The 224143-nt window shown below is 64.8% G+C and carries 222 protein-coding genes, 3 tRNA genes, 2 pseudogenes and 2 riboswitches (1 of these 229 cut by a window edge); of the genes and pseudogenes, 105 read left to right on the top strand and 122 right to left on the bottom strand.

From position 1 onward, the window contains the following. Window positions 1-800 carry the 5' portion of a S10 family peptidase gene (locus J2R80_RS24310; protein WP_057019655.1) on the bottom strand. Its footprint begins 817 nt before the window's first position, so the window shows 800 of its 1617 coding nt (coding positions 1-800); the start codon lies at window positions 798-800; its stop codon lies off the left edge, out of view. 163 nt (window positions 801-963) lie between these two features. On the opposite strand from J2R80_RS24310, the gene J2R80_RS24305 reads away from it, so the two are divergent. The 3 genes from J2R80_RS24305 to J2R80_RS24295 all read left to right on the top strand — a co-directional run bounded on the left by J2R80_RS24305 (window position 964) and on the right by J2R80_RS24295 (window position 2982). Continuing rightward, entirely contained in the window at window positions 964-1743 is a 780-nt protein-coding gene (locus J2R80_RS24305) for an NAD kinase (RefSeq protein ID WP_253639530.1), read from the top strand. Window positions 1744-1848: 105 nt separating this feature from the next. Beyond that, entirely contained in the window at window positions 1849-2394 is a 546-nt protein-coding gene (locus J2R80_RS24300; RefSeq protein ID WP_028336173.1) for a response regulator, read from the top strand. Window positions 2395-2403: 9 nt separating this feature from the next. Further along, on the top strand, window positions 2404-2982 hold the full coding sequence (locus tag J2R80_RS24295) for an Hpt domain-containing protein (RefSeq protein WP_016843908.1): 579 nt from the start codon (window positions 2404-2406) through the stop codon (window positions 2980-2982). A gap of 68 nt (window positions 2983-3050) precedes the next feature. Here J2R80_RS24295 and J2R80_RS24290 read toward each other — a convergent pair whose 3' ends face one another. The 10 genes from J2R80_RS24290 to folE form a co-directional block, all read right to left on the bottom strand. Further along, entirely contained in the window at window positions 3051-4232 is a 1182-nt protein-coding gene (locus tag J2R80_RS24290) for a DUF2336 domain-containing protein (protein WP_253639529.1), read from the bottom strand. 162 nt (window positions 4233-4394) lie between these two features. Beyond that, entirely contained in the window at window positions 4395-5399 is a 1005-nt protein-coding gene (locus tag J2R80_RS24285) for a transglycosylase SLT domain-containing protein (protein WP_253639528.1), read from the bottom strand. A gap of 92 nt (window positions 5400-5491) precedes the next feature. Next, complete coding sequence (locus tag J2R80_RS24280; RefSeq protein WP_076831613.1) at window positions 5492-6283, bottom strand: c-type cytochrome; 792 nt, start codon at window positions 6281-6283, stop codon at window positions 5492-5494. Further along, window positions 6280-7905: a cbb3-type cytochrome c oxidase subunit I gene (locus J2R80_RS24275; RefSeq protein ID WP_057019659.1), complete on the bottom strand. Its 1626-nt coding sequence runs from the start codon at window positions 7903-7905 to the stop codon at window positions 6280-6282. Before J2R80_RS24275 ends, J2R80_RS24280 begins: the two co-directional genes overlap by 4 nt. Next, window positions 7895-8458 (bottom strand): cytochrome C oxidase subunit II, encoded by a 564-nt coding sequence (locus J2R80_RS24270; RefSeq protein ID WP_253639527.1) that lies wholly within the window; start codon window positions 8456-8458, stop codon window positions 7895-7897. The genes J2R80_RS24275 and J2R80_RS24270 overlap by 11 nt, the downstream gene beginning before the upstream one ends. Continuing rightward, entirely contained in the window at window positions 8458-8637 is a 180-nt protein-coding gene (locus tag J2R80_RS24265) for a hypothetical protein (protein ID WP_016843914.1), read from the bottom strand. Before J2R80_RS24265 ends, J2R80_RS24270 begins: the two co-directional genes overlap by 1 nt. A gap of 115 nt (window positions 8638-8752) precedes the next feature. Further along, a complete protein-coding gene (locus J2R80_RS24260; protein ID WP_057019661.1) occupies window positions 8753-10003 on the bottom strand; it encodes a cytochrome c in 1251 nt (416 codons plus the stop codon). A 13-nt stretch (window positions 10004-10016) separates the two neighbouring features. Continuing rightward, on the bottom strand, window positions 10017-10628 hold the full coding sequence (locus tag J2R80_RS24255) for a c-type cytochrome (protein WP_229159873.1): 612 nt from the start codon (window positions 10626-10628) through the stop codon (window positions 10017-10019). A gap of 202 nt (window positions 10629-10830) precedes the next feature. Then, the gene (gene hisI, locus J2R80_RS24250; protein ID WP_057019662.1) at window positions 10831-11259 is read right to left on the bottom strand and encodes a phosphoribosyl-AMP cyclohydrolase; all 429 of its coding nucleotides are present in this window, start codon (window positions 11257-11259) and stop codon (window positions 10831-10833) included. A 28-nt stretch (window positions 11260-11287) separates the two neighbouring features. After that, window positions 11288-11968 (bottom strand): GTP cyclohydrolase I FolE, encoded by a 681-nt coding sequence (folE, locus tag J2R80_RS24245; RefSeq protein WP_253639526.1) that lies wholly within the window; start codon window positions 11966-11968, stop codon window positions 11288-11290. A gap of 240 nt (window positions 11969-12208) precedes the next feature. Here folE and J2R80_RS24240 point away from each other — a divergent pair, with 240 nt between their 5' ends. Next, window positions 12209-12655 carry an iron-sulfur cluster assembly scaffold protein gene (locus tag J2R80_RS24240; RefSeq protein WP_028342685.1) on the top strand — a complete coding sequence of 149 codons (447 nt, stop codon included), beginning with the start codon at window positions 12209-12211 and terminating at the stop codon, window positions 12653-12655. 126 nt (window positions 12656-12781) lie between these two features. Here the strand turns inward: J2R80_RS24240 and J2R80_RS24235 are convergent, their stop codons facing one another. Beyond that, window positions 12782-13618 (bottom strand): hypothetical protein, encoded by an 837-nt coding sequence (locus J2R80_RS24235; RefSeq protein ID WP_253639525.1) that lies wholly within the window; start codon window positions 13616-13618, stop codon window positions 12782-12784. 369 nt (window positions 13619-13987) lie between these two features. Between J2R80_RS24235 and yidD the strand changes: the two genes are divergently transcribed. Both yidD and J2R80_RS24225 read left to right on the top strand, forming a co-directional pair. Further along, window positions 13988-14299: a membrane protein insertion efficiency factor YidD gene (gene yidD, locus J2R80_RS24230; protein ID WP_076831624.1), complete on the top strand. Its 312-nt coding sequence runs from the start codon at window positions 13988-13990 to the stop codon at window positions 14297-14299. Between the two features lie 154 nt (window positions 14300-14453). Further along, window positions 14454-14621: a hypothetical protein gene (locus tag J2R80_RS24225; protein ID WP_016843922.1), complete on the top strand. Its 168-nt coding sequence runs from the start codon at window positions 14454-14456 to the stop codon at window positions 14619-14621. Between the two features lie 81 nt (window positions 14622-14702). Here J2R80_RS24225 and J2R80_RS24220 read toward each other — a convergent pair whose 3' ends face one another. Then, window positions 14703-15839, bottom strand: a complete 1137-nt coding sequence (locus J2R80_RS24220) for an MFS transporter (RefSeq protein ID WP_253641030.1) — start codon at window positions 15837-15839, stop codon at window positions 14703-14705. A 106-nt stretch (window positions 15840-15945) separates the two neighbouring features. Continuing rightward, window positions 15946-17256, bottom strand: a complete 1311-nt coding sequence (locus J2R80_RS24215) for an ATP-dependent Clp protease proteolytic subunit (protein WP_253639524.1) — start codon at window positions 17254-17256, stop codon at window positions 15946-15948. A gap of 227 nt (window positions 17257-17483) precedes the next feature. On the opposite strand from J2R80_RS24215, the gene thrS reads away from it, so the two are divergent. Both thrS and J2R80_RS24205 read left to right on the top strand, forming a co-directional pair. After that, complete coding sequence (gene thrS / locus J2R80_RS24210; RefSeq protein ID WP_076831632.1) at window positions 17484-19532, top strand: threonine--tRNA ligase; 2049 nt, start codon at window positions 17484-17486, stop codon at window positions 19530-19532. Window positions 19533-19616: 84 nt separating this feature from the next. Continuing rightward, complete coding sequence (locus tag J2R80_RS24205; RefSeq protein ID WP_253639523.1) at window positions 19617-20180, top strand: nitroreductase family protein; 564 nt, start codon at window positions 19617-19619, stop codon at window positions 20178-20180. Window positions 20181-20289: 109 nt separating this feature from the next. On the opposite strand, the gene J2R80_RS24200 is transcribed toward J2R80_RS24205, so the two are convergent. Together J2R80_RS24200 and J2R80_RS24195 are read right to left on the bottom strand one after the other, a co-directional pair. Next, window positions 20290-22773 (bottom strand): bifunctional diguanylate cyclase/phosphodiesterase, encoded by a 2484-nt coding sequence (locus tag J2R80_RS24200; protein ID WP_253639522.1) that lies wholly within the window; start codon window positions 22771-22773, stop codon window positions 20290-20292. Window positions 22774-22951: 178 nt separating this feature from the next. Further along, a complete protein-coding gene (locus tag J2R80_RS24195; RefSeq protein ID WP_028342693.1) occupies window positions 22952-24028 on the bottom strand; it encodes a hypothetical protein in 1077 nt (358 codons plus the stop codon). Between the two features lie 278 nt (window positions 24029-24306). Between J2R80_RS24195 and J2R80_RS24190 the strand changes: the two genes are divergently transcribed. After that, complete coding sequence (locus J2R80_RS24190; RefSeq protein WP_057019669.1) at window positions 24307-25353, top strand: patatin-like phospholipase family protein; 1047 nt, start codon at window positions 24307-24309, stop codon at window positions 25351-25353. 3 nt (window positions 25354-25356) lie between these two features. On the opposite strand, the gene J2R80_RS24185 is transcribed toward J2R80_RS24190, so the two are convergent. Then, window positions 25357-25785: a CBS domain-containing protein gene (locus tag J2R80_RS24185; RefSeq protein WP_057019670.1), complete on the bottom strand. Its 429-nt coding sequence runs from the start codon at window positions 25783-25785 to the stop codon at window positions 25357-25359. 191 nt (window positions 25786-25976) lie between these two features. Beyond that, on the bottom strand, window positions 25977-26774 hold the full coding sequence (locus J2R80_RS24180) for a rhomboid family intramembrane serine protease (RefSeq protein WP_057019671.1): 798 nt from the start codon (window positions 26772-26774) through the stop codon (window positions 25977-25979). Window positions 26775-27260: 486 nt separating this feature from the next. Here J2R80_RS24180 and J2R80_RS24175 point away from each other — a divergent pair, with 486 nt between their 5' ends. Next, window positions 27261-27815 carry a PAS domain-containing protein gene (locus tag J2R80_RS24175; RefSeq protein WP_057019672.1) on the top strand — a complete coding sequence of 185 codons (555 nt, stop codon included), beginning with the start codon at window positions 27261-27263 and terminating at the stop codon, window positions 27813-27815. Between the two features lie 129 nt (window positions 27816-27944). Further along, complete coding sequence (locus tag J2R80_RS24170) at window positions 27945-29678, top strand: adenylate/guanylate cyclase domain-containing protein (protein WP_253639521.1); 1734 nt, start codon at window positions 27945-27947, stop codon at window positions 29676-29678. A 28-nt stretch (window positions 29679-29706) separates the two neighbouring features. Here J2R80_RS24170 and J2R80_RS24165 read toward each other — a convergent pair whose 3' ends face one another. Continuing rightward, window positions 29707-30093: an ester cyclase gene (locus J2R80_RS24165; RefSeq protein ID WP_253639520.1), complete on the bottom strand. Its 387-nt coding sequence runs from the start codon at window positions 30091-30093 to the stop codon at window positions 29707-29709. A 257-nt stretch (window positions 30094-30350) separates the two neighbouring features. On the opposite strand from J2R80_RS24165, the gene J2R80_RS24160 reads away from it, so the two are divergent. From J2R80_RS24160 to J2R80_RS24145, 4 genes are all read left to right on the top strand, one after another. Next, a complete protein-coding gene (locus J2R80_RS24160) occupies window positions 30351-30947 on the top strand; it encodes a tetratricopeptide repeat protein (protein ID WP_375162608.1) in 597 nt (198 codons plus the stop codon). Window positions 30948-31148: 201 nt separating this feature from the next. Further along, window positions 31149-32300, top strand: a complete 1152-nt coding sequence (locus J2R80_RS24155) for a DJ-1/PfpI family protein (RefSeq protein ID WP_253639519.1) — start codon at window positions 31149-31151, stop codon at window positions 32298-32300. A gap of 106 nt (window positions 32301-32406) precedes the next feature. Continuing rightward, entirely contained in the window at window positions 32407-34764 is a 2358-nt protein-coding gene (locus J2R80_RS24150; RefSeq protein WP_028336144.1) for an Orn/Lys/Arg decarboxylase N-terminal domain-containing protein, read from the top strand. Between the two features lie 18 nt (window positions 34765-34782). Then, a complete protein-coding gene (locus J2R80_RS24145; RefSeq protein ID WP_253639518.1) occupies window positions 34783-35343 on the top strand; it encodes a GNAT family N-acetyltransferase in 561 nt (186 codons plus the stop codon). A 343-nt stretch (window positions 35344-35686) separates the two neighbouring features. Here the strand turns inward: J2R80_RS24145 and J2R80_RS24140 are convergent, their stop codons facing one another. Then, window positions 35687-35908 carry a dodecin gene (locus J2R80_RS24140; protein ID WP_026192947.1) on the bottom strand — a complete coding sequence of 74 codons (222 nt, stop codon included), beginning with the start codon at window positions 35906-35908 and terminating at the stop codon, window positions 35687-35689. A gap of 245 nt (window positions 35909-36153) precedes the next feature. Here J2R80_RS24140 and J2R80_RS24135 point away from each other — a divergent pair, with 245 nt between their 5' ends. Continuing rightward, complete coding sequence (locus J2R80_RS24135) at window positions 36154-36735, top strand: HdeD family acid-resistance protein (protein WP_057017581.1); 582 nt, start codon at window positions 36154-36156, stop codon at window positions 36733-36735. A gap of 167 nt (window positions 36736-36902) precedes the next feature. Here J2R80_RS24135 and J2R80_RS24130 read toward each other — a convergent pair whose 3' ends face one another. Next, window positions 36903-37289 carry a hypothetical protein gene (locus J2R80_RS24130; protein ID WP_210262721.1) on the bottom strand — a complete coding sequence of 129 codons (387 nt, stop codon included), beginning with the start codon at window positions 37287-37289 and terminating at the stop codon, window positions 36903-36905. A 259-nt stretch (window positions 37290-37548) separates the two neighbouring features. Beyond that, window positions 37549-38289 (bottom strand): DUF4239 domain-containing protein, encoded by a 741-nt coding sequence (locus tag J2R80_RS24125; protein ID WP_018272302.1) that lies wholly within the window; start codon window positions 38287-38289, stop codon window positions 37549-37551. Between the two features lie 160 nt (window positions 38290-38449). On the opposite strand from J2R80_RS24125, the gene J2R80_RS24120 reads away from it, so the two are divergent. Further along, a complete protein-coding gene (locus tag J2R80_RS24120; RefSeq protein ID WP_253639517.1) occupies window positions 38450-39394 on the top strand; it encodes an ornithine cyclodeaminase family protein in 945 nt (314 codons plus the stop codon). Between the two features lie 120 nt (window positions 39395-39514). Here the strand turns inward: J2R80_RS24120 and coaA are convergent, their stop codons facing one another. The 5 genes from coaA to J2R80_RS24095 form a co-directional block, all read right to left on the bottom strand. Further along, entirely contained in the window at window positions 39515-40447 is a 933-nt protein-coding gene (gene coaA, locus J2R80_RS24115) for a type I pantothenate kinase (RefSeq protein ID WP_076831663.1), read from the bottom strand. A 225-nt stretch (window positions 40448-40672) separates the two neighbouring features. Beyond that, window positions 40673-42931: a xanthine dehydrogenase family protein molybdopterin-binding subunit gene (locus tag J2R80_RS24110; RefSeq protein WP_253639516.1), complete on the bottom strand. Its 2259-nt coding sequence runs from the start codon at window positions 42929-42931 to the stop codon at window positions 40673-40675. Further along, entirely contained in the window at window positions 42928-43410 is a 483-nt protein-coding gene (locus J2R80_RS24105) for a (2Fe-2S)-binding protein (protein ID WP_225160258.1), read from the bottom strand. Before J2R80_RS24105 ends, J2R80_RS24110 begins: the two co-directional genes overlap by 4 nt. A 4-nt stretch (window positions 43411-43414) precedes the next feature. Then, on the bottom strand, window positions 43415-44275 hold the full coding sequence (locus tag J2R80_RS24100; protein ID WP_141341576.1) for a xanthine dehydrogenase family protein subunit M: 861 nt from the start codon (window positions 44273-44275) through the stop codon (window positions 43415-43417). 250 nt (window positions 44276-44525) lie between these two features. Then, a complete protein-coding gene (locus J2R80_RS24095) occupies window positions 44526-44984 on the bottom strand; it encodes a hypothetical protein (RefSeq protein WP_253639515.1) in 459 nt (152 codons plus the stop codon). A gap of 332 nt (window positions 44985-45316) precedes the next feature. Between J2R80_RS24095 and J2R80_RS24090 the strand changes: the two genes are divergently transcribed. Further along, window positions 45317-46927, top strand: a complete 1611-nt coding sequence (locus J2R80_RS24090) for an ABC transporter substrate-binding protein (protein WP_375162607.1) — start codon at window positions 45317-45319, stop codon at window positions 46925-46927. Between the two features lie 227 nt (window positions 46928-47154). Here J2R80_RS24090 and J2R80_RS24085 read toward each other — a convergent pair whose 3' ends face one another. Both J2R80_RS24085 and J2R80_RS24080 read right to left on the bottom strand, forming a co-directional pair. After that, window positions 47155-48507 (bottom strand): ISNCY family transposase, encoded by a 1353-nt coding sequence (locus tag J2R80_RS24085; protein ID WP_253639514.1) that lies wholly within the window; start codon window positions 48505-48507, stop codon window positions 47155-47157. Between the two features lie 640 nt (window positions 48508-49147). Further along, on the bottom strand, window positions 49148-50710 hold the full coding sequence (locus J2R80_RS24080) for a winged helix-turn-helix domain-containing protein (RefSeq protein ID WP_253639513.1): 1563 nt from the start codon (window positions 50708-50710) through the stop codon (window positions 49148-49150). A gap of 138 nt (window positions 50711-50848) precedes the next feature. Here J2R80_RS24080 and J2R80_RS24075 point away from each other — a divergent pair, with 138 nt between their 5' ends. The 4 genes from J2R80_RS24075 (at window position 50849) to J2R80_RS24060 (ending at window position 55540) form a co-directional block, all read left to right on the top strand. After that, on the top strand, window positions 50849-51082 hold the full coding sequence (locus tag J2R80_RS24075; protein WP_076831674.1) for a DUF1127 domain-containing protein: 234 nt from the start codon (window positions 50849-50851) through the stop codon (window positions 51080-51082). A 246-nt stretch (window positions 51083-51328) separates the two neighbouring features. Beyond that, window positions 51329-52732 (top strand): alpha/beta fold hydrolase, encoded by a 1404-nt coding sequence (locus J2R80_RS24070; RefSeq protein ID WP_309143771.1) that lies wholly within the window; start codon window positions 51329-51331, stop codon window positions 52730-52732. Between the two features lie 276 nt (window positions 52733-53008). Beyond that, window positions 53009-54307 (top strand): peptidase M15, encoded by a 1299-nt coding sequence (locus J2R80_RS24065; RefSeq protein ID WP_244558926.1) that lies wholly within the window; start codon window positions 53009-53011, stop codon window positions 54305-54307. 39 nt (window positions 54308-54346) lie between these two features. Next, window positions 54347-55540 carry an aspartate kinase gene (locus J2R80_RS24060; RefSeq protein ID WP_076831683.1) on the top strand — a complete coding sequence of 398 codons (1194 nt, stop codon included), beginning with the start codon at window positions 54347-54349 and terminating at the stop codon, window positions 55538-55540. Window positions 55541-55836: 296 nt separating this feature from the next. On the opposite strand, the gene plsY is transcribed toward J2R80_RS24060, so the two are convergent. The 4 genes from plsY to J2R80_RS24040 form a co-directional block, all read right to left on the bottom strand. Next, complete coding sequence (gene plsY, locus J2R80_RS24055) at window positions 55837-56490, bottom strand: glycerol-3-phosphate 1-O-acyltransferase PlsY (protein ID WP_076830239.1); 654 nt, start codon at window positions 56488-56490, stop codon at window positions 55837-55839. A 35-nt stretch (window positions 56491-56525) separates the two neighbouring features. Further along, entirely contained in the window at window positions 56526-57665 is a 1140-nt protein-coding gene (locus tag J2R80_RS24050; protein WP_076830122.1) for an amidohydrolase/deacetylase family metallohydrolase, read from the bottom strand. Between the two features lie 58 nt (window positions 57666-57723). Beyond that, the gene (locus tag J2R80_RS24045; protein ID WP_253639512.1) at window positions 57724-59667 is read right to left on the bottom strand and encodes a patatin-like phospholipase family protein; all 1944 of its coding nucleotides are present in this window, start codon (window positions 59665-59667) and stop codon (window positions 57724-57726) included. Window positions 59668-59786: 119 nt separating this feature from the next. Continuing rightward, the gene (locus J2R80_RS24040; RefSeq protein WP_225160268.1) at window positions 59787-60938 is read right to left on the bottom strand and encodes a zinc-binding dehydrogenase; all 1152 of its coding nucleotides are present in this window, start codon (window positions 60936-60938) and stop codon (window positions 59787-59789) included. A gap of 88 nt (window positions 60939-61026) precedes the next feature. Here J2R80_RS24040 and J2R80_RS24035 point away from each other — a divergent pair, with 88 nt between their 5' ends. The 4 genes from J2R80_RS24035 (at window position 61027) to J2R80_RS24020 (ending at window position 66328) form a co-directional block, all read left to right on the top strand. Further along, a complete protein-coding gene (locus J2R80_RS24035) occupies window positions 61027-61704 on the top strand; it encodes a hypothetical protein (RefSeq protein WP_143271051.1) in 678 nt (225 codons plus the stop codon). 1385 nt (window positions 61705-63089) lie between these two features. Continuing rightward, window positions 63090-64706 carry an FAD-dependent monooxygenase gene (locus J2R80_RS24030; RefSeq protein ID WP_253641026.1) on the top strand — a complete coding sequence of 539 codons (1617 nt, stop codon included), beginning with the start codon at window positions 63090-63092 and terminating at the stop codon, window positions 64704-64706. A 57-nt stretch (window positions 64707-64763) separates the two neighbouring features. After that, entirely contained in the window at window positions 64764-65381 is a 618-nt protein-coding gene (locus J2R80_RS24025; RefSeq protein ID WP_028342942.1) for a PilZ domain-containing protein, read from the top strand. A gap of 332 nt (window positions 65382-65713) precedes the next feature. Beyond that, window positions 65714-66328, top strand: a complete 615-nt coding sequence (locus J2R80_RS24020; protein WP_253639511.1) for a transglutaminase-like cysteine peptidase — start codon at window positions 65714-65716, stop codon at window positions 66326-66328. A 287-nt stretch (window positions 66329-66615) separates the two neighbouring features. Here the strand turns inward: J2R80_RS24020 and J2R80_RS24015 are convergent, their stop codons facing one another. After that, complete coding sequence (locus J2R80_RS24015; RefSeq protein WP_253639510.1) at window positions 66616-67026, bottom strand: hypothetical protein; 411 nt, start codon at window positions 67024-67026, stop codon at window positions 66616-66618. A gap of 99 nt (window positions 67027-67125) precedes the next feature. On the opposite strand from J2R80_RS24015, the gene J2R80_RS24010 reads away from it, so the two are divergent. From J2R80_RS24010 to J2R80_RS24000, 3 genes are all read left to right on the top strand, one after another. Further along, window positions 67126-67755, top strand: coding sequence for a TetR/AcrR family transcriptional regulator (locus tag J2R80_RS24010; protein WP_253639509.1), 630 nt, complete (start codon window positions 67126-67128; stop codon window positions 67753-67755). Window positions 67756-67788: 33 nt separating this feature from the next. After that, window positions 67789-68319 carry a bifunctional 3-hydroxydecanoyl-ACP dehydratase/trans-2-decenoyl-ACP isomerase gene (fabA, locus tag J2R80_RS24005; protein WP_253641025.1) on the top strand — a complete coding sequence of 177 codons (531 nt, stop codon included), beginning with the start codon at window positions 67789-67791 and terminating at the stop codon, window positions 68317-68319. A 189-nt stretch (window positions 68320-68508) separates the two neighbouring features. Then, window positions 68509-69000 carry a hypothetical protein gene (locus tag J2R80_RS24000; RefSeq protein WP_225160275.1) on the top strand — a complete coding sequence of 164 codons (492 nt, stop codon included), beginning with the start codon at window positions 68509-68511 and terminating at the stop codon, window positions 68998-69000. A gap of 456 nt (window positions 69001-69456) precedes the next feature. Here the strand turns inward: J2R80_RS24000 and J2R80_RS23995 are convergent, their stop codons facing one another. The 3 genes from J2R80_RS23995 to J2R80_RS23985 all read right to left on the bottom strand — a co-directional run bounded on the left by J2R80_RS23995 (window position 69457) and on the right by J2R80_RS23985 (window position 70933). Next, window positions 69457-69603 (bottom strand): hypothetical protein, encoded by a 147-nt coding sequence (locus tag J2R80_RS23995; RefSeq protein WP_253639508.1) that lies wholly within the window; start codon window positions 69601-69603, stop codon window positions 69457-69459. A 371-nt stretch (window positions 69604-69974) separates the two neighbouring features. Then, a complete protein-coding gene (locus J2R80_RS23990) occupies window positions 69975-70463 on the bottom strand; it encodes a hypothetical protein (RefSeq protein WP_253639507.1) in 489 nt (162 codons plus the stop codon). Between the two features lie 155 nt (window positions 70464-70618). Next, window positions 70619-70933, bottom strand: a complete 315-nt coding sequence (locus J2R80_RS23985) for a hypothetical protein (RefSeq protein WP_057019070.1) — start codon at window positions 70931-70933, stop codon at window positions 70619-70621. A gap of 87 nt (window positions 70934-71020) precedes the next feature. On the opposite strand from J2R80_RS23985, the gene J2R80_RS23980 reads away from it, so the two are divergent. Next, window positions 71021-71293, top strand: coding sequence for a hypothetical protein (locus J2R80_RS23980; RefSeq protein ID WP_253639506.1), 273 nt, complete (start codon window positions 71021-71023; stop codon window positions 71291-71293). A gap of 4 nt (window positions 71294-71297) precedes the next feature. Here the strand turns inward: J2R80_RS23980 and J2R80_RS23975 are convergent, their stop codons facing one another. Beyond that, the gene (locus tag J2R80_RS23975) at window positions 71298-71828 is read right to left on the bottom strand and encodes a gamma carbonic anhydrase family protein (RefSeq protein WP_028336118.1); all 531 of its coding nucleotides are present in this window, start codon (window positions 71826-71828) and stop codon (window positions 71298-71300) included. A 192-nt stretch (window positions 71829-72020) separates the two neighbouring features. After that, window positions 72021-72350 (bottom strand): DUF6949 family protein, encoded by a 330-nt coding sequence (locus J2R80_RS23970; RefSeq protein WP_028336117.1) that lies wholly within the window; start codon window positions 72348-72350, stop codon window positions 72021-72023. Between the two features lie 219 nt (window positions 72351-72569). Here J2R80_RS23970 and J2R80_RS23965 point away from each other — a divergent pair, with 219 nt between their 5' ends. Continuing rightward, window positions 72570-73280: a hypothetical protein gene (locus J2R80_RS23965; RefSeq protein ID WP_253639505.1), complete on the top strand. Its 711-nt coding sequence runs from the start codon at window positions 72570-72572 to the stop codon at window positions 73278-73280. A 118-nt stretch (window positions 73281-73398) separates the two neighbouring features. Here J2R80_RS23965 and J2R80_RS23960 read toward each other — a convergent pair whose 3' ends face one another. Both J2R80_RS23960 and cysE read right to left on the bottom strand, forming a co-directional pair. Then, window positions 73399-73611 carry a DUF3126 family protein gene (locus J2R80_RS23960; RefSeq protein WP_021077729.1) on the bottom strand — a complete coding sequence of 71 codons (213 nt, stop codon included), beginning with the start codon at window positions 73609-73611 and terminating at the stop codon, window positions 73399-73401. Window positions 73612-73761: 150 nt separating this feature from the next. Next, window positions 73762-74589, bottom strand: a complete 828-nt coding sequence (gene cysE, locus J2R80_RS23955) for a serine O-acetyltransferase (protein ID WP_092089661.1) — start codon at window positions 74587-74589, stop codon at window positions 73762-73764. Window positions 74590-74797: 208 nt separating this feature from the next. Between cysE and J2R80_RS23950 the strand changes: the two are divergent. Continuing rightward, window positions 74798-76162 (top strand): annotated as a pseudogene (locus J2R80_RS23950) (hypothetical protein); the annotation flags it as partial. Window positions 76163-76165: 3 nt separating this feature from the next. On the opposite strand, the gene J2R80_RS23945 reads toward J2R80_RS23950, so the two are convergent. Next, a complete protein-coding gene (locus tag J2R80_RS23945) occupies window positions 76166-76918 on the bottom strand; it encodes an alpha/beta fold hydrolase (RefSeq protein WP_141341163.1) in 753 nt (250 codons plus the stop codon). A 57-nt stretch (window positions 76919-76975) separates the two neighbouring features. Next, a complete protein-coding gene (locus J2R80_RS23940; protein WP_253639504.1) occupies window positions 76976-78109 on the bottom strand; it encodes a hypothetical protein in 1134 nt (377 codons plus the stop codon). 234 nt (window positions 78110-78343) lie between these two features. Here J2R80_RS23940 and J2R80_RS23935 point away from each other — a divergent pair, with 234 nt between their 5' ends. Both J2R80_RS23935 and J2R80_RS23930 read left to right on the top strand, forming a co-directional pair. Beyond that, window positions 78344-78589 carry a zinc-finger domain-containing protein gene (locus tag J2R80_RS23935; protein WP_018272338.1) on the top strand — a complete coding sequence of 82 codons (246 nt, stop codon included), beginning with the start codon at window positions 78344-78346 and terminating at the stop codon, window positions 78587-78589. A gap of 7 nt (window positions 78590-78596) precedes the next feature. Then, a complete protein-coding gene (locus tag J2R80_RS23930) occupies window positions 78597-79799 on the top strand; it encodes an FAD-dependent monooxygenase (protein WP_253639503.1) in 1203 nt (400 codons plus the stop codon). 39 nt (window positions 79800-79838) lie between these two features. Here the strand turns inward: J2R80_RS23930 and J2R80_RS23925 are convergent, their stop codons facing one another. Continuing rightward, the gene (locus J2R80_RS23925; protein ID WP_057019078.1) at window positions 79839-80273 is read right to left on the bottom strand and encodes a hypothetical protein; all 435 of its coding nucleotides are present in this window, start codon (window positions 80271-80273) and stop codon (window positions 79839-79841) included. 224 nt (window positions 80274-80497) lie between these two features. On the opposite strand from J2R80_RS23925, the gene J2R80_RS23920 reads away from it, so the two are divergent. The 3 genes from J2R80_RS23920 to J2R80_RS23910 all read left to right on the top strand — a co-directional run bounded on the left by J2R80_RS23920 (window position 80498) and on the right by J2R80_RS23910 (window position 81280). Next, window positions 80498-80584 (top strand) — tRNA-Leu (locus J2R80_RS23920). A gap of 168 nt (window positions 80585-80752) precedes the next feature. Continuing rightward, window positions 80753-81073, top strand: a complete 321-nt coding sequence (locus J2R80_RS23915; RefSeq protein WP_253639502.1) for a hypothetical protein — start codon at window positions 80753-80755, stop codon at window positions 81071-81073. A 63-nt stretch (window positions 81074-81136) separates the two neighbouring features. Continuing rightward, window positions 81137-81280 (top strand): hypothetical protein, encoded by a 144-nt coding sequence (locus J2R80_RS23910; RefSeq protein WP_156436404.1) that lies wholly within the window; start codon window positions 81137-81139, stop codon window positions 81278-81280. 70 nt (window positions 81281-81350) lie between these two features. On the opposite strand, the gene J2R80_RS23905 is transcribed toward J2R80_RS23910, so the two are convergent. Further along, window positions 81351-82970, bottom strand: a complete 1620-nt coding sequence (locus tag J2R80_RS23905; protein WP_057019080.1) for an ABC transporter substrate-binding protein — start codon at window positions 82968-82970, stop codon at window positions 81351-81353. A 265-nt stretch (window positions 82971-83235) separates the two neighbouring features. Between J2R80_RS23905 and J2R80_RS23900 the strand changes: the two genes are divergently transcribed. The 10 genes from J2R80_RS23900 (at window position 83236) to J2R80_RS23855 (ending at window position 95928) form a co-directional block, all read left to right on the top strand. Next, complete coding sequence (locus J2R80_RS23900) at window positions 83236-84366, top strand: M20/M25/M40 family metallo-hydrolase (RefSeq protein ID WP_026192961.1); 1131 nt, start codon at window positions 83236-83238, stop codon at window positions 84364-84366. Between the two features lie 92 nt (window positions 84367-84458). Further along, window positions 84459-84565: riboswitch (glycine riboswitch) on the top strand. A 3-nt stretch (window positions 84566-84568) separates the two neighbouring features. Next, window positions 84569-84683: riboswitch (glycine riboswitch) on the top strand. Window positions 84684-84748: 65 nt separating this feature from the next. After that, window positions 84749-86107: a D-amino acid dehydrogenase gene (locus J2R80_RS23895; protein ID WP_141341168.1), complete on the top strand. Its 1359-nt coding sequence runs from the start codon at window positions 84749-84751 to the stop codon at window positions 86105-86107. 160 nt (window positions 86108-86267) lie between these two features. Then, on the top strand, window positions 86268-87209 hold the full coding sequence (locus J2R80_RS23890) for an ABC transporter permease (RefSeq protein ID WP_028336105.1): 942 nt from the start codon (window positions 86268-86270) through the stop codon (window positions 87207-87209). Window positions 87210-87212: 3 nt separating this feature from the next. Continuing rightward, the gene (locus tag J2R80_RS23885) at window positions 87213-88100 is read left to right on the top strand and encodes an ABC transporter permease (RefSeq protein ID WP_057019082.1); all 888 of its coding nucleotides are present in this window, start codon (window positions 87213-87215) and stop codon (window positions 88098-88100) included. Between the two features lie 141 nt (window positions 88101-88241). After that, entirely contained in the window at window positions 88242-89891 is a 1650-nt protein-coding gene (locus J2R80_RS23880) for an ABC transporter ATP-binding protein (RefSeq protein ID WP_253639501.1), read from the top strand. A 211-nt stretch (window positions 89892-90102) separates the two neighbouring features. Then, a complete protein-coding gene (locus tag J2R80_RS23875) occupies window positions 90103-91623 on the top strand; it encodes a M81 family metallopeptidase (protein WP_057019084.1) in 1521 nt (506 codons plus the stop codon). A 6-nt stretch (window positions 91624-91629) separates the two neighbouring features. Next, the gene (locus tag J2R80_RS23870; RefSeq protein WP_016846360.1) at window positions 91630-92802 is read left to right on the top strand and encodes a M20 aminoacylase family protein; all 1173 of its coding nucleotides are present in this window, start codon (window positions 91630-91632) and stop codon (window positions 92800-92802) included. Beyond that, the gene (locus J2R80_RS23865) at window positions 92795-94213 is read left to right on the top strand and encodes an amidase (RefSeq protein WP_253639500.1); all 1419 of its coding nucleotides are present in this window, start codon (window positions 92795-92797) and stop codon (window positions 94211-94213) included. Before J2R80_RS23870 ends, J2R80_RS23865 begins: the two co-directional genes overlap by 8 nt. A 141-nt stretch (window positions 94214-94354) precedes the next feature. Continuing rightward, window positions 94355-95245: a crotonase/enoyl-CoA hydratase family protein gene (locus J2R80_RS23860; RefSeq protein WP_253639499.1), complete on the top strand. Its 891-nt coding sequence runs from the start codon at window positions 94355-94357 to the stop codon at window positions 95243-95245. Next, window positions 95242-95928 carry an alpha/beta fold hydrolase gene (locus J2R80_RS23855; RefSeq protein ID WP_253639498.1) on the top strand — a complete coding sequence of 229 codons (687 nt, stop codon included), beginning with the start codon at window positions 95242-95244 and terminating at the stop codon, window positions 95926-95928. Before J2R80_RS23860 ends, J2R80_RS23855 begins: the two co-directional genes overlap by 4 nt. Here the strand turns inward: J2R80_RS23855 and J2R80_RS23850 are convergent. The 4 genes from J2R80_RS23850 to J2R80_RS23835 form a co-directional block, all read right to left on the bottom strand. Then, window positions 95925-96851 carry a ketopantoate reductase family protein gene (locus J2R80_RS23850; protein ID WP_253639497.1) on the bottom strand — a complete coding sequence of 309 codons (927 nt, stop codon included), beginning with the start codon at window positions 96849-96851 and terminating at the stop codon, window positions 95925-95927. The two genes, J2R80_RS23855 and J2R80_RS23850, sit on opposite strands and share 4 nt — an antisense overlap. Before the next feature lie 128 nt (window positions 96852-96979). Then, window positions 96980-97957: an NADPH:quinone oxidoreductase family protein gene (locus tag J2R80_RS23845; RefSeq protein WP_253639496.1), complete on the bottom strand. Its 978-nt coding sequence runs from the start codon at window positions 97955-97957 to the stop codon at window positions 96980-96982. Further along, window positions 97957-98571 carry a 2-hydroxychromene-2-carboxylate isomerase gene (locus J2R80_RS23840; protein ID WP_253639495.1) on the bottom strand — a complete coding sequence of 205 codons (615 nt, stop codon included), beginning with the start codon at window positions 98569-98571 and terminating at the stop codon, window positions 97957-97959. Before J2R80_RS23840 ends, J2R80_RS23845 begins: the two co-directional genes overlap by 1 nt. A 99-nt stretch (window positions 98572-98670) precedes the next feature. Continuing rightward, on the bottom strand, window positions 98671-99375 hold the full coding sequence (locus tag J2R80_RS23835) for a glutathione binding-like protein (RefSeq protein ID WP_225648192.1): 705 nt from the start codon (window positions 99373-99375) through the stop codon (window positions 98671-98673). 99 nt (window positions 99376-99474) lie between these two features. On the opposite strand from J2R80_RS23835, the gene J2R80_RS23830 reads away from it, so the two are divergent. Beyond that, window positions 99475-100497 (top strand): methionine synthase, encoded by a 1023-nt coding sequence (locus J2R80_RS23830; RefSeq protein WP_253639494.1) that lies wholly within the window; start codon window positions 99475-99477, stop codon window positions 100495-100497. A gap of 16 nt (window positions 100498-100513) precedes the next feature. On the opposite strand, the gene J2R80_RS23825 is transcribed toward J2R80_RS23830, so the two are convergent. From J2R80_RS23825 to J2R80_RS23815, 3 genes are all read right to left on the bottom strand, one after another. After that, window positions 100514-101137, bottom strand: coding sequence for a hypothetical protein (locus J2R80_RS23825; protein WP_253639493.1), 624 nt, complete (start codon window positions 101135-101137; stop codon window positions 100514-100516). 153 nt (window positions 101138-101290) lie between these two features. Beyond that, window positions 101291-101818 carry a xanthine phosphoribosyltransferase gene (gpt, locus tag J2R80_RS23820; RefSeq protein ID WP_253639492.1) on the bottom strand — a complete coding sequence of 176 codons (528 nt, stop codon included), beginning with the start codon at window positions 101816-101818 and terminating at the stop codon, window positions 101291-101293. Between the two features lie 6 nt (window positions 101819-101824). Then, entirely contained in the window at window positions 101825-102577 is a 753-nt protein-coding gene (locus tag J2R80_RS23815) for a molybdopterin-binding protein (protein ID WP_076830204.1), read from the bottom strand. 225 nt (window positions 102578-102802) lie between these two features. Between J2R80_RS23815 and J2R80_RS23810 the strand changes: the two genes are divergently transcribed. The 4 genes from J2R80_RS23810 (at window position 102803) to J2R80_RS23795 (ending at window position 106813) form a co-directional block, all read left to right on the top strand. Then, complete coding sequence (locus J2R80_RS23810) at window positions 102803-104221, top strand: circularly permuted type 2 ATP-grasp protein (RefSeq protein ID WP_057019094.1); 1419 nt, start codon at window positions 102803-102805, stop codon at window positions 104219-104221. An 8-nt stretch (window positions 104222-104229) separates the two neighbouring features. Then, window positions 104230-105174 (top strand): alpha-E domain-containing protein, encoded by a 945-nt coding sequence (locus J2R80_RS23805; RefSeq protein WP_016846373.1) that lies wholly within the window; start codon window positions 104230-104232, stop codon window positions 105172-105174. A 183-nt stretch (window positions 105175-105357) separates the two neighbouring features. Then, on the top strand, window positions 105358-106200 hold the full coding sequence (locus J2R80_RS23800) for a transglutaminase family protein (RefSeq protein ID WP_229158887.1): 843 nt from the start codon (window positions 105358-105360) through the stop codon (window positions 106198-106200). Window positions 106201-106387: 187 nt separating this feature from the next. Further along, entirely contained in the window at window positions 106388-106813 is a 426-nt protein-coding gene (locus tag J2R80_RS23795; protein WP_076830207.1) for a carboxymuconolactone decarboxylase family protein, read from the top strand. Between the two features lie 30 nt (window positions 106814-106843). Here J2R80_RS23795 and J2R80_RS23790 read toward each other — a convergent pair whose 3' ends face one another. Genes J2R80_RS23790 through pdhA form a run of 3 tightly spaced genes read right to left on the bottom strand, consistent with a single transcriptional unit; the run spans window position 106844 to window position 109981 of the window. After that, window positions 106844-107941 carry a dihydrolipoamide acetyltransferase family protein gene (locus tag J2R80_RS23790; protein WP_253639491.1) on the bottom strand — a complete coding sequence of 366 codons (1098 nt, stop codon included), beginning with the start codon at window positions 107939-107941 and terminating at the stop codon, window positions 106844-106846. 20 nt (window positions 107942-107961) lie between these two features. Next, entirely contained in the window at window positions 107962-108942 is a 981-nt protein-coding gene (locus J2R80_RS23785) for an alpha-ketoacid dehydrogenase subunit beta (protein ID WP_057019116.1), read from the bottom strand. Next, entirely contained in the window at window positions 108935-109981 is a 1047-nt protein-coding gene (pdhA, locus tag J2R80_RS23780) for a pyruvate dehydrogenase (acetyl-transferring) E1 component subunit alpha (RefSeq protein WP_082653940.1), read from the bottom strand. Before pdhA ends, J2R80_RS23785 begins: the two co-directional genes overlap by 8 nt. A 221-nt stretch (window positions 109982-110202) precedes the next feature. Here pdhA and J2R80_RS23775 point away from each other — a divergent pair, with 221 nt between their 5' ends. Together J2R80_RS23775 and J2R80_RS23770 are read left to right on the top strand one after the other, a co-directional pair. Continuing rightward, a complete protein-coding gene (locus J2R80_RS23775) occupies window positions 110203-110421 on the top strand; it encodes a hypothetical protein (RefSeq protein ID WP_057019099.1) in 219 nt (72 codons plus the stop codon). A 352-nt stretch (window positions 110422-110773) separates the two neighbouring features. Then, window positions 110774-111067 (top strand): GYD domain-containing protein, encoded by a 294-nt coding sequence (locus tag J2R80_RS23770; protein ID WP_026192964.1) that lies wholly within the window; start codon window positions 110774-110776, stop codon window positions 111065-111067. Between the two features lie 188 nt (window positions 111068-111255). Here the strand turns inward: J2R80_RS23770 and J2R80_RS23765 are convergent, their stop codons facing one another. After that, window positions 111256-112866, bottom strand: a complete 1611-nt coding sequence (locus tag J2R80_RS23765; protein WP_253639490.1) for an ABC transporter substrate-binding protein — start codon at window positions 112864-112866, stop codon at window positions 111256-111258. A 300-nt stretch (window positions 112867-113166) separates the two neighbouring features. On the opposite strand from J2R80_RS23765, the gene J2R80_RS23760 reads away from it, so the two are divergent. Next, the gene (locus J2R80_RS23760) at window positions 113167-113928 is read left to right on the top strand and encodes a hypothetical protein (RefSeq protein ID WP_057019101.1); all 762 of its coding nucleotides are present in this window, start codon (window positions 113167-113169) and stop codon (window positions 113926-113928) included. Window positions 113929-113940: 12 nt separating this feature from the next. Further along, entirely contained in the window at window positions 113941-114702 is a 762-nt protein-coding gene (locus J2R80_RS23755; protein ID WP_253639489.1) for an SDR family oxidoreductase, read from the top strand. Window positions 114703-115068: 366 nt separating this feature from the next. Here J2R80_RS23755 and J2R80_RS23750 read toward each other — a convergent pair whose 3' ends face one another. Continuing rightward, complete coding sequence (locus tag J2R80_RS23750; RefSeq protein ID WP_229193284.1) at window positions 115069-116292, bottom strand: MFS transporter; 1224 nt, start codon at window positions 116290-116292, stop codon at window positions 115069-115071. 116 nt (window positions 116293-116408) lie between these two features. Between J2R80_RS23750 and J2R80_RS23745 the strand changes: the two genes are divergently transcribed. After that, window positions 116409-117665, top strand: coding sequence for a NupC/NupG family nucleoside CNT transporter (locus tag J2R80_RS23745; RefSeq protein ID WP_253623741.1), 1257 nt, complete (start codon window positions 116409-116411; stop codon window positions 117663-117665). 95 nt (window positions 117666-117760) lie between these two features. Here J2R80_RS23745 and J2R80_RS43770 read toward each other — a convergent pair whose 3' ends face one another. Then, window positions 117761-117991 carry an MGMT family protein gene (locus J2R80_RS43770; protein WP_076830218.1) on the bottom strand — a complete coding sequence of 77 codons (231 nt, stop codon included), beginning with the start codon at window positions 117989-117991 and terminating at the stop codon, window positions 117761-117763. A gap of 342 nt (window positions 117992-118333) precedes the next feature. On the opposite strand from J2R80_RS43770, the gene J2R80_RS23740 reads away from it, so the two are divergent. Then, window positions 118334-118645: a hypothetical protein gene (locus tag J2R80_RS23740; RefSeq protein WP_076830221.1), complete on the top strand. Its 312-nt coding sequence runs from the start codon at window positions 118334-118336 to the stop codon at window positions 118643-118645. Window positions 118646-118694: 49 nt separating this feature from the next. Here J2R80_RS23740 and J2R80_RS23735 read toward each other — a convergent pair whose 3' ends face one another. Next, complete coding sequence (locus J2R80_RS23735) at window positions 118695-119105, bottom strand: response regulator (RefSeq protein WP_076830224.1); 411 nt, start codon at window positions 119103-119105, stop codon at window positions 118695-118697. A gap of 5 nt (window positions 119106-119110) precedes the next feature. Then, window positions 119111-119500: a response regulator gene (locus J2R80_RS23730; RefSeq protein ID WP_076830227.1), complete on the bottom strand. Its 390-nt coding sequence runs from the start codon at window positions 119498-119500 to the stop codon at window positions 119111-119113. Between the two features lie 390 nt (window positions 119501-119890). Here J2R80_RS23730 and J2R80_RS23725 point away from each other — a divergent pair, with 390 nt between their 5' ends. Then, window positions 119891-120853, top strand: coding sequence for an HWE histidine kinase domain-containing protein (locus J2R80_RS23725; protein WP_244558904.1), 963 nt, complete (start codon window positions 119891-119893; stop codon window positions 120851-120853). 310 nt (window positions 120854-121163) lie between these two features. Here J2R80_RS23725 and J2R80_RS23720 read toward each other — a convergent pair whose 3' ends face one another. Together J2R80_RS23720 and J2R80_RS23715 are read right to left on the bottom strand one after the other, a co-directional pair. Continuing rightward, window positions 121164-121730, bottom strand: coding sequence for a cupin domain-containing protein (locus J2R80_RS23720; RefSeq protein WP_076830233.1), 567 nt, complete (start codon window positions 121728-121730; stop codon window positions 121164-121166). A 100-nt stretch (window positions 121731-121830) separates the two neighbouring features. After that, a complete protein-coding gene (locus J2R80_RS23715; protein WP_026192965.1) occupies window positions 121831-122121 on the bottom strand; it encodes an usg protein in 291 nt (96 codons plus the stop codon). Window positions 122122-122516: 395 nt separating this feature from the next. On the opposite strand from J2R80_RS23715, the gene groES reads away from it, so the two are divergent. The 4 genes from groES (at window position 122517) to J2R80_RS23695 (ending at window position 126326) form a co-directional block, all read left to right on the top strand. Beyond that, window positions 122517-122831 (top strand): co-chaperone GroES, encoded by a 315-nt coding sequence (gene groES, locus J2R80_RS23710; RefSeq protein ID WP_021077770.1) that lies wholly within the window; start codon window positions 122517-122519, stop codon window positions 122829-122831. Window positions 122832-122876: 45 nt separating this feature from the next. Beyond that, window positions 122877-124517: a chaperonin GroEL gene (groL, locus tag J2R80_RS23705; RefSeq protein WP_076830236.1), complete on the top strand. Its 1641-nt coding sequence runs from the start codon at window positions 122877-122879 to the stop codon at window positions 124515-124517. Window positions 124518-125873: 1356 nt separating this feature from the next. Further along, complete coding sequence (locus tag J2R80_RS23700; RefSeq protein ID WP_028352345.1) at window positions 125874-126089, top strand: hypothetical protein; 216 nt, start codon at window positions 125874-125876, stop codon at window positions 126087-126089. A 39-nt stretch (window positions 126090-126128) separates the two neighbouring features. Beyond that, window positions 126129-126326 (top strand): hypothetical protein, encoded by a 198-nt coding sequence (locus tag J2R80_RS23695; protein ID WP_057018449.1) that lies wholly within the window; start codon window positions 126129-126131, stop codon window positions 126324-126326. 18 nt (window positions 126327-126344) lie between these two features. Here the strand turns inward: J2R80_RS23695 and J2R80_RS23690 are convergent, their stop codons facing one another. From J2R80_RS23690 to J2R80_RS23665, 6 genes are all read right to left on the bottom strand, one after another. Then, entirely contained in the window at window positions 126345-127082 is a 738-nt protein-coding gene (locus tag J2R80_RS23690) for a Crp/Fnr family transcriptional regulator (protein WP_083715044.1), read from the bottom strand. A gap of 334 nt (window positions 127083-127416) precedes the next feature. Continuing rightward, window positions 127417-130779, bottom strand: coding sequence for an adenylate/guanylate cyclase domain-containing protein (locus J2R80_RS23685; protein ID WP_253639488.1), 3363 nt, complete (start codon window positions 130777-130779; stop codon window positions 127417-127419). Between the two features lie 225 nt (window positions 130780-131004). Continuing rightward, window positions 131005-132156, bottom strand: a complete 1152-nt coding sequence (locus tag J2R80_RS23680) for a slipin family protein (protein ID WP_076828543.1) — start codon at window positions 132154-132156, stop codon at window positions 131005-131007. A 338-nt stretch (window positions 132157-132494) separates the two neighbouring features. Then, window positions 132495-132561, bottom strand: a tRNA-Ile gene (locus tag J2R80_RS23675). A 2-nt stretch (window positions 132562-132563) separates the two neighbouring features. Further along, window positions 132564-132635, bottom strand: a tRNA-Phe gene (locus J2R80_RS23670). Window positions 132636-132839: 204 nt separating this feature from the next. Beyond that, window positions 132840-133679: a LysR family transcriptional regulator gene (locus tag J2R80_RS23665; protein WP_253639487.1), complete on the bottom strand. Its 840-nt coding sequence runs from the start codon at window positions 133677-133679 to the stop codon at window positions 132840-132842. Between the two features lie 123 nt (window positions 133680-133802). On the opposite strand from J2R80_RS23665, the gene J2R80_RS23660 reads away from it, so the two are divergent. Further along, entirely contained in the window at window positions 133803-134396 is a 594-nt protein-coding gene (locus J2R80_RS23660) for a cysteine hydrolase family protein (protein ID WP_028336826.1), read from the top strand. A 23-nt stretch (window positions 134397-134419) separates the two neighbouring features. On the opposite strand, the gene J2R80_RS23655 is transcribed toward J2R80_RS23660, so the two are convergent. The 7 genes from J2R80_RS23655 to J2R80_RS23625 form a co-directional block, all read right to left on the bottom strand. Beyond that, window positions 134420-135916, bottom strand: coding sequence for an AMP nucleosidase (locus J2R80_RS23655; protein ID WP_076828540.1), 1497 nt, complete (start codon window positions 135914-135916; stop codon window positions 134420-134422). Window positions 135917-136038: 122 nt separating this feature from the next. Continuing rightward, window positions 136039-137271, bottom strand: a complete 1233-nt coding sequence (locus J2R80_RS23650) for a tlde1 domain-containing protein (RefSeq protein ID WP_256527864.1) — start codon at window positions 137269-137271, stop codon at window positions 136039-136041. Between the two features lie 330 nt (window positions 137272-137601). Then, window positions 137602-138297 (bottom strand): DUF899 family protein, encoded by a 696-nt coding sequence (locus tag J2R80_RS23645; RefSeq protein WP_076828538.1) that lies wholly within the window; start codon window positions 138295-138297, stop codon window positions 137602-137604. Window positions 138298-138375: 78 nt separating this feature from the next. Continuing rightward, window positions 138376-139878, bottom strand: a complete 1503-nt coding sequence (locus J2R80_RS23640) for a glycosyltransferase family 39 protein (RefSeq protein WP_253639486.1) — start codon at window positions 139876-139878, stop codon at window positions 138376-138378. Window positions 139879-139885: 7 nt separating this feature from the next. Then, window positions 139886-141019 carry a glycosyltransferase family 2 protein gene (locus tag J2R80_RS23635; protein WP_076828534.1) on the bottom strand — a complete coding sequence of 378 codons (1134 nt, stop codon included), beginning with the start codon at window positions 141017-141019 and terminating at the stop codon, window positions 139886-139888. 248 nt (window positions 141020-141267) lie between these two features. Beyond that, window positions 141268-141474, bottom strand: coding sequence for a hypothetical protein (locus J2R80_RS23630; protein ID WP_057018442.1), 207 nt, complete (start codon window positions 141472-141474; stop codon window positions 141268-141270). A 67-nt stretch (window positions 141475-141541) separates the two neighbouring features. After that, window positions 141542-141913 (bottom strand): hypothetical protein, encoded by a 372-nt coding sequence (locus J2R80_RS23625; RefSeq protein WP_028339943.1) that lies wholly within the window; start codon window positions 141911-141913, stop codon window positions 141542-141544. 139 nt (window positions 141914-142052) lie between these two features. Here J2R80_RS23625 and J2R80_RS23620 point away from each other — a divergent pair, with 139 nt between their 5' ends. Both J2R80_RS23620 and J2R80_RS23615 read left to right on the top strand, forming a co-directional pair. Further along, window positions 142053-142886 carry a DUF72 domain-containing protein gene (locus J2R80_RS23620; protein ID WP_076828565.1) on the top strand — a complete coding sequence of 278 codons (834 nt, stop codon included), beginning with the start codon at window positions 142053-142055 and terminating at the stop codon, window positions 142884-142886. A 10-nt stretch (window positions 142887-142896) separates the two neighbouring features. Next, window positions 142897-143358 carry a DUF488 family protein gene (locus J2R80_RS23615; RefSeq protein WP_057018441.1) on the top strand — a complete coding sequence of 154 codons (462 nt, stop codon included), beginning with the start codon at window positions 142897-142899 and terminating at the stop codon, window positions 143356-143358. Here the strand turns inward: J2R80_RS23615 and J2R80_RS23610 are convergent. From J2R80_RS23610 to J2R80_RS23585, 6 genes are all read right to left on the bottom strand, one after another. Beyond that, window positions 143355-144272 carry a PhzF family phenazine biosynthesis protein gene (locus tag J2R80_RS23610; protein WP_076828533.1) on the bottom strand — a complete coding sequence of 306 codons (918 nt, stop codon included), beginning with the start codon at window positions 144270-144272 and terminating at the stop codon, window positions 143355-143357. The two genes, J2R80_RS23615 and J2R80_RS23610, sit on opposite strands and share 4 nt — an antisense overlap. 164 nt (window positions 144273-144436) lie before the next feature. After that, window positions 144437-145750, bottom strand: coding sequence for an adenylate/guanylate cyclase domain-containing protein (locus tag J2R80_RS23605; protein ID WP_253639485.1), 1314 nt, complete (start codon window positions 145748-145750; stop codon window positions 144437-144439). A gap of 112 nt (window positions 145751-145862) precedes the next feature. Then, window positions 145863-147026 (bottom strand): ABC transporter permease, encoded by a 1164-nt coding sequence (locus tag J2R80_RS23600; RefSeq protein WP_076828531.1) that lies wholly within the window; start codon window positions 147024-147026, stop codon window positions 145863-145865. 18 nt (window positions 147027-147044) lie between these two features. Continuing rightward, window positions 147045-148004: an ABC transporter ATP-binding protein gene (locus tag J2R80_RS23595; RefSeq protein ID WP_076828530.1), complete on the bottom strand. Its 960-nt coding sequence runs from the start codon at window positions 148002-148004 to the stop codon at window positions 147045-147047. Further along, entirely contained in the window at window positions 148001-148786 is a 786-nt protein-coding gene (locus tag J2R80_RS23590) for an HlyD family secretion protein (protein WP_038388292.1), read from the bottom strand. Before J2R80_RS23590 ends, J2R80_RS23595 begins: the two co-directional genes overlap by 4 nt. After that, complete coding sequence (locus J2R80_RS23585) at window positions 148783-149517, bottom strand: TetR/AcrR family transcriptional regulator (protein ID WP_076828528.1); 735 nt, start codon at window positions 149515-149517, stop codon at window positions 148783-148785. The genes J2R80_RS23590 and J2R80_RS23585 overlap by 4 nt, the downstream gene beginning before the upstream one ends. Window positions 149518-149868: 351 nt before the next feature. On the opposite strand from J2R80_RS23585, the gene J2R80_RS23580 reads away from it, so the two are divergent. After that, window positions 149869-150657, top strand: coding sequence for a DUF4239 domain-containing protein (locus tag J2R80_RS23580; protein ID WP_028352348.1), 789 nt, complete (start codon window positions 149869-149871; stop codon window positions 150655-150657). 28 nt (window positions 150658-150685) lie between these two features. Here J2R80_RS23580 and J2R80_RS23575 read toward each other — a convergent pair whose 3' ends face one another. Further along, window positions 150686-151096 carry a DUF2000 family protein gene (locus tag J2R80_RS23575; RefSeq protein WP_076828524.1) on the bottom strand — a complete coding sequence of 137 codons (411 nt, stop codon included), beginning with the start codon at window positions 151094-151096 and terminating at the stop codon, window positions 150686-150688. A 310-nt stretch (window positions 151097-151406) separates the two neighbouring features. Between J2R80_RS23575 and J2R80_RS23570 the strand changes: the two genes are divergently transcribed. Then, window positions 151407-152624 carry an FAD-binding oxidoreductase gene (locus J2R80_RS23570; protein WP_076828522.1) on the top strand — a complete coding sequence of 406 codons (1218 nt, stop codon included), beginning with the start codon at window positions 151407-151409 and terminating at the stop codon, window positions 152622-152624. A 45-nt stretch (window positions 152625-152669) separates the two neighbouring features. Here the strand turns inward: J2R80_RS23570 and J2R80_RS23565 are convergent, their stop codons facing one another. The 9 genes from J2R80_RS23565 to J2R80_RS23525 form a co-directional block, all read right to left on the bottom strand. Beyond that, complete coding sequence (locus J2R80_RS23565) at window positions 152670-153020, bottom strand: DUF4189 domain-containing protein (RefSeq protein WP_371852140.1); 351 nt, start codon at window positions 153018-153020, stop codon at window positions 152670-152672. Between the two features lie 278 nt (window positions 153021-153298). Next, window positions 153299-154903, bottom strand: a complete 1605-nt coding sequence (locus tag J2R80_RS23560; protein WP_076828520.1) for an NTP transferase domain-containing protein — start codon at window positions 154901-154903, stop codon at window positions 153299-153301. Continuing rightward, complete coding sequence (locus J2R80_RS23555) at window positions 154900-155601, bottom strand: XdhC family protein (RefSeq protein ID WP_057018431.1); 702 nt, start codon at window positions 155599-155601, stop codon at window positions 154900-154902. The genes J2R80_RS23560 and J2R80_RS23555 overlap by 4 nt, the downstream gene beginning before the upstream one ends. A 2-nt stretch (window positions 155602-155603) precedes the next feature. Further along, complete coding sequence (locus tag J2R80_RS23550; protein WP_018272401.1) at window positions 155604-155927, bottom strand: XdhC family protein; 324 nt, start codon at window positions 155925-155927, stop codon at window positions 155604-155606. 29 nt (window positions 155928-155956) lie between these two features. Beyond that, on the bottom strand, window positions 155957-157159 hold the full coding sequence (locus J2R80_RS23545) for a VWA domain-containing protein (RefSeq protein ID WP_076828517.1): 1203 nt from the start codon (window positions 157157-157159) through the stop codon (window positions 155957-155959). 105 nt (window positions 157160-157264) lie between these two features. Further along, a complete protein-coding gene (locus J2R80_RS23540; RefSeq protein ID WP_253639484.1) occupies window positions 157265-158170 on the bottom strand; it encodes a MoxR family ATPase in 906 nt (301 codons plus the stop codon). 48 nt (window positions 158171-158218) lie between these two features. After that, entirely contained in the window at window positions 158219-159025 is an 807-nt protein-coding gene (locus J2R80_RS23535) for a xanthine dehydrogenase family protein subunit M (RefSeq protein WP_253639483.1), read from the bottom strand. 36 nt (window positions 159026-159061) lie between these two features. Further along, window positions 159062-159547, bottom strand: coding sequence for a (2Fe-2S)-binding protein (locus J2R80_RS23530; RefSeq protein WP_028336799.1), 486 nt, complete (start codon window positions 159545-159547; stop codon window positions 159062-159064). Between the two features lie 155 nt (window positions 159548-159702). Next, window positions 159703-160149, bottom strand: a complete 447-nt coding sequence (locus J2R80_RS23525) for a carbon monoxide dehydrogenase subunit G (protein WP_016840413.1) — start codon at window positions 160147-160149, stop codon at window positions 159703-159705. Window positions 160150-160359: 210 nt separating this feature from the next. On the opposite strand from J2R80_RS23525, the gene J2R80_RS23520 reads away from it, so the two are divergent. From J2R80_RS23520 to J2R80_RS23510, 3 genes are all read left to right on the top strand, one after another. Beyond that, a complete protein-coding gene (locus tag J2R80_RS23520) occupies window positions 160360-161715 on the top strand; it encodes a 3-carboxy-cis,cis-muconate cycloisomerase (RefSeq protein ID WP_253639482.1) in 1356 nt (451 codons plus the stop codon). 83 nt (window positions 161716-161798) lie between these two features. Then, entirely contained in the window at window positions 161799-162581 is a 783-nt protein-coding gene (pcaD, locus tag J2R80_RS23515; RefSeq protein WP_076828562.1) for a 3-oxoadipate enol-lactonase, read from the top strand. Between the two features lie 253 nt (window positions 162582-162834). After that, window positions 162835-163227: a carboxymuconolactone decarboxylase family protein gene (locus tag J2R80_RS23510; RefSeq protein ID WP_028339924.1), complete on the top strand. Its 393-nt coding sequence runs from the start codon at window positions 162835-162837 to the stop codon at window positions 163225-163227. Here J2R80_RS23510 and J2R80_RS23505 read toward each other — a convergent pair. After that, on the bottom strand, window positions 163207-163734 hold the full coding sequence (locus J2R80_RS23505) for a hypothetical protein (RefSeq protein WP_076828512.1): 528 nt from the start codon (window positions 163732-163734) through the stop codon (window positions 163207-163209). The genes J2R80_RS23510 and J2R80_RS23505 overlap by 21 nt on opposite strands. On the opposite strand from J2R80_RS23505, the gene J2R80_RS23500 reads away from it, so the two are divergent. Together J2R80_RS23500 and J2R80_RS23495 are read left to right on the top strand one after the other, a co-directional pair. Next, a complete protein-coding gene (locus J2R80_RS23500) occupies window positions 163724-163903 on the top strand; it encodes a hypothetical protein (RefSeq protein WP_143270940.1) in 180 nt (59 codons plus the stop codon). The genes J2R80_RS23505 and J2R80_RS23500 overlap by 11 nt on opposite strands. 10 nt (window positions 163904-163913) lie before the next feature. Beyond that, window positions 163914-164672, top strand: a complete 759-nt coding sequence (locus J2R80_RS23495) for a hypothetical protein (protein ID WP_253639481.1) — start codon at window positions 163914-163916, stop codon at window positions 164670-164672. Window positions 164673-165409: 737 nt separating this feature from the next. Here the strand turns inward: J2R80_RS23495 and J2R80_RS23490 are convergent. Continuing rightward, complete coding sequence (locus J2R80_RS23490) at window positions 165410-165556, bottom strand: hypothetical protein (protein WP_168858023.1); 147 nt, start codon at window positions 165554-165556, stop codon at window positions 165410-165412. A gap of 368 nt (window positions 165557-165924) precedes the next feature. On the opposite strand from J2R80_RS23490, the gene J2R80_RS23485 reads away from it, so the two are divergent. The 6 genes from J2R80_RS23485 (at window position 165925) to J2R80_RS23460 (ending at window position 172212) form a co-directional block, all read left to right on the top strand. Further along, complete coding sequence (locus tag J2R80_RS23485; RefSeq protein ID WP_076828509.1) at window positions 165925-166842, top strand: branched-chain amino acid ABC transporter permease LivH; 918 nt, start codon at window positions 165925-165927, stop codon at window positions 166840-166842. A gap of 10 nt (window positions 166843-166852) precedes the next feature. Beyond that, window positions 166853-168178 (top strand): high-affinity branched-chain amino acid ABC transporter permease LivM, encoded by a 1326-nt coding sequence (gene livM, locus J2R80_RS23480; protein ID WP_309143770.1) that lies wholly within the window; start codon window positions 166853-166855, stop codon window positions 168176-168178. Next, window positions 168175-169008, top strand: a complete 834-nt coding sequence (locus tag J2R80_RS23475; protein WP_028336791.1) for an ABC transporter ATP-binding protein — start codon at window positions 168175-168177, stop codon at window positions 169006-169008. The genes livM and J2R80_RS23475 overlap by 4 nt, the downstream gene beginning before the upstream one ends. Then, window positions 169005-169754, top strand: a complete 750-nt coding sequence (locus J2R80_RS23470) for an ABC transporter ATP-binding protein (RefSeq protein WP_018272406.1) — start codon at window positions 169005-169007, stop codon at window positions 169752-169754. Before J2R80_RS23475 ends, J2R80_RS23470 begins: the two co-directional genes overlap by 4 nt. A gap of 166 nt (window positions 169755-169920) precedes the next feature. Then, window positions 169921-171039 carry a branched-chain amino acid ABC transporter substrate-binding protein gene (locus J2R80_RS23465; RefSeq protein ID WP_028339917.1) on the top strand — a complete coding sequence of 373 codons (1119 nt, stop codon included), beginning with the start codon at window positions 169921-169923 and terminating at the stop codon, window positions 171037-171039. 177 nt (window positions 171040-171216) lie between these two features. Then, complete coding sequence (locus J2R80_RS23460) at window positions 171217-172212, top strand: P1 family peptidase (RefSeq protein ID WP_076828508.1); 996 nt, start codon at window positions 171217-171219, stop codon at window positions 172210-172212. Between the two features lie 158 nt (window positions 172213-172370). Here J2R80_RS23460 and J2R80_RS23455 read toward each other — a convergent pair whose 3' ends face one another. Next, window positions 172371-173162 (bottom strand): EF-hand domain-containing protein, encoded by a 792-nt coding sequence (locus J2R80_RS23455; protein ID WP_076828506.1) that lies wholly within the window; start codon window positions 173160-173162, stop codon window positions 172371-172373. A gap of 253 nt (window positions 173163-173415) precedes the next feature. On the opposite strand from J2R80_RS23455, the gene rpe reads away from it, so the two are divergent. Then, window positions 173416-174117, top strand: coding sequence for a ribulose-phosphate 3-epimerase (rpe, locus tag J2R80_RS23450; protein WP_076828504.1), 702 nt, complete (start codon window positions 173416-173418; stop codon window positions 174115-174117). A 13-nt stretch (window positions 174118-174130) separates the two neighbouring features. Here rpe and J2R80_RS23445 read toward each other — a convergent pair whose 3' ends face one another. From J2R80_RS23445 to J2R80_RS23420, 7 genes are all read right to left on the bottom strand, one after another. After that, window positions 174131-175609, bottom strand: a complete 1479-nt coding sequence (locus J2R80_RS23445; RefSeq protein WP_076828502.1) for a bifunctional serine/threonine-protein kinase/universal stress protein — start codon at window positions 175607-175609, stop codon at window positions 174131-174133. A 5-nt stretch (window positions 175610-175614) separates the two neighbouring features. Next, the gene (locus J2R80_RS23440; protein WP_076828500.1) at window positions 175615-176355 is read right to left on the bottom strand and encodes a metallophosphoesterase; all 741 of its coding nucleotides are present in this window, start codon (window positions 176353-176355) and stop codon (window positions 175615-175617) included. 107 nt (window positions 176356-176462) lie between these two features. After that, window positions 176463-177056 (bottom strand): TetR family transcriptional regulator, encoded by a 594-nt coding sequence (locus J2R80_RS23435; RefSeq protein WP_076828498.1) that lies wholly within the window; start codon window positions 177054-177056, stop codon window positions 176463-176465. Then, window positions 177053-177187 (bottom strand): hypothetical protein, encoded by a 135-nt coding sequence (locus J2R80_RS43300; RefSeq protein WP_016843141.1) that lies wholly within the window; start codon window positions 177185-177187, stop codon window positions 177053-177055. The genes J2R80_RS23435 and J2R80_RS43300 overlap by 4 nt, the downstream gene beginning before the upstream one ends. A 618-nt stretch (window positions 177188-177805) precedes the next feature. Continuing rightward, window positions 177806-178414: a hypothetical protein gene (locus J2R80_RS23430; RefSeq protein ID WP_076828497.1), complete on the bottom strand. Its 609-nt coding sequence runs from the start codon at window positions 178412-178414 to the stop codon at window positions 177806-177808. Further along, on the bottom strand, window positions 178407-179096 hold the full coding sequence (locus tag J2R80_RS23425; protein WP_076828495.1) for a hypothetical protein: 690 nt from the start codon (window positions 179094-179096) through the stop codon (window positions 178407-178409). Before J2R80_RS23425 ends, J2R80_RS23430 begins: the two co-directional genes overlap by 8 nt. Further along, a complete protein-coding gene (locus J2R80_RS23420; RefSeq protein WP_253607960.1) occupies window positions 179093-179875 on the bottom strand; it encodes a MotA/TolQ/ExbB proton channel family protein in 783 nt (260 codons plus the stop codon). The genes J2R80_RS23425 and J2R80_RS23420 overlap by 4 nt, the downstream gene beginning before the upstream one ends. A 244-nt stretch (window positions 179876-180119) precedes the next feature. Between J2R80_RS23420 and J2R80_RS23415 the strand changes: the two genes are divergently transcribed. The 3 genes from J2R80_RS23415 to J2R80_RS23405 all read left to right on the top strand — a co-directional run bounded on the left by J2R80_RS23415 (window position 180120) and on the right by J2R80_RS23405 (window position 183501). Next, window positions 180120-181490 (top strand): histidine kinase, encoded by a 1371-nt coding sequence (locus J2R80_RS23415; RefSeq protein WP_253639480.1) that lies wholly within the window; start codon window positions 180120-180122, stop codon window positions 181488-181490. Window position 181491: 1 nt separating this feature from the next. Continuing rightward, the gene (locus J2R80_RS23410; RefSeq protein WP_076828491.1) at window positions 181492-182160 is read left to right on the top strand and encodes a response regulator transcription factor; all 669 of its coding nucleotides are present in this window, start codon (window positions 181492-181494) and stop codon (window positions 182158-182160) included. A gap of 168 nt (window positions 182161-182328) precedes the next feature. Continuing rightward, window positions 182329-183501: a M20 aminoacylase family protein gene (locus J2R80_RS23405; RefSeq protein WP_253639479.1), complete on the top strand. Its 1173-nt coding sequence runs from the start codon at window positions 182329-182331 to the stop codon at window positions 183499-183501. Window positions 183502-183556: 55 nt separating this feature from the next. Here J2R80_RS23405 and J2R80_RS23400 read toward each other — a convergent pair whose 3' ends face one another. Beyond that, window positions 183557-184597 carry an agmatine/peptidylarginine deiminase gene (locus J2R80_RS23400; RefSeq protein ID WP_076828487.1) on the bottom strand — a complete coding sequence of 347 codons (1041 nt, stop codon included), beginning with the start codon at window positions 184595-184597 and terminating at the stop codon, window positions 183557-183559. Next, entirely contained in the window at window positions 184594-185166 is a 573-nt protein-coding gene (locus J2R80_RS23395; RefSeq protein ID WP_076828485.1) for a cytochrome b, read from the bottom strand. The genes J2R80_RS23400 and J2R80_RS23395 overlap by 4 nt, the downstream gene beginning before the upstream one ends. 184 nt (window positions 185167-185350) lie before the next feature. On the opposite strand from J2R80_RS23395, the gene murI reads away from it, so the two are divergent. The 8 genes and pseudogenes from murI (at window position 185351) to J2R80_RS23355 (ending at window position 191183) form a co-directional block, all read left to right on the top strand. Beyond that, window positions 185351-186148 (top strand): glutamate racemase, encoded by a 798-nt coding sequence (murI, locus tag J2R80_RS23390; RefSeq protein WP_076828483.1) that lies wholly within the window; start codon window positions 185351-185353, stop codon window positions 186146-186148. A gap of 58 nt (window positions 186149-186206) precedes the next feature. Continuing rightward, a complete protein-coding gene (locus J2R80_RS23385) occupies window positions 186207-186983 on the top strand; it encodes an HpcH/HpaI aldolase/citrate lyase family protein (protein WP_076828481.1) in 777 nt (258 codons plus the stop codon). A gap of 291 nt (window positions 186984-187274) precedes the next feature. Next, window positions 187275-187663, top strand: a pseudogene (locus J2R80_RS23380) (cupin domain-containing protein). Between the two features lie 118 nt (window positions 187664-187781). Beyond that, window positions 187782-188567: an acyltransferase gene (locus J2R80_RS23375; RefSeq protein WP_076828479.1), complete on the top strand. Its 786-nt coding sequence runs from the start codon at window positions 187782-187784 to the stop codon at window positions 188565-188567. Window positions 188568-188836: 269 nt separating this feature from the next. Beyond that, window positions 188837-189454, top strand: coding sequence for a 30S ribosomal protein S4 (gene rpsD, locus J2R80_RS23370; protein ID WP_076828559.1), 618 nt, complete (start codon window positions 188837-188839; stop codon window positions 189452-189454). A 119-nt stretch (window positions 189455-189573) separates the two neighbouring features. Beyond that, window positions 189574-189801 (top strand): hypothetical protein, encoded by a 228-nt coding sequence (locus J2R80_RS23365; RefSeq protein WP_076828477.1) that lies wholly within the window; start codon window positions 189574-189576, stop codon window positions 189799-189801. Beyond that, window positions 189780-190076 (top strand): type II toxin-antitoxin system RelE/ParE family toxin, encoded by a 297-nt coding sequence (locus J2R80_RS23360; RefSeq protein WP_076828475.1) that lies wholly within the window; start codon window positions 189780-189782, stop codon window positions 190074-190076. Before J2R80_RS23365 ends, J2R80_RS23360 begins: the two co-directional genes overlap by 22 nt. 39 nt (window positions 190077-190115) lie before the next feature. Further along, entirely contained in the window at window positions 190116-191183 is a 1068-nt protein-coding gene (locus J2R80_RS23355) for a low specificity L-threonine aldolase (RefSeq protein ID WP_076828474.1), read from the top strand. A 51-nt stretch (window positions 191184-191234) separates the two neighbouring features. Here J2R80_RS23355 and J2R80_RS23350 read toward each other — a convergent pair whose 3' ends face one another. The 4 genes from J2R80_RS23350 to grxD all read right to left on the bottom strand — a co-directional run bounded on the left by J2R80_RS23350 (window position 191235) and on the right by grxD (window position 194814). Beyond that, window positions 191235-192497 carry a serine hydrolase gene (locus tag J2R80_RS23350; RefSeq protein WP_253641022.1) on the bottom strand — a complete coding sequence of 421 codons (1263 nt, stop codon included), beginning with the start codon at window positions 192495-192497 and terminating at the stop codon, window positions 191235-191237. Window positions 192498-192600: 103 nt separating this feature from the next. After that, window positions 192601-193884, bottom strand: a complete 1284-nt coding sequence (locus J2R80_RS23345; RefSeq protein WP_076828470.1) for a serine hydrolase — start codon at window positions 193882-193884, stop codon at window positions 192601-192603. A 49-nt stretch (window positions 193885-193933) separates the two neighbouring features. Further along, on the bottom strand, window positions 193934-194485 hold the full coding sequence (locus tag J2R80_RS23340; RefSeq protein WP_057018462.1) for an O-acetyl-ADP-ribose deacetylase: 552 nt from the start codon (window positions 194483-194485) through the stop codon (window positions 193934-193936). After that, the gene (gene grxD / locus J2R80_RS23335; protein WP_016843475.1) at window positions 194482-194814 is read right to left on the bottom strand and encodes a Grx4 family monothiol glutaredoxin; all 333 of its coding nucleotides are present in this window, start codon (window positions 194812-194814) and stop codon (window positions 194482-194484) included. Before grxD ends, J2R80_RS23340 begins: the two co-directional genes overlap by 4 nt. A 292-nt stretch (window positions 194815-195106) precedes the next feature. On the opposite strand from grxD, the gene egtB reads away from it, so the two are divergent. From egtB to J2R80_RS23320, 3 genes are read left to right on the top strand one after another with little or no spacing between them, the layout of a single operon-like run. Continuing rightward, window positions 195107-196360 carry an ergothioneine biosynthesis protein EgtB gene (gene egtB / locus J2R80_RS23330; RefSeq protein WP_253639478.1) on the top strand — a complete coding sequence of 418 codons (1254 nt, stop codon included), beginning with the start codon at window positions 195107-195109 and terminating at the stop codon, window positions 196358-196360. 53 nt (window positions 196361-196413) lie between these two features. Continuing rightward, window positions 196414-197382, top strand: a complete 969-nt coding sequence (gene egtD / locus J2R80_RS23325) for an L-histidine N(alpha)-methyltransferase (RefSeq protein ID WP_253639477.1) — start codon at window positions 196414-196416, stop codon at window positions 197380-197382. A gap of 25 nt (window positions 197383-197407) precedes the next feature. Continuing rightward, entirely contained in the window at window positions 197408-197803 is a 396-nt protein-coding gene (locus J2R80_RS23320; RefSeq protein ID WP_076828465.1) for a DUF4345 domain-containing protein, read from the top strand. A 9-nt stretch (window positions 197804-197812) separates the two neighbouring features. Here the strand turns inward: J2R80_RS23320 and J2R80_RS23315 are convergent, their stop codons facing one another. Both J2R80_RS23315 and J2R80_RS23310 read right to left on the bottom strand, forming a co-directional pair. After that, the gene (locus J2R80_RS23315) at window positions 197813-198994 is read right to left on the bottom strand and encodes a low temperature requirement protein A (protein ID WP_076828463.1); all 1182 of its coding nucleotides are present in this window, start codon (window positions 198992-198994) and stop codon (window positions 197813-197815) included. Between the two features lie 32 nt (window positions 198995-199026). Beyond that, window positions 199027-199263, bottom strand: coding sequence for a BolA family protein (locus tag J2R80_RS23310; RefSeq protein ID WP_016843470.1), 237 nt, complete (start codon window positions 199261-199263; stop codon window positions 199027-199029). Window positions 199264-199450: 187 nt separating this feature from the next. On the opposite strand from J2R80_RS23310, the gene J2R80_RS23305 reads away from it, so the two are divergent. Continuing rightward, complete coding sequence (locus tag J2R80_RS23305; protein ID WP_057018401.1) at window positions 199451-199810, top strand: DUF427 domain-containing protein; 360 nt, start codon at window positions 199451-199453, stop codon at window positions 199808-199810. A gap of 123 nt (window positions 199811-199933) precedes the next feature. On the opposite strand, the gene J2R80_RS23300 is transcribed toward J2R80_RS23305, so the two are convergent. Next, window positions 199934-200107: a DUF1328 domain-containing protein gene (locus J2R80_RS23300; protein WP_024582607.1), complete on the bottom strand. Its 174-nt coding sequence runs from the start codon at window positions 200105-200107 to the stop codon at window positions 199934-199936. 187 nt (window positions 200108-200294) lie between these two features. Between J2R80_RS23300 and J2R80_RS23295 the strand changes: the two genes are divergently transcribed. Further along, window positions 200295-201479, top strand: coding sequence for an acyltransferase (locus tag J2R80_RS23295; protein WP_057018399.1), 1185 nt, complete (start codon window positions 200295-200297; stop codon window positions 201477-201479). Between the two features lie 99 nt (window positions 201480-201578). Here J2R80_RS23295 and J2R80_RS23290 read toward each other — a convergent pair whose 3' ends face one another. Beyond that, on the bottom strand, window positions 201579-204659 hold the full coding sequence (locus J2R80_RS23290; RefSeq protein ID WP_253639476.1) for an efflux RND transporter permease subunit: 3081 nt from the start codon (window positions 204657-204659) through the stop codon (window positions 201579-201581). A 33-nt stretch (window positions 204660-204692) separates the two neighbouring features. Beyond that, entirely contained in the window at window positions 204693-205808 is a 1116-nt protein-coding gene (locus J2R80_RS23285) for an efflux RND transporter periplasmic adaptor subunit (protein WP_253639475.1), read from the bottom strand. 131 nt (window positions 205809-205939) lie between these two features. Here J2R80_RS23285 and soxR point away from each other — a divergent pair, with 131 nt between their 5' ends. Next, window positions 205940-206416: a redox-sensitive transcriptional activator SoxR gene (soxR, locus tag J2R80_RS23280; protein ID WP_057018397.1), complete on the top strand. Its 477-nt coding sequence runs from the start codon at window positions 205940-205942 to the stop codon at window positions 206414-206416. 107 nt (window positions 206417-206523) lie between these two features. After that, entirely contained in the window at window positions 206524-206784 is a 261-nt protein-coding gene (locus J2R80_RS23275) for a GlsB/YeaQ/YmgE family stress response membrane protein (RefSeq protein WP_016843463.1), read from the top strand. Window positions 206785-206881: 97 nt separating this feature from the next. Here J2R80_RS23275 and purL read toward each other — a convergent pair whose 3' ends face one another. Then, window positions 206882-209113: a phosphoribosylformylglycinamidine synthase subunit PurL gene (gene purL, locus J2R80_RS23270; protein ID WP_076828457.1), complete on the bottom strand. Its 2232-nt coding sequence runs from the start codon at window positions 209111-209113 to the stop codon at window positions 206882-206884. A gap of 173 nt (window positions 209114-209286) precedes the next feature. On the opposite strand from purL, the gene J2R80_RS23265 reads away from it, so the two are divergent. The 4 genes from J2R80_RS23265 to J2R80_RS23250 all read left to right on the top strand — a co-directional run bounded on the left by J2R80_RS23265 (window position 209287) and on the right by J2R80_RS23250 (window position 213506). After that, window positions 209287-209766, top strand: a complete 480-nt coding sequence (locus J2R80_RS23265; RefSeq protein ID WP_141340012.1) for a PaaI family thioesterase — start codon at window positions 209287-209289, stop codon at window positions 209764-209766. Between the two features lie 250 nt (window positions 209767-210016). Next, window positions 210017-211417 (top strand): alkaline phosphatase family protein, encoded by a 1401-nt coding sequence (locus J2R80_RS23260; RefSeq protein WP_253639474.1) that lies wholly within the window; start codon window positions 210017-210019, stop codon window positions 211415-211417. Between the two features lie 122 nt (window positions 211418-211539). After that, on the top strand, window positions 211540-212247 hold the full coding sequence (locus J2R80_RS23255) for an alkaline phosphatase family protein (protein WP_253639473.1): 708 nt from the start codon (window positions 211540-211542) through the stop codon (window positions 212245-212247). Between the two features lie 248 nt (window positions 212248-212495). Next, a complete protein-coding gene (locus J2R80_RS23250; protein WP_057018393.1) occupies window positions 212496-213506 on the top strand; it encodes a methyltransferase in 1011 nt (336 codons plus the stop codon). A 14-nt stretch (window positions 213507-213520) separates the two neighbouring features. Here the strand turns inward: J2R80_RS23250 and pstS are convergent, their stop codons facing one another. After that, window positions 213521-214582, bottom strand: a complete 1062-nt coding sequence (gene pstS, locus J2R80_RS23245) for a phosphate ABC transporter substrate-binding protein PstS (protein WP_076828450.1) — start codon at window positions 214580-214582, stop codon at window positions 213521-213523. 235 nt (window positions 214583-214817) lie between these two features. On the opposite strand from pstS, the gene J2R80_RS23240 reads away from it, so the two are divergent. Further along, a complete protein-coding gene (locus J2R80_RS23240) occupies window positions 214818-215795 on the top strand; it encodes a DMT family transporter (RefSeq protein WP_076828557.1) in 978 nt (325 codons plus the stop codon). Between the two features lie 42 nt (window positions 215796-215837). Here J2R80_RS23240 and J2R80_RS23235 read toward each other — a convergent pair whose 3' ends face one another. The 7 genes from J2R80_RS23235 to purC all read right to left on the bottom strand — a co-directional run bounded on the left by J2R80_RS23235 (window position 215838) and on the right by purC (window position 221433). Then, window positions 215838-216434, bottom strand: coding sequence for an invasion associated locus B family protein (locus tag J2R80_RS23235; protein ID WP_253639472.1), 597 nt, complete (start codon window positions 216432-216434; stop codon window positions 215838-215840). 248 nt (window positions 216435-216682) lie between these two features. Beyond that, window positions 216683-218287: an ABC transporter substrate-binding protein gene (locus J2R80_RS23230; protein WP_076828447.1), complete on the bottom strand. Its 1605-nt coding sequence runs from the start codon at window positions 218285-218287 to the stop codon at window positions 216683-216685. Window positions 218288-218417: 130 nt separating this feature from the next. Then, entirely contained in the window at window positions 218418-219380 is a 963-nt protein-coding gene (locus J2R80_RS23225; RefSeq protein WP_253641021.1) for a tripartite tricarboxylate transporter substrate-binding protein, read from the bottom strand. Between the two features lie 63 nt (window positions 219381-219443). Next, window positions 219444-220145, bottom strand: a complete 702-nt coding sequence (gene purQ / locus J2R80_RS23220; protein WP_253639471.1) for a phosphoribosylformylglycinamidine synthase subunit PurQ — start codon at window positions 220143-220145, stop codon at window positions 219444-219446. Then, on the bottom strand, window positions 220142-220396 hold the full coding sequence (locus J2R80_RS23215) for a hypothetical protein (RefSeq protein WP_057018387.1): 255 nt from the start codon (window positions 220394-220396) through the stop codon (window positions 220142-220144). Before J2R80_RS23215 ends, purQ begins: the two co-directional genes overlap by 4 nt. A gap of 11 nt (window positions 220397-220407) precedes the next feature. Next, window positions 220408-220650 (bottom strand): phosphoribosylformylglycinamidine synthase subunit PurS, encoded by a 243-nt coding sequence (purS, locus tag J2R80_RS23210; protein WP_057018386.1) that lies wholly within the window; start codon window positions 220648-220650, stop codon window positions 220408-220410. Between the two features lie 15 nt (window positions 220651-220665). Then, complete coding sequence (gene purC / locus J2R80_RS23205; protein ID WP_016843454.1) at window positions 220666-221433, bottom strand: phosphoribosylaminoimidazolesuccinocarboxamide synthase; 768 nt, start codon at window positions 221431-221433, stop codon at window positions 220666-220668. Between the two features lie 349 nt (window positions 221434-221782). Between purC and J2R80_RS23200 the strand changes: the two genes are divergently transcribed. Further along, window positions 221783-222106 carry a DUF1476 domain-containing protein gene (locus J2R80_RS23200; protein ID WP_076828443.1) on the top strand — a complete coding sequence of 108 codons (324 nt, stop codon included), beginning with the start codon at window positions 221783-221785 and terminating at the stop codon, window positions 222104-222106. A 29-nt stretch (window positions 222107-222135) separates the two neighbouring features. Here the strand turns inward: J2R80_RS23200 and J2R80_RS23195 are convergent, their stop codons facing one another. Continuing rightward, entirely contained in the window at window positions 222136-223080 is a 945-nt protein-coding gene (locus J2R80_RS23195; RefSeq protein WP_076828442.1) for a LysR family transcriptional regulator, read from the bottom strand. A 112-nt stretch (window positions 223081-223192) separates the two neighbouring features. Here J2R80_RS23195 and J2R80_RS23190 point away from each other — a divergent pair, with 112 nt between their 5' ends. After that, window positions 223193-224020: an oxaloacetate decarboxylase gene (locus J2R80_RS23190; RefSeq protein WP_076828440.1), complete on the top strand. Its 828-nt coding sequence runs from the start codon at window positions 223193-223195 to the stop codon at window positions 224018-224020. The last annotated feature ends 123 nt before the right edge of the window (window positions 224021-224143 follow it).

Below are 224143 nucleotides of genomic sequence, written 5' to 3'. Positions count from 1 at the left end.
TGCATTTGCAGATTGCGCACCACCTTGGGCCCGCGAATGCCGCCATAGCTTTCGCCGACGAGATATTTCGGCGAGGTCAGCCGGTCGTATTTCTCCAGCCAGCGGCGGATCACCAGCGCGACCGAATTGGCGTCGCCGTCGACGGTGAAGAAGCGCTTGCGCGCCTCCTCCGAGGTGGTGACAAAGCGGCTGTAGCCGGTGCCGACAGGGTCGATGAAGACGAGATCGGTGAAATCGAGCCAGGTATCGGCATTGGCCTGCAGCTCGGGCGCGGCCGAGGACACCGCGCCGTCGAACGGCAGCCGCCACGGCCCGACATTGCCCAATTGCAGCCAGGCCGACGCGGAGCCCGGACCGCCGTTGAACAGGAAGGTTACCGGCCGATTCGCCTTCTCGGCACCGTCGAGTTGGTAGGATGTATAGGCGATGTCGGCGAGCGGCTCGCCCTTGTCGTCGAACACGCGGATCGAGCCCGCGGTCGCGCTGAAGTTCAGCGTGCGGGAAGGCAGCGCGACCGATTGCTTGGTCGTGGAGTCCGGCGGCAGGCGGTGCTGCTCGGCGGTCGAGCCGCTGGCCGCAGCGTTGGCGCCGGAGCCGGCCTCGCCGCCGCGTCCTGCCCGCCCCTTCTGGCCGCTCGGGTTCTGGCCACCTGGGCTCTGGCCGCTTGGGTTCTGGCCGCTTGGGGCCTGCGCGCTCGGCGACGGCGATGGCTGCGGGACGTCATCGTCGGCTCGCGCCACGGTCGCAAGACAGGCCACCAGCAACGCCGCGGCGAGCCGTGTCGCAAGACTGTTAGCCATATCGTTCACTCCCTGCGCCCCGATTTACGCAATCCAGCAACAAACTGCGCTAGTTTGGCGGCGCCGGCCTGGCATGCGGTCCGTTCCCGGACCATCTCGACAAGGCCGCCCGGGATGTATAGACGAGCGCGGCGTGTTCCGTGCCAAACGAGTTCGTGAGCGAATGGCCAGCTCCAAGCGGTATGACAAGATCGCCTTCGTCGCCAGCGCGAGCGTGGAAGCGCAGTCGGCGCTCGAGCAGCTGACGGCAATGTACGGCAACCATCTACCCGCGGATGCCGACGTCGTGGTCGCGCTCGGCGGCGACGGTTTGATGCTGCAGACGCTGCACGCCAACATGCGCAGCGGCAAGCCGATCTACGGCATGCACCGCGGCACCGTCGGGTTCCTGATGAACGAATATTCGACGCATGATCTGCGCACCCGGCTTGCCGCCGCGCGGGAGTCGCTGATCAATCCGCTGCTGATGCGCGCGACCGACATCCACGGCGCCGTGCATCTGCATCACGCCATCAACGAGGTGGCGCTGTTCCGGCAGACCTACCAGGTCGCCAAGCTGCGCATCCTGATCGACGAGCACGAGCGGATGCCCGAGCTGATGGCCGACGGCATCCTGGTGGCGACGCCGGCCGGATCGACCGCCTACAACCTCTCCGCCCAGGGGCCGATCCTGCCGATCAACGCGGCGCTGTTGGCGCTGACCCCGATCAGCGCGTTCCGGCCGCGGCGCTGGCGCGGCGCGCTGCTGCCGAATTCCGCCTTCGTGGTGATCGAGGTGATCGAGGGCGAGAAGCGCCCGGTCGCCGCGGTCGCCGACCATGACGAGGTCCGCGACGTCCGCCGGGTCGAGGTGCTGTCCGACAAGACGATCGCGATGCGGATGCTGTTCGACCCCGGCCACTCGCTGGAAGAACGCATCCTGCGCGAGCAGTTCGGCTACTGACGGCGTCTGCCTCCTTGCCCGGCAACCAATCATTAACCCCGGGCGGGATATGGTTAACGTCGGGTAATACCGCATTGGCCCGGTATGCCCTATCAGGGCCGGACCATGTATCGCATCGATTTCAACAAGCTGCGATTTTTGATTTGCGACGACAATCCGCACATGCGCCGCATCCTGCGGACGCTTTTGCATTCGTTCGGCGCGCGCGAGGTGTATGAGGCCGAGGACGGCGCCACCGCGCTCGAGATGTACACGCACTACGTGCCCGACATCGTCATCACCGACTGGTCGATGCCGATCTTCGACGGGCTCGAACTTGCGCAGATGATCCGGCAGCCGGAATCCAAGGGTAATCCCTACGCGCCGATCATCATGCTGACCGGGCATTCCGAGAAGCGTCGCGTCACGGTGGCGCGCGATGCCGGCGTCACCGAATTCTTGGCCAAGCCGATCTCGGCCAAGGGCCTCTACCAGCGCATCATGAACGTGGTCGCCAACCCGCGCCCGTTCATCAAGACCAAGACCTATTTCGGCCCCGACCGCCGCCGCAACACCACCAACACCTATATCGGCCCCGAACGCCGCGGCAGCGGCGAGGTCGAGGTGCTGCAACAGCCATCGCTGCTCGAAAAGGCGCGCTCGGCCATCTAGGATACCGCCATGGCGAAAGACAAACCCGGGACGATCGAAGTCAAGAGTTTCGGCACGCACCACGTGATCACGCAGCCCAATCCGCTGCGCAAGATGCTGCTGCGCGTCCCCGAGAGCGATCTCGACGATCCGGTCGGCCGCGCCGAAAAGGCGCTCGCCGGGCTGTCGGGCGAGTTCAAGGAGTGGATGACGATCGAGGCCGACCGCCTCTCCGCCGCGCACGCCACCGTGCTGCGCGAGGGCTTCAGCGACAAGACGCGCGAGGAGCTGTTCCGCGCCGCGCATGACATCAAGGGCGATGCCGCGACATTCGGCTATCCGTCGGCCGCCGCAGCCGCGGAGAGCCTGTGCCGCATCATCGAGCACGCGCCGGATCTCGGCGCCGTGCCGCCGCAGCTGATCGCCCACCACATCAACGCCGTGCAGGCGATCGTGCGCAACCGCACCAAGCTCGACACCGCGGTCGTCGCCGGAGTGCTGAGCAAGCAGCTCCGCGGCATCGCCGATGAATTCCTGACCCACGCCAACCGCGACCGTCCCGAACACCTCGAGGCGATCCTCGCGCCGAGCATCGTGCCCGGCGAATAGCCGCGCGGCCGGCTGCTCGCGTTGCGCAGCCCACTCAAGCATCCATCGATGGGAAGGAAGCGCGGCCCTCAGGCCGCGATGAGATCGTCGTCGTAGGGCAGCACCGCGATGGCGTCTTCCGCGGCGAGCTCCTCGCAGAACATCCGTGCGTCCTCGCGGGCCGATTCGGTCGCAAAGCGGCGCAGCAGGATCAGGAGCGGCTCGGCCGCCGAATGATCGGTCTCGCAATGCGTCAGCACCCGCTCCACCATGCGGCGATGCAGCCGCGCCGCGCCGTCACCGCTGTCGACATAGCCGACCTCGTGGCTGGCCTCGAGCGCGACGCGGAACGCGGCGTAGGTGGATTCCGGCAAGCCGGCGCGGCGCAGCAGCGCCTGCAGGCCGTTGCCGCCGCGGTCGTTCAACAACGCGGAGACGCGGCCATAGGGCAGTCCGGAGAGTTCAGCGAGCGCCGCCCCGAACAGATCGAGATTGCCCGACAGCAGCGCGCGCAGGATCAACCCGGCGGTCAATTGCCCGGTGGCGCGCAGATGCGTGATCAGGTTCTGCATGTCGTCGCCGAAGGCGCGCGCGGCGATGTTCACCGTGGAGCGTTCCCTGGCCTCGCCGGCAATCCGGTCGGCGCGATCGGCACCGAGCCAGTTTCGCGTGACGACGAACTGCGCCAGCGTGTCGGAGAGCTTTGCGACCAGCGCCAGCTGCGTCGCCGACGGCAGGTCTTCCAGCTGCAGCATCGATTCCCTGATGGCGGCGAGATGGCCGTGGCGTTCGACGATGCGATCCCAGGAGAACGGCGCGAGGCCGGCGTAAGGATTTTCGATCAGCTCGAGCGCGGCCGCGGCCGAGCCGACCTCGGCAATCGCGGCGGCGACGGAGGCCGGCAGATTGATGCGGCGCGCGATCGCGCACTGCATCTCGTCGGAACCGGTGGCGACGATGTCGACGAGGTCGGCATCGATCAGAAGCGGTGAATGTTCCAGCACCAGCAGCGCGATCGCTGGCTGGTCGGCCGACAGCGCCTGCACGATCGCGGCGGGCGCGTCCGCGCTGCGCGCGAACACCTCGGCCATCGCCTGCCGCACCAGCGGCGACGGGTCGTCGAGCAGCATCAGCAGCGCGCCTTCGGCTGCGATGCGGTCGTCCTCGGTGAGATCCGAGATGAGCCAGGCCCGGGCCAACGCCCGTGTCGCCTCTGCTCGCTCACCTGCTGGAGCGGTCCTAATCCAACTAATAAACTGCCGAACGATCATGGTCCTTCCGGCTTACGCAACGAAACGGCATCGACATACGACGCCACGCAAGGAAAAATAAACCATGACGCTTAATAAAGGGTTCACCATAAACGTTTGGGATTATTGACGTTTCGTTAAGACGGCAACGGCGTGCAGCTTCGCGCGCGCAGCAGGGCAGCGCTAGCCGTTGCTGTAGGTGCCGCTCGGATCGCTGAACAGGTCAAGCCGCCCGGGCGCGCGGACCTTCGGCGCCGCCGATGACGTCAGCGAGGAGGAATTGCCCCACAGCTCCTGCACCGCCGGCGAGATCGGCTCCGAGCGGTCGCCGGCCTGGTAGAGCGAGCGGAAGGTCGGCGCCGGCTGCGCCGATGCGACGGCCGAGGTCGCAGCGACGGGCGTCGCCGACCGGGAGTGGGGGAAGGTCGAGAGATAGGACGCGGTGTCCATGGTCAGCGCTTGTGTGGGCGCCGCGCCTGCGACCGCGTAAGGCGACATGGTGTCGCCGCCCGCCGCGGCGAAGGCGGTGCGTGTATCCTTGGAGTTCGCGGCCGCGGCGTAGCGCGTGGTCAGCACCGAATAGACCTGGCTGACGCTGCGCGCGCTGCCCGACTTGTCGTAGAAGATCGACTGGTTGGCGGCCGCCGCCTTCGGAAACATCGTGGCCGCATTGGCGCTCGCGCTGTCCTCGGCACTCGAGATCAACTTGCCGGCGCCGCCGACGCCCATGAAGTGGGCCATGTAGAGTTCGGCATCGGTCGGACGGCGGCCGAGCTTGCCGGTAAGCTTGAAGCTGTTGGACTGCGTCAGCACCGCCGCCATCGAGGACGCCGCGTCCGGATCGTCGCGCAGCTTCATAACCGCGGCGCGCGCCGAGGGATCGCTGACCGAATAGCTGCCGTCGGAATTCCTGGTGATGGCGTCGGCGTACTGGCCATAGCCGAGCTGGCTTCCGGCCTCCTTGACGGTGCCGAGCCAGGTTTGGTCGATGAATTGATAAAGTCCATGCGCCGACGAGGTCGTGGCGCCGGCCCGCGGATTGAAATTGGATTCCATCTTCGCGGTGGTGAGCAGATATTCGAAGCTCGTGCCGGTGGTCGCGGCCGCCTGCTTGATCGAGCTCGCCACCTTCAGGCGCGAGGAATCGACACCTGCCGAAGCCGTCGCATTGAAGAGGTCGACCGCCATCTGTCCGGGTGCCTTGCCGGGCGCCGGCAATCGGCACCCATGTCCCGTCAAGGTGCCGTAATTATGGTTAATGGCGCGTTAATAGCGCCGATTCAGGGCTGGGCCTCGTAGTAGTGCGCGACCTGGTCGATCTCCTCGGCCGTCATCTGGCGCGCGATGTTGCGCATCTGCTGGCTGATGTCGTTGCGGCGGGCCCCGGATGCAAAGGCCTCGAGCTGTGCCTTGATGTAGACTGCCGACTGGCCGCCCAGCCAGGGGCTTCCCGCCTTGTTGTCGACATCGCCGTGGCAGGAGCCGCAAGGCGCGATGTTGCGCATCGGGGCGCCCGTCACCACGATCGCCGGCGCGGGACGCGCGGTATCCAGATTGTTCGAAGGCACCCGCGGCAGATAGGCGTAATAGGCCGCGACATCCTTCATGTCCTGATCGCTCATCGCCGCTGCGAACGGGCTCATCACCACGCTGACCCGCGCGCCGGTCTTGAAGTCATTCAGCTCCTTGTACGTCACCGCGGCAAATTGCCCGGCGAGGTTCGGTGAATGAGCGTCGCTGACGCCCTGCGGTCCGTGGCAGATCGCGCAGCGCTGCGCCAGCGTTGCGCCCCGCCCGATCGAGACCTGATCTGCCTTGGTCAGCATCTCCGACGTCATGATGACATTGGACGTCTTGAAATCCGGCTTGATGCCGGGCTCCTGCACGGCGGCACGCGGAACGCCGGCCGCGCTGCAGATCGCATCCCAGACCCCCGCAAGCTTCAGGTTGGGCTGCGCCAACGGCAACCAGATCAGGCCGGCGACGGCCGACAACACGGCGATCGCGGCCGTGATGCCGACGCTGGCGCCGAACCACGGATTGCGCAGCGAGAACAGCGGCTGGTCGCTCATCGGCCGGCTCCGACATAGACCGCAGGCACGCTGGTCTCGTTCAGCGCCATCAACTGCGCAATCGGGAAACCATAGTTCACCACGGTGAGACCGACCATCAACGCGAGCCACAGGCCGAATGAGTTGAGCGCGACCGGAATCCGCGCGGGCATGTGCAACGGCACCGCGAAGCGGTACGCACCCGCCTCGCCTCGCGCACCGAACTGCCCGCGGATCAGCACCAGCAGGAACAGCAGGCCCGATATCAGAAGAATGAGCCCGCCGATCGCCGACATCGTGACCGACAAGGCCTGTGGCGAGATCGCCGGGTTGGCATAGTCGTAATACGCCATGCGGCGCGGCATGCCGAGAATACCGACATAGTGCCACGGGAAGGTGGTCACGATCATACCGATGAACCACAGCCAGAGCTGCGTGCGCATCAGGCCAAAACTGTCCAGCGCACGGTCGGTCAGATGCGGCCACAGATCATAGGCGATGGCAAAATACATGATCACGATGGCGCCACCGAAGATCAGGTGGAAATGGCCGGTGATCCACTGCGTGTTGTGCACGGTGGCGTCGAGCTGATAGCTCATGTTGATCAGACCGCCGGCGCCTCCGAAGCCGAGCATGACCAGCGACAGCGCCGTCGCCAGCATGATCGGATTGGACCATGGCAGCGCGCCGATCCAGCCGAATGCGCCGCGGCCACCGCGCAGGCGGCTGGCAATCTCCGCCGAGGCGCAGATCGTGAATACCGTGAGCAGCGTCGGCAGCGCGACGAGGCCGGTGAACACGGAGTGCATGAACTTGAATCCGGCGCCGACCTGCGGATCGGCAAACAGGTGATGCACGCCGATCGGCATCGCCACCACGACGAACAGGATGAACGAAATCCGCGCCATCGGGTCGCTAAAGAGCCGGCCGCCGATCGCCCGCGGGAAGATCGTGTAATAGGCGATGTAGGTCGGGATCAGCCAGAAATAGACGATGGCGTGCAGCGTCCAGGAGAAGAAGACACGGGCCAGCCCCGCATCGATCGTCGACTTCAGCCCAAGCGCCACGGGCAGGATCTGGAACAGGATCTCAAGCGCCGCGCCGACCGCGGTCCAGCCCCAGAGCAGTGAGCCCGCAACATTGGCATACATCGCAAGCGGCACCGGCTTGCCCGGGTTCTCGCGCTTCCAGATCACGAAATTGGTCACCATCAGCGCGACCCAGATCCATGAGCCGACCACGACCATGACGACGCCGATGTAATAGAAGGGATTGCCGACCATCGGCGGATAGAAGGTGTAGAGCACCGAGGCGAGCCCGAGCGACACCGGGATCATCGCGACAACGGCGCCGACGGCGACCAGGAAGAAGCCCACCCAGGCCCAGCGCCGTCCAACCAGCTCTTTCTCGAGCGAGGCTTCGGTGATCGCGTAACCGAATCCCATCGCGATCAGTGTCGGGAATACGTATCCCATCGCCGAGCCATGGGCGGTGACCGAGCGATAGTAGAATTCCGGATTGAAATGCCAGGCGTTCAACGGGCTGCGCACGAACATCTGCCAGGCGCCGAGCACCAGCGCGACGCCGAACACGATGAAGGCAAGCCAGAAATGCACCGCGATCAGCCGCTTGTTAATCAACACAGGTCAGCCTCCGCTTCGCTGCCGCCATGTCACGGAACGCAGCCTTGTCGACCACCTTGACCTTGCCCCACATGCCCTGGTGGCCGATGCCGCAGAATTCCTGGCACGGCATCACATGATCGCCCGGCACCTTGAAGCGCACCGGCAGGTCCGTGACGTAGCCCGGCACCAGCATCGTGTTGATGTTGGTGCCCTCGATCAGGAAACCGTGGACGACATCGGCGCTGGTGGCGCGGAAGGTGATCGGAGTCTCCGCGGGCACCACGATGCATTGCGGTGTGAAGGAATATTGCTGGCCAATCGCGCGCACGGTGACCGATCCGTCGGCTTGCATTTCGCTGCCGAGATTGCTTTCGACGAATTCGCCCGACAGATGCAGCATCTTGGGATCGGCGGTTTCGACCCGGCCCTGCGGCATCGTCGCCTGATGGATGCCGATATAGGCCGCCATGCCGACCAGGACGCCGACAATGACGATCGACAGCGTCGCCCAGCGCCGCTCGATCCGTGCGGCAACGGCCTCGCCGAGGCTGTGGTCAGTCTCGCTCGTCATCAGGGAACGCTCCGCGGCAGGAAGACCAGTAGATAGAATGCAAACCACAACCCGACCACGACGGCCGTCGCAATGCCCGCGACCGCGACCGCGCCGCCCGGACCGGCGCGTACGATGGTCTCGACATCATCGTCTTCCGAGCCCGATGCCGGCGGTTGCGGCGAAGACGAGTTGATCATGATCGCGCTCCCCTTAACGCGCGACGAGACGAGGTTGACTAGTCATCGCGCTTTAGCTCCTCTGTTTGAGCATGATCGTTTCGGAAAACCGCTTCGCACTTTTCCGGATCATGCTTTAGTTCAGCGTTGCTGCCCGCAGTTCGTTGGCCTGCCGCGCCGACACCGGCTCGCCGCGATTGCCCCAAGCCGTTCGAATGTAGGTGACGACAGCCGCGACCTCGTCATCCGACAGCTTCTGCGCGAACGGCGGCATGCCGTGGGGCATCGGATTGCCCGACGTGCCCGGCGGATACCCGCCATTGAGCACCATCCGGATCGGGTTCACCGCGGAGACCATCTGGATCGACTGATTGCCGGCAAGCGGCGGATAATCCGGCGGCATGCCCTGCCCGGTCGCGCCATGACAGCTTGCGCAGTCGCGGTCATAGATCGACTTGCCAAAGGACAGCAGCAGACTGCTCTCGGCCGACGGCAGCGAAGTCGACGCCTTCTCCGGAGGACCGCCCTGCGCAAGGCCCTTCAGGTAGACCGCCATCGCGCGCGCATCATCATCATTGAGATATTGCAGGCTGTTGTAGACGACCTCGGCCATCGGTCCGTACACGGCGCCCTTGGCGGACACGCCCTTGCGCAGATAGTCGACGATCTCCTCGATCGTCCAGTCGCCGAGCCCCGTCTCCTTGTTGGAGGTCAGCGACGGCGCGTACCAGTTCTGCATCGGGATCAGGCCGCCCTCGAAGGCCTGCGACTGCTTGCTGCCGCCGAGCGCATTGATCGGGGTATGACACATCCCGCAATGCCCTAGCCCCTCGACCAGATAGTTACCTCTGTTCCACTCCGCCGACTTCGTCGGATCAGGCTTGAACTCGCCTTCCCTGAAGAACAGCGTGCGCCAGCCAATGATCAGCGAGCGGTTGTTGAACGGGAATGTCAGGTCATGCGGCTTGTTGAGCTGCCTGACCGGCGGCACCGTGCGCAAATAGGCGTAGATCGCGTCGCTGTCCTCGCGCGTCACCTTGGTATAGGAGGCGAACGGCATCGCCGGATAGACCAGGCCGCCATCGGGGAAGCGGCCATTGTGCATCATCTGGTAGAACTGATCCGACGTCCATGTGCCGATCCCGGTCTGCGGGTCGGGCGTGATGTTCGACGTGTAGAGCGTGCCGAATGGCGTCTTCATCGGCAGCCCGCCGGCGAAGGTCTTGCCTTCGCGCGCGGTGTGGCAGGCGATGCAATCGCCGGCGCGTGCGAGATACTCGCCCTTGGCGAGCACGGCCGGATCGGCCGCCTTCTGCTGCGCCGATGCCCCAATCGGCGACAGTGCCAGCATCAGTCCGACAAGCAGTCCTGTTAAGGTTCGCGACATCGGCACGATCCCTTCAATGCGGTTCGCTGCCGCATTCGAGCGGCATCGGAAGGCTGCCTCGCGGCGCGAAGGATGGATCCGCCGGCGCCGGACGCGAGGACAGATAGGCGGCCACCGCCTTCACGTCGTCCTCCGTCAGCAGGCCCGCGACGATCTGCATGCAATCGGGAGCGAACGCGGTCCGCGTGCCGTAGCGCCAGCCGCCGAGCTGGCCGCTGATATAGGCGGCGCGCAGGCCAAGCAGGCCGGGAATGCCGGGCTCCATGCCCCCCAATGTAGGACCATGACAGGCCGAACAGGGCGGAATGCCGTGCTGCGGATCGCCGTTCTTCACGATCGTCTCGCCGCGCGCCAGAATCTCCTTGCTGTCGACCGGCGGGACCGGCGGCGGAAATGCCGGCCTGAGCGAGGCGAAATATTCGGCGATCTTCTTCAGGTAATCGTCGGTCTGAAACTCCAGCAGGTAGTTCATCGGCGGATATTTCCGCCGTCCATCCCGGAATGCGATGAGCTGGTTGTAGAGATAGCCTGCCGGCTTGCCGGCCAGCCGCGGGAAATAGGCGTCGCTGGTGCCCTCGCCTTCGGCGCCGTGACACGGCGCACAGGCAAGGACGCGCGCGGCCATCGTATCGGGCGCACGCTCGGTGGTTTGCGATTGCGCCGCGCCGATCGGCCACACAGCCCAGGCAAAAAACCCAAGAAGCGGTATCAGGCGATGCGCCACAGTTCACCCCCAGTGACGACCATGCGCAACGGCTTGCGCATGGCGTAACAGGGGCCACGAAGTACACGACTTCGCCGCGCTGTACTTGATTCAGATCAATGATCTATTTGCGATAGACCTGCGCCGGATCGAACAGCTTCTCGGCGTCGACAAAGGACAGGCTGACATGCCCGCCCTCGTCCTTCACCGCGCGATAGAAGCAGGAGCGCCGTCCGGTGTGGCAGGCGGCGCCGATCTGCTCGACCTTGATCCACACCGCGTCCTGATCGCAATCCATCCGGATCTCGACCACGCGCTGGGTCTGGCCCGAGCTCTCGCCCTTGCGCCACAGCGCATTGCGCGAGCGGCTGAAGTACCAGCCTTCGCCGGTCGCGATCGTCTTGCGCAGGGCCTCGTCATTCATGTGCGCGACCATCAGCACATCGCCGGTCGCGGCATCGGTCGCGACGCAGGTCACAAGGCCTGCCGCGTCGAATTTGGGCTGGAAGGCCAGCCCCTCCTCGCGGTCGTGATCGTGGGTCGCTGCGGACACGGAAAACCTCGCTCAGGAAAATGCGAGGTTACCAGTTCGGTCCTCGCACCAGGGACAAGAAACGCTGCTGCTCCGCCGGATTGTCGCGGAACATGCCAGTGAAGCGGCTGGTGAAGGTCGATGCACCATGCTTGGCAACGCCGCGCACCGACATGCAGGTATGCTCCGCCTCGATCAGCACGGCAACGCCGCGGGGCTTCAGCACCTCGTCGATCGCAGCCGCGACCTGCGCGGTGAGATGCTCCTGGGTCTGCAGACGGCGGGCGAAGATATCGGTCAGCCGCGCCAGCTTGGAGAGGCCGACGACGCGCTCCACCGGCGTATAGGCAATATGCGCCTTGCCGTAGAACGGCATCATGTGATGCTCGCACTGCGAGGTGAACTCGATGTCGCGGACGAGGACGAAATCGTCGTAGCCGGCGGTCTCGCCGAAGGTGCGGTTCAGCACCTCGGCCGGGCACTGGTGGTAGCCCTGATAGAGCTCGTCATAGGCCTCGACGACGCGGCGCGGCGTGTCGAGCAGGCCCTCGCGGCCGGTGTTCTCGCCGATATAGGCGAGCAGCGTCTTCACGGCGTCCTCCGCCTCCGCCCGCGACGGGCGCGGCTGGTCGGCGCGAACGGCCGCCGTCATGAATTCTGAGGGGTCGAGCTCGCCGGGCTTCGCGTCGGCCGGCTTGTTGGGGCGAATCGATTTGATCAAGGCGTCCATGTCTTCTCCGTTCGACCGGCCCTCGGATTTGACCTTGGTCCGGATGTGTCACCGGGCAGACGGGGCGGATCGTTCGACCGCCGGGCGCCTGAGTCCCACAATTGTAGCACCGCCGCGGCGCAGGTGGGCCGCGGTGGCTGCATGGCCGGGCTATGTTTCCGGCGTTGCCGTCCATATATAGGACGGTGCAACCCAGCCGCCAAGAGCGCCCGGCACCGCCGGAACCAGGCATCTGTCCCCATGCTGAACGACATTTACAACAAGCGGATCATCGAGTTGGCCGGCAATATTCCGCGCCTCGGACGGCTGGCCGACCCGGACGCCAGCGCCACCGCACACTCCAAATTGTGCGGTTCGACCGTCAAGGTCGACCTCAAGATGGACGGTCCTGTGGTGACGGACTTCGCCCATGACGTGAAGGCCTGTGCGCTCGGCCAGGCCTCCTCCTCGATCATGGCGAGCCAGGTGGTGGGCTCGACCGCTGATGAGCTGCGCGAATTGCGCGAGACGGTCCGCAAGATGCTGAAGGAAAATGGCCAGCCCCCGCAGGGCGGCAAATGGGCCGATATCGCGCTGCTCGAGCCGGTGCGCGACTACAAGGCCCGCCATGCCTCGACCCTGCTGACCTTCGATGCAGTGGTCGATGCGATCGGCCAGATCGAGGCCAAGGCAAAGCAGCCGGCGTAAAATTGCATGTCAGGTCATTCCGGGGCGATGCGCAGCATCGAACCCGGAATCTCAAGGTTCCCCGATGCGCAATTGCGCATCTGTGGTCCGCTTACGCGTCCCGGAACGACGCGACAATGTGCGTTCTTACTGCGCGGGCTGGACCGGCGCCGGCGCTGCGCTGCCGCCGGTCGGCACCACGACCTCGGCGGTCTTGGTCGCTCTCGCCTGCGACGCCTCGCCCTCCATCGCGCTGCTCACGAAGCGATCGTTGTTCTTCGGCTTCGCCTCGGCGACGGGAATTGCGTTGTCCTTGCTGTTGTCCTGCCGCGGCAGCACGTCGGCAACCGCATCGGTGGTGATGAGATTGGTCAGCCGCAATTCGGCCGCCGACAATTCGTGCAGGTCTTCCCACGGCGGCACGCTGAGCGAGAGCGCCAGCAGATCACCCGCGCCGCCCATATCGAAGGTGTACTTGGCAAGACGGCCGATATCGCGCTCGACGATCATCAGGTCCTGCGCGGTGTAGCTCGCCGCCTTGGCGTCGTCGGCGCGATCGCCCATCCAGATCTGATGTACGCGAACATGGGCGGCCGGCGGAACGTAGCGCGTCTTGCCCGACAACAGCAGGAACACGCACATCGACTCGCAATAAGCATCGGGCAGAACGCTCGCGCGGCCGCCTTGCGCGGCCTGATTGACGACGCTGGTGCCGACCGTGGTCAGCACGCCGAGACCGCGGAAGCGGCGGCCGAGCGCGATCGCGTCGTTGACCGAGCCGCCGCTGGAGTCGAGCACGATGGTGGCGCCGTTGAGCTGGCGGCCGCGCGCGAACTCGTCGAATTCCCTCGGACTATCGGCCGTGATGATGCCGACCGCGGACACCCAGCCACGGCAATTCGGCTGGCAGGCGATCCAGCTGAACTTCATCGGCAGCTTGCGCTCTTCGAGGGTCGAATTGGCCTGCGCGGAACCGCCCGCCATGGCGGCGGTGCCGGAAACCGCGAAGCAAAGAGCAACGGCGCCGGTAAGCGCCCAACTGCGCAACGAGAGCGACCTGACGAGCCTCAATTTGGTTCCTTCCCCCAAGCCCTTGGTGATGCGAGCGGTGGCAATGGCCCCATGGCAATGCGCCACGATTCTGTCAGCGGCGCGTTATGGGAACGGTAGCGTTGCTGACCCGGACCGTCCATAGAGCCCTTGCTGCAGCGCCATCGGTGCTGTGCAATAATAACGAACTGTGGCGTAAATATCTGCAAGAAAACAGTTCCTTGGCTTGGAACCCCCGCAAGACTACGTACATACTTGCGTATGCCGCCGACAGACCATTCAACGACACACCATCCACGATGCATGGACTGTGCCAGCACCATGCGCCGCTTGCCGCGCAACCTCGGCCGCGCTTTGATCTGGATCTACCGGCACACGCTGTCGCCGCTGGTCGGCTACAACTGCCGGCATCTGCCGACCTGCTCGGTCTATGGCGACGAGGCGATCGAACGCTTCGGCCTGTGGGGCGGCGGCTGGATGACGCTGGCGCGGCTGCTGCGCTGCCAGCCCTGGGGAACATCCGGGATCGATAATGTCCCGCTGACGAAGCCGCCCGGGGCACGCTGGTACTTGCCCTGGCGCTATGGCCGCTGGCGCGGCGTCAACGAAGGCTGACGCGGCGCCAACAACGGTTGACGCGGCGGCGTCAACGACAATTGATCGGTTGCTGCGGCACGTCCAAGCGCAGCGCGCATTGCTGCCCGGCGGAACTGTGGCGATAGTTGGCGCATTTGTTTCATTGCCCCCCCCTTTTGGGGAGGAAACAACAATGCGCTGGAAAATCAGCCACAACGGTCATGATCCCCGGCAGATCGACTTGCTGGCCGTGCTTGCCTTGCTCGTCGTGATCGTCGCCGCCTACGGCTACTTCACCCACAATCCGAACAAGCCGAGCACGACGGCGTTCATTGTGCCCAGCCAAAGCGTGAGGTGGTGACGCGCAGTCGAGCTCCCTGATGTTCCGCACGCGGATCGTTGTTGGGATGCTCTCGCGAACACAAACGTGAAAGCCAACCGTTCACTCGGCTGCGGCGGTGGCGGCCGTCCGTCGCGGCCGCGTGACGACCACGACCGCGAGCGCCGCCGCGACGAAGGCCGTAGCCACGTAGCCTGCGCTGTGCAGCCATTCGCGGGCGAACAGCAAGCCGCCGATCGCGGAGCCGATGGCCTGGCCGATATACAGCACCGAGGTATTGAGCGAGACCGACGCCGAAGCGAGCGCCGGCGCCGCACCGACCAGGCGTACCTGCTGCATCGAATTGGTCGATGCAAAGCCGAGGCCCCACACCGCGACGGAGGCGGCCATCAGGGCGTAGGCGCCGGCGCTCAGCGCCCAGCCGGCGACGCCTGCGAGCAGCAGCACGGTGAACAGGACCGAGGTTTTCCAGGCGCCCCACGAGTCCACCACGCGCGTTGCGATCACGATGCCGACGAACCCGAAGATGCCGTAGAGCGCGAACACGATCCCGACGGCGTCCGCATTGGCGCCGGTCAGTTTGGCGAGCAGCGGTCCCATGAAGGTGAACACCACGAACTGGCCGGACATCTGCAGCGTCGTGATCGACAGCAGCAGAATGACCATCGGATTGCGGCCGAGATCGACCCAGGTTCTGAGGTCAACCGGCGCGCCGCGCAGTCCGCCTGGCAGCCGCCACCACAGCAGCAGGGAGCTGACGAGCCCGGTCAGCGCGATCGCGCCATAGGTCGCGCGAAAGCCGTAGCGGCTTGTGATGAAGGTGATCAGCGGCAGCCCGATCGCGGCAGCAAGCGACCAGCCGAGGAAGATGTAGGCAATCGTGCTGCCGCGCTTCTCCACCGGCACGATCAGTGCCGCGGTGCCCGCCGCCTGCGGCGTGTAGAGCACGCCGACCGCGAGCATCACCAGCCGAATGATCAGGAGGCTGTCGTAGTTCGGCACAAAGGCGGATGCCGCATTGGTCAGCGTCAGCACCAGCAGCGTCGCCGTCAGCAAGGCCCGCCGCTCGATCCGGCTGGTCAGCCACGCCGTCGCCGGCGAGCCCACGCACAGCACGATCGCGCCGAAGGTGATCAGGAGACCCGCGGTGTGGATCGTGACGCCGAGTCCGTCGGACAACTCCGCCAGCATGCCGGCCGGCGCCAGCACCGAGCAGCCGGTGACGATGTTGCCGAGCATCAATGCGGTGGGAGCGAAGCGTTTCACGCCGCGTTGTTAGCAGACGCCGAGATCGATGCAACTGCATCTAAATGCATGGCACCTGATCGAACGGCGCCTCTTGCGCTCATGGCGACGGTGACGCCGCCGGCACGGCGCTGACGCTCGGCGACGCGGCGGCCGGCAACGGGCTCGCAGGCTTCGGACCGGTGGTCGCCGCCGGGCATGATGCCAGAAGCTGCGTCCACCCCTGCTCCAGCCCGATGGTGCCGATATCGAATGTCGCAAGGCCGGACTTGGTGTCAGACTTGACGTCGGACTTGGCGTCAGGCTTGGCGTCAAGCTTGGCGTCGGCTGCCGGCGGGCTTTCGCCGATCTGCAGATGCGGGGCTGCGAGCATCGCCTTGACGATGTCCGAGGTCACCGCCTCGCTCCAGACCTCGTATTTGCCGAACCGCGCCGACCGGCCGAATGCAACGGTCTTGGTCGCGCCGGCCATCATCAGCACCGTGGTCTTGCCGGCTGCCCCCTCCTCGAACTCGCGCACGAACATCAGCCGCCCGCGATCCTTGCTCTCGCAGAACAGCCGCCACTCCATCATGCGGAACGCGCTGCCGTCGGCCCTTTTCTGCTGCACGATCTTGCGAACATAGGGCCGTGTCTCCTTCTCCACCGCCCACAGGGTTTCCGGCAGCGGCCGCGTATCGATGCTGAATCGATAGAGCTCCGGCCGCGTCAGCACGTGCAGGTCCTCGAACTTCACGGACTTGATGAGGTCGCTGAGCTCATGGCTGATGCCCATCGCCGCGAGGAATACATTGCGGTCGCGATCGGCGCTCACCATCTCGCGCCGCCTGAAGTCCGCGACGACCTGCGCAGGCGGATGTCCGTGCACGACGAACATCAGCTTGGAGTTATGCACCGCGAGCACCGAATCGGGCGCCACTTCGCGGCTGGTCGCGCCCAGGAACAGATAGGCGCAGGCCGACACGCACATCGCGTTGCGCGTGGCGAGCTCGGCCTCGACCTCGCCCTTGGCAGCCTTGATCTTCAGGCATGCGGCGTCGATCTGCGTGCCGGTGGAACAGGCCGGCACGATGGTACGGCCGACTCGGGCGATTGCCTTGTGCGCGCGCAGGAACCGCGCGATCCCATAGGACTGCTCGACGTTTCCGCCCGGCGAATGAAGGTAGATCGGAAGCTGCCTGTCCTTGACGGCAAACAGGAAGGTGCGAATCCGCTGAGCGGCTTCCCGATCGATCTCGCCTTCGATCGCGATCCAGCGATCGCAGCCGGCGCCGCAGGCGTTCGCTGGCCCATGGGCGAGATAGATGGTCAGCTTCTTCGCAAATCCGGCCTTCTGGACCGGTGTTTCTTCCGCCCGCAACACGCCCGGGATCAGAAGCAACGCCACGAAAAACAGGAGACGGGAAAACATGAACCTTGCGGATCGCGCGATGGCGGAAAACGGACGCCGGACGTTAGACGATGATCGGCAGCGTCGCAACGATCCGTGGCGTCGCCTGCAGCCGAGCCTTGTTCAAATCCGTGCGGCCGGTGGCCCATTTTCTTGATATTGCCGGATTGCAGGCGTCAAATCCCCTGCTATACCGCTGCTTTCCGCTTACCTGCGCTCGTTCGCAGGAGTGAGCTACAGGAGTCACCATGGCAGAAACGCCACCCAAATCCGAATCCGGATTCCAGTACAGCCTCTCTAACCTCAAACCCGCAGAACCCGTGAACAAGATCGCCCTCACCTTCCCTGATGGAGCGAGGCGCGATTTCCCGAGAGGGACCACCGGTCTCGACATCGCCAAAGGCATTTCGCCCTCGCTCGCCAAGCGCACCGTCGCGATGGCGCTCGACGGCACGCTTGCCGACCTCAATGATCCGATCGAGGCCGACGCCAAGATCGAGCTGATCGGCCGCGAAGACCCGCGCGCGCTGGAACTGATCCGGCACGATGCCGCGCATGTGCTGGCGGAGGCCGTGCAGTCGCTGTGGCCGGGCACCCAGGTCACGATCGGCCCGGTGATCGAGAACGGCTTCTACTACGACTTCTTCCGCAACGAGCCGTTCACCCCGGAAGATTTTGCCGCGATCGAGAAGCGGATGCGCGAGATCGTCGCGCGCGACAAGCCGTTCACCAAGGAAGTCTGGGATCGCGAGAAGACCAAGCAGGTGTTCCGCGACAAGGGCGAGGCCTTCAAGGTCGAGCTGGTCGACGCCATTCCCGGCAACGAGCCGATCAAGATCTACTTCCAGGGCGACTGGTTCGACCTCTGCCGCGGCCCGCACATGACCTCGACCGGCAAGATCGGCAACGCCTTCAAGCTGATGAAGGTGGCGGGCGCGTATTGGCGCGGCGATTCCAACAATCCGATGCTGACCCGCATCTACGGCACGGCATTCGCCAGGCAGGAAGACCTCGACGCCTATCTCAAGCAGATCGAGGAAGCCGAGAAGCGCGACCACCGCAAGCTCGGCCGCGAGCTCGACCTGTTCCACTTCCAGGAGGAAGGCCCGGGCGTGGTGTTCTGGCACCCCAAGGGCTGGACCATCTTCCAGCAGCTGATCGCCTATATGCGGCGCCGGCTGCTCGGCGACTACAACGAGGTCAACGCTCCGCAGATCCTCGACAAGGCGCTGTGGGAGACCTCGGGCCATTGGGACTGGTACCGCGAGAACATGTTCGCGGCGCAGTCCGCCGGCGACGAGGCCGAGGACAAGCGCTGGTTCGCGCTGAAGCCGATGAACTGCCCGGGCCATGTGCAGATCTTCAAGCACGGGCTGAAGAGCTACCGCGACCTGCCGTTGCGGCTCGCCGAGTTCGGCGTCGTGCATCGCTACGAGCCGTCGGGCGCGATGCACGGCCTGATGCGGGTGCGCGGCTTCACCCAGGACGACGCCCATGTGTTCTGCACCGAGCAGCAGCTCGCCGACGAGTGCCTCAAGATCAACGACCTGATCCTGTCGACCTACGCCGATTTCGGTTTCGACGGCGAGCTCACGGTCAAGCTCTCGACGCGGCCGGAGAAGCGCGTCGGCACCGACGAGATGTGGGATCACGCCGAGCGCGTGATGGCGACGGTGCTGTCGGAGATCAAGGCCAAGGGCAGCAACCGCATCCGGACCGAGATCAATCCGGGCGAAGGCGCGTTCTACGGACCGAAGTTCGAGTATGTGCTGCGCGACGCCATCGGCCGCGACTGGCAGTGCGGCACGACCCAGGTCGACTTCAACCTGCCGGAACGGTTCGGCGCGTTCTACATCGATCATGATGGCTCGAAGAAGGCACCCGTCATGGTGCACCGCGCGATCTGCGGTTCGATGGAGCGCTTCATCGGCATCCTGATCGAGCACTATGCCGGCAACTTCCCGCTCTGGCTGGCGCCGACCCAGCTCGTCGTCACGACCATCACCTCCGAAGGCGACGAGTACGCCAAGGTGGTGGCGGCCGCCGCGCGCCGCGCCGGGCTCCGGGTCGAGATCGACCTGCGCAACGAGAAGATCAACTACAAGGTCCGCGAGCACTCGCTGGCCAAGATCCCGGCCCTGCTCGTCGTCGGCAAGAAGGAAGCCGAGACCCACTCGGTCTCGGTCCGCCGCCTCGGCAGCGAGCGGCAGACGGTGATGCCGACCGATGAGGCGATCGCCGCGCTGGTGGATGAGGCGACGCCGCCCGACGTGAAGCGGGCGCGATCCGTCGCCTGATCTTCACAATCGGTCTAAACTGGCTTTCATTGGCTCGGTCGTGTCCCCATCTTGGGGGCACGACTCCCCTTGAAGGACATTTCCGTGCCCGATGCCATTGAACTCCTGAAGACGCGCCGCTCGATGAAACCGCGCGAGATGACCGGCCCGGGCCCGTCCGCGGCCGAGCTCGAGACCATTTTGACGATCGGCGCACGCGTGCCTGACCACGGCAAGCTCGCGCCCTGGCGCTTCATCGTGTTCGAGGGCGATGCCCGCGCGCGGGCCGGCGACGTGATCGCAAAGGTCTTCGCCCGGAAGAATCCCGGGGCGCCGGCCTCCGACATCGAGGTCGAGAAGAAGCGCCTGACCGACGCGCCGCTGGTGATCGGCGTGGTCTCCTTCACCAAGCGGCACCCGAAGGTGCCGCCGTGGGAGCAGGAATTGTCGGCGGGCGCCAGCGCGATGAACATCGTTACCGCGGCGACCGCGCTCGGCTACGGCGCCTGCTGGCTGACCGGCTGGTTTGCCTTCGACCGCGACGTGCTCGACGGCCTCGGCCTGAAGCCGGACGAGAAGCTCGCCGGGCTCATTCACATCGGCACCCCGACCAGGCCGAGCGAGGACCGCCCGCGCCCGGCCCTGTCGGATATCGTGACGCGGTTCTAGGGTACAGCCTTGTAGCCCGCATGAGTGGAGCGATATGCGGGACACTCGTCCCGGGTGTCGCTTCGCTCACCCGGGCTACAAAAGCCCTCGCCATTGTCGGGCATGACGACTACGCCGCCTTCGACGCACGCTCCGCAAAGCCGCTCAGCAAGGCCGCGATCTCGCCGGCCGGCCGCGCCGCGCTGAACAGAAATCCCTGCACCTCGTTGCAACCTTCGGCGCGCAACCAGTCGAGCTGGTCTGTCGTCTCGACCCCTTCCGCGGTCGTGGTGATCCTGAGGCTGCGGCCAAGGCCCGAGATCGCGCGCACGATCGCGAGGCAATCGGAGCGCCGCGCCAGATCCTTCACGAAGGAGCGGTCGATCTTGATCTTGTCGAACGGGAAGCTGCGCAGATAGCTCAGCGAGGAATAGCCGGTGCCGAAATCGTCCATCGAGATGCTGACGCCCAGCTCGCGCAGCTGATGCAGGATCGCGAGGTTGGCCTCGGTTTCCGCCAGGAACACCGACTCGGTGATCTCGAGCTCGAGCCGCCGCGCCGACAGGCCGGAATGCGCCAGCGCCGAGATCACGGCCTGGACCAGATTGCGGCTGCGGAACTGCACCGGCGACAGATTGACGGCGACCTTGACGTCGGCGGGCCACTTGATCGCCTCCGAGCAGGCTTCGCGCAGCACCCATTCGCCGAGCGCGACGATCAGGCCGATGTCTTCGGCAACCGGGATGAACTCCGCAGGTGAGACCATGCCCTTGTGCGGGTGCCGCCAGCGCAGCAGCGACTCGAAGCCAGAGATGCGGTCGGCCGCGATATCGACCAGCGGCTGGTAGTGCAGCTCGAATTCGCCGTTGCTGAAGGCCGCGCGCAGATCGCGCTCCATGTCGCGGCGCTTCTGCGCCTGCTGATCCATCTCCGGTTCGAAGAAATGATGCACGCCGCCGCCCTCGGACTTGGCGCGGTACAGCGCCATGTCGGCATTGCGCATCAATTCTTCCGACGTCGTGCCGTCGCCCGGTGACAGCGCGATGCCGACGCTGGCGCCGACCACGACCTCGAGCCCGTCGATGTTGTAGGGCGCGCTCAGCGCTTCGATCAGCCGTTCGGCGAAAGCGCTCGCCTCGTTCGGCGAAACGTCGGCCGCAAGCACGATCGCGAATTCGTCGCCGCCGAGGCGGGCCGCCACATTGTCGTCGCGGACCACCTCGCGCAGCCGCTCCGCCACCAGCTTGAGCAGCCGGTCGCCCATCGGATGCCCGAAGGAGTCGTTGACGTTCTTGAACAGGTCGAGGTCGATGCACATCACCGCGACGCGCTTGTTGCCGCTGCGGCCGCGCTCCAGCGCCTCGCGCAGGCGCTCCTGGTAGAAATCGCGGTTCGGCAGATTGGTGAGCCCGTCATGGTGCGCCATATGCGCGATCCGCGCTTCGGCGGCGCGGCGCTCGGTGATGTCGACCACCGCGACCAGATAGCCGTCGCGGCCCTCGAACGCCACCTTGCGTCCGAAGGTCAGCACATGGATCTCGCTGCCATCGGCCCTGATGTGCCGCCAGTCGCGGCTCGATTGATAGACGTCGCCGATCTCGCGCAAGGCGGCGCTGTACACGCTCCACTCATCCACCGGCCAGATCTGGCGCAGCGTCATGCCGAGAAACTTTTCCCGGCTGTATCCATAGTGCTGAACGGCGGCGTCGTTGACGCTGAGGAATTCCATCGTGCTGGCGTCGAACACCCACATCGGCATCGGGTTGTTCTCGAACAGCAGGCGGAACGACAGCTCGCGCTGCTTCAGCGCGGTGACGTCGGAGACGGTCAGCGACAGCATGTCGCCGAACGCCGTGACGCCGAGCCGCAGGCAGCGATCGCCGCTGTCGATCTCGAACTGCCCGCCCGGGCCGCCGCCGACAAATCCACGCAGACGGCTCATCACCGCTGACGCCGCAAGCGGATTGCCGCCGGCGCTGAGCCGGCGCCACAGCAATTCGGTCGCAGGCTGCATCAGCAGCTTTGCGGCGCCCTGGTTGAGATGCACGATCTGGAAGTCGGCCGGCTCGCCGCGCGCATCGCGGATCGCGGCGAGCGACAGCACGCCCTCGTCGGTGGCCGAGAAAATCGTATCGAGCAGATTGTACTGCGCATTGCGCTCGTTGACATAGACACCGACCAGGATACCGCCCCAGCGCGACCGCGTCGGCAGCGCCAGCACGTCGAAGGTCCGCACCAGCCCGTCGCGGACGCAATGCGCCGACGCCAGATAGGGCCGGCAGTTCTCGCGCGCGTTTGCGGCCGCCTCGGTCAACGCGGTGGCGCAATCAGGCGGCAGGGCGCTGAGCGGAATGTCCCAGCGCTCGTCGTTCAGCCATGTCTGGACATAGCGGCCGGCGTGCGAGACGCTGAGCATGCCATCGACGCTCCGCAGCAGCACGATATGATCGGCGAGCCGGCCGAGACTGCCGAGCATCACGTCTTCATAGTGCGGCAGCTTTTCGCCGGGACGGACCGCGGCCTGCCACTTGCGTTGCAGAACCGGTACGTCGGCGAACATCTCGGAATTGAATTTGGCCGATGCTTTAGCTGATTTCTTGTTGGCCATGACCATGGCGCGCCCCACGCAAACACTAGTCCCCACGGCATCCAAGTCATGCCGCGGCTTAACGTCATGTAAAAATAGGTAGGCCCGGTATCGCCGCGAGCGATTATGACGGCTCAAATTCGCGCGATGGTTAGTTCACATTAGAGACTATGACAGCTGCATGAAATGCAGGACCGGCCGGACGTCAGCGCGCCACGACCTCGACTTCGCCATCGACACCGTTGACGACATTGAAGGGGCGCTCGAACACCTTGCCTTCGTTCTTGGCGATCGCGCGATACTCGCCCTCGGAGAGCACGACGCGCGGGAACGCGCCGATCGATTCCTTGATCACGTCGCCGCCCGGCGTGATCACCGACCAGGCGGTGTTGGCAAGCGCCTCGCCGCCCCGCTCGCTGACCAGCTTGAGGGTGATGACGGCGGCGCGATGGGTGACGGTGACGTCGGTCAGCTTGCCCGCCCCGACGCGAATGTCGGAGCGCACCACCGAGTTGGCGTCGCCATAGTTGGAGACGATGTAGTAGGTGCCCTCGGGCAGCAGCGCGACGTCGCCGGCGGCAACGTTCGGCACCATCGGTCCACGGTCCGAACCGTCGAACTGGCTGCCCTTGTAGATCGCAAACGAGATCTGGTTGGCGGGGATCTTGCTGCTGCCGACCCGACCCTCGATCCGCAGGCCCCCGGCCGGCAGCACGAAGGACTCGCGGTCGGTCTCCGACTTCAGGCTGACGGCGCGCACTGCGCTGACGAGGCCGAGCGCGACATGGACGACATAGTTGCCGGGCGGCAGCACCACGTTGGGCGTCGCCCCGCGCTCTTCGCGGACCAGCTTGTAGGTACCGTTGTCGTCAGGCTTGTCGGCGAACACCCGCCACACCAGCCCGGCATTGATGACCGGCAGGTCCTTGCCGTACCGCGCCGTCAGCGACAGCACCGCCTGCCCCGCGGCCGGCGACCCGGCCGGCGGCGCTGCTACCACCGGCGGCACGGTCGCAATCGAGGGCTGGACGATGGTCGGCTGGTTCAGCGGACCAGGCAGAACGGGCCCTGAACCGCCGCCCGATGGCGGCGCCAGGTTGAGCGCCGGACCGGACGGCACCTCCGGGACCGAGGCGGGCGGAATCGGCGGCGGCCGGTCGCTGAAGAACTGTGCAGATACGGAACCGGGGATCAGGGCGAGCAAAAATGCCGCAAGCGTCAACAGCGGAAGGAGCCGCATGCCCCGTCCGCATCCGCCGATGCCGTTGCCCCTCGAAGTCATCATCATGGTTTTCAACGAAAACGCGGCAAATTCAAGCCTTCGTCCAAGGGGATCCAGGGGGCGTCCAAGGCTTTGTCACAGTCCGGGTGGGCGGTGTCCGCCATTTGGAACCGCGCGATCAAGCCGATGTTAGCCCTATCGTCGCGGTCCAGTCACATTCCCTGCCTACCGCGGACTACCCGGGGCATGAATCGTGCCTGTGGGACTAACCATGAAGACGGACGACGCTGGCGCAGCCATGCTGCGCAGCCTAGTCTCGCGCTGGCAGGAGATTTGTCGTGTTGGATAGCTGGATGGGCCGAGGCCACAAGAGCTCCGACGGCCCCGACAAGGTAGGCTTGGGAACGGTTCGCCGGCCGGTCATCGGGCTTGCGCTCGGCGGCGGCGCCGCGCGCGGCTTTGCCCATATCGGCATCATCAAGACCCTGCTGGCCCACGGCATCGTCCCCAATGTGGTGGTCGGCACCTCGATCGGCTCCGTGGTCGGTGGCGCCTATGCGGCCGGCCATATCGAGACGCTGGAGCAATGGGCGCGCGGCCTGCAGCCGCGCAGCGTGCTCGGCTACCTCGACATCCGCCTCAACGGCTCCGGCCTGATCCGCGGCGCCAAGCTGGCCGCCGAGATCGAGGCTGCGTTGGGCCAGGTCATGATCGAGGACCTCACGGTCAAGTTCGCCAGCGTCGCCACCGAAGTGCGCACCGGGCACGAGATCTGGCTGACCCAGGGTCGCGTGGTCGACGCCATGCGCGCCTCCTACGCCCTGCCCGGCATCTTCGCGCCGGTCCTGATCGGCGACCGCTGGTTGGTCGACGGCGCGCTGGTCAATCCGGTGCCGGTCTCGGCCGCGCGCGCGCTCGGCGCCGAGATCGTCATTGCGGCGAACCTCTCCAGCGACGTGTTCGCGCACTCGACCACGATCTACAATCACGGCCCGTCCGCCGCGCCGGAGGTGACGGTTGCGGTGACCGCCGAGGCCGAACTCGAGCCGGAGCCGCCGAAGCGCCGGTTTGGCCGCTTCTTCTCCGCCGAACGTACCGTGAAGCGGGAGTTTTTCGGCAGCGCCAGCCGGCCCGGCATCTCGAGCGTCATGGTCGACGCCTTCAACATCATGCAGGACCGCATCACCCGCGCACGCCTTGCCGGCGATCCGCCTGACATGCTGATCTCGCCGCGGGTCGGTCAGATCGGCTGGTTCGACTTCCACCGCGCCGACGACCTGATCGCGCACGGGATACGCGCCGCCGAACGCTCCATCAGCGCAATCGAGGAAGCGATCGACATCCTGGCGCCGCCGTCGAGCGGCGCGGGCAGCACCGGGAAGTAGCGCTCAGGCGGTCTTGATGTAGTCGCGCAGCGCCTCCTGCTCGCGCTCATATTCCTCGACGCGCCGCTTGACGATGTCGCCGATCGAGATCAGCCCGACCACCTTGCCGTCCTCGACGACAGGAAGATGGCGGAATTTCCCCGTGGTCATCATCTCCATGATGCCGCTGACCGTATCGGACTCGCGGCAGCTCACGACCTTCTTGGTCATGACCGCGCTGACCGGTTCGTCCAGCGCGCCCGCGCCGCGCTCAGAGAGCACGCGCACGATGTCGCGCTCCGACAGGATGCCCTCCATGCGGCTCTGCTCCATCACCAGCACCGCGCCGATCCTACGCTCGCCGAGCAGCTTGACCGCGGCCGAGAGCTTCGCGCCGGGCGCGACGCTCATGACCTGATGGCCTTTTGCATCGAGAATGGAACGTACCGTCATTGTCGGCCTCCCTGAATCCGCTCGCGCCCCGCTTGAGCGGAGCCGAGCCTGTTCGCCAGAGTCTTCAATCAACAGTTCCGCGCCGATTTCGGTTCCGGGGCGCGGCGAGTAGCAGGGCTCGATTTGTCGGCCCGCTTTGTTTCTGCGTCACAAAGATGATGGAGGAATTCGATCCAGGCCGCAAGCGGCGATCAGACGCGCCCCGACTGATCCACCGACGACGCATCTGCAGCATCGTCCCGCGTGCGCGGCACCGGATCGAACAACGAGAACAGCAGCAGTCCGGCAAGGAAGCCGCCGATATGCGCCTGCCAGGCGACGCTCGCGCCCTCGCCGCCGAGCGACAGCGAGGTGGCGCCGAACAGGATGTTGACGCCGAACCATATCGCCAGGAAGGCGAGCACCCGTCCGTTGCGCAGCGCCCGCCACAGCGACAGCGCAGGCACCTTGGCCGCCGCCTCGGCATCGCCACGGCTGAACGACAGGAAGCTGCCCTTCACGAAGGCAAAGCGGATCGCCGCCGCCATCGTCCCCGACACCGAAGCCGACGCTCCGATCATCGGCGCGATCGCGTGCTCATGGGTCAACAGATGCGCAAGCGCCCCGGCGGCCGCCGTCACCGCCATGAAGACGAAGAAACGCAGCGCGCCGAAGCGCCGCGCCAGCGCGCTGCCGAACGGCAGCAACCACAGCACGTTGAAGCCGATATGGGTGAGGTTGGCGTGCAGCAGCGAATAGGTGACGAAGGTCCAGACCTTGGCGCCTTCGCCGCCCGGAAAGGTGATGTCGAGCAGCGTCGAATCGTAGCGCTTCGGGATGAAGCCGAAGACGTCGATGGTCCAGTTCTCCAGCTCCGGCGGCAGCAGCACCCGCAGATGAATCACCGCGATCAGGAGGATGTAGGCGGTGAGCGCCGGCGGCAAGGTCAGGATCGGCTCGCGCGGCGCCTCCGGCGGCGGCGCGAGCGGGGATTCGGGATGGGAGTCCAAGGGGTCGGCGACCTCGATGCGGCGGTGGATCAGAGATAGGCGGCTTTCGCACCCCTGTGCAAGTGCACAATCCCAAAATCGGACACCGGGTGTCGCGCAGTGCGGAATCGGGACAAAAGAAAAGGGAGGGCGCTGAGAACGCCCTCCCTGGTCTGCTGGTCTTCTCGTGCCCCGGAGGGATCGGGAGAAAATCCCCACCCCTCCCCGCACGGTGACCAAACTGTTTGACGCCACCTGTGTACCAAAGGCGCCGGCGCTTGGGGCAGCCGGCGCGAACGAGAACGCGCGGACCCTACCCACTGGTTCCGCGGGGGCCAAGGACATAGTTAAATTTACGTTAACAACACAAAGCTGCCGATAAGCCGCCCAAAGCGCGGCCACGGCATGGACGCTGCACAGCCTTCCCTGCACAACAGAGAAGGGAAGGCGCCTGAGCAAAACCGGGACAGATGTGTCCCGCCGAGACAGGTGCCGGGCAAGGTTTAGATGAAACACAGCTCGAGCCGCGAGTTCTTCGCATATTGGAATGCGAAGCGCGGCACCGCACGTGCACCTGACCGGAGTGAGTTCGAGCCGTCCGCGGTACGCGAACTACTGTCCGACATCTTCGTGCTGTCCTATGACGGCGAGACCCGATTTCCGTTCCGCGTCGCCGGCACCCGCACCTCCGCCCTGCTCGGTTGCGACCTCAAGAACCGGAGCTTTTCCGCCCTGTTCACCGGTGCGAGCCGCGGCGAGATCGAAGACATCATCACCTGCGTCGTCGAAGAGACCCTGCCGGCCATCGCCGGCATCACCGCCACGACCGAGAGCGGCGCCAAGGCGCATCTCGAGCTGCTGCTGCTGCCCTTCACGAGCCGCGTCCACATGCCGGCGAGCCTCACCGGCCTGCTCGCCCCGTTCGAGGACGACGTCGGCCGGCTGCACGACCTGGTGCTGACCTCGTGGCGTTACCTGCATCCCCAGGAGCGGTTCGTGCCGCGGACCCTGCGCAAGCTCGCCATCGCGCGCGGCCTGATGGTCTACGAAGGCCTGCGCTAGCCGCCGGCGCCCGCCTCGGGACGGGATGGCAGGCGCCGGTCGCTTGCACCGCGCCCCGCGGAACTCTATTAGCTGTCTGGCCGCCACGGCGGGGTGGACCCGCTCATTGCAGCTGCGGCCGGGTTGGGCATGTTTCGGAATTCGATCAGGCAGAAGATCGTCGGCATTGCCGCGGGACTCATCATCCTCGCGGTGGTCACCTCGCTGCTGTCGATGGTGATGGCGGGCCAGGTCGGCCATCTCCTCGACGAACTCACCAACCGCTACATCCCCGCCTATGGCCACCTCGCCCGCGTCAACATCCGCGCGCTGGAGCGGTCGCTCGCCATGCGCCGGATGATGATGGCGAAGATGCAGGCGCCGGGCGAAGACTCCGGCTACGAAAGCGCGCGCAAGGCCTTCGACGAGATCGAGCCCCTGATCAAGCGCGAGGCCGACGCCGCGCGCACGCTGATCGATGCGATCATCGCCGATCCCTCGACGCCATCCGACAACGCCGCGCTCGGACGCCTCGATGACCGCATCGACAATGCCGTGAACGACCTCTTGATGCGCCTGAACGCAGAGAACAAGACGCTGCTCGAGCAAATCGACGCCAAGGACTTTGCGGCGGCGAAAGCGACCACGCTGCGCGCCGACGCCCTGCGCGACGACTTCAACACCAGGATCGAGGGCATCCGTGCCGACATGCTGGCGCAGGTCGCTTCGGCCGCCGCAAAGGTGATGAGTGCCCAGCAGCGGGCGATCATCATCTCCGGCGTCGTGACCGCCATTGCCGCGATCCTCGGCTTCGTGTTCGCGATGCTGGTCGGCAGCGGCATCACGCGTCCGGTGATGCGCCTGCTCGAAAGCACCCGCGAGGTCGAGGCCGGCCGCCTCGACGGCGCCATCACCATTACAACCCAGGACGAGATCGGCCAGCTCTCGGCCGCCTTCAACCGCATGATCGAGACGCTGCGCCACAACCAGCGCATCCGCGAGACGTTTGGCCGCTACATCAATCCGCGGATCGCCGAGGGCCTGCTCGAACAGCCCGCGATCGCCGCGACCGAAGGACAGCGCCGCGTCATGACGGTGATGTTCTGCGACATGAAGGGCTTCACCAGCCTGAGCGAGGGCGTGACGCCGAGCGGCCTCGTCAAGATCATGAACCTCTACCTGTCGACGATGTCGGCGCCGGTCCATGCGCATCGCGGCATCATCGACAAATATATCGGCGACGCCATCATGGCCTATTGGGGCGCGCCCTTCGTCGAGGAGGCCGAGCAGACCCATCTGGCCGCGCTTGCCGCCATCGACATGATCGGCCAGGTCAACCAGCTGCGCAAGGATCTGCCGGAACTGCTCGGCGTCCGCGTGATTCCGGCCGATTGCGACATCCGGATCGGGATCGCCACCGGCGAGGCCCTGGTCGGCAGCATCGGCTCCGAGTTCATGATGAGCTACACCGTGCTCGGCGACACCGTGAACCTAGCCTCGCGGCTGGAAGGCGCCAACAAGTTCTACGGCAGCCGCAGCCTGATCTCGGAGGCCACCGCCGCGGCCTGCGCCGCAACCATCGAGCTGCGCGAGATCGACCGCCTCGTCGTGATGGGGCAGACCCAGCCGGTCGCGGTGTTCGAGATCCTCGGCAAGAAGGACGAACTGACGCCGGCGCAGACCGAGTTGCGGCAGCGTTACGTCGACGGCCTCGCCGCCTATCGCGAGCGCCGCTGGGATGACGCCGAGCAAGCCTTCACCACGGCGCTGGCGGCGGCGCCCGGCGACGGCCCGTCGATCGCCATGAAGGCGCGCGTCGCAGCGCTCAGGCAAGATCCGCCGGCGGCCGATTGGGACGGCGCCTGGCATCTGGAGCGGAAGTAACCGCGTCACCCGTATCCAGGCTCCGCCGCTACAGCTGGGCCTCGATCGCAACCTTGTCGATCACCGACCAGACCTGCACGATCTTCCCGTCGCGGAATTCGTAGAACACGTTCTCGGCGAAGGAGACGCGCTTGCCGTTGACGCCGAGACCGAGGAACGCGCCGTTCGGCGAACAGTCGAACGCCAGCCGGCTCGCGACATGGGACGCATCCGACACCAGCAGAACGATGTTGAAGCGAAGGTCCGGGATGTCGCGAAAGTCCCCTTCCAGCATCGCGCGATAGCCGGATAACCCGAGCCGCCGGCCGTTGTGGCACACATCCTCGTCAACGAACTGACCGAGTTGCAGCCAGTCCTGGCGATTCAAACAGGCAATGTAGTTCCGGTAGATCTCGGCGAGGTCCGTTTTCATCATCGATCGTCCTCCTTGCCGCGGGTCCAGATGGCCATTGAGCATCTGAGTGCGATTCTAACACCGATGTCAGTTTCGATTCCGATGTCCGATGGCGCGAACAAAACACTCAGCCGGCGTGCACGTGAAGGCGCGACGTCCCGAAGCGACAGTGCGATTGCCGCTTCGGCAAACAATTTCTCAAAACGCGCGGAATGTCTCCCGCGATCGGGAGTTAGTGCTTCAGGTCAATAACTGTCCTTGTCAAATCGGAGGCGTACATGATCAAGTCACCGATGATGCTTGCGGCATTCCTGACAGCGCCGATCATTCTGTTCCCACCGCAGACCGCCGTCGCGGCTGGCGGTGGTGGCGGCGGTGGTGGTGGTGGCGACCCATACGGGTCGAGCTACGGCACTCCCGCGCCGTCCTATCCCCAGCAAAAGGACAGAAAGACCACGCACAAGATCAAGAAGCCCGTCAAGCAGTCCGGCTTCGAAGACCCGGCGTTCCGCGACGGCTATCGCGCAGCCTATGCGACAATCTACGAACGCAACGACTACACCGCCGCGATCGATCAGTTGCACGCACTCGGCCGCGATGATCAGCCGAACGTCGCGAACCTGATCGGCTACTCCTATCGCAAGCTCGGCGACTACAAGCAATCGCAAGTCTGGTACGAACGTGCGCTCAAGGCCGATCCGAACCACGTCCTGACGTGGAACTACTACGGCCTGTGGCAGATCGAACAGGGAAACCGCGACCAGGCGCAGTATCATCTGCAGCGGATCGCCGAGATCTGTGGCACCGACTGCGAGGAGTATCGGACGCTGGCGGCGGCACTGGAAAAGCCGCCGGGCACGAACCTCGTCTACTGAGCGCGTCGCGTAGCCCGCATGAGCGGAGCGACATGCGGGGAAGGACCGGCCCCGGATGTCGCTGTCGCTCGTCCGGGCTATGCCTGTGAGCCGCTTTGTTCGCGTGTCCGTTTTTGCGGGAATTTCGCCGTTTTGGTCGACGTGGCCGGCGAGTAGCTTGCGTGCCGGGCGACGCACGCGGATACGTTGAGATCGATCATCATGACCTGGCGGCTTCTCGCGTGGAGCGGCATCGCCGTTGCCGCGCTGGTTCCAATCATCGGCGGCATCTGGCTCTTCACCCTGCCCGCCGCATCGGCGTTCCGGGTTCCGCCTCCGATCGCCAAGGCCGAGCAGGATGCAACGCTCGCGGCGCTGAAGCCGCCGAAGCGGTCGCGCCCGCTGATCGCGATGCTCGGCATCAACGACATGACCGAGACCACCGACTATCTGATGCCCTACGGCATCCTCAAGCGCGCCGATGTTGCCGATGTCGTCACGCTGGCGACGGGACCCGGTCCGGTCGCGCTGTTCCCGGTGCTGAAGGTCGAGCCTGATGCGACCATCGCCGCATTCGATGCCGCACATGGCGACGGCGCCGACTACGTTATCGTGCCGGCGATGAGCCGCGACGACGATCCGGCGGTCATGCAATGGGTCCGGCAGCAGGCGGAGAAAGGCGCCGTGATCGTCGCCGTCTGCGCCGGCGCCAAGGTGCTCGCCTCGACCGGCCTGCTCGACGGCAGGCGCGCCACCACGCACTGGTTTTACCTGAAGAACTGGCGCAGCAAACATCCTGAGATCCGCTATGTCGCCGACCGCCGCATCGTGGTCGACCACGGCGTCGCGACGACGACCGGGATTTCGGCCTCGATGCCGATGTCGCTGACCCTGATCGAGGCGATCGCCGGCCGTACCAGGGCTGAGGCCGTCGCGCGCGAGATCGGCCTGCCCGGCTGGGACGCGCGGCATGACAGCAACGCCTTCAAGTTCACGCGTCCCTTCGCGCTGACCGCCATCCGGAACACGCTGGCGTTCTGGAACCGGGAACAGCTCGGCCTCGCGCTTGCCCCCGGCGTCGACGAGGTCTCGCTGGCGCTGGTCGCCGACAGCTGGTCGCGCACCTACCGCTCGCATGCCGTGACCTTCGCCGCGACCGACGACGTCGTCACGACCCGCAACGGCCTGCGCGTCTATCCGCAGGTCGTAGCGCCGGATTGGTCCGCAGATCGTCTGCCGCCCGCGGTCGGCACCGCGCCGCCCGTGCAGGCGCTCGACCGGGCGCTTGCCGGGATCGAAACACGCTATGGCCGTGATACGGCGGACTTCGTCGCCATGCAGCTCGAATACCCACGGGCTGACGCCGTGCAGTGAGGGATTGCGTCCCCAACAACGTATTCGATCCTCCATCCGCACCATTGTCATCTGCCTGTCATGAATTGTGCCGACACGTCAGCGCCGGACCAGTTCGGGGACACGCATGGACTATTTCAAACGCTTCAACTTCCTGTTCGCTGCGCCGGTGTTCGAGGCCGACGACCTCGAGGGCATCCGCTTCAACCAGATCATCGCCGAGATCGAGCGCTCCGGCTTCGAGGTGGTTCGCGCCCGCAAGCTGGAAGATGCCGAGATCGCGGTGCAGACCGACGCCGCGATCGGCTGCATGGTGGTCGATTGGGGCAAGAAGGGCCTTGAGGGCAAGACCGCGGCGCTGATCAACCTGATGCGCCGGCGCGGCCTCGACTTCCCGATCATCCTGTTGATCCGGCGCAAGCGGTTCGAGGACCTGCCGGTCGAGGTGCTCGATTTCATCGACGGCTACGTGTTCCTGTCCGAGGAAACCCCGCCCTTCATCGCCAAGAACCTGATCTCCAGGCTGAAGCAATATGCCGAGAATTTGAAGACGCCGTTCTTCGGCGCGCTGGTCGACTATGCCGAGGAAGGCAACCAGCTCTGGACCTGCCCGGGCCACAATGGCGGCGTGTTCTACAGCCGCAGCCCAATCGGACGGGTGTTCGTCGAACACCTTGGCGAAGCCGTGTTCCGCGACGACCTCGACAATTCCGTGCTCGACCTCGGCGACCTCCTCACCCATGAGGGGCCGGCGCTGCGGGCGCAGAAGGAGGCGGCGCGGATCTTCGGCGCCGAGAAAACCTATTTCGTGCTCAACGGCACCTCGACCTCCAACAAGGTCGCGCTCGGCTCGCTGGTCACCGACGGCGACCTCGTGCTGTTCGACCGCAACAATCACAAGGCCGCGCATCACGGCGCGCTGCTGATCGGCGGCGGCATCCCGGTCTACGTGCCGACGGTGCGCAACGCCTGGGGCCTGATCGGGCCGATGCGCTGGGACCTGCTCGACGAGGGCACGCTGCGCGACCACATCCGCAAGCACCCGCTGGTCAAGGACGAGAACGCCTGGAAGAAGGAGCGTCCGTTCCGCGTCGCCGTGGTCGAGCAGTGCACCTATGACGGCACCATCCACTCGGCCGAGATGATCCTCAAGCGGATCGGCCATCTCTGCGACTACATCCTGTTCGACGAGGCCTGGGCCGGCTTCATGAAATTCCACCCGATCTATGCCGGCCGCTTCGCGATGGGGCTGTCCGATCTCGGCCCCGAGGCCCCCGGCATCATTGCGACCCAATCGACCCACAAGCAGCTCGCGAGCTTCTCGCAGGCCTCGCAGATCCACATCCGCGACCGCCACATCAAGGGCCAGAAGCGCCGGGTCGAGCACCGCCGCTTCAACGAAAGCTTCATGCAGCACGCCTCGACCTCGCCATTCTATCCGATCTTCGCCTCGCTCGATGTCGGCGCGCAGATGATGAAGGGCCGCTCCGGCGAAGTCTTGTGGGACGACACGATCCGGCTCGGCATCGAGCTGCGCAAGAAAATCCGCGCCGTGAAGCGCGAGTTCGAGGAGAAGGAGACGCGCCCCGAGCGGCGCTGGTTCTTCGAGCCGTTCGTGCCGGATCGCGTCATGATCCCCGACGTCGCGCGCGAGAACGGCGTGCACAATGTCGCCTGGGAGACGATCTCGACCGACCAGCTCGCGACCAACCCGTCCTACTGGCAGCTCAATCCCGGCGAGACCTGGCACGGCTTCCCCGAGCTGACGGCCGGCTTTGCCATGACCGATCCGAACAAGCTCACATTGCTGACGCCGGGCTTCGATCACGCCACCGGCGCCTATGCCGATCACGGCATCCCCGCACCGGTGGTGGCGCAATATTTGCGGGAGAACCGCATCGTCGCCGAAAAGAACGACCTCAATTCCCTGCTGTTCCTGCTGACGCCCGGCGTCGAGGCCAGCAAGGCCGGCACGCTGGTCTCCGGGCTCGTCGCCTTCAAGAAGCTGCACGACGACAACGCGCTGCTCGAGGACGTCATCCCGGAATTCTACCGCCGCCGTCCGGGCCGCTATGCCGGGGTGCGGCTGCGCGACCTCTGCGGCGACATGCACCGCTTCTTCCGCGACGGCGGCGTCAGCACGCTGCAGGCCAGGCAATTCCTGCCCGAGCACCTGCCCGAGATCGCGATGTCGCCGCGCCAGGCCGCACAATATCTCATCCGCAACGATGTCGACTATCTGCCGATCGACCAGATCTTCGGCCGCGTCGCCGCGACGCCGTTCGTGGTCTACCCGCCCGGCATCGCCACCATCGTGCCCGGCGAGCGGCTGTCGGAACGCAGCAAGCCGATGATCGATTACCTGAAGATGTTCGAGGCGAGCTTCAATGCGTTCCCGGGCTTCGAGGTCGAGGTCCAGGGCATCTACAAGGAGATCGACGACTCCGGCCGCGTCCGCTTCTACACCTATGTCGTGTCCGAATAGGCGAACGGACGCAACACAATGGAGAATGATTACAAGATCACCGTCCGCCCGTCCCGCGACAGCGACGTCGACGCCATGCTGTCGATCTACCGCCACCACATCCGCCGCGGCGTCGAGGAAAGCGTCGACGACAGCGGCACGCCGGAGCCCGACGATCTGCGCGACCGCCGCAAGAATCTGCGCAACACCCGCCTGCCCCACCTCGTCGCGATCTGCGACAGCGAGGTGGTCGGCTATGCCTATGTCGTGCTGTTTCGCAAGCGTCCGGCCTACCGCTACACGGTGAAGCATTCGATCTATGTGCATCACCGCTTCACCGGCCAGCGCGTTGGCGGCCGGCTGCTGCAGGAGTTAATCGACACCTGCGCCGCCGCCGGCTTCCGCCAGATGATCGGCTACATCGACAGCGACAACGCCGCCTCGCTCGCGCTGCACGACCGCTTCGGCTTCGCCCGCGTCGGGCATTTGCCCGGTGTCGCCTATCGCTATGGCCGCTGGTCCGACACCATGATGGTGCAGCGCTCGCTCGCCGCCGGCGCCACCGCCCCGCCGCCCCCCGCGCCGCTGTCGCGACGGTGATGGGCACGACACTTTCCATTCGTCGTCCCGGCGAAGGCCGGGACCCATAACCACAGGATTGGATTGGCAAGGAAGGCTGTGGCCCCAGCGTCGCGCAATAATCACCTTCGGTGGTTATGGGTCCCGGCCCCCCGTGCGCTATTGCGCACTAGGCCGGGACGACAGCGAATGTGTTGCGCGGCCGGTGAGTCATACACCGACATTCTCGCGGCCTCTGCAGCGCGAGTTTTGCATTTCGTTTCGCCGCTCTGATGACAGAGGGCGCAGGGAAAGCCGGATGCCGATCGCACCCATGGGTCCCGAGTAATCCTGCAGGCTGCAAGGCGCAAGCGACCTGAACGCCCTACTCCAGCGTAAAGCCGACCCGCAGCGCCACCTGATAGTGCCGGATCTTGCCGTCCTCGATATGGCCCCGCGTCTGCACCACCTCGAACCACTTCATTTCCCGGATCGTCTTTGACGCGCGGCTCACGGCGTTCTCGATCGCCGCCTCGATGCTCTTGTCCGATGATCCGACCAGTTCCAGGATTTTGTAGACGTGATCCTTGTCGTGCGTGGCGGGCATGTCGACCTCCTCTGTGGATGCGCGATCCGGACCGCTTGCGCTGCGGTTCGGACAGTCCATCGTCCGATGCGGGCCGGCCATCGTCAAAACCGACGAATGCTGCGCGGCAACACGCCGGACGAATTGAATAAACGTGTCGCGGCGCCTTTGGTGCCAGCATGCATTTCGTGCCAGCTGCGCACCCGCCCTTGTCCGGGCCTTGACCTATGGTAGCATGGTTTCATCAAGTATTCGGGAGCGATACGATGTCCACTGCGTCCAGCTCACCCGCCACACCTCCTCACAGCCTCGGATCCGGGCTTTCCAACCTCCGCGCCAAGTGGGGCTGGATCGTCGCCCTCGGGGTGATCTACCTGATCGCCGGCGTGCTCGCCTTCGGCAGCGTCTTCTTCGCCACCGTCGTCAGCGTGCTGTTCGTCGGCGCCATGATGATCGTCGCCGGCGTCGCCGAGATCATCAACGCGTTCCAGTTCAAGACCTGGGGCAAATTCCTGTTCTGGCTGCTGCTCGGCGCGCTCTATGTCGTGGCGGGCTTCATCACCTTCGAGAACCCGCTGCTCGCCGCGGCGACGCTGACGCTGTTCCTCGGCATCGCGCTGGTGGTGTCGGGCATCGTCCGCATCTTCCTCGCGTTCGGCATGAACTCGGAAGCGCCGTGGGGAATGGTCGCGATCTCCGGCCTGATCACGCTGGTGCTCGGCGCCATGATCCTGGCGCGCTGGCCGGTCTCGAGCCTCTACGTGCTCGGCATCTTCCTCAGCGTCGACCTGATCTGCGCCGGCGTGAGCTGGATCAGCATGGGCATGGCGCTGAAGCGCAGGGCGTGAGGCGCGATCGTCGCCTCAGGCACGATCGACGGGTGGGTTAGCCAACGGGTCCGCTCGCAGGGCGGCCCGATGGCAAGCTCCGCGTGACGCGCCGCACGTTTCATGCGCGGAGAGATGGCGGGTTACGCTTACGCTAACCCGCCATACCCTCAATCCACCTGCAAGCCTCAGGGCTGCGCGAGGTGCCAGGCGCCGTTGAGAAAACCGTCGCCGGTGATGTCGCCGGCCTTCTGGTCCTTGGCGAAGGTATAGAGCGGCTTGCCCTTGTAGGCCCACTGCTTGGAGCCGTCGTCACGCGAGATGATGGTGTAGCCGCCTTCGGCCTTGTCGCTGGCGTCCGCCTTCAAGACCGGCCAGTTCGTCGCGCACGGGCCGTTGCAGGCCGACTTGCCTTCGGAATCCTTGTCGAAGGTGTAGAGCGTCATGCCCTTGGCGTCGGTGAGGACGGAGCCCTTCGCGGTGGTTCCGGTCTTGGTCGGCGGCGCGGCAAAGGCCGCCGAGGCGAACGCAAGCGACACGGCGGTGGCGAGCGCGAGCGAGATCGATGTCTTCATGATGTCTCCTGTTCGAATGCAAATGGCTTGCATGCGTAAGGACGCCGAAGGGCGCGCACTATTCCGCTGACGGCGCGCGAAGAATTTTCGGGACGGCGATCAATGCGAGGGGAATAAAGCCGCAGGCGCGTGCCGATACCGTCCCGTAGCCCGCATGAGCGGAGCGACATGCGGGAGCCGCCCCGGATATCGCGGAGCCTGTCATCGGGCGCGCGTTCGCGCGACCCGTTGGCTCATCCGGGCTACAACACCGAATATGCTACCGCCTGATTTCCTCGACCGCGCGCACCAGCGGGCGGTCGGAGAGCTGGATCGGGCCGGAGAACGGCGTGCTCATTTCGAGGATCAGGTAAATCGCGGCCGAGATCAGCGCCGCGGCGGCGACGGTGGTCGAGATCACCACTGCGTTGCGCGGCGCGCGAAAGCCGAGGGTTGCGAACATCAGCGTCAGCCACCCGACCAGGATGCAGATCAGCGGCGACGGAAACGAGCCGTCGGACTGCTCGACAAAGGTCCAGCGCTGCTGCACTGCCTGCCGATAGACCGAGCGCGCGTCGTTCCACAGCGCCACCTTCTGCTCGTCGTCGAACCGCAGTTCGCGGAGACTGGTGCCGACCTCGTCGAGCAGGCGCTCCGACACCGCGCTTGCCCTTGAGATCGGAACATCCTTGAGCACTTGCTCGACATAGGCGAGCAGCCGCTTGCGCGGCTCGTCGGCGCTCGGCCCGAGCGGCCGCAGGCTGCGATCGAGCAGGATGAGGTCGGTGGCGAAGACATGCAGATTGCGATCGACCGCCACATAGGTGTTGGCGGCACTGTTCATCATCAGGCCGAGCAGTAGCGACGGCATGGTGACGAACAGCGTCGCGACCAGGCGTACCGAGGTATTGGTCTCGTCGCTGCGGTGATGATCGGCGAGCCGGGCATGGATCGCCATGGTCGCAAGCGCGGCGCCGCCGAGCAGGATGAAGATCAGGACGGCGACGATGAATGCAACCACGGCTTGCGAAAACCTGCGAGAGAATCAGGTCCGCAGGATAGCAAGGGACGCCCGGCGGTGCATGTCCGGTTGACTAGCCGCCCCCACGCGCTATCCAGTCCGCACAGGTTTGGGGGGACGCCCGGCGAGAGCGCGAGGGGCGCTCCAGAGGAGATACCACGTGCATATCGTCGACGACAGCGAGGTCAACCGCGTCCTGAGCTTTCCGGTCCTGATCGAGGCGATCGAGGCCGCGCACCGGCGGCCGAAGATCGCGGTCCACGACGGTTATCTCGGCGACGACAAGGGCCAGCAGTTGGTGACGCGCAGCGCGGTCGATGCCGGCCGCTTCATGATGACCAAGCTCTACACCAGCTTTCCCGGCAACCTCGCCCACGGCAAGCTGCCGGCGGTGCAGGCGGTCTGCGTGCTGTTCGACGGCAATGACGGGCGTCCGCTCGCGGTGATGGACGCCGCCGAGATCACCCATTGGAAGACCGCCGCGGACTCCGCCCTCGGCGCAAAACACCTGGCGCGGCCGGATGCCGAGACGCTGCTGGTGGTCGGCGCCGGCGAGATGGCGCGCTGGCTGGTGCGCGGCCACCGCACCGTGCGGCCGCAGCTGAAACGGGTGCGGGTCTGGAACCGGACGGTGGAACGCGCCCAGGAGCTCGCCGCGCTGCTGGAAGGCGACGGCATCGCGGCCAAGGCCGTCACCGATCTCGACGCCGCGACACGCGAGGCCGACATCATCACCACCTGCACCCGCTCGCGCGAGCCGCTGGTCAAGGGCGCCAATTTAAGGCCCGGCACCCATCTCGATCTGGTCGGCGGCTTCACCCCGGAGACCCGCGAGTCCGACGACGAGGCGGCGCGGCGTTCGCGCATCTTCGTCGACCGCCGCGAATCCGCCTTCGACGGCGTCGGCGACATCCTGCAACCGATCGCGAGCGGCGCGATCACCGAGAGCGACGTGCTCGGCGACCACTACGACCTCGCCGGCGGCAAGGTCGCCGGGCGGCTGTCGGATAGCGACATCACCTTCTTCAAGAACGCCGGCGGCGGGCATCTGGATCTGATGACCTGCGAGACGGTGCTTGCGCAGCTGGGGAAGGAGCTGCGGTAAGCGGAACTGTTCTGTAGCCCGCATGAGCCAACGGGTCGCACGAATGCGCGCCCGATGACGGGCTCCGCAACATGCGGGATCAGCCTCCCCCGGATATCGCTTCGCTCATCCGGGCTACTTCTACGTCTCGCGCAGCCAGACCTCGCCGATCGAGTGATCGGCGCGCTTGCGCAGCACGACGTCGGCCCGCGTCCGCGTCGGCAAGATGTTCTCCCTGAGATTGGCGCGATGATGCTCGCGCCACAGCCGCTCCGCGACCTCGCGCGCGTCACCCGGCGGCAGGTCCCTGTAGTGGTGGAAATAGGAGGCGGGATTCCGGAACGCTGTCGGCTGCAACCTGAGGAAGCGTTCGACATACCAGGACTGGATGTCGGCCTCATCGGCATCGAGATAGATCGAGAAGTCGAAGAAATCCGACACCACCACCGGCGCCGTGCCGCGCGCCAGCAGCACGTTGAGGCCCTCGAAGACCAGGATGTCCGGCTGCTGGATGACCTGGCGTTCCGACGGCACGATATCGCCGATCAGATGCGAATAGACCGGCAGCTCGAGCTCGCGTTCGCCCGCCTTCGCCGCTGCGAGAAATCGCAGCATGCGCGGCAGGTCGTAGCTCTCGGGAAAACCCTTGCGCCGCATCAGCCCGCGCTCTTCGAGAACGCCGTTGGCATGCAGGAAGCCGTCGGTCGTCACCAGCTCGACCCGCGGATGATCGGCCCAGCGGGCCAGCAGCGCGCACAGCACGCGGGCAAAGGTGCTCTTGCCGACGCCGACGCTGCCGGCCAATGCAACGATGTAGGGCGAACGGCGTGCCGGGCGGCCGAGAAACTCCGCCTTGACGTGCGCAAGGTTGCGCGCCGCCGCGAAATGCAGGTTCAACAAGCGCGTCAGCGGCAGATACACGTCGCTGACTTCGGCGGAATTGATCGGCTCGTTCAAGCCGCGCAACGCCGCGAGATCGGCGTCCGAGAGCGTCAGCGACGTGCTGGCGCGCAAGGCCGCCCAATCGCTGCGGCCGAAGATCATGTAGGCTGACAGCTCGTCGGGGTGGGTCATCTCAGCCGTTCACGGTGAGCCTGATGCGTCCGATCGATCTTGCCGAGGCAATGCCGGTTACGTCAATCGCGCTTTGCGGCGGCGATGGCAACGAGTAGCCCGCATGAGCGCAGCGACATGCGGGGCCGGTCTCCCCCCGGATATCGCTTCGCTCATCCGGGCTACGCGGCGACCGTAGTAGAACCGTAGGGCGGGTTTGCGTTGGCGTAACCCGCCCTACGCTCCCTACTCCGCGGCCTGCTGCGTCGGTGCGTCCAGCGCCTCCGACACCTTCGGCGGCGACATCGGCAGGCTGTAGAAGCGTTTGCCGAGCGCGTTGTGGACGGCGTTGGCGACCGCGGCCATCACAGGCACCAGCGGCACCTCGCCGACGCCCTTGACGCCCTGCGGATGCTTCGGGTTCGGCACCTCGACCAGCGCGCAGTCGAGCATCGGCAGGTCGGAGCAGACCGGCATGCGATAATCGAGGAAGCCGGGATTATCGACCTTGCCGTCCTTGTTGTAGACGTATTCCTCGTTCAGCGCCCAGCCGATGCCCTGCGCGACGCCGCCCTGCAGCTGGCCCTCGACATAGCTCGGATGCACGGCGCGGCCGACATCCTGCACGGCGGTGTAGCGAACGACGCGGACGATGCCGAGATCGACATCGACCTCGACGTCGCAGATATGGGTGCCGAAGCCGCCCTCGGCGCCCTGGGTGTTGAGCTGCACGCTGGCGCCGATCGGACCGCCCTGCGACGGCGCCTTCTCGGCGAGGTCGGCGAGCGTCAGCGGTTCGAACTGGCCGGCATTCGGGCTCACCGGATGCGCGGCGCCGTTCTCCCACTTCACGGCTTCAGGGTCGATCTCCCAGACCTTCGCCGCGCGCTCGCGCAAGGTCGCGATCACCTTGTCGGCGGCCTGCGTCACCACCATCGAGGAGGCGAACAGCACGCGGCTGCCGCCGGTGAGGTTGGAGAATCCGACCGTCTGGGTGTCGCCGATGATGACGGAGACGCGCTTGTAGTCGATGCCGAGCAACTCGGCGCAGATATTGGCGATGCCGGCGCGCGAGCCGCCGATATCGGGGTGCCCTGTCGTGACGACGACGTTGCCGTCCTCGGTGATGTTGACCTGCGCGGAGGATTCACCGCCGGCATTGAACCAGAAGCCGGAGGCGACGCCCCTGCCCTGCAGCTTGCCGAGCGGCGCGGCATAATGCGGATGGTTCCTGGCGGCTTCCAGCGTCTCGATATAGCCGATGCGTGGGAACACCGGGCCGTGCGCCGCCTTGGTGCCTTCCTTCGCCGCGTTCTTCAGCCGCAGCGCCAAGGGGTCCATCTTGAGCGCCTCGGCAAGCTCGTCGAGCACGCACTCCACCGCATAAGCGCCGATCGGCGCGCCGGGCGCGCGATAGGCCGCGACCTTGGAGCGGTTGGAGCAGACGTCGAACCCCTCCGACAGCACATGCGGGATGTCATAGGGCGCGAAGCTGCACCCGACCGCACCGCGGATCGGCGAGCCCGGGAAGGCGCCGGCCTGCAGATAGAAGCTGCCATGGGCGGCGACGATGGTGCCGTCCTTCTTCGCGCCGATCTTCACCGTGCTCTTCGAGCCCGAGGTCGGCCCGGTGGCACGCATCACCTCCTCGCGGGTCATCACCATCTTCACCGGGCGGCCGGATTTTTTGGCGAGCAGGGTGGCGAGCGGCTCGAGATAGACGATGGTCTTGCCGCCAAAACCGCCGCCGATCTCGGCGGGGATGGCGCGGATGTCGCTCTGCGGGATGCCGGTCAGCATCGAGGTCATCGCGCGCACCATGAATTGGCCCTGGCTCGACGACCAGATCGTGGTCTTGCCGTCGGCCGCAACCGAGATCAGGCAGGCATGCGGCTCGATATAGCCCTGATGCACCGGGCGTGTGGTGAAGGAACGCTCGATGATGACTTCAGCATCCTTGAAGCCCTGCGCGATGTCGCCCTTCTTGGATTCGAGGCGGCCCATGATGTTCGAGGGCTTGCCGTCGAATTTGTTGAACTCGTGCAGGATCGGCGCATCAGCCTTCAGCGCGTCGTCGATCTCGATCGCCCAGGGCAGCACCTCGTAGTCGACCTCGATCAGCTTGCAGGCCTCGGTCGCGATCGCCTCCGTGGTCGCGGCGACGGCGGCGACGGGATGGCCGGGGAACAGCGCCTTGTCGCGCGCCATCACGTTGCGGCACATCCAGCGCATGTCCTGGATGCCGAGCACGACGGCGCCCTTCTCGATCGTGAAGTCGACGATGTCGCGCGCGGTGACCACCGCCTTGACGCCGGGCAGCGCCTCGGCCTTGGCGGTGTTGATCGACCTGATGCGGGCGTGCGGATGCGGGCTGCGCAGCACCTTGCCCCAGATCATGCCGGGCATGGTGGTGTCGGCGGCAAACGCCGCGCGGCCGGTCACCTTGTCGACGCCATCGGGCCGGATGGTGCGCTGGCCGATCCATTTGTTGTTGACGACGTTCATGGGCGAGCCTCCCGCATTTCGGCAGCGGTCTCCATCACCGCGCGGACGATCTTGTCGTAACCGGTGCACCGGCAGAGATTGCCGGCGAGCCAGAAGCGGACTTCCTCTTCGGTCGGGTTGGAATTTTTGGCGAGCAGCGCCTCGGAGGCGACCAGCATGCCAGAGGTGCAGATGCCGCACTGGAGCGCGGCGTGCTCGAGGAACTTCTGCTGCAACGGATGCAGCTTCTCGCCTCTGGCCATGCCCTCGATGGTCCCGATCTCGTGGCCCTCGGCCTCAGCCGCGAGCATCAGGCAGGAGCAGACCAGGCGGCCGTCGAGCGTGATCGAGCAGGCGCCGCAATCGCCGGACGCGCAGCCCTCCTTCGAGCCGGTGAGCCCCAATTGCCCGCGCAGCGCGTCGAGCATGGTCTCGTACGGCTCGCACAGGAATTCGACCGGCTCGCCATTGACTGAGGTGGTGACGTGCAGTTTCGCCATGGTGCTAGTGTCCTCCCGCGCGCTGTGCGGCGATCGCGGCGGTGCGCTTGAGCAGCACGCCGGCGGTTTTGGTCCTGTAGGCGATGGTGCCGCGCTTGTCGTCGATCGGACGACAGGCGGCGCGGCATGCGGCAGCGGCGGCTTCGAGCGCGGCATCGTCGAGCTTCGAGCCGATCAGCGCCTGGGCGGCAGGCTCAACCAGCAGCGCGGTCGGTGCCACTGCACCGAGGCCGACGCGGGCCGCGGTACAGACGCGATCCTTCAAGGTCAGGCTGACGCCGATGCCGACCACCGCGATGTCCATCTCGGTGCGCGGGATCATCCGCAGGTACGCGTCACCCGAGCCTTTCGGCCGCGGCGGCAAGGTGAAGCTGACGAGGATCTCGCCCGGCTTGAGGTTGGTACGGCCAGGTCCGGCCGGCACATCCTCAACCTTCATGTCCCGCCGGCCGTTCGGACCCTGCACGGTGACGACGGCACCCGCCGCAATCATCGCCGGCACGCTGTCGCCCGCTGGCGAGCCGTTGCAGAGATTGCCGCCGGCGGAAGCGCGGCCTTGCACCTGCTTGGAGCCGATCAGGTTCACGGCCTCGAGCACGCCGGGCCATACCTTGCCAAAGCGCGCATGCTCGGCGAGCTCCATGCCGGAGACGGCGGCACCCACGCGGAAACCGCCATCGGCGGTTTCGCTGATTTCGGTCATCTCGCCGATCTTCTTGATGTCGACGATCAGTCCCGGCCGCACCAGGCCGGAGCGCATTTGCACCAATAAGTCGGTGCCCCCTGCCATAATGCGGGCGGCACTCCCGGCGGCAGCAAATGCGCCAATCGCTTCGTCAAGCGTGCGCGGTGCTACGTATCGGATATCGGTCATGACGGTTCTTTCGGTCTCCCTCGACTGCTTGTTCCCTTAGGATTTGCGGGATGTGGCCTTATCGCTGGCCGGCAGACCGCAAGCCTACACGGCGGATCGGGGTCCGAACAGCCTGCGAGGTGCGGCAGGAAGCGCAGGCTCCTATGCAGGATGCGGACTTGTGCGGTGCCGGCGGCGGCGCGCGGCCTTTGCTTTGGGGCGCGCTCGCGACCCGCCGCGACGAGGCCGCCAACCAGATCGGTCAGGCCTGACCGCGTTTGCCGGAGCCGATCCCAAGCATCGAGAACATCCCGATGACGAGCAGCGCCGCCGGAATGCACCACCACAACACGTAGCCGAACATGTATTCGAAGATCGTGCGCCGGTAAGGGGGAAGCGGATTGGGCAGCGCGCCGGCACGCTGCATCTGCTCGATCTTCTCCTGCGAGAGCTCGTGGTAAACGTTGAGCGGGCGGCCGTTGAGGTCTTTGCCGGAGCCCTTGACCATCAGGGCATAGTAGCCCGTCATCTTGTAGGGCAGGATGAAGGAGTGCGTGAGGCTCACATAGCCTAGAGCGAGGGCTTCGCCCTTGGGCCCCTTCGCGGTCAGGTCCTGCAGCTGCTGGTAGCTGTATCGCGTGCCGAACTCCGCGGCGCGTACGTCCTGACCGGACACCGCCACGCCGATGAACACGAGAAGAACGAACAGACCGCGGCGCATGGCGTCTTGCCTCTCAACGTCTTGCCTCTCAAAGGGACGCGGCGGTTCGACCGCCGAACACTCATCAAACAAGCTACCGGAAAGGTGTCCAACCCCGGCTAACCCAGGCGATACAAGTGTCAGCAGCCGGTTAAGTCCTCCTCAACCTCGTCGGGACGTGCTGAGCGCGGCGAAGCTCGGAACCAGCGCCTGCTCGGCGACGTGCTCAAGCAGTGAGCGCACACGGCTTTGCAACCTCGCAACCGGACCGAACGCGATGGCGCGGCTCTTGCTTGCTTTCAACAACGGATTGGTGAAGCATGCCGGCGCAATGACAGATCGGGAGACGGCGAATGGTCGAAGTTTCGCGCAGAACGCTCCTCAAGCTTGCGGCCGGCGTGCCGCCGGCCATCGCGGCGCCTGCCATCCTGTCATCACGCGCCCTTGCCGCGGGCAAGGGCAAGACCATCACCGCCGTGATGCATTCGGACCTGCGCATCATCGATCCCGGTTTCACCACCGCCTACATCACCCGCGACCATGGCTACATGGTCTACGACACGCTGCTCGGCATCGATTCAAGCTTCAAGGTCCGCCCGCAAATGGCGGAGTGGACGATCTCGGACGACAAGCTCACCTACACCTTCACGCTGCGCGACGGCCTGAAATGGCATGACGGCGCGCCCGTCACCGCGGAGGACTGCATCGCCTCGCTGAAGCGCTGGACCGCCGTCGACGGCATGGCGCAGAAGCTGGCCGAATTCACCGCTTCCCTCGAGGCGAGCGGGCCGAAGACGATCGTGCTCAAGCTCAAGGAGCCGTACGGCCTCGTGCTGGAGTCGCTGGCAAAGCCTTCCTCCTATGTCGCCTTCATGATGCCGAAGCGGCTCGCGGAGACGGCGCCGGGCAAGCAGATCGCCGAGCAGATCGGTTGCGGGCCGTTTAAATTCATACAGGCGGAATTCCAGCCGGGCGTGAAGGCCGTCTATGAGCGCAACGCCGACTACGTGCCGCGCAAGGACAAGCCGGATTGGCTGTCGGGCGGCAAGGTCGCGAAGGTCGATCGCGTCGAATGGGTCACGATGCCCGACGCGCAGACCGCGATCAACGCGCTGCAATCCGGCGAGATCGACTTCCTGGAACAGCCGTCGGTCGACCTGCTGCCGGTGCTCGAGGCGAACTCCGACCTCACCGTGGCCGTGCTGAACAAGTTCGGCTTCCAGATCGAGGGCCGGATGAATTTCCTGCACCCGCCATTCGACAACGCCAAGGTCCGCCGCGCCGCATTCCTGGCGATGAACCAGAAGGACGTGCTCGACGCCACCGTCGGCAACGCGAAATATTACGAGATCTGCGGCTCCTATTTCGCCTGCGACACGCCGCTCGCCAGCGACGCCGGCGCCGAGGCGCTGATCAAGGGCAACGGCATGGCCGAGGCGAAGAAGGCGCTCGCCGCCTCGGGCTATGACGGCACGCCCGTCGTGATCATGATCCCCGGCGACGTGCAGACGCTGAAGGGGCCGCCGACGGTCGCGGCGCAGCTGTTGCGCGCGGCCGGCTTCAACGTCGACGCGCAGGTGACGGACTGGCAGACCGTAGTGAGCCGCCGCGCCAGCCAGAAGCCGCCCAAGGAAGGCGGCTGGAACCTGTTCTTCACCTTCACTGGCGCGACCGAGGTGATGAACCCGATCGTCAACAACCAGATCGCCGCCAACGGCAAGCGGGCGTGGTTCGGCTGGCCCGAAGACGCCAAGCTCGAGCAGATGCGCGACGCCTATGCGCGCGCCACCTCCCCTGAAGAGCAGAAGAAGGTCGCGGTCGAGATTCAAAAGCAAGCCTACGAGCAGGTGATCTATATCCCGCTCGGCCAGTTCCGCTTGCCGAGCGCCTGGCGCAAATCGCTCGCCGGCGTGCTGGAAGGCCCGGCGCCGCCGGTGTTCTGGAACGTCGACAAGACCGAATAAGCAATCGGCTTGTCCGCAGACCCCCTTCGCCCCCAAGCGACCGCCGCAGCTGCGCGCGGCCAAAATATCGAAAACAACCCCATGCAAAGGAGCTGGCGGCTGCCGGCGTTCGACAAGGCAACTGTCCGTAGCGGGTGAAGATGTCGTGTTTTTGTAGCTCGTGATCTGTCGCCTTCGTTTCTGATTTGCAGGGGAGCCGGAAGGCGGGGACGGCTTTCCCTGATTGATCATGCCACGGCTGTTGTGGCGGTTTTAGCCCTGTGGGTGAGTTTCTTTGTTCGACTTGAAGCCCGTTTCTCCGTCCCGACCCGCGCTTTCTCGACGGCGGCGCGCGCAGGAGCGGTCAAGGACGCGCGCTTGCGCGCCCGCCAGGGCTTGTCCTTGACGGCTCCGAGCACGCCGCCAGGCTGAGGCGCGTCGGGGCTGATCTGCTGTCCGTCAGGCGCAAACCTCGCCAATCGATGCGGTCCGAGGAACACGCTGACGGTGCCATCGGGATACTCATGGAGGCGCACCACAGCCTTGACGAAGTGAGGCCTGAGCCGGCTCTCCGGCAACTGCAGCCGCCGACCGTTCCATGCAACGGTATTGTCGTTGGCGACGGTTCGCTCCTCGATCACGCACAGCGCCTCGCGCCAGGCCTCATGCCGGTCGGCCACGAATGCCGTGCCTTCCTGTTCGGGCTTGATCGCAAACGCGGCGTTGTGCCCGGGGATGTAATGCGCCTTCAGCCACGCGTTGGCAGCCTCAACCGTCGTGATCCCGGCAAGCCGCAGCTCCTTCGGCAGCCGGTCCTGCAAGGTGCCGAACACCCGCTCGGAGCGCCCGCGCGCCTGCGGCGAATAGGCTGCGATATGCTCGATCCCAAGATGCGACAAAGCCCGTCCCACCTGGGTTTGTTGCGTCTTCGAGATCTTCTCGCCAGCTTTTGGGGTCAGGAAATAATGGCTGCCGCGGTCGGTGTAGAGCGCGCAGAACAGGCCATGCTCGCCAATCACTTCGCGCAGGGCCTGGAAGGTCGAGGCCGTTCCTTCTTCCTCGACCAGCACCATCGAGTAGACCTCGCTGGTCGCATCGTCCATCGTGACGATCAGGTCCCTCGCGGGCAGGCCTTCGATCCAAACGTGGCGCGATCCGTCCTGGTGCAGCAGCATGCCCCGAAGCGGCCGCCGCGGCCGCTTCTTGCGGTGCGCCGAACGCTTCGGTGCCTTCCGCACCAGCCCTGCCGCGTGCAGCGCCAGCTTCGTCACCGTATAGCCCAGCACATAGTCGTGCCGCTTTTGCATCTGCTCGTGGAAGTGCTTCACCGTGAAGTCCGCGTACTTGTCCCGGTACAGCGCAAGCATCCGTTCCAGCTCCTCCTCCGGCGCCCGCCGTGGCGAACGACGCCCCAGCCGGCGGTCGACAAGCCCGTCGTCGCCCTCCGCCTCATAGCGCTCCGCCCAGCGTTGAAACGTCCGAACACTGATCCCAAGAACCTCCGAAGCTGCCTCCTGCGTCAGTTCCTTCGCCTCCGTCCGATCCAGCAAATCTGAAAACCGCATCCGTCGTACACCCTCGTGAATGGATGCCGTGCCCATCGTGCCCCCCTTGTTCCGGAGCACCGAAAACACGACACTTCACGAGCTACAAACAGGCGACAGATCACGAGCTACTGACACGTTCGACAAGGCAACTTGACACGTCGGGCAACTCAGGGATACATTTCCAATATTCCGAAATCGCGCAAACGCCTCTTGCATGTGCGTCGTCGTCTTATCCTCGTTCAGCGCGCGCTCCCACACGCGAAAGGATAGCTCGTCCTATTCCAGTCCGTTTTCTCGAAGCAGCCTTGCAGTAGACATGCAGAAGAATAGCCACAAGGCGATCGAGATGAGACTACGATGCACCGACTTTGCTCCCGACTGGTATCAAAGTGACAGCCGTTATGCAGCAACTGTCGACAACGAACTCCGTTGTCAACTACAGGAGCTCGAAAGCAACTAGGAATTGAGTTTCCGTTCGCTTGGTGGGTAGTTCGATTGTCCAGCCAACCAACGCAGACGTGCCGAAGGCCAGCTCAGATGTCGGCTTCTGTCATCGTTCCTGACCTCCGGGCCATCGCGGAGATGTCCGGATACGAGAGTACAACTGATACCGGCCCCGAAGGCCCAGATGTCGCACTTTGAGCCCAAAGCCGACGTAGGGCAGTAAAGCACCGAAGTCGGCCCGAAGCGCTCATCACCCTTCCGGCACGCCAGCGAGGCGCCAGCCTTCACACAAGCGCTGCAGCCCGGCAAGGTAAATTGGATCGTCGCTTTGTTGAGCTGCGAGCAAGCGACGAATGGTGAAACCTGAGTTGAGCGCAAGTCCCGTTCTCGCAGCAGTTCGCGCCTCATCGAGCGCGCCGGTCAAGGCCAAGGCAGCGGCGAGCGATATATGAGCGAGATGAAAGTTACGGTTCGCCTCGGTGCTTCGTCGCAGCCAACTGACGGCTTCGACGTCTGAACCAAGCAGCAGCTTGGCCACGCCCGCAAAACACGCCCACTGGTAAGCGAAAACGTCGCGAGGAGAGAGCCGTAAAGCTTCGAGTATATGGCCTTCGGTCTCGGTAGCGCGACCTATGTAGGATTTGGCGAAACCAAGGGCAGCATGAGCGTGGACCAAATTCGGAGCCAGCGCCAACGCATGTTCGAACTCACGGATGCCTTGGGCGGCCCGGTTCGTAAAGGTCTGGACCCAACCCCGAGCCATGTGGGCTGAGGCACTGTTCGGCCTAATCGACAATACCTTGTTCATCATCGCCTCGGCCGCCGCAAGCCGCGCGGGCCCATCATCCGTCGTAAAGCTACCTCCAACTACCGTATCAACATTTGCCAGGCCAATCATTGCTTCGACGTTGCCGGGATCGAACTCCAGCGAGCGTTCGAAGAAGCCCCGCGCTTGCGTCACGCATTCAAGGCTAATCCCCTTCATGAACCAGGCCCGACCCTGGAAGTACAAGTCCATCGCATCGGGATGCAGCGTACGCTCGGCTCGTCGCGCCTCAGCCTCGATGAGCTGGGCACCTAATGCACCGGCGAGCCTCGACACGATTTCGTCCTGCATATCGAACAGGTCGACGACAGGCTTCTCGAAGCGATCGGCCCAAAGATGCTGGCCGCTCCTGGCATCGATCAGCTGAACATTCATCCGAAGTCGCTTGCCGCTGCGTTGCACTGAGCCTTCGAGCACGTAGCGAACATTCAATTCGCGGCCGACTTGGCGGACATCGACAGCTCTGCCCTTGTATGAGACGGCGCTGTTCTGTGCCATTACGAATGAACCACCGATGCGCGACAGGTCCGTGGTCAGACTCTCGGTTATACCGTCCGCGAAATAGTCCTGCTCACGATCACCGCTCAGGTTCGCGAAGGGTAGCACGACGATGGATAGGCGCGGCGGCGCTTCGCCGGTTCGCTCAATTGGGCCAATCGTCTCATTTGCGGGCCTCCGGTCTTCCTTCACTGCGCCAACGAAGCGGAAACCTTTGCGCGGCAATGTTTTGATCAAGTGCTGTTTCTCGCCCGTGTCGCCGATTGCGCTCCGGGCGGCGTTCAGGCGAGTCGTTAGCGCGGCATCCGAGACGACGCGACCCTTCCAAACGGCGCCGACGAGGTCGTCTTTGCTGACGACGCGCTCCCTGTTCCGGATCAGGTATTCAATCAGGTCGAATACTTGGGGTGCGACAACGACCTCTTCCGTTGCGCGCTGCAGTTCGCGCCTGTCGGTATCCAATGCGTAATCCTCAAAAAGAAAACGCAAGCTGCATTCCCTCTCGCGGCCACCTCTGAAACCCCAAGAATAAGCTGCCCGTAAGGGAAATGTAAGCCAACTGTTAAGCGCGCCAGGGGATGTGCCCGCAATCTCGCTTGGCAGAAATAGACGAACCTGGACATTCCAATGAGCACCATCCACGGAACCAGTGAGTTTGGACCAGCAACGGCAAGGCGGCAGTTTTACAGTCCCCTCGAGGCATATTGGAATGCATTTCGTGAGTGGCGCAAACGCGAGAGGCTGCGTGCTGCGCTGGACGATCTGAGCGACAGAGAGTTGATGGATATCGGGATTGCACGGGGCGAACTCGACTACGTCGCCCGATCGGCGCTCTCAGCCGATCCGCGTTTCACATTATAGCTGCCCTAGTTTGGCCGGACGGGGCGATGCTGCCTTAGATCTGCCGGGGAAAGTCGATGAAGTCGGCTTTTGGCCCCTAAGCTGACGGTCTGCATGACCACCGGGAAGGTCGGCTCTTCGAGAGTAACCGGAAGTCCCTTGGCTCGGCCGCCGTGGACGGCTTTTGACCCACAGCCGATATGGGACCTAGCCCGACGCCAACCCAATATGCTTTGATGCCGAAATCACCAATCTGGGAGCAAGTCCTTGACGGGCGAACGGATGGAACGACGGCTGGCGGCCGTGCTGGCGGCGGATGTTGCTGGGTACAGCCGCCTGATGGGAATTGACGAGGAAGGGACGCTCGCCGGCTTAAAGACCGTCAGAAAAGTGATCGTTGATCCGTCTATAGCTTCTCACCGAGGCCGTATCGTCAAGACGACCGGCGACGGTATGTTGGTTGAGTTTGGCAGCTCAGTCGATGCGATCCGCAGTGCAGTTGAAATCCAACGTAGCATGGCTGAGCATAATCCTAATGGGCCACAGGATCGGCGTATCGAATTTCGTATAGGCATCCACGTTGGTGACATCATATTCGATGACAACGACATTTTCGGGGACGGTGTAAACATCGCCGCGCGATTGGAAGGTATTTGTGACCCTGGTGGAATTTGCGTATCAGCTGTCGTCTATGATCAGGTGGATCGCAAGATCGATGTCTCTTTTGCGTCGCGGGGTCTGCAAAAACTGAAAAATATTGAGCGACCGGTGGACATCTATTTTGCCGTACTTAACGAGGCGGTCGACGCTAGTCGGAGCGTCCCCTCGGCCCAGCAGGTACAATATTGTAGATCAATTGACGGTGTGCGACTGGCTTACTCGCGAGTTGGGACCGGGCCGCCTTTGGTAAAAACCGCAAACTGGCTTAGCCATCTGGAGCTCGATTGGGAATTGCCAATTTACCGCCACATGCTGGTAGAGCTTGCGAGGCGAAACACTCTTGTTCGCTACGACGCACGAGGAAGCGGCTTGTCCGATTGGGACGTAAGTGAAATGTCGCTTGATGCTTGGGTGATTGATCTAAAAGCTGTTGTTGATGCGTCCGGGTTGGAACGTTTTCCACTCTTCGGCTATTCACAAGGCTGCGCGGTCAGTGTGGCTTTCGCAAACCGCTACCCAAACCGTGTATCAAAGTTGATCCTCTATGGAGGTTTCGCTACCGGACGCTGCAAGCGGCCATCCGTGACCGAAGCAGACCTCGATCGCTACAATGCCACTAGAACGTTAATACGAGTGGGTTGGAATTCAGATGAGCCAACTTTCAGACAATTGCTGACATCACAGCTCGCTCCGACAGCGACCGTTGAACAGGCAGCCGCCTTCAACATCATGCAGCGAAAATCTACCTCGCCAGAGAACGCTGTTCGCTACTACGAGACAGTGAGCAATTTCGACATTACTGAGCTATTGCCCGAAGTTTCTGTACCCACGCTCGTCTTACATGGCCGAGAAGAAATTATGCAGCCCATAGAAGAAGGCCGCCGCCTAGCCGCAGCTATTCCTGGTTCGAGGTTTGTATCTCTCCCTGGCAAAAATCACGTACTGTTGGAAAACGATCCCGGAATGGCCCAATTTCTCGAGGAGGTAAGGCAATTTTTAGAAATGGGGTGAATGCGAGCACTTCCGGTTTTGGCGCATAGCTGACGGTCTGCATGACGATCGCGAACGTCGGCTCTTCGAGGTGAACCGGAAGTCACCCGGCTCGGTCGCTATGGGCGGCTTTTGACCCAAAATGGGAATCAAAGCTCGAGCGCAGGTGAATCACCGAACGCAGCAGCACGCGCCGTGCCGGGTTGCTCGCGGCCGCGCGTTGCGGTCGGGCAACACTTTCTGGAAAAGCGTAGCGCCTACGGCTTCCGCCCATTGCGCATTTCCATTTTGATCCGAATGATCGATGCCGTCGCGTGCTGGGCGGTGCAACAGGGCTCGGATCGAGCCTTTGGAGGCTACGGGGTGATGAACCCGCGGCGAATTGCGACTCCGGAGTTGTGCGGGACGGTCGTTCTCGCAGGTTGGCTCCTTGCCTGGCTTGCCGGCTCTGCCGGCATCGGGAACAGCGGCGCAGTGTCCATCGAGGACCTCGCACCATCTCTCGCCGCCAACGCCGAACTGGCTGATACGCGACAGGCCACGGCAGTCGACAACGTCAGCAAAGTGAATGCTGAAGCAGCGATGGCTGCAGAACCCCTAACGGGGCCGGCGTCCGACACGATGGCCCCGCCGCAGGCAGGCGTCATGGGTAACGCTGTCGCCAACGCCGATGCGGCGATGGCGGTTGAATCGGTGCCGGCGACGCCCCCTGATGCGACAGCAACCTCGAGCGAGCCGAAGTCAATCGTCGTGGCTGCCTTGCCGGATTCGTCGCAGACGCTGCCGGTCGAAACATCGCCGGTGCAAGCGGCGACGGCGAGCCCGCCTCCAGTGTCTGGTGACACCGAGGAGGCCGCGAGACCCCTGGATATTTTCGAGGAGTGCCTCGTCGTCGATGTCTGCATCGACCGGTACCTGTGGGCGCTCTACCAGCGGACGCCGAAGCAAGACACCATCAGCGTACAAGAGCAGCGGAAAGTGACCGTCAAGAAGAAGCGCAAGACGGTGACTGTCACCAGGACGTTCACCAGGCGCGTCGATAACGATTTCACGTGGAAGGATCCGAAGGCGGCGGAGCGAATGGGCATGCCGATGATCGACTACGTGATTGGAGGGGTGGATCGGAGCTTCAAACTCAAGCTGTTTCACGCGCTCTACGCGGCGGAGCAGGCCGGGTTGGCGCCTGGCATCACCAGCGCGTTCCGCGATGACTACCGTCAATCGATCGCGAGCGGCCTGAAGGCGGCGTCCGACAAGTCATACCATGGCGGGAGCTTCCGCGGCGGCTATGGCCACGGGCTTGCCGTCGATGTCGTGAGCGTCAGAGGCGCGACGCGGGCGGAGCGTTGGGTCTCCACCGAGGCCCTTTGGAAATGGATCGATGCGCGTGGACCGGATTTTGGAATCGGGCGACCGTATCTCGATCGAGATCCACCACATGTCGCGCCGATCGACGGCAAGGAATACGCCGCTCACCGCGGCGGGACGAAAGCTCAGCACGCGGAAGCGGATCGCAAGAAGCGCGACCGGGGCGCTGTGCGGGTCGTGGCAAAACGATCAAAGACCGCAAAGGCGTCGAAGGGGAGAACGATCTGATCGGGTTCAGCTGCGCCTTCCAACACGACGCGGGCAACAATGCCTAGCAATCCCATCATCGTGCAAAAATACGGAGGCGTCTGTCTCGAAACACCGGCAAGAATCCGCGCGGCCGCGAGCAGTGTCGCCGATTTGCATGGCCGTGGTCATCGTGTCGTGGCGATCGTTTCAGCGATGGGCAAGACCACCGATGAACTCGTCAGGATGGCCTATCAGGTCAGCCCGCACCCCAATCGCCGCGAACTCGATATGCTCTTGACCACCGGCGAGCGCATCAGCATGTCCTTGATGAGCATGGCGCTGTCTGATCTCGGCGTGCCGGCGATCAGCTTTACCGGCAGTCAGGCCGGTGTCATGACCGACGGGTCCCATTCCTCCGCACGCATTCTGGACGTGCGGCCCATTCGCGTGCGCGAAGAACTCGATCGTGGACGCATCGTGGTTTTGGCGGGCTTTCAGGGCGTGAACCCGCTGACCAAGGAAATCACGACGCTTGGCCGAGGTGGCAGCGATACCACCGCGGTCGCCATGGCTGCGGCGCTCAAGGCGGAGTGCTGCGAGATCATCAAGGAGGTCGACGGAGTTTGCTCGGCTGACCCGCGCATCGTCGCGGACGCAAAGCCCTTGCGTCAGCTGGATTTCGCATCCCTGTCCGAAATGTGCTTCTGGGGCGCCAAGGTCCTGCACTTTCGCAGCGTGGAGCTGGCCCACAGCCAAAACGTGCCTTTGGTCCTGAGAAAGTGGGGCGGCGCGCGACACAGCACGCAAGTGATGAAGGAGGTCGCAGACATGGAGAACGGAAAAGTCCTGGCCGTCAACTCGATGGCTCGCATCGAGCATGTGGAGATCGATTCGGCGGACCTCAATCAAGGCTTTGAGAAGTTCGCGCAGCATCTCCAGCAAAATGGCTTGCCTTGGCCGCAACTCCTCGCCTCGGCTTTCACCGCCGAAAAAACCCGCATCATGATGACTTGCGATTCTGAGACACTCGACGCGTTGCTGCGCACACTGGAACGGAGCAAAGACCTGCGCAAACAGCGCGAGACGCTGAGTTCGGTGAGCCTCACTTGCTTCGGCGGTATTTCCTCGGACCTGCCGTACAAGGCGGTTCAGATTCTGCAACGCCACGGAATCATCGCCGACAAGTATGTTTTGTCATCGCATTCGGTAAGCTTCTTTGTTCCGATGGAGAGCCGAGAGGCCGCGGTCATGGCTCTGCATTCGCTGATCTAGTTGAAATTTGGCAAGGGACGACATTGCCCGGCCTCGCCATCAATACCAGCCGCGCCGACTATCGCGTGGTGAAGGAGTTCCGGATGATGCGCTTCACCGGTGAGCGATGGCAGCCTTTCGGGCCGGTCGTCGCCGACTAGAGCCTTCCCCGTTCCGATTGAATCGGAACGGGGCTCTAGACTCTTGTTTTGACGTGTTTTCTTAACGCGAACCGGTACCGGCTTCGCTCCGGAGCGCTCGAGGCCGGATCATCGGATTGATCGACCGGCCTTCCCTGAGGAAATCCGAACCACTTATCAATGCCCGAGCCGCGCCTCCGTGCCGGCCAGCAGCCGCTGAATGTTGGCACGATGGCGCACGATCACGTAGATGCCGCCTGCGATCACCAGCAAGCGATAGGGCAACGGTTGCTCCAGGCCGCAGACGAGGACGATCGCCGTCAATGCCGCCAGCATCGAGCCGAGGGAGACAATCCGAAAGACAGCCACCACAGCGCCAAAGGCCGCCGCAGCGCCGAGGCCTACCGGCCAGGACATCGCCAGCAACACGCCGAGCCCGGTCGCAGCGGATTTGCCGCCGGTGAAATTCAGCCAGATCGAACGGCCGTGCCCTAGCAACACGGCAAGCCCGGCCAGGCAGACAGCCCAGGACACGCAGGTTTGCGGATCAAGCGCTGCCGGCGGCGTGACGGATGGCAAGGTGTACAACCAGGGATAAAACCAGCGGGCGAACAGGATTGCCGCTACGCCTTTCAGCACGTCGACAAGGAGCACCGCCAACGCGGGCCACTTCCCCAGGGTTCGCAATACGTTCGTTGCCCCGGTGGATTTGGAGCCATGCTGGCGGATATCGATGCCCCTCAGCAGCTTCCCCGCCAGATACCCCGTCGGCGTCGAACCGAGCAGATAGGCGATCGCCAGTCCAGCCACACCCGCGATCCAGAAGATCATGCCAGTCACCTCGATGCCCGCGGCGGCGATCAATCCTAACGCGGATGCCACCAGCGTCCGCCGATCACGACGCCTTCGGATGCGATCTTGCGATCGCCGGTCAGGTGCTCGCCGACCACATCGACATAGTCGAACGTCCCCTGCCGGACCAAGAGCAGCGTGGCGTCGCCGACGCTGCCCGGCTTGAGGCTGCCGAGCTCGGGCCGCCGCAATGCCATCGCGGCATTGACGGTGGACGCCGCGATCACGTCCGGCAGCGGCATCCCCATGCAGAGGAATTTCGACATCGTCGTCACCTGGTCGAATGCCGGGCCGTCGATGCAGAGCTGATGGATGTCGGAGGAGATGGTGTCGGGATAGAAGCCGTTGGCGAGCATCGCGCGCGCCGTCCTGAAGGCGAACGAGCCCTTGCCATGGCCGATGTCGAACAGCACGCCGCGCTCGCGCGCCTCCAGGACGACCTTCTTCACCGTGCCCTGCGCGGTCGCGGGCGTGTTGGGGAACGGACGGAACGCATGGGTCAGCACGTCGCCCGGACGCAGGCGCGCGAGCACCTCCTCATAGCTCGGCGGCGGATGGTCGATATGCGCCATCAGGGGCATGCCGACCTGCTCGGCAACTTCGAGCGCGATCTCGAGCGGCACCAGCCCCGAGGTGCCCGAGGCGAACAGGCCGACCCGCACCTTGATGCCGACGATCAGGTCGCGGTTCTCGTCGGCGACGCGCGCCGCATCGATTGGATTCATCAGCCGCAGCTCCTCGCTCTCGCCGACCATCACGCGATCCGAGAAGCCGAAGATGCCGGCGTGCGAGACGTGCAGATAGGCGAGGATACGGACCTGGCTCGGCTCGATCACATGCTTGCGGAAGCCGGCAAAGTTGCCGGGGCCGGCGCTGCCGGTGTCGACCGAGGTGGTGACGCCGGAGTTGCGGCAAAACTCCTCCGCATCGATGCCGAGCGAGGTGCCGCCCCAATAGACATGAGTGTGCAGGTCGATGATGCCCGGTGAGACGATCAGCCCCGAGACGTCGCGGACCTCGGTGGCGGGATCGGCTTGCAACTCACGGCCGAGCGCAGCGACCTTGCCCGCGGCAAAGCCGACATCGGTCACGGCATCGAGTTTCTGCGACGGGTCGATCACCCGTCCGCCGCGCAGGATCAAATCGAAAGGCATCGTGTTCTCCGGATTCGGTCCGGCACGATGGTCGACTTCGCCGGCGCCCGCAAGCCGCTCAACCGACTCGGGCCTGCTCAGAAACCGGCGCGGTCGCTGTCGCGCGATCCGCGCCCTCGTCGGCGACCATGTCCGATCCCTTGTCCGCTTCGTTGGCCGACGCGACGATGGCCGCAATGGCGGGATTATGCGCCGCCTCCGAGGCAGCAATGGTCTCGCGGGCCCAGCGGTACGAGGATTCGAAGATTTCCTGATGGCGGTCGAAATCGGTGACGTCGATGCCGTCGGGCGTCGGGGGACGCATCACCATGTCGAGCGGCGTGGTCGGCAGCGTATCATAGCGCTGATGCGCAACGAGGCTTCGCCACAGCACGTTGACGGCGCTCGGCGCGGCCGGAAGCAATTTCTTGCGGAACGGCGTCAGCAGCGACGCAAGCAGCTCAAGTCGCCCCGGCAGCGCGGCATAGTCGACGTCGAACATCTCGGTTGCCGGGTCGCCGAAATGGACCACCAGATTCGGTCCGCTCTTCATCTGGTGCATCTGCGCCAGCGGAACGTTGTCGACGAGGCATCCGTCGACCAGCATCGAGCCGTCCTTTGTATAGAACGGCGGCAGCAGACCGGGGATGGCGCTCGACGCCCGCACCGCGTGCCACAGCAGACCGGTGCGGATCAATTCGAGACTGTGCGTCGACAGATTGGTCGCGACCGCCGCGAACGGCCGCCAGCAGTCCTCGATCCGGCAATTGTGGCCGTACTGATCGGCGAGCGCGGCATCGAACGCCTTGTGGTCCAGCAAGGCGTAGCGCGGCCAGGTCGGGCGGCGGAAGCTGCGGCTGGAGACGAAGATCTCATGCGTGCCGCGCTCGAGATGCTCGGCGTCGTAGTTCTTGGCAAAGCCCGCCGCCATCGCCGAGCCGACGCTGGTGCCGACAAAGATGTCGAACATCGCGCCGCGCTCGCGAAACGCCTTGTAGACGCCGACATGCGCCGTGCCGAGGCTGCCGCCGCCGCCGGCGACAAATCCGACGGCGCGACCGCACAGGAAGCGAACCAGGCTGTCGATGTCGAGCTGGTCCTCGAGCGCGACGTGATGATGCATGAAGCAGGGCAGCCGCGCCAGCCACGCCGCGGTGCCGCTGACCTCGTGGCGCCTGACGTCATGAACCCGGACGAGGCGCCGCGTCGACGCCGGATGCACGGCGCAGGCGAAGCGTTCGATCTCGGTCAGATCGGGCGTCGGCGCATGGCCACGGCAGGCGAGCACGACAAGGTCGGCCTGGCGGATGGTTTTCCGCGCCCACTCCGATGCGTCGGGACCACCGAAATAGGCCACCAGCGGTGCGTCGTACTCGATCCTGTTGAGCCAGTCGGCGACCTCGGATGCGTCGAGCGCGCGGCCGGGAAACATCGCCTGGACCCGCGCGAGGTCGACGATTTCGGCACCCGCAGCGGCAAGGCCTTCGCGCAGCCTGCGCTCAAAGGCGGCAGGCACCGGTTCCCGTCCGCCCGGGATCAGCGCGACCGTGCGCGCCTTCGGCGACGCCCGGAGCGGCAACAGGCGCGCGGTCTCGGTGGCAAACCGCCGCGCGAGCGCAGCCAGCAGCGCCTCGACGATCTCGGGCGTTTCCCGCGCCAGCGTCGTATAGGCGGCGCGCGTCAACACCAGCACGCTGGTGTCGCGGATCGCAATCACATTGGCGGTGCGCGGGATGTTGGCAAAGAACCCGATCTCGCCGACCAGCTCGCCGGCGCGAAGTTCCGCGATCGGCTCGGGATGACTGGTCCGGTACACCGCGAGCGCGCCATGCAGCACCAGGAACAGCGCGTCGGAGGCGCCGCCCTGCTCGACCAGCAGCTCGCCGCGCACAAGGTCGCGCCGGGTCATTGCGCCAAAGGCGATCAGCCGTTGCTCCGCGCTGAGGGTTCTGAACAGCGCGAAGTCCTCGGATACATTTCCCCACGCAAACGTCGCGCTCGGCGGCACACGGTTCGAATGCATGATCCGATGTTAGCGCCGGGCCATCGTCCCGGCGAGCGATATCAGGGCCCAAACGGCCGCACCCTGAACACAAATCCTTGGGAGCACTGCAGCAGGATTTGCAGCATCCGCGATCTGCTTCACCCGACCAATTCCGGCCACGGCACGATGGTCGACTTCACCGTCTTCATCGCCATTGCGTCGGCAACCGCGCGGGCGACGCCGTCCTCGGTGAACGGATAGATCGTCTGCATGTCGAGCCAGGGATATTTGTTGCGCGTGCGGTAGAGCATGTCGACGCCGAGCGGCAGGTCGTTGCCGGTAAAGCCCCAGGAGCCGAGCACGTTGAGATCCTTGGTGCAGATGCGGTGCCACGAGGTGTTGATCGAGCCGGCATCGGTGAACTGCCCCATCTCGACATAGGTGCCGCCGTCGCGCAGCATCTCGATGCCCTCGGGGCCGGCGGTCGGGTGGCCCGAGCAGTCCATGACGAGGTCGGCGCCGAAACCGCCGACGATATCACGCACCGCCTTGATGCGCTGCTCCGGCGTCTTGAGCTGCTCGATATCGACGGTCGCCTCGGCGCCGAACTTGCGCGCCAGCGCAAGGCGCGGCGCCTCCGGCGCGCCGACGCAGATCACGCGCCCCGCGCCCATTTCCTGCGCGGCGGCGACCGCGAGGATGCCGATCGGCCCGGAGCCCTGGATCACCACGGTGTCGCCCCAGCTGAAGCCGCCGGCGCGGGTGGCGCGGTTGAAGGCGCGGATGCAGGAGGTCAGAGGCTCGGAGAGCGCGCCGAGCCGCAGCGACATGTCGTCGGGCAATTTGTAGATCTTGGTGCCGGGCAGCATGTCGAGATCGACATAGACATATTCAGCCCAGCCGCCCCACATGTGCGGCGCCTTGTCGAAACCGAGATAGCGGCCGTAATAGACCGGCGTCAGGCATTTGTTGGCGCTCTCGGGATAATGGATGCAGTAGTAGCAGCGGCCGCACGGCATCAAGGGCGGGATCATCACCTTCGATCCCACCTGCAGCGGCTTGCTCATGAAATCCTCGGTGAACTCCGCGCCGCATTCCACGATCACGCCGCCGAGCTCATGGCCGAGCGTGAACGGCCACGGCAACGGCTTCGGCCAATGTCCCTTCAGGATGTGCAGATCGGTTCCGCAAACGCCACAGGCACCCACCTTGATCAAGGCCGCCTTTTTGCCGATTTCCGGCCATGGCACTGTCCGGATTACCGGCTTGGCTCCAGGTCCATCATGCGTGCAGACGCGGATCTGCTCCATCGGTTCGCTCTCCCTGTCCTTGTCGTTGGGCCGGGTTCGGCCGAGCCGACTTTAAGTCAGGACGATTGGGATGTCATGAAGGCCTGTCATGAAGGTCTTGATGACAGACCTTGGCGGAACGAGGCGCTTCTCGTCCTGGCGGAGTATTTTCCGCAAGGAGGCATCGATTGTGAAAGCAGCCGAGGGCGAATTGGCTGGTAGCATTGCGGGGAATGACACCATGAATCCTGGTATCGAAGGTATCGTCGGCATGTACGTCAAGTTGGGCGAACTGGACACGCTGCAACGGATGAAGGAGCATCGACAGGGCTTGCTGGACCAATGCGTCGATACGGCGAATTTCAGCTTCGATGTGACGAGATCGATCTACAGGAGCGACCTCGAGGTGATCGAGGCCGGCATCGAGAGTCTGTATGGCGAGATCACCGGCCATGTCGACGTCGTCAACGAAAAAAGGATTTCTGGCTGGGCGCTGTACAACCAACACCCCGACAAGAGGGTCGCGATCGATATCTACTTCAACGGCAATCTCGTTGGCGAAGTCGTCGCCGATCAGTTCCGCAACGATCTTCTCAAGCTCAACAAGGGCGATGGACACCATGCCTTCGTCTTCGTGCCGCCAAGCGAATCCTATCAGCCGCCGCTGCAGATTGAGGTCCGCGCGGCGAAACGAAAGATGCTGAAAGCCGTGGCTGTTGAACCACCAGCGGTGGCAGTCGAACCGGAAACGGCTGTCGAACCGGAAATGGACGCCGAGGCCAAATAACCTCACCGCGCCGCTTCCGCACACCCCGTATCCGCCGGGCGCCGTCACCTAGGTGAATCCGCCGCAGACGCCAATATGGGCTGCGACATGACGGACGTGCGCGGCCGATTGACAGCGACGATCGCTTCACCGCAACCTGCGATGCAACCTCAGGTGACGGGATGAAGCCGCAACCCGGCTCGGAGCGAATCTCCGTGGACGCCAGCACCGATCCGCTGGACGGGCGCGTGCGATGGGCGCCGGCGAAGTCGCTGTGGCTTGGCGGCATGACCGCGGTCGCGATCGTCCTCGGGCCGCTGCTGTTCACGTGGAGCGCGTTCGCATTATTCATCGTCACCAGCGCGATCACGCTGTGCTTCGGGCATTCGGTCGGCATGCACCGCCGCCTGATCCATGCGAGCTTCGACTGTCCGCTGTGGCTGGAGCGGCTCTGCGTCTATCTCGGCACGCTGGTCGGGATGGCCGGCCCCTACGGCATGGTGCGGCTGCACGATTTCCGCGACTGGGCGCAGCGCCAGACGGCGTGTCACGACTACTCCTGCCACCGCGCCGGTTTCTGGCGCGACGCGTGGTGGCAACTGCACTGCACGCTGGTGCTGAAACACCCGCCCGAATTCCGGCTCGAACGGCGGCTCGCCGATGACCCCTTCTACGCCTTCGTCGAGCGAACCTGGATGTGGCAGCAATTGCCCTGGGCGATCCTGTTCCTCGCGATCGGCTCGTGGAGCTGGCTGGTCTGGGGCATCTGCGTCCGCGTCGCCGTCTGCGTCAACCGGTCACTGGCTGATCGGTCATTACTCGCATCGCAAGGGCGGACAGACCTGGATCATCGAAGGCGTCGCGGCCCAGGGCTACAATGTCGGCATCGCGGGCCTGATCAGCATGGGCGAAAGCTGGCACAACAATCACCACGCCTATCCCGGCTCCGCGAAGCTCGGGCTGCTGCCGGGTCAGATCGACCTCGGCTGGTGGTTGATCAAGGCATTCGAAGCCGCAGGACTCGCGAGCAACATCAAGACGCCGGACGATCTTGCGCCCCGCCCGGGCGCGCGCCGCGTCGACGAACCAGGCAACGCCGATACAGTCGCGCCGCGACATCGCGGCCGCGCATTGTTCCAGTAATCCGCAGCCGCGCATCTTCCGTTGCGGATCGAACGCCACGCAGCTATATACGCCGCGTCGGAAAAGGCAGACTTGGTTTGGTAAGCCCAAGTCCTTTCGAGAACGAAAGTCCTTTCGGAAACGAAGTCCTTTCGAAAGCGAAAGCTCTGGTCTCCTGCCTCGTGCATGAGATCCCCACGACGAACACCGGACGCAGTCCAGGCGCCCAATGTTCGTCCAACCCGACGAACCGCTCCGGTCGAACACCGACAAAGGAGCAGTTCATGCACGCCAGCCGCCCCCTTCCCCATGATGTCGTGATTTCCGGTGCCGGCCCCGTCGGCTTGATGCTCGCCTGCGAGCTGCGGCTCGCCGGGTGCTCGGTCCTGGTGCTGGAGCAGGCCGCCGACCCGCATTCGCCGCTGAAGCGGCTGCCCTTCGGTATGCGCGGCCTTTCGGCGCCCAGCATCGAGGCGTTCTATCGTCGCGGGATGCTGGATGACATCGCGGCACGACAGCACGCAAGAGATGGCTCGGGCAGCAGCGCATCGAATGGCGCGCATTGGATGCAACGGCCACGCCCGGCCGGCCATTTTGCCGGCATCCAGTTCTTTCACGATGATCTCGACACGTCGAAATGGCCGTTTCGTCTGCCGAGCCCGGCAGGCACCAGCATGGCGGTCGAGATGGAGGCGCTCGAATCCGCCCTCGCCGCGCGCGCAACCGCGATGGGGGTTGAGATCAGGCGCGGCCTGAGTGTCGATGCGTTCGATCAGTCGGACGACGGCGTCACCGTTCGCGCCGGTGCCGAGACGTTCCATGCGCCATGGCTGGTCGGCTGTGACGGCGGCCGCAGCATGGTGCGCAAGGCCGGCGGCTTTGAATTCGTCGGCACCGATCCCGAGTTCACCGGCTATTCGGTCGAGGTCGATATATCAGATCCGGACAAGCTCCGCACCGGCCGTCACTACACGCCGACGGGCATGTATACCTACGCACGGCCCGGCACGATCGCGATGGTGGAGTTCGACGGCGGCGCCTTCCACCGAACCCGGCCGATCACGCGCGAGCACGTGCAGGCGGTGCTGCGCCGCGTCTCCGGCACAGACATCACGTTGACGGCGGTCCGGCTTGCCACCACCTGGACCGATCGCGCCTGTCAGGCGACGGATTACCGCAAGGGCCGCGTGCTGCTCGCGGGCGATGCCGCGCATATTCATTCTCCGCTCGGCGGCCAAGGGCTCAATCTCGGGCTTGGCGATGCGATGAACCTAGGCTGGAAGCTCGCGGCCACGATCCGCGGCGACACACCGGTGGACCTGCTCGACAGCTACTCGCGTGAGCGGCATCCGGTGGGCGCGCAGGTGCTGGACTGGTCGCGCGCCCAGGTCGCGCTGATGCGGCCAAGCCGAAGTTCGCGCGCGCTCGAAGCCATCATCCGCGACCTGATCGCGACATCAGACGGCGCGACCTACTTTGCCGAGCGCGTGTGGGGCGTTACGCTGCGCTACGATCTTGGCAGCAACCATCCGCTGGCGGGCCGCAGCGCGCCCGACTTCGAGCTCGCCTGCGCCATGGAGCTCGGCGAGCTGCTCAGAGATGGTCGCGGCCTGCTGCTGGACTTTGATCGGCGCGCGCCCCTGCAAACGCTTGCCGATCGCTGGCATGGGCGGATCGGCTATGTCGCATGCGAGGTCGGCGATCGGCTGGGCCTTAATGCCGTGCTCGTACGCCCCGACGGCTTCGTCGCATGGGCCGCCGACACCGCCCCCCACCTCGATGAAGCCGCTCAGGTCATGTCGCGGTGGTTCGGCGAACCTGATGCGCGGCCCTGCCCCTTCCACTCACACTTCTCTTGCACCGTGTGCGGGTTCCCCGCCTCAACCGTAACGCCCCGTTAACCCTATCAGCCTTAGGGTCGTCGGGGCTCCGAATGGACGGTGGCCGGGTTTGTCGTGATGTCGTTTGCACAGAAGAAAACTACCGTCGTCCCCGTAGCCGAGGAGCGGCGGCGCTTCCAGCGCGTCAAGGTGCACCTGCTCGGCCGCTACATGCTGCCCGACCGGCGCGAGTTTCCCTGCCAGATTATCAACATGTCGCCGGGCGGCCTCGCTTTGCTGGCGCCGGGCATCGGCAATGTCGGCGACCGTGTGATCGCCTATCTCGACCATATCGGCCGGGTCGAGGGACGCATCACCCGCATCATCGACAACGGCTTTGCGATGACGATCGGCGCCACCGCGCGCAAGCGCGACAAGCTCGCCGCACAGCTGACCTGGCTCGCCAACCGCGACATCCTCAATCTGCCCGAGGATCGCCGCCACGACCGTATCGTGCCGCGCAACCCGATCGCCCTGCTGACCCAGGAAGACGGCACGCGGATGACCTGCCGCATCATCGACCTTTCCTTGTCCGGTGCTGCGATTGCCGCCGAGAACCGCCCGCCGCTGAAATCGCTCGTGATGCTCGGGCGGGTACAGTCCCGCGTGGTGCGAAATCTCGAGGAAGGCTTCGCGCTCGAGTTCGTCCACGAGCAATCGGCGGAAACGCTCGAAGAGAGCGTTACCGCGAGGTAAAGCGAAAACCGCTCAAGACCCCTTTTTTGGCCCGCGAAGGCGGCCACCGGTGCACCGGTGGCCGCCTTCGGCGCGTTTGGCCCGGTGAAAATCGGCGGTTAACGGCCGCAGCGTTTGGCGCAACAAACCGCGCTGGCGCAGCGCGCGCGGCGTTAATGCATAAAATTTGAATCAATTGCAGTTGTTTCAAATTTTACGCGAATTCGATTCAAGTACAGTTCGAATTCGCCGCAGCTTTTACCAGTATTCGCGTCAAATCTACTTTGCGTACTTAGCGGCGGCGCAAAAGCTTTGTGCGAAACGTGGTCCCAACAAGAAGAACGGGGGCCACGATGTTTGGGTTCAGGGGACAGGGGAAAGGTTTGGCGGTTGCCGCCATCCTGTTTGCGACGTGCGTGTCGGCCAAGGCCGGCGACGTGGTCTACGCCAGCCTGGGTGACGTTGCGCGTTCGCCGATCGGCTGGGTCGAATTCTGTGCCGACAATCCGGGCGAATGCCGCGGCGGCGCGACGCAACCACGCGACATCGTGTTGTCGCAGACCGCTTGGCGGGACCTCGTACGGGTCAACAAGTGGGTCAACGAATCCATCAAGCCGATGACCGACATGGATCATTGGGGCGTGATCGAGAAATGGTCGTTGCCATCAGACGGTTACGGCGACTGCGAGGACTACGTGCTCCTGAAGCGCAAGATGCTGATGGACGCCGGCTGGCCCCGCGAGGCGCTGTTGATCACGGTGGTCCGCGACAAGAAGGGCGAAGGCCACGCAGTGCTGACGGTGAAGACCGACAAGGGCGAGTTCGTGCTCGATAACCAGAACGAGAACATCGTCGCCTGGACCGACACTGGCTACCGCTTCGTCAAGCGGCAGTCGCAGGGCGATCCCAATGTGTGGGTCTCGCTCGGTGACAACCGCCCGGCAGTTGCAACGGCAAGCTCGCGCTGAGCAGAACAGGAAATTTCGAGTTCGCGATCCGGTCACATCCCCACCCCTCCCCGTCCCAGACCGGTTCGCGCGCGGCCACCCTTCCCCCAAAGGGTGGCCGCACCTTTTTGAGCGGCGTCGATCGACGCCTAGTGTGCTGAATGCGAAGTTCGTGCGATTTCGCGGCAGCCACTTTCACGAACTTCGCATTCACAAAGCACACTAGAATCGTAAGTTTGCTAGTGTCCTTCGAATCCGAAGTTCGCGCCGAAGGTGCGGCAAATGATGCGAACTTCGGATTCGGGACACTAGAAGAACCGCTCGAGAAACGCCGCGGTCTCGTCTGAGATGCCGACGATCTTGTTGGTGGCCTGGCGATAGAATTTGAAATTCAGCTCGGTCTCGGGCCGGCCGTCGCCCCAATCCTTGAAGCGCCTGAGTTGGTCGCGCCCGAGCAGCCGCGCCGCGGATGCGGTGCGTCTGACCGTGATGCTGACGCGCGGCGTCTGCCTGATGACGCCGACCTTGCGCGGTGTCGCGTCGGCCGACGCGACGATCGCGCGGGCGATCAGACCGTTGCCGCCCTCGTTCTCGCTCGCGAACACGAACACGATGTCATCGGCCGCGATGTGCTTGCCGCCATACATGGTCTTCTGCGCGGTGAAGGTGAACACCTTCGCCCGCGGATTTCGGATCTCGGTCTTGATCGCAAACGCCATCGCCTTCCTTCACCGGCTCGCTTTGCCATCCGCGTCGGCGGCTTGACATCCTAGCATCGGCGCGATTGAATTGAATTCAATTCAGCGAAGGGGCCCACGATGGACGCGGCGAGCCTCGGGACACGGGAACGATTGCTCTGGGCAGCGCAGACCGAGCTCATCGAGGGCCATGGGCACCTCGAGATGCAGGCCGTCGCAAGGCGGGCGCAGGTCTCGGTCGGGCTCGCCTACCATCACTTCGGATCGAAGGCCGGCCTGATCGCCGCCGTGGTCGAAGGCTTCTATGAACAACTTGATGCGGCGGCGTTCGGCGGTGCCAAGCTGTCCGCCACGGACTGGGCGGACCGGGAGAAGGCGCGGATCGGCGCCTATGTCGCCTTTCACTACGATCACCCGTTTGCACCCCTCGTGATCGGACCGCTCAGCCGCGCGCCCGAGGTGCTCGATGTCGAGACCGCCTTCACCGGCCGGCAGCTTGCAGCCGGCACCCGCATGCTCGAGATGGCCCAGCGCGACGGGATCGTGCCCGGCGGCATCGACCCTCACCTCACCATCGCGCTGATGATCGGCGGCATCCGCCAGGCGCTGATCGGCGCACTCACGAGCGAAAGACGGCCGGATCCGGCAAGGCTGACCGGCGACATCTGGGCCTTCATGGCCGCCGCGCTGGGCTTGCCTGCCAAACCCCTGTCCGCGCGGCCAAGAGCCACGCGGCGCAGCCGCAGCTAAGCTTCAGCCAGAACCCGAACATCGGTGGCCATCTTGTTCAATCCGCACGATTTTCACGCACCGCAATCGTCCTACAGCAAGCCGGATCTGCTGCGCTCGAGCGAAGGCGGCTATTTCGGCCCGGGCAATGCGCAGCTGCCGGCACCGCCGATGCTGATGATGGACCGCATTACCGAGATCAGCCTGGACGGCGGCGCGTTCGGCAAGGGCCACGTCGTCGGCGAACTCGAGATTGCGCCGGACCACTGGTTCTTCGCCTGTCACTTTGCCGCCGACCCCGTGATGCCCGGATGCCTCGGCCTCGACGCCATGTGGCAGATCATCGGCTTCTGGCTCGGCTGGTCGGGCTCGCCCGGCAAGGGCCGCGCGCTCGGGGTCGGCGAGGTCAAGTTCAGGGGGCACATCACGCCGGATGTCAGGCTGGTGCGCTATGAGGTCGACATACGCCAGGCCAGGCGCGGCCGGCTGGTGCTGGGCATCGCCGACGGCCGGGTGCTCGCAGACGGCGCTTGCGTCTATCTGGCAAAGGACATGCGGGTCGGCCTGATCGCTCCCAGAGGCTGAATTCGGGGAGGTTGAGTTCGGGTCGGCCAGAGGCCGATCGTGCCTCGAGCGGGCCGGGCAGCACGGCCGAAAACTAACATATGATACAAATTTCGCTGCTGCCGCAGTGGTCTACACACCCCCCGGTTTTGCCCGCGCCGGGGTTTGTGCTATTTCGAACCTTTCAATTGATGTCCGGTTGTTGGTCGCATGGTCGAACTTGCCCCCCGGAATTCACAAGCCAGCAGCCTGATTGGCGTGCAGCCGATCGCGATCGGCGCCGTGGCGCTGGTGCTCGTGCTGTTCGGAATCGGCTCGATCGCGCTGTGGCGTGCCTACACCGGCAACGTGCCGGAGACCGACCGCATGGTGGCCGCGCGGCAGTTGCAGGCGCGGACCGCGCAGGTCTCCGAGGCCCTGGTGGAAAAGACCAAGGGCATGGAGGCGACCCAGCAGGAATCCATCGACCAACTGCAGGAGGTACAGGACCAGCTGCAGACCATGCGCAAGCAGTTCGCCTTGCAGGCGGCCGATGCCAAGAGGCTCTCCGACCAGGTCGCCGCGCTGACCGAACAGGTCGAGGGTTTGCGCCAATCGCTGGCGAGCGCGCAGGCCAACGAGCCGGCCGCCGAGCCCGCGCCGCGCAAGCGCTCGAAGGCCACCCGTAGCGCCAACCGGAAGCGCCACAGGTCGCGCGGTTGACGCGCCCGCAGACCCCGCCCACCCAAGGTAACCAGCCATAAAAATGCGCCAAATCCCCAGCAAGATCATCATCTAACGGGGAACTTTCGCGCTCGAGGGCTGCCGGCGGCGGCCGATCACGAGTGCCCGTTACCGTGAATTAATCCTGACTTTGTGAACTGGTTCACATATCGGCCTTCGAATCCGAGTCATCTTCGAATGACCGGATGGCGTGAGCCGATTTCAATATCCGGGGCTGGCAAGGTCGTTGACGGTATACTACGTCGACGGCCTTGTTTTTTGGGTCCTTGAATCCCGCTCGGGACCGCCCGACAGGAAAGCTCCGGCTCGAGATCCCGAAGGTGCCCTCGCCGCGCGAAGGATGCAGACCGGCTGAAGAAATACGGCGTGCTCGGCTGACGACTTTGGATGCGCAGCACCGCCGCGGCCAAAGCCGCGGCGAACGGAATTGCCGCCTTATTCGGTGCGATCGCGCAAGGCGGCGCGACCACCTCGCAGCCGCGCAAGCTTCGGCTCGAGCTCGCGGAGCATGTAGATCAGCGCAACGGCGAGGCTCGCAACAACCACCATGAGCAGCAATGTCAGGTCAGGAATGGTCAGCATCTTGGATGTCCTCTGGGCTCGGCTTCAATCGCAGCCGGACCATTGGTTTTCGCGGCGCGCTCACGCACGGACTGCTGCAAGGCGGTGCAAGCTGCATACCAGTGTCCCGAATCCGAAGTTCGCATCATTTGCCGCACCTTCGGAGCGAACTTCGGATTCGATAAGGACACTAGCAAACTTATGATTCTAGTGTGCTTTATGAATGCGAAGTTCGTGAAAGTGGCTGCCGCGAAATCGCACGAACTTCGCATTCAGCACACTAGTGCGCGACAGACAACGCGGCGGCCGGGCATCGAAACGCCGGCCGCGCCGATCATTGCAAGACCATCAGCATGGCGAGCGAACGGACCGGCCATGCGCGAGCGAATGGCTCAATTGCAAACCTGCACCGGCCGAACGCGCCAGCCATACGGTGTCATCACGCCGCGGCGAACGACGTAACAGCCGCCGTAACCGTAGCCGTAGCCGTCGTCATAGCCGTAGCCGGCGTAGTATGGATTGCCGTAGTAGCCGTCATAGTAATCGTAGGCGCCATAGCCCAGCCCGAAGCCGACCGCTGCCGCCGCGAGCGGATAGCCCCAGCCGCCGCCCCAGCCGCGCCGATAGTAGCCACCGTTCCAGCCGCCACCACGCCAGCCTCCGCCGTGCCAGCCGCGGCCGGCCCAACCGCCGCCGCCGATCGCAGCCGACCGGAAGCCACCGCCTCCGCCCATCGCCCGGAATGCAGCGCCGCCGCCGCGGAAGCCGCCACCACCATGAAAGCCGCCGCCACCGAAGCCACCGCGTGCCGACGCAGCATCGACGGTGAACAGACCGACCGAGGCCGTCGCCAGCAAGGCAATCATCGTTTTACGCAACATTACCCGTTACTCCTCTTTTCAAAGGCTTTGTTTTCAAGCCTCCTCCGCCGCGTCCTGCGTATGCTAGCTCAATCTAGGACCGCGGCTTCTACCGCGCGCCTATGTCGCGCTCACATCTGCGCGACCCGCGTTCATCAAAGCACGGCCTTCAGAAGTTAACAGCCGCGGCAGATGCCTTTCGTACGGCGCTCGACTTTTTCGTTCTCGTCGGCGATGGCCTTGTCGACGCTCTCGGTCGTCGTTGCCGATCCGGTGGTAACGCCTCTGCCGGTATTGGGGCCGCCGGAGGATTGCGCGGTCCCGGCGCTGTTGGTCCCGGCCGGCGGCGACGTGGCTTGCGGCGATGTCGGGCTGGCTGACGAAGGGCTGCCGGTCCCGGCGCCGCTCCCGGTACCTTGGGCGACGGTAACCGCGGGCGTCAGCACAATCGCGATTGTCGCGAGCGCGGTGGTGACAGATAATTTGCGCATGGCAATTCTCCCTTGCGGACGTCAACGAGTCCGCAAAACGCCGGTTCCCGCAGGCGTTGGAGCAATACAGTTTGGGAGCAATGCAATTTGCGCAAGCTGATCGAGTTTGACGACGACACTTTCGACAAGCTGAAGCAACTCGGGCGCGACCGGATGGCGACCTTGCAGGAGCTCGCCGACGAAGCTTTCGCCGACCTGCTCAAGAAGCACGGCATTCCGATCGACCTGAAGGATGCGCTGCGCAAGAGCGCAAGACTTCAGGAAGCAACAAGACTTCAACAGGCAACGAGACCCCAAGACGCAGCGAAGCCTCGCACCACGGCAGCGAACGCCGCGCGCAAGCGCGGCCGCAAGCGCTGAGGCCTCAGCCGATCTTCTTCAGTCCCGCTTTGTATTGCGGACCCCTGATCGCGTACGACTTCGCCGGCCTCGACAACGCCTCGGCCTGCGCTGCGTCAAGCGTACGCACCACGCGGGCGGGCGCACCGATGATCAGGGAATTTTCCGGAAACTCCTTGCCCTCGGTGATGACAGAGCCGGCACCGACCACGCTGCCGCGCCGGATCCGCGCACCGTTCATCACGATCGATCCCATCCCGATCAGCACGCCGTCTTCCAGCGTGCAGCCGTGCACGATCGCATTGTGGCCGATGGTGACGTTGTTGCCGATGCTGAGGGGAAAGCCGGGATCGACGTGCAGGGTGGAATTGTCCTGGACGTTGGAGCCCTCGCCGATCTCGATCCACTCATTGTCGCCGCGCAGCACGGCGCCGAACCAGACGCTCGCGGCGGACTTGAGGCGGACCTTGCCGATCACCACGGCATTGTCGGCGATGAAATAGCTGCCGTCGGCGGGAAGATCGGGCGCCTGCCCGTCGAGTTCGTAGATCGCCATTGAGGTCTCCCTGGAGCGTTTTCGAGCGAAGTGGACACCGGTTCGCGTGAAGAAAACGCGTCGAAACGAAAATCCAGAGCTTCGGTTTCTGATTCAATCAGAACCGAAGCCCTGATCGCAGGAGACCTTGGCACGACGGCCGACATGGTTTCAAGCAAGCGCGACCGTGATCGGCCGCGGATCATGATCGGATCAGGCCAGCACGCCCGCAGCGCGCAGCGTCATCACGAAGAAGGTGCCCGACATCAGGCTCCAGAAGCCGGAGATGACGGTTGCCATCATCACGAATTCGAAGCGGCGGCGCTCGATGCGCGCCCCGCGCAGCGTGTTGCGCATGATGATGAACGGTGCGGCGAAGACGAGGAACGGGACCGCGGCGAAGGTCTTCGGCGCGGCGCCCTCCTGCAGCAGACCGAAACCGGCCGGGCGCTCCGCCATCGCCTGGTAACCGTTGGCCAGCGCGCCCGCGAGCGCGAAACCGATCAAGAGCGAGAACAGGGAATTCAAGGTATCGGGCGACATCGGAACTTCCGCTACGCAACAGGCCACCCGCCCTGCTTCGCAGAATTGGCAGCCTGCCGCCACATCATCCTTAAGGAAAGGTTAACCGGACACATCAGGCGCGGCGTTTGCGCATGGCCATTCGGTCCCGGATTCCATTGGTATCGTACGGAAATTCCCCGCTACGTGGCATATTCGGCAGATGATTCGGCCACTCCCGACCTGATCTCAGCCTCGCTCATGACGCTTCTCTCGACCGCCCAGCATCTCGCCCGCGACACCCGCCGCAACCCGCGCGCGCATCTCGTTCCGATCATCGCCTCGGCGGCGATCGCGGCGGGCGCGGTCGCGCTTGTCGCCTATCTGCTGTGGCCGACCTACACGACCATCCCGCCGAGCGATCCGTCGCGGCTGCCGGTGAGCGTCGGCGGCACGCTGTTCAACGTGCCGACGATGGCGGTGCGCATGAAGATCCAGCGCCACTCCGGGCCGCAGGAGCGCGTCGATCTGAGCTTCCTCTATCCGTCGCTGGACGCGCCCGCCGCGCCGAAGCACTACAGCGCCGATACGGTCGATGACAAGGTGCAGCCGATCGACAGGATCTTCGTATCGATCGCGGCGCACCACGATTCACTCGCGCCGGACATGCGCCTGCGCACGATCTATCCGCGCTATCTCGACGAGCGCGCAAACATTGATGACGGCCTGACGGCGCGCGCGTTCCGCGACGGCACGCCCTATGGCGGCGAGGACCTGTTCACCGCGAGCGAGCCGCAGCTGACCGCGCGCTGCACGCGCGACACCTCGACGCCCGGCATGTGCCTGAGTGAGCGGCGCATCGACGGCGCCGACCTGATCTTTCGCTTTCCGCGCAGCTGGCTCGCGCAGTGGCGCGACATCGCCACCGCGATGAACCGTCTCTCCGCGCAGATGCACAGCGCGAAGGGATGACACTGTCATTGCAAGCGGAGCGACGTGTCCGCGAAGGACGGTCGCTCCAGCGCAAAATCGCTCTGCAATTTTGTCGCGAGTTCGTCGTAACGACGTGTGAAGGCGAGGCTGTTCCGCCTTACTCGGCCAGATCCTCTTCCAGGATCGCCATCTGGAACTGGAACGAGCGATCATCGTCCTCGTCGTCGACGAACAGCACGCCGATGAACTCCTCGCCGATATAGACCTCGGCCGAGTCGTCCTTCTTGGGCCGCGGCACCACGCGGATCTTGGGATTGCTGAACACGCGTTTGAGATACGCGTCGAGCTTCCTGACTTCCTGAACGTCCACGGCCGTCTCCAATCGGGTCGATGATTTTCGGGGGAGTTTTAGGACGAGACGGCAAAGATCGCCAGAGCCTTTTCAGGCTTTGGCGACGTGATGTTGCGCACACGACTCTTGCTTGGGCGCTTTTTCGCCGCGATCAGAAAGCGAGTGAAATCAAAGCCCGATCGCGCTGAGCATCTGGTCCATGGTACGCGACGGCTCGGCACAGCCGGCCTCGCCGACGATTTTCGCCGGCACGCCCGCGACCGTGACGTTGTGCGGCACCGGCTTGACCACGACCGAGCCGGCCGCGATGCGCGCGCAATGACCGATCTCGATATTGCCGAGGATCTTGGCGCCGGCGCCGATCAGCACGCCGTGGCGGATCTTCGGATGGCGATCCTCGTTCTCCTTGCCGGTGCCGCCGAGCGTGACGCCATGCAGGATCGAGACATCGTCCTCGATGACCGCCGTCTCGCCGCAGACGAAACCGGTGGCATGATCGAGGAAGATGCCGCGGCCGATCCTGGCGGCCGGGTTGATGTCGGTCTGGAACACGGCCGAGGAGCGGCTCTGCAGGTAGAAGGCAAAATCCTTGCGGCCTTTCTGATAGAGCCAGTGCGCGAGACGGTGGGTCTGCAGCGCGTGAAAGCCCTTGAAGTAGAGCAAGGGATCGATGAAGCGCGAGGTCGCCGGATCGCGGTCATAGACGGCGACGAGATCGGCGCGGAACGCGTTGCCGATATCGGGCTCGTCGCGCAGTGCCTCGCCATAGGTCTGGCGGATCAAATCGCCCGACAGCGCGGCGTGATCGAGCCGCTCGGCAATGCGATGGACTACCGAATCTTCCAGCCGCTCATGATGCAGCACGGTCGCATAGATGAAGGATGCGAGTTCCGGCTCGCGCCGCAGGATGTCCTCCGCCTCGCCGCGGATTCGATCCCAGATCGGATCGAGCGCCGCAAGCTTGCCTCCCTGCGGATTGACCTGATGAACTGCCATAGCTGCTCTCGCAATTCGGTTGTTCTGATGTGCGTTATAGCACGATGGACCCAGCGCGTCCCGGGATGGCTCAGTACGGTAAACCCCAGCCGAACACCCCGGGCCGGCGTCTAGGGCAATTGGTCGGGATTTTGCCGAAATCAAGCCGTGCTTCTGCAACTATTGGCGGATTTCGTCCCCCGTATGGTTTTGGGCATGGTCGGCCCCAATAAAAGGGGGAAACATCATCAATACCCGGAGTTTAGGTGCCCGCCTGACCGACGCGCGGTCGGTCTGGATCGCGACCATTGCCATCCCACTCCTGCTGCTCGCCCCTGCCTTCTGGAACGGCTATCCGCTGCTTCAATGGGATACCGGCGGCTATCTGGCGCGCTGGTATGAGGGCTACCTGGTGCCGAGCCGGTCCACGGTATTCGGCATCTACCTCCATGTCGGCGAGACATCGGATTTCTGGCTCAACCTCGGCATCCAGACCCTGGCGACGCTGTGGATCCTGCAGCTGACGCTGCGCGTGCTCGGCCTCGCCCGGCCGGTCCGGCTGATCGCGATCAGCCTCGCGCTGATCGCAACCACCGCCCTGCCCTGGCTGGCCAGCATGCTGCTGACCGACATCTTCGCCGGCCTTTCGGTGCTCGCGCTCTTCATCCTCATCCTGCACGGCGAACGGATCTCGACGCTGGAGAAGGCGGTGCTGTTCGGGTTCATCGCGTTTTCGGCCGCCACGCACAGCGCGACGCTGGCGGTGCTGCTCGGCCTGTGCTGCGTCGGCTGGATGCTGCGTCCATGGCTCGGGCAGCGCATCCCGTTCGCGGGCCTCGTGCAAGGCAGCCTGACCACCGTCGCCGGCGCGGCGATGCTGCTGGCGGCGAACTTTGCGCTGTCCGGACAGCTGGCCTGGACGCCCGGCGGCTATGGCGTCGCCTTCGGCCGCATGCTGCAGGATGGCATCGTCGCGCAATACCTGCACGATCATTGCGCGACGGAGAAGCTGAAGCTCTGCCCCTATCGCAACGAGTTGCCGCCGACCGCGGACGACTTCCTGTGGGGCCACAGCATGTTCAACACGCTCGGCCGCTTCAAGGGACTGAATGACGAGATGGGCACCATCGTGCTGCGCTCGCTGGCCGAATATCCGGAATGGCAGGCAAAGGCGGCGCTGACGGCAACCGCCGACCAGCTCATGCATGTCGCGACCGGTGAAGGCACCAATGGCTGGATCCCGCATACCTACGGCATCATCGAGCGTTACATTCCCAAACAGGTCCGGCCGATGCGCGCGGCGCGGCAGCAACGCTGGCACCTCGACTTCACCGCGATCAACCGCATCCACGTGCCGGTCGCGCTGGGCTCGATGCTCCTGGTCGTCATCCTGTTCGGCCGCGGACTGTGGCAGCGGCGGCTCGACGATCTGACGTTGCTGGCGGGCACGGTCACGCTCGCCCTGCTCGGCAATGCCTTTGTCTGCGGCGTGATCTCGGGACCGCACGACCGCTACGGCGCGCGCATGGTGTGGGTCGCGACCTTCGTGGTGCTGATCGCGGCCGCGCGCGCCTTCGCCAGGGATGAAGCCGACGATCTATTTTCGCCGCGACAGGAAGTCGATGACCCCGGTCTTGTAGACCTTGTCGCCGACCGCCCGCATGTGATCGCGGTTCGGAATGTCGAGCACCTCCGAACCCGGAATGATCCGGCCGAGCGCTGACGCCGAGCCCGCGATCTCGTCCTTGCTGCCGACCGCGATCAGAACCGGCACGCGGATGCCGGCCGCCTCCTCGCGCGTCATCAGGCGGCGCGAGCCGCGCAGGCAGGCGGCGAGCGCGCGGCGGTCGGAGCGGGTCTGATCGGCAAAGGCGCGGAAGGTACGGCCGACCGGGTCGGTGACATCGTCGAGCGACGGCGCCTCCAGCGCCAGCGCGACCGCCTCGCCGGGGCCGCCGCCCTCGATCAGCCCGATGCCGATCCCGCCAAGGATCGCCGAGCGCACCCGATCGGAATTCTCTCGCGCCAGGATCGCCGTCATCCGCGAGCCCAGCGAATAGCCCATGATGTCGGCGCGCGCGATTCCGAGATGGTCCATCAGCGCAATCACGTCGCCGGCCATGGTCGCGATCTCGTACTGCGCGGCATCGTAGAGCTTGGCGGATTCGCCGTGGCCGCGATTGTCGAGCGCGATCACCCGACGGCCGGCCTTGACGAGATCGGACACCCAGGTCGGGTAGATCCAGTTGACGTTCTTGCTCGAGGCAAAGCCGTGCACCAGCACGATCGGTTCGCCCGCGCCTTCGTCGATAAAGGCAATTTCAACATCGCCGTGATGGAAACTCGGCATCATCCATTCCGTTTGTTCTTGGGATTTGCGATTGGCGATCGACAGGCGACCGCAAGCCTAACCCTGGGCGGGCATACTCGCCAAGGTAGCCTGAGCGGCCATCTGCTGCTTCAGGCGCAGCACCTTGCTTCGTCTGAGCCACCAGGCGGTGGCCCGTTCGGTGGTGGCCTTGATCGACGACAGGAAGCCGAACAGCGCCAGCAGCGCGCCGAACAGCCACATGGTGAGATTGAATGCGCCGGCCGCCAGCAGCAGCGCGCCGCGGCCGAGCAGCTTCAGGATCGCGCGGGTCTGGCCGCCCTTGATCTCGGCTATCCGCGCCGCCCGCGCGATCTCCTTCGGGTTCTCGGCGACCTTCAGCGTATCCCGCGCAGCGCGAACCCCGGCCGCCTCGCCGATGCGCCCGACGTCCTTGGCGACGCGCACCAGCGCGCCGGCCTTCTCGGCGCGGAAGGCCGCGCGGATCGCGGTTGCGGTTTCCACCGGCCGCAGCACCGAGCCGGATGCGACCGCCTCGCGCAGCGCCGGCTGGTCGACCACCTCGCGGGTCGAACGCCCGGCCCATTCGATCATCCCCTCGCTCAGCCGTCCGGCCTTGCGCGTATCCTTGACCAGCGTCAGCCCGGCGCGCAGCGGCCCGGCGCCGCCGACCGACACATAGGTGGCCGCGGTCACCGCGAGCCCGGCGGCCGCGAGGCCGAGCACCAGCTGGTCGGTGTCCTCGCCCATCACGAGGTGCTTGCCCTCGCGCACGACGTCCCGGACATCACCGAATACGAACAGGTCGCCGGCGACCGTGCCGGACAGGCTTGCGACATCGTCGGCATTGCCGGTCACCAGGCCGGTGGCGAAGCCTTTGGCGAAATGAATGGTGGATGATTGCTCGACGCGCGCGTCATCGACGCGCTTTGTGAGATCATCACCAAGTGCGATGTTCTTCTCGCCGGCGAGTTCGACAAAGCTGGCCGCAAGGTCGGCATCACCGGAGGCCAGCGCCGCCTCGATATTGTCGGAGATCAACGCCGGGTTGTTGCGCAGCACGGAATTGAGCCTGATGTCGGCGAGCGCAGCGGGATCGTCCCGCGCCGCCAGCACGGTGCCGGCATCACGGGCGTGCGGCCAAATAGCCGCGCCCACGGCAGCACTTGCTGCCACGCCGACCATCGCCAAGCTGACGCGCACCCGATTCATCCCGATAAAACCTCTAGTTTTATTCGCCTTGGAGATAGTGTGCCGTTTTTGCGACACAACGGCTCCGACCAAAGGAGGGCTTCTCTGGGACGACAAGATTGTGTCGAATTTGCATGAGCAAATGAGCCATCGGGGCTCTAGGAATCAACTGTTCCCGCCAGTATGGTGCGCGGCATTTCGCGATGCCGCATGCTGTTGATTGCGTCTGCCCATCGTTGCCATCAAGGTGAGAATATGTCCGACCACGTCGTCCCGCACTTCCATAACGATGCCGGTGTCTCGGTGATCGAAATCGGATCGCAGGAGTTCATGTGCGTCGGCGCCAACCCGCCGTTCGACCATCCGCACGTGTTCCTCGACCTCGGCAATGACAACGAGATTATCTGCCCGTACTGCTCGACGCTTTATCGCTTCGCATCCGACCTCGCGGCCGGCGAAGCACGGCCGCCGGAATGCGTGCTGAAAGACAAGGTCGCCTGACCGCTCCGTGGCGCTGACGCGAACCGTCATCGTTGCAGGCGCCGGGATCGGAGGACTGACGGCATCGCTGACACTGGCGGCACAGGGCTTTCGTGTCGTCGTGCTGGAGAAGGCCGAACGGCTCGAGGAAGCCGGCGCCGGCATCCAGCTCTCTCCCAATGCCAGCCGCATCCTGGTCGAGCTCGGGCTCAAGGAACCGCTTGCGCGGCGCGCGGTCACGCCTGAATCCGTCAACATCCTGAGCGCGCGGGCCGGTGGCGAGATCGCACGGATGCCGCTTGGCCAGGCCGCCGAGTTCCGCGCCGGCGCACCCTATTGGGTGATCCACCGCGCCGATTTGCAGGCGGCGCTGCAGGCCGCCGCGAGCGACCATCCCGATATCGATCTGCGGCTCGGCTGCCAGTTCGAGGATGTGACCAAGCATGCGCGAGGCCTCACCGTCGTGCAACGCCGCGGCAATTCACGGCAGGAGGAATTGGCCGTCGCGCTGATCGGCGCCGACGGCATCTGGTCGTCGGTGCGCGGGCATTTGTTTCCGGATGTACAGCCGCAATTCTCCGGCCTGATCGCCTGGCGCGGCACGCTGGACGCCACCGCCCTGCCGCGTGAATACACCGCACCGCGCGTCCAGCTCTGGATGGGACCGGACGCGCATCTCGTCGCCTATCCCATCTCGGCCGGACGCCAGATCAACGTGGTCGCGATCGTATCGGGCACCTGGAACCGGCCGGGCTGGAGCGAGCCCGGCGACATCAACGAGATCAAGGCTGCATTCGCCACCGCGCGCTGGCCCGCGACGGCGCGGATGCTGATCGGCGCGGTCGACGGCTGGCGCAAATGGGCGCTGTTCACCCTGCCCGACATCGGCCGCTGGAGCGAAGGCGCGGTGACGCTGCTCGGCGATGCCGCGCATGCGATGCTGCCGTTCGCCGCGCAAGGCGCCGGCATGGCGATCGAGGATGCGGCCGTGCTCGCCAAGGCCTTGAGCGACAGCACCGGGGAAAACACCGCGGGCATTCCCGCCGCGTTGACGCGCTACGCACGGGTGCGGCGCGGGCGCGTGCTGAAAGTGCAGCGCCTGGCGCGACAGCAGGGCCGCATCTATCATTTGCGCGGGCCGGCGGCGATCGCGCGCGATCTGGCGATCCGCGCCATCGGTCCGGAGCGGATGCTGGCGCGGCAGGACTGGATTTACGACTGGCGCGCCTGAGCTCGGCCAATCACGACCGACCCGTCTGGAAACGCAAGCTTAGTGGACGAGGCCCCGTGGCGCGCGCGGGCCCTTCGCCGCCGGCGTGGAAGCCGCGGGGGCCGCGGCCGCAGGCGTGTCCGGCGTGCTTTCATGGCACCTGCCTTTGCGCCAGGCCTCATCCGCCAGCTTCTGCTGGGAGTGGATCGAGATCAGCTCGTTGCGATAGACCATCTCGGAGACGACAGTACCGCCGACGCCGGTCTCCGCCTTGGCCATCAATTTTTCCTGATCCGCCGCGCGGGTCTTGAGATTGCTGCGCTCGTTCTCGAGCTGCTTGCAATCATAAAGCTCGTACTTGGCGGGATCGGCGAATGCCGACGGCACGGTGTCGCCGATCTGCGCGCAGCCGGAAACGCCCGCGGCCGAGGCGAGCAGCGCAATGACGGCCGCCGCGCGCGACAGCTTCAGGCGGCGTGGGAAACGAACGGACATTCAGCTTTCTTAACCGGACAGTGTTGAGATTGCCTAAAGCAGCCACCGGTGTCCGGATTGAGGCTCAATCGCGGCGGCGCGCTGCTTATCCCAGTGCTCGGCCGCCGAGGCAAATGGAATTGCGGGCCGCCGCTTAAGCCTTTGAAAGCTCACCTGTTAGCACCGGATAATGACAATTCCACTCCGCGCCCAAACGCGCTAGAAATCGGCGCGCCTGGCGCAACGCGGACGTGGCGGAACTGGTAGACGCAAGGGACTTAAAATCCCTCGATGGCAACGTCGTGTGGGTTCGAGTCCCACCGCCCGCACCAACCTTCGCATGCCACGCGCACCCGAGCGGGCCAGCGTCGTGTTTTCCGGCTGTGGCGCAGTTCACACACCGCGGTCGCTGTCTGTCGTAGTCTTGCCCGGATTGGAAATTCCGGCCGCGCATTTTCGCGGCTGTTGCATTTCGAAATCAATTTTGGTCGGAGGCGGCGATGGAGATTGCAAACTGCAATCGGATTGCGAAGGGCAATCGGATTGCCAGCGAAACGGCGCGCGATCATGGTGCCTTTACTCTCGAGCATGGCGACGATGCGGCTCATTGCAGCAACGGGCTCGATGCACAGAAATTCCGCGACGCTGCGCCCGACGACCGCGCGATCTACCGGCGATGGATCCGCGGCGCGATCATGGTGTACGGACTGCTCGCGTTTGCCGCTGGAGCGGCGGTCTGGATGAGCGGAACCGGCATCGGACCGACGCAGCTCACGAGCCTGTCGAGCCCAAGCAGCATGACACCAGATCACGGCGATTAGCGGTCGCCGGTTCGGAACCCGTGCACTGCGTATTCGTTGTCATGCCGCAATTGGAGCATGACGATGCCGAACGACGATCCATCCGCGCAGCGCGCAACCGACCAACCCGATCAGCGCAAGGAGCGCCCCTCCCCGCCGCAGCACGCACCACAAGGCGGACCACCGCTCAGCGACGGATTGGAGCAGCTCCGCGACAGCCACACCTGACACGCGACAGCGCGAAAAGAAAATGGCCGGGACAAGTCCCGGCCATTTGTTTTTGCGTCAAGCCGCAAGCTTACTCGGACTTGTCGATATTCCAGAAGATCGGCGTCGCCGGGCCGTCGAGCACACCGGTCAGCGACTTCCGCCACGCGCTCGGAATGGTGTACTGGCCGAGCGGAACGTAGATCACCTGATCGTAGGCCTCGGTCTGGATTTCCGCGGCGATCTTCTTCTTTTCCTCAGCCGAGCCGGCGCGCGCGAACTTGTCACGCAGCTCCTCGATCTTCGGGTCTTCGGCCCAGCCGAACCAGCCGCCATTCTTGCCGCGACCGGTGATCGACGCGTTGACGATCGGATCGGAAACGTCGGCCGCGACCCAGTTGGTGAAGAACATGTTCCAGCCGCCTTCCTTCGGCGGCTTCTGGCTGGCGCGGCGGGTCACCACGGTCTGCCAGTCGGTGGCCTGCAGGTCGACCTTGAAGCCGGCCTCGCGCAACTGCTGCGCAGCCACGACCGGTTGGGCTTTCAACGTCGTGACGTCGCCCGGCGCCATGATCACCACGGGGGTGCCGTCATAGCCGGATGCGGCAAGCGCCTTCTTGGCTTCCGCCAGGCCGTTGCCCTTCACCAGCGTTTCGGCCCCGACGTCGGTCTCGAGCGGCGTGCCGCAGACGAAGAAGGCGCCGCAGATCCTCTGGTACTTGGCGTTGCCGACCAGCGCGTCGAGCACGTCCTTCTGGTTCATCGCCAGGAACGCAGCCCGGCGCACCTTCGGATTGTCGAACGGCGGATAGAGGAAGTTCATGCGTCCGAGGGTCTGGAAGCCGAACTTGTTGAGGACGTCGATCTTGAGATCCGGATTGGCTTCGAGCACCGGCAGCATGTCGAACGGAAGGTTCTCCATGAAATCGATGTCGCCGGATTGCAACGCGTTCACCGCGGTCTGCGCATCGGCCATCGTGACCCACTCGACGCGGTCGACCTTGACCACCTTGCCGCCTGCGGTCCAGCTCGCCGGCTCCTTGCGCGGCACGTAGTCCTTGTTCTTCTCATAGACCGCCTTCACGCCCGGCTGGAATTCCGCCTGCACGAATTTGAACGGTCCGGAGCCGATCTGTTCCGGGATCGGCTTGTCCGGCGGCGTCTCGGCCAGACGCTTCGGCATCATGAACGGCACGCGCGATGACGGCTTGCCGATCGATTCCAGCACGAGGCCGTAGGGTTCCTTCAGCTTCAGCGTGATGGTCTTGGCGTCGGTCGCCTCCAGGCTCGCGACGAAGTCCATCAGCTTCTGGCCCATGCCGTCGACCTTGCCCCAACGCTGCAGCGAGGCGACGCAGTCTTCCGCGGTGACCGGCGCGCCGTCGTGCCACTTCAGACCGTCGCGCAGCGTGAACGTGTAGGTCAGCTTGTCGTCGGAAACCTTCCAGTCCGCCATCTGCGGCTGGATCTTGAAATTGGAATCCGTCGCCAGCAGCGTGTCATAGATCATGTAGCCATGATCGCGGGTGATGTAGGCCGTGGTCATGATCGGATCGATGACGCGCAGATCCGAGTGCATCACCGCGGTGATGGTCTTGCCCGCGGCCATCGCCTGCGGCGCGAATGACAATTCCTGCGGCGCGAACGACAGCGCGAGCGCCGTCAACGCGGCCGCTAGCGTGCGGTGTTTCCAACGCGAGATAGGGAACATGCAATCTCTCCTGACGTGTAACTGGTCAAAGCCGGCTTATTCGTTATGCATGTGGTTCGTTATTTAGGCGAACTAACATGCTGTATGGCTTGTGAAATCGAGACTTGCACCAAGCGCCAAGCGCGTCAATCGGTTTCAGGTCGCATCGGACGTACACAAACGAATGAGGCCGCGCGCCAGATTTTGGCTTTACAAAATCGTCGGCTGAGATTTTCGTAACGCGCGCGCGATGCCGGCGCCGTCAGAACAACAAGAGAGAACAACGATGAACCCCGCCAATCTCCCCTTTGATTCCGAAACGATGCTGCAGGGCCTGCGCAGCTGGGTGGAATGCGAAAGCCCGACCTGGGACGCCGCCGCGGTCGAACGCATGCTCGATCTCGCCGCCCGCGAGATGGCGATCATGGGTGCGACGATCGAGCGCATCGCCGGACGCCAGGGCTTCGCGGGCTGCGTCCGCGCCCGTTTTCCCCATCCGAAACAAGGCCAGCCCGGCATCCTGATCGCCGGCCATCTGGACACCGTTCACCCCGTCGGCACCATCGAGAAGCTGAAGTGGCGGCGCGAAGGCAACAAGTGCTTCGGGCCGGGCATCTTCGACATGAAGGGCGGCAACTACCTGTCGATCGAGGCGATCAGGCAATTGGCGCGCGCCTCCTTTACGACTCCGCTGCCGATCACCGTGCTGTTCACCCCCGACGAAGAGGTCGGCACGCCGTCGACGCGCGACATCATCGAGGCGGAAGCCGCGCGCAACAAATATGTGCTGGTGCCGGAGCCCGGCCGTCCGAACAACGGCGTCGTCACCGGCCGCTATGCGATCGCGCGCTTCAACCTGGAAGCCACCGGCAAGCCCAGCCATGCCGGCGCAACGCTGTCTTCCGGCCGCTCCGCGATCCGCGAGATGGCGCGGCAGATCATCGCCATCGACGGCATGACCACCGAGGACTGCACCTTCTCGGTCGGCATCGTGCATGGCGGCCAGTGGGTCAATTGCGTCGCGACGACCTGTACCGGCGAAGCGCTCAGCATGGCCAAGCGCCAGGCCGATCTCGACCGTGGCGTCGAGCGCATGCTGGCACTGTCGGGCACCGCCAACGACGTGACCTTCAAGGTGACGCGCGGCGTCACCCGCCCGGTGTGGGAGCCCGATGCGGGCACCATGGCGCTCTATGAAAAGGCAAAAGGCCTTGCTGCAGCGATGGGTCTCGATCTGCCGCACGGCAGCGCCGGCGGCGGCTCAGACGGCAACTTCACCGGCGCGATGGGCATCCCCACGCTCGACGGCCTTGGCGTTCGCGGCGCCGATGCACATACGCTCAACGAGCACATCGAGGTCGACAGCCTCGCCGAACGCGGCCGCCTGATGGCGGCACTGCTGGCGACGCTGGACTGACATCGATTTGCACTGCACAACACGTTGGCACTGCCGGATCGAAATTTAGCCTTGTCCATTTTTGAGGCTTCGCCTACGGTCCGGCCGTCCAACGCGACGATGCGGGAGAGATCGAAGCGACAACAATCGTGTTGTTGGCTTCGGCGCCGACGGAGCAACCGCCCCGGAAACTCTCAGGCAAAAGGACTGTATCGTCAGGACGATCTGGAGAGAGACGAACATGGCCGCACATCAAGGGCCATGACGTCCACCGAAGGGGATAGTTCGCTTCTGGCCACAGCCCGATGCGGATCAAGCTCTCAGGTACCGTGACAGATGGGGCGCCGATGCCGGTTTCACCGGCGGTTCGGCGACTCTTACCCACGGGAGCCTGACAACTATCATGCCACACATCGCGATCATCGGCGCCGGCATCACCGGCGTAACGACGGCCTATGCCCTGCTTGAACGCGGCTACAAGGTGACTGTCCTCGACAGGCATCGCTACGCCGCGATGGAAACCTCGTTCGCCAATGGCGGACAACTCTCCGCCAGCAACGCCGAGGTGTGGAACAGCGCCGCGACCATCCTCAAGGGGCTGCGCTGGATGCTGAGAAGCGACGCGCCGCTGCTGATGAACCCGAAGCCGAGCTGGCACAAATATTCCTGGATCGGCGAGTTCGTAGGCCACATCACGCGCTATCGCGGCAACACCATCGAGACCACGAAGCTCGCCATCGAAGCGCGCAAGCATCTGTTCTCGATCGCAGAGCGCGAAAACATCGCCTTCGATCTCGAACGCCGCGGCATCCTGCACGTCTATCACGACAGGGCCGGCTTCGAAGCCGGCCTCAAGGTCAACACGCTGCTGCAGCAAGGCGGGCTCGACCGCCGGCCGGTGACCCCGGACGAGATCCGCGTCATCGAACCCGCGCTGCAGACAACCTGCTATGGCGGCTTCTTCACGCCGTCGGACGCGACCGGCGATATTCACAAATTCACGCGTGGGCTTGCCGACGCCTGCATCCGCCGTGGCGCGAGCTTCGTCCATGAAGCCGACGTCGACACGATCGCACACGGCGATGACGGCTTCCGCATCGGCTGGAACGAAGCTGCTTCACATGATGCTGCGGTCGCGACGCGCCAGCAGCTACAGGCGGACGGGATCGTGATTTGCGCCGGCGTGGCGAGCCGCCACTTCGCCAGCCTGCTCAACGACCGCGTCAATGTCTATCCGGTGAAGGGCTATTCGATCACGGTGCAGCTCGATGCGCCGCAAAGCCGGAATGCGGCCCCAACCGTCAGCCTGCTCGATGAAGCTGCGAAGATCGTCACCAGCCGGCTCGGCGCCGACCGCTTCCGCGTCGCCGGCACCGCCGAGTTCAACGGCTTCAACCGCGACATTCGCGCCGATCGCATTCAACCGCTGGTGGACTGGGTGCGGCATCATTTCCCGGAGATCGACACGTCGAAAGTCGTGCCATGGGCGGGCTTGCGCCCGATGATGCCGAACATGATGCCGGTGGTTCGCGCCGGACGGATTCCGGGCGTGTTCTACAATACGGGCCACGGTCATCTTGGCTGGACACTGTCGGCGGCGACGGCGCAGATGGTGGCCCAGGCGATCGACGATTGGCGCGACCTCGACACGCCGCCGATGGCGCCGACGTTCGGTGCCGGGCTCGACGTGCCCGCCGACGCGCGCAAAGCTGAAATCAATCCACCTTCCAGTGGACTGCTTCAAACTTCACCGGAGGAATAATCGCGGCCAACAGGACTGATTAGCTGCACCGCAAAATCCGCAGCACCGATGGCATGGGACTTGCTCAAGTTCTACCGTGAGTCTGCTACCATCTGTGCTACGGTCTGGTGTGCAACGGTCCCGCTGGGGACTTCATCGACCACAACCCAACGGATCAAATTTGCTCGGATATCTGCTTCGCCGCATCCTCGCCGCCATTCCCGTGATGGGCGTGGTGGCTCTGTTCGTGTTCCTGTTGCTGCGGCTGACGCCGGGCGACCCGGCCGCCATCCTCGCCGGCGACAACGCGACTCCCGAACAGCTCGAACGCATTCGGACCTCGCTTGGTCTGAACGAGCCGATCTACATCCAGTTCTACACCTGGATCGCCAAGTTGCTGCACGGCGACCTCGGCGTCTCCCTGATCTCGAACAAGCCGATCCTCGAAATGATCGTCCCGCGCCTCGAGCCCTCGATCTCGGTCGCGCTGGCCACCATCATCCTCTCGATCCTGGTGGCGGTGCCGCTCGGCGTGATCGCGGCGTGGAAGCACGGCACCTGGATCGACCGCTTCGTGATGGGGCTTTCCGTGCTCGGCTTCTCGGTGCCGGTGTTCGTCATCGGCTATGTGCTGATCCAGATCTTTGCGATTGATCTGCGCTGGGTTCCGGTACAGGGCTTCAAGAGCATCTCGGCCGGCTTCGGTCCGTTCTTCCAGCGCCTCATCCTGCCGACCTGCACACTCTCCTTCATCTATGTCGCGCTGATCGCACGCATGACGCGGGCCTCGATGCTCGATGTGCTCGGCGAGGATTACGTGCGCACGGCGCGGGCCAAGGGCATCGGCGAGACCGGTGTGCTGCTGCGCCATGCGCTGCGCAACGCCGCCGTGCCGGTCATCACGGTGATCGGTTCCGGCTTCGCGCTGCTAATCTCCGGCGTCGTCGTCACCGAGAGCGTGTTCAATCTGCCCGGCATCGGCCGCCTCACCGTCGATGCGGTGCTGGCGCGCGACTATCCGGTGATCCAGGCGATGATCCTGTTGACGTCGGGTATCTACGTCGCGGTCAATCTGTTGATCGACCTCGCCTACACCCTGCTCGATCCTCGTATCCGGTACTGAGCAATGGCGATCGAAACCCTTCCCGAATCCTCGCTTCCCGTCACCCGGCCGTTCCGCGTCAAGTTCGGCTTCCTGACGTCGACGCCGATCATCGCGGTTGCGACGATCAGCCTCGCCCTCATCATCCTGATGGCGATCTTCGCGCCGCTGCTTGCGCCGCACGATCCTCTGCTGCTGACGCCGTCGCAGCGGCTGAAGCCGTCGAGCGCGCAATATCTGCTCGGCACCGACGCTTATGGCCGCGACCTGTTGTCGCGCATCATCTACGGCGCACGGATCTCGCTGGTGATCGGGCTCGGCGCCGCCGTCTGCTCGATCGCCATCGGCCTTCTGATCGGCCTCGTCGCCGGCTTCTTCCGCTGGGTCGATGCGGTGCTGATGCGCGTGATGGACGGCTTGATGGCGATCCCCGCCATCCTGCTCGCGATCGCCGTGGTGTCGCTTTCGGGCGCCAGCATCTGGACCGTGATGGTCGCGATCACCATCCCCGAGATCCCGCGCGTGGCGCGGCTGGTGCGCTCGGTGGTGCTGACCGCACGCGAGGAACCTTATGTCGAGGCCGCGATCTCGCTCGGCACCAGCCTGCCGAAGATCATGTGGCGGCATTTGATGCCGAACACCATCGCGCCGCTGATCGTGCAAGGCACCTATGTCTGCGCGTCCGCGATCTTGACCGAGGCGATCCTGTCGTTCCTCGGCGCCGGCATCTCGCCGGAAACGCCGACATGGGGCAACATCATGGCCGAGGGCCGCGCCTATTTCCAGGTCAAGCCGTCGCTGATCTTCTGGCCGGGGCTGCTGCTCTCGATCGCCATTCTCAGCGTCAACCTGATCGGCGACGCCGCCCGCGACGCGCTCGATCCCCGCATGAAGCAGCGTGAGGGCAAGTGACGGCTTCAGCTCTTCTGAAGCCGTCATTCCGGGGCGATGCGAAGCATCGAACCCGGAATCTCGAGATTCCGGGTCTGGTGCTGGCGCACCATCCCGGAATGACAGTGGGTAAATTCCTTCGCAGCGCCAAGAGACCCTGACATGACCAACGTCGTCCTCGACATCAGCAATCTCGTCGTCGGCCTCGGCCGCAAGGCGGATGCGCATCGCATCATCGACGACCTCTCGCTGCAGGTACGTGAAAGCGAGACGCTGTGCCTGGTCGGCGAAAGCGGCTCGGGCAAGTCGGTGACATCGCTCACCGTGATGGGCCTGCAGCAGAAGGGCACGCTGGTGCCGTCTGGCGGCAGCGTCAAACTGGTCGGCGAGGAACTGCTCACCGCCAGCGACCGGCGGCTGCGGCAACTCCGCGCCACGCGGATGGCGATGATCTTCCAGGAGCCGATGACCGCGCTCAATCCCGTGGTGCCGGTAGGCCGCCAGATCGACGAGGTGCTGCGCGCCCACACAGATCTCGATGCCCGCGCACGGCGCCAGAGGATTTTGGCGATGATGGAGCATGTGCGGCTGCCGGACGTGGAGCGCATCTTCTCCTCCTACCCGCACCGCCTCTCGGGCGGTCAGCGCCAGCGCATCATGATCGCGATGGCGCTGGTGCTGGAGCCGAAGCTCCTGATCGCGGACGAGCCGACCACCGCGCTCGACGTCACCACTCAGAAGCAGATCCTCACCTTGATCCGCGACCTGCAACGCGATCACGGCACCGCGGTTCTGTTTATCACCCACGACATGGGCGTGGTGGCCGAGATCGCCGACCGCGTCGCGGTGATGCGGCACGGCCGCCTGGTCGAAACCGGCCCGCTGCAGGACGTGCTGCGCAATCCGAAGATGGAGTACACCCGCAACCTCCTGTCCTCGGTGCCGAGCCTGGTGCCGCGCGCGCCGCGCCCGGAGACGACCGAGCCCGTGGTGCTGGAAGCCAACGAGCTCAGCAAGGTCTACCGGGAGCGGTCGCTGTACGGCAAAGCCCGCGAGGTCGCCGCCGCCAGCAACGTCACGCTCACTCTGCGCAAGGGCCGCACGCTCGGCATCGTCGGCGAAAGCGGTTCCGGCAAGTCGACGGTGGCGCGCTGCATCGTCCGCCTGATCGATCCGACCTCGGGCGGGGTACGCCTCGCCGGCCGCGAGATCTCCGACCTGTCGCGCCGGCTGTTGCAGCCGCATCGCCAGAAGATCCAGATCATCTTCCAGGACCCCTACCGCTCGCTCAATCCGCGCGTCACCGTCGGCGAGAGCATCGCGGAAGGCCCGGTCAATTACGGCATGCCGCGCAAGGACGCGCTGGCGCGGGCGCGCGAGCTGCTCGAGCTCGTCCATCTGCCGCCCGACGCGATCTCGCGCTATCCGCACCAGTTCTCCGGCGGCCAGCGCCAGCGCATCGCGATCGCGCGCGCGCTGGCGCTCGATCCCGACGTGCTCGTCGCGGATGAGGCGGTGTCCGCGCTCGACGTCTCGGTGCAGGCGCAGGTTCTGGATCTGCTTGACGAAATCCAGCGCCGGCTGGGCATCGCGCTGCTGTTCATCACGCATGATTTGCGCGTCGCCGCACAAATCTGCGACGACGTCGCCGTGATGCAGCATGGCCGCGTCGTGGAACAGGGACCGGCCGCCGAGGTGCTGACCAATCCGCAGCAAGCCTATACCCGCGCGCTGCTCGATGCGGCGCCCGGACGCGGCTGGGACTTCGCCAACTTCCGCCCCGTTTCGGAAGGCATTGTGGCGACGGCCTAGGTCTTTAGCCTCAAGCCTTTCCGCCCACAGGGCATGCAAATCCGCTGGTGCTCCCCGGCTTGCGCTGGGCGCGACGACACGCTTAACGTCGCGCGCTAGAGCGTGGCCCTGAAGGTGGACGCCGGTCTTCCCCGGAGATCACGCTCCAACCAACGAGATGAGATCATGACGCGCGTCGTTATGATCGAAGAAACGTATCGAGACCGACTTGATGACCCGCATTGCCGTTGGCGGCTTCCTGCACGAGACCAATACCTTCGCACCGACGAAGGCAACCTATGACGATTTCGTGCATGGCGGCGGCTGGCCGTCGATGACGCATGGCGCCGACGTGCTCAAGGTCATGCGCAAGATCAATGTCGGCCTCGCCGGCTTTGTCGAGGCGGCGGAAGCCAATGGCTGGGAGCTGGTGCCGACGATCTTCGCCGCGGCGAGCCCGTCGGCGCATGTCAGCAAGGATGCGTATGAGCGGATCGTGACGGAAATGGTCGACGGCATCGCCGCGGCCGGACCGATCGATGCCGTCTATCTCGACCTGCACGGCGCCATGGTCACCGAGCATTATGACGACGGTGAAGGCGAAACGCTGGCCCGCGTGCGCAAGGCGATCGGCAACGACCTGCCGCTGGTGGCGAGCCTCGATCTGCATGCGAATGTCTCGCCAAAGATGATCGAGCATGCCGATGCGCTGATTGCCTACCGCACCTATCCGCATGTCGACATGGCCGAAACCGGCCGCGCCTGCGCCCGGCATCTGGCGCTGATGCTCAAGTCCAGGCAGCGCTTCGCAAAGGCGTTCCGGCAATTGCCGTTCCTGATCCCGATCAGCTGGCAATGCACCAACGACCAGCCGACCAAAGGCATCTATCAGAAGCTCGCCGCTCTCGAGAGCGACGCGGTGCCGACGCTGTCGTTTGCGCCGGGCTTCCCGGCCGCCGATTTCAGGGATTGCGGGCCGAGCGTATTCGCTTACGGCCGGACCCAGGCCGATGCGGATGCCGCCGCCGACAAGGTCGTCGCCCTGGTCGCGAGCCATGAGGATGATTTCGACGGCCGGATCTATTCGCCCGACGAAGGCGTGCGGCTGGCGATGGAACTGGCGAAATCGGCCAGCAAGCCGATCATCATCGCCGACACCCAGGACAATCCCGGCGCCGGCGGCGATTCCGACACCACCGGCATGCTGCGCGCGCTGGTGCGCAACAAGGCGAGTGCCGCAACCGGCGTGATCTACGACCCGCAATCCGCGAAGGCCGCGCACACCGCCGGGGTCGGGGCATCAGTCACGCTCGAGCTCGGTGGCAAGTCCGGCATTCCCGGCGACGCGCCATACCGGGAGACTTTTGTCGTCGAGCAGCTCTCGGATGGAAAATTCGTGGCTCCCGGTCCCTATTTCGGCGGCCGCGACATGGACATGGGCCCCTCGGCCTGCCTGCGGGTCGGCAACGTGCGCGTCGTGGTCGGCTCCTACAAGGCCCAGCTTGCCGACCAGGCGATGTACCGCTATGTCGGCATCGAGCCGACGGCACAGAAGATTTTGGTCAACAAGAGCTCGGTGCATTTCCGCGCCGATTTCGAGCCGATCGCCGAGAAGCTCTTGATTTGCGCCGCTCCCGGCGCGATGCCCGCCGATACCGCCACGCTGCCGTGGAAACATTTGCGTCCCGGCATTCGTATCAAGCCGAACGGCCCTACTTTCACACCCACCTCCCCATCACGCACAAACGGATAGAGAGCCATGCCGACCATTGAGCGCATCGACAGTTTTGCCGACGAACTCACCGCCATCAGACGGGATCTGCATGCGCATCCCGAGATCGGCTTCGAGGAGGTCCGCACCTCGGGCATCGTCGCCGACAAGCTGACGAGCTGGGGTATCGAGGTGCATCGCGGCCTCGGCGGCACCGGCGTGGTCGGCGTGCTCAAGGGCAAGGGCAACGGCACCAAGAAGATCGGCCTGCGCGCCGACATGGACGCGCTGCCGATGGAGGAGAACACCAATCTGAAGTGGCGCTCGACCATTCCCGGACGCTTCCATGGCTGCGGCCATGACGGCCACACCACGATGCTGCTCGGCTCGGCGCGCTATCTCGCCGAGACCCGCAATTTCGACGGCACCGTGCATTTCATCTTCCAGCCGGCCGAGGAAGGCCTCGGCGGCGCGCGCGCCATGATCAAGGACGGCCTGTTCAAGCAGTTCCCCTGCGACGAGGTCTATGGCCTGCACAACGCGCCCGACCTCAACCATGGCGAGATCGCGATCCTGCCGGGCCCGGCAATGGCCGCAGCCGACTTCTTCGACATCAGGATCCAGGGCTACGGCGCGCATGGCGCGATGCCGGAGCGCTCCAAGGACGCGGTCGTGATCGCAATGACGCTCGGACAGGCGTTGCAGTCGATCGTCAGCCGCAACGTCGATCCGCTGCAGGCTGCGGTGCTGTCGATCACGCAGATCCATTCCGGGTCGGCGTACAACGTCATTCCCGGCGAAGCCTGGATGTGCGGCACGGTGCGCTGCTTCTCCGACGAGATCCGTGAGCTGATCCGCAAGCGCATGCGCGAAATCTCCGCCGGCTTTGCGGCGGCATATGGCGCCGAAATCTCGGTCGAGATCCGCGACGGCTTCAGCGTACTGGTGAACCAGGAAGAGCAGTCCCGCGTGGTCGAGGAAGTCGCGCGCACCGTCGTCGATCCGGCCAAGGTGATCACCCGCTCGACACCCAAGATGGGCAGCGAGGATTTCGCCGACATGATGCAGGCCATTCCCGGCGCGTATTTCTGGGTCGGCCATGACGGCTCCGTGCCCGTTCACAATCCCGGTTACGTTCTCGACGACAAGATCCTGCCGATCGGCGCCAGCATGTTCGCCCGCATCATCGAGAAACGCATGCCGGCAGGTGCGCATGCATAAGCCCAAAGGGGACGCCATCACGTCGCTGCACGATCTCTCCGCCGTCGACCTGCTCGCCGGCTATCGTGCCAAGCAATTCTCGCCGTCCGAGGTGCTGGAGGAAATCATCTCCCAGGTCGCGACCTGGGAGCCGCACATCAAGGCGCTGTATTTGTACGACCCGGAAGGGGCGCGGAAGGTCGCCAGGACCTCGACCGAGCGCTGGCAGCAGGCCGAGCCGGCCGGCACGCTCGATGGCGTTCCCGCCACCATCAAGGACAATGTCGCGACCAAGGGGCAGCCGGTGCCGCTGGGCGCGGCGAGCGTCAAGCTGGCGCCCGCGGAGAAGGATGCACCGCCTGCGGCGCGGCTGCGCGAGGCCGGCTGCGTGATCTTCTCCAAGACCACGATGCCGGACTACGGCATGCTGTCGTCGGGCCTGTCCTCGTTCCATCCCCTGACCCGCAATCCCTGGGATGTCAGCAAGAACCCCGGCGGCTCGAGCGCCGGCGCTGGCGCGGCAGGTGCTGCCGGCTATGGTCCCTTGCATCTCGGCACCGATATCGGCGGCTCGGTGCGGCTGCCGGCCAACTGGTGCGGCCTCGTCGCATTGAAGCCGAGCCTCGGCCGCGTGCCGATCGACCCGCCCTATGTCGGCCGCGTCGCCGGTCCGATGACCCGCACCGTCGACGACGCCGCGCTGATGATGAGCGTATTGTCGCGTCCCGATCGCCGCGACGGCATGAGCCTGCCGGCGCTCGAGGTGAACTGGAAGGCGCTGGAGAAGTCGCCACGCAAGCTGCGCATCGGGCTGATGCTCGACGCCGGCTCCGGCCAGAAGGTCGAGAAGGAGGTTCGCGAGGTCGTCGTGAAGGCTGCGAAGGCGTTCGAATCCGCCGGCGCCGTCATCACCGAGATCGACGGCATCCTGACGCCCGAGATGCTCGAAGGGCTCGACAATTTCTGGCGCGCTAGGACCTGGGACGAGCTGTCGAAACTGTCGCAGGCCGACCGCGGCAAGACCCTGCCCTACATCCTCAACTGGGCCGAGGCCGGCGCAAAGCTCTCCGGCGTCGATGTGGTGCGCGGCTTCAACATGACGATGGCGATCCGCGCGGCCGCCGCGAAATTGTTCTGCGAGGTCGACTACGTGGTCTCGCCGGTATCGCCGGTGGTGAACTTCCCGGCCGAGTTCGCCGCGCCGCTCAACGACCCGGCAAAGCCGTTCGAGCACATCTGCTTTACCGTGCCGTGGAATATGTCGGAGAACCCGGCGCTGTCGATCAACGGCGGCTACGACAAGAAGGGCTTTCCGATCGGCGTCCAGATCATCGGCCGCCGCTTCGACGACATCGGCGTGCTCGGCATGGGCAAGGCGTTCGAAGGCCTGCGCGGCCCGCAGAAGCCGTGGCCCGCGCCGCCGAAGAAGTAAAGCAGCGCCTCAACGCAAGTCAGGATGCGCGGAGCCAGGCCCGCGCATCCCTCTTCTTCACAACGGATAATTGCCGGGTTAACTGGATGGAGACGCGCGCCAGCGCCGTTCATTCAAGAAAACCGAGAGGAAATCATCCCCATGGCGTATGAGACGATCAAGTACGAGGTCGCCGAGCAAATCCTGACCATCACGCTGAACCGGCCCGACAAGCTCAACGCCTTCAACGCCACGATGCAGCGGGAGCTGATCGACGCGTTCGACAAAGCCGACAAGGACGACGATGTCAGGGCCATCATCGTGACGGGTGCGGGCCGCGGCTTCTGCGCCGGCGCCGATCTCTCCTCCGGCGCCAACACGTTCGACCGCGATGCGCGGCGCGGTCCGGTCAAGCGCAATGCCGACGGCAGCGTCGACTACAGCGATCCGCAGGTGCGCGACGGCGGCGGACAAGTGACGCTGCGCATCTTCAAGTGCCTGAAGCCGGTGATCGCTGCCGTGAACGGCCCGGCGGTCGGCATCGGCGTCACCATGCAGCTTGCGATGGATATCCGCATCGCCTCCGACGCCGCGCGCTTCGGCTTCGTGTTCTCCCAGCGCGGCATCGTGCCGGAGGCCGCATCGAGCTGGTTCCTGCCGCGCATCGTAGGCATCTCGCAGGCGCTGGAATGGTGCTATTCCGGCCGCGTCTTCCCGGCGCAGGAAGCGCTTGCCGGCCGGCTCGTCAGCAAGGTGGTGCCGCCGGACGATCTGCTGCCGACCGCGCGTGCGCTCGCCAAGGAGTTCGCGGCCAAGACCGCGCCGGTGTCGGTGGCGCTGATCCGCCAGATGATGTGGCGCATGATGGGCGCTGACGATCCGATGGAGGCGCACAAGGTCGACAGCCGCGGCATCTATGCCCGCGGCCGCTCCGACGACGTCAAGGAAGGCGTGGTGTCGTTCCTGGAGAAGCGCCCCGCGCAGTTCAAGAACAAGGTGTCGTCGGACATGCCCGACTATTTCCCGTGGTGGCAAGAGCGCGACTATAAGTGAGCGACCGGCGTCAAGCGGCGTCCACACTTGACGGCGTCGTCCTGCTGCACGGCATCAGCAGGACGGCGCGCTCGTTTCGCAGGATGGAGCTGGCGCTGAGGGCGGCCGGCTTTGCCACCCTCAATCTCGACTATGACAGCCGGCGCAAGCCGCTCGACGCGCTGGCCGAGGACATCCACCTCTCGCTTGATCAATTCGCGCGCAGCCTCGACGGCTCCGTGCATTTCGTCTGCCATTCCATGGGCGGGCTTCTGGCACGCGTCTATCTGGCAAGGCATCGCCCGGCGCGGCTCGGCCGCGTCGTGATGCTGGGCACACCGAACGGCGGTAGCGAGATCGCCGACCGCCTGAAGTACCTCGCGGCTTATCGCGCCTATTTCGGTCCGGCCGGCCAGCAGCTCGTCACCCGCCGCGATGCCGCAACCAGCGCGCTGCTGCCGCCGCTCGACTATTCCGCCGGCATCATCGCCGGCAACCGTTCGGTCTATCCGATCACCTCCATGGCCCTGCCGCGGCCGCATGACGGCCGGGTGTCGGTTACCAACACCAGGCTCGAGGGCATGGCCGATCACATCGTGATCCGCACCTCGCATCCCTGGCTGGTGCGCAACAAGGAAGCGATCGCGCAGACCATCGCGTTCTTGCAAGAGGGGAAATTCAGCACAAATCGTCGGGTGGACTAGGCGCGGGCGTTACCCATCCTGTGCAGCTTGAGCATGGCATAGACCGCATTGTTGGCTGGCGTAGGAATGCCAAGCGGGCGGGCGAACTCCACCACCTTTCCGGCGAGCCAGTCGAGTTCGAGCCGGTTGCCGCGTTCGAGATCGTGCAGCATGGAAGCCTTGAAGGTGGGCGGCGAGGCTTCCGCGAATTTCATTCGGTCCTCGGCAAAATTCTCCGGAATGGGAACGCCCCTGGCACGGCCGACCGCCACCACCTCGCTCATCAGGCTGTAAAAGAACGCTCGCGTATCCGGGTCGGCCAGGATCGGCCCTAGCGGCTGGCGAGTCGTTGCGGTCGCGCCTGATAGTCCGACGAGGAATACAAATTTCTGCCAGCGCTCGCGGTCAATCCCGTCGGACACCGAGATGTCGATGCCGGCCGCTTGAGCGGCGTCGGCAAAGGCCTTGAGGCCGTCATCGGGCTTACCGTCGGTTCTGCCGCAGACCATGCGCGCGAACTGGCTCGTGTGGGTGACGACGCCAGGCGCGGACAGCACTGTAGCAATGTAGGCACTTCCAGCGACCACGTTGTCGGCGCCGAGAATCGGGGCGATCCTCTCCGCGCTATCGACCCCGTTTTGCAACGGGATCACCCGGGTGCGCGGTCCGACCAGGGGGAGAGACGACCTGGCTGCCGTCTCGCTGTCCCAAAGCTTGACCGCGAACAGCACGATATCGACCGGACCGACCGTGGCAGGATCATCGGCCACGTTGGGTTCGGGCAAATGAAGATTGCCGAGCACACTCTCGACCTTGAGACCGTTCTTTCTGATCGCCTCGAGGTTGGAGCCGCGTGCGATAAAGAACACGTCGTGCCCTGCCGCGGCCATACGTGCTCCGAAATAACCGCCGAGGGCACCGGCCGCCATCACAGCGATACGCATGTCACATCCTCCCCCTGCAACGACACTCAGCCGGCAGAGGATATCACGCGACGGACCCGGGTTCGATTCCCTGAACGCCGGGCCCATCGCGTCATTTGGCTGCACTGCAGAATTTGGACGCTGTGGTTTCACGGCCTCGTCAGCAGCGCCACACGCCCGATCGCCTTGCGCTCGATCAACAGCCGCATCGCCTTCGCATAATCTTCCAGCGGCAGCCGGTGCGAGATATTCGGCCGCACCCGGCCGGCCTCGGCCCATTCGCTCAGCGCCTTGAACCTGATCTCGCCGAGCGCGGGATCCTTGCGCACCGCCTCGCCGGCGCGAACGCCGAGCACGCTCGCGCCCTTGATCATCAACAGATTGGTGCGGGCCAGACCGATGCCGCCGGTGAAGCCGACGACAAGAATCCGCGCGCCCCAGTTGATGCAGCGCATCGAGTTCTCGAACGCCTCGCCGCCGACAGGATCGAACACCACATCGGCGCCGCGACCGTCGGTGAGACGCTTGACCGCATCGCGGAACGGCTCGCGCGTATAGAGCACGAGGTGGTCCGCGCCGCGCGCCCTGGCGATCGCAAGCTTCTCCTCGCTCGAAGCCGCAGCGATCACGGTGGCGCCAAGCAGCTTGCCGATCTCGACCGCGGCAAGCCCGACACCGCCGCCGGCGCCATGCACCAGCAGCACCTCGCCCGGCTTGATCTGCCCGCGGTCGATCAGCGCGTGATAGGCGGTGCCATGCGCGGCCAGGAAGGTCGCGCCTTCCGCGTAGTCGAAAGTCGACGGCACCGGCACGAGCTGCGACGGCGTTGCAACCGTCTCGTCGCAATAGGCGCCGAAGCGCATCTTGACGATCACTTTGTCGCCGACGGCGACACCGGATGCTCCATTGACCTCGACGACATCGCCGGCGGCTTCCGAGCCCGGCGTGAACGGCAGCGGCGGCTTGAGCTGGTACTCGCCCGCGGCCATCAGGATGTCGGGAAAGTTGATCCCGGCGGCCCGGATCGCAACCCGCACCTGGCCCGGCTGCAAGGGCACCGAGGCAAAGTTCTCGAGCTGCAGACGCTCGGGCGGGCCGAGCTCGCGGCAAACGACGGCTTTCGGCATCAGGCGGCCCGCGCCTTGAGGCGTGCCAGCGCCTCGCGGATCAGCGGCAAGCGGTCGTTGCCGAAATACATGTCGGTCTTGTCGAGATAGATCGTCGGCGAGCCGAAGCCGCCGCGCGCCATCACCTCCTCGGTGTTGGCCTTGAGTTGATCCTTGATCGCCTGGTCGCCGATGCCGGCAAGGAATTGCGCCGGATCGATCCCGAGTTTAGTGCAGATCTCGGTCAGCACCGCATCCTGCGAAATGTCCTTGTCGTCACCCCAATAGGCCTCGAACACCGCGCGGGCGAACGGTACCATCTTCTCGTTGCCGAGAAGGATGCAGCCGCGCATCGCCTTGACGCTGTTCACCGGGAACACGGTCGGCGGCATCTTGATCGCAAGGCCGGCCGAGCGTGCCCAGTCGGTGAGATCCTTCTTCATGTAGCGCGCCTTCAGCGGCACCGGCTTCTCGCGCTGCGCGTAGACCGACGGGTTGACGGTGTTGAAGATGCCGCCGACCAAGATCGGCCGCCAGGTGATTATCGGAGCGTCGAACTCCTTCGCGAGCGGCTGGATGTTGTGCCAGGCGAGATAGGTCCACGGGCTCGAGCAGTCGAAGAAGAATTCGATCATGGCGTTTCCCTTTGTCTTTTCCACATTCATTCTCGTCATTCCGGGATGCACCGCAAGGCGCAGGGCTCGCGACTGTGTCGCGCCGCGGAATAACGGGCATCATTTCTTCTCGACCAATTCCTTCGCACGCTGGCCGAACATGTTCTTGCGTGATTCCTCGTCAAACGGCTCCTTGACGAATTTTCCGATCGCAAGCCCCGCCTGCACCTGCGGGCGGGCGCGCACGGTGGCGTACCAGCGCTTGATGTTCGGGAAATCGTCGAGGGTAAAACCCTGCGCCTTGTGGGTCATGGTCCAGGGAAAACAGGCGATGTCGGCGATCGAATAGTCGTCGCCGGCGATATAGGCGCCGGTCCTGCCGAGCTGGCGGTCGAGCACGCCATAGAGCCGCGCGGTCTCGTCGCGGTAGCGCTCGATCGCGTAGGGAATCTTCTCGGCCGCATAGAGCGCGAAATGGCCGTGCTGGCCGAGCATCGGCCCGAGGCCGCCCATCTGCCACATCACCCATTGGATGACGTTCGACCGCGCACGTAGCTCCCTGGACAGGAAACGGCCGGCCTTGTCGGCGAGATAGATCAGGATCGCGCCGGTCTCGAACACCGAGAACGGCCCGCCGCCGTCGGCAGGCGCATGGTCGACGATGGCGGGGATCCGGTTGTTCGGGCTGATCGCTAGGAATTCGGGCCGAAACTGCTCACCGGCGCGGATGTTCACCGGGATCACCTTGTAGGGCAGCCCCAGTTCCTCCAGCATGATCGAGATCTTCCAGCCGTTCGGCGTCGGCGCGTAGTGCAAATCGATCATCGGCGTTCTATTCCCCGTCACAAAGACTTTTGTTGTTCTGTACCTCCACCTTAGGACATGGCACACAAGCGCTCAATCAGAACCCAACAGGAGGCACCCATGCTGTTTCCAACCACGATCGCAGGCTCGCTGCCGAAGCCGGAATGGCTGGCGGAGCCGAACATGCTGTGGGCACCCTGGAAGTCGGAGGGCGCCGAGCTCGCCCGCGCCAAGCGCGATGCCACGGTGCTGGCGGTCAAGCTGCAGGAAGATGCCGGCGTCGACATCGTCACCGAGGGCGAGCAGGCGCGCCAGCATTTCGTGCACGGCTTCCTGGAGCGGATCGAGGGCATCGATTTCGCCCACAAGGTCGAGATGGGCATCCGCAAGGACCGCTATAAGGCGATGGTGCCGCAGGTGGTCGCACCGCTGCAGCTCAAGGGACGCGTCCACGAGAGCGAGGCCCGTGCGGCCCGCGCGCACACCAGGAACCGGCTGAAATTCACCATGCCCGGCCCGATGACGATCATCGATACCATCGCCGACAAGTATTACGGCGACCGTGTGAAGATGGCCTTCGCTTTCGCCGAGCTTTTGAATCAGGAGGCGAAGGCGTTGCAGGCCGACGGCGTCGACATGATCCAGTTCGACGAGCCCGCCTTCAACGTCTACATGGACCAAGTGCGCGACTGGGGCATCAAGGCGCTGGAGCGCGCCGCCGAAGGCCTGACCTGCGCCACCGCCGTGCACATCTGTTACGGCTACGGCATCAAGGCCAACACCGACTGGAAGCAGACGCTTGGCGGCGAGTGGCGGCAATACGAGGAGACCTTCCCCGTCATCGACAAGAGCACGATCCAGCAGGTCGCGATCGAATGCCGCAACTCGAAGGTGCCGATCGAACTGCTCGCGGCGCTTCCCGGCAAGATCGTGCAGGCCGGCGTGATCGACGTCGCCAGCGACGAGATCGAGACCGCTGAGGACGTCGTCAAGGTGATCGAGGCGGTCGCGAGGCACGTGCCGAAGGGCAACATCATCGCGACCACCAATTGCGGCATGGCGCCGATGCGGCGGGACATCGCGGAAGCCAAGCTGATCGCGCTGGGCGCCGGTGCCAAGCTGGCTCGGCAGCGGCTGGCGTAAGGATGACGCCGGCCGATCAACCCAGAACGGCCATCGCGCTCGGATGCAACACCGGCCGGTAGCCGGCCTGGAAGGCGCGCAACGTCGATGGCGGCGTCAGCAGCATGGCCGGCTCCGGTACGTCGGCCCGGCCGTAACCGGCAAACGACCAGCGCAACATGGCGCCGTCGGCGACGAGGTAGCTGTCCCCGCTCGCCTGCACCATCGTCCCGTCGGGCAAGTCGCGCAATCGCGTCGGCAGCGGATGCAGCCGCTTCTTGCCGCGGTCGAGCCGCTCGGCATGCAGCACCGCATCCATCGCCTTGGCGCTGAGATCGCTCACGCCGTTGCCCTGCTCCCAGCAGCTGCGAAACCGCTTGGCATCGTCACGGCGGCAGTAGAAGCAGGGCCGGTGTCCGGCCGCAAACGCGGTGGCCTCATCGAGGAAGAACAGCTCGGTCCAGCTCTGACGGCTCATCACCTTGCGCCGCCGTCCCCTGAACTCGCAGGCGCAGGTGAGCCAGGCCGGGCTCGACCAGCGCTTGTTCAGCAGCGTGCGCGTCGCCGGATCGTGGATGATGCCGCGATTGCCGGTGAAGGTGCCGCGATGGTCTGAGGCGACGATGTCGCCGGTGGGCGTGACGCGGTTTTGCAGGGGCATGTTTCTTACTTCCCCCTCGCCCCGCTCTTGCGGGGAGAGGGTTGGGGTGAGGGGCTTGTCCGCAAAGATAGTGAGAGATGAACTCGCGGTGACTCCCCCTCACCCGATCGCTCCGCGATCGACCTCTCCCCGCAAGCGGGGCGAGGTGACTCCTCATGCCGCCCCGTCGCGGATCGGCGGCTGGAACGACAGCGCGGTATCCCAGGGAAAGTAGATCCAGGTGTCCTGCGACACCTCGGTGATGTAGGTGTCGACCAGCGGCCGGCCCTTCGGCTTGGCGTACACGGTCGCGAAATGCGCATCGGGCAGCAATTGGCGCACCAGCCTGCCGGTCTTGCCGGTATCGACGAGGTCGTCGACGATCAAGAGCCCCTTGCCGGTGCCGCCGCCGAGCTTGGCAGTCTGCTCCGAAATGCCCTTGAGCACTTTCAGATCGCCCTGCTTGTCGTGGTCGTAGCTGGCGACGCAGACGGTATCGATCACCCGCAAGCCGAGCTCGCGCGCCACGATCGCTGCGGGCACCAGCCCACCGCGGGTGATCGCGATCACCGCTTGGAACGGGCCGACCTCATTGAGCCGCCAGGTCAGCGCCCGGCAGTCCCGATGGAATTGATCCCACGAGACCGGAAACGGCCTGCCGGCTCGCTCCAGTGCACTCGGTTCGGAATTTCGTTCAGCCATATCGTCTCAACCCGCCGGCTTCTTCTGCGCGGCCTGCACTTGCTTCAGCATCTCCTTCACCGCGATCATCGCCGCGGCGAGCTTTTCCGGATCGCGCGAGCGGACCACGAGATTGGTGTTCGGCTTCTGGTTCTCGTCCTGGAACGGATAGCTGCCGATGATGGTGTCGGGATTGGCTTCCGCGATCGCCCGCAGCGGGCCGCCGATGTCGCCTTCCCGCGCGTCGGCCCTGACCGAGTCCGACAACATCCGCACGCCGGATTTCAGGGTCGGCGCCACGATGTCCATCATCGCCTGCATGATGCTGGGGATGCCGGCCATCACGATAACATTCCCGAGCTTGAAGCCCGGCGCCAGGATGGTCGCGCTCTGGATCAGCTCGGCGCCGTCAGGCACCCGGGCCATGCGGAGCCGCGCCTCGTTGAGGTCCTGCTCGCTCCAGCGCTCCCTGAACCGCGCCACCACCTCGGGGTGATGATGGATATCGACCCCGAACGCCTTCGCCACGCTGTCGGCGGTGATGTCGTCATGGGTCGGCCCGATGCCGCCGGTGGTGAACACGTAGGTGTACCTATGCCGCAGCGCATCAAGGGCAGAGACGATGTCGGCCTCGTCATCGGCGACGACGCGGACCTCCTTCAGGTCGATGCCGATGTTGGTCAGGTATTCGGCGATGAAGCCGATGTTCTTGTCCTTGGTCCGGCCGGACAGGATCTCGTCGCCGATCACCAATATCCCCGCCGTGACGATCTCGCTCATGGTCTCATTCCCTAACTTGATCCCCTGACATTGCCGATCCAATGCCTTGATGTCACGGGGTTTTGCCGCCGAATTAAGCAGACCTCAGCCGGTTTTTCGGGCAGGCCTTCCACTTCACCCATAGCAAATGCCGCAAGCCAATGCATATCGCGCTGGCCCGCCCCTTGCTACCATCCCATCAAGTCATGCACTGTGTCACATGGCTTGGGAGGGCAGTCGGGCTATATGGCAGTCGCGTTCGATGAGATGAATGGCCTCGGCGAGGATCTCCGCCCGGCCTACCAGGAGCTCTCCCGCTGGCTCAAAGAGACGCCGCCGGATGCGCTCGAATATCGACGCCAGGAAGCGGAGCTCTTGTTCCGCCGGATCGGCATCACCTTCGCGGTCTATGGCGATGCCGAGGCCCAGGAGCGGCTGATCCCGTTCGACGTCATCCCCCGCATCATGTCGGCGACCGAGTGGACGCTGCTGGAGAAGGGCCTCAAGCAGCGCGTGCTCGCGCTCAACATGTTCTTGAAGGACATCTATCACGGCCGCGACATCCTGCGCGCCAACGTCATCCCCGAGGACCTGATCTTCCAGAACCCGGTGTTCCGTCCGGAGATGAACGGCCAGGACGTGCCGCACGACATCTACGTCCACATCGCCGGCATCGACATCATCCGCACCGATCCCGACAATTTCATTGTGCTGGAGGACAATGCGCGCACGCCATCCGGCGTGTCCTACATGCTGGAAAACCGCGAGATCATGATGCGGTTGTTTCCGGACCTGTTCGCGCGGCACCGCGTCGCGCCGGTGGACCGTTATCCGGACGAGCTGCTGTCGGCGCTGCGGTCGGTGGCGCCGCACAGCGCCTCTGCCGAGCCGACGGTCGCGCTGATGACGCCCGGCGTCTACAACTCGGCCTATTACGAGCACTCCTTCCTCGCCGACAAGCTCGGCATCGAGCTGGTCGAGGGGCGCGACCTCATCGTCAAGAACGACGAGGTGTTCATGCGCACCACCGAAGGGCTGAAGCGGGTCGACGTGATCTATCGCCGCGTCGACGACGATTTCCTCGATCCCCTCACCTTCCGGCCGGACTCCGCGCTCGGCGTCCCCGGGCTGATGTCAGCCTACGCCGCCGGCAACATCACGCTCGCCAATGCGGTCGGCACCGGCATCGCCGACGACAAGGCGATCTATTCCTACATGCCTGATATCGTGAAGTTCTACCTCAGCGAGGAGCCGATCCTGAAGAACGTGCAGACCTGGCGCTGCCGGGAAGCGCAGGATCTGTCCTACGTGCTCGACAACCTCGCCGACCTCGTCGTCAAGGAGGTGCACGGCTCGGGCGGCTACGGCATGCTGATCGGCCCCGCCGCAACCAAGGCGACGATCGAGGCGTTCCGCGACAAGCTCAAGCGCGAGCCGGAAGGCTTCATCGCCCAGCCGACGCTGGCGCTGTCGACCTGCCCGACCTGCACCGACAAGGGGCTGGCGCCGCGTCATGTCGACCTCCGCCCGTTCGTGCTGACCGGCTCCAGCCACACCACCATCGTGCCCGGCGGGCTGACCCGCGTCGCGCTGAAGGAAGGCTCGCTCGTCGTCAATTCGAGCCAGGGCGGCGGCACCAAGGACACCTGGATACTGAGCGAGTAGTTGAAAGCATGCTGTCGCGCACCGCCGAAAACCTGTTCTGGCTGGCCCGTTATGTCGAACGCGCCGAATATCTGGCGCGCACCATCGATGCGACGTTGCGCGTCACCGCACTGCCCGCGGCCTATGTCGGCAAGACCAATGAGTGGGATTCCGCACTGCTCACCGCCGGCGTCGGCGCAAGCTTCTACGATCACTATGAGGAAGCCGACGAGCGGAACGTCATCGAGTATCTCTCCTTCTCGTCGGAAAATCCGTCCTCGATCAAGAACTGCATCGAGGCGGCGCGGCTCAATTCACGCTCGGTACGGACAGCGCTGACGTCGGAGATGTGGGACACCATCAATTCGGCGTGGATCGAGCTGCAGGCGGTCTGGAACAAGGGTCCCGCCAACCGCGAGGAGCTCGCCAAATTCCTGCGCTTCGTGCAGGAGACCTCGCTGCGTTTCGACGGCTCGGCCTACCGCACCATGCTGCGCAACGACGCCTACTGGTTCTCGCGGCTCGGGGTCCATCTCGAGCGCGCCGACAATACCGCACGGATTCTCGACGTGAAATATCACATGCTCCTGCCCGAGGAGGAGCATGTCGGCGGCCCGCTGGATTACTACCAGTGGACCTCGATCCTGCGCTCGGTGTCGGCAACGACCGCCTATCACTGGGTCTACCGGGAAACCCTGAAGCCCTGGCTGATCGCCGACCTGCTGATCCTCAACGATACGCTGCCGCGCTCGCTTGCGAGCTGCTACAGCAACCTCGTGCGCAACCTCGACCAGATCGGCGTCGCCTATGGCCGCCAGGGCGCCTCGCAACGCCATGCCCGCGGCATCAGGAACCGGCTCGAGCACAGCAACATGGACGATATCTTCCAGCACGGCGTGCACGAATTCATCCAGGAGTTCATCGCGGACAACTCACGGCTGGGTGAGATCATCACCAAGCAGTACCTGATCTGACCGGTTTTGAGGCAAAATCTCGTCATGGCCGGGCAAAAGCGCGAAGCGCGTCTTTCGTGACGTAGGTGACCGCCATCGACATCTTGCTTTCGCGGCCGATTAGGAAGAAAGACGTGGGTGCCCGGGAAGGGTCCGGGCATGACACTCCTGCCCTGAAAAAACCGATTGAACACCGGTTGAGCCATGCGCCTGCGGATAGCCCACACCACCACCTATCGTTACGAGCCGGCGGCCTCGGGCGTGATCCAGATTCTGCGGATGACGCCCGGCAGCCATGACGGCCAGTATGTCGCGGATTGGCAGATCGACGTCTCGACCGATTCCCGGCTCGACACCCATGAGGACGCCTTCGGCAACGTCACCCATGTGCTGACGCATGGTTCGATCAGTGACCTCACGATCCATTGCGAGGGCCTGATCGAGACCCAGGATACCGGCGGCGTGCTGCGCGGCAGCGACGAGCGGTTTCCGCCGAGCCTGTTCCTGCGTCCCACACCGCTGACTGATCTCAACCCGGCAATGACGGCCATCGTGCGCGAGCTGCGCGCGGAAGCCGGCGCCGACGTGCTCGGTTTCCTGCACGCGCTGATGGTGCAGATCTACGAGCACATGACCTTCGACGAGGACCCGACCAACAGCGCCACCTCGGCCGCCGAGGCGTTCGCGCTGAAGCGCGGCGTCTGCCAGGACTACGCGCACATCCTGATCGCCTGCGCGCGCGCCGGCGGCGTTCCGGCGCGATTCGTCTCCGGCCACTTCCTGCGCTCCGACGGCATGGTCAACCAGCAGGCCGGCCACGCCTGGGCCGAGGCCTTCGTGCCCGATCTCGGCTGGATCGGCTTCGACGCCGCCAACGGCATCTGCACCACCGACGCCCATGCCCGCGTCGCGATCGGGCTCGACTATCTCGGCGCCGCCCCGGTCCGCGGCACCCGCTATGGCGGCGGCAACGAGACGCTGACGGTCGCGGTCAAGGTCGACCAGGCCGGCCGCCCCGGACAGTGGCAGAGCCAGACGCAGTCGTAGCGCTGATCCCTCTCCGCGTCCGTCATTGCGAGCCAACGGGTCGCGCGAACGCGCGCCCGAGGCCAGGCTCCGCGAAGCAATCCATCTGATCGCTTGCGGAGGCATGGATTGCTTCGCCGCTTCGCTCCTCGCAATGTCCGCAGGGGTGCTATGATCGCTGCTTCAAACCAAACCAGCGGGACAAGCCATGGCCACCGTAAAACTGCTTTCCGACGACGAGCTCTCGGCGGAAGCACGCGCCGTCTTCGACGACATCCGCAAGACGCGGAACTCGGACTTCGTCAACAATTTCTGGCGCGCGCTGGCGCATGATCCGAAGACCCTGCGGCGGACCTGGGAGAGCATCAAGGAGGTGATGGCACCCGGCGCGCTCGACCCGAAGGTCAAGGAGATGCTCTACGTCGCCGTCTCGGTGGCCCACGGCTGCAGCTATTGCATTCACTCGCACACCGCGAGCGCCCGCGCCAAGGGCATGACCGACGCCGAATATCAGGAAATGCTGGCAATCGTCGGCATGGCCGCCGAGACCAACCGGCTGGTCACGGCGCTTGGCGTGCCGGTCGACGAGGCCTTCCTCGTCGATGCACCTGCGGGACGAAGCCAGGAGCCGTGACGCTCCTGCCTGTCCCGCGGATGAGTGATGTCACGAAATGCGCTCAACGTCGGATTTGAGGACAACCAGGAAACGGGCAGCTTCGCCGCCCGTCACCACCCGATGATCGAAGGTCAGCGATAGCGGCAGCGTGCGTCGGACCGCAACCTGCCCGCGAAGCGCGACCACGCGCTGCGAAATCCGCCCGGCGCCGACGATCGCCGTCTGTGGCGGCACGATGATGAGATTAGCAAACCGGCCTCCGATCATGCCGAAGTTCGACAACGTGATCGTCGCACCGCGCAGTTCCCCCGGGGGTATCGCGCGCGCGATTGCGTCGGCTCGCAGACGGTCGAGTCCGGCCCGCAGGTCCGATACGCTCCGCTCCGCGACATTGCGCAGCACGGGGACGATCAGGCCGCCGCCGGTGTCGACAGCGATGCCGAGATCGATGCGCTCGATCAGGCGCCGTTCTCCCGTACCGGAATGATACCAGGCATTGAGCGCGGGCTCTGCCTTGCAGGCAGCGGCGATCGCCCGCGCCAGGCGGATTGTCACGTCCTCGCCCTGCCGCCAATCGTCGATGTCGGCTTCATCGGTGACCGTCGCGGGGACGATTTCCGCATGCGCTGCCGTCATGCGTTGGGCCATCGCGCGGCGCAAGCCGCGCAGCGGCTCGGCGGGTCCGCTGTGAGACATCCGCTTCGCCGCCCTCTCGACATCGGCCCGCGTGATGGTGCCGCCGGGCCCGGTCGCCTCGACGAGATCGAGCGCGACGTCAAGCTTGCGCGCAAGGGCGCGCACTGCCGGAAACACTCGGGCTCCCTGCCCGCTGGGCGGCGAGGCAGTTGCTGGCGCCGGCCGTTGCTCGCCGGTGTCGAGTTCGCCCACAATCGTGCCGGTGTCCTGCCCGGCGTCCTCGGCAAACTCGACGAGCGGCGCGCCGACCTTCACGATATCGCCCTTGGCACCGAACAGGCGCGCGATGCGTCCGCTCGACGGCGCCGGTATCTCGACCACCGCCTTGTCGGTCTCGACCGAAACGAGCGGCTGATCGGTCACGACGTGATCGCCCTCGTTGACGTACCAGGTGACGATCTCGGCTTCTTCAAGACCTTCACCAAGGTCCGGCAACGTGAACTGGCGCATGGCACAAGGTCCGTCGGTGTTCAGTTGTACTGTTGCGCCTTTCGGGCTGCGGTCACGATGCGTCCGACCGACGGCATGTAGCGTTGCTCGAGGCGGGCCATCGGAATGATCGTGTCGTAGCCGGTGACGCGGGTCACGGGTGCGAGCAGCGAGGACAGTCCGCGCTCGGCGATCATGGCCGCGATCTCCGCCCCAAATCCGCCGGTGTGCGCGGCCTCGTGCACGATGACGCAGCGCCCGGTCTTTGTGACCGACCTGAGCACGGTGTTTTCATCGTAGGGCTTGAGCGTGGCGAGGTCGATAACCTCGGCAGCGATGCCCTCGTCGGCGAGCGCGTCCGCTGCGGCCATCGTTTCCTTCAGCATCGCACCCCAGCTGATCAGCGTGACGTCGCGACCTTCCCTCTCGACAAAGGCGCGATCCATCGGCAAGGCTTCGCCGTTGTCCTCCACCTCGCCTTTCACGGCGCGGTACAACCGCGTCGGCTCCAGGAACACCACCGGATCGGGATCGCGGATCGCGGCGAGGAGAAGTCCATAGGCGCGCTCCGGCGACGAAGGCACCACGACACGCAAGCCCGGAATGTGGGCCAGCATCGCCTCGGTGCTTTCGGAATGATGCTCGGGCGCGCGAATGCCGGCACCATGCGGCGTCCGCAGGACCATCGGACAAGTGAGCCGTCCCTGGGTACGGTTGCGCAGCCGTGATGCGTGGTTCACCAGCTGATCGAGACAGGGATAAATAAATCCCATGAACTGGATTTCGCCCACGGGCTTCAGTCCCTGCGCGGCCATGCCGACGCAAAGCCCGCTGATCAGGAGTTCGGCAAGCGGCGTATCGAGGACGCGCTCCGGACCGAAGCGCTCCTGCAAGCCGACGGTCGCGCGGAAGACGCCGCCATTGACGCCGACATCCTCGCCGAGCACGACCACATCGGGATCATCCGCCATCGCGCGGCCGAGCGCCAGATTGATGGCTTCGACCAACGTGAGTTCAGGCATCGTCCTCTCCTGCAAGTTCGCGACGCTGCGCGGCATACGCCTCGGGCAGATCGGCATAAAGGTTGTCGAACATGGTTTCTGCTCGGCGTGGCGGCGTCTTCAGATAGCGCTCCACCGCCGCCTCGATGCGCTCATGGCACTCGGCGGCAAGCCGCTCCTCATCCGCCTTGGTCCACATCTTCTGACCCACAAGATAGGACCGGAGGCGCGCGATCGGCTCTTCCTTCCAATGCGCCTGGACTTCTTCGGCCGAACGATAGCGCAATGCATCATCTGACGTCGTGTGATCGCCGAGCCGATAGGTGACCGCTTCGATGAAGTGAGGGCCCTTGCCGTCGCGGGCAGTGGCAATGGCCTCCTCGGCCGCGGCACGCATCGCCACCACGTCACTCCCGTCCACCTGCTCGCCGCTGAACCCGGCGCCGATGGCCTTCTGCGCCAGCGTCTCGGAACCCGTCTGCAGACGCAACGGCACCGATATGGCCCATTGATTGTTGGTGGCGACGAACACGAGCGGCAATTTGTGAACGCCGGCGAAATTCATGGCCTCGTAGACATCGCCTTTCGAGGTGGCGCCGTCGCCGAACATGCAGACGGCCACGCGCGGCTCCTTGCGCAACTTCAGGGCGTAGGCAACGCCGGCGGCATGCGGCGCCTGTGATCCGACGGGAACGCAGAACGGGAAATCGTGCACCGGACCGGAGAATTGATTGCCGCGTTCATCGCCGCCCCAGAACAGCAGGATCTCCTCCAGCGCGACGCCACGCCAGAGCAACGCGCCGTTGTCGCGATAGGAGGGCAACAGAACGTCATCCTCCCGCATAGCACTCGCAATCCCGACCGACACCGCCTCCTGGCCGAGCGAAATGGCATAGGTTCCCAGCCGACCGGTGCGCTGCAATGCAACAGCCTTTCGGTCGAACAGACGCAAGAGCACCATCGACCGGTAAAGTTCGACCAGCAGCTTGGCATCGGTGGCGAAGGCAGGAAGCGGCCGCTCTATCGAGCCGTCGGGCGCGAGGTAATTGCGGCGGCGCACCTCAAAGCGCGCAATGACGGGGAGCTCTTCGTTTGCTCTTTTGCTGGCCACGCGCTCATTCCTGGAGCGGTTCTGCCTCCCACATTCAGTTATTTGGTGTTAGGGCCGCGACGATGCAATACCGTAGCAGCATCGCTCTTGGCGCACGCGTCAGCGGCCGGGTCGTAAGGATCGATCGACAGGATCCGTGGAACAGCGCCGCGACTGCGGTATAAGAGAGCATGGCAAATGGTCAGGTTGTCCTCGTAACAACTGCGCCGTTGGACGGCGGCCCGCCTGTTCGCTCGGTCTTCTTCGTGGCTGAAGGAGACGCGGCAAAGGCCACGGCCATTATTGCGGACATGATGGCCCCGAATGAAACAGTCGAAGCGTGGGGGCCGCTTCCCGAAGCAGCTGTCAAGGCGCTCGGGTTGAAACCCGGTGACTACACCCACAGCTGACTTGCATCGGATAGCTGCCCGGCGCGCGAAGGTCTGCGGCCGCATCCTTGCGCAGAGGGTGTGATCTTGACGCGGCGCCCTCGCTTACGCGAGGCCACCGCGGTCCCGATCACAACGCGGGGAGCCCTCTTTCTCGAGCAAGGGACATGGCGTAATCTGCAGCGAGCTGCCCTTAGACGGGACGGGCCGACGTCGCCGTTTGAAGGAACGGGCAGCGGTCAGGCCGTCGGCAGGCATCGCAGTCTGAAAGCAGCGCCTGCCTTATGTGGCGCTCCCTCAACTTCAACATGAAACAGGTTGGCCTGCCGCGCGCGCGGCAGACAAGGGCAGTGCTTAACCCTTGGAGGACGACATGGCGACATTCATATTGAGGATCGACTGGACCGACCAGGGAATTCGTAATGTCAAGGAAGCTCCCAAGCGCAGCCGAGCGGCGAAAGAACTCGCCAAGACGCTAGGTGTCGAAATCAAGGAGGTCTATCTCACCTCCGGCGAGCATGACATCCTTCTCCTCGCCGAAGCACCGCTCGGCGACAACATCACAAAACTCGCGCTTGCCCTCAGCTCTCTGGGAAACATACGGACTTGCACCTCACGGGCCTGGCCCGAGGCGGAGTGGACCAAGCTGATATCCGAGCTCCCGTAGCTACGTCGGATATCCCGATGGATCTCTGCGCGGCCTGACTGACGGGCGCCGTCGCAGACTTGCCCCGGCGATCGGCGCGGGAGTGCGCGCATGCGCAGGACCAGCCACCGCTTTGGTCGTGTGAATAAATGAGGATACGAAGCGCACGAGGGCAACGGCACACGTCGTCGCCGGCGGGCCACCACGCGCTACTTATCCAGCCAGACATCCTCGAAGCGCAGATTGTTGTACTGGCTGTTGTCGTGCGGATGGAAATTCCTCACATAGGGCTGCCAGCAATTGCCGGCCGATGAGTGCAGGATGACCGGCCGCGCGGCATCGTCGACCAGCAGGTGCTCGATGTCGAACACGATCTTGCGGCGCTTGTCCCTGTCGACCTCGCGCGACTGCGCCGCCAGCAGCTTGTCGACTTCGGCGTTGCAATACTGGGTGTAGTTGCGCTCGGAGTTGCAGGAATAGTTCTCCACCAGATTGCCGTCGGGATCGTCGACGCTGACGCCGGTGACATTGAGGCCGATGGTGTAGTCCTTGCGCTGCAGCCGCGAGTACCAGCGCGGCGTGTCCAGAATGTCGAGCTCGGCCGTGATATAGATCTTCTTGAGCTGGTCGGCGAGGATCACCGCCGGGTCGCGATAGGTCGGCAGGTTCCGGGTCTGGATCTTGATCGACAGCGGCTTGGCGTCGCTGTAGCCGAGCTTCTGCATGATCGCCTGCGCCTCGGCGAGGTTCTTCCCGGTATCGGGACCGTAACCCATCAGCGTCGACAGGATCTCCGGCGGCATGCCCCACTCGCCTTCGGGCTTGGCCTGCATCGCGCCCCCGAGCCGCCCGCTGCCTTCGAACAGGATGCTGTTGAAGGCCTTCCGATCCAGCGCCAGCGACATCGCCTTGCGGATATCCGGATTGTCGAACGGCGGATTGACGCGGTTGACCAGAAGATTGATCTGCAGATTGGTCGACGTCATCTCGCAGATCGCGTTCGGCGCCCGCGCCTTGACGTCCTTCATCAGGGGAATGCTGACGTCGGACGGAAAGGTGATGTCGTAGTCGCCGGTCGCGAACGCCAGCATGCGGGTGGCGCGGCTATCGATCGAGCGCACCGTGATCTCGTCGAGATACGGCCGGTCCTTCTTGAAGTAATCGGGGTTACGGACCAGACGGATAGAGTCGCCGCGCCGGAACTCGACGAGCTTGAACGGCCCGGTGCCGACCGGCTTGGTGCGCATCACCTGCTGCGGCACGTGGCAGGGATAGACAACCGAGAAGGCGCTGGCGAGCAGCGCCAAGAGACCTGGCTGCGGCTCGGTCAGCTCGAAGGTCGCCTCGTTGTCGCCATTGATGCTGACGTCCCTGAGCTTCGAGTACCAGACCTTGCGCGGGTTGCGCTTGAAGTCCGGTGTTTTGACGTCTTGGGTCTCGCTCTTGCCGATCAGCATCCGCCAGGTGCACTGCACGTCCTTGGCCGTGAACGGCTGGCCGTCATGCCACTTCACGCCGTGCCGCAGCTTGAAGGTAAGCTTTGTGTTGGTCTGGTCCCACGACCAGCTCTCGGCGAGATCGGGGATCACGGTGTCGATGCTTTCGTGCACCTTGGCCGGATTGAACACCACGAGGTTGTTGAAGACGGCCGCGAACGGCATCACCGAGGCGATGGTGGATTCCTCGAGCAGCGAGGTCGAGGGCGGGTTGTCGTTGTGATAGAGCCGCAGGGTGCCGCCCTTCTTCTGCGCCGATGTAGGGCTCGCGGCCATCGCGGCGATGCCCAATGCCACAATGCACGCGGCCAGTTTGAACGACATTCCCGCCTCCCGAAATTTCTTGTTGTCGTCGGTTGCAGGCAGTCGAGCACAACACCCCGCCCCCCGCAACGACGCAAGGCGAAGATCATTGCCGGCTGCGCGCCACGCAGAGCGAGACCGGAATGCTCGCGACCTCGATGGCCGGAACAGGGCACCCGGACGGACCACCGCCGGGACCGGCGGCCCCGACCCGCGCGACCGGCCATCGCACGTCCCGTCACGGGGAATTGGGGTTGGATGCATCCTCGAAATTGGCTACACGTTTCCCGCCGAGAAACTCGGACCGTCTGAGGGCTTTAAATGACCTATTGCTGCGGAATCCTGGTGCGCGACGGGCTCGTCATGATCGCCGATACCCGCACCAATGCCGGCCTCGACAACGTCTCGACCTTCCGCAAGCTGCACATCTTCGAAAAGCCTGGCGACCGCATCATGGCGATCGCCAGCGCCGGGAATCTCGCGATCAGCCAGTCGGTGCTGTCGACCCTGACCGAGGGCATGGAAAATCCGGACACCGGCGAGCTCGAGACGCTGATGAACGCCCCGACCATGTTCCAGGCGGCGCAGCGGATCGGCCGCGCCATCCGCTCGGTGCACGCCACCGAGGGCGACGCGCTGCGCGCCGAGGACATCTCCTTCGACGTCTCGTTCCTGTTCGGCGGCCAGATCAAGGGCTCGCGGATGCGCCTGTTCATGGTCTACACCGCCGGCAACTTCATCGAGTGCACCACCGACACGCCGTACCTGCAGATCGGCGAGCACAAATACGGCAAGCCGGTGCTCGACCGCGCCATGCACTACGACGTCGAGCTCTACGAGGCGCTGAAGACCGGGCTGATCTCGATGGATTCGACGATGCGCTCCAACCTCGGCGTCGGCCTGCCGATCGACGTGCTGGTGGTGCGCACGGACGCCTGCGAGGCCGACCTCAACCACCGCATCGAGGCCGGCGAGCCCTATTTCCACGACCTGCGCTCACGCTGGTCGGCGGCGCTGCGCGCGGCGCACCAGAACATTCCACGGCCCCCCTACAAGAACGAAACCGAAGCAAAAACCAAGTAAGAGGAAACTCGGATGACTGAGGCAACCAGCAAGCTCGCACTCGTGACCGGCGCCGGCACCGGCGTCGGACGCGCCGCGTCGCTCGCTTTGATGGACAAGGGCTACACCGTGGTGCTCGCCGGGCGCCGCATGGAGATGCTGGAAGAGACCGCCAAGCTCGGCCCCGCCGGCAAGAGCCTGTGCGTTTCGGCCGACATGGCCAATCCGGCCGCGATCGCAGCCCTGTTCGACAAGGTGAAGGCGACCTATGGCCGGCTCGACGTTCTCTTCAACAACGCCGGCATGGGCGCGCCGCCGGTGAACTTCGAGGATCTGCCGCTCGAGCAGTGGCAGGCCGTGGTCAACACCAACCTGACCGCGCCGTTCCTGTGCACCCAGCACGCCTTCCGCATCATGAAGGACCAGGCGCCGCGCGGCGGCCGCATCATCAACAACGGCTCGATCTCGGCGCATGCGCCGCGGCCGTTCTCGGCCGCCTACACCTCGACCAAGCACGCCATCACCGGCCTCACCAAGTCGTCCAACCTCGACGGCCGCATGTATGACATCGCGGTCGGCCAGGTCGATATCGGCAATGCCGCGACCCCGATGACCGACCGCATGGTCAACGGCCCCGGCGTGCTGCAGCCGGACGGCACCACCAAGCACGAGCCGCGCATGGACGCCAAGGCGGTCGGCGACGCCGTGGCCTACATGGCCGGCCTGCCGCTCGACGCCAACGTGCTGTTCATGACTGTGATGGCGACCAAGATGCCGTTCGTCGGCCGGGGCTGATCTTCTCCTCCCTGCTTGCGGCAGGACCCTCACGACGCCCGGCCGGGCCTGTCCCGGCCGGCCGTCGCGGGGTGCGCTGCCAAAATATCGAAAACAACCCCATGCAAAGGAGCCGGCAGCTGTCGGCGTCCGACACGGCAACTTGACACGTCGGGCAAATCAGCGATACTTTTCCATTATTCCGAAATCATGAAAAGCTTGCCCCGGGGCTCATCCTCCCCTTCTCCCCGCGCGCGGGGAGAAGGTCGGGATGAGGGGGAGTCTCCACAAGGACGGTGAGAGACAAACGCGCGGAGAGTCCCCCTCACCCGGATTGCTGCGCAATCCGACCTCTCCCCGCAAGCGGGGCGAGGTAAGGGAAGCGCCCTACTCCAGCTTCTCGACGTCCCGCAGCGTCGGGAACAACTTCATCCAGAGCAGCGCGACCGCGACCGTGGCGACGCCGCCGAGCACGGCCGACGGCACGGTGCCGAGCAGCGCCGCGGTGACGCCGCTCTCGAACTGGCCGAGCTGGTTCGACGCGTTGATGAACAGGAAGTTCACCGCGCCGACACGGCCGCGCATCTCGTCGGGGGTGGCGAGCTGCACCAGCGAGAAGCGGATCACGACGCTGATCGTGTCCGCGGCGCCGAGCACCGCGAGCGCCAGCGCCGACAGCCACATCCAGTGCGACAGCGCGAACACCACCGTCGCAACGCCGAACACGATCACCGCCTGGAACATCCGCATGCCGACGCGGCGGTTGATGGTGTGCCGCGCCAGCACCATCGTCATCAGCAGCGCACCGACCGCGGGCGCGGCGCGCAGGATGCCGAGGCCGAGCGGACCGGCTTGCAGGATATCGCGCGCATAGATCGGCAGCAGCGCGGTGACGCCGCCGAACAGCACCGCGAACAGATCGAGCGAGATGGTGCCGAGGATTGCCGGATTGCTGCGAACGAAGGTGACGCCGGCAAACAGGTCGTCCGACGACCCGCCGTTCTTCACCGGCGCCTGCTGCAGCCGGCCGATGCCGCCGGTGAGCAGCGCACCGAACAGCCAGAACACCATCATGATGCCGTAGGGCGCGCCCGGCATCAGGGCATAGGCGAAGCCGCCGAGCGCGGGTCCGGTGATGGTCGCGACCTGCGCCGCGCCGCTCGAGATCGCGGTCGCCCGCTGCAGCGAGCCTTGCGGCGCGATCAGCGGCAACAGCGCGGCGGTCGCCGGACTCTCGAACGCGCCGGCGATCCCGAGCACGAAGGTCGCGACGAAGATCTGGATCTCGGAGATGGTGCCGGCAAAGGTGCTTCCGGCGAGAAACAATGCGGTCAGCGCCTCCGCGATCTGGCAGGCCTGCACCACGCGCTTGCGCTCGAAGCGGTCGGCGGCGTGGCCGGCGACGAATACCAGGAGCGCCGTCGGCAAAAACTGCACAAGTCCGACCATGCCGAGGTCGAACGCGCTGCCGGTCAGATCATAGATCTGCCAGCCGATCGCCACCGCGCCGATCTGGCTGGAGAAGCGCGACAGGCTGCGCGACGACAAGAAGAACAGGAACGGTCTGTGGCCGAGCAGATCGCGGGCGCCGGCCGGCGTGGCGGAGGACATGGATGATTGCGTGGCCGAGCGCCTGCAACTTGTCAATGGATACGAGATGAACGCGCAACAGCATTGCGCTGCGCGAGGCCCCTGCCCATAATCCCGCGAGAGTTCTTGGGGGCGTGATGCTGCAGTTGCAATCGGCGTTCGGCGTGGTGGCGTTGCTCTTGATCGCCTGGGCGCTGAGCGAGAATCGCCTGAAGGTGTCGCTGCGCCAGGCGGCGATCGGGCTTGTCGTCACGATCGTCACGGCTCTGGTGCTGATCAAAGTGCCGCTGGTGACGCAGGCCTTCGGCGCGATCAATGACGCCGTCGGCACCATCGCCGCCGCGACGCGCGCCGGCACTGCCTTCGTGTTCGGCTATGTCGGCGGCGGCCCGGCGCCGTTCGATCCCAAGGCGCCCGGCTCGGATTTCATCCTCGCCTTCCAGGCGCTGCCGATCGTGCTTGTGATGAGCGTGCTGACGACGCTGTTGTTCTATTGGCGCGTGCTGCCGCCTGTCGTGCGCGGCATGGCCTGGATCCTGGAGCGCACACTCGGCGTCGGCGGCGCGGTCGGGCTCTCGACCGCGGCCAATATCTTCCTCGGCATGGTCGAAGCGCCGCTCTTCATCCGCCCCTATCTCGCACAGCTGACGCGCTCCGAATTGTTTCTGGTGATGACCGGCGGCATGGCCGGGATCGCCGGCACGGTGCTTGTGCTGTACGCCACGCTGCTGGCGCCGCTGATCCCGGATGCGGCCGCGCATTTCGTCATCGCCTCGGTGCTCGGCGCGCCGGCCGCTATTTTAGTGAGCCTGATCATGGTGCCGGAAACGTCCGGCAAGCGCACCGGCGGATCGCTCGACAATCCCGATATCCAGGTGTCGTCGACGATGGACGCCATCGTGAAGGGCACGGCAGCCGGGCTCGAGCTCTTGATGAACATCATCGCGATGCTGCTCGTGCTGGTCGCGCTGGTGTATCTGGCAAACGCGATCATCGGCCTGCTGCCGGAGATCGGCGGCGCGAAGATTTCGCTGCAGCGCCTGCTTGGTTACGTCATGGCGCCGGTGTGCTGGCTGATGGGCCTGCCCTGGCCGCAGGCGATCACGGCCGGAAGCCTGATGGGCACCAAGACCGTGCTGAACGAGTTGATCGCCTATGTCGACCTGTCGAAGCTCGGCCCCGACGCGCTCGATCCGCGCTCGCGGCTGATCATGCTCTACGCGATGTGCGGCTTTGCGAACTTCGCGAGCCTCGGCATCATGATCGGCGGCCTCGGCATCATGGCGCCCGAGCGGCGCGACGAGATCAACGCGCTCGGGCTGAAGTCGATCGTCTCGGGCACGCTGACGACCTGCCTGATGGGCGCGATCGTGGGGATGCTGACGCAGCCGTAGTCGCAGTAGCCCGGATGGAGCCAACGGGTCGCGCGATGACAGGCTCCGCGCAATCCGGGGCGGTGCTGACGCGGTGAAGCTCCCTGCCAAGCGGATCATTGTTGGGCCGGCCGACGGCGCGGGCGCACGTAGCCGCGCATTGAGCCGTCGCTTGCAATAACGCGATGACAGGGGATCGATGGGTCGTCATTCGTGCGCATTATGGCACCGACCGCGCGCGCAGCCTTCGGATTGCCGGCTTTAGCAGCGACAGCTTTGTACGTCATGGCCTTCCCCTTTGGGATCTTGCGCACGATGTCGCGGACCTTATCTGAAAAGGTTTTCATAAATCGAGTGTAGCAGATTTCTCAGAGGGTTTTCGCCATTTTACTTGCGGTTGGACGAGCGCGTCGCGTTGGCACGGAAGATTCGACCGGACGTGCCGGTGTTAGTTTCGAAGTGCGCGCCGCCGTCTTAACATTGCGGGGCAGCTATTGGCCCCTAGCGTCGTTTGCCGCGCAGTGCCGGCGTGGACGCAAACGGAGCATTGCGGACATCGACCGGCGGCTCCGCCCGATGCGATTCGACGTGAATGACCCGCTGTGGACATTGCCATACTTCTGAGGTGACTTTATCCGCTGACCCCCATAGTTCAGCCGAGGAGAATTGTCGGGTCTCGCGACGACCGGATGTCAGAGTTCGCCTTAGCCGAAACCAGATATGCTCTGAGCGGCGAGGTCAATATCGCCTGTCAAGTGATGGGTGAAGGACCTATCGACATCATCATGGTTCTTGGTGGGTTCTCGCACGTCGATTTTCAGCACGAAACGTCCGGATATACGGCATTCTTGCAGCGGCTTTCAGCCTTTGCGCGTGTCACTACATTCGACAAAAGGGGCGACGGACTATCCGACCGGATTCCGCTGCTCCTTCCCTTGAGCAACGCATGGACGACGTTCGCGCCATCATGGATACAACAATTGGCGCATCACAAGCGGTGATCATGGGGAATTCCGAAGGCAGCGCGATGAGCGCACTGTTTGCAGCCACCTATCCTGCGCGGGTATCGCGGCTGGTGATTTTCGGCGGCTTCCGGGTCGCGAGCAGTTGGCGAATGTGATCCAACACGGGGCGATAATTCAGCTTCTTCGCTGCCTGCGGGCCTTCCTCGCAAAGGTCACCCGCGAGCGCGAGGACCTTGCCGACCGTCGCGCCCAGCATTGTCTTCACAGTTGGGTAGTTGCTCCGTATCCACGCAGAAAGAGCAAACCCAGAGCCGGTGGCGCCGCCTACGTCGATCAGGGCGACTTCAATACAGTGTTTCCCGCCTTCGAGGCATTCACGTGCCTCATCGTGTTGAGTTGCTTCCATCACGCGATAGCCGCACTCACGAAGGTACTCCGCCAGCGGATGGCGCACGAGCACGTCCTGCTCGACGATCAATACAGTTGTTGCTTGCATGCTTACTACAGCGCCGGGCCGAGCATCTCCGCGATCAGCATCGCGATCTGCCTGGGATCGTAGGGCTTGCTGATGAACCTACCTACGCGGCTCGCTGCGCTCTCCAATTCTGTGCTTCCAGAGGCAACGAGGATAAGGAGCATCGGTTGCATGACGCGGACCTTCCCAGCCAACTCCAGACCATCAAGGGTTCCGGGCATCCGGATATCGGTTATCAGCGCGTCAATCCGCTCGCCTGATGAGATGTAGTCCATCGCGTCATCGGCGGTCCTCGCCTCAATAACCTCAAACCCCGCGCCTCGAAGCTGCTCAGCTACGTCAAATCGGATGAACCATTCGTCCTCCACGAACAAAACCCTGATCCGTTCGCTCTTTTGCTGCGCTTGGGGGACCATCGTTGGCTCCTCGGATGCTGGTCAGCCAACCTACAGAGGGGCGCAACGTTCCAAGCCATTGAGTTCTTTTGCTAATTTGGCGTCGTGGCGGGAACATTCTCGGCCGACCGCCGACCTACAGCGGCGGTTGATGACTGCTTATGGCCCGTTGCGACAGCTCGTTATGCCCATCTCGTCGTTGCTCTGTTGACATCAGTGTTTCGTGGGCCATTGTTCCCGATTCCAATGTTTGCTTTGTTGATCGCCATGGGCACTGTTCGAGAAGTAAAAGGCGATTTTCCGCGGGCTGAGGGCGAAGCTGCCGCACTCATCCGGTCTTTCGACTGGTCCAGCACCAGCTTGGGACCAATCGTTGGGTGGCCAACGCACCTCAGGAGCGCGGTGAGCCTTATGCTGCCGGCCAAAGCACAAATCGTGCTGTTTTGGGGAGCCGAATTTGTCGCTCTCTACAACGACGCCTATGCTCCTACGATAGGTCAGAAGCATCCAAAGGCACTTGGGCGACCAGCACGCGATAATTGGGCCGAGCTGTGGGACGATTTAGGACCGCTTCTCAGGCGCGTCCTCGACACCGGCGAAACAGTCTTCGCGAAGGACCGCCCCTTCTACATTGAGCGGCACGGCTACCCAGAGACAGTTTATTTCGACATCTCGTATTCTCCAGTTCAGAACGAGGCTGGCGAAACTGGCGGTGTACTCTGCATCGTTAGTGAGACTACCGAACGTGTAATTGCGCAAGAACGCCAACGGTTGCTCGCTCGGGAGGCAAACCATCGCGTGAAGAACATGTTTGCCGTTTTCCATGGCATCATAAGTCTGAGCGCTCGGTCAGCCAGAACTCCGCAAGAGATGGCTCAATCGTTACGAGGCCGTCTCGACGCTCTAATGCAGGCCAAGGACCTAATCCGTCCTGGAATCATGGGTACGGAGGCGCATAGCGAGCGAACGACGGTGGGAGACGTGGTGCGAACGGTCTTGCGGCCGTATGAAGATGACGCGTCCAGCGAACGCATCATGGTAAGAGGACCAGCTGTCCCCGTGGGTGCTATGGCCGTTACAAGCCTCGCACTCGCGCTGCATGAAACCACTACGAATGCGGCCAAGTATGGGGCGTTGTCGGAACCAACCGGTTCAATAAACATCGCATGGGACACGCAAGGCGGGGACTTGCATCTTGAATGGGAAGAGACAGGCGGCCCAGTGATTGTTGCTGCGCCTTCGGCAAAGGGTTTTGGGAGTGTGCTTGCGGAGCGCAGCATTGCCGCTCAACTGGGCGGCAAGGTGGAATATGATTGGTTACCGAGCGGGCTCAGGTTAAGGGTTTCGATTCCTTTGGATCGTCTTGCAGTCTGATTGCGGGGATAGTCTGTTTCGGGCTACTTGACGCCGCTCCTCCAATAGCGCCGACAGAATAACTGTTGGTGGTCTCATTCACTTTGGAACGTCGGCAGTTGGCCCATCGCGACATCTTGCGTTGCCGCACGAACTTGGTCGCTATCGGGGCAAAGCGGACGTAGAGTCACGCCGACGGTTTTATGGGTACACAGCCCTAGCTAGAAAATCGTCATGCCCGGGCTTGACCCGGGCATCCATCGACCAAGGAGAATCTTGCGAAGCAAGCTGGATGGCCGGGTCAAGCCCGGCCACGACGAGTGCGTGAGCACTACGCCTTCAGCTCCACCGTCTTGAACTCGGCCGGCAGGATCACTTCCAGCAGTTCGACGTCGTCGGAATAGTCCAGGATCATGTGCCGGATGCGCGGCGGCTGGGTCCAGGCACTGCCTTGCTGCATCAGCGTCTCGCCCTCGCCTTCCATGTAGGTCTTCACCCAGCCCTTGAGCACATAGACCATCTGGAAGTCGACATCGTGGAAGTGCAGCTTCGACACTTCATCGGGATTGCACGGTCCCTGCAGCCGGATGACATGTGCCTGCGCGAGGCCATGCGACGCGGCTGATATGCCGAGGTCGCGGTACTTGGCGTAGGCGCGCAGCCCGTCGGCCTTGAAGTCCTCTTCGCGGTGATGGCTGATCGCGACGCGCTGCTTCGGCCACGCCTTGGCTGCGGCTTTCGGCGCGCTCTTCTTGGCCGCCGGGACGCGGCCTTTCGACTTGATGGTCTTGCGCGCGGACGATTTCGCGGACGTCTTCTTGGCGCCTGCGCCAAGCCCCGACCATTTCTTCTTCACCGCGGTCTTGGCTGCCGATCTTGATGCCGTCTTCTTGGCCATTGTTTCGCCTCCCGTCTTTTTGTGACGGAGAGAGGCTAACACAAGTCGCGCGCCGCGAGGCGAGCAAAGGCGCAGAGCCGCGCCCTGCTACGTTTGCTGATCAATGCAGCCGGAACACGCCGTCGACGGCACGCAGCTCGGCCGGCTTAACCAGCTTGGAATGCGCCACCGTCACCGAAAACAGCGGGCCTTCGAGCTTCGCCTGCCAGAACGCGAGGAAATCCTGCAGCGCCGGAAATTTCGGAAACAGGTCGTAGTTCTGCCAGACATAGGTCTGCAGCAACGAGGGGTGATCCGGCATCCGATAGAGGATTTGCGCCGTCGTCAGCCCGTACCCCAGCAACTGCTTCCGGAAATCGTCGGAAACAACCCCACCAACTCGCGAGACCATGCCAACCTCCTGTGACGGAGCGCATTCACGTGGTGGCCGACCTCCCCCGCCGGACCACCGGCAATGGATGCGCTCACATGAGAGAAATGTGACGCACGCGACTAACCCATCTCAAGCCTAAATGTTTAATAGGTTGTTGAAATTTCTTGCGTTGGCAGCAGCTTACCGCATCTGCTAATAGCCCCGGCAACCCCTCTTGGGCGGCATTAAGGATGCCGAAATGATCTCGGCATCCTCTTGGCAGGCGGTACTCACGAGTGCCAATTTTTCTGCTAGAGGCACTTGCCCGCCGCCAAGGCTTGGCCTATCTCCTGCCCAACCAGTCTGGCACTCGCTGGACTGGACTGCTAACTCTCCAAAAATCTAGAGCATCTACAAATGTTTAGGAGGACTGCATGAAATTCCGTCCGCTTCACGACCGCGTCGTGGTCAAGCGTATCGACGCCGAAGAGAAGACCGCTGGCGGCATCATCATTCCGGACAGTGCCAAGGAAAAGCCCTCCCAGGGCGAAGTCATCGCCGTTGGCCCGGGCGGCCGCGATGAAGCTGGCAAGCTGATCCCGATCGACGTCAAGGTCGGCGACCGCGTCCTGTTCGGCAAGTGGTCGGGCACCGAGGTCAAGATCGACGGCGAAGACCTGCTGATCATGAAGGAAAGCGACATCATGGGCGTGCTCGACGTCCCCGCTTCCAAGAAGAAGGCGGCCTAAGCGCCTCCCTCCCTCCCAGGTTAAATCTCTCAAGGAAAAACTCAGATGGCAGCTAAAGAAGTCAAATTCTCCGTCGAGGCGCGCGACAAGATGCTGCGCGGCGTCGACGTTCTCGCCAACGCGGTGAAGGTCACCCTCGGTCCGAAGGGCCGCAACGTGGTGCTCGAGAAGTCGTTCGGCGCTCCCCGCATCACCAAGGACGGCGTCACCGTCGCCAAGGAGATCGAGCTCGACGACAAGTTCGAGAACATGGGCGCCCAGATGGTGCGCGAAGTCGCCTCCAAGTCCGCTGACGCGGCCGGCGACGGCACCACCACGGCAACCGTGCTCGCCCAGGCGATCGTGAAGGAAGGCGCCAAGTCGGTCGCCGCCGGCATGAACCCGATGGACCTGAAGCGCGGTATCGACCTCGCGGTCGAAGCCGTCGTTGCGGACCTCCAGAAGAACTCGAAGAAGGTCACCTCGAACGAGGAGATCGCCCAGGTCGGCACCATTTCGGCCAATGGCGATGCCGAGATCGGCAAGTTCCTCGCCGACGCCATGAAGAAGGTCGGCAACGAGGGCGTGATCACGGTCGAGGAAGCCAAGTCGCTCGAGACCGAGCTCGACGTCGTCGAGGGCATGCAGTTCGACCGCGGCTACATCTCGCCCTACTTCGTCACCAACGCCGACAAGATGCGCGTTGAGATGGACGACGCCTACATCCTGATCAACGAGAAGAAGCTCTCCTCGCTGAACGAGCTGCTGCCGCTGCTCGAGGCCGTGGTGCAGACCGGCAAGCCGCTGGTCATCGTCGCCGAGGACGTCGAAGGCGAAGCTCTCGCCACTCTCGTCGTCAACCGCCTGCGTGGCGGCCTGAAGGTCGCGGCCGTCAAGGCTCCGGGCTTCGGCGATCGCCGCAAGGCCATGCTGCAGGACATCGCGATCCTGACCGGCGGCCAGGCCATCTCGGAAGACCTCGGCATCAAGCTCGAGAACGTCACGCTGCAGATGCTCGGTCGCGCCAAGAAGGTGATGATCGACAAGGAGAACACCACGATCGTCAACGGTGCCGGCAAGAAGGCCGACATCGACGCCCGCGTTGCCCAGATCAAGGCGCAGATCGAGGAGACCACCTCGGACTACGACCGTGAGAAGCTGCAGGAGCGTCTCGCCAAGCTCGCGGGCGGCGTCGCGGTGATCCGCGTCGGCGGCGCGACCGAGGTCGAGGTGAAGGAGCGCAAGGATCGCGTTGATGACGCGATGCATGCGACCCGTGCGGCTGTCGAGGAAGGCATCGTCCCGGGCGGCGGCGTCGCCCTGCTCCGTGCCTCCGAGCAGCTCAAGGGCCTGCGCACCAAGAACGACGACCAGAAGACCGGCGTCGAGATCGTGCGCAAGGCGCTGTCGGCTCCCGCTCGCCAGATCGCGATCAACGCCGGTGAAGACGGTTCGGTCATCGTCGGCAAGATCCTGGAGAACAAGACCTACAATTACGGCTTCGACTCCCAGACCGGCGACTATGCCGACCTCGTCAAGAAGGGCATCATCGACCCGACCAAGGTCGTGCGCACCGCGATCCAGAACGCTGCCTCGGTTGCCGCGCTCCTGATCACCACGGAAGCGATGGTTGCCGAGCTGCCGAAGAAGAACGCCGGCGGCCCCGCGATGCCTCCGGGCGGCGGCATGGGCGGCATGGACTTCTAAGCGACGAAGTCGTCCCGGACGCGGTGCAGCGCGAAGCGGTGCACCGCAGAGCCGGGATCTCGCTCAACGACAACGAAATCGGGATAGGGGGGAGCCTCGCAGCCCCTCCCCTCCCACACCACCGTACATACGGGTCCGTATACGGCGGTTCGCTGGATTAAGCGGCAAGAGTTGTTCTGTTGCCGCCGTAGTTTGGGTGTCAGCAATCGTCGCGCCAGCTTCGACTCCTCTGATCAGCGTCAGTCAGGGTTTCACCCCTTCCCGCCGTTCCGAGGCCAGTTGCCCGGAATTCAGTCGCATGGCCGATGCGATATCGCTGCATCTACTCGTCACTTCCAGCGTTCAGGCCTTCGGCGAAACTCGTTCCGCCTACTATGCCCTCTGCTGACTTCTGCACTGCGGTCAGATCGCCTTACGACGACCTCAGTCTCGTTGCCGAGACGCAGCGCAGATCTCCCGAGGTAAGATCGACCGCCTTCGCCGCACGCCCGCCGGATTTACCACCCCGGCCCCGATGACCGTGGACTTCGCGATCACGTGCTCGCTCGTCCGGCCGGGTAGGCCTCGTTTATCCGGTTTTTGTCCATCGGGCCGCGGCTTTGCTCCACGCTTCCTTCAGACCCCACCTCGCGATGACGCCCTTGCGCTTCGCTAATCCTTCACCGTCATCAGGCTGGATAGAGGACTTCCACCTCCAAGCTGCCGGTCATGCTCGGCACACACGCAAAACCCCGGCAGCGATGCCGGGGTTTTTGTTTGGGGCAGGCTCGCCGGGCGACTTACCGCAGCGCGGCCAATGCGAATACTTCCACAACCTCGCGCTGATGCAAGCGCCTCACATTGCTCACGGCATGCAGGTTATGCACAACACTCTCCGTAAACATACGTTGGTCTGAGTTGACAATTTCAAAAAAAATTTCGTGCGAGAGTCGCAAACCGAACCGACAGCGTCATCTTCGTCCCCCACAGTAGCTTCGGGACAAGATCGAAGTTCACTCCAACAATCTGAATTGAGCACGGAGCGTCAGCTCCCGTGACGCGGGCAAGCGTTGCGGAGAATGCTTTCACTTGCGAGGGAGGCAGTGCAGTGAGCGAAAGCGACAAGGTTTTCAGCCGAGCCGCCTGAAGAAGCGGCGTTGAAGTCACATCGAGGATTCGTTCAAGGAGGGACCTGGCCGGTTGGAAGAAGCCCAGTGACGAGAGCATGCAGCCCCCACTGCCCGATGCTCCGTCAACCGCCGCAGGTGCGCGATGCCCCCCAACTACCCCGCGCACCGGTCAGGCCAATCCAACCGGCCGGACTATTCTGCAAGGCAACAGGCAAAAAGCAAAAGGCAATATGGGAGGGAGGCGCTCATGGGCATGGTGATGGTCAGATGTCCGCAAACCGGGCACGCGATTTCCACCGGAATCAAGACCGATCGCGAGAGCTTTCGACGCAGTACCGTGTTCTTCTCGCGCACGCCCTGTCCATTTTGCCGCGCGGATCACGCCTGGTTTGCGCGGGACGCCTGGGTCGATGAGCCGAGCATCCGCGTGCGGCGGCGCCGCGGCGGCGGTTCACCGGCCTGAAATGGCCACCACTTTTGACGACCGCGATGGAGGGACACCATGGCGCAGGTACAGATCTCGACCGAAACATCTGCCTGGCTGCTGCAGGCCAAGGACTTTCTCGATGAAGCACGACGGCTGAAGCCCGGTCCGAAGCGCAATGAGTTGCGCGAGACCGCAAAGGTGCTGCGTGAGATTGCGGAGCTCGAAAGGGTATCCTCCCCGACGCGGGAGCTTGATCGGCGGCCGGGAAGCTGATCGCAGCAGGGAACGCGCTCACACGGCGTCGTCAGCCTCGATTTCCGGGATACCCGGATCGTTAGCCGGCGCCATTCCTCGCGTTCGAACCCTGTCGCCCGAGAAGATCTCCTCGGCCTCGATACGCATGACGCGATGGCATTCGCACGCCGCCGCCAATAGCCGCGCCCGGTCGATCTCGATCTGGCCTCGTTGATCTGACCTGATCGCACCGCGCTTGCGCAGATTGCCCATCAGCAAGGTCACCGTCGTTCGTCGCACGCCGAGGATTTGCGACAGCGCTTGCTGGGTCAGCGGGAGGACGTCGCTGTCGACGCGGTCGCGAAGCTGAAGCAGCCAGCGCGCCATCCGCGCCTCGACCGGGTGGAGCGCATTGCAAGCGGAGCCGAGCTGAAACTGGATCAGCATCGATCTGACGTGCTTCTGGATTGCCTGCCGAATCCCCGGACTGCGCCCGAAAGCGGCGTGAAAGCGCGCCGCCGGAACCCGCGAGGCGGTACCAGCCGCACGAACGACGGCGGTAATGCCTGACGGCGAGGCTCCGAGAACCGAAAGACTGCCCACGGCCCCGTCGCATCCGACCACGCCGGTTGCGACCGTCTGCCCATCCGCCATGTCGATCATCAACAGGATCGCGCCGCTGTGAGGAAAGAAGACGTGGTCGATCTCGTCACCGGCGCGCGCCAGGACTGCATCCTGTTCGAGCGCAACGGTCTCAAGTTCGGGTCTCAGGAGGTCCAGATCCGCCGGCGACAATGTCGCGAGAAGGCGATTACAAGTTCCACCGGAAATGCTCACCTGCGGGAACGTCAAGGGTCGCACAGCATACTCACTCGAACACGGGATCAAAAACATATTCCAAACGCTTGACCGCAAGGCGGAATTCTCCGCGGCGGCGTCCTTAAAGTTAGATGCAAATGCGCCGCCGGACGCAATAGCAAAATGCGCATCGTTACACCGTAGAACTTCGGGAACCCAACAGTTCCAGTTTCGCATCGCTCGCGCCGCGCGCCAGATCCGACCCTTCTCTTTCACCATCTGCGCGGGCGTGGGCGGACGCGGTGCGACCGCGCCGCCGCTGCGGCACCCGTCAAGACGCGCGCGAGTGGCGGTCCGGCCACCGATGCGCCTGCGTGAGCAGTTCCTGCGCGTCCTTGATCTCGGCGAGATCAAGCGCCGGATCGAAACCGGCGAGCACCGGCGCCAGCAATTGAGATATCTCCTCTGCGCGGCCGCTGCGGCTGTAAAGACGTGCAAGTCCCAGCGCGCTGCGCAGCTCGAACGTCCTGGTCTGCTGCCTTCGAGCAATCTCGAGGGCACGACGGAAGGCATCCTCGGCGCTGGACATGTCGGGGCTGTGACGATGCGACAGCAGCCCAGCCTGCACGCGGTACAGCTCGGCATCCAGCCAGTGCTGCCCGGACTGCTCCGTCGCCTCGATCAACTCATTGATGATGTCGAGCCCGGCATCGACATGCCCGGCCTCCGCATTCGCCACGGCAATCTGCAATCCCCAGAACGGTTCACAGAGGTAGCAGTCGTTCTCGTGAAGCAACGACCAGCCACGCTGCATCTCCGCGAGACCTGCGGCGCGGTCGCCGGCACGCCACTTCTCCAGACCGTTGAGATAGGTGCCGGCGGCGACATACAACGGCATCGTGTGGTCGCGCGCCAGGCCCAGGGCCAGGATCGTCTCGGTCTGACGCAACCTGCTGCCGCACAGCCCGTCGAAGACGGCCTTGTGAACCAGCGCATTGGCGCGCGCGAGCGCGCGCTGTTTCCCGGCGACGTCCACCGCGGCGCCCGCGAGCTGCCGGGCCCGATCGATCTCGCCGCGCGGCCAAAGCACCAGGGCGAGAAATCTCATGATGACGAACGGCAAGTCGAGCGTCGACGCCTTGAAGGTTGCCGGATCCGGCTCGGTCGCATAGGCCGCGAAGGCCTGCTCGAGATGGATGCCCGCGTTCAGGTACTCGCCCGCGAACCAGCAGGTTACCCCGCTGGTCCAGCGCGCGACGACGCTCGCCACCGGCGACTGCGGGTGCCGCTCCGCTGCGCCCATGATCGCCTCCGCCAACTCCCGCATCGGCGCGAGCTCGCCGTGGGTCAAGCAGGCGTTGAAGAGGCCCGACTGGATCGGCGCCATTTCGATCGGATCATCGATATCGGAGGCGAACTGCCGGGCGCGGGTCCAGGCGGCGACCGTCTCGGGGGCGCTGTGCCCGAGACTGCCCCGTAGCGCGCGGCCGTAGGCGATTTGCAGATGGAGCCGGCCGATCATCCGATCCGGCTCGTCGGGCAGTTCATCGGCGATGGCGACCGCCTTGCCGAGATGCGCGATCGCCTCGCAATAGGCCGAGCGCTTCAGCGCCTGCTGACCGGCCTTGCGCCACCACGCCAGCGCGGTCTCGCCGAGCCCTGCCTCGGTGAAATGGTAGGCGACGACTTCCGGCTCGATCTCGGCCATCTCGGCAAACTTGTCGCGCAACACATCGCCGATATGCTTGTGAAGCAATTGCCGGCGGCTCTTGAGCAAGCTCTCGTAAGCCGCTTCCTGGACCAACGCGTGCTTGAAGCTGTAGCTTGCGTCCGGCGGCACGCCCCGGCGCAGCAGCAGCTCGGCCTCTTCGAGCTGGGCAAGCGCCGCGGCAAGCGTCAGATCGTCGCGCCCTGCCACGCTGCGCAGCAGCGCATATGAGAACTCACGGCCGATCGCGGCACCGATCTGCGCCACCTCCTTGACCGGCGCCAGCCGGTCGAGCCGTGCCATCAGCGAGTCCTGCAGCGTTGCCGGGATCGCCAGCGGCGGCAGCGGATTGTCGAGGCGATAGCGCCCGGCATTCTCGACCAGCAGCCCCGACTCCATGACCATCTTGGTCAGCTCCTCGACGAACAGCGGGACACCGTCCGTCCGCTCGACGATCTGCGCCATCATCTCGCCGGGCAGCAACCGGCCGACGGTCACCTGCTCGATCAGCGCGCGCGTATCCTGCCGGTCGAGCCGATCGAGCCGCAGCAGGCTGACATTGGCGAGCCCCGCCCATGGCGGCTCGAACTCCGGCCTGAACGTCATGAGCATCAGGATCGGCAGCCCCCTGATCCGGTCGACCGCGAGGTCGAGCAGCTCGAGCGACGTGGCATCGGCCCAATGCACGTCTTCGCAGACGACAAGCACCGGCTGCTGCCGGGCGAGGCCCTCGAGCTGGTCGAGCAGCGCTGCGAATGTCTGCCGCCGCTGCTGCGCCGGGCTGAGGCCGAGCGGCGGATAGCGCTCGCCGGTCGGGATCGACAGCAGCGCTGCGATCAGCGGTGTCACGGTGGGCACGTGCTGCGTGCCGAGCGCCAGCATGGCTTCGAGCTTGTCCAGCTTCTGCTCCGGCGCATCTTCCGACCTGATGCCGGCGGCACGCTCGAGCTGGCCGACAAAGGGGTGCAGCGCGCTGTTGGTGTGATAGGGCGAGCATTGATACCGCACACGGCGGTGTGTTCCGGGCGCCAGGCTGTCGGAGAGCATCGCCACGATGCGCGATTTGCCGATACCCGCTTCGCCCGATATCAGCACGGCCTGGCCCTGGCCCTGCCACGCCAGTTGCTGGCGCGACAGCGCAAATTCGATCTCCGCCTTGCGGCCGACGAAGCCGATCGAGCGCGCGGTGCGCACCGCCTCGAAACGGCTTTCCGATGCCGGCTCGCCTTCGACGGCCCACACCGCGATCGGCTCGGAGATGCCCTTGACCTCGCGGCGGCCGAGGTTGCGCAGCGTGAACAAATTGCCGAGCAGCCGGCGGGTCGAGGCCGCCACGACGACCACGCCCGGCTCCGCCAGGCTTTGCAGCCGCGCGGCGATGTTCGGCGCATCGCCGACCAGCGCCTGCTCCTCCGACGCGCCGCCGGAGACGAGGTCGCCGACCACGACGAGCCCGCTCGCGATTGCGATCCGCACCGCAACCCCCTCGTCCGCGCGGGTCTCGAGCTTGCCGATTGCGGCGATGACGTCGAGGCCGGCGCGCACCGCGCGCTCCGCATCATCCTCGTGGGCGCGGGGATAGCCGAAATAAGCAAGGATCCCATCGCCGATAAATCTGGCAACGGCGCCGTCATATGTCGTGATCACCTGCGCGCAGGCCGCGCGATAGGCGCGGATCACCTCCCACATGTCCTCGGGATCGAGACGTGCCGATAACGCCGTCGAGCCGACCAGGTCGCAGAACATCACGGTGAGGTGGCGGCGCTCGGCATCGTGCGGTGAAACCGGCGCGGCGATCAGTTCGGCTTGATTGAGATCGGCGATCGCGCGCAGCATCTTGCGGCGATGGCCGAGCAGGACGCCGAGCCTGTCGAAGTCTTCATCCGTCAGTTCGGGAAGAACGCCGAGGTCGATCCCGTTCTCGGCAAAACGCAGCGCGTATTGCCCAAGTCCCAGCTTCTCGAGCCATTCCGCAATCTGCTGCACTGGCTTCACCGACGGGTTGACGGCTGGCCGAATGGACCACGGTGCATGAACGTTATCGCAATCTGACCGGAGTGGCACCTCTGTTTTGCGGCGTGACGCAGGAGATGCGAATTGTGCAGTGGCGGTGCCCGGTTACAGCCGTCTGCACGCTAACATTCGTACGAGTGCCGGCGGTCCGTCCCGGCGAAAAAATCGAAGGGCCGCCCGTGGGCGGCCCTTCCTGTCTTACGCGCTCTCGGGCGCCTTGAGACGCACCAGCTTGGTCAGCAGCGCATCGAGGCCCTGGCCCTCCCCCGCATGCAGGTCGATGCGGCCGACCTTCTCGACCAGACGCTCGAGCGACTCCAGCTCCTTGAGCCGGAGCAGCAGAGGGTTCTCCTCCATCAGCCTGGCGGTGTTCAGGAGCGAACGCGTCGCCGCGGTCTCCTCCTGGCGGCGGATCAGGTTGGCCTTCGCCACCCGCTCCGCCTCCACCACCTTGTTGACCAGCTCGCGGATCTCGCCGGGCAGGATCACGTCCTTCACGCCGAGCTCGGTGACCTCGACGCCGCTGTCCGCGACACGATCGCGGACGAAGTCGCGAAGCTCCGTATCGAGCGCCGTCTTCGCGGACAGCACCTCGTCCAGCGTGCGGCCGGCCACCGCCTCGCGGATCGCGAACTGCACCAGGCGGTACAGCCACGCATCCACGTCGGGCACCGTTGCCACGACCCGCTCGGGATCGACGATCCGGCGGAACGCGGTCAGCGTTACGCGCAGCGCGATGCGATCCTTGGTCAGCATCTCCTGCGCCGTGATCTCGACCGCCTGGGGACGCAAATCGAGGCGCTTGACCTCGATCTTGCGGCCCGCGATCCAGAACGCGTGCCGGCCGGGCGCGAGCCGCTCGACCAGCTTGCCCTCGACCGTGAGCAGACCGGCCTCGTGGTTCTCGACCACCGCCTCGGTGATGACGCCGGCCCGGTTGGGCTGGATCATCGCGAGGTGGCGTGCCGTGACCCTGGGATCGCTGGTGACGTCGATGCGCTCGACCTCGACCGACGTCGCGATCTTCCAGTACACGCGCGTCTGCCAAGGCGTCATCAGTTGCACGGGACGGCCGTCGAGGCTGACGATCGCGATCTCGTTCGCGCGGGTTTCCACCGCCTCGAACAGCTCGTCGGCGAGATCAGGCCGCGCGGCCTTGATCACCGCGAAGCGATCCGCGGGGAATTCGGTCCGCACGACGCTGAACAGCTCGGCCTTGAGCTGATGCAGGGGATCGAACAGGCGGTGACGTCCGGGCGCGAGCACCTGCTCGAGCCGGCCGTTGCGCGTCAGCAACGCGCGCTCGCCATCCTTCACCGTCAAATTGGTCGTCAAGAAGTGCCAGGTCATGACACGCCTCCATCGTTTGCCATCAGGCCCATGGGCCTGAGAGCGGGTTGCATTTGGCAAAGGACGTGAGGACGCGAACGCGGCTTCCTGTCAGCCAAGCGGGCCGTGGCTTAAGGCTTGCGCGATGACGGGCGCACGCGCGCGTTCGCGCGACGAATGTCGCGCGGCCGAGCGGAGCCACCCGGCATCAGCGCAAGCGGTATCCACCGCGGCGCAAAGCCGGTCTCACAGTGTCGATGTTCGGACGAAATGCCTTGCGGCAGGACGGCCGGACTGCGACTGAAACGCGCGTCCGGTCCCCTTCAGAGGTATCAGCTTTACAGGCTGAAACGGAGCGCTTGGAGCGGGAATCGAACCCGCGACCCGATGAGTATCATTCACCTGCTCTAACCAACTGAGCTATCCTTTGTGAGAGACCGGATTCGAACCGATGCCTTCGGGACTTCATCCCCGACGCTCGACCATGAGCTTCATCTCGCGATCTTCATTTCGGCGGAACACGACACCGCAAAGCGGCTCGCGCCAGTCGGGATCTCAACGAGCCCGAACCCGTGGCCGAAGCGAAGGAGCGGGCTAATAGACGAAGCACGTCCGGGTTGCAAGAGGGCTGCGTGTGATTTTTTCATGACGGGGCGCTGCTGTGACCCACGCGTCGCGGCACGTCCCGTCATTGCGAGGGCACCTCACCCCCTCTGCGTGGCATCCTGCAAGCAGGCGCGCAGCCAGTCGATGGTGACGCGCGTCGCCGCGTCGCGCTTGAGATGGTTCTGCACCAGGAGCCAGACGTCGCGTCGCTTCGGCAGCAGCGTGGCGCGCAAACGCTGGTCGGTCAGCAGGTCGGCACAGCTGTGCTCCGGCAACACGCCGACCGCGTGATGCGACTGAATCAGCGTGTGGATGATCCGGACATTGTCGGTGACGCAGCGCGCGCGAAGCCGCTTCGCGCGCAGGAACTGCATTTCCGGAATCCCTCCAAGCTCGTCGGGATAGGCGCACAGCATCGCTTCGCCCGCTGTCGTCGCGGCCGGCTCGAAGAAATACAACCTGACCTCGGCAAGCTTCGAGATCGCAAAGTCGCCCTTGTCCGGCTTGCGCAAGCGGATCGCGAGATCGGCCTCCCAGCGCGAGAATTTTACATTGTCGCTCGACGTCAGAAACTGCAGCGTCAGGCCTGGATGGGCGCGCAGGAATTCACTTGTGCGCGGCGCCAGCACCTCCTCGGCGATCGCGCTGGTGGAGGCGATGCGCAGCCGCCCGACCGGACCAGGCAGGCTTTCGCCGATCCGGCCGATCTCCTCGGCATGCGCGGCCATCGCCTCAATATGCGCGAGCACCATGTCGCACTGCCGGGTCGGCTTGCGAACGCCATCGACGGCCTCGAACAGGCGCAGGCCGAGCGCGCGCTCGATCCGCGCCAGCCTGCGCCCGACCGTGGTCTCGTCGATGCGCAGCCGCGCGCTGGCGCCCGCGTAAGTGCCCTCATCCCTGACGGCCGCGATGATGCGAAGATCGTCCCAGTTCATGGCGGCAGGCTACATCCTGCGGCGGCCACCTGCAATAACGCAGCCACTGGCTGCAGTATCCCTGCATAACGGCAGGCCGATCCCGGGCTATGTTTTCGGCGATACATCCGCTGGAGAACGACCATGACGTCAGCCAAGACATTGATGCAGCTTGCCGGTATCGACCTCACCCCGCCCCGCCTCGGCGACAGCTGCCTGGTGCTGATCGATATCCAGAACGAATATCTGGCCGGTCCGCTGGCGCTGCCCGACGCCAACCCGGCGATTGCGCGCGCCACCGCATTGCTCGCGCGCGCCCGTGAAAGCGGCGCCGCGATCATCCACATCGCGCACAAGGGCCAGCCGGGCAGCCTGTTCGACCGCAGCGCGGAGCGTGGCGCGATCGTCGCGCCGCTGGCGCCGCGGCCGGGCGAGATCGTGATCGAGAAGCAATTGCCGAACGCGTTCGCCGGCACCGACCTCAACGCGCAGCTTGCCGCGACCGGCCGCAAGGAGCTGGTGCTGGCCGGCTTCATGACGCATATGTGCGTGAGCTCGACGGCCCGCGCCGCGCTCGATCTCGGCTTCCGCACCACGATCGACGCCGACAGCTGCGCCACCCGCGACCTGCCCGACGGCGTCGGCGGCACGATTGCCGCAAGGCTGATTCACGACGTCGCGCTCGCCGAACTGTCCGACCGCTTCGCGATCATCGCCCGCGGCAACGCGCTTGCCTGAGGGCCGCCCCGCCCGGCGTTGCGCTACTGAAACGCGACCTCGGCGAAGCTGCGCAGCTTGCGCGAATGCAGGCGTTCGGATTCCTGCTGCTTGAGCCGCTCCAGCGCCTTGAGACCGATCTCAAGGTGCTGGCCGACGCGCTGGCGGTAGAATTCGCTGGCCATGCCTGCGAGTTTGATCTCGCCGTGCAGCGGCTTGTCGGAGACGCATAGCAGCGTGCCGTAGGGTACGCGGAAGCGATAGCCGTTGGCGGCGATCGCCGCCGATTCCATGTCGAGCGCGACCGCGCGCGACTGCGACATGCGCCGGATCACCTGCGGCCCGCTGATCTCCCAGTTGCGGTTGTCGACGCTGGCGACCGTGCCGGTGCGCATCAGCCGCTTGAGCTCGAAGCCGGTGAGCCCGGTCACCTCGCCGACGGCTTCCTCAAGCGCGACCTGCATCTCCGCAAGCGCCGGGATCGGCACCCAGAGCGGCAGCTCGTGATCGAGCACGTGGTCCTCGCGCACATAGCCATGGGCGAGCACATAATCGCCGAGCCGCTGCGTGTTGCGCAGTCCGGCGCAGTGCCCGATCATCAGCCAGGCATGCGGCCGCAGCACCGCGACGTGATCGGTGATGTTGCGCGCATTGGACGGACCGATTCCGATATTGATAAGGGTAATGCCGCGATAGCCGGGCCGGACCAGATGAAAGGCCGGCATCTGCGGGACGCGTTCGGACGGGGTCCCGGTGATGCCGCCGCCGAGCCGCGCATTGTGCGTCATCACATTGCCGGGCGCGACGAAGGCCTCGAGACCGGCCTCGCCCGACGCAAGGCGCTCCTGGGAAAGCTGCACGAAGGCATCGACATAGAACTGGTAGTTCGTGAAGATCACGAAATTCTGGAAGTGCTCCGGGTCGGTGCCGGTGTAGTGGTAGAGCCGGCGCAGCGAGTAATCGACCCGCGCCGCGCGGAACAGCGCCAGCGGCTCCGGCACGCCCGGCGTCAGCTCAAAGGTCCCGTCGGCGATCGCATCGTCCATCGCCGCGAGATCGGGCGTATCGAAGATGTCGCGCAGCGACCTTGTGAACGCCGAACTGTCGGCGATGGTCAGCGCCGCCTCGATATTGATGTCGCGGCGATAGGCGAAATGGATCGGGATAGATTCGTTCGACTCGCCGATCTCGACCGCCACGCCATGGTTCTTGATCAGAAGCCCGATCTGCTCGGTGAGATAGGTCCGGAAGATATCGGGGCGCGTGATGCTGGTCTCGTGGACGCCGGGTCCTGCGACGAAGCCGTAGGCAAGCCGCGAGTCGAGCCGCGCATGCGACGAGGTCGTGATGCGGACGAACGGGTAATGTGCCCGCACCCGCGTCGTGAACGGCACGCCGTTGACATAGGCCTCAAAGCGATTGCGCAGGAATTCAGTGTTGCGCACGTAGATCTCTTCGAGGCGGGCAACGGCCGCGGCGGCATCGACGAACGCTTCGGTCGTGATCGGCGGCGGGGTTTCGATGGAGGGTGTAGGAGACATGTTCGCTTGCACCAGATCCGTTGCCGAGCTTGGACTCGCCCTGGATCAGCACAATATAGCGACTATGGCATCGGGTTCCAGACGTCGATCAGGCCGCAACGGTGGGCCGCTGCCCGCTCTGACTACTGAATCCGCGCGAGCACCGCGAGACGGCGGATGCCCTTGTTACGGTAGGCGTCGAGGAACGCGTAATAATCCTTGAACGAGACGCAGCCGTTGGAGTCGCCGTTCGGACCGAGCATGAAGGTGTGCGCGAGCAGGCCGTCGCGGTTGAAGATCTTGCCCTCGCCGCCGATCGGATTGAGCCGCAGTGCCGGCACGCCGTGGAACAGCGCCTCGCGCGGCTTGAGTTCGTAAATGTGCGGTGGCGTCACGCCGACCATCTTCAGATGCGAGGATCTGGGGTCGTCGAGCCTGGAGCCGAGGCCCGAATGCGCCTCGAGGCGCGTGCCATCGGGCAGGTACACGGTCTTGGCCGAGATGTCGTAGACTGCGGTCTGACGGTCATAGGGCGGCGAGCCGCCGAGCATCGGGTTCTGGTCCAACGTCGAGGGGATGCTGCCGGTCACGTTCGCGTCGGCTGAAGCGAAGGAGAGCAGTCCGCCGCTCGACTCCCGCTTGCCCCACAGTTTTTCGACCATGGTCTGCCGGTCGTTCGATGCGATCGACATCACCGCGGCCTTGGCGCGCGCGGCCATGTCGCGAACGCCGCCGGATTTCGCAGCCTGCTTGGACTCGGCAGGCTTCGCCTCGGACGCCTTATCGGTCCCCTTGGGCTGAACGTCCGCAGCGGGATCGTTGAGCGCCACCTTCAGATTGGCGGCGGCCTGCTTCTTGGCGGTCTCGACCGACTTCGGCGCCGGCAACGCCTTCGATGTCTCGGCAAGCTCCGCGGAGGCGACCGCCCTCGCCGCTTCGGCGACCTTGGGCGCAGCGGCCTGCTTGATCGGGTCGATCTGCGATGCGGCGTCAGCCACGACGCTGGATGCGACGCCCTCGGGCGAGGCGGCCGCAAACCGATCGTTAAACATAAGCGACGATGCCGGGGCTTCCGACTTCGCGACCTCGGTCTTCGCGGGCGCCGCCGGTGCTGGCGTCAGGGACGCGAACACCTCGTTGAAGGCAGGCGTCGGCCGCGCAGCGACCGCGACGGGCCGCTTCACCACCGGCGCATCGAACGACGCATTGCCCACGGAGGGATAGACGCTCGCAGCAAAAATGTTGGCGTAAACGGTCCAGGCGCAGCCAAGCACCAGCCCCGCCACCGCGGCGCTGCCGAGGAAATGCTGTGGGAGAATTTTTCGGGAGGATTTCTTGCGGCTTGGCGCCCCAAGAACATACGCACTCGTACCCATACGCCCGGCGCTCAAAACAGGTCCACCTTTGTCCCTCACTCGACGCGGGGTCGAACGGGTGTTCGGCTCAACGTCGCGCGGGGGCACAGACGGCCATTAAGGCGACTTTTAGTTAAATGCGACTTAACCGGATGCGATCCCCTGCAGCGCGGGAAGTGCCTGTGGCGTAGGGCTTTTTTAAGATGACATTGGACCGCCAAAGCGGCTTTTCTGTCCCATCATGGGACATTCCGGTATGCCGCTCCAGCGCGGCATACCGGAATATATTCAGGGGAGAATTTCCTTGCAGATCGCCCCGTAATCGCGCGGGGATCGAGCAAAAACCATCTCTCAGTAGCTGAGCTTCGGATACCAGTCCTTGCCGCGTCCTTCAGGCGTCGTGTCGAGCAAGGTCCACAGCGGATCCATGTCCGGCGCGCCGCGCGGGTCCTGGCCGGGGTCCATCGTGCCCGCCCCCATTTCGCCGGCCCAGAAATGACGGATCGTGCCGTTGTGGCGTGTGAAGACATTGTAGCCCGGCAGGTCGCTGTCATCCTTGTTGACATAGTCGCGCGTGTAATCGCCCGATGCATCCGAGTAGATCCTGTGACGCGTCCAGCCGCGCGCCTTCTTCGCCTCGATCAGGCGTGCGATCGGCGAGCGCGCCACGAACACGAACGACACGCGCTGCTCGATATCGGGCAGCTTCTCCTCCCACGTGCCCATGAACGATGTGCACATCGGACACGGCTTCTCGCGCTGCGGGCCGTACATGTAGCTGTAGATGATGAGGGTCGGCTTGCTGCCGAACAGATCGGCGAGCGATGTCGCACCGGCCTCTCCGATGAACTCATAGGACTTGGCCACCTCGCCGCCCGGCGGCAATGCGCGGCGCAGCGCGGCGACGCGCTCGATATGCCGGCGCAGCTCGATCTCTTCGACGAGCAATTCCTGGCGGGCGCGGCGATACTCGGCGCTCTCATTGGGAAAGCGCCTAACATTGGTCGTGGCGAGCTCGGTGGCGGGCTTGAGGACGGAACTGGTCATGGTTGGAACCTCGCGTGGTTGACGGGCTGTCTGGAAGACGAGCCGGCCCCGGACGATCCGACACTCAACGGCGAGGATTTATTGCAGTTCCGGCGGCGAGGAACGGTCGAGGATCTCGCCCTTTGCGCCTTCCAGCAGGTCGAGCGCGTAGGTCTCGATGGTCAGCGGCCCCCGCATGCGCTTGGCTTCGGCCACCGTTTCGATATGGGCGAAATTGTCGCGCAGCGAGGCCGGCATCGCCTGCTCGACCTCATGCACATAGAGCAGCTTGCCGGACAACTGCTCAGGGCTCGGCTCTGACATGTTGACCCAGCGAATGCGCTGGCCCTGCTGGGCGACGCAGGTGCCCTTGGGGAGATAGAAGGCGAGCCAGCCGGTGGTGCCGTAATCCGCCGCCAGCACGCAGCTCGCGCCGGTCCGCACGCGGGTCGCCTCGATCTCGTCCGCAAGCTCCGGCCAGCCGACACCGACGCTGCGCACGGTGGCGTCGCGGCGGTAGCCCGAGAGCAAACCGGTGTTGGCCTGCACGATCAGCAGCGCGAACAGCACGACGCCGAGGGGCGCGGCCCAGCGGCGGCAGAAATCGACCGTGCGCTGCTCGCGCGGCGCCCACTGCACCTGGACTGCCGCGACCGCGGCCGCTACGGCAAAGGCGGGATAGACCGGCGCGAACCAGTTGGCCTCGACCCGCGCATGCAATGCGTGCCAGGTGAAGTAGACGACGATGGTCCAGAACATCGTGTTGACCAGCACGCGCGCCTCCAGCGCGCCGGCGCGGCGCCGATAGAGCGCGTAGAGGCCCATCACGCCGAGGATGAAGACCAATGGCGTTGCGAACGCAAACTGGGTCGGGATCAGCTCGGCGATGTAGGTCGGCCGGAAATCCTCGATCCGCGCGCGGCCCATCTGCTTGATGAACGACACCCAGTGATGGTCGGCATTCCAGCGGATGACCGGGCTGAACAGGCCGAGCGCGACCAGGCCGCCGAGATAGAGCCAGGGCGACAGAAACCAGCGCCGCAGCTTCGGCACCATCGCAAGCCAGATCAGGATCGCCGGACCAAAGAACAGCGCCGAGTATTTCGACAGCAGCGCCGCGCCGGCGCTGGCGCCGACCGCAAGCCACCATTCGCCGCGACCGCTCTCCAGCACCTTTGCCAGCGCGTACAGCAGGAGGCTGGCAGCGACCAGCAGCGGCGCATCTGGCGTCACGACCAGCGTGCCGACGGCGGCCATCAGCGTGACATTGAGCAGGATGGTTGCGCTCGCGGCGATGCGCCGGCCGCCGAACAGGATCTCGGCCGCCCGGTAGATCGCCCAGCTCATCGGCAGTGCGAGCAGGATCGACACCAGCCGCACGCCGAACGGCGTATCGCCCGCGATCATGGTGCCGAGCCGGATCACCACCGCCACCATCGGCGGATGGTCGTAATAGCCGCCGGCGAGCGACTTCGACCACATCCAGTAATAGGCTTCGTCGAAAGTCAGCGGCGTCCATGCAGCGGCGGCCAGCCGCAACACGACCAGCGCGCACACCGCAAGCGCGGTGTTTCGGGCCAGCCGCGCCTCGTCCGCGTTCATGCCACCGTCATCGCTTGCGCCAGACGAACAGCCCGGACATCGCGTAATTCCACACCACGCCCATCAGCGCGCCGGCTGCGCCCGCCAGCCACCAGATCGGCTCCTGGTCGTAGACCGAGAACGCGACGCCGACATTGGCGAGCAGGCCGACGCTGCAGACCAGATAGAACAGCAGCAGGCCGCGCAGGATGCCAAAGCCCTTCAGCCGCTGATCGCGATAGGTCAGGAAATTGTTGAGGATGAAATTGCTGGTCATGGCGACGATCGCACCGGTGGCCTGGGCCTCCGGGAATGGCGCCTTGAACAGTTCGAGCGCGATGAACAGCACGGTGAGGTGCACCACCAGGCCGAGCCCGCCGACCGCCGCGAACAAAATGAAGCGCAGCGAGATCAGATCATTGGTCAGCTTCGCCAGCACCAAACCGAGGAAGTCGAGCGCGACCATGGAGTCGAGCTTGCTCTCGCCATGCTGGCGGGCACCGAACGTGTAGGGAATCTCGACCGCGCGCAGCTTGCCCTCCGCAGTCGCTACGACGTCGAGCAGAATCTTGAAGCCCTGCGTCGACAGCTGCGGCGCGAGCTGCTCGAAACGGTCGCGGCGGATCATGAAGAAGCCGCTCATGGGGTCGGCGATCTCGACCTTCAGCGCGCGGCGCGCGATCTCGGTGGCGAACGCGCTGGCACCGGCGCGCTGCTTGTTGAAGCCGTCGGCCTTGTAGCCCTCGATGTAGCGGCTGCCGACCACGAGCTCGGCCTCGCCGCTCTGCAGCAGCGCCACCATCTTCGGCAGCTGGGTCTCGTCATGCTGCAGGTCGGCGTCCATCACCGCGGCATAGGGCGCGCTCGAGGCCAGAATGCCCTCGATGCAGGCGCCGGACAGGCCGCGCCGGCCAATCCGGCGGATGCAGCGCACGCGGGAATCCTTCCGCGCCAGCGCGCGCACCACGTCCCAGGTTCCGTCGGGCGAATTGTCGTCGACGAAGATGACTTCCCAGGACACGTCCTTCAGGATCGCGTCGAGCCGGCGGTACAGCACCGTGACATTGTCGCGTTCGTTGAAGGTCGGGACGACCACCGAAAGCAGCGGCAAGCTTGCTGCCTGCGATGAGGTTTCGGGGCTCGGCTTGATGGCTTGGTTCATGAGCGCCAGCGTATAGCCGCAGCCTCTCCCGCTGCCAAGGCAGGCCGACCCAAACGCACGCTCGGAAAGCGGGAAAACGGGGCAAAACACCCCTGAAAATGCCAACGACCACGAACAAGGGGCGCGCGTACATCCGGCGCAGCCAATCAATGTCGTGGTCGTCCGGCGCCGGAGCCCTGAAGCTGCAACGTCGCCGTTGGAAGCAAGATAGGAAGGTCCCAGGCGGTCCGCAAGGGGCGCAGGAGGCGCTAGTTGTTCGGGACTTCCCGGATCACCGGGCCGCGTGGCGCCGGGGCTGCCGGCGCGGCCTCGGCAGCTGGAGCCGCCTGCGGCTGTGCGGCGGACCGGGTCGGGTTACGGAGCTGGCTCGGCGACGGCCCGTAGATGAACGCCGCCGCCAGCGCGACGGCCGCGACCAGTGCGCCCAAGAAACCTGCCGTCGATTGTGATCTCATGCCGATGATCCCCTCGCCTGCGCGGATTGATATCAAAAATCGGCCGGCCGCAACAGGATTTGGGAACCTATTTGGCCGCGGCCCTGCGCCGGGTGAAGGCGGTCACGATGTCCTTCTGCGCGAGCTCGATCGCACGGTTGGCGGTCGTCAGATTCGCGTCGGCGTCCTGCTTCGGAAATTGCAGCGACAGGAAGTCGATCAGCGACACACGGAAGTTCTGCCGCTCCGACGGACAGACATTGGCGATCAGCGAGGTGAACTCCTGGTCGGACATCGCCTTGTTGCTGTCGCGGGGATATTCGCGGGCGAGACAATTCCAGTAGGCGTCGCGGCCGGTGATCGCGAGCTTGTGCGCATCGTCGACCTCATCGGCCATTGCAGCGGAGGATATGGCGGCGGAGGACATGATCAAGAGGGCGGCCGCAACCAGCATGCGCATTGTTGTTCTCCATTTCGGCGCATCGTAGCGAAGAGCGACAGCGACGATAAGCGCCGCCGTGCCGATCTGGCAAACTGGCCAATCACGATTATTTTGATTAGTCTTGCTTCCTGTTCCCTCCCTCACGATGAGTGCAGTCGTGGCCAAAGCTCCCACCAAGGCGACCAAAACCAAGACCGACGCAGGCAACATCTATATCGGCATCGGCGGCTGGACCTTCGAGCCGTGGCGCGGGGTGTTCTATCCGGAGAAGCTCGCGCAAGCGAAGGAGCTGTCCTACGCCGCCTCCAAGCTGACCTCGATCGAGATCAACGGCACCTATTACGGCTCGCAGAAGCCGGAGAGCTTTCGCAAATGGGCCAGCGAAGTACCCGACGGCTTCATCTTCTCGCTGAAGGGGCCGCGCTTCGCCACCAACCGCCGCGTGCTCGCCGAAGCCGGCGATTCGGTGAAGCGGTTCTATGATTCAGGCGTGCTGGAGCTGAAGGACCGGCTCGGGCCGGTGCTCTGGCAGTTCGCGCCGACCAAGAAGTTCGACGGCGCCGATTTCGGCAAGTTCCTCGAGCTGCTGCCGCGCAAGCTCGACGGCCGCGCGCTGCGCCACGTCGTCGAGGTCCGCCACGACAGTTTTTGCGTGCCCGAATTCGTCGCCCTGATTCGCGAGCACGAGGTACCGGTGGTGTTCGCCGAGCACGGCAAATATCCGGCGATCGCCGACGTCGCGAGCGACTTCGTCTATGCGCGGCTGCAGAAGGGCAATGACGAATTGAAGACCTGCTATCCGCCGAAGCAGCTCGACGCCTGGGCCAAGCGGTTTCAGGACTGGGCCGCCGGCAGCGAGCCCGACGACCTGCCGAAGGTCGAGAAGACCGCGCCCAAGAAGGCGCCGCGCGACGTGTTCGCCTATGTGATCCACGAGGGCAAGGTCCGCGCGCCGGCCGGCGCGATGGAACTGATCGAACGGGTGAAGTGAGCGAGAACCGATGGCGAAGGCCAGGAAGCTGTTCACCATCGGCTACGAGCAGACGCCGTCGAAGGCGGTGCTCGACGAGCTCGAGCAGGCCGGCGTCAAGCTGCTGGTCGACGTCCGCGCCATCGCCTCCTCGCGCCGGCCCGGCTTCTCCAAGACCCAGCTCGCCGCCGGTCTCGACGAGCGCGGCATCGGCTACGTCCATCTGCGCGGTCTCGGCACCCCGAAAAGCGGACGGGAAGCGGCACGCAGCGGGCAATATGCGCTGCTGCACAAGATCTATTCGGCGCACCTAAAGACGGCGCAGGCCAAGGAAGAGCTCGACGAGCTGTCGGCGCTGGTCAAGCAGTCCGGCCCGGTCTGCATCCTCTGCTACGAGCGCGACCACCAGCACTGCCACCGTCGATGGATCGCCGAGATCATTGAAGAGCGCGACGGCGTCAGGATCGAGAACCTGGCGGCACCGCAGCTCTAGCCTGCCTCGCCCGGCACGTTCAGCGTTCCCTCCATCATCGTCACGCAGCCGCCGCCGACATGCACCGAAGTGATCACGCCGCCTTGCTTGCGCACGCGCGTCAGCAACAGGCTCGGCCGGCCCATGTCGACGCCCTGCCCGATCCGCAGCCGCAATTCGCCATCGCGCGCGGGATCAATATCGGCGAGCAGCGCCGCGCAAGCCGCGGTCGCGCTGCCGGTGGCGGGATCCTCGGACAGGCCGCTGGCGCCCGGATGGAACATGCGCGCCTGCAGGTCGAGCGGCTGCTCGCTCGCCGGCACGTCGCGCGTGTAGAAATAGACCACGTCGCGGCCGATCTCGGCCAGCGTCCTGGCGAACGCCGCAGCATCCGGCCGGGCGCGCCTCAGCGCCTCGCGCGAGGCGATCTCGACCACCAGGAATGGCAGCCCGACCGAGACGACCTGCGGCGCGTGCCGATTGGTCTTCACATCAGCCGCCGTCAGCGACAGGCACGCGGCGGCGGCGGCCGCGCTGACCTCATTGGTCCGCTGTAGCGCCTGCGGCGCGGTCAGCTCGGCCCCGACCACATTGCCGCCGTCGGACAGGATCTCGACCGGCACGAGGCCCGCCTTCTCCTCGAACCTCAAGCGCGCCGGCGCCTTCGCGGCCCGGCTTGCCAGCACGAAGGCGGTGCCGACATTGGGATGGCCGGCGAACGGAATTTCCGAGCGCACCGTGAAGATGCGAACCTGGGCGTCGTTGACCTTGTCCTGCGGCGGCAGCACGAAGGTCGTCTCGGAATAGTTGAACTCGGTCGCGATCGCCTGCATCTCTTCGGTCGAGAGCCCTTCGGCGTCGAGCACCACGCCGAGCGGGTTGCCGCCGAAGGCGCGGTCGGTGAAAACGTCGACGGTGATATAGCGCCGCTGCATCCTGCTTGTCCTCGTGCTCCGGTCATTCCGATGACGTCACCGTACCACGGCCCGAGCGATGCCCTTCAGAGCACTCGGTACAATCGCGGGCAAGTCACATGCAGGCAGCTCGCGCGGCTTGAGGAGCCGTGCGTGATTGCCTCGGATCATGTGAGCGTCGCCGCCTACCCCAACTGCCAGACGTGCACCGGGTGCTCGTAGCCCCGCACCGGGATCTCGCCGCGCGACACCGCGTCCTTGCAGTCATCGCCGAGCGCCTCGCGCACCGCGGAGGAAATTAAAAACTGCGAGCCGAGCTCCTTGTTCAGCGCCTCGAGCCGCGCGGCAAAATTCACGGTGTCGCCGATCACGGTGTACTCCTTGCGCCGGGGCGAGCCGATATTGCCGGCGACGACCTCGCCGATGTGGACGCCGATGCCGATGCGCAGCGGCCAGCTCGTCGCCGCGTTGGTGCGCTCGTTCGCGGCGAGCATTTCACGCGCGGCGGCGACCGCCTGATGCGCGGCGTCGTTGGTCTCGAACGGGGCACCGAACAGCGCGAGAAAGCCGTCGCCCAAAAACTTGTTCACGATGCCGCCATGGCGATCGAGGATATCGACCAGCACGGCAAAGGCGCCATCGAGCCTGTCGACCACCTCCTGCGGCGAGCGGGTGCGCGCACCGGCCGTGAAGCTGCGGAAATCCACGAACATCACCGCAACACGGCGGATGTCGCTGCCGGTGCCGGCCCCCTCCGTCATCAGACGTTCGACCACCTGCGGCGAGACGTGCTGGCCAAACAGGTTGGTGATGCGATCGCGCGCGGTGGCGGCCGCGATGCTGGCCGCGAACTGCCGGCGCAGCTGCATGCCGACTGCGCCGGCCAGCATGCCGCAGATCAGGATGATCGCGCTGCGCGCGGCGTGATAGTAGATGCTGGTCTCGGCCGCGCCGCCGCCCGAGGGATGGAAGAACACCGCCATATAGAACAGCTCGACCGCCGCGACGAAGCCGGTGAAGGTCGAGAGCCAGAAGTCGAGCCGCAGCGTCGACAGGATGATGAAGACGAAATAGATCAGCGGCGCCACGAATCCGAGCGCCTCTTGCGGCCCCATGCTATTCATGTGCAGCGCCAGCACGACGGTCGGCAGCGACGTCTCGACGAGCACGCCGATGTAGCGCCGGACCACCGGCAGGTCGCGCCCCTTGCGCATGTGCCAGCTGATCGCCCCGTGCACCCAGAACTCGAACAGGATCAGCGGAATGGTGACGTAGAAGACGTAGACGGGGCTGAGGTTGCCGTGCCAGACGCAGCTGACCGCATCGGGCGCAAAGAAATACACCAGCAGACTGATCGCCGCGAGGGCAGCGGCGGTAGCGATCAGCACCTTGATGCGGAGCAACTCGGTGGTCATCACCTCGCGCATCAGGGCGTGATGGAAGTCGGCGGATACGGTTGTGTCTGCCGCTACGCTGTTTTTGTCCGAAGATTCCGCCATGCCTCCCACCCCGTCATTCCGGGGCGCGAAGCGAACCCGGAATCTCGAGATTCCGGGTTCGATGCTTCGCATCGCCCCGAAATGACGATCATTGATGGCATCCATCATAGCCTCAATCGAGCGTACGGCGGAAGCGCGTCACCGCGATCGTCATGGCGAACAGCATCAGGGCGACCAATGCGGCGGTGTCGTATTGCAGGTTCTGCATCGCCGCGCCCTTCAGCATGATGGCCCGCACGATGCGCACGAAATGGGTCAGCGGCAGCCCCTCGCCGATATATTGCGCCCAGACCGGCATGCCCGCGAACGGAAACATGAAGCCGGACAGCAGGATGCTCGGCAGGAAGAACATCATCGAGAGCTGCATCGCCTGCAGCTGGTTCTGGACGATGGTCGAGAAGGTGTAGCCGATCGACAGATTGGTGGTAATGAACAGCGTGGTGAGCAGCGCCAGCAGCGTGAGGCTGCCGAGGACCGGCACGCCGAACAGCAAAATGCCGATGGCGATGATCAGCGTGGCCTGGATGAAGCCGACCAGCACATAGGGGATGATCTTGCCGAACATCACCTCGACCGGCTTGATCGGCATCGACAGCAGGCTCTCCATGGTGCCGCGCTCGATTTCGCGCGTCACCGAGAGCGCGGTGAAGATCAGCATGGTCATGGTCAGGATAGTTCCGACCAGACCGGGCACGATATTGAGGCGCGAGTCCGCCGCCGGGTTGTAACGGGCGTGGGCGCGGATTTCGAACGGCATATCCGGGGGATCGCCGACGTGCAGATCATGCGCCAGCGCCGATTGCACCAGCGGCCCGAGTGCTCCGAGCGCCGAGCCCGACGCGACCGGGTCGGTGGCATCGGCGGCGACCAGCAGCGCCGGTCTGTCGCCGCGCCGCACCGCGCGCTCGAAGCCGCGCGGGATTTCGACGCCGAACAGCACCTTGCCGGATTGCAGCAGCTCGTCGAATTCCTCGACGGTGTGGACCTCGCGGACAAAATGGAAATAGGCGGTGTTCTCCATTGCCTTCAGGATCGAACGGCCGAGATCGCTGTCTTCCTGGGTCAGCACCGCGGTCGGCAGATTGCGCGGCGTGGTGTTGATGGCGTAGCCGAACAACGTCAGCTGCATGACCGGCAGCATGATGATCATGGCGAAAGAGACGCGGTCGCGGCGAAGCTGGATGAACTCCTTGACCAGCATCGCGTAGCTGCGCCGCCAGAAGCCGAACGCCGGCTCCCTCGCCTCGCTGTTCTGGATCGATTCCGTTGCGCTCATCGCAATTATCCCTGGAGATTATCCTTGGAAATTATCCTTGGAGCGCCCCATCAGATCGATGAAGACGTCTTCGAGCGACGGCTCGCTGGCCTGCCAATGCCACTTCGAATTGTCCCGATAGGGCGCGATCGCGGCCTCGACCGCCGCCTTGTCGCGGCCGGAGACGTGCAGGCTGGTGCCGAACGGCGCCACCATGTCGACGCCGGGCTTGTCCGTGAGCTCGGCCATCAGGCCGTTGAAATCCTCGCCCGTCACCGTCCAGGTCGACAGCGCGGACGCCGCGATCACCTCGTCCACCGTGCCATGGGCCAAGAGATGACCGTAGGCGATGTAGGCGATCTCGTGACAGCGCTCGGCCTCGTCCATGTAATGGGTCGAGACCAGCACGGTGAGGCCTTCGGCGGCGAGCGCGTGGATCTCGTTCCAGAAATCGCGCCGCGCCTTGGGATCGACGCCGGCGGTCGGCTCGTCGAGCAGCAGCAATTGCGGATTGGGCAACGTGCAGGCGCCGAGCGCCAGCCGCTGCTTCCAGCCGCCGGAAAGGTTGGCGGCGAGCTGCTCCTCGCGGCCCTTCAGCCCGATCCGCGCGATCATGTCGGCCGCGGCGCCGCGCGCGTCCGGCATGCCATAGAGCCGCGCCACGAATTCGAGATTCTCGCGCACCGACAGATCCTGGTAGAGGCTGAAGCGCTGCGTCATGTAGCCGACCTTGCGCTTGATCTTGTCGGCATCGCGCCGGATGTCGTAGCCGAGGCAGGTGCCCTCGCCGCTGTCGGGCGTCAGCAGGCCGCACAGGATGCGGATGGTCGTGGTCTTGCCGCTGCCGTTGGGACCGAGGAAGCCGTAGATCGAGCCGCGCTTGACCTGCATCGACAGGTCATGGACGACCTCGCGTCCGCCAAACGACTTGGTCAGCCCCTTCACATCGATCGCGATGGAGGGTGCGTCGGACCGCGCGCTGGTGGAGCCGCCGTTCATCTGCGCTCCGCCACCGGCGTCTTGGGATTGAGGTAGATGCTGATCGGCTGACCGACGCGCAGCACATCGGGCCGGCTCGGCCGCGCCTGGATCAGATAGACCAGCTTGTTGCGCTCATCGAGGCTGTAGATGACCGGCGGCGTGTACTCCGCCGTGGTGGCGATGAAGTAGATCTTTGCCGTGAGGTCGGCGGCGCAATTGTCGCAGGTCACCCTCACCTCGTCGCCGAGCGCAAGCTTCGGCAGCTCGGCCTCCGGCACGAAGAAGCGCAGCTTCATGTTGCCGGGCGGCATGATCGACAGCACCGGGCGCTGCGCCTGCACCATCTCGCCCTCGCGGAAATAGATCTGCTGGATCGAGCCCGCGATCGGCGCAAAGCCCTTGCGACGGTCGAGCCGGGTCTGCGAGGTGTTGACCCGCGCCTCCGCGACGCGCAGCGCCGAGACCGCGGAATCCAGATTGGCCTGGGTGCCGGCGCCGGTGCCGCGCAGCGAGGCCGCGCGGTCATAGCTCTGCCGCGCATTGGCGAGGGTCGCATTGTTCTGGTTGAGATCGGCGCGCTGCAAATCGTCGTCGACCGAATAGAGCAGATCGCCGGGCTTGACCTCGTCGCCTTCGCGCACATTGAGCTTGATGACGCGGCCGGATTCATCGGGGCTGACGAAGATCATGTCGGCCTCGACCCAGCCCTGGAAGCCGGGATCACGCTTCTCCTGGCAACCGGCCAGCGCCGCCGCCAGCACGACTGCGGTCACGAGCTTCATCATGCGCGAGCCGGTCATGGCTTGCTCCGTTCGCCGAAGATCAGATCGAGATGAACCTTGAACATCGCGAGGGCATCGAGCGGCGCGTGCCGGGCAAACAGGCCCTGCCAGATCACCGCGACGATCGCGGGCGCCACGACGAGTTGCGGAAACTGCGCGAGTTGGCGCTGCCTGATCTCGCCGCGCGTGATCGCAAGCTGGATCAGCGCCTGCATCGCGGCCATCCCCTTCGACACCACCTCGCGGAAATAGAAGTCGGCGATCGTCGGGAAGCGCGGCCCTTCGGAGACGATCAAACGGACGATGTCGCCGCGCCGGGTCGACACGATCTCGCGGATGAAGGTCTCGGCAAACCTCTCCACCGCATCGCGCACCGGGCCGGTGATGGTGGGCGGCGCGGCCATGCGATTGACCAAGGGCACGACTGCGGTGCGGATCAACTCCTCGAACATCGACTCCTTGTCCTTGAAGTACAGATAGAGCGTGCCCTTCGCGACGCCCGCCCGCCTGGCGACATCGTCGAGCCGCGTCGCGGCGAAGCCGCGCGCAATGAACTCGTCCATCGCCGCCTCGACGATCGCAGCGCGCCGCTCCGCCGATTTCTCGGCGCGGTTCGCAGCAGGCTTGGCCTCGGGCAGCTTTGCCGAGGCCACCTTCGGGATCCTCGCCGCGGCAGCCCGGATCGCGGTGGTCCGGCGCTTGGCGGGCCGGGAGCGGGTCGTCTTTTCGATGCGCTTTGTCATGGCCATAATATGACTGACCAGTCAGTCATTGTCAATATGTTCAGAGAAAACGCCTGCCGGCCGGAAGCGTTCCTGTCGGCCTTCCCGGCCCCTCAGGGTGCGCATAGATTCGCGATCTCGCGGCGCAAATGCCCGAATTTGCTGCTTATGTCCGCCCTATGGGGAACAGTGGGCGCTGGGAAAGCCGGGTGCCGATCGCACCCGCGGGCCCTGTGCAACAAAAAGGCACAGGGGTGGCACCACAGGTGTAACCGGAGCAATCCGGCTTTCCCTGCGCGATGCGCTACGGCTCACTTCGTGCTCTCCCCGGCGAGATTGGGGGGAATTTGATACAAGCGGTCCGCTGGGGGAACACCAATGAGCGATTGGTTACACAACCTTTCTGTGCCGTGGATGGCCTTCATCGTCTTCGGCTTCACCTACCTTGTTGCCATTCTCATTTTCGCAGGCGTTGCGATCCTGTCGACCAAGGAGCGCGCAACGTCTTTCAAATCGATCTCTCCCGGCATGTTGCCGGTGCTCGGCATCCTTTTCGGCCTGTTTGTCGCATTCACCGCGGCACAGGTCTGGAGTGACAGCGACCGCGCCACCGCGGCGGTGAGCCGCGAAGCCAGTTCGTTGCGGGCGGTCATCCTGCTCGCCGGCGGCCTGCCGCCGGAGCAGGAGGCGCGCCTGCGCGGCCTCGTTCGCGACTACGTCGAGGAAACGGTCGCCGTGGAATGGCCGATGATGGCGCGCCAGGCTGCATCGCTCAAGGCAGCTCCTCCTGCGCTGACCGCGGCGTTGCGGCTTGTCGTATCAACGCCCGCGCAAAACCCGGGCCAGCAGACGACGCAGCACGAGATCATCACCAATCTGAATTCGGCACTCGATGCGCGACGACAACGGATCATCGTCAGCCAGACGGAAGTCGACTCGATCAAATGGTGGTGCCTCTACCTTCAGGCCATCTGCGAGCTATTGGTCATTGCCCTTGTTCACTGCGACAACCGGTTGGGATCCGCCATCGCGATGGGACTATTCGCGACCGGCGTGGCCACATCGGTTCTGCTGATTGCCGCGCATGATCGACCATTCACCGGCCAGATATCGATTGCGCCGACGCCGTTGCTGCAGATCATGCCGGACAAGGAGGCGAGCCGATAAGCGCCGGACCGCACACGCGCGCTGTCCGCTAGGTGTGAAACTTCAGCCCATCGAGGATCTTGTCGACCACCTTGCGCTCGGCGCGAATAGCGAGGCCGACCAGGTTGAGCTCGCTGCGCGCGACCGCCCTCACCACCTCGCGGTTGGCGGCGTCATGCGTGGTCTTGAACATGTCCTCGGTGTAGAGCGCCGGCTGCACGTTGCGCGCCAGCGCGCGCTCCAGCGCCCGCGACAGCGCGGGCCCGTCGGCGCCGTAGATCAGGATCGGCTGGCCGATCAAAGAGAGATATCTGGTCCCCGACCCGTCCTGGTAATTCTCGCCGATACATTCGGGGAAGGAAGCCGCGATGCCGCCGGCAAGAAACGACGCCACGTTGAGCTTCTGCCAGACTTCCAAGTCGGTGCGGATCACGACCGCGATCTTGGTGTCGAACTGCATGGCGATAAATCTATCCGCAGGTTGACGACAAACGCCAGTTCTGACCGCGCATCCCTCATCTGCCCGCCAGGCGCTGACGTTAGTTTCTTGAGCAACCCACGGGCGGACCCTGCCCGCCTGAAGGGCGACGTCGCGGCTGGCGAAGCTGATATCGCTGCGGCGAAGAAGCTCAACCCACACGTCGACCGCTAGTCGTGCCACGTCGCAAGGGCCCGATCCCTGCCGGGACGGAAAGCGATAGTCAGCTCCTGCGCCGCGTAGTAGGCTTCGGGCGTTCGATGACCATCAGCATATTTCAGGGCATTGCATCATGATCAGCAAGGCCGATGTTGTTGTTATTGGTTCGGGCGGATTGGGCGCGGCCACAGCCTATTACCTGAGCAAGCGTGGAGGTCTCAGCGTCGCCCTTGTCGACAAGCATGAGATCGGATCGCAAACCTCGCCCCGCGCGGCAGGCATGGTGAGTTGTGCGCGCAAGAGCGACTTGATGATTGGCCTCATCAAGGACGCATGCCGCAAGATCGAGGCGTTCACGGAAGAAACCGGCCAGCCGCTCGACTGGGTGCATTCGGGCAGCCTCAAGATTGCGCGCCGGCCACAGGACGCCGAAGTGATCGAGGACGATTTCGCGCGCGGACGCCGCACCGGCCTCGACGTCGAACTGATCTCTCCGCAAGAGGCGAGCAGTCTCAATCCGTTCTTGCAGCCGACGGGCGTCGTTGCGGCGATGCGGATCGGCGACGACCGGTATTTCGACCCGGCGCAGGTTGCCGTCGGTTTCGCCACAGCCGCGGCGGCCAACGGTGCAATCTTGCTGCCGAAGACCGACGTGCGCGCCGTCAACATCGTCGGCGGCACCGTGATCGGCCTGACCACCGCGAACGGCGTCATTGAAAGTCCGGTTGTCGTCGATGCGGCCGGCGCGTGGACGCGGCAGGTCGCGGAGGCGAGCGGGATCCGCGTGCCGCTGGTGCCGACCCGGCAGCAGTTGATCGTCACCGAGCCTTTGGATGGCGTCCGTGCCGACCTGCCGATGATCCGCATCATGGACGCTGCGGTGTATGCCCGCCCATGTCAGGGCGGCTTCCTGTGGGGTGTCTACGAGGAAACGCCGCGCTTCTTCGATATGCAGTCGCTTGGGGCCGGCTTCGACGTCAAGGACATGCCGCTCGATATCGGCGTGCTTCATGCAGCCGCCGATGAGGTCAAGGACCAGCTCCCGTTCCTGCAAACCGCCAAGGTGCGGGAGTTTCGCGGCGGCATTCCGACGATGACCGCCGACGGCCATCATATTCTCGGTCCGGCCGCCGGCGTGACCGGCTTCTATTTTGCGAGCGGGTGCAACGTCGCCGGTCTGTCGATCTCGCCGACCGTCGGCGAGGCGCTTGCGGCCTGGATCGTGGACGGCAAGCCGCCCATCGATCTATCGCCGATGTCGGTCATGCGGTTCAAAGACCAATCGTGGTCCGAAGACCAATTGGAGCGCGACGCCGCCTGGCAATACCGGCACTTTTATGGCGCCGTCTGAACTCGGCAGCGCGCTTTGCCCACCAGGCGGATTGCGGCGACTGCCTTACCCCTTGGCGTCGCAGGCCCAGGCGCGGATCACGCATTCCTTGCCGCCATAGTCGTAGCACTTCCTGGTCGCGGCATTGAGCGAGCTCGAGATCTTCGGCGCCACGGCATAGCCATGGGCGCCGCAGGGATTCTTCATGTCGATCGAGAGCGCGGCGCAGGCCCGCTTCATGGTGACGGTGGTGCAATCGCCCTTGCACTGCTTCAGCGCGGCGGCGCGCGCCGCGCCTTCCGCCGGATAGTCGTAGGCCTGGCCATAGGCCCCGCACTTGCCGACCGCGAACGCGCCGGCCGCGCGCGCCTTGGGCACGAAGGTTTCCACGGAGAAACGCGTGGCGCCGAGCAGCAATGTCAGGACGAGAATCGTCAACGCGCGACGCTGCGCGACGGCGGTCGAAATGATCAAGCGGAAATCCCCCAAAGCCCGGCGCGGACTGTACGCAGGGGTCGTTTCCAGATGGTGAATGACGGGTTGAGAGCGAATTCTATCCACTCGTCGTCCCGGCGAAGGCCGGGACGCATAGCCACCGATGGTGATGATTGCGCGAGGCTCTGGCCGCTGTCCCACCAACAACAACGATTGGTGGTAATGGGTCCCGGCCTTCGCCGGGACGACGCGGAGAATGTTCAGCCCTGTCTTGCCGCTTCCAGCGCCTGCGGCGTGTCGATGTCGAGGAAGGCGCTGTCGCCGTCGACCGGGACCTCGGCGACTACCTCGGCATGCTTGGTGATCAAGTGACGCGCGCCGATGTCGCCGTCGAGCGTCATCAGCTCCTTGAAAAAGCGCCGCGACCACAGCACCGGATTGCCGCGGCGGCCCTCACTGACCGGGACCGCGATCAGATGGCCGCGGTCCGGCGCGAAGGTCTCGATCAGGCGATCGATCAGCTTCGCATCGATCAGCGGCATGTCGCCGAGGCAGACGATCGCGCCGTCGGCGCTGTCGGACACCGCCGCAATGCCCGCCTTCACCGAGCTGGCGAGGCCGCCGGCGAAATCCGGGTTGCGGACGAATTTGACCTTGAGGCCATCGAGCGCCTGCTCGACCAGCTCGGCCTGATGCCCGGTGACCACGATCACCTCGGAAGCCTTCGAGGCCAGCGCCTGCTCGGCGACGATGCGCGCGAGCTTCTTGCCGTCGAGCTCGGCGAGCAGCTTGTTCGGGCCGCCCATCCGGGTCGAGCGGCCGGCGGCAAGCACGATCGCGGCGACGTTGCGGTTGCCTTCGGTGTCCGGCACCGTGCGCGGCTGCGGCCGCGTCACGATCTCCATCAACAGGCCGCCGACGCCCATGCCGGTGAGATCCGATCGCGTCACCTTGATGCCGGCGAGCAGCCGCATCAAGACCCAGTCGAAGCCGTTCTCGACCGGCGAGCGCGCGCAGCCTGGCGCGCCCAGGACCGGCACGCCGCCGGCGCTGCCGATCAGCAGCAGATTGCCCGGATCGACCGGCATGCCGAAATGCTCGACCGCGCCGCCGATCTCGGTGATTGCAGCAGGAATGACATCACGACGGTCGGCGATCGCGGACGCGCCGAACACGATGACGAGCTCGGCCCCTAAGCCGAGCAATTCCTTGATCGAGGCGGCGAGCACCGTCTCGTCATGCGGCACGCGGCGCTCGGCGATGATGGTGGCGCCGGCCGGCGCGAGCCGCTCGGCGGTGACGCGCAGCGTCTTGTCGATCACCTTCGGCGCAAGACCCGGCAGCAGCGTCGAGACCACGCCGACCTTCTGGATCACATAGGGCGCGATCCGCAGCGTATCCTTGCCGGCGACCGCGACGGCGGCATCGCGTAAGCGCCCCTCGACGCCGAACGGGATCAGCTTGACGGTCGCGATCATCTCGCCTTCGACCACCGGCTTGAACGCGGCGAGCGTTGCGAAGGTGATGGCCTCGTCGACGTCGTTGATACGGTCGACCGCGGCGCGATCGATCACCAGCACACCGGGACGGGCCGCGAACAGATTGGCGCGGCCGGTGAAGGCGCGCTCGACGTTGACGCCGTCGCCGGCCACCGCCTGCGCGATGCTGGCGGCCGCGGCGTCCTCGGAGACGTCGCCCTCGTCGAGCCGCACCACGACGATCTCGTCGACGCCCGCCTTGGTCAGCGCCTCGACCTCGGCGAGGCCGATCGTGGTGCCCTTCTTGAGCACCAGCGCGCCCTGGCGGAGGGTATGCACGGTGACGCCGCCAATCGCGTCGGCCGGACTGGCGGGACCGAATTTCATGCCGCTTCTTCTTTTTCTTTGGGGGGCAAGCGCAGCTGCGCGGTGATCTCGGCCATGATCGCGACCGCGATCTCCGACGGCGACACCGCGCCGATATCGAGGCCGATCGGCGCGTGGATGCGCGCGATGTCGCTGTCCCTGGCGCCCTGCGCGCGCAGCCGCTCGGCGCGCTTGGCGTGGGTCTTTCGCGATCCGAGCGCGCCGATATAGAAGCAGTTGCGGTCGAAGGCGTGCAGCAGCGCCGGATCGTCGATCTTCGGATCATGCGTCACCGCGACGAAGGCGGTGTAGTGATCGACGTTGAGCGGCGGCAGTGCGACGTCGGGCCATTCGGCGACCAGCGGCACGTCGGGGAAGCGCTCCGGGCTCGCAAACGCGGTGCGCGGATCGACCACCGTGACGTCATAGTCGAGCGAGCGCGCCAGCGGCGCCAGCGCCTGGCTGATATGGACCGCGCCGATGATCACGAGCTTTGCGGTCGGCGCGTAGACATTGAGGAACAGCTTCTTGGTCCCGACCTCGACATTGCCGCTCTTGCCCATCCGCAGCTGCTTTGAAAGCTCGGCGCGCAGCGGATCGGCGGCGATGTCCGCGGCCTTGACCAGACGCTGATCGCCATTGGCGGTGTCGGTGACGATGATCACCGGGCGGCGCGCGGCGCGCTCGGCGTTCAGCTCTTTCAGGATCTCGAGTTTCACGGCTAACCAACCTTCTCGACGAAGACGCGGATGGTGCCGCCGCAGGACAGGCCGACATTCCAGGCCGTCTCGTCGGCAACGCCGAATTCAAGCATCTTTGGCTGGCCGCTCGCGATGACGTCGAGCGCTTCCGTCACGACGGCGCCCTCGACGCAGCCGCCGGAGACCGAGCCGAGGAAGGTGCCGTCGTCATTGATGACCAGGCTCGAGCCGGCCGGGCGCGGCGCCGAGCCCCAGGTCTCGACCACGGTGGCAAGCGCCACGCCATGGCCCTCCTTCTGCCAGGTCTCGGCGGCCTGCAGGATGTCTTCGTCGCGGTTCAGCATGGTGGCCTCCTGCTATCGGGTCAGGCTTCTTAGGCTACGGAGCGGATCAGGCTGCGGTGGTGCGCCGGCGGCGGGGATGACAGCGCCCCGATCAAGCCCTTGATGGACGTCAAGTTATGCACCGGGCGAAATTCGTCAACGTGGGGCAACATCATTTTGATGCCCTGCGCCTTGGCCTCAAAGCCGGAGTAGCGCAGCAGCGGATTGAGCCAGATCAGGCGGCGGCAGGAACGGTGCAATCGGTCCATCTCGAAGGCCAGTTTGGCATCAGCCTCCCGTTCTAGTCCATCGGATATAAGGAGGACGATGGCGCCCTGCCCGAGCACCCGGCGGGCCCAGAGCTGGTTGAAGCTGTGCAGCGAGGTCGCGATCCGCGTCCCGCCGGCCCAGTCCTCGACCGCGGACGAGCAATTCGCCAGCGCTTCGTCGGGGTCACGCTCCCGCAACGCGCGCGTCACATTGGTCAGGCGGGTACCGAACAGGAACACCGAGACCCGCTTGCGGGCGTCGGTGATGGCGTGCAGGAAGTGCAGGAACAGGCGGGTGTACTCGCTCATCGAGCCGGAGATATCGAGCAACGCCACGATCGGCGCCGGCTTCTCGATCCGGCCGAGCTTTCGGATGTCGATGATCTCGCCGCCGGTGCGCAGCGAGTTGCGCACGGTGCGGCGCATGTCGAGCCGCAGGCCCCGCGCATCCGGCTGGTAGCGGCGGGTCACGAGCTCGGCCTGCGGCAGCCGCATCTTGGCGATCTCGCGCGTCACCTCGGCGATCTCCGCCGCGGTCATCTGCGCAAAATCCTTCTTCTGCAGGATCTCCTTGTCGGAGACCGAGAGCTTGAGCTCCTGCTCCTGGGCCTGCGGGCGCTCCTCGCTCCGCGCCGGCTGCGCCATCGCCTCCTGGACGCGGCGCGAGGCCGGCGGCGGCTTCTTCCTGGCGTGGTCCGGCAGCGGCACCGAATCCAGCATGCTCTTCCACTCCTCGGCGGCGCGGAAGAACAGCATAAAGGCCTGGCGGAAGATCAGCGCGTGCTCGTGGCGCTTGACGAAGATCGCTTCCAGCGTGGCGTAGAAATCGGAGCGGTGGCCGACCTCGATCAGCTGCAGCGCGTCGAGCGCATCGATCACCGAGCCCGGCCCGACGGGAAGCCCGGCCGCCCGCAGCGCGCGGGCAAAGCCAATCACGTTGTCGGCCATGTGGCCGGTCGGAGGCGCGAGGTGGTTGATCGCCATTGTTGTTTGGCCTCGTCATTCCGGACCGCACGAAGTGCGGATCCGGAATCTGGAGATTGCGGCGCGAGATTCCGGGTTCACGCTTCGCGTGCCCCGGAATGACGGCTAGTCGCTCGTCGCTTCCTTCAATGTCTTCTGCAACGCATCGCCCTGCATGCGCGCGATGTCGTCCTGATACTTCAAGAGCGCGCCCAGCGTGTCGCCGACGACCTGCGGGGTCAGAGAGCGGGCGTCGAGCTCGGACAGCGCGATGGCCCAGTCGATGGTCTCGGCGACGCCCGGCGACTTGTAGAAATCCTGGTTGCGCAGCGCCTGCACGAAGCGGACGACCTGCTGCGACAGCTTGGCGGAGATGTTCGGCACCCGCGACTTGACGATCGCAAGCTCGCGCTCGGCTGTGGGATAATCAACCCAGTGATAGAGACAGCGCCGCTTCAGCGCGTCATGAATCTCGCGCGTGCGGTTCGAGGTGATGATCACGATCGGCGGCGCCGGCGCCTTCACGGTGCCGAGCTCGGGAATCGTGACCTGGAAGTCGCTGAGGATTTCCAGCAGGTACGCCTCGAACGCCTCGTCGGCGCGGTCGAGCTCGTCGATCAGCAGCACCGGAGGACCCGCGACATCGGGCTCGAGCGCCTGCAGCAGCGGCCGCTTGATCAGGAAGCGTTCGGCGAAAATGTCGCTGGCGAGCTGGTCGCGATCGGTATCGCCGGAAGCCTCCGCAAGGCGGATCGCGATCATCTGCGCCGCACTGCTCCACTCGTAGACCGCGGAGGCGACGTCGAGGCCTTCATAGCATTGCAGGCGGATCAGCTTGCGCCCGAGCGCCGCCGACAGCACTTTTGCGATCTCGGTCTTGCCGACACCGGCCTCGCCTTCGAGGAACAGCGGCCGGCCCATCCGCAGCGCGAGATAGGTCACGGTCGCGAGCGACCGCTCGGCGAGGTAGCCGCGCGAGGTCAGGAGATCCTCGAGCGCATCGACGGAAGTGGGTAACGCCGATGCACTCATGGAACAGCCAGTCTTCGAACAGAGGTCAGCAAAGTCACGCCTTGGTACTTAGTCCTTGGCGTTCGCGGCTTCCACCGCCCGGCGCGTCAAAACGCCGATCAGATGCGCGCGGTATTCTGCACTGCCGTGCAGGTCGCTGTTCAGCCCGTCAGCCGAAACTGCGATGCCGTCGAGCACCTTGTGCGAGAAGCGCTTCTTCAGCGCGTCCTCGAACGCAGTGACGCGGAAGACGCCGTCGGAGCCCGCACCGGTGACCGCGACGCGCACGTCGGACGGACGCTTGGCCACGAACACGCCAACCAACGCATAACGCGAGGCCTGGTTGCGGAACTTGACGTAGGCCGCCTTCTTCGGCACCGGGAACATCACCTTGGTGATGATCTCGTCGGCCTCCAGCGCGGTCGAGAACAGGCCCTGGAAATATTCCTCGGCCTTGAGGCGGCGCTTGTTGGTGACGATGGTCGCGCCCAGCGCCAGCACCGCGGCCGGATAGTCGGCGGTCGGGTCGTTGTTGGCGAGCGAGCCGCCGATGGTGCCGCGGTGGCGCACGGCGGGATCGCCGATCAGGCCGGCAAGCTCGGCCAGCGCCGGGACCGCCTCGCCCACGACCGCGGAGTTCGCGACTTCGGCATGCTTGGCGGTGGCGCCAATGACCAGCGAGCGGCCTTTCATCTCGATCGTATCGAGACCTTCGATGTGGGAGAGATCGACCAGATGCGGCGGGCTGGCGAGCCGCTGCTTCATGACCGGCACCAGCGTGTGACCGCCGGCAATCAGCTTGGCGTCCTCGTTCTTCACCAGCAAATTGGCGGCCTGCCGCACGGTGCCGGGACGGTGATATTTGAATTCGTACATTGGAATGTCCTGATCGCGCTCGCGATGAATTGCTGACTAGGCGAGGTCCGACTTCGCCATCGCCTTGGCGCCGGCGGCGATCGAAGCAACGATGTTCTGGTAGCCGGTGCAGCGGCACAGATTGCCTTCCAGCTCCTCGCGGATCACCTCGTCGGAGAGCTCGTGGCCCTTGCGATGGACCAGGTCGACCGCGGTCATGATCATGCCCGGCGTGCAGAAGCCGCACTGCAGGCCGTGATGCTCGCGGAAGGCCTCCTGCATCGGATGCAGCGGCGCGCCATCGGCCGCCAGCCCCTCGATGGTCTTGACCTCGTGACCGTCGGCCATCACCGCAAGCGTCGTGCAGGATTTCACCGCCCTGCCGTCCAGATGCACGACGCAGGCGCCGCACTGCGAGGTGTCGCAGCCGACATGGGTGCCTGTCAGCCGCAGGTTTTCGCGCAGAAACTGGACCAGAAGGGTACGGGGGTCGACATTCGCGTTCACGGGGTTGCCGTTCACGATCATTGAAATCTTGGCCATCAGCACTCTCTTATCTGCGCCACCGCATATCGGCGAAGCAGGCGGTTTTAAATCATTCCAGACGGCATAATATGGGCGCGCCCCGCGATGGGCAACCTTTCGAGCCACCCATCCAGGACATGGCCGGACCTGAATAATCCAGCCGAAAGGCGAGGCTAACCCTGCACCGCCTTGGCGAAATTTGCAAAGAATTCATCGGCCAGCTTCTTGGCGGCGCCGTTGATCAGGCGCTGGCCGAGCTGGGCGAGCTTGCCGCCGATCTGCGCCTCCACATTGTAGCTCAGAAGCGTACCGCCATCCTTGTCTGCAAGGCCCACGGTGGCGCCGCCCTTGGCAAAGCCGGCGACCCCGCCCTCGCCTTCGCCTGAGATCTTGTAGCCGTTCGGCGGGTCGAGATCGCTCAAGGTGACCTTGCCCTTGAAGCGGGCGGAGACCGGGCCGACCTTCATCTTGGCGGTGGCGCGGAAGCCGCCCTCGTCGGTCTTCTCCAGCTCTTCGCAGCCGGGAATGCAGGCCTTCAACACTTCGGGATCGTTGAGCTTGTCCCACACAGCCTGGCGCGGCGCTGCAAGCTGGACTTCGCCGGTCATTGTCATGGCCATGGGGGATCTCCTCGATCGCTAGAACCTTTTCCCCCAAGTAAAGCAGCCGGGGCGCAAAGGAAAGGGCACCTTCGGAGGATGAGCGATGCATATTCGCAACCGCAGCAAGCCAAGCCGATCGTTCACGAAATCGCGCAATCCCCGGTGTTGAAAATGCAGGCAGCCCCGGGGCATTGGCATCGACGCGCGACAGTGGTTAGGTCGCCGGCCATGAGCACAGCCCTTTCTCCCCTGCTTGCGCCGATGCTGTCGAGCGCCGCGATGCGCGCGGTGTGCAACGACGCCGCTACGCTGCAGAACATGCTGGATTTCGAGGCCGCGCTGGCCCGCGCCGAGGTGGCCTGCGGGGTGATTCCCGCAGCTGGCGCAGGACCAATCGGCGCCGCCTGCAAGGCCGAATCATTCGACCTGGCCGCGCTGGCCGACGCCGCGACGCGGTCCGGCAATCTGGCGATCCCGCTGGTGAAGGCCCTGACCGCCAATGTCGCCAGGGCGGACGCCGAGGCGGCGCGCTACGTGCATTGGGGCGCGACCAGCCAGGACGTCATCGACACCGCGACCATGCTGTCGTTGCGTGCGGGGATCGACGCGCTGCTGGCCGACCTCGACCGCGCCGTCGCCGGCTTCGCCGGGCTTGCGCGCGCCCATCGCAACACCGCCGTGGTGGCGCGGACCTGGCTGCAGCATGCGCTGCCGATGCCGTTCGCCCTCAAACTCGCCGAATATGCCGCGGCGCTGCATCGCTCCCGCAAGCGCTTGCTGCGCCTGCGCCGCGAGACGCTGGCGCTGCAATTCGGCGGCGCCGCCGGGACGCTCGCCGCGCTCGGCGATAAGGGGCTGGCGGTCGCCGCCGCCCTTGCGCGAGAGCTCGATCTGCCGCTGCCGGATGCGCCCTGGCATACCCATCGCGACCGCATCGCCGAGGCCGCGTCGGTGTTCGCCATCCTCGCCGGCAGCTGCGGCAAGATCGCGCGCGACGTGTCGCTGATGATGCAGACCGATGTCGGCGAGGCCTTCGAGCCGGCCGGCGCCGGCCGCGGCGGCTCCTCCACCATGCCGCACAAGCGCAATCCGGTCGCCGCCGCGAGCGCGCTGGGGGCTGCGACCATGGCGCCGAATCTCGCCGCGACGATCTTCGCCGCGCAGGTGCAGGATCATGAGCGCAGCGCCGGTCCGTGGCATGCGGAATGGCCGACCTTGCCGGGCCTGATGCTGGTAACCTCGGGCGCGCTTGCTGCCATCGTCGATCTCGCCGAAGGGCTTGAGGTCGATGCGGCGCGGATGCGCGTCAATCTCGATGCGACTCAAGGGTTGATCATGGCGGAAGCCGTCACCTTTGCGCTCGCCGACAAGATCGGAAAGAGCGACGCCCATCATCTGATCGAGGCCGCCAGCAAGCGCGCGGTCGCGGAGAAGAAGCACCTGCGCGAGGTGCTGTCGGCGGACGCCAAGATCACCGCGCATCTCGACGCGAAACGAATCGCGGAGCTGTTCGAGCCGATGGCCTATCAGGGCGCCTCGCAAGCGCTGATCGACCGCCTGCTGGCTTCACTGGATCACAAATAGCGACGATGTCATTGCCGGGCAACAGCGCGAAGCGCATGTTCGCGCAGATGACCCGGCAAGCGCATGACGAGAGGGACAAGACGATGCCGATGATCAACGCCGACGGGTGCCTGCTCAACGTCCAGGTGGACGGCCGCGACGGCGGACCGACCTTGATGCTGTCGAACTCACTCGGCTGCACCTTGCAGATGTGGGAGCCGCAGATGCGGGCGCTGACGCAGCTGTTCCGCGTCATCCGCTACGACCGCCGCGGTCACGGCAAGTCCGGCGTGCCGGCGGGCCCCTACTCCATGGAGCGCTTCGGCCGCGACGTGCTGGCGATCCTCGACGACCTCAACATCGAGAAGGTGCACTGGTGCGGCCTGTCGATGGGCGGCATGGTCGGACAGTGGCTGGGAGCGAATGCCCCGGAAAGATTCGGCAAGATCATCCTCGCCAACACCGCCTGCTACTACCCCGATCCGACCAACTGGCTGAACCGCATCAAGGTAGTGAAGGAAGGCGGCATCGCCGCCGTCGCCGATACCGTGATCGCGGGCTGGCTGACCGCCGATTTCCGCGAGCGCGAGCCGGAGACCGCGGCGCGCATGAAAGCGATGCTGGTTGCCTCGCCGGTCGAAGGCTATCTCGCCTGTTGCGAGGCGCTGTCGACACTCGACCAGCGCGCCCTGCTGCCGAAGATCAAGAGCCCGACCCTGGTGATTGCAGGAAAGCAGGACATGGCGACGCCGGTGTCGGCAGGCGAAATGATCCGCAGCGGCATTCCCGGCGCCAGCATGACGCTGCTCGATGCCGCGCACATTTCCAACGTCGAGCAGTCGCACGCCTTCACCGAGGCCGTGGTCGGCTTCCTGACGCAACGGTAACGGTCATCGTCATTCCGGGGCGATGCGAAGCATCGAACCCGGAATCTCGATCCGCATCCATAACTTCGAGATTCCGGGTTCGGTCCTGCGGACCGCCCCGGAATGACGTAACCGGGAAAGATGCTCTATGGGCCACAATCAGCACGTAGCCCGGATGCAGCGAAGCGAAATCCGGGACAAGTCCTTCGGCCAACGCTGAAGCCCCGGATTGCGCTGCGCTCCATCCGGGCTACGATTTCATGAGGAGACATCCATGGACGACAATCAGCGCCGCGACGACGGCATGACGCAGCGCCGCAAGGTGCTCGGCAATGAATGGGTCGACAAGTCGATCAAGAACCGCAACGCGTTCAACACCGACTTCCAAGACCTGATCACGCGCTATGCGTGGGGCGACATCTGGACCCGGCCGCATTTCGATCACCGCACCCGGCGTGTGCTTGTGATCGGCACCATGGTCGCGCTCGGCCAGTGGGACGAATTCCGCCTGCATGTGCGCGCCGCGCTCGCCGAGGGCGGCTTCACGCCCGAGGACATCAAGGAGATCCTGCTGCAGCAGGCGATCTATTGCGGCGTGCCAGCGGCCAACCACGCCGTCAAGGAAGCCGGCGCGATCATTGCCGAGCTAGGGCTGCTGAAGGGATAGCTCGCTCGCAGGCGCGCCCGCCTCGGCGACGGGCGGCTCGACGGCCCGTTTCGGCGCAGTCTCGAACAACATCACGATCGCGGTCCCGAGCAGCATCAGGAGCTCGGCCGCATGCATGCGCAACGCTTCGACCTCGCCGACCTTGGAGGCCATCATCATGCTGGCGAAGCTCAGCACGCTGCCGAGGCAGAGCGCCACCGCCAGCGCCTCGTCGGCGCCGCTGCTGCTCTTGCGCAGCGGTGAGAAGGCGGCCATCGCGAGGAAGACTGCGAAGAACGCCACCACGGTGATCCGCGCCAGCGCGAGCAGCCATGCGAGGCGCACCGTCGCCATCTTGCCGAGGTGCAGATAGTCGCTGGCATAGAACGCGATCGACACGCTCGGCCGCTCATAGAGGCCGTGGATCGGCGACACCATGATGCTGAAGGCGATGATGGTCCAGACCGGAATGAAATAGGCCGCAAGCAGCGCGCCGTTGAAGGAGCTGATCCGCCAGTTGTTCGACATTGCCGCTTCCCGTGCATCCCGCGCCTTTCAGACCGGCGACGGTTCAGCTTGCGAGCTAACGCCGATCAATTGCCGGCAGCAATTTAAACCCTTTGTTAAGGTTAAGCGCGATGCGATGATTCCGGATCGAGGCCGGGATCTGCGCAAGATCGGCGCCGGCCGGGGATAAAGGGGGTAAAATGACCGAAAGAGCGCGCGTTTTCGTCGCAACGCCCTGCTACGGCGGCGATCTGAAGATGGCCTATGTGTTGTCCGCCCTGAAGCTTCAAGCTGCGGCCACCGCCCGGGGCATCGACATCCAGTTTCATCTGATCGGAAACGAATCGCTGATCGTCCGCGCCCGGAACGAACTGGCCCACCAATTCCTTGCATCCGGCGCCAGCCATCTCCTGTTCATCGATGCCGATATCGGGTTCGAACCCGAGTCCGTGTTCCGGCTGCTGGATTGCGGCACCGACGTTTCCGCCGCGGCCTATCCGCTCAAGCACATCGATTGGGCAAAGGTGCAGCGGGCTGCGGACGCCAAGCGCAAGAACCTCGCGTCATCCTCGCTGGACTATGTCGTCACATGGGAGGGCGACCAGATCACATCTCGCGGCGACGGCTTCGCCAAGGTCCGATATGCCGGAACCGGCTTTCTCATGATGAAGCGATCCGCCCTCGTCAGGCTGTGCGACGCCCATCCCGAACTCAAATATCGGGCGAACCACAAAAGCAACGACTTGAACACCGGCGACCTGGTTCGCGCCGACCTCGACCGCGTCTCGCTGTTCGAATGCATGATCGACAAGACAACCGGCGAGTATCTGTCCGAAGATTACGCGTTCTGCCGGCGCTGGATCGATCTCGGCGGCAAAATCTGGCTCGACCTTCGAAGCGAGCTCACGCATTTCGGTTCGTACGCCTTCCGCGGCCGCTTCGCCGACCAGTTGGCCTGAACAAGACAGCCCAAGCGAAAAGGGTCCAGCCTGAATCGGGATAGGGGGGAGCCTCGCAGCCCCTCCCCTCCCACACCACCGTACATACGGGTCCGTATACGGCGGTTCGCTGGATTAAGCGGCAAGAGTTGTTCTGTTGCCGCCGTAGTTTGGGTGTCAGCAATCGTCGCGCCAGCTTCGACTCCTCTGATCAGCGTCAGTCAGGGTTTCACCCCTTCCCGCCGTTCCGAGGCCAGTTGCCCGGAATTCAGTCGCATGGCCGATGCGATATCGCTGCATCTACTCGTCACTTCCAGCGTTCAGGCCTTCGGCGAAACTCGTTCCGCCTACTATGCCCTCTGCTGACTTCTGCACTGCGGTCAGATCGCCTTACGACGACCTCAGTCTCGTTGCCGAGACGCAGCGCAGATCTCCCGAGGTAAGATCGACCGCCTTCGCCGCACGCCCGCCGGATTTACCACCCCGGCCCTTGATGACCGTGGACTTCGCGATCACGTGCTCGCTCGTCCGGCCGGGTAGGCCTCGTTATCCGGTTTTTGTCCATCGGGCCGCGGCTTTGCTCCACGCTTCCTTCAGACCCCACCTCGCGATGACGCCCTTGCGCTTCGCTAATCCTTCACCGTCATCAGGCTGGATAGAGGACTTCCACCTCCAAGCTGCCGGTCATGCTCGGCACACACAAGGGAGGCCTCGCCTTTCGGCGAGGCCTCCCTGCTAGTTCGGCTCAATTGTCCGAATTAGCGCTCCGGATTGGGCTTCTGACCCTGCCGGCCCTGATCCTGCTGTTGCTGGCCGGGCTTCTGGCCGCCGCCCTGCTGCTGCTGGCCGGGCTTCTGATTGGGGTTCTGGTTCGGCTGTCCCGGATTCTGATTTGGGTTGCTCATTCAGCTACTCCCTTGCTTTCATCAAGCTGGGGACAACGCGCGCGTCGGAAGCGCGGTTGCTCGGGGAACACGGGTTCCGGCGTGATCATTGCAAGGCAAGGCCATGTCGGCCCTGTGACATCGGAACCGCATCCGCCAAACTAGTTATGTACAAGCCCTTTCTGCTGCTGCCACGCTGTTGCCGCGGCCGGGGTTCCACTGTTAGAAAACGACACGACGCGACGGATCAGGCTGCCGGGGCCCTCGCCGCGTCACCCTCGACGTAGCGTTTTCGAGCGAAGTGGGAACCGGTTCGCGTGAAGAAAGCGCGTCCAGATCAACACGAGAGCCTGGTCGGTTCTCAACCGAACAGGCTCTGACGGCAGCGTATGGATTATTTCGCCCAGCAATTGATCAACGGCCTCGTGCTCGGTTCGATCTACGGCCTGATCGCCATCGGCTACACGATGGTCTACGGCATCGTCGGCATGATCAACTTCGCCCATGGCGACATCTTCATGATCGGCGGCTTCATCGCGCTGATCTCGTTCCTGGTGCTGGTGTCGCTCGGCCTCACCGCGATCCCCCTGATCCTGCTGATCGTGCTGCTGGTCTCGATGGCGATCACGGCGCTCTACGGCTGGACCATCGAGCGCATCGCCTACCGGCCGCTGCGGCATTCATTCCGCCTGGCGCCGATGCTCTCGGCGATCGGCATGTCATTCGTGCTGACCAATTTCTCACAGGTGTCGCAGGGCGCGCGGGTGAAGCCGGTGCCGCCGATCATCACCGGCGGCTACACGCTGCATGAAGGCTCGTCGGGCTTCGCCGTGCAGCTCTCCAACATCCAGATCATGGTCGTGCTCGCCACCATCGTCGTGCTGGCGCTGTTCACCTGGCTGGTCTCGCGCACCCGGCTCGGACGCGACATGCGCGCCTGCGAGCAGGACCAGACCATGGCCGCGCTGCTCGGCGTCGACGTCGACTACACCATCTCGATGACCTTCGTGATCGGCGCCGCGCTCGCCGCGGTCGCAGGCATGATGTATCTCTTGTATTACGGCCTGGTCGATTTCTTCATGGGCTTCGTCGCTGGCATCAAGGCGTTCACCGCCGCCGTGCTCGGCGGCATCGGCTCGCTGCCGGGCGCGATGCTCGGCGGGCTCGCAATCGGCCTGATCGAGACGTTCTGGTCGGCCTATTTCTCGGTTGAGTACAAGGACGTCGCCGCGTTCTCGATCCTGATCGTGGTGCTGATCTTCATGCCGACCGGCCTGCTCGGCCGTCCCGAAGTCGAAAAAGTCTGACAGGCACTTCGTGAGCGCGACCTCAGCCCGCCCCTCGCACGCCGCGCAGCCCTCGGGCAGCGCCTTCATTCTCAAGAAGGCCCTGATCAGCGCCCTTGTCGCGCTGGTGCTGTTCTCGCTGATGATCGGCATTCGCACCGAGGCCGGGCCGCAGGGCGGCTTGATCTACTGGACGCGGTTCGGCGACCTCGCAGCCCTTGTCGCTACCGTGTTCGGCGGCAGCATCGTCGTCGAGTTGCTGCGGCAATGGTGGGGACCGGTCGACAAGGACCGCATCGTGCCGAAGCCGGTGCAATCGGCGATGTCGTTCGCCGGCCGCTGGCTGGCGCCGGCGCTCCTGGTGTTCACCTTCCTCGTGCCTGTCATCTTCTACAACCAGCGCTACATTCTCGACCTGTCGATCCTGGTCCTGACCTATGTGATGCTGGGATGGGGATTGAACGTCGTGGTCGGCCTCGCCGGCCTGCTCGACCTCGGCTATGTCGCGTTTTACGCGGTCGGCGCCTATTCCTATGCGTTGCTTGCGACCAATTTCGGATTGTCGTTCTGGGTCTGCCTGCCGCTTGCCGGCATCCTGGCGGCGTTCTGGGGCGTGCTGCTCGGCTTCCCGGTGCTGCGGCTGCGCGGCGACTATCTTGCGATCGTGACGCTCGCCTTCGGCGAGATCATCCGCCTCGTCATCATCAACTGGCAGAGCCTGACCGGCGGCCCCAACGGCGTCTCGGGAATTCCCCGCCCGACCATGTTCGGCATTCCGCTGACGGCGGGTGACGACGGGCTCGCCGCCAAGCTCGGCATCGAATTCTCGCCGACCCACCGCCTCGTCTTCCTGTTCTATCTGATCCTGGCGATGGCGCTGATCACCAACTGGGTGACGATCCGGCTACGGCGGCTGCCGATCGGCCGCGCCTGGGAAGCGTTGCGCGAGGACGAGGTCGCCTGCCGCGCGCTCGGCATCAACACCACGACCACCAAGCTGACGGCGTTCGCGACCGGCGCGATGTTCGGCGGCCTCGCCGGCGCGTTCTTCGCCACCCGGCAGGGCTTCATCAGCCCGGAATCCTTCACCTTCCAGGAATCGGCGCTGGTGCTGGCGATTGTGGTGCTCGGCGGCATGGGCTCGCAGCTTGGCGTGGCGCTCGCCGCGCTGACCATGATCGGCGGCTTCGAGCTGTTCCGCGGCCTCGATCAATACCGCATGCTGGTGTTCGGCATGGCGATGGTGCTGCTGATGATCTGGCGGCCGCGCGGGCTGATCGGCCATCGCGCGCCGACCGTGTTCCTGGAACGCAACCTGGCGATCTCGTCCGACCTCGTCAAGGAGGGCCACGGATGAGCGGCGACCCCATCCTCACCGTCGACCGCCTGATGATGCGCTTCGGCGGCATCGTCGCGGTCAACGAGCTGTCCTTTGCGGCCGAGCGGCGCAAGATCACCGCGCTGATCGGGCCGAACGGCGCCGGCAAGACCACCGTGTTCAACTGCATCACCGGGTTCTACCGGCCGAGCGGGGGCGCGATCCGCCTCGCCCATGACGACGGCCGCACCATCCAGCTCGAGCGGCTGAACGATTTCCGCATCTCCAAGCAGGCCAAGGTGGCGCGCACCTTCCAGAACATCCGGCTGTTTCCCGGCATGACCGCGCTGGAAAATCTGATGGTCGCCCAGCACAACGCGCTGATGCGCGCCTCGGGCCTGACCCTGCTCGGGCTGCTCGGCCTGCCGTCCTGGCGCGAGGCCGAGCAGCGCGCCATCGATCTGGCGCGGACCTGGCTCGCGCGCGTCGGCCTGCTCGACCGCGCCGACGATGCCGCGGGAAATCTGCCCTATGGCGACCAGCGCAGGCTCGAGATCGCGCGCGCGATGTGCACTGAACCGGTGCTGCTCTGTCTCGACGAGCCGGCGGCCGGTCTGAACGCGCGCGAGAGCGGCGGGCTCAACGAGCTGCTGCTGTCGATCCGCAACGAACAGGGCACCTCGATCCTCCTGATCGAGCACGACATGTCGGTCGTGATGGAGATCTCCGATCACGTCGTGGTCATGGATTACGGCGTCAAGATCGCCGAAGGCACGCCGCAGACGGTGCGCGACGACCCCAAGGTGATCGCCGCCTATCTCGGCGCCGACGAGGAAGAGGCGATCGCCGTGATGGAGAGCGGCACGTGAGCGCGGCACAGGCAACGACACCCCTGCTCGCGGTGCGCGGCGTGCGCGCGGCGTATGGCAAGATCGAGGCGCTGAAGGGCGTCGATATCGAGATCAATCGCGGGGAGATCGTCGCCCTGATCGGCGCCAACGGCGCCGGCAAGTCGACGCTGATGATGACGATCTTCGGCAGGCCGCGCGCCCGCGCCGGCGCCATCGAGTTCGACGGCCGTGACATCACCGGCGTGCCGACCCACGAGATCGCGCGGCTGCGCATCGCACAATCGCCGGAGGGCCGGCGGATCTTTCCGCGCATGAGCGTCGCGGAAAACCTGCAGATGGGCGCCGATGCCACCGAATGCAGCGAGGCCGAGCGCGCAGCCGGGCTGGAGCGGGTGTTCGCGCTGTTCCCGCGCCTGAAGGAACGCGTCGCACAACGCGGCGGCACGCTGTCGGGCGGCGAGCAGCAGATGCTGGCGATCGGCCGCGCCCTGATGAGCCGGCCGCGGCTGTTGATGCTGGACGAGCCCTCGCTCGGGCTCGCGCCGCTGATCGCGCGGCAGATCTTCGACGCCATCCGCACGCTGAACCGGCAGGACGGCCTCACCGTGCTGATCGTGGAGCAGAACGCCAACCATGCGCTGAAGCTCGCCCATCGCGGCTATGTCATGGTCAACGGGCTGATCACGCTGGCCGGAACCGGCGCCGAATTGCTGCAGCGCCCGGAAATCCGCGCCGCCTATCTGGAAGGCGGCCGCCGCGGCTAGCTTGACGTTCCGTGCCGTCCCCGCAAGCAAGACGCGGCGGATGCAGCGTCGATTTGCCTGAAAATTGCCGGTGACTTCGCCGCGAAATCAGCTGAGAATGCCCGCGGTTTTGGGGCCCGGCGTGCCGGGCCCTTCCGCAAGAGGCAACGACCACGAGGGACGTCTCATGAAATCACTGAAGCTGATCGGCCTGGCACTTGGCGCTTCGTTCGCATTATCGGCGAGCGCGTTCGCGCAAGACATCACCATCGCCGTCGCGGGCCCGATGACGGGCTCCGAATCCGCTTTCGGCCGGCAGATGAAGAACGGCGCCGAGCAGGCGGTCGCCGACATCAACGCCGCCGGCGGCGTGCTCGGCAAGAAGCTCGCGCTGGAAGCCGACGACGACGCCTGCGATCCGAAGCAGGCGCGCTCGATCGCGGAAAAGATCGGCTCTTCGAAGATCCCGTTCGTGGCCGGCCATTTCTGCTCGTCGTCCTCGATCCCGGCCTCCGAGGCCTATGCCGACGCCAACGTGCTGCAGATCACCCCGGCCTCGACCAACCCGCTGTTCACCGAGCGCAAGCTCTGGAACGTGGCGCGCGTCTGCGGCCGTGACGACCAGCAGGGCCTGGTCGCAGCCGACTACATCATGAAGAATTACAAGGGCAAGAACGTCGCGATCCTGAACGACAAGACCACCTACGGCAAAGGCCTCGCCGACGAGACCAAGAAGGCGCTGAACAAGGCCGGCTTCCAGGAGAAGATGTTCGAGTCCTACAACAAGGGCGACAAGGACTTCAACTCGATCGTCTCGCGCCTGAAGCGCGACAACATCGATCTGGTCTATGTCGGCGGCTACCATCAGGAAGCCGGCCTGATCCTGCGCCAGATGCGCGACCAGGGCCTGCAGACCGTGCTGATGGCCGGCGATGCCATGAACGACAAGGAATTCGCCTCGATCACCGGCCCCGCCGCCGAAGGCACGCTGTTCACCTTCGGCCCCGACCCGCGCAACAAGCCGACCGCGAAGGCGATCGTCGAGAAGTTCAAGGCCAAGAACATCGACCCCGAGGGCTACACGCTTTACACCTACGCCGCGATGCAGGTCTGGACGCAGGCCGTCGCCAAGGCCGGTTCGACCGACGCCAAGAAGGTGATGGACACCATCAAGGCCGGCGAGTGGGACACCGTGCTCGGCAAGATGGCCTTCGACGCCAAGGGCGACATCAAGGCGATCGATTACGTCGTCTACAAGTGGGACGCCAAGGGCAACTACACCGAGATCAATCCGAAGGGCTCCTGAGCCTCTCTCGCGTCTGATCCAATCAGAGTACGAGAACGCCCCGGTCCGCCGGGGCGTTTTCTTGACCTGTTGCCTGCAAGTCTTACCGCAGGTGCTTGCCCGCCCATGCCCGACGGTTGATGCATCCGTTGCGGCTGCTATACCGGATCGATCGGACAGCAGGCGGATGGACCCATCGTGAAAAACCTTCTCACCGATATTGCCGGCGTTGCCGTCGGCCATGCCGACGATCCCACGGTCGCCTCCGGTGTCACCGCCATCCTGTTCGAGCGGCCGGCGGTCGCCTCGATCGATGTCCGCGGTGGCGGTCCCGGGACCCGCGAGGAAGCGCTGCTTTCGCCGCACAACGTCGTCGAGGCGATCGACGCCATCGCGCTGTCCGGCGGCTCGGCGCACGGGCTCGATGCCGCCGGCGGCGTGCAGGCCTGGCTCGCCGAGCGCGGCCGCGGCTTCCGTATCCGCGACGCGGTGATCCCGATCGTGCCGGGCGCGATCTGCTTCGACCTGCTCAACGGCGGCAACAAGGCGTGGGGACGCTTTCCGCCCTATCGCGACCTCGGCTACGCGGCGGCCAATGCCGCCTCCGATGACTTCGAGCTCGGCAGCGTCGGCGCCGGCATGGGCGCGACCACGGCCAACCTGAAGGGCGGCCTCGGCTCGGCGTCCGACATGACCGACGACGGCGTGACGGTCGCGGCGCTCGCGGTGGTCAACGCGGTCGGCAGCGTCACGGTCGGCAGCGGCCCCTGGTTCTGGGCGGCGCCGTTCGAGGTCGGCGGTGAATTCGGCGGGCGCGGCCTGCCGCCCTCGTTCACGCCGGACATGCTAAAGGCGCGGCTGAAGGGCGGCGCCGACGCGCGCGCCGTCGAGAACACCACCCTCGTCGTCGTGGTGACCGATGCGCAGTTGACGAAGCCGCAGGCACGGCGGCTTGCGATGATCGCGCAGACCGGCATGGCGCGCGCGATCTATCCGGTGCACGCCCCGCTCGACGGCGACGTGGTGTTTGCCGCCGCGACCGGCGCCAGGCCGATCGATCCGCTGTTCGGCCTCACCAGGCTCGGTGCGCTCGCCGCCAACACGGTGGCGCGCGCCATCGCCCGCGGCGTCCATTCAGCGGCCGCGCTGCCATTCGCCGGCGCGCTACCGAGCTGGCGGGACAGATTCGGTTAGATCATCGCGCTTCTGGCTCTGCCGTCATTGCGAGCGAAGCGAAGCAATCCATCTGTCCGCACATGTGGACAGATGGATTGCTTCGTCGCTCCAGCGCAAAATTGCTTTGCAATTTTGTCGCCGAGCTCCTCGCAATGACGGAAATTACCAGTCTCGTCTTAAGCGCTGACCGAAATCGCAGCGAAGTCCTGCGCCGAGATCGCCTTCGCCTGGCGCTGGATCAGCTGCTCGACGATATTGTAGGACGAAGCCGCGTTGAGGGTCGCGGAGGATGTGGCCGGCGTCGTCATAGCCACCTTCGAGCCGTCGGCATAGGTCGTCGTCGTGGTGGTCGAGCCGTCGCTGTTGGTCACCGACGTCGAGGTCGCGCCGTCCAGCGCCTGCATCAAGGGATCGGAGCTCGATCCGCCCGCGCCGCTGCTGGATTCGTCGGTCGAGCCACTGGCCATGTGATGGCGATGATGGCCACCGCCCTTGTGGCCCTGCAAGGCCTGGGACATCTCGTCGAGGCTGACGTTACCGTCGCCATTGCTGTCGAGCTTGGAGAACACGTCGTCGGCCTGCGCCGTATTGGTGCCGCCGGCGCCGAGCGCGTTCTCGAATTCCGACTGGGTGATCTTGCCGTTGCCGTCGGCATCGATCTGCGAGAACAGGTCCTTGAGCGCATCCGAGCGGCTGGCCGCCGTCGGGCTGTTTGAAACCGCGGTCTGGGACTGGCTTTGCGCGGAAATCAGCGCGCCCATCGTCAGGGGCGAAATCTGCGGAGAGCCGCTGCCCGAGCCGGTACCGGTGCTGCTGCCGGCCGACGTCGATGTACCGGTCGAAGGGGCGAACAGGCCGGTGGTCTGATTCCCCTGACCAGAGCTGCCGGTCTTGGTCGTCGACTTCGACGACATCAGCGAGCTCAAGAGGTCAATGGCCGACGACGCAGCGCCAAGGGCGAACAGCATGGCAATACTCCAACAGGGCCGCGCCTGGCGGCTCAAACGCTGGTCAATGGCTGAGCAAAGGGCGTGCCATGGCAAAAACCCAGCAAAACCAGGCGTTCCCGCATCGAAGCGGGTTCCGCGCACCCGGCAAGAGCTGCCGCCGGCGGAAGAATTTTCCGGTCGCAGAGCGCCGTCCGCTCGTCATTGCCCGCCACGCGTCCGCATGTTAGGCGGACTCACCCGTCGCCCCCTGAAGTGTTCCGGAACAGCTGACATGACTCAGTCATTCACCCCGCGTCCCCTCGTTATCGCTCCGTCGATCCTGGCGTCGGATTTCTCAAAGCTCGGCGAGGAGGTCCGCGCCGTCGACCAGGCCGGCGCCGACTGGATCCATCTCGACGTGATGGACGGACACTTTGTGCCGAACATTTCCTATGGCCCCGACGTCATCAAGGCGATGCGGCCGCACACCAAAAAGATCTTCGACGCCCATCTGATGATCTCGCCCTGCGATCCCTACCTGGAGGCGTTCGCCAAGGCGGGCTGCGACCATATCACGGTGCATGCCGAGGCCGGCCCGCATTTGCACCGCTCGCTGCAGGCGATCCGCGCGCTCGGCAAGAAGGCCGGCGTCTCGCTCAATCCGGCAACGCCGGCGAGCGCGATCGAATATGTGCTCGACCTGATCGACCTCGTGCTGGTCATGTCGGTCAATCCCGGCTTCGGCGGCCAGGCCTTCATCCGCTCGGCGATCGGCAAAATCAGCGATGTCAGGGCGATGATCGCGGGCCGGCCGATCGACATCGAGGTCGACGGCGGCGTTGCACCCGACGTCGCGGGCCAGCTCGCGGCCGCCGGCGCCAACGCCTTTGTCGCGGGGTCCGCCGTGTTCAAGGGCGGCACGGTCGAGGCTTACAAGACCAACATCGCCGCGATCCGCCATGCGGCGGCCGAAGCTCGCGGCGAGGCGATCTGACGATCCGGGGAAACTAGAACAGTGCGGGCGGCGTGGCCGCGGCATTCGCCGCTTGCTCGGCCGCCTCATCGCTCTCGCCGTCGTCCGCTTGCGACGCCAGCCGCGACGGCCGCACCACGGTCACCGTGCACGGCGCTTCCCCCGCGACCCTGGCGGACACGCTGCCGAGCAGCGCGCGCCGCAGCGAGTTCTGCCGCGCGCCGATGATGATGTGGTCGACCAGGTTGACCGCGGCGAACTCGAGGATCGCGGCCGCCGGATCGATCGCCTCCAGCACATGCACGGTCAACCGCCCTTCCTCGAGCCCGAACGGCCGCGCCCAGTGCTGCAGCGCCACCAGGCGGTCGACATGCTTGTTCTGGCCCTGCTCGTCATGGGTGCGGTCGATCGCCAGGCGATTGAGCTTCAGCACATTCACGCAGGCGAGCCGCGCCGAGGGCGAGGTCGACAGCACCCGCTCGGCGGTGACGCGGATGGTGTCGTTCAGCGCCTCGGCACCCTCGCCGATATCGAGCGCGACGGCCACGATCGGGCTCGAGGCGAGCTGGGCCGCGACATCGGACTTCGGCCGCGGCGGCACCGCGCCGAGATTGAAGCGGCGGCGCCAGACCGTGCTGAGCGGATCGCGGCGCAGCCGCTGCGCCCGCGCCGTCAGCTTCACCTGATCGGGATGGCCGAGATCGAAGGCAAGCTGCGCCGCGGTCGGATAGCGCGCGGCGGGGTCGATCTCCAGGCAGCGCAGCACGATTTCCTGCAGCCAAGGCGGATAGTCGGGCTTCAGCTCGCGCGGCGGATAGGGATCGCGCCACAGCCGCCGGCGCATGCCGCGCAGGCTTTCGGTCTCGCCGAAGGGGCGGACGCCGGTGGTGAAGAAGTAGAGCAGCACGCCGAGCGAAAACAGATCGCTGCGCGGATCGTCGCGGACGCCGAGCAAGCGCTCCGGCGCCATGTAGGGCGCGGTGCCGTAAGGCAGCCGAAACTCCTCCTGCAACAGGTCGGGCAGATGCCGGTGATGCGAGAGGCCGAAATCGATCAGCACCGCCTCGCCGCGCTCGCGGAACATGATGCTGCTCGGCTTGATGTCGTGATGGATGACGTTCTGCCGGTGCAGGCTGGCGAGCGCGGTGGCGACCTTGCCGCCGATCACCCTCACCTCCTCATACGGCATCGGCAGCTCGCCGAGCCGCTTGTAGAGCGTCTGACCGGGGATGCGCTCCATCACCACATAGGCCTGGCGTTCGAAGTCGCCGGTGCCGAAACAGGCCGGCACGTGCGGCCCCGACAGCCGCGGCAGGATCATCTGCTCCATCTCGAAGCTGACGATCGCGGCCGGATCCTCGCCCTCCGAGGTGAGCGGCACCTTCATCAGCAGCGGCACGGTGATGCCGGGATGGGTGACGCTCCACAGCGTCGCCATGCCGCCGCGGTGCACGCGTTCGCCGATGGTGAAGCCATCGATCTCGGCGCCCGCCTGCATCGCCAGCGCCGCCATCGGCGTCACCGGCCGAGCGGCAGGCGGTCGGCGAGCCAGTGCGGCAGGCCGTTCGCCTTGATCCGCGCCGCCGCGGTTGCGACGTCGTAGGGCACGCGATGAAAGGTGATCTCGCGGCTTATGGTATCGAACATCGCAAACGACGCCGCGGGATCGCCGTCGCGCGGCTGGCCGACCGAGCCGAGCACCGCAAGCCAGCGCCGCCCCGGCAGCAACTGAACGGCGATGCCCGAAGTCGGAACGAAGCTCGTCATCTTGGCGGTCGAGGACATCGAATAGAGGCCGGGACGATGGATGTGGCCGCAGAACGTGATCTGCAGCTCGGTGGCCATCATGCTGCGCGCGGCGTCCGCGGTGTCGCGCACGTAGCGCCATTTCGCGGGCTCCGAAGCTTCGGAGTGCACGTAGAGCCGATTGTCCTCCTCCCGCGACATCGGAAGCTCGGCAAGGAACGCCTTCTGCTCGCCGCTGAGCCGGCCGCGGGTCCAGTCGATCGCAGCCTGCGCCTCGGCATTCATGCTGTCGCTCGGCACGCCGATCGCATTGTCATGATTGCCGCGCACCGCGATCGCGCCCTTGGCGACGAGGTCCATCACCGTGTCGACGGCCCATTCGGGATCGGCACCGTAGCCGACGATATCGCCGAGGCAGATCAGCCGCTCGGCGCCGCGCGCATGCGCAGCGTCGAGGCAGGCGGCGAAGGCCTGCCGGTTGGCGTGAATATCGGCAAACAGTGCAAGCCGCATCGTGGTCCGCGTTGCTGATCCCTATCCGATATCAAGCACATGCGGCCCCGGGCTCGCAATCGGGCCAAAGGCATCAGGTGGTCAGGGGATGTCGGCAGAAAGCTCAGCTAGGGCTTGCAGACCCGCAGGCCCTTCAGCAGCAGGGCCAGCAGCGCATCGATCCGCCCCGGGCATTCCGGCTTGGCCCATTCCTCAGCATGCGCCGGGTGATGGTAGCGGACGGTGGCGTCGAACACGGCACGGGCGGTCGCCTTCACATTGTCGATCTCGAACACGCCCTGCGCGACACCGTCGGAGAGGATTTTCGCGATCAGGTCGACCTGCTTGTCCTTGTAGGCTTCCACCACCTCGCGCGCGTCCTGCGCCAGCGCCAGGTAGGTCGCGAACATCTCGGGATCGTCGCAGACCTTCTTCTGCTTGATCGTGAAGGCGGTGCGCAACCATTGCTCCAGCCGCTCCGGCGCCGGGCCTTCGCCGGCTGCGATCTTGCACAGCGGCTCGTTGGCGCGGTCGAGCCAGCGCTTGGCGACGGCATCGCGCAGCGAGGCTTTGCTGGGGAAGTGACGGTAGACGCTGCCGTGGCTGACATCCAGCGCACGGGCAACGTCGACAACGGTGGCCTTGGTCAACCCGAAGCGCCTCAAGACATCCTCAGTTGCCTCAAGGATCCGCTCGGGTGTCAAAACCACCGCCTCGTTCATGCGTTTACCGTCTGGTTATCGCTGTCCTGCCCGCGGGTGAACTTGGCGGCCTGGGCGGCCAAGTGGCGAGCGACGCGAAGATTGAGCCACTGTTGAATCTGGGCGGTCAATTGAAAGATTTCTATGGTCATGGAGGTAGTCCTTCGAGGTAGTCAAATTAAGTCCGGCTCCCCGGCCAAACGCCGGAACAGCCACTGGGCGCCCTCCTCCCTTGGGCTGATGAATATATACACCATCCCGCTGACAGATTTCAATATCTGTCAGACAATATTTTGTGAAATGACAGCGGTCCTCCCGGGAAAGCCCCCGGCTGATGGGCGCTACAACGTTCCGTGAGCAGCGGGGGCGATCTGCCAATCCGCGCCTATCTCTCGCTCGGGGCTACCTGGGAGAGACTTGCATGGACCGGCCAATGACCTTGAAGGAGATCGCCAAGATCACCGCGGGCGCGGTGGTCTCGCTCGTCATTGTCGGGTGGCTGATGGTTCTTGCGATCGCATTCCTGACGGTGCTGTGAGCCCGCCTCACCGCGCCGGCCCCTCACCGGGCTTGGCGACGGAATCGAAAGGGGCCGCTTCACGCAGCGGCCCCTTTGCCGGGAAAATCGCTTCGGGATGAAATCTAGCCCCGGTTAGCCCCAAGACTACACACTTCAGGGAATTGAGGAATTCCGGATGATTACTGTCCATCCCGCTGACTGATTATTCCCGATCCCTATTTTTGTGCCACCCTCCCGGGGAGGCATCCTGCTATCGCTGCTCGTCCTTGGGCGGCATCCGGGGCGGCGGCAGCGGCGTGAACACCGACCCTTGCGCGCCGGCCGGCGGGGCCACGAACGTCCCCGTCGTGGAATCACCGCCGGTCGTCTCCAGGATCGTCTTCGGCGTGATGTACTCCCTGACGAAGTCGATGATGGTGCCGTCGCCGCCGCCGAAATCCGCCGCCCGTCCGCCTTGCGGGTGCCCGGCCTTGATCTCGTTCTCGGCGGTGTGGGTCTGCGCCGCCAGCGCGTCGCTATAGGGAATGCGGAAGGCGCGCGGGATCGCGCTCGGCCGGTTGTCCTCGTCAAGCTCCTCGACCCAGAGATAGATCGAGCCGGGGTCGCCCTCCAGCGAATGCGGCTCCACGATCCGCGTCGACAGCAGCTTGAAATTCGCCGGCAATTTTTCCGCGGACGCCCAGCCGAGCAGATCGCGCATGCCGCCGAAGCTGACGAAATAGAACGCGCTGGTCACGACGATGACGACAGCCTTCAGCGACCAGTGCAGCCGCGCATAGACCAGCACGATCAAGAGCAGCGCACCGACCACCGCGTATGCGACCGCAAGCGTGAGGATCGCCGACTGCAAGCTAATCATTGCGGAGCACCCTGACGCCGGATTTCGGGACGCCGGTGTTAGGATCGAGGTCGCCGCCGTTGCGCCAGCTGCTGCGGAAGGTCTCGAGCAGCGATTTCGGCCGCCGGTCGACGTTGATCACCTTGCCCTCGGCATCGAGACGAAACCTGACCGCGGTCTTCTCGTCGCCGGTGTGATCGACGGTCAGCTTGTCGTCGAAGATCACCTGCGCGGTCGGATTGAGCTTCTGCACCTTCACATTGGCCTGCACTGGCTGGCCGGTCGTCGCCTGGAAATGCGAGACGTTGACGGTGTATTCGCCGGCGACGACGCCGCGCAGCGTGACGATCTCCTCGCGGATCGGCGATGCGATCTTTTTGCCGTTGACCACGATGAAGTCGTTGGCGCCGCCGCGGTCGTCGCGATCGAGCGTCAGGAAGCCGGCCTCGCGATGCCGGTACCAGGCGATGTTGCCGGCCGGATCCTGCACGAACAAGTCGAGATCGTCAGGATGGTTGTCCGGCCAGTCCATCGTGATGATGAACTCCGCCTTGGATTCGATCTTGCCTTCCTTGGAGTCCGGCGACACCGCAAGCAGCGCCAAGAAGAACAGGAAGGCGATGACCTGCAGCGCCTTGAACAACATCACGCCGAGCGGATCGAACGGCTCCTCGCGCGGATAGAGCCCGAACTCATCCATCATGACGGCGTACCAAGGCGACGTTCGAGGGCCGGCGTGACGTGCGTCTCGGTCAGCACGACTGCGTCGGAAAACACCCGCTGGGTCGCGGAATCGAGCATGTAATACTGGATCCGGACCAGGATCGATCCGATCAGCCCGGCCAGCGTCGTGTACATCGCGACCGCCATGCCGTCGCTCATCAGGCCCATCGACGATTTCATCGCGACCTTGTCGGCGGCATCCAGCGAAGCGATCGGCGCCAGCATGATGATGAAGCCGATGATGGTGCCGAGCAGGCCGAGCTTCATCAGCGTGTCGGAGACGAAGGCGCCGAAGCCGTTGGACCCGCGCAGCCGGTCCGCCAGCGTCCGCAGCAGCAGGGTCTGGTCGATGCGCCCCTTGGCCTGCGCCTCGGCCTTCTGCACCAGGCTCTTGATGTGATCGGTGACGAGCCCGCCGGGCAGGCCGCGGGCATTTGATGCGAGCGCCCCCGATGCAAGGATCTTGGCGCCATCGGGCGCGGCGAGGATGGTGCGGCAGGAGCGCGCGACCTCGCCTTCCCGCGCGATCGCCCGCGTCCGCCAGAAGCAATGGATGCAGGTGACGATGTAAAGGACGGCGATGACGCTGGAAATGTAGGTGCGGTCGGAACTGATCATGAGGCGGATCAGCCCGTAGCGCCACAGCAGGAATGCGGCGAACACCGAAAGGCCGGTGAAGATCATCCAGAGCAGCAGGGCGCTGCGCTCTGCCGCGTCCGTGCCGGCCGATGCGGCCGCGACATCGACCTTGGCATCCATGCTGCGTGAGCTCCCTGTGTTCCGTGAGGCGCGGCGCGGGCCTCACCTTCCGTTAGAGCAGAGCCGGCCTGCGCCGTCCAAAGACATCTGCCCAGATTCCGTCAGGCAAATTTCCCGACCTGCGTAGCTTCGCATGCTTGCGATTGGCGGGGAACAGCGGTGCTGTTAGCATCGCACCTCTCGTTTGAGCATGACCAGCCGCTTCTCTCCGTTCCGGATCATGCTCTGGCCGTGGAGTGATCGCATGCGCCTTGTGCTTCAACTGGTCGCCCGCCTGCTCGTGATCGTCGCGCTATGCCTCGGCGCGGCCACCGTCTGGGCCACGATCGACGCCTATCGCAGTGTCGATCGTGCCACGCAGGCATCCGCCGAGCGGGTTTCGCAATCGCTCGAGGCGCTGTACTGGCGCGAATTGCTGCTGCGCAGCAACCGGATGCGCGAGCAATTGCTGCCGGCACCGGACTGGCGCACCATCGAAACCATGGGCCTGATCGCGCCCGGGATCTGCGTGCAGTTCGAACCGGCCGGCGCCTTCGAGAAGCCGCTCTGCGGCCAGAGCAAGGGGATCGGCAAGGCGCCGCCACGCTGGTTGGCGGCCACCGTGCAGATGATACTCGGCGATCACGCCACCGTGGAGCGGCCGATCAGCGCCCGCGCCGCGACCGCGGGAACCGTCCGCGCCATCGCCGATCCGGACGCCGCGATCGCGCTCGCCTGGCAGCACATCCTCGACAACATCCATGTCGCGCTGTTGATGGCCCTCGCCATCGCGCTGCTCGCTTCGCTTGCGATCGCGCACACGCTGGCGCCCGCCCACTCGATCGTGTCCGCGCTGCGGCGGATGGCCGACGGCGAGTACCGTACGCCGCTGCCGCGCGTCCGCTCGATGGAGCTCGCGATGATCGGGCGCGCCGTCAGCGATCTCGGCGACCGCCTCGCGCTTGCCGAGGAGGAACGCACGGTGCTGACCAGGCGGCTGCTCGAAATCCGCAACGACGAACGCCGCACGCTGGCGCGCGAGCTGCACGATGAGTTCGGCCAGAATCTCACCGCGATCCTCGCCTTCGCCAACACGATCGAGGCAAGCGCCGGAGACAAGTACGCCGCCGGCACCGAAATTGCACAGGATGCACGGATGATCTCGCAGGCGACGCGCCGCATCATGGCGTGCCTGCGCGATACACTGAACCGGCTGCGCCATCCGCCGGCCGAAGAGCTCGGGCTGGAGGCAAGCCTCGTCGATCTCGTCGACAGCTGGCGGTCGCGCACGGCGCAGCCGATGATCCAGCTCGATCTGCAGGGCGACCTTGCCGACATCAGCGGCACGGTCGCCGCCACCGCCTATCGCGTCGCGCAGGAATGCCTGACCAATGCGCTGCGCCACAGCTCGGCGCGCGAGATCGTGCTGCGGATCGAGCGGCGCACCGGAAGCGAGAACGCCCTGCTGGTGCGCGTCGAGGACGACGGCGGCGGCGATGCGGCCAAGGTGGCGCAATCCGCGGGCTTCGGCCTCACCGGCGTCAGCGAACGCGTCACAGCCCTCGGCGGCTCGCTGTCGATCGCGCGCGCCAGCCGCGGCCTGTCGGTCGCCGCCACGATCCCGCTCGCCGCCTGAGATGACAACCGTGACGACGACAACGGCGAAGATTCGGGGCATCTCGATCCTGCTGGTGGACGATCATCCGGTGGTCCGCCAGGGCTATCGGCGCGTGCTCGAGCATCAGGACGATTTCCACGTGGTCGCCGAAGCCGACAACGCCGCCAGTGCCTATCGCGCGTTCAAGTCGCACCAGCCGGACGTGGTGGTGATGGATATCTCGATGCCGGGTGCCAGCGGGCTGGAGGCGATCCGCAACATCCGCGCGCGCGACCCTGACGCGCGCATCCTCGTCTTCAGCATGCATAGCGAGGCGGCCCAGGTGAAAGCGGCATTCGGCTCCGGCGCCAGTGGCTTCGTCACCAAGGGCAGCGAACCGGCCGAGCTGATCGCGGCGATCCGCTCGGTGGCGCGCGGCGAGCATGCGATGAGCGACGACGTCGCCCGCGTGCTGGCGATGGAAAGCCTGGTGCCGACCCGATCGGCGCTCGACCAGCTCGGCGAGCGCGAGATCGAAATCCTCCGGCAGCTGGCCGCCGGCAGCACCAAGGAGCAGATCGCCGCCAACCTCAACCTCAGCACCAAGACCGTGCAGAACTATCACTACCTCATCAAGGCCAAGACCGGCATGCGGACCGACGCCCAGCTGGTCCGCCTCGCCGTCGAATGCGGGCTGGCGAATTTGTAGCCCGCTCCCGTAGCCCGGGTGAGCGCAGCGACACCCGGGGCTGGTTGTGCATATCCCCGGATATCGCTTGCGCTCATCCGGGATACTGACGCCATTCCCGCGTGACAAGTCGGCGGGTTACGCTACGCTGACCCGCCCACCAAAGTTCACAAGAAACGGACGCTCCCCATGCCCATCGTCAATCGCGTTGCCGCCCTCTCGGATGAAATGGCCGCCTGGCGCCATGACTTCCATGAGAATCCCGAACTGCTCTACGAAGTCCACCGCACCGCCGGCATCGTCGCCGACAGACTGCGCGAGTTCGGCTGCGACGAGGTGGCGACGGGGATCGGGCGCACCGGCGTGGTCGGCGTGATCCGCGGCCGCAAGTCCACTTCGGGAAAGACCATCGGCCTGCGCGCCGACATGGACGCGCTGCCGATCGCGGAGGCCTCGGGCGTCGCCTACGCCTCGAAGATTCCCGGCAAGATGCACGCGTGCGGCCATGACGGCCACACCGCAATGCTGCTCGGCGCCGCCAAATATCTCACCGAGACGCGCAATTTCGACGGCACCGCGGTCGTGATCTTCCAGCCCGCCGAGGAAGGCGGCGCCGGCGGCAAGGCGATGGTCGACGACGGGCTGATGACCCGGTGGGGCATCCAGGAGGTCTACGGCCTGCACAACATGCCCGGCCTGCCCGAGGGTTACTTCGCGACGACGCCGGGCCCGATGCTGGCCTCGTCAGACACGTTGAAGATCGTGGTCCACGGCAAGGGCGGCCACGCCGGCGCCGCCCCGCACGAGGCGGTCGACAGCGTGCTGATCGGCGCCCAGATCATCAATGCGTTGCAGTCGATCGTATCGCGCAATGTCGACCCGCTGAAATCGGCGGTCATCTCGATCACCATGTTCGAGGCCGGCACCGCGTTCAACGTGATCCCGGAGACCGTGACGCTGGGCGGCACCGTGCGCACGCTCGATCCCGGTGTGCGCGACCTGGTCGAGCGCCGGATCGGCGAGGTCGCCTCCAGCATCGCCAAGGCCTATGGCGGCTCGGCCGAGACGGATTATGGACGCATGTATCCGGTGACGTTGAACCACGCGCGCGAGGCCGGCGTCGCCGCCGAGGTCGCCCGCGATGTGGTCGGCGCCGACCGCGTCAACGACAATCTGGTGCCGGTGATGGGCGCCGAGGATTTCGCCTTCATGCTGGAAGCGCGACCCGGCGCGTTCGTCTTCCTCGGCATGGGCGACGGTCCGATGTGCCACCACCCCGCCTACAAGTTCAACGACAACATCCTCGGCCACGGCGCCTCCTACTGGGTGCGGCTGGTCGAGAAGCAGATGCCGGCGGGCTAGCGCCGCTCGTGCAGCCACGGCCCGGTCGCCCGCTTCGCGACCGGGCCGCCAGCTTTCACAAGCGCGGCTGCTGCTGCGTCACGCAGTGGATGCCGCCGCCACCGGCGGCGATGCCGTCGATATCGAGCTGGATGATTTCCCGGTCGGGGTACAGGTCGCGCAGCTTGTCGCGCGCGTTGCGGTCCGCTGCCGCATCACCGAATTCCGGCGCGATCACGGCACCGTTGCAAACGTAGAAATTGATGTAGCCGGCGGCGAAGCCGTCGTCGTTTCCGTACTTTGGACGGACCGTCGACGGTCCCTGCAACTCCACGACCTTCAGGTGTCGACCTCTTGCGTCTGTCGACTTGCGCAGGATTGCCAGGTGTTCTCTCGTCACCTCGTAATCGTCGAACGACGTATCCATCTCCAGGCCCGCGACAACGACGCCCGGGCTGGTGAAGCGCGCGTAGAAATCGGTATGGCCGTCGGTAATGTCGTCTTTGTTGTGACAGCCGGGTAGCCAGATGATCTCCTGCAGCCCGAGCAGGCGGAAGAGTTCAGCCTCGCATTCATCCTTCGTCAAACCAGGATTGCGATTGTCGTTGAGAACACAGCTTTTGGTGATGATCGCTGTCCCCTCGCCGTCGACTTCGATGCCGCCGCCCTCCAGCTTCGGGCCGGCCTTGATGAACTCAGCTTGCGCAAGCTCGGCCACACGTTCCGCGATCTTGGCATCATGCGCATGCCTTTGTTTCCCGCCCCAGCCGTTGAAGTTGAAGCCGACGGCTCCGAGTTGCCCTGACGGGTTCGTTACAAAGACCGGTCCGGTGTCCCTGATCCAGATGTCGTCGAGCGGTTGAACAACGAGGTTCACCCGAGGGCCGCATAGCCGCGCGGCAATATCGTAGTCTTCCTTGCGCACCAGCATGTTCACGGGCTCATGAGCCGCGATCTCCTTCGCGACCAGGGCGAGGTTTTCCCTGACCACCGGAAGCAGCCGCTGCTTGCGCCAGATCTTAGTGTCGTGCGCGAACGCCATCCAGGTGGCGACATGCAAAGCGCTCTCGTCCGGCATCCGCCAACGGCGGTCAGCGTCCGGTGCGGAGTTTCTCATGTGGACAAACCGGCTTGGTCCGCCGCGCCCGTCCCCACCATCCGCGCGGCGACACGGTCGCGCTTGACGAAGTGGTGGAAGGCGACCGCGGCGAGGTGCAGCACGATCAGCGCCAGCAAGACATAGGCGAAGAAGATGTGGCGATCCTCAAAGGCATCCGCCGCCGCCTTGTCGGGCGAGGTGATCTGGGGAACGTGAAACAGGCCGAAGAAGCTCGAATAATCCTGGGCGCGGGCGCCGGAATGCGCCCACCCCAGCATCGCCACCAGGAGGGTGACGGCGTAGAGCGCGCCGTGGCTGACCCGGGCGGCGATCCGCTGCCAGGAGGGCATCTCGGCCGGCAGCGCCGGCGTCGGGTTGACGCCGCGCCAGACCAGCCGCAGCACGGTGAGCAGCAGCACCAGGTAGCCGATATCGGCGTGGATCGAGCGGTAGAAGAACTTGTCCGCCCGCGCCGGGACGTGGTTCATCCACCAGCCATAGGCCAGCATGCCGATGATGGCGATGCCGAGCACCCAGTGGAACGCGCGGGCGAGCGAGCCCCAGCTCGCGGCGGTATTGCGGATCATGTCGCGTGGCCCCCTTGCGGCCGCATTTTTGGATTTCACACGTCGCAGCAATAGTTTGCCGTGATACTTGCAGCTATCGGTCAAGGCCATGTGAAATTCCCGGCTTCACCGCCTTTTGTCGGCCGAAGCGGCCGGATAGCCAAAAACAACTGAATGGTAACCCTGCTTCGGATAGAGTTTTCGCGTGTCCACTCCCCCGACCATCCTTGTGTTCGATTCCGGTCTCGGCGGCCTCACCGTGCTGCGCGAGATCGTCCGCGCCCGGCCCGACGCGCATTACGTCTATGTCGCCGACGACGCCTTCTTCCCCTATGGCCATCACGGCGAGGACGAGATCATCGCCCGCGTGGTGCCGCTGGTCGGTGAGCTGATCGCGGCCCACGCGCCCGACCTCGTCGTGATCGCCTGCAACACGGCGTCCACGCTGGTCATGGCGCATTTGCGCGACGCCTATCCTTTGCCCTTCGTCGGCACCGTGCCGGCGATCAAGCCGGCCTGCGCCTCGTCGAAAACGAAGCGCGTGTCGGTGCTCGGCACAAGGGGCACCGTGAAGCGCGAATATACCCGCAAGCTGATCTCGGACTTTGCGCAAGGCTGCGAGGTGACGCTGGTCGGCTCCGGCGAGCTCGCTTCGCTGGCGGAGGCCGCCCTCAGCGGCGAGAGGGTGCGCGACGAGGATATCGCGGCCGAGCTCGCGCCCTGCTTCGTCGGCGATGGCGCCCATGACCCCGCCCGCACTGACACCGTCGTGCTCGCCTGCACGCATTATCCGCTGCTGCTGGAGCGCCTCAGGAGGCTCGCGCCCTGGCCGGTCGACTGGATCGATCCGGCGCCGGCGATCGCACGCCGCGTCGCCGACCTGCTCGGCCCGGCAGGCTCGGAGAGTGACCAGGCCGGCGCCGAGATGATCTTCACATCGAAGCGCCCGCACGCGCTGACGGAAGCGCTGACGCCATTCTTCGGCGGCCGCGTGCCGGCCTGATCCTTTTCGCCGTCACAACGCGCTGCTAGCCTCTGCTCTCCTTCGAGGGAGGCCAAATTTGACCGCAGCCCCGCTGACACCGCTCAATCGCCTGCGCGAGGCGTGGCGCGACAAGCGCCCGACCTTCGGCGCGATCGCGACCATTCCGAGCATCCAGACCGTGCAGATCATGGCGCAGTCGTTGGACTGGATCATCGTCGATCTCGAGCACGGCCCGATCGATCTCGGCACCGCCCATGCGATGATCGTGGCGACCTCGGGCACGCCCTGCGTGCCGATGGTGCGGATCGCCGCCAACGAGCCGCATCTCGCCAAGGCACCGATGGACATCGGCGCGCTCGGCATCAATTTTCCGATGATCTGCAACGCAAGCGATGCGGTGAAGGCGGTGCGCAGCGTGCGCTATCCGCCGCAAGGCGACCGGCTCTGGGGACCGTTCCATGCGCCGTTCCGCTGGGGCGTCTCGATGAACGACTATATGGCGACCGCTGACGACGACATGATCTGCATGATCACGATCGAGCACGTCGATGCCGTCAACCGCATCGACGAGATCATGGCGACACCGGGCATCGACCTCGCGGTGATTGGCCCCGGCGATCTCGCCACCTCGATCAACAAGCGCGGCCTGCCCGACGATCCCGAAGTGGTCGCGCTGATGCAGCGCGCCGAACAAGGCATCATGAAGAGCGGCGTGCCGATCGGCGGCGTCGCGCGCACCGCCGAACAGGCCAATGCGATGATCGACCGCGGCTACCTCGCGCTCGCACTCGGCTTCGACTGGTCGCTGTTCCAGCGCGGCATTGCGGCTGTGTTCGCGGGGATCAAGCGGTAGGCGTCAAACGCGGCCGCGCGGCGCTCCGCTTGTTCACAGCTGCCGGCGAGCAGGTTCCAGTCACGTCGTGAAGGAACCGCGGGCGCAACTTCCTGCATCGCGCCTGCGACGGAGTGAACGATGCGTGTCGCCGATACGGCTCGTTCGCCTGAGTAGCTCATGAATAAGCGGCACAAACCCGCGCTGTTCGATGAACGGACTAATCCCAACGTCGCAAGTGCACATCACATATCGCCCGCTTTCCGCCGCGATTCCGCGCTGCTAGAGATTCGCGGGTTGGGAGGAAAATCCATGTTCAGGAAATTATTGCTTGGTCTCACTGTGATTGCCCTTGCCGGTGCCGGCGCTGCGCTGGCGCAGCAGAGCGGCATCAAGCGGACGCCGCTGCAGAAGGTCGATTTTCCGACAGGCTACAACACGATCACCGCGATCGCCGAGGTTCCGGCCGTAGGTGCGTCGGGGCGTCACACCCATCCCGGCGCTGAAACCGGCTATGTGCTCGAAGGCGAGCTCGAGCTTCTGACCGACGGCAAACCGCCGCTGAGCTGAAGGCGGGCGATTCCTACCAGATCCCGGAAGGCGCGGTGCACGACGCCAAGACGTCCGGCGACAAGCCGCTCAAGGTGCTCGGCGTCTATGTGGTCAAGGCCGGCGAGCCGTTGGCAAAACCCGCGCCGTGAGCAGAACCCTTTGGTCTCCGACCAGTTGGTTCATCTGAGCTCCAATGCGGCGAGCAACCATTTGAGCTCGCCGGGCCTTTGATTTTTTGCCTGTTTGCTAAGGAACTGAACCGAACGGATGCGCGGTAAATTTCGTCAGATTTCATTGCCGCGCCGTCTCGTCGCCGATCTGATGCATGCATCGGCCGGCGTGCCGCTGGTCTCCCTGAAGCGCACCCTGAACGTGCGGGCAATCGTCGAGGCTCGTGCACGTGCGGCGCAGGCACCGGGCTGGGCCGCCATCTTCGTCAAGGCATTCGCGCTGGTCGCCAGGACCGAGCCGACGTTACGCACGCTGCACGTCAAATGGCCGTGGCCTTGCCTCTACGAGTTGCCGCGCAGCGTCGGCATGGTGGCGATTGCCCGCGTTGAGAAGGGCGAGGATTGCGTGCTGTTCGAGCGCATCTGTGCCGCCGACGAGATGCCGCTCGCCGAGGTCGACGCGCTGATCCGCCGCGCCAAGACCGCGCCGCTGCACGAAATCCCCTCGTTCCGCAAAATGCTCTGCGTGACGCGCCTGCCGCTTCCGCTGCGCCGCCTGGCGTGGACGATCGGGATGAATTTTGGCCGGCAGCGCGCCAATTTCTGCGGCAGTTTTGGCGTGACCTCGGTCGCGGCCTATGGCCCCGGCGAGTTGCACGCGCTGAGCCCAGGGCCATTCCTGTTGAGCTACGGCGTGATCAGGCCGGACCACACTGTCGACTTGGTGCTGCGCTGGGACCATCTGGTCTGCGACGCCGCCCTGATCGCGCAGACCTTGATCCGCCTCGAGCAGGTGCTGGGCGGCGAAATCGCCGCGGAACTGGGCGCGGGCCGGCCGCAAGCCGATGCCCGGCTGGTCCGGGCGGCCGGAAGCCGCCTCTGAGGGGCAAAATCGGCGAATTTTGACGCCAATTCGGCCCAAAATGCCCTGCGTTTTGTTTGACAGAACCGGACTTTCTCCTTAAGACCACCTTGCTCGCGGGCCGGTTTTCGGCCCGCGATGCGTTTCGCGACCCGTGGTCCTCCCCGAGCTTTCGAGGCGGACCTGTCGGTACAGGCCTTTTGGCCGGTACACAGGAGGGCGCGTCTCCTCAAACCCTAGACTGACAAAACGCCGGGCGCTGGGTGCGACGGCTGTACAAAGAGGACGCGATGACAAAGCGCAGTGAGGCGAAGTACAAGATCGATCGCCGCATGGGCCAGAATATCTGGGGCCGCCCGAAGAGCCCCGTGAACCGCCGCGAATACGGCCCCGGCCAGCACGGCCAGCGCCGCAAGGGCAAGCTCTCCGACTTCGGCGTGCAGCTGCGCGCCAAGCAGAAGCTCAAGGGCTACTACGCCAACATTTCCGAGCGCCAGTTCCACGGCATCTATGTCGAAGCCAGCCGCCTGAAGGGCGACACCGGCGAGAACCTGATCGGCCTCCTGGAGCGCCGTCTCGACACCGTGGTCTACCGCGCCAAGTTCGTCTCCACGATGTTCGCCGCGCGCCAGTTCATCAACCACGGCCACATCAAGGTGAACGGCCGCAAGGTCAACATCGGCAGCTACAAGCTGAAGGTCGGCGACCTCATCGAGGTCAAGGACTCCTCCAAGCAGCTGACGCCGGTGCTGGAAGCGGCCCAGCTCCCTGAGCGTGACGTGCCCGACTTCATCGAGGTCGATCACTCCAAGATGACCGCGACGTTCGCGCGCACCCCCGGCCTCTCGGACGTGCCATTCCCGGTGCAGATGGAGCCGCATCTGATCGTCGAATTCTATTCGCGCTGATCACTGCAGCATTGCGATATCCGAAAGGCCCCGGTTTTGCCGGGGCCTTTTTGTTTGCCCACAAGACGACTATGATATTCGAGACTTGGCAGATGACTGCCCGCTGAGGTTTCTTGCCGATGACCCGGTTACTGGAACAGGCCTTCGAGACAGTTTCAAACTTGCCTGACACAGAGCAGGACGAGCTCGCGCGCATCATGCTGCAGCTTGCCGGCGTCGACCAACCACCGCTTCAGCTCGCGCCGGAAGAAGACGCCGATCTGGCTGAAGCCGACTCCGAGATTGCACGCGGCGAGCTGGCAACGGCCGAGGAAGTCCGTGCGATGTGGGCAAAGCACGGGCTGTGAGCGTCCGTTACACGCGACGCGCTCTTGTTCAGATTGATCAGGCACTCTCCTATATCGAGACACGATCGCCCCAGGGGGCGGTCGACGTGCGGGACCGCATCTTGGCACTTGTCACGCTGCTGCAAGAGCAGCCGCGCGCAGGGCGCCCGACAAGCCGCTCAGGCGTCCGCCGGCTTTCGGCGACACCTTATCCCTACCTGATCGACTATCGCGTGACGCCCACCGAGATCATCATTATGCGGTTTCGTCACGCTGCCCGGAGGCCTATACGCTAGCGGCGATTCCGCACGCCAGCGGAGCGATGAGGAAAGCCCATGCACTACACCCCTGCCCGGCCCGATCCCAAGGCCCCGCCCGTCCGCATCAACCTTCTGTCCGATACGCAGACCAGGCCGACGCCGGCGATGCGCGAGGCGATGGCGAAGGCGGAGGTCGGCGACGAGCAGGTCGGCGACGATCCGACCACCAATGAGCTCTGCGCCCGCGTCGCCGATCTGCTCGGCAAGGAGGCTGCCGTCTTCATGCCGTCGGGCACCATGTGCAACGTCGCGGCGACGCTGGCCTATTGCCGCCCCGGCGACGAGATTTTGGCGCATGCGACCGCGCATATCATTGCGCGCGAGGGCGGCGCCCATGCCGCGCTCGGCGGTTTCCAGATCACGCAGCTACCGGGCGATGACGGCCAGTTCACGCCTGAGACCTTCCAGGCCGCGCTGCATCCGCGCACCCGCTACCAGCCGCCGCAGGTGCTCGTCAGCGTCGAGCAGACCGCCAATATCGGTGGCGGCACGATCTGGAAGAAGGCGGCGCTCGACGAAGTCGTGCGTACCGCCAAGGCCCACGGCCTTGTCACCCACATGGACGGCGCGCGGCTGCTCAATGCGACTGTGGCGTCCGGCATCACGCCGCGCGACATGACGGCGGGCTGGGATTCCGCCTGGATCGATTTCTCCAAGGGCCTCGGCGCGCCGATCGGCGGCGTGATCGCCGGCACCCGCGCCTTCATCGACGATGTCTGGCGCTGGAAGCAGCGGCTCGGCGGCTCGATGCGGCAGTCCGGCGTCTGCGCCGCCGCCTGCATCCATGCGCTCGATCACCATGTCGACCGCCTCGCCGACGACCATGCCAATGCGCGGGCGCTGGCGCGCGGCCTGTCGCAGATCAACGGCATCGCGGTGCAGGCGCCGGAGACCAACCTCGTCTTCTTCAAGCCCGACGGCGCCGGCGTCTCAGGCGACAAGATGGTCGCCGAGCTGCGCAAGCGCGGCGTGACCCTGGCGATGATGGACGGCCGGATCAGGGCCTGCACGCATCTCGATGTCACCGCGGCGATGATCGAGGAAGCGGTCGGACACGTCAGGGACATCGTGCGCGCGGCGTAACTCCCGTAGCCCAGATTGCGCTTCGCTTCATCCGGGCTTCGAAGCTGAATTCTACCGCCCCATCGCCTGGTAGATCAGCGTCTTCAGCTCCTGCTGGATCCGGCCGCGCTGCGACGGCGTCTGCACCATGAAGATCCCGAACAGGTCGTCCGCGGGATCGATGAAGAAGAAGGTGCCGCCGACGCCGTCCCAGCGATACTCGCCCAGCGGCCAGTCTGTGTTCGCCGGCACCGAGGTGCGGACCGCGAAGCCGAGGCCGAAGCCGGAATTCGGACCAGGATAGTAGTTCTGGTCGCGCACGACGCCGGTCTCCGGACCGATATGGTCCCTCGCCATCAGCGCGATGGTCTCCGGCTTCAGATAGCGCCTGCCCTCATAGCTGCCGCCGTTCAGCAGCATCTGCGAGAAGCGCGCATAGTCGCCGATGGTGCCGACCATGCCGCCGCCGCCGGATTCCCATCGCAGCCGCTTGCGCGGATTGCGGACGTCGGCGACCGGACTGATGGTGCGATCCTTCGGCATCGGCTCGGCGATCAGCGGCCATTTCGCCCGGTCGGCGACGTAGAACGCGGTCTCGTTCATCCCGAGCGGGCCGAGCAGTCGCTCCTGCTCGACCTGAAACAGCGACTTCCCTGTGATCACCTCGATGATGCGGCCGAGCACGTCGGTGGAATGGCCGTAGTCCCATTGCGTGCCGGGTTGTTCGGCGAGCGGCAGCGCCGTGAGCCGCGCGACGAATTCGGCATTGTCGGGATCGTTGTTGAACAGGCCGGCATCGGCGTAGGTCTTGTTCACGATACCACCGCCGTAATAGCCGTAAGGCAGGCCGGCGGTGTGGCGCATCAGGTCTTCGATGGTGATGGGGCGCCTCAGCGGCTCCAGCGTCATCGCCATCTTGCCCTCATCGCCGCGCTTTTCCACCCCGACCTTCATGTCGGCAAAGGACGGGATATATTTCGACACCGGATCGCCGAGGGCGAGCTTGCCTTCCTCGACCAGCATCATCGCGATGACCGTGGTGATCGGCTTCGACATCGAATAGAGGCGGAAGATGGTATCCGCGCTCATCGAGAGCTCGGTGGCGACGTCGCGAACCCCGAACTTCTCGTAGTAGACCGGCTTGCCATGCTGCTGCAGCAGCAGGATCGCGCCCGGGATCTTTCCGGTCGCGACCTCGTTCCTGACATAGTCGGAGACCCTGGCGAGGCCCTCCGCCGAGAAGCTGTGCGCGGCCGGCCCCGCGGAGCCGGCCTTCGCAATCGTTGCGACCAACGCGAACGCTAGTGCCGCGACGAACGCGCGGCCCCCACGCATGCAAGCGCATGAGCCGATCCGCCTGAATCGGATCATGCCGTCATTCCCTTCTTTTCAACGCGCTGCTTCACGCGAACCGGTATCCACTTCGCTCGAAAACGCTCTAGTTTTCCATGGCTTCATAGACGAGCTGCTTCAGCGTCCGCTGGATGCGCTGACGCTCGGTCGGCGTCTGCTCCAGCAGAACGAAGAAGAAGTCCTGCTTGCGGTCGATGACATAATAGCAGCCGCTGGCGCCGTCCCATTTCAGCTCGCCGAGATCGCCGGGCGGTGGTGGCTTCGCAGTGCCGGGATCGGTGCGCACCGCGATCCCAAGCCCGAAGCCGAAGCCGTCGCCGGGGAAGTAAAAAAAGTCGCGCTCGACGCCGGAGCCCGGTCCGACGCGGTCGGTCGTCAGCTCCTTGAACGTCTCGGGCTTCAGGATGGTCTTGCCGTCGAGGGTGCCGCCATTGAGCAGCATCTGCGCGAAGCGCGAATAATCCGCCATGGTCGAGACCATGCCGCCGCTGGCGGACTCCCATTTCTTGACCTTGGTCGGATCGTTGACCCGGCCGACCCGGAAGTCGCTGTCGTTCGGCATCGGCTCGGCCATCAGCTTCTGCTTCTCGGGATCGGTGACGAAGAAGCCGGTGTCCTTCATGCCGAGCGGATCGAGCAGCCTTTCGCGCTCGATCGTCGAGAGCTTCTCGCCGGTGGTCACCTCCATCACGCGCGCCAGAATGTCGGTGGAATGGCCGTATTGCCAGAGCGCGCCGGGCTGGTTGTGCAGCGGCAGCTTGGCGATCCGCTCGGCGAATTCGGCGAGATCAAAATCTCCGCCGTAGATATTGGCTTCCTTGTAGGCCTTGCGGACCAGGCTGTCGCCATAGAAGCCGTAGGTGATACCCGACGTATGCGTCATCAGATCGAGGATCGTGAGCGGCCGCTTTGGCGGCACCAGCTCCAGCGTCTTGGTGCCGTCCTCGGCCTTCTTCTCGACGCCGACCTTCACGTTGGCAAAGGACGGGATGTATTTCGAGACCGGATCGTCGAGCTTGTATTTCCCTTCCTGCAGCAACTGCATCGACACCACGGCGGTGATCGACTTGGACATCGAGGCCAGCCGGAAGATGGTCTTGTCCGTGATCGGCACCTTGCTGACCACATCCTGCACGCCGAAGGCCTCGTGATAGACCGGCTTGCCGCGCTGCTGGATCAAGACGATGGCGCCGGGAATCTTCCCGGTCGCGACCTCGTTCTTAAAGAACTCGCTGATCTTGGCGAGCTTGTCGCGGTTGAAATGCGCACCCGCCGGAATCTCGTAGGTGCCCTCGGTGTGCGGGTACGCCGGCGCCGCCAGCACCACCGCGGCGGCCGCGGCCGCGCACGTCAAACGAAATGAATGCATTTGGATTATCCCTCCCCGGAAATCACGGGGAAGTGTAGCGGCGGTATCATCAGGCACAAGGGCTGCCAAAGGCCCCCAGGACCTTCTGATGAAGCTCGCCGCTTTGGGCAGAAAAGCAGCAAAAGATCACCTGCGCGAGGCCGGGTGCGGCGGCCAGGGCATCGACGACGGCCTTGACCGCGATGTCGGCGGCGCGATCCGGCGGGAAGTGATAGACGCCGGTCGAGATGGCGGGAAATGCGATGGAGCCCAGCTGATTGGCGTGGCACAGCTCGATGCCGCGGCGATAGCAGGATGCGAGCAGCGCATCCTCGTTTTGAATGCCGCCGTGCCAGATCGGGCCGACGGCGTGGATCACGTGCTTGGCCGGGAGCCGATAGCCTTTGGTGATCTTGGCATCGCCGGTCTTGCAGCCGTGCAAGGTGCGGCACTCAGCGAGCAGCTCGGGCCCCGCGGCACGATGGATCGCACCGTCAACGCCGCCACCGCCGAGCAGCGATGAATTGGCCGCGTTGACGATGGCGTCAACGCGCAGGGTCGTGATGTCGGTAACGATGACTTCGAGCCGCGCCTTGCCGATCTGGCGCGCCGTCAAGGTCAGGCAGCCACGTCAACCGGTATGCCCTTGTCGGCAAACAGCTGCTGCAATTCGCCGGCCTGGAACATCTCGCGGATGATGTCGCAACCGCCGACGAACTCGCCCTTCACATAGAGCTGCGGAATCGTCGGCCAGTTCGAATAGACCTTGATGCCGTTGCGCAGCTCGGCGGATTCGAGAACGTTGAGGCCTTTGTAGCCGACGCCGATGTGGTCGAGGATCTGCACGACCTGACCGGAAAACCCGCACTGCGGGAATTGCGGCGTGCCCTTCATGAACAGCACGACGTCGTTCGACTTCACTTCGTTGTCGATGAATTGCTCGATGCTCATTTTCGCTTCCTTCGGGGGCGGCGCTCTCAGGCCTTGACGGGCCGGCCCACCCTTCTAACCCGTGACTAACTATATATGTAGCTCAAACCATTGTGCATCCAAAGCAAAATGGCGGAAATCTGGCATGCACCGGGCGCTGCGGGCGCCCAAAATGGGCCGGGATTATCTGACGGCCCCAATATCATCGCGGGGGGAGGCTTTTTTCCCGTAACGGAGCCCCTATCTAGGACGAACTGTCCGTTGGGAACCAGTTTGCCGAAGCAACGTTCTCTCCATTGAATCGGAGACCCCTGTGACGAAACCAGCCTCTGCCGCGGCCGCCCTTCCCGCCGTCCCCCCGTCACTATCCTCCGAATCCGGCCCGCTCGCCCAGCGCTTGGTGGACGCCTATCGCGCCGTCCGCGACGAGACCGAACGGCGGGCCGCACCGCTGTCGCCCGAAGACCAGCTGATCCAGTCGATGCCGGACGCGAGCCCAGCCAAATGGCACCGCGCCCATACCACCTGGTTCTTCGAGCAGTTCCTGCTCGGCGAGCACGTCAAGGGCTACACGCCATTCCATCCCGACTACGCTTATCTGTTCAATTCTTATTACGTCAGCGCCGGTCCGCGGCACGCCCGCCACCAGCGCGGCCATTTGACCCGCCCGACCGCCGACGAAGTCACCGCCTACCGCCGCCATGTCGATGCCGAGGTGGTGAAATTCTTCCAGACTGCCGGCGCCGACACGCTCGAGGCGCTGGTGCCGCTGGTCGAGGTCGGGCTCAATCACGAGCAGCAGCATCAGGAGCTGATGTACACCGACATCCTGCATGCCTTCGCGCAGAACCCGATCCCGCCGGCCTACGATCCGGCGTGGCGCTTCCCGGCGTCGCAGCACGGGCCTGAGGAATGGGTGACGCTCAACGAAGGCATCCACACCGTCGGCCATGGCGAGGACAGCTTCCATTTCGACAATGAGAAGCCCGCGCATCGCGCCTTGGTCGGCCCGGTCAAGCTCGCGAAGAACCTCGTCACCAATGCCGACTGGCTCGCCTTCATGAAGGACGGCGGCTATTCCACCGCCACGCTGTGGCTGATGGATGGCTTCGGCACCGTGAGCAACGAGGGCTGGCAGGCACCCGGCCATTGGCGCGAGATCGACGGCGAATGGAAGCTCATGACGCTCGGCGGCCTGCAGCCGATCGATCCGTCAGCGCCGGTTTGCCACGTCAGCTATTACGAGGCCGACGCCTTCGCCCGATGGGCCGGCAGGCACCTGCCGACCGAGATGGAATGGGAGGTCGCCGCGCGCGCCGGCCTGCTCAACGACGCCTACGGCATCGTCTGGCAATGGACCCGTAGCTCCTATTCGCCCTATCCGGGCTACCGCGCGATCGAAGGCGCGCTCGGTGAGTACAACGGCAAGTTCATGGTCAACCAGCTCGTGCTGCGCGGCTCGTCGCTGGCGACGCCTTCAGGTCACAGCCGCGTCACCTATCGCAACTTCTTCTATCCACACCATCGCTGGCAATTCACGGGGTTACGCCTCGCAGACTATGCCTGATTGAGTCCTGTCGACATCAATAACGCGTCGGTAAGCGCGTTCGGGAGAGTATCATGAATGTGCATGCCGCCGCTTTGGCCAAAGCGTATCCGTTCGACGAAGCGACATCGGTGTTTGCCGGCGACGTGATTGGCGATCTCGCCCGTCACCCGAAACGGCTGTCGCCGAAATATTTCTACGACGCCACCGGCTCCGAGCTGTTCGAGCAGATCACGGTGCTGCCGGAATATTATCCAACGCGCACCGAGCTTGGCATCCTGCGCGACCGCGGCGACGGAATCGCCGCGATCATCCCTGACGGCGCGGCGCTGGTCGAGTTCGGCGCTGGCGCGACCACCAAGGTGCGCCTGCTGCTCGAGCATTGCGAATTCGCAGCCTATGTGCCGGTCGATATCTCAGGCGATTTCCTGAAAGCCCAGGCCGACGGGCTGCGGAAGGATTTCCCTCGCCTCGGCATCTACCCGGTCGCTGCCGATTTCACCACGCCGTTCACGCTGCCCGAGGCCGTCGCCGCGATGCCGAAGGTCGGCTTCTTCCCCGGCTCGACGCTCGGCAATTTCGAGCCGAGCGAGGCCTTGGCCTTCCTGCGCAGCGCGCGAAAAATCCTCGGCCACGGCGCGCAGATGATCATCGGCGTCGACCTCGAGAAGGACGAGCGCGTGCTGTACGACGCCTATAACGACGCAGCCGGTGTCACCGCGCGGTTCAACCTCAATGTGCTGGTTCGCATCAACCGCGAGCTCGGCGGCAATTTCGATCTGTCGGGATTCACGCACCGCTCGATCTACAACCGCGATCGCCATCGCATCGAGATGCACCTGATCAGTCGCAAGGCGCAGACCGTGCGCATCCTCGGCAACACCTTTGCGTTCCGTCCGGGCGAGAGCATCCACACCGAGAACAGCTACAAATACTCGCTCGAGCGCTTCACCGCGCTCGCCCGCAGCGCGGGCTGGACGGTGCGCGAAAGCTGGACCGACGCCAACACGATGTTCTCGGTGCACGCACTGGTCGCGGACTAGCGCCCAAACCAGGACGGGGCAAATCATGGGCAGGCGTCCGCTGCAGATCGCGACGGCGTTGCTCGCCCTGGTCCCGATCCTGACCGGCATCATCACCATGCTGGGCGTCAGCGATCCGCTCTACGCCTCAGCGGGCGTTCCGGCGCTGCCGGTGCTCGACAGCAATCTGCGCTTCTTCGGCGGGGTCTGGCTTGGTCTCGGCCTCGCGCTGCTCTGGCTGGTACCGCGGATCGAAAGCGAGAGCGTGCTGTTTCGGGTGGTCTGGGGCGGCATCTTCCTCGGCGGCATCGGCAGGCTGCTGTCGATGCTGATGGTCGGCTTGCCGCCGCTGCCCTTCGTGGGCTTCACCGCGCTCGAAGTGATCGGCGCACCGCTGTTCGTCTATTGGCAGCACCTGGTAGCAAAGGCCGGCCGCAAGTAACGGCCGCCGCTATTCCTCTTCCCCCGTCGACCGCAGCGAGATCGACTCCCACGCGGCGACCACGATCATGATCGCGGTGGTGACGATCGAGAGCACCAGCGGCGACATCTCGCGGGCGAAATAGGCCGTGATCGCCAGCGCGACGATGCCGACGCCGTGCGACAGCTGGAGGAAGTTGCGGATCACATATTTGAACAGGATGGTTCCGACCAGGAACAGCATGGGCCCGCCGACCGAGCTGACGATCGTGTTCAGATCGGAATGACCGGACGGGTGCTTCAGCACCAGTTCGTCGGCCACCGCGGTGAGGATGATGCCGCCGACGATCGGCATGTGCAGATAGGTATAGGCGATCCGCGCCACGCGCCCGGATTCCTCTGACTTGGAGATCATATCCGAGCCGGCTTCGGCGCCCTTGTGGAAATAGATCCACCACATCGCGATGCTGCCGACCAGCGCCGAGATGAACGCGGTGACATTCTCCGGCGTCCAGGTCAGCTCGGCAAAGGTCGCGCCATCGACCACGATGGCCTCGCCGAGCGCAATGATGATGAAGCCGGCGCAGCGCTCGGCCATGTGGCCGCCCTCGACCGACCACGCCTCGATCGAGGAAAAGCCGAGCCCAGGGGTCCAGAACCGCGCGGCCGGCGCGATATATTCGATGGTCAGCGCCGCAATCCAGAGCCACATCCGTGTCTCGTGCTCGGCGAATCCGCCGAGAATCCACAGCACGGCCGAGCAGGACAGCCAGGTCAGGATGCGGATGGCGTTGTGGCGCACCGCCGTCCGGCGCCGCGGCGTCGCCAGCAGCCAGAACGTGGTGCGGCCGACCTGCATTGCCGCATAGGTCCCGGCAAACCACAGCCCGCGGCCCTCGAAGGCGGTCGGTATGGAGGTCGACAGCAACAGCCCGCCCAGCATCAGCACGAACAGCAGCAGGCGGACCGGCGTCAGCTCGGGATTGAGCCAGTTGGTGACCCAGGTGGTGTAGACCCACACCCACCACACCGCGAGGAACAGCAGCGTGACCTGCACCGCCCCAAGCGGGGTGAAGTGGTGCAGCAGCGTATGCGACAGCTGCGTGACGGCGAAGACGAAGACGAGGTCGAAGAACAGCTCGGCATTGGTGACGCGGCTGTGCTGGTTCGGCACGATGACGCGAAACATCGCACCGCGTGGATTGTCCACCATGCTTGAGGCCCCCGCCCGCAGCTTTGCCGGGCCTAGCCTTCCGGCACGCCGGTCTGCAGGGCCAGCGCGTGCAGCACGCCGCCCATCTGGCCCTTCAGCGACTGGTAGACGATCTGGTGCTGCTGGACGCGGGACTTGCCGCGGAAGGACTCGGAAATAACAGTGGCGGCGTAGTGGTCGCCGTCGCCGGCCAGATCGCGGATCGTCACCTCGGCATCGGGAATCGCTGCCTTGATCATCGATTCGATATCACGGGCGTCCATCGGCATCCCAGTCCACCTCCGTCAGGTCGTTCGAATCAGGGCCAGATCGGCCAGATAAACCTAAGGATAAAACCTAGCCCTTGGGGTCTTCTAGGTCATCCCGGGCACACTATATTCCCATTCCCAGCGATTTAAACCTGCATCAATCGGTCACAAGCCATCACACCGAAATGACCAGAAGAGGCGCAGAATCATGAAGCTCCCCGGCCCCGATCATCCCATTACGATCACGCCCAACGCCAAGCGCGTCCGCGTCATCGCGGACGGCGTCGTGATCGCCGAGACTACCCATGCGCTGACCTTGAAGGAAGCGAGCTATCCGGCCGTGCAATACGTCCCCCGGCAGGACGCCAACATGGAGCTGTTGACCCGCACCGAGCGGACCACGCATTGCCCGTACAAGGGGGACGCGAACTACTTCAGCATCAAGGCCAACGGCAAGACGCTGGACAACGCGATCTGGACCTATGAGGAGCCCTTCCCGGCGATGACCGAGATCGCCGGCCACCTCGCCTTCTATCCGGACAAGGTGAAGATCGAGGAAGTCGCCTAGGGTCGCCTGCCGCAAGCGCCGGGCCTCTCCCGGCCTTTGGTCGCGCGCTGAGTCAGCCTGCAAAACGGCAATGCCCGGGCGAGGCCCGGGCATGACGTCGGGAGCGCTTGGCCCCGATCCCAGCTATACCCTGAATATCGTGAGCCCGAGGATCAGGAGCACCAGGAAGATCACGACGAACACATAGAACAGAAAGCGCGCGATGTCGGCGGAGGCGGCGGAAATGCCGGTGAAGCCAAGCAAACCCGCGATGATCGATACGACAAGGAAGATCAGCGCCCATTTCAGAATTGTCATTACCCGCTCCTCATAACCGCGCGTGTCCGCCAGGTCGAACGAGAACGCCCGCACCCGACCGCAGTTCCAAAGACGAAACGGCTTCGCCGAGATGACCGACCTCGATACTCCCCCGTCCAGCCGATTGGGCCTTGCTGAATCAGGTTCCCGACTGCAACATCAGGATGCAGACCCGGCTGGTGGCACCATGAAATCGATTGCTCACGCGGCTCCGGCCGTCGACATCCAGGCAGCACCGAAGCTCCACAAGCGCAATGTCGCGCTGGACCGCGCGCGCACCTTCCTGACCCTGGTCGTGCTGCTGCACCACGCGGTGATCCCCTACACCTATTTCGGGCACACCGACCCGACATCGTGGATCGGCTTCGACTGCGTGGTGCTCGCCACCGACAGCTTCTTCATGGCGATGTTCTTTTTCCTGTCGGGGCTGTTCGTCTGGCCGGGGCTCGGCAACAAGCCATGGCTGATCTTCCTGCGCGACCGGCTGCTGCGGCTCGGCCTGCCGTTCGTGATCTGCGCTGTCACGGTCATTCCGATCGCCTATTACGCGATCGCGCTGCGCGCGACGCCGGGGCTGAGCTTCTCCGAATTCTGGTGGAAAACCATGACGGTCGGGCCGTGGCCAAGCGGACCGATCTGGTTCGTCTACGTCCTGATGGCTTTCGACCTCACGGCGAGCCTGCTGTACCGGGTGTCGCCGCGTCTGCTCGATCCGATCAACCGCCTATCGATCAAGGGATTTCAACGTCCCTCGAAGTTCTGGCTGTTCCTCGTCATCGTCAGTGTCGCCGCCTACCTGCCGATGCTGGTCCATTACGGCCAGAACTACTGGTTCGAGTTCGGACCGTTTTCGGTGCAGGCGAGTCGCGTGCTGCTGTACGCGTCCTATTTCTTCATCGGAGCGGGAATCGGGGCGGCGAACCTCGAGGGTGGCGTGCTCAGCGCGCACGGACGGCTGACCGAGCGCCGCTGGTTCTGGACCGGCATCACGCTGATCCCCTACTGTTTGATGTGGGTGATGATCTACATCAAGCGCATGATCATCGGTAACCCCGATCCGCTGCCGGGCTGGTATCTCGGGATCTACGGTACCTTCTATGTGCTGTTCAGCGCCTCGATCCTGTTCGCAATCCTGGCCTACTTCCTGCAATCGAAATCGTCGGGCCCGACGCTGCTCGACCGGATGCAGGGCGACGCCTACGGCATGTTCCTGGTGCACTATCCGATCGTGCTGTGGCTGCAATACTGGCTGTTTGATATGGATCTGCCGGCCTTCGCCAAGGCCGCGATCGCGTTCTTCGCCACTGTGGCGCTGAGCTGGGCGGTCACGGCCGTGTTGCGCAAGATTCCCGGCTCGAGATACGTGCTTTAGTTCGATGAACCCGTAGGATGGGTAGAGCGCAGCGAAACCCATCACTTTCGTGCCGTGCATCGAGATGGTGGGTTTCGCTGCGCTCTACCCACCCTACGCCTACGCAGCGATCTCGCCCCTCGCCGCCACGCTTTCCAGCCGCGGGGCGGCCGCCGCGCGATGGTCGCGGGCGATCAGGATGTAGAAGGTCGGCAGCACGAACAGCGTGAACAGCGTGCCGATCAGCATGCCCATCACCACGACGATGCCGATCGCGAAGCGGCTCGCCGCGCCGGCGCCGTCGGCATAGAGCAGCGGGGCGAGGCCCGCAACCATCGCGGCTGTCGTCATCAGCACCGGCCGCATCCGCACCGCGGCCGCCTTCTGGATCGCGGCGACCCGGTCGAGCCCTTCATGGTGCTGGATCTCGTTGGCAAAGCTCACCATCAGGATGCCGTGCTTGGAGATCAGCCCGATCAGGGTGACGAGGCCGATCTGGGTATAGATGTTCAGCGTGGTGAAGCCGAAATACAGCGGCAGCAGCGCACCGCAGACCGCGAGCGGCACCGTGACCATGATCACCAGCGGATCGCGAAAACTCTCGAACTGCGCCGCCAGCACCAGGAAGATCACGATCAGCGCCATGCCGAAGGTCACGATCAGGCGGTTGCCCTCCTGGACATATTGCCGGCTGTCCGACAGCCAGTCGACGGTCATCCCCGGCGACAGTTTCTGCCCCTGCATGAACGACACCGCCTGCCCCATGGTGACGCCGGGCTTCAGCACTGCCGAGATCGTCGCCGCGTTCATCTGATTGAACTGCGGCAGCCGGTTCGGCTCCGGCTTGACGTTGACCTTGATCACCGTCGACAGCGGAAACATCTGCCCCGAGCTCGAACGGACGTTGAAGTTTCCGAGCCCTTCCGGCGTGATCCGGTCGGCCTGGCGCACCTGCGGGATCACCTCGTAGGAGCGTTCAAAGAAATTGAAGCGGTTGACATAATTCTCGCCGACCAGCACCGCGAGCGTGTCGGCGATGGTCTGCATGCTGACGCCGGCCTCGGCCGCCTTGGCGTGATCGATGGTGATCCGCGCGGTCGGGCTGTCGAAGGCAAGATCGCTGTCGACGAAGGCGAACAGCCCGCTCTTCCATGCGGCCCCCTTCAGCGTCTCGACCTCCTGATAGATGGTGGCGAAATCGCCGGCCGAGCGCACCACCATCTGAAACGGCAGGCCGCCGGTCGCCGCCGGCAGCGCCGCCGGCTGGAACGGCGTCACGCTGGCGCCGAGCACGCCGTAGGACATGCCGTAGAGCTGGTTCTGGATGTCGTTGGCCGAGCGCTTGCGCTTGTCCCAATCGGTCAGGGTGATGCCGCCGAAGGCATGGTTCTGCCCGTCGGTACCGTTGATGAACCAGCTCGCATGGTATTCGGGAAACGAGCGAAACAGCTGCTCGATCTGGTCGGAGGAGCGCGTGGTGTAATCGACGCTGGCATATTGCGGCGCGCGGAGCACGGTGAACACATAGCCCTGGTCCTCGGAGGGCGCGAGCTCGCGCTGGCTGCCGAGGAACAGCACCACGATCGCCGCCAGCACGCCGAATGCCACCAGCAGCACCGCTGCGCGCATCTTGAGCGTCGCGGCCAGCAGCCGGCCGTAGCCACGCGACAGCCTTGAGAACTGATGCTCGACGAAACGGGCAAATCGGCCGTGCGAGTTGGCTTCGCCGAGCAGCTGCGCGCTCATCATCGGCGACAAGGTCAGGGCGATGACGCCCGAGACCACCACCGAGCCCGCCAGTGTGAAGGCGAATTCGCGGAACAGGCTGCCGGTCAGGCCGCCCATCAGGCCGATCGGCGCATAGACCGCGGCGAGCGTGATCGTCATCGCGATCACGGGACCGATGATCTCGCGCGCGCCAATCAAGGCGGCGTCGCTGGGGCTCCGCCCTTCCTCGATGTGACGATGGATGTTTTCCACCACCACGATGGCGTCGTCGACCACGAGCCCGATCGCCAGCACCATCGCGAGCAGGGTCAGCAGATTGATCGAAAAGCCGAGCGCCAGCATCATCGCGGCGGTGCCGACCAGCGACAGCGGCACGGTGACCACAGGGATCAGCACCGAACGGAACGAGCCCAGGAACAGCAGGATCACCACCACCACGATCGCGATCGCCTCGGCCAGCGAATGCTGCACCTCCGATATCGAGGCCTTGACGAAGTGCACGATGTTGAAGACGTCGGCGACCTTCAAGCCGGGCGGCGCCACGCGGTTGAGGTCCTCGATCACCTTGGCGGTGGCGGCGACAATCTCCAGTGGGTTGCCGTCGGGGGTCGGCTGCACCGCGATGTAGACGGTGGGCCTGCCGCTGTCGCGTGCGTTGGAATCGTAGTTCTCGCCGCCGATCTCGAGGGTGGCGACGTCGCCGAGCCGCACCAGGCCGCCGCCGCCGGCGCCGGTCTTGATCACCATCTTGCGGAAATCGTCGAGATTGCGCAGATCGGTCGCCGCGGAGATGTTGGTGACGGTCATCTCGCCGCGCAGCCGCCCCGGCGCCGCCTGCACGTTGTTGGACCGCAGCGCGGCGGAGATATCGGCCGCGGTCAGCCCGCGTGCCGCGAGCTTGAACGGATCGATCCACACCCGCATCGCCAGCGACGATCCGCCCGAGGTGTCGGCCGACGCCACGCCGGGCACCGAGGTGAGCAGCGGCTGCGCCACGCGGGTCGCGAAGTCGGTGATCTGCGCCGGCGTCAGCGTGTCGCTGGTGAAGGCGATGTACTGCACCGCCGAGGCGCCGTCGGTGATCTTGGTGATGACAGGGTCGAACACGCCGGTCGGCATCCGGTACTTGACCTGCTGCACCTTGGCGAGCACCTCGGTCATGGCGCGGTCGGCATTGGCGTTGAGCACCAGCTTGGCCTTGATCTGGCTGAGGCCAAGCGTCGAGTTCGAGGTCATGTACTCGATGCCGTTGGCGGTCGCGATCGACTGCGCGATGACGGACGTGACGAAGCCCTGCATCACGTCCTGGGTCGCACCGGGGAACGAGACGTCGACCTGGATCGTCGCGCTCTCCATGTTGGGATATTGCCGCACCGGCAGCGAGACCATCGCTGCGGTGCCGATCAACAGGATCAGCAGGCTGACGACCGTCGCCAGAATCGGCCGGCGGATGAAGATGTCGGTGAAATGCATGATGCTTGCCTTTGGTCGCCTACCGCTCGCGGGTCAGCGCCCCTTCTCCGGCGTCTCCGCCATGGTCGTCTGGACGGCCGCGCCGGGCATGACGCGGAGCTGGCCCGCGGTGACGATGTGATCGCCGGGCGCAAGCCCCTGCTCCACCACGACACGCTCGCCGATCCGTTGCCCGGTCTTGACAGCGACGCCGACCGCCTTGTTGTCGCGCACGACCAGCACGCTCTCGCCGGATGCGCTGGTCTGGATCGCGGTCACCGGCACCACGATGGCGTCCGCCTGCGGCGGCAGCACCACGCTTACCATCACGAAGAGGCCCGGCCGCAGCAGCCGGTCGGGATTAGGAAACAGGGCTTGCACGAGGACATTGCGGGTGTCCTCGGCGACCTGCGGCTCGATGGCGTTGATCTTGGCCTCGAACACCCGATCGGGGAAAGCATCGGTACGGATCGTCACCGCGCCTCCCACCTTCAGATTTGACAGGCGCTGCTGCGGAACGGTGAAATTGGCATAGAGTTGGTCGAGCGCGGTCAGCGTCGCGAGCGCATCGCCGGCATTGACGTATTGGCCGAGATTGACCTTGCGCAGACCGATCTGGCCCGCGAACGGCGCGCGGATCGTCATCTGCGCGATCTGGGCATCGAGCTGGTCGAGCGAGGCGTCGGCCTGCTTCAGATCTTCCTGCCGCTGCTGCAGCGTCTCCTGGGTCACGAAGCCGGACGGCGCGAGGCCCTGCGAGCGCTTCTCCTGCAATTGCGCGAAGCGTCCCTTGGAGACCGCAACCGCACGCGCGGCGCGCAGCGGCGCGTCATAGAGCTGCACCAGCGGCGCGCCCTCGGCGACATCGATGCCGGCATCGAAATTGATCGCGGTGACGCGGCCGGCAACCTCCGGCGCCAGAATCACCTGACGCACCGCCTGCAGCGAGCCGATCGCCTCGATCGACCGCGGCAGGGTTTCGGTCCGCACCACCATCGCCGCGACCGGCGTCGGCGGGGCCTCGGCGGTGGGCTTGGCCGAGGCGCTGGATCCGCCTGCACGCCAGGCAAACAAGCCGGCCGCGGCACAGGCGAGCAACAGAACGGTGATGCCGAACGGCCTGGCACGAAGCCCGAGCCAGCGGCGCGACGAAAATGATGCGGACGGCATATTGTTTCCAAGAACAAACCCCGGCGTGTCGGCCGGAAGCTTGCCCCTGCAAGCCCGCAACTGATATAGAACCTCAAGTACGGTTGAGGTCAAGGCTGGCAGCTTGCAGGACTTCTAATCCAGGATTTGCAATGACGCTTGCGCAGGAGCTTTCTGTCGGCGAGGTGGCGCGGCGCAGCGGACTTGCTGTCTCCACCCTTCACTTCTACGAGAGCAAGGGACTGATCGCGAGCCGGCGCACCGGCGGCAACCAGCGGCGCTACATGCGCGGGGTGCTGCGGCGGATCGCCGTGATCAGGATCGCGCAGCGCGCCGGGATCCCGCTCGAGGAGATCAGGCAGACCTTCGCCGCGATACCGCTCGATCGCGCGCCGACCGTGCGCGAATGGGAGCGCGCGATGCGGGCCTGGACCGAGACGCTCGAGCAGCGCATCAACGATCTCACCGATCTCCGCGACAAGCTGTTCAACTGCATCGGTTGCGGCTGCCTGTCGGTGACCGATTGCCCGCTGCGCAACTGCGACGACAAGCTCGGCGCCCAGGGGCCGGGCCCGCGCATCCTGATCACCGCGGCCGAACGCCGGGCGCGGCGCAAGCGGCGGGGCTGACGGCATTTTCGCGGCTGACAAGTTGCGCACAACCTGCCTTTGGTCACATCCCGCCAGGTGATTCTCAGGTATGCTGGCCGGACTTCTTGACCCTAGGGAGTCCTGAGATGAACGACCCTCAAGTTGGATGGATCGCCGCCATCATCGTCGGCGGACTGGCGGGCTGGCTCGCCGAGATGTTCATGAAATCCGGAACCGGCATCTTCATGAATATCATCCTCGGCATTGTCGGCGCCGCGCTGGCGAACTGGCTGTTGGGTCTGCTCGGCGTATCGCTCGGCGGAGGCTGGCTCAGCTATCTCGTCGCCGGCTTCATCGGCGCCTGCATCATCATCTTTGCCTGGCGCGCGGTCCGCGGCGCGACATAAGGCATGATCCGAAGGGATCACGTTCGGAATAGAAATGGCGCGATGATGGGTTCATCGCGCCATTGAATCGTTGCTCGCGGCGCCTGATCCAGCCGGATCAGGCGGCAGTGCCGTGCATGTAGTTCGGCAGCCAGTGCTCGAAGGCGCGCGACAGGCTTTCGACCGCAACCGGCGACTCCCCAGCCACCGCAATCGCGTCGCCGCCGGTGGTGCCGATGCGCGCGCAGGGCACGCCGGCGCCCTTCATCTTGGCCAGCACGAGGCCTGCGTCGGCGGCCGGCACGGTGACGATGTAGCGGGCCTGATCCTCGCCGTACCAATAGGCGTGCGGCACGATCGAGGACGGCGCGGCCAGGAGTTGCGCGCCGATGCCGCTTGCGATCGCCATTTCGGCGAGCGCGATCAAAAGACCGCCGTCGGAGACGTCGTGCACCGCGGTCGCGGTGCCGGCGTGGATCATGCCGCGCACCACGTCGCCATTGCGCTTCTCGGCAGCGAGATCGACCGGCGGCGGAGCGCCCTCCTCGCGGCCGCAGACGTCGCGCAGATAGACCGACTGGCCGAGCCAGCCCTGCGTGTCGCCAACCAGAAGGATCGCCTCGCCGGCCGCCTTGAACGCCAGGGTCGCGGACTTGGTGAAGTCGTCGAGCAGGCCGACGCCGCCGATCGAGGGCGTCGGCAGGATGCCGCGGCCGTTGGTCTCGTTGTAGAGCGAGACGTTGCCGGACACGACCGGGAAGTCCAGCGCGCGGCAGGCCTCCGAAATGCCCTTCAGGCAGCCGACGAACTGGCCCATGATCTCGGGCCGCTCCGGATTGCCGAAGTTGAGATTGTCGGTGATCGCGAGCGGCCGGCCGCCGACCGCAGTGATGTTGCGCCAGGCTTCCGCGACCGCCTGCTTGCCGCCCTCGAACGGATCGGCCTCGCAATAGCGCGGCGTGACGTCGACGGTGAGCGCAAGGCCCTTCGGTCCGTCCTCGACGCGAACCACCGCGGCATCGCCGCCGGGGCGCTGCATGGTATTGCCGAGGATGACGTGGTCGTACTGCTCCCACACCCAGCGCTTCGAGCACAATTCGGGCGTGCCGATCAGCTTTTCCAGCGCATCCGCGATACCGAGCGGCGGCTTGACGTCCTGCCCGCGGATCACCGGCAGCGCATTCGAGGCGACGTGCGGACGGTCGTAGACCGGCGCCTCGTCACCGAGCTCCTTGATCGGCAGATCGGCCATCACGTCGCCGCCATGCTTGACGACGAAACGCTTGGTCGGCGTGGTGTAGCCGACGATGGCGAAATCGAGCCCCCATTTGCGGAATATCGCCTCGGCCTCTTTTTCCTTCTCGGGCTTGAGCACCATGAGCATGCGCTCCTGGCTTTCCGAGAGCATCATCTCGTAGGCGCTCATCCCGGTCTCGCGGGTCGGCACCGCGCTGAGGTCGAGCTCGACGCCGAGATCGCCCTTGGCGCCCATCTCGACCGCCGAGCAGGTCAGGCCCGCCGCGCCCATGTCCTGGATCGCGATCACGCAACCCTTTTCCATGATCTCGAGGCAGGCTTCCAGCAAGAGCTTCTCGGCGAAGGGATCGCCGACCTGCACGGTCGGGCGCTTCTCCTCGGAGGCGTCGTCGAATTCGGCTGAGGCCATCGAGGCGCCGTGGATGCCGTCGCGGCCGGTCTTGGAGCCGAGATAGACGATCGGCATGTTCACGCCGGAGGCCGCCGCGTAGAAGATCTTGTCGGCGTCGGCGAGGCCGACCGCCATGGCGTTGACCAAGATGTTGCCGTCATAGCGGGTGTGGAAACGCACCTGGCCGCCGACCGTCGGCACGCCGAAGGAATTGCCGTAGCCGCCGACGCCCGCGACCACGCCGGACACCAGATGCCGGGTCTTGGGATGCTCGGGCGCACCGAAGCTCAGCGCGTTCAGGCAGGCGATCGGCCGCGCGCCCATGGTGAAGACGTCGCGCAGGATGCCACCGACGCCGGTGGTCGCGCCCTGGTAGGGCTCGATGTAGCTCGGGTGATTGTGGCTCTCCATCTTGAAGACCACGGCCTGCCCGTCGCCGATGTCGATCACGCCGGCATTCTCGCCGGGGCCCTGGATCACCCAGGGGGCCTTGGTCGGCAGCCCGCGCAGATGGATGCGCGACGACTTGTACGAGCAATGCTCGTTCCACATCGCCGAGAAGATGCCGAGTTCTGTGAAGGTCGGAACCCGCCCGATCAGCTTCAGGATGCGCTCGTACTCGTCCGGCTTCAGCCCGTGGGCGGCGACGAGTTCGGGGGTGATTTGGGGCTCGTTCTTGGGGTCGTTCTTGGGCGCGTTCATGGGACCCTTAATAGGTAGATAGAACGGGGGCGAAAAGGCCTTTTAGGGCCCATTTCCGGCCTGTCCAGAGCTTTGCGGCAGCTGGCCGCGGCCCGAGATCTGCTCCCGGGATTTGCACAATGGGGATGGATCGGATTTAAGGACCCGAACCCGATAATTGAAGGCCATATTTCGTGAACGAGCTCGCCAAAACTGCATTCAACCGCCGCCCCGACCTGCACGTCGAAACCGAGGGCGAATTCACCGGCTGGCGAACCTGGACCCGGGACAATTTCGAGACCCATACCGGCCCGTTCTACCACCGCATGGACGAGAACGGCCGCATCACCTGCGCGTTCCGGGTCGGCAAGAAGCATCTCAACGGCTCCGGCAACGTCCACGGCGGCTGCTTCATGACCTTCGCGGATTACTGCCTGTTCGCGCTCGCCGGCTCGGTGCTGCAGGGCCCCGGCGTCACGGTGTCGTTCGCCTCGGAATTCCTCGACGCCGCCCGCGAGGGCGACCTGATCGAGTGCACCGGCGAGGTCACCCGCGCCGGCATGTCGCTGATCTTCGTGCGGGGCATACTGACATCGGCGGAGCGGCCGCTGTTCACCTTCTCCGGCACCATCAAGCGGGTGAAGCGCAGGACGCCGGCGCAGGCAACGGCGTAAAGCGTGTGACGTCTGTGGACGCACGCCGTCATCCAGCCGTTACATCGCCACGGATTGAATCGACAGCGCAGCTCTAGCGCGTTGTGTTCACGCGCGTTCTTCGCGTGAGGCAATACGAACTGCGGTTGTGACGCATCGACGCACTGTCGTTGCGTCGTCGCGCGCGCGTCACATGCGCGTCAGGCAAGCCCCCGAAGATTGCTGAACCGTTTCCGTTTGTGCGTTCGCGCAGCGAAGTTGGGGCATTCTCATGAAATTGAAGACGTTCGTTTCCGTTACGACGGCGATGTCGCTTGTCGCATCGCTGGTGTGGACTGCAACTCCGGTGCGCGCCGGTCAAGACGGCGATAATGGTGATCGCGGCGTTGGCGATGCTCGCGGTCATGATCAGGATCAAGACCAGGATCATGACGGCGGTCATCACGGCCGCAAGCCGCGCGTGGTGATGATCTCGCTTGACGGTGCCAAGCCCGATTTCATCCAGAAATTCATCGAGGAAGGCGTACTGCCGCGCGACGGCGGCCTCGCCCGGCTGAGCCGGCGCGGCGCGGTGGCGTTGCAGAACGTGACGGCGTCACCGTCGCTCACCGCGGTGTCTCATATTGCCATCGCGACCGGTTCGACGGCGGTCCACAACGACATCCCCTCGAACACGTTCGAGCCGATCGTCGGGCCGATCTCCGGCAGCATCAGCGGCTTTGCGGCGCCGATCGGCGGCTACAGCGAGAATCCGCTCGGGCCGTCGCCGCACCCGACCGCGGTGCCGTTGTGGGTGCAGCTGCGCCAGCAGGGCAAGAAGGTTGTCACGGCGACCTGGCCCGGCGGCGACGGCGCCGACATCTCCATCAACAAGACCGTGGTGCAGCCGGCCCAGCCGACCCGCATCACCGACTTCACGGTCCCGTTCGGCGCGTTCGGCGGCATCGGGGCCCAGGGCTTCTCGCTGTCGCGAGGCGACTTCACGGCCGACCCGAGCATCGTGACGGCGCTGCAGGCTGCCGGCCATTTCTCGTTCAGCCCAATGCTGGTGACCTCGGCACCGATCGAGACGTTCTCCTGCTCGGCCGCGGCAACCGCGACCTGCACCAATGCCTCGACGCTCGATGTCAAATATTCGATCCGCGTCGCCGCGATCGACACCACCAACGATCGGAAGGTGAACTACGACACGCTGGTGTTCTTCGACGCCAACCGCGGCATCACCGCAGGACCGTTCCACGCGCCGTCGACCGGACCGGCCTATGTCAAGTTCGGTGGCGAGAACGCACCGTTCTTCTTTGAAGGCAGCGGGGCGAAGGTTGGTGCCGCGTACTTCGTCTCTGCGCTGTCTCCCGATCTCTCGGTGGTGCGCTTCGCCCGCTACGGCGCCAACTACATCCCGCGCAACACGCCTGTGCTCGCCGACGTCGACGACATCAACAACAACATCGGGTTCTGGCGTCCGCAGGCCGACTTCCGCATTCCGGAGCGCCTGAGCCCCGGCTTCACCAGCTTCTCCGACGTCGAGATCGAGACGATGTTCGAGGACATGGTGAAGACCTTCGTGCGCTACCAGGCCAATATCGGCGAGCGCGCGATCAAGACCCATCCGGACGCCGACCTCGTCATGGTCTATATCGAGCAGCCCGACGGCTCCGAGCACCACTGCTGACCGATCCCCGCCAGGGCACCAACCCGACCGATCCGAATTCGATCGGCGCCAACCAGGATGCTGCCAAGGTCAAGCGCTACGCGTCCTACATCCGTTTCGCCTACCAGACGGCCGACAAGGCGGTGAAGCAGATCGCCGATGCGGCGGGCCGCGACAGCAACGTGATCGTGGTGTCGGACCACGGCTTCGCGCCGTTCCACACCTCGGTCAATCTCACCAACATCCTGCGCAACGCCGGGATCGACACCAGCAAGGTCGGGATCCGCACCTCCGGCCCCGCCGCCGACATCTACGTCAACCTGCAGAACCGCGAGCTCGGCGGCACCGTTGATCTGGCGACCTACCGCACCCTGGTGGCGCAGATCACTGACGCGGTGAAGAACGCGGTCGACCCCAATGCCCGCTTCAACTACTCACTGAAGGACCAGCGCATCTTCACCGTCGTCGAGACCCGGCCGCTGCAATGCGACGCCGGAACCGGACAATGCATCAGCAAGACCATCGGCCAGGACTATGGCGACGTGTTCGCGCTGATGGCGCCCGGCTACAATTTCGACGGCATCCAGAACCCTGGCGTCGCGCGCCAGGGCGACGCGCCGTTCAACGCGGCAACCACCATGCTGTCGATGCCGAACTTCCATGGCGCCCACGGTCACGATCCCGAGCTTCCGGTGATGAGCGCGACGTTCATCGCCGCGGGCCCGCAGATCCGCAAGGACACCGTGGTGCGGCACATGCGCAATATCGACGTGGCGCCGACCATCATGCGGATCCTCGGTTCGGCACCGCAGCAGGTCGACGGCGAGGTGCTGGGCCAGGTCCTGCGCTAGAGCATGGTCCGGCATTTCAGGCACAGCTCACGCGATGGACGCCGGAGCGGCGTCCATCGCTGATTCGTTCTCGCCAATCCTGCGCCACTGGCGTTCACCGAACGGAAGTGTCAAAATCAAATTTATTCGCCGTTATTTGAAATGACGCCGTGGTGAACCCCTGCCACCCTCCCGGCGCACCAGGCCCGAACCAGGGGCGACATGTTCACCCGGCTGCACCAGCAGTGACAACCAATTGGGATCAAGTCATGAGCGCGGCAACACCGGAACATATTATGCAGATTGGTCTGGGCTTTTGGGCGTCCAAAACGCTCTTGAGCGCCGTCGAACTGGGCGTGTTCAGTACGTTGGCCGATGGCCCCGCTGACCTGCCGACGCTGCAAAGGACGCTTGCGTTGCATCAGCGATCGGCCCGCGACTTCCTCGATTCGCTGGTGGCGCTCAGATTGCTTGAGCGCGAGAACGGCATCTACAGCAACACCCCGGACACGGACCTGTATCTCGATCGCGCCAAGCCATCCTACATCGGAGGCATTCTGGAGATGGCGAATGCCCGGCTCTATGGCTTTTGGGGATCGCTCACGGAGGCCCTGCGCAGCGGCGAATTGCAGAACGAGGGCAAGGGCGGAGGAGAAGACTTATTTGCGGCATTGTATGCCGATCCGGATCGGTTGCGGGGATTTCTGACCGCGATGAGCGCAATAAGCGCGGGTGCGGCGCATGCTATTGCCGGCAAGTTCCCTTGGAGCGAGTACAAGACTTTCATGGATCTCGGTTCGGCTCAGGGCATGGTGCCTGCCACGCTCGCACACGACCATCCGCACCTCACCGGCATCGGCTTCGACCTTCCCGCGGTCAAGCCGGTGTTCGAGGAATTTATCGCTCAGCGCGGGCTGGAGGATCGGGTGCGGTTTCGGGGAGGAAACTTCTTCGAGGACCCGCTGCCGGAGGTTGACGTCATCATCATGGGTCACATCCTTCATGATTGGGACCTTGCCAAGAAACGGGCGCTTCTCGGCAAGGCATTCGATGCGCTTCCGAAAGGTGGCGCAATCATTGTTTATGACGCCATCATCGATGACGATCGCCGCGAAAACGCTTTCGGGCTTCTGATGAGCTTGAATATGCTGATCGAAACCGCCGGTGGGTTTGACTACACAGGCGAAGACTGTCAGGCTTGGATGCGCGACGTCGGATTTTCCCGAACGCGGGTCGAACCGCTCGTTGGCCCGGATTCGATGGTGATCGGATTTAAGTAGCGTATCCGCGTGGTCTACCGATCAGTCCGCTTTCCGGACGCCGCAGCCGACGCCGTAAGCGCCTCGAAATTATGCTGCCAATACTGCTCGATCTGCTCGACCAGCGTGGCCGGCAGGGGAACGTAGTTGAGCAATTGAGCCTGCGGCTTGCCGCTCTGCAATGACCAGCGCAGGAAGTCGATCGCGGTTGCCGACCCGTCGGGTGATTTCGGCTGCTTGTGCATCAGGACGAAGGTCGTGGCCGTGATCGGGTATGCGTCCTCGCCGGGAGCGTTGGTGAGGACCTTGTAAAAATCCTGCGTCGTCGTCCAGTCCGCACTCGACGCCGCAGCCTGGAACGATGCGGCGTCGGGGGTGACGAAATTGCCGGCACTGTTCTGCACCAGACCGAAGGAAATCCGGTCAAGCCGTTGCAGCGCGTAGGCATATTCGAGATAGCCGATCGCCCCGGGAATCAAACTGACGAGCGAGGCGACGCCATCATTACCCTTGCCGCCGAGCCCTACCGGCCACTCGACCGACGAGCCCTCTCCGACGCTTGCCTTCCACTGCGCACTGACCTTCGCAAGATAGTTCGACCAATTGAACGTCGTCCCCGACCCATCGAGGCGATGCACGACGGTGATCGCCGTGCGCGGCAGCTTCAGATCGGGATTGACCGCCTGGATGGCCGGATCGTTCCACGATTTGACCTTGCCGAGATAGATGTCGGCGAGCAGCTGTCCGGTGAACTGGATCTGGCCGGGCTTGACGCCCGCGATGTTGACCACCGGCACGACGCCTCCGATCACGATCGGGAATTGCACCATGCCGAGCCTGTCCAGCTCTTTCGGATCGAGCGGCATATCGCTCGTCCCGAAATCGACGGCGGCCTTCTTGATCAGGCCGACGCCGATGCTCGAGCCCACCGATTGATAGCTGACCGTGTTGCCGGTCTTGGCCTTGTAGGCATCGATCCATTTCGCCACCACAGGCGACACGAAGGTTGAGCCCGCGCCCTTGGTCTCCGCAGCAAAGCATTGCGTTGCGACGACGAGTGCAGTGAAAATGATCGGTAATTTGAAATGCTTCGTCATGCTGTTGAGCCTAGCAGGACGAGCCAGACGCCCGTGTGGGCCAAGTCACAAAACGGTAGCATACGCCGGAGGCGTCGGATTGGCACCCGGACGACGCCAGCCTCAGTCCCACAGACGCAGCCCGCCAATTCCTCCAAGCGGGATATCGGCGTAAATTCAATACCCTAGCCTTGCATCGCGCCGCCGCGCTAGATTGCTGCTTCGCGCGCCAATGCGCGAAGGGAGCCAAATCAAGGTGCCGAAGAGCACAGCGAAAACGGGCGGCGTGACGGCTCCCGAGAAAGTGCCCACCTCGTCCACGTCAGCGCCGGGCGCGCGCGGCTGGCGCGACTATGCGCTGCTGCTGGCGCTGGCCTGCTGCTGGAGCTCCACCTATCCATTGACCAAGATCGGGCTCGGCTCGATCCCGCCGGTCACCTTCATTTCCGCGCGCTCGCTGGTGGCCGCCGCCTTCCTGCTCATCGTGCTGCGCATCCGCGGCATCCGCATCCCGACCGACCTCAAGGCCTGGAAGCTGTTCGCCTTCCAGCAGACCATCAACTCCACGATCCCGTTTTTGGTGATCACCTGGGCGCAGCTTTACGTGCCGGCATCCAACACCGTGGTGCTGGCCTCGACGACGCCGATCTTCGCCTTCCTCATCACCTGGGCGATCACGCGACACGAGCCGGCCTCGCTGCTCAAGCTGGTCGGCGCGATCCTCGGCCTCGCCGGCACGGTCGCGATCATCGGCCTCGACGCACTCTCAGGCTTCGGCAAGGAGATCTTCGCCGAGATCGCGATCCTGCTCGCCACCGTCTCGTTCGCCTGCGCCACGATCTTCGGGCTTCGGCTGTCGGACTATGATCCGATGGTCGTGGCGGCCGGCTCGCTGTTGTTCGGCGGCACCGTGCTGCTGCCGGTCGCCCTGATCGTCGACCATCCCTGGACCCTGCACCCGACGCCGCAGGCGCTGGTCGCCACCGTCGTGATGGGCATCTTCTCCAGCGCGTTCGGCCTGATGCTGTTCTACATGTGCCTGACGCGGCTCGGCACGCTGACGACGAATGCGCAAGGTTATCTTCGCATTCCGATCGGCGTCGCGCTGTCGGTGATCCTGCTCGGGGAATCCGTGCCGTCGAATCTCGCGCTCGGCCTCGTGCTGGTCATGGCCGGCGTCGCCGCGATGACGGTGCCGGGCGAAGCAGTCAAACGGTGGCTGCGCAGGCTTTAGCTGCTGCTCATCGAATCTGACAGACCCGCTATTTGCGGTCGCCTATCTCGCTTCACAGCGCGCTTTGCGCTCCTCTTCGGCGCGCTTCGCACGCTCCGATCTCGCCTGCTTTTCCTCCGCCGAAAGCACCTCCTCGATAACCTTCGTCTCTTGTGCGGGTCCATCGTAGGCATCAGCGAATCCGGCGAGCGGCACGGTCAGGCTGATCGGCGAATTGGCCTTATCGAAGGCTTCCAGAGTGAGCGCATGCGCTTGCTTGAGCTGATCGACCATTTCCGGTCCGGCGTCGTAGTCAGCCGTGCAACCGTAGGCAAAGCAGCCCGCGTAGGGCCGCTCAATCGCTTGTTCCTGATCGATAATGATCCGAACACCACGTTCGACTATCACCCGGGTCGGCAAGAAAACGCGCAACGTCTTCCTGGAATCTCCGGTGCGCGCGATCAGCGCGGCTGCCACGACTGCCCCGCAGTCTATGTTCTCTATCTTCGATCGCCCCTCTCGCCCGACAATGCAGGTGTCGGCTATGCAGAACTTCGTCCAGGGGGGATAAGTCAACGTAGCCTGTTCGCCGGCTACTGGGCCGGCAACCAGCCAAGCAAGCGCCATGCCGGCGCAGCAACGCAAGATCACACGGCGCATGGCCGCTTTCCCCGATCAGACCTGAACTCAGGCTCGTCGCGGACTGTGTCCGCATCAGGGCGTTGCACGCCGCAGAAATGCTACTTCTTGTCGTCCTTCGCAACGTCGCGGGTCACGAGTTGCTGCAGCACCTCGGCGCGCGAGTTCATTGGCGTCGGGTACGACCGTCGACAGGTCGACGAACCGCTTCTTCACCGCTTCGCTCGCACTCGGGCGCAGCCATGCGGGCGACGATGCTGGACCCCGGCTTATTGCACGCTGACCAGCGTGAGGTCGACGAACCACGATTGGGGCGACACAAAACCCTTCACCTTCGGACTCATCGCGCGAGGGTTCAGATCGTGGACAATATAGAGCCAGGGCGGATCGTCGACGAGGCGCTCATGCGCCTTGCGGTAAGCCGCCGAGATCACTTTCGGATCGGTCGCTTCCGAAATCGTCTTGAGTGCGGCTTCGAACTCGTCGTCCTTCCATTGCTCGAAATTGAAACCGTTCGGTGAAAAATTGGCGGCCAGGAAATAGCGCGCCATCACGCCGGCGTCCGACGAAGGCGAGCTGATATTGAGCGCCATGGCGCCGCGCAAAGTTGAGCTGTCGGGCGTGGCCCGGGCCGCCGTCAGGAGCACCTGCCACTCGATGACGTCGAATTCCACATCGACCCCGCAGGCTTCCTTCAGGTTCTGCTGCAGGAATTCGTTCATCGGCAGGGGCAGCATCTGCCCCGAGCCTGAATTCGAGATCAGCACCTTGAACGCCAATGGCTTCGCCGACGTGTAACCCGCCTCGGCAAGCAGCGCCTTGCCCTTGGTCGGATCGAACTTGTAGTGATTGACCGGCGCGCCGAAATCGGGATCGCTGGCCTTGAGCCAGCCGACCGACGGCTCTGCGGTCCCGTTGAGCAGGGACACCAGCCCGTCCCGATCGATGCAGTAGTTCAGGGCCTGGCGAACCCTGACGTCCTTGAACGGGCTGTTGGCGGCGCCGATGTTGTAGAACCACGGCCAGACATGCGGATAGGAGCCGGTGGTAATGGTGAAGCCGGCGGATTTCAGCGAGTCGACGCCATCGGCCGGCGGCACTTCGATCCAGTCGACCTGGCCGGCACGCAAGGCGGCCAGCCGCGAATTGGCCTCGGGGATCGGCAGCAACACGACATTGTCGACCTTCGCTGTCTTGCTCGTGTCCCAATACTTGTCCCAACGCGCCAGATCTGCCTCTTGCCGCGGCACAATCCTGGTGATGCGGAACGGCCCGGTGCCGGCAGCCGGCAACGTCGCGACCTTGGCCCAGTCGCGGCCGGCCTTTTCGAATGAGGCGGGCGAGGTGAACAGAAGATAGACCGCCATATAGGGAAAATAGGATGCCGGCTTCGTCGTCGAGATCGCCACCGTTGCGTCATCGATCTTCCGGTAACTGCCCATCACCGGGACCCGCGCCCGCGACATCGCCGAACTCGGCGGCTCAAATTGCGGGCTCTCGCTGTTGAAGTAGCGATCGAGATTCCAGATCACGGCATCGGCATTGAAATCGGTACCATCGTGGAATTTGACGCCCTGGCGCAGATGGAAAATCCAGGTCTTGTTGTCGACGGGGTCCTGTTCCCATTTCTCCGCGAGTCCGGGACGCAAAGTCGCCAAGCGGTCGGTTCCGCTCAGATTCCACAGCACCAAACCTTCAAAGATCGGATAACCGAGAAAGCGCATGCCTTCGAAGCCGTTATTCGGCAGCCCGGTGGCCGTCGGGATATCGGACGCCGTCATGGCGATGCGCAACGTGGTCTCGGCCATCGCCCAATGCGACCACAGCAGCGCGCATAGGAACGCAATCGTGCAGTGAGCCTTGCGAATGAGCATGATGCGCTCCCGTCCTGATCGATCGGGAGATCACCAGCAAATTTCAGGCCAGTCTGGAGAGCGGCTGACGCAAGGCTCGCCGCCTCGGCGACCGCGTCGAGGGCAGAGCCAACGCAGCGACGATGACCCTCTACTTCTTATCGTCCGCCAGCAGCGTGCGGTATTTCGCGACGTCGCGGGTCACGAGCTGCTGCAGCGCCTCGGGCGCGAGCTCATTGGCGTCGGGGGCGACGGTCGACAGGTCGGCGAAGCGCTTCTTCACCGCCTCGCTCGCAACCGCGGTGCGCGCGGCGGCGTTGAGCTTGGCGATGATCTCGGGCGGTGTGCCCTTCGGCGCGAACAGGCCGTTCCAGCCCTGCGCCTCGAACTCGGGCAGTCCGGCCTCGGCCGAGGTCGGCAGTTCCGGCAACGACGCAAGCCGTACCGTCGAGCCGACGACGACCGCTTTCACCAGCTTGTCGTCGACCGCCTGCGACACCGAGGCCGCGGCATCGCAGACGCCGTCGATCTGACTGCCGATCGCGTCCGTCAGCGCAAGCGCCGCGCCGCGATAGCCGACCAGCTGCACGTCGATGCCGGCGGCATGAACAAAACTCTTGCAGATCAGGTAATTCGAGGAGCCCACGCCGGCATGGCCGAGATTGACCTTGCCCGGATTGTTCCTGGCGTAGTCGATGAATTCCTTGAGGTCCTTGGCCGGAAAATCCTTGCGCAGCGCGACGATGCCGAAGGTCTTGGCGACCACGGCGATCGGCGCGAAGGAGTCAGGCGTAAACGGCAGCTTCGGATAGATCGTGTAGGTCGCGGCGTTGGTGCCGGCATTGCCGATCGCGATGGTGTAGCCGTCCGGCTCGGCGCGCGCGGCGCGGGCGAGCGCGGTCGAGCCGCCGGCGCCGCCGACATTCTCGATGATGATGCTCTGGCCGAGCGCCGTGCCCATCTGGTCGGCGACCGCGCGGGCGATGACGTCGGAGGTGCCGCCGGCCGTGAACGGCACGATCATCGTGATCGGACGCTTCGGGAAGTCCTGGGCGTAGGCCGACGTCGCAAGCAGAAGCGCCGCAGCCGCGGCAACGCACCACCGCCGCAGCATTTTATTCTGACGCGTTTTCTTCACGCGAACCGGTCCCCACTTCGCTCGAAAACGCTATGGTGATTACGCCGCCTTTTCGAACTGCTGGACCAGGCCTGCGAACAGGCCGCGGCCGTCGGTGCAGCCCATGATCTCTTCGACGTGGTTTTCCGGATGCGGCATCATGCCGAGCACGTTGCCGCGCTCATTGACGATGCCGGCGATCGAATGCGCGGCGCCGTTCAGATTGGAGGCCTCGTCGACCACGCCCTCCGGCGAGCAGTAGCGGTACAGCACCCGCGCGTCGCCTTCGAGCCGCTTCAGCGTCTCTTCGTCCGCCTCGTAATTGCCTTCGCCGTGAGCCACCGGCACGCGGATCACCTGGCCGGCATTGTAGCCGCGGGTGAAGGGCGTGTCGGAACGCTCGACGCGCATATGCACGTCGCGGCAGATGAACTTCAGCCCGGCATTGCGCATCAGCACGCCCGGTAGCAGCCCCGACTCGCAGAGGATCTGGAAGCCGTTGCAGACGCCGAGCACGAGCCCGCCCTTGGCGGCGAAGTCGCGCACCGCGTCCATCACCGGCGCGCGCGCCGCGATCGCGCCGCAGCGCAGGTAATCGCCATAGGAGAAGCCGCCGGGCACCACCACGAGGTCCGTGCCTTTGGGCAGCGCGGTCTCGGCGTGCCAGACCATCGCGGTCTCATTGCCGGATGCGAGCTTGAGCGCGCGCGCCATGTCGCGCTCGCGGTTGATGCCGGGGAAGACGAGGACGGCTGATTTCATGGAGTTGGTACTTCGTTCAATTCGAGACGTGTCTCTATGCGGTCAAGACGCCCTTCGTGGCGAACCAGCGTCGCGTGAATACCGGAAATCTCCTGGAACACGCCGGTAATTTCCTGGCGGATACCATTCTGAGACGTTCGCGATGCCTGCATTTCCTGCTTCAACTCATCGATCTTGCCGTCGACCTGAGCCAAACGCGCCTGGACCGATTTCATCACTTCGAACATCAGCTCCATCGTCACGTCGGCCATTTGCTCGCCCCTTACGCCTTCAGTTCGATGGCATAATTCTCGATCACGGTATTCGCCAACAACTTGTCGGCGGCGGCCTTCAGCGCCGCTTCCGCCTTGGCCTTGTCGGTCGCGGCGAGCTCGATGTCGAACACCTTGCCCTGGCGAACGCTGGCGACGCCGTCGACGCCGAGCGATTTCAGCGCACCCTCGATCGCCTTGCCCTGCGGATCGAGGATGCCCGACTTCAATGTCACAGTCACACGTGCCTTCACGGTCGTCCCTTCAGCTTAGCTCTTCACCAGCACCGGGCCGCTACCGGCCGGCCGCTCGTTTTCAATCAGAATGCCGAGCCGCTTGGCGACCTCGGTGTAGGCCTCGAGCAGGCCACCCAGATCCCTGCGGAAACGGTCCTTGTCGAGCTTCTCGTTCGACTTGATGTCCCACAGCCGGCAGGAGTCCGGCGAGATCTCGTCGGCGACGATGATCCGCATCATCTCGTTCTCGAACAGCCGTCCGCACTCCATCTTGAAGTCGACGAGGCGGATACCGATGCCGAGGAAGAGGCCGGTCAGGAAGTCGTTGACGCGGATGGCCAGCGCCATGATGTCGTCGATCTCCTGCGGCGTCGCCCAGCCGAAGGCGGTGATGTGCTCTTCCGACACCATGGGGTCGTTGAGCTGGTCGTTCTTGTAATAGAACTCGATGATCGAGCGCGGCAGCTGGGTGCCCTCCTCGATCCCGAGCCGCTGCGACAGCGAGCCGGCGGCGACGTTCCGCACCACCACCTCGAGCGGCACGATCTCGACCTCGCGAATCAGCTGCTCGCGCATGTTGAGGCGGCGGATGAAGTGGGTCGGCACCCCGATGTCGTTGAGGTGCTGAAACAGGTACTCCGAAATCCGGTTGTTGAGGACGCCCTTGCCTTCGATCACCTGGTGTTTCTTGGCGTTGAACGCGGTCGCGTCGTCCTTGAAGTGCTGGATCAGGGTTCCCGGCTCGGGGCCTTCGTAAAGCACCTTGGCCTTGCCTTCATAAATACGGCGTCGACGGCTCATTGGGATGTACCGTGTTTTGTTGAAATCCATGGATTTGGGTGCTCCGGATGACTTGGGGTTACGACCCACGACGGAGCTGCCGCGGAGGCCTGGAACCTGGGCAATCCAACTGGAAACAGAACAAGAACCATGCCTGTTGGCAACCTATCCGATTGGCCCATCCAGCACAATCGATAGTGCCCCCTTGAGGGCACTTATACCGCCCTATCATAAAGGGCCGATTCCGCCAGTTTTGCCTGCGGCTTAACGGCTCGTTGTCTTGCCGATTCCTCCCACCTATCTAGGCAGGCATCGGGGTTGCCGCAACGCGCGGCGGCCCTCATTCAGCAAGGGAATTGGAACTTCAGCCATGAGCGAATTCAACAAGCGCGAGGAAGGTTTCGAGAAGAAGTTCGCCCTCGACGAGGAGCAGAAGTTCAAGGCTGAAGCCCGCCGGAACAAGCTGCTCGGCCTGTGGGCGGCCGAGAAGCTCGGCATCACGGGCGATGCCGCCAGCGCCTATGCCAAGGAAGTGGTCGCCGCCGACTTCGAGGAAGCCGGCGACAATGACGTGCTGCACAAGGTTCTGAAGGACCTCACGGCCAAGGGGCAACCCGCCACCGAGCGCGATATCCGCGCCAAGATGGACGAGCTGCTGGCGATGGCCGCGGCGCAGGTCAAGGCGGGAAGCTGAGTTCCCCGGACATCCTACCAAGTCGACCTTTACGCGCGCCGGACACCGTTCCGGCGCGACGTGTTTGTGCCCCTCGTCTTGGTGAAGTCGGCACGGAGGATGTCGAGCAGACGGCGTGAGGCGGCGCTGAGGAAGCCGCCGTGCCGTGTCACGGCGACGACCTCGTGGCTTGCGGCGAGATCGCCGACGCGGATCGTCGCGATCCTCGAGCTACCCAATTCCTCCGCCGCATTGCTTTGTGACAGCAGCGCGATCCCGAGCCCGGCCTCGACCAGGCGCTTCTGCGCCGTCAGGCTGTCGACCGGCGTCCAGGCGACCTCGCCGAGCCCGTGCGTCAGGAACAGGGCGAAGACGTGCGAGGCGGTGATTTCGCGGCGTCCCGGCACCTCCGGGAAGGCGATCCAGCGCTCATCCCTGAGATCGGCAAGCTTGCCGACCCGGCGTCCCGCCAGCGGATGGTCCGGCGCGCAGACCACCCCGAGCGGCTCGGCAAACAGCACCTCGCAATCGAGGTCGCGCGAGCGGTCGCGGTCGTAACGCAACCCGATCGTCGCCTCGCCGCGCCGGATCAGGTCGCTGACCTCGGCGCTGGTCGCGGTGCGCAGCGTCAGCGCAACGTCCGGGTGCCGGCGGGCAAAGCGCTTCAATACGTTCGAGAGCCGCTCGCCGGCGAGGGTACCGGTCACCGCCAGCGCCACCGGGCCGGAATTGCCGCGCAGCAGCGCGCGCACCGCGTTCTCGGCATCCTGCGCCGCCGCCACCGCCCGTTCGGCATAGGGCACCATCACCCGCCCGGCATCGCTCAGCCGCGTCTTGCCCGCGATCCGCTCGAACAGGGGCACCCCGAGCTCCTGCTCGAGCAGCCCTATGCGCCGCGAAATCGCCGGCTGCGAGCGGTGCAGCGCCTTGGCGGCATGCGAGATCCCGCCGCGCCGATGCACCACCAGGAACGTGTTGAGCGCGTCGCTGTCCATCGCCCTCCCCATGCAAAAAGCTGATGATATCGAGAGAAATAACAAATTTGTCTGATGGGCGATACCGCCCTATCGCTGCTTTCAGTCGCTTTTGACAACAGCAGGAGTTCACATGCGCACCCAGGCGGACAAGGCAGCACGGTTTCGCGAGCTGCATCAGCGGCCCGGCACCTTCATCATTCCAAATCCGTGGGACGCCGGAACGGCGAAGCTGCTCGCATCCATGGGCTTCGAGGCGCTCGCAACCACCAGCCTCGGGCTCGCCAATACGCTCGGCCGTTCGACGGTCAGCCTCGATGAGATCATCGAGAATTGCCGGGTGATCGCCGAGGCCACCGACCTGCCCGTCAATGCCGATCTGGAAAAATGCGGCGCCGACATGCCGAAGCTCGCGGCCGAGGCGATCCGCTTCGCCGCCGAGGCCGGCGCGGTCGGCGGCTCGATCGAGGACTCGACCGGCGACCCGCAGCGCCCGATCTATGACTTCTCGCTGGCGGTCGAGCGGGTCCAGGCCGCGGTCGAGGCCGCACGGGCGCTGCCGTTCCCGTTCACGCTGACGGCGCGGGCGGAAAACTTCCTGCACGGCCGCAAGGACCTCGACGACACCATCAAGCGGCTACAGGCGTTCGAGGCCGCCGGCGCCGACGTGCTGTATTCGCCGGGCCTCTACGATCTCGCCACCATCAAGACCGTGGTGTCATCGATCAACAAGCCGTTCAACCTCGTGATGGGCTTTGCCGATCCGACCCTGACCGTCGAGCAACTCGCCGCCGCCGGCGTCAAGCGCATCAGCGTCGGCGGCGCGATGCAGCGCCACGCGCTGGCTGCGTTCCTGCGCTGTGCCCGCGAGATGAAGGACAACGGCGCATTCGGCTTCGTCCGCGACATGGCGCCGGTGAAGGAGGTCCGCGCGGCATTCGCCGCAGCGAAAGGCGAATAGGGCGCAGCGAATAGCTAATCGGAAAGCATCCATTCGCTATTCGCGCTTCTCTCATCTCCTCGAAATCCGTCTTCCGACAAGTCGCCACTCACGTCGCGGCGTGCCTTGAGCGGCCGCGATTCT

Source organism: Bradyrhizobium sp. USDA 4541 (genome assembly GCF_024171085.1).
Lineage (GTDB): Bacteria > Pseudomonadota > Alphaproteobacteria > Rhizobiales > Xanthobacteraceae > Bradyrhizobium > Bradyrhizobium australafricanum.
The sequence above is the reverse complement of the archived record's forward strand: the minus strand, read 5'-3'. Positions and strand labels throughout refer to the sequence as shown.

Excerpts from the sequence above, each read along its gene's own strand:
- J2R80_RS24305 (WP_253639530.1), top strand. The coding sequence starts at position 964 with ATGGCCAGCTCCAAGCGGTATGACAAGATCGCCTTCGTCGCCAGCGCG.
- J2R80_RS24300 (WP_028336173.1), top strand. The coding sequence starts at position 1,849 with ATGTATCGCATCGATTTCAACAAGCTGCGATTTTTGATTTGCGACGAC.
- J2R80_RS24295 (WP_016843908.1), top strand. The coding sequence starts at position 2,404 with ATGGCGAAAGACAAACCCGGGACGATCGAAGTCAAGAGTTTCGGCACG.
- J2R80_RS24290 (WP_253639529.1), bottom strand. The coding sequence starts at position 4,232 with ATGATCGTTCGGCAGTTTATTAGTTGGATTAGGACCGCTCCAGCAGGT.
- J2R80_RS24285 (WP_253639528.1), bottom strand. The coding sequence starts at position 5,399 with ATGGCGGTCGACCTCTTCAATGCGACGGCTTCGGCAGGTGTCGATTCC.
- J2R80_RS24280 (WP_076831613.1), bottom strand. The coding sequence starts at position 6,283 with ATGAGCGACCAGCCGCTGTTCTCGCTGCGCAATCCGTGGTTCGGCGCC.
- J2R80_RS24270 (WP_253639527.1), bottom strand. The coding sequence starts at position 8,458 with ATGACGAGCGAGACTGACCACAGCCTCGGCGAGGCCGTTGCCGCACGG.
- J2R80_RS24265 (WP_016843914.1), bottom strand. The coding sequence starts at position 8,637 with ATGATCAACTCGTCTTCGCCGCAACCGCCGGCATCGGGCTCGGAAGAC.
- J2R80_RS24260 (WP_057019661.1), bottom strand. The coding sequence starts at position 10,003 with ATGTCGCGAACCTTAACAGGACTGCTTGTCGGACTGATGCTGGCACTG.
- J2R80_RS24255 (WP_229159873.1), bottom strand. The coding sequence starts at position 10,628 with ATGGCCGCGCGCGTCCTTGCCTGTGCGCCGTGTCACGGCGCCGAAGGC.
- folE (WP_253639526.1), bottom strand. The coding sequence starts at position 11,968 with ATGGACGCCTTGATCAAATCGATTCGCCCCAACAAGCCGGCCGACGCG.
- J2R80_RS24240 (WP_028342685.1), top strand. The coding sequence starts at position 12,209 with ATGCTGAACGACATTTACAACAAGCGGATCATCGAGTTGGCCGGCAAT.
- J2R80_RS24235 (WP_253639525.1), bottom strand. The coding sequence starts at position 13,618 with ATGGCGGGCGGTTCCGCGCAGGCCAATTCGACCCTCGAAGAGCGCAAG.
- yidD (WP_076831624.1), top strand. The coding sequence starts at position 13,988 with ATGGACTGTGCCAGCACCATGCGCCGCTTGCCGCGCAACCTCGGCCGC.
- J2R80_RS24225 (WP_016843922.1), top strand. The coding sequence starts at position 14,454 with ATGCGCTGGAAAATCAGCCACAACGGTCATGATCCCCGGCAGATCGAC.
- J2R80_RS24220 (WP_253641030.1), bottom strand. The coding sequence starts at position 15,839 with ATGCTCGGCAACATCGTCACCGGCTGCTCGGTGCTGGCGCCGGCCGGC.
- J2R80_RS24215 (WP_253639524.1), bottom strand. The coding sequence starts at position 17,256 with ATGTTTTCCCGTCTCCTGTTTTTCGTGGCGTTGCTTCTGATCCCGGGC.
- thrS (WP_076831632.1), top strand. The coding sequence starts at position 17,484 with ATGGCAGAAACGCCACCCAAATCCGAATCCGGATTCCAGTACAGCCTC.
- J2R80_RS24200 (WP_253639522.1), bottom strand. The coding sequence starts at position 22,773 with ATGGTCATGGCCAACAAGAAATCAGCTAAAGCATCGGCCAAATTCAAT.
- J2R80_RS24195 (WP_028342693.1), bottom strand. The coding sequence starts at position 24,028 with ATGACTTCGAGGGGCAACGGCATCGGCGGATGCGGACGGGGCATGCGG.
- J2R80_RS24185 (WP_057019670.1), bottom strand. The coding sequence starts at position 25,785 with ATGACGGTACGTTCCATTCTCGATGCAAAAGGCCATCAGGTCATGAGC.
- J2R80_RS24175 (WP_057019672.1), top strand. The coding sequence starts at position 27,261 with ATGAAACACAGCTCGAGCCGCGAGTTCTTCGCATATTGGAATGCGAAG.
- J2R80_RS24170 (WP_253639521.1), top strand. The coding sequence starts at position 27,945 with ATGTTTCGGAATTCGATCAGGCAGAAGATCGTCGGCATTGCCGCGGGA.
- J2R80_RS24165 (WP_253639520.1), bottom strand. The coding sequence starts at position 30,093 with ATGATGAAAACGGACCTCGCCGAGATCTACCGGAACTACATTGCCTGT.
- J2R80_RS24160 (WP_375162608.1), top strand. The coding sequence starts at position 30,351 with ATGATCAAGTCACCGATGATGCTTGCGGCATTCCTGACAGCGCCGATC.
- J2R80_RS24155 (WP_253639519.1), top strand. The coding sequence starts at position 31,149 with ATGACCTGGCGGCTTCTCGCGTGGAGCGGCATCGCCGTTGCCGCGCTG.
- J2R80_RS24150 (WP_028336144.1), top strand. The coding sequence starts at position 32,407 with ATGGACTATTTCAAACGCTTCAACTTCCTGTTCGCTGCGCCGGTGTTC.
- J2R80_RS24145 (WP_253639518.1), top strand. The coding sequence starts at position 34,783 with ATGGAGAATGATTACAAGATCACCGTCCGCCCGTCCCGCGACAGCGAC.
- J2R80_RS24140 (WP_026192947.1), bottom strand. The coding sequence starts at position 35,908 with ATGCCCGCCACGCACGACAAGGATCACGTCTACAAAATCCTGGAACTG.
- J2R80_RS24135 (WP_057017581.1), top strand. The coding sequence starts at position 36,154 with ATGTCCACTGCGTCCAGCTCACCCGCCACACCTCCTCACAGCCTCGGA.
- J2R80_RS24130 (WP_210262721.1), bottom strand. The coding sequence starts at position 37,289 with ATGAAGACATCGATCTCGCTCGCGCTCGCCACCGCCGTGTCGCTTGCG.
- coaA (WP_076831663.1), bottom strand. The coding sequence starts at position 40,447 with ATGACCCACCCCGACGAGCTGTCAGCCTACATGATCTTCGGCCGCAGC.
- J2R80_RS24110 (WP_253639516.1), bottom strand. The coding sequence starts at position 42,931 with ATGAACGTCGTCAACAACAAATGGATCGGCCAGCGCACCATCCGGCCC.
- J2R80_RS24105 (WP_225160258.1), bottom strand. The coding sequence starts at position 43,410 with ATGGCGAAACTGCACGTCACCACCTCAGTCAATGGCGAGCCGGTCGAA.
- J2R80_RS24095 (WP_253639515.1), bottom strand. The coding sequence starts at position 44,984 with ATGCGCCGCGGTCTGTTCGTTCTTCTCGTGTTCATCGGCGTGGCGGTG.
- J2R80_RS24090 (WP_375162607.1), top strand. The coding sequence starts at position 45,317 with ATGGTCGAAGTTTCGCGCAGAACGCTCCTCAAGCTTGCGGCCGGCGTG.
- J2R80_RS24085 (WP_253639514.1), bottom strand. The coding sequence starts at position 48,507 with ATGGGCACGGCATCCATTCACGAGGGTGTACGACGGATGCGGTTTTCA.
- J2R80_RS24075 (WP_076831674.1), top strand. The coding sequence starts at position 50,849 with ATGAGCACCATCCACGGAACCAGTGAGTTTGGACCAGCAACGGCAAGG.
- J2R80_RS24065 (WP_244558926.1), top strand. The coding sequence starts at position 53,009 with ATGATCGATGCCGTCGCGTGCTGGGCGGTGCAACAGGGCTCGGATCGA.
- J2R80_RS24060 (WP_076831683.1), top strand. The coding sequence starts at position 54,347 with ATGCCTAGCAATCCCATCATCGTGCAAAAATACGGAGGCGTCTGTCTC.
- plsY (WP_076830239.1), bottom strand. The coding sequence starts at position 56,490 with ATGATCTTCTGGATCGCGGGTGTGGCTGGACTGGCGATCGCCTATCTG.
- J2R80_RS24050 (WP_076830122.1), bottom strand. The coding sequence starts at position 57,665 with ATGCCTTTCGATTTGATCCTGCGCGGCGGACGGGTGATCGACCCGTCG.
- J2R80_RS24045 (WP_253639512.1), bottom strand. The coding sequence starts at position 59,667 with ATGCATTCGAACCGTGTGCCGCCGAGCGCGACGTTTGCGTGGGGAAAT.
- J2R80_RS24040 (WP_225160268.1), bottom strand. The coding sequence starts at position 60,938 with ATGGAGCAGATCCGCGTCTGCACGCATGATGGACCTGGAGCCAAGCCG.
- J2R80_RS24035 (WP_143271051.1), top strand. The coding sequence starts at position 61,027 with ATGAAGGTCTTGATGACAGACCTTGGCGGAACGAGGCGCTTCTCGTCC.
- J2R80_RS24030 (WP_253641026.1), top strand. The coding sequence starts at position 63,090 with ATGCACGCCAGCCGCCCCCTTCCCCATGATGTCGTGATTTCCGGTGCC.
- J2R80_RS24025 (WP_028342942.1), top strand. The coding sequence starts at position 64,764 with ATGTCGTTTGCACAGAAGAAAACTACCGTCGTCCCCGTAGCCGAGGAG.
- J2R80_RS24020 (WP_253639511.1), top strand. The coding sequence starts at position 65,714 with ATGTTTGGGTTCAGGGGACAGGGGAAAGGTTTGGCGGTTGCCGCCATC.
- J2R80_RS24015 (WP_253639510.1), bottom strand. The coding sequence starts at position 67,026 with ATGGCGTTTGCGATCAAGACCGAGATCCGAAATCCGCGGGCGAAGGTG.
- J2R80_RS24010 (WP_253639509.1), top strand. The coding sequence starts at position 67,126 with ATGGACGCGGCGAGCCTCGGGACACGGGAACGATTGCTCTGGGCAGCG.
- J2R80_RS24000 (WP_225160275.1), top strand. The coding sequence starts at position 68,509 with ATGGTCGAACTTGCCCCCCGGAATTCACAAGCCAGCAGCCTGATTGGC.
- J2R80_RS23995 (WP_253639508.1), bottom strand. The coding sequence starts at position 69,603 with ATGCTGACCATTCCTGACCTGACATTGCTGCTCATGGTGGTTGTTGCG.
- J2R80_RS23990 (WP_253639507.1), bottom strand. The coding sequence starts at position 70,463 with ATGTTGCGTAAAACGATGATTGCCTTGCTGGCGACGGCCTCGGTCGGT.
- J2R80_RS23985 (WP_057019070.1), bottom strand. The coding sequence starts at position 70,933 with ATGCGCAAATTATCTGTCACCACCGCGCTCGCGACAATCGCGATTGTG.
- J2R80_RS23975 (WP_028336118.1), bottom strand. The coding sequence starts at position 71,828 with ATGGCGATCTACGAACTCGACGGGCAGGCGCCCGATCTTCCCGCCGAC.
- J2R80_RS23970 (WP_028336117.1), bottom strand. The coding sequence starts at position 72,350 with ATGTCGCCCGATACCTTGAATTCCCTGTTCTCGCTCTTGATCGGTTTC.
- J2R80_RS23965 (WP_253639505.1), top strand. The coding sequence starts at position 72,570 with ATGACGCTTCTCTCGACCGCCCAGCATCTCGCCCGCGACACCCGCCGC.
- cysE (WP_092089661.1), bottom strand. The coding sequence starts at position 74,589 with ATGGCAGTTCATCAGGTCAATCCGCAGGGAGGCAAGCTTGCGGCGCTC.
- J2R80_RS23945 (WP_141341163.1), bottom strand. The coding sequence starts at position 76,918 with ATGCCGAGTTTCCATCACGGCGATGTTGAAATTGCCTTTATCGACGAA.
- J2R80_RS23940 (WP_253639504.1), bottom strand. The coding sequence starts at position 78,109 with ATGAATCGGGTGCGCGTCAGCTTGGCGATGGTCGGCGTGGCAGCAAGT.
- J2R80_RS23935 (WP_018272338.1), top strand. The coding sequence starts at position 78,344 with ATGTCCGACCACGTCGTCCCGCACTTCCATAACGATGCCGGTGTCTCG.
- J2R80_RS23925 (WP_057019078.1), bottom strand. The coding sequence starts at position 80,273 with ATGTCCGTTCGTTTCCCACGCCGCCTGAAGCTGTCGCGCGCGGCGGCC.
- J2R80_RS23915 (WP_253639502.1), top strand. The coding sequence starts at position 80,753 with ATGGAGATTGCAAACTGCAATCGGATTGCGAAGGGCAATCGGATTGCC.
- J2R80_RS23910 (WP_156436404.1), top strand. The coding sequence starts at position 81,137 with ATGCCGAACGACGATCCATCCGCGCAGCGCGCAACCGACCAACCCGAT.
- J2R80_RS23905 (WP_057019080.1), bottom strand. The coding sequence starts at position 82,970 with ATGTTCCCTATCTCGCGTTGGAAACACCGCACGCTAGCGGCCGCGTTG.
- J2R80_RS23900 (WP_026192961.1), top strand. The coding sequence starts at position 83,236 with ATGAACCCCGCCAATCTCCCCTTTGATTCCGAAACGATGCTGCAGGGC.
- J2R80_RS23895 (WP_141341168.1), top strand. The coding sequence starts at position 84,749 with ATGCCACACATCGCGATCATCGGCGCCGGCATCACCGGCGTAACGACG.
- J2R80_RS23885 (WP_057019082.1), top strand. The coding sequence starts at position 87,213 with ATGGCGATCGAAACCCTTCCCGAATCCTCGCTTCCCGTCACCCGGCCG.
- J2R80_RS23880 (WP_253639501.1), top strand. The coding sequence starts at position 88,242 with ATGACCAACGTCGTCCTCGACATCAGCAATCTCGTCGTCGGCCTCGGC.
- J2R80_RS23875 (WP_057019084.1), top strand. The coding sequence starts at position 90,103 with ATGACCCGCATTGCCGTTGGCGGCTTCCTGCACGAGACCAATACCTTC.
- J2R80_RS23870 (WP_016846360.1), top strand. The coding sequence starts at position 91,630 with ATGCCGACCATTGAGCGCATCGACAGTTTTGCCGACGAACTCACCGCC.
- J2R80_RS23865 (WP_253639500.1), top strand. The coding sequence starts at position 92,795 with ATGCATAAGCCCAAAGGGGACGCCATCACGTCGCTGCACGATCTCTCC.
- J2R80_RS23860 (WP_253639499.1), top strand. The coding sequence starts at position 94,355 with ATGGCGTATGAGACGATCAAGTACGAGGTCGCCGAGCAAATCCTGACC.
- J2R80_RS23850 (WP_253639497.1), bottom strand. The coding sequence starts at position 96,851 with ATGCGTATCGCTGTGATGGCGGCCGGTGCCCTCGGCGGTTATTTCGGA.
- J2R80_RS23845 (WP_253639496.1), bottom strand. The coding sequence starts at position 97,957 with ATGCCGAAAGCCGTCGTTTGCCGCGAGCTCGGCCCGCCCGAGCGTCTG.
- J2R80_RS23840 (WP_253639495.1), bottom strand. The coding sequence starts at position 98,571 with ATGATCGAATTCTTCTTCGACTGCTCGAGCCCGTGGACCTATCTCGCC.
- J2R80_RS23835 (WP_225648192.1), bottom strand. The coding sequence starts at position 99,375 with ATGATCGATTTGCACTACGCGCCGACGCCGAACGGCTGGAAGATCTCG.
- J2R80_RS23830 (WP_253639494.1), top strand. The coding sequence starts at position 99,475 with ATGCTGTTTCCAACCACGATCGCAGGCTCGCTGCCGAAGCCGGAATGG.
- J2R80_RS23825 (WP_253639493.1), bottom strand. The coding sequence starts at position 101,137 with ATGCCCCTGCAAAACCGCGTCACGCCCACCGGCGACATCGTCGCCTCA.
- gpt (WP_253639492.1), bottom strand. The coding sequence starts at position 101,818 with ATGGCTGAACGAAATTCCGAACCGAGTGCACTGGAGCGAGCCGGCAGG.
- J2R80_RS23815 (WP_076830204.1), bottom strand. The coding sequence starts at position 102,577 with ATGAGCGAGATCGTCACGGCGGGGATATTGGTGATCGGCGACGAGATC.
- J2R80_RS23810 (WP_057019094.1), top strand. The coding sequence starts at position 102,803 with ATGGCAGTCGCGTTCGATGAGATGAATGGCCTCGGCGAGGATCTCCGC.
- J2R80_RS23805 (WP_016846373.1), top strand. The coding sequence starts at position 104,230 with ATGCTGTCGCGCACCGCCGAAAACCTGTTCTGGCTGGCCCGTTATGTC.
- J2R80_RS23800 (WP_229158887.1), top strand. The coding sequence starts at position 105,358 with ATGCGCCTGCGGATAGCCCACACCACCACCTATCGTTACGAGCCGGCG.
- J2R80_RS23795 (WP_076830207.1), top strand. The coding sequence starts at position 106,388 with ATGGCCACCGTAAAACTGCTTTCCGACGACGAGCTCTCGGCGGAAGCA.
- J2R80_RS23790 (WP_253639491.1), bottom strand. The coding sequence starts at position 107,941 with ATGCGCCAGTTCACGTTGCCGGACCTTGGTGAAGGTCTTGAAGAAGCC.
- J2R80_RS23785 (WP_057019116.1), bottom strand. The coding sequence starts at position 108,942 with ATGCCTGAACTCACGTTGGTCGAAGCCATCAATCTGGCGCTCGGCCGC.
- J2R80_RS23775 (WP_057019099.1), top strand. The coding sequence starts at position 110,203 with ATGGCAAATGGTCAGGTTGTCCTCGTAACAACTGCGCCGTTGGACGGC.
- J2R80_RS23770 (WP_026192964.1), top strand. The coding sequence starts at position 110,774 with ATGGCGACATTCATATTGAGGATCGACTGGACCGACCAGGGAATTCGT.
- J2R80_RS23765 (WP_253639490.1), bottom strand. The coding sequence starts at position 112,866 with ATGTCGTTCAAACTGGCCGCGTGCATTGTGGCATTGGGCATCGCCGCG.
- J2R80_RS23760 (WP_057019101.1), top strand. The coding sequence starts at position 113,167 with ATGACCTATTGCTGCGGAATCCTGGTGCGCGACGGGCTCGTCATGATC.
- J2R80_RS23755 (WP_253639489.1), top strand. The coding sequence starts at position 113,941 with ATGACTGAGGCAACCAGCAAGCTCGCACTCGTGACCGGCGCCGGCACC.
- J2R80_RS23750 (WP_229193284.1), bottom strand. The coding sequence starts at position 116,292 with ATGTCCTCCGCCACGCCGGCCGGCGCCCGCGATCTGCTCGGCCACAGA.
- J2R80_RS23745 (WP_253623741.1), top strand. The coding sequence starts at position 116,409 with ATGCTGCAGTTGCAATCGGCGTTCGGCGTGGTGGCGTTGCTCTTGATC.
- J2R80_RS43770 (WP_076830218.1), bottom strand. The coding sequence starts at position 117,991 with ATGAAAACCTTTTCAGATAAGGTCCGCGACATCGTGCGCAAGATCCCA.
- J2R80_RS23740 (WP_076830221.1), top strand. The coding sequence starts at position 118,334 with ATGTCAGAGTTCGCCTTAGCCGAAACCAGATATGCTCTGAGCGGCGAG.
- J2R80_RS23735 (WP_076830224.1), bottom strand. The coding sequence starts at position 119,105 with ATGCAAGCAACAACTGTATTGATCGTCGAGCAGGACGTGCTCGTGCGC.
- J2R80_RS23730 (WP_076830227.1), bottom strand. The coding sequence starts at position 119,500 with ATGGTCCCCCAAGCGCAGCAAAAGAGCGAACGGATCAGGGTTTTGTTC.
- J2R80_RS23725 (WP_244558904.1), top strand. The coding sequence starts at position 119,891 with ATGCTGCCGGCCAAAGCACAAATCGTGCTGTTTTGGGGAGCCGAATTT.
- J2R80_RS23720 (WP_076830233.1), bottom strand. The coding sequence starts at position 121,730 with ATGGCCAAGAAGACGGCATCAAGATCGGCAGCCAAGACCGCGGTGAAG.
- J2R80_RS23715 (WP_026192965.1), bottom strand. The coding sequence starts at position 122,121 with ATGGTCTCGCGAGTTGGTGGGGTTGTTTCCGACGATTTCCGGAAGCAG.
- groES (WP_021077770.1), top strand. The coding sequence starts at position 122,517 with ATGAAATTCCGTCCGCTTCACGACCGCGTCGTGGTCAAGCGTATCGAC.
- groL (WP_076830236.1), top strand. The coding sequence starts at position 122,877 with ATGGCAGCTAAAGAAGTCAAATTCTCCGTCGAGGCGCGCGACAAGATG.
- J2R80_RS23700 (WP_028352345.1), top strand. The coding sequence starts at position 125,874 with ATGGGCATGGTGATGGTCAGATGTCCGCAAACCGGGCACGCGATTTCC.
- J2R80_RS23695 (WP_057018449.1), top strand. The coding sequence starts at position 126,129 with ATGGCGCAGGTACAGATCTCGACCGAAACATCTGCCTGGCTGCTGCAG.
- J2R80_RS23680 (WP_076828543.1), bottom strand. The coding sequence starts at position 132,156 with ATGACCTGGCACTTCTTGACGACCAATTTGACGGTGAAGGATGGCGAG.
- J2R80_RS23665 (WP_253639487.1), bottom strand. The coding sequence starts at position 133,679 with ATGAACTGGGACGATCTTCGCATCATCGCGGCCGTCAGGGATGAGGGC.
- J2R80_RS23660 (WP_028336826.1), top strand. The coding sequence starts at position 133,803 with ATGACGTCAGCCAAGACATTGATGCAGCTTGCCGGTATCGACCTCACC.
- J2R80_RS23655 (WP_076828540.1), bottom strand. The coding sequence starts at position 135,916 with ATGTCTCCTACACCCTCCATCGAAACCCCGCCGCCGATCACGACCGAA.
- J2R80_RS23650 (WP_256527864.1), bottom strand. The coding sequence starts at position 137,271 with ATGGGTACGAGTGCGTATGTTCTTGGGGCGCCAAGCCGCAAGAAATCC.
- J2R80_RS23645 (WP_076828538.1), bottom strand. The coding sequence starts at position 138,297 with ATGACCAGTTCCGTCCTCAAGCCCGCCACCGAGCTCGCCACGACCAAT.
- J2R80_RS23640 (WP_253639486.1), bottom strand. The coding sequence starts at position 139,878 with ATGAACGCGGACGAGGCGCGGCTGGCCCGAAACACCGCGCTTGCGGTG.
- J2R80_RS23635 (WP_076828534.1), bottom strand. The coding sequence starts at position 141,019 with ATGAACCAAGCCATCAAGCCGAGCCCCGAAACCTCATCGCAGGCAGCA.
- J2R80_RS23630 (WP_057018442.1), bottom strand. The coding sequence starts at position 141,474 with ATGAGATCACAATCGACGGCAGGTTTCTTGGGCGCACTGGTCGCGGCC.
- J2R80_RS23625 (WP_028339943.1), bottom strand. The coding sequence starts at position 141,913 with ATGCGCATGCTGGTTGCGGCCGCCCTCTTGATCATGTCCTCCGCCGCC.
- J2R80_RS23615 (WP_057018441.1), top strand. The coding sequence starts at position 142,897 with ATGGCGAAGGCCAGGAAGCTGTTCACCATCGGCTACGAGCAGACGCCG.
- J2R80_RS23610 (WP_076828533.1), bottom strand. The coding sequence starts at position 144,272 with ATGCAGCGGCGCTATATCACCGTCGACGTTTTCACCGACCGCGCCTTC.
- J2R80_RS23605 (WP_253639485.1), bottom strand. The coding sequence starts at position 145,750 with ATGGCGGAATCTTCGGACAAAAACAGCGTAGCGGCAGACACAACCGTA.
- J2R80_RS23600 (WP_076828531.1), bottom strand. The coding sequence starts at position 147,026 with ATGAGCGCAACGGAATCGATCCAGAACAGCGAGGCGAGGGAGCCGGCG.
- J2R80_RS23595 (WP_076828530.1), bottom strand. The coding sequence starts at position 148,004 with ATGAACGGCGGCTCCACCAGCGCGCGGTCCGACGCACCCTCCATCGCG.
- J2R80_RS23590 (WP_038388292.1), bottom strand. The coding sequence starts at position 148,786 with ATGACCGGCTCGCGCATGATGAAGCTCGTGACCGCAGTCGTGCTGGCG.
- J2R80_RS23585 (WP_076828528.1), bottom strand. The coding sequence starts at position 149,517 with ATGGCCATGACAAAGCGCATCGAAAAGACGACCCGCTCCCGGCCCGCC.
- J2R80_RS23580 (WP_028352348.1), top strand. The coding sequence starts at position 149,869 with ATGAGCGATTGGTTACACAACCTTTCTGTGCCGTGGATGGCCTTCATC.
- J2R80_RS23575 (WP_076828524.1), bottom strand. The coding sequence starts at position 151,096 with ATGCAGTTCGACACCAAGATCGCGGTCGTGATCCGCACCGACTTGGAA.
- J2R80_RS23570 (WP_076828522.1), top strand. The coding sequence starts at position 151,407 with ATGATCAGCAAGGCCGATGTTGTTGTTATTGGTTCGGGCGGATTGGGC.
- J2R80_RS23560 (WP_076828520.1), bottom strand. The coding sequence starts at position 154,903 with ATGAAATTCGGTCCCGCCAGTCCGGCCGACGCGATTGGCGGCGTCACC.
- J2R80_RS23550 (WP_018272401.1), bottom strand. The coding sequence starts at position 155,927 with ATGCTGAACCGCGACGAAGACATCCTGCAGGCCGCCGAGACCTGGCAG.
- J2R80_RS23545 (WP_076828517.1), bottom strand. The coding sequence starts at position 157,159 with ATGGCGATCAACCACCTCGCGCCTCCGACCGGCCACATGGCCGACAAC.
- J2R80_RS23540 (WP_253639484.1), bottom strand. The coding sequence starts at position 158,170 with ATGAGTGCATCGGCGTTACCCACTTCCGTCGATGCGCTCGAGGATCTC.
- J2R80_RS23535 (WP_253639483.1), bottom strand. The coding sequence starts at position 159,025 with ATGTACGAATTCAAATATCACCGTCCCGGCACCGTGCGGCAGGCCGCC.
- J2R80_RS23530 (WP_028336799.1), bottom strand. The coding sequence starts at position 159,547 with ATGGCCAAGATTTCAATGATCGTGAACGGCAACCCCGTGAACGCGAAT.
- J2R80_RS23525 (WP_016840413.1), bottom strand. The coding sequence starts at position 160,149 with ATGGCCATGACAATGACCGGCGAAGTCCAGCTTGCAGCGCCGCGCCAG.
- J2R80_RS23520 (WP_253639482.1), top strand. The coding sequence starts at position 160,360 with ATGAGCACAGCCCTTTCTCCCCTGCTTGCGCCGATGCTGTCGAGCGCC.
- pcaD (WP_076828562.1), top strand. The coding sequence starts at position 161,799 with ATGCCGATGATCAACGCCGACGGGTGCCTGCTCAACGTCCAGGTGGAC.
- J2R80_RS23510 (WP_028339924.1), top strand. The coding sequence starts at position 162,835 with ATGGACGACAATCAGCGCCGCGACGACGGCATGACGCAGCGCCGCAAG.
- J2R80_RS23505 (WP_076828512.1), bottom strand. The coding sequence starts at position 163,734 with ATGTCGAACAACTGGCGGATCAGCTCCTTCAACGGCGCGCTGCTTGCG.
- J2R80_RS23495 (WP_253639481.1), top strand. The coding sequence starts at position 163,914 with ATGACCGAAAGAGCGCGCGTTTTCGTCGCAACGCCCTGCTACGGCGGC.
- J2R80_RS23490 (WP_168858023.1), bottom strand. The coding sequence starts at position 165,556 with ATGAGCAACCCAAATCAGAATCCGGGACAGCCGAACCAGAACCCCAAT.
- J2R80_RS23485 (WP_076828509.1), top strand. The coding sequence starts at position 165,925 with ATGGATTATTTCGCCCAGCAATTGATCAACGGCCTCGTGCTCGGTTCG.
- J2R80_RS23475 (WP_028336791.1), top strand. The coding sequence starts at position 168,175 with ATGAGCGGCGACCCCATCCTCACCGTCGACCGCCTGATGATGCGCTTC.
- J2R80_RS23465 (WP_028339917.1), top strand. The coding sequence starts at position 169,921 with ATGAAATCACTGAAGCTGATCGGCCTGGCACTTGGCGCTTCGTTCGCA.
- J2R80_RS23455 (WP_076828506.1), bottom strand. The coding sequence starts at position 173,162 with ATGCTGTTCGCCCTTGGCGCTGCGTCGTCGGCCATTGACCTCTTGAGC.
- rpe (WP_076828504.1), top strand. The coding sequence starts at position 173,416 with ATGACTCAGTCATTCACCCCGCGTCCCCTCGTTATCGCTCCGTCGATC.
- J2R80_RS23445 (WP_076828502.1), bottom strand. The coding sequence starts at position 175,609 with ATGGCGGCGCTGGCGATGCAGGCGGGCGCCGAGATCGATGGCTTCACC.
- J2R80_RS23440 (WP_076828500.1), bottom strand. The coding sequence starts at position 176,355 with ATGCGGCTTGCACTGTTTGCCGATATTCACGCCAACCGGCAGGCCTTC.
- J2R80_RS23435 (WP_076828498.1), bottom strand. The coding sequence starts at position 177,056 with ATGAACGAGGCGGTGGTTTTGACACCCGAGCGGATCCTTGAGGCAACT.
- J2R80_RS43300 (WP_016843141.1), bottom strand. The coding sequence starts at position 177,187 with ATGACCATAGAAATCTTTCAATTGACCGCCCAGATTCAACAGTGGCTC.
- J2R80_RS23430 (WP_076828497.1), bottom strand. The coding sequence starts at position 178,414 with ATGATTAGCTTGCAGTCGGCGATCCTCACGCTTGCGGTCGCATACGCG.
- J2R80_RS23425 (WP_076828495.1), bottom strand. The coding sequence starts at position 179,096 with ATGATGGATGAGTTCGGGCTCTATCCGCGCGAGGAGCCGTTCGATCCG.
- J2R80_RS23420 (WP_253607960.1), bottom strand. The coding sequence starts at position 179,875 with ATGGATGCCAAGGTCGATGTCGCGGCCGCATCGGCCGGCACGGACGCG.
- J2R80_RS23415 (WP_253639480.1), top strand. The coding sequence starts at position 180,120 with ATGCGCCTTGTGCTTCAACTGGTCGCCCGCCTGCTCGTGATCGTCGCG.
- J2R80_RS23410 (WP_076828491.1), top strand. The coding sequence starts at position 181,492 with ATGACAACCGTGACGACGACAACGGCGAAGATTCGGGGCATCTCGATC.
- J2R80_RS23405 (WP_253639479.1), top strand. The coding sequence starts at position 182,329 with ATGCCCATCGTCAATCGCGTTGCCGCCCTCTCGGATGAAATGGCCGCC.
- J2R80_RS23400 (WP_076828487.1), bottom strand. The coding sequence starts at position 184,597 with ATGAGAAACTCCGCACCGGACGCTGACCGCCGTTGGCGGATGCCGGAC.
- J2R80_RS23395 (WP_076828485.1), bottom strand. The coding sequence starts at position 185,166 with ATGATCCGCAATACCGCCGCGAGCTGGGGCTCGCTCGCCCGCGCGTTC.
- J2R80_RS23375 (WP_076828479.1), top strand. The coding sequence starts at position 187,782 with ATGCGCGGTAAATTTCGTCAGATTTCATTGCCGCGCCGTCTCGTCGCC.
- rpsD (WP_076828559.1), top strand. The coding sequence starts at position 188,837 with ATGACAAAGCGCAGTGAGGCGAAGTACAAGATCGATCGCCGCATGGGC.
- J2R80_RS23365 (WP_076828477.1), top strand. The coding sequence starts at position 189,574 with ATGACCCGGTTACTGGAACAGGCCTTCGAGACAGTTTCAAACTTGCCT.
- J2R80_RS23355 (WP_076828474.1), top strand. The coding sequence starts at position 190,116 with ATGCACTACACCCCTGCCCGGCCCGATCCCAAGGCCCCGCCCGTCCGC.
- J2R80_RS23350 (WP_253641022.1), bottom strand. The coding sequence starts at position 192,497 with ATGCGTGGGGGCCGCGCGTTCGTCGCGGCACTAGCGTTCGCGTTGGTC.
- J2R80_RS23345 (WP_076828470.1), bottom strand. The coding sequence starts at position 193,884 with ATGCATTCATTTCGTTTGACGTGCGCGGCCGCGGCCGCCGCGGTGGTG.
- grxD (WP_016843475.1), bottom strand. The coding sequence starts at position 194,814 with ATGAGCATCGAGCAATTCATCGACAACGAAGTGAAGTCGAACGACGTC.
- egtD (WP_253639477.1), top strand. The coding sequence starts at position 196,414 with ATGAATGTGCATGCCGCCGCTTTGGCCAAAGCGTATCCGTTCGACGAA.
- J2R80_RS23320 (WP_076828465.1), top strand. The coding sequence starts at position 197,408 with ATGGGCAGGCGTCCGCTGCAGATCGCGACGGCGTTGCTCGCCCTGGTC.
- J2R80_RS23315 (WP_076828463.1), bottom strand. The coding sequence starts at position 198,994 with ATGGTGGACAATCCACGCGGTGCGATGTTTCGCGTCATCGTGCCGAAC.
- J2R80_RS23310 (WP_016843470.1), bottom strand. The coding sequence starts at position 199,263 with ATGCCGATGGACGCCCGTGATATCGAATCGATGATCAAGGCAGCGATT.
- J2R80_RS23305 (WP_057018401.1), top strand. The coding sequence starts at position 199,451 with ATGAAGCTCCCCGGCCCCGATCATCCCATTACGATCACGCCCAACGCC.
- J2R80_RS23300 (WP_024582607.1), bottom strand. The coding sequence starts at position 200,107 with ATGACAATTCTGAAATGGGCGCTGATCTTCCTTGTCGTATCGATCATC.
- J2R80_RS23295 (WP_057018399.1), top strand. The coding sequence starts at position 200,295 with ATGAAATCGATTGCTCACGCGGCTCCGGCCGTCGACATCCAGGCAGCA.
- J2R80_RS23290 (WP_253639476.1), bottom strand. The coding sequence starts at position 204,659 with ATGCATTTCACCGACATCTTCATCCGCCGGCCGATTCTGGCGACGGTC.
- J2R80_RS23285 (WP_253639475.1), bottom strand. The coding sequence starts at position 205,808 with ATGCCGTCCGCATCATTTTCGTCGCGCCGCTGGCTCGGGCTTCGTGCC.
- soxR (WP_057018397.1), top strand. The coding sequence starts at position 205,940 with ATGACGCTTGCGCAGGAGCTTTCTGTCGGCGAGGTGGCGCGGCGCAGC.
- J2R80_RS23275 (WP_016843463.1), top strand. The coding sequence starts at position 206,524 with ATGAACGACCCTCAAGTTGGATGGATCGCCGCCATCATCGTCGGCGGA.
- purL (WP_076828457.1), bottom strand. The coding sequence starts at position 209,113 with ATGAACGCGCCCAAGAACGACCCCAAGAACGAGCCCCAAATCACCCCC.
- J2R80_RS23260 (WP_253639474.1), top strand. The coding sequence starts at position 210,017 with ATGAAATTGAAGACGTTCGTTTCCGTTACGACGGCGATGTCGCTTGTC.
- J2R80_RS23250 (WP_057018393.1), top strand. The coding sequence starts at position 212,496 with ATGAGCGCGGCAACACCGGAACATATTATGCAGATTGGTCTGGGCTTT.
- pstS (WP_076828450.1), bottom strand. The coding sequence starts at position 214,582 with ATGACGAAGCATTTCAAATTACCGATCATTTTCACTGCACTCGTCGTC.
- J2R80_RS23235 (WP_253639472.1), bottom strand. The coding sequence starts at position 216,434 with ATGCGCCGTGTGATCTTGCGTTGCTGCGCCGGCATGGCGCTTGCTTGG.
- J2R80_RS23230 (WP_076828447.1), bottom strand. The coding sequence starts at position 218,287 with ATGCTCATTCGCAAGGCTCACTGCACGATTGCGTTCCTATGCGCGCTG.
- J2R80_RS23225 (WP_253641021.1), bottom strand. The coding sequence starts at position 219,380 with ATGCTGCGGCGGTGGTGCGTTGCCGCGGCTGCGGCGCTTCTGCTTGCG.
- purQ (WP_253639471.1), bottom strand. The coding sequence starts at position 220,145 with ATGAAATCAGCCGTCCTCGTCTTCCCCGGCATCAACCGCGAGCGCGAC.
- J2R80_RS23215 (WP_057018387.1), bottom strand. The coding sequence starts at position 220,396 with ATGGCCGACGTGACGATGGAGCTGATGTTCGAAGTGATGAAATCGGTC.
- purC (WP_016843454.1), bottom strand. The coding sequence starts at position 221,433 with ATGAGCCGTCGACGCCGTATTTATGAAGGCAAGGCCAAGGTGCTTTAC.
- J2R80_RS23200 (WP_076828443.1), top strand. The coding sequence starts at position 221,783 with ATGAGCGAATTCAACAAGCGCGAGGAAGGTTTCGAGAAGAAGTTCGCC.
- J2R80_RS23195 (WP_076828442.1), bottom strand. The coding sequence starts at position 223,080 with ATGGACAGCGACGCGCTCAACACGTTCCTGGTGGTGCATCGGCGCGGC.
- J2R80_RS23190 (WP_076828440.1), top strand. The coding sequence starts at position 223,193 with ATGCGCACCCAGGCGGACAAGGCAGCACGGTTTCGCGAGCTGCATCAG.